The organism is Seohaeicola nanhaiensis, from assembly GCF_042654245.1.
Taxonomy (GTDB): domain Bacteria; phylum Pseudomonadota; class Alphaproteobacteria; order Rhodobacterales; family Rhodobacteraceae; genus Seohaeicola_A; species Seohaeicola_A nanhaiensis.
In genome coordinates this window covers 218,374-441,573 of the sequence record NZ_JBHSGI010000002.1, presented here as the reverse complement: position 1 = coordinate 441,573, position 223,200 = coordinate 218,374, and the positions used below count along the sequence as shown (strand labels likewise).

The 223,200-nt window shown below is 64.5% G+C and carries 220 protein-coding genes, 1 tRNA gene and 1 other annotated feature (2 of these 222 cut by a window edge); of the genes, 91 read left to right on the top strand and 130 right to left on the bottom strand.

Annotation, left to right across the window (positions count from 1 at the left end):
- The 5 genes from ACFO5X_RS02315 to ACFO5X_RS02295 all read left to right on the top strand — a co-directional run.
- On the top strand, nucleotides 1–1,957 hold the 3' portion of the coding sequence (locus ACFO5X_RS02315) for a TRAP transporter permease (protein ID WP_380715502.1). It extends 785 nt beyond the left edge of the window; the window shows 1,957 of its 2,742 coding nt (coding positions 786–2,742); its start codon lies off the left edge, out of view; its stop codon occupies nucleotides 1,955–1,957.
- Nucleotides 1,958–1,968: 11 nt separating this feature from the next.
- Complete coding sequence (locus tag ACFO5X_RS02310; RefSeq protein ID WP_380715501.1) at nucleotides 1,969–2,394, top strand: universal stress protein; 426 nt, start codon at nucleotides 1,969–1,971, stop codon at nucleotides 2,392–2,394.
- Between the two features lie 103 nt (nucleotides 2,395–2,497).
- Entirely contained in the window at nucleotides 2,498–3,460 is a 963-nt protein-coding gene (locus tag ACFO5X_RS02305; RefSeq protein ID WP_380715499.1) for a carbon-nitrogen hydrolase family protein, read from the top strand.
- A 48-nt stretch (nucleotides 3,461–3,508) separates the two neighbouring features.
- Nucleotides 3,509–6,253: an aminotransferase class I/II-fold pyridoxal phosphate-dependent enzyme gene (locus ACFO5X_RS02300; protein ID WP_380715497.1), complete on the top strand. Its 2,745-nt coding sequence runs from the start codon at nucleotides 3,509–3,511 to the stop codon at nucleotides 6,251–6,253.
- A gap of 22 nt (nucleotides 6,254–6,275) precedes the next feature.
- Entirely contained in the window at nucleotides 6,276–7,727 is a 1,452-nt protein-coding gene (locus ACFO5X_RS02295; protein WP_380715495.1) for a biotin carboxylase, read from the top strand.
- Nucleotides 7,728–8,328: 601 nt separating this feature from the next.
- Here the strand turns inward: ACFO5X_RS02295 and kce are convergent.
- Entirely contained in the window at nucleotides 8,329–9,258 is a 930-nt protein-coding gene (gene kce / locus ACFO5X_RS02290) for a 3,5-dioxohexanoate:acetyl-CoA acetone transferase (protein WP_380715494.1), read from the bottom strand.
- A 165-nt stretch (nucleotides 9,259–9,423) separates the two neighbouring features.
- Between kce and ACFO5X_RS02285 the strand changes: the two genes are divergently transcribed.
- Nucleotides 9,424–10,200, top strand: coding sequence for an SDR family oxidoreductase (locus ACFO5X_RS02285; protein ID WP_380715492.1), 777 nt, complete (start codon nucleotides 9,424–9,426; stop codon nucleotides 10,198–10,200).
- Nucleotides 10,201–10,206: 6 nt separating this feature from the next.
- On the opposite strand, the gene epmA is transcribed toward ACFO5X_RS02285, so the two are convergent.
- Nucleotides 10,207–11,241 carry an EF-P lysine aminoacylase EpmA gene (gene epmA / locus ACFO5X_RS02280; protein WP_380715491.1) on the bottom strand — a complete coding sequence of 345 codons (1,035 nt, stop codon included), beginning with the start codon at nucleotides 11,239–11,241 and terminating at the stop codon, nucleotides 10,207–10,209.
- A 99-nt stretch (nucleotides 11,242–11,340) separates the two neighbouring features.
- Between epmA and efp the strand changes: the two genes are divergently transcribed.
- Nucleotides 11,341–11,907, top strand: a complete 567-nt coding sequence (gene efp, locus ACFO5X_RS02275) for an elongation factor P (protein WP_380715489.1) — start codon at nucleotides 11,341–11,343, stop codon at nucleotides 11,905–11,907.
- 170 nt (nucleotides 11,908–12,077) lie between these two features.
- Here the strand turns inward: efp and ACFO5X_RS02270 are convergent, their stop codons facing one another.
- From ACFO5X_RS02270 to ACFO5X_RS02260, 3 genes are all read right to left on the bottom strand, one after another.
- On the bottom strand, nucleotides 12,078–14,888 hold the full coding sequence (locus ACFO5X_RS02270; protein WP_380715486.1) for a CHASE domain-containing protein: 2,811 nt from the start codon (nucleotides 14,886–14,888) through the stop codon (nucleotides 12,078–12,080).
- 330 nt (nucleotides 14,889–15,218) lie between these two features.
- Complete coding sequence (locus tag ACFO5X_RS02265) at nucleotides 15,219–16,877, bottom strand: FAD-binding dehydrogenase (protein ID WP_380715485.1); 1,659 nt, start codon at nucleotides 16,875–16,877, stop codon at nucleotides 15,219–15,221.
- A gap of 104 nt (nucleotides 16,878–16,981) precedes the next feature.
- Complete coding sequence (locus tag ACFO5X_RS02260; RefSeq protein WP_380715484.1) at nucleotides 16,982–18,754, bottom strand: SLC13 family permease; 1,773 nt, start codon at nucleotides 18,752–18,754, stop codon at nucleotides 16,982–16,984.
- A gap of 179 nt (nucleotides 18,755–18,933) precedes the next feature.
- Between ACFO5X_RS02260 and ACFO5X_RS02255 the strand changes: the two genes are divergently transcribed.
- Nucleotides 18,934–19,674, top strand: a complete 741-nt coding sequence (locus ACFO5X_RS02255; RefSeq protein ID WP_380715482.1) for a YebC/PmpR family DNA-binding transcriptional regulator — start codon at nucleotides 18,934–18,936, stop codon at nucleotides 19,672–19,674.
- Between the two features lie 47 nt (nucleotides 19,675–19,721).
- Here the strand turns inward: ACFO5X_RS02255 and ACFO5X_RS02250 are convergent, their stop codons facing one another.
- Entirely contained in the window at nucleotides 19,722–20,501 is a 780-nt protein-coding gene (locus tag ACFO5X_RS02250) for a short-chain dehydrogenase/reductase (protein WP_380715480.1), read from the bottom strand.
- 64 nt (nucleotides 20,502–20,565) lie between these two features.
- Nucleotides 20,566–21,453, bottom strand: a complete 888-nt coding sequence (locus tag ACFO5X_RS02245; RefSeq protein ID WP_380715479.1) for a LysR family transcriptional regulator ArgP — start codon at nucleotides 21,451–21,453, stop codon at nucleotides 20,566–20,568.
- Nucleotides 21,454–21,543: 90 nt separating this feature from the next.
- Between ACFO5X_RS02245 and ACFO5X_RS02240 the strand changes: the two genes are divergently transcribed.
- The 7 genes from ACFO5X_RS02240 to ACFO5X_RS02210 all read left to right on the top strand — a co-directional run bounded on the left by ACFO5X_RS02240 (nucleotide 21,544) and on the right by ACFO5X_RS02210 (nucleotide 28,332).
- On the top strand, nucleotides 21,544–22,143 hold the full coding sequence (locus ACFO5X_RS02240) for a LysE/ArgO family amino acid transporter (RefSeq protein ID WP_380715477.1): 600 nt from the start codon (nucleotides 21,544–21,546) through the stop codon (nucleotides 22,141–22,143).
- Between the two features lie 20 nt (nucleotides 22,144–22,163).
- Nucleotides 22,164–23,090, top strand: a complete 927-nt coding sequence (locus ACFO5X_RS02235; protein ID WP_380715475.1) for a DMT family transporter — start codon at nucleotides 22,164–22,166, stop codon at nucleotides 23,088–23,090.
- 84 nt (nucleotides 23,091–23,174) lie between these two features.
- The gene (gene betI, locus ACFO5X_RS02230) at nucleotides 23,175–23,747 is read left to right on the top strand and encodes a choline-binding transcriptional repressor BetI (RefSeq protein WP_380715472.1); all 573 of its coding nucleotides are present in this window, start codon (nucleotides 23,175–23,177) and stop codon (nucleotides 23,745–23,747) included.
- Nucleotides 23,744–25,252 carry a choline-sulfatase gene (gene betC / locus ACFO5X_RS02225; RefSeq protein WP_380715469.1) on the top strand — a complete coding sequence of 503 codons (1,509 nt, stop codon included), beginning with the start codon at nucleotides 23,744–23,746 and terminating at the stop codon, nucleotides 25,250–25,252. Before betI ends, betC begins: the two co-directional genes overlap by 4 nt.
- Nucleotides 25,253–25,330: 78 nt before the next feature.
- Complete coding sequence (locus tag ACFO5X_RS02220) at nucleotides 25,331–25,984, top strand: glutathione S-transferase family protein (RefSeq protein ID WP_380715467.1); 654 nt, start codon at nucleotides 25,331–25,333, stop codon at nucleotides 25,982–25,984.
- Complete coding sequence (gene betA, locus ACFO5X_RS02215) at nucleotides 25,984–27,633, top strand: choline dehydrogenase (protein ID WP_380716361.1); 1,650 nt, start codon at nucleotides 25,984–25,986, stop codon at nucleotides 27,631–27,633. The genes ACFO5X_RS02220 and betA overlap by 1 nt, the downstream gene beginning before the upstream one ends.
- A gap of 54 nt (nucleotides 27,634–27,687) precedes the next feature.
- Entirely contained in the window at nucleotides 27,688–28,332 is a 645-nt protein-coding gene (locus ACFO5X_RS02210) for a thermonuclease family protein (protein WP_380715465.1), read from the top strand.
- A gap of 33 nt (nucleotides 28,333–28,365) precedes the next feature.
- Here ACFO5X_RS02210 and ACFO5X_RS02205 read toward each other — a convergent pair whose 3' ends face one another.
- Both ACFO5X_RS02205 and araD read right to left on the bottom strand, forming a co-directional pair.
- A complete protein-coding gene (locus tag ACFO5X_RS02205) occupies nucleotides 28,366–29,091 on the bottom strand; it encodes a ribonuclease activity regulator RraA (protein ID WP_380715463.1) in 726 nt (241 codons plus the stop codon).
- A gap of 138 nt (nucleotides 29,092–29,229) precedes the next feature.
- Complete coding sequence (gene araD / locus ACFO5X_RS02200; protein WP_380715461.1) at nucleotides 29,230–30,963, bottom strand: L-arabinonate dehydratase; 1,734 nt, start codon at nucleotides 30,961–30,963, stop codon at nucleotides 29,230–29,232.
- 536 nt (nucleotides 30,964–31,499) lie between these two features.
- Here araD and ACFO5X_RS02195 point away from each other — a divergent pair.
- From ACFO5X_RS02195 to ACFO5X_RS02175, 5 genes are all read left to right on the top strand, one after another.
- Nucleotides 31,500–32,366: an FAD binding domain-containing protein gene (locus tag ACFO5X_RS02195; protein ID WP_380715460.1), complete on the top strand. Its 867-nt coding sequence runs from the start codon at nucleotides 31,500–31,502 to the stop codon at nucleotides 32,364–32,366.
- Nucleotides 32,363–32,842, top strand: coding sequence for a (2Fe-2S)-binding protein (locus ACFO5X_RS02190; protein WP_380715459.1), 480 nt, complete (start codon nucleotides 32,363–32,365; stop codon nucleotides 32,840–32,842). Before ACFO5X_RS02195 ends, ACFO5X_RS02190 begins: the two co-directional genes overlap by 4 nt.
- Entirely contained in the window at nucleotides 32,842–35,094 is a 2,253-nt protein-coding gene (locus ACFO5X_RS02185) for a xanthine dehydrogenase family protein molybdopterin-binding subunit (protein ID WP_380715457.1), read from the top strand. Before ACFO5X_RS02190 ends, ACFO5X_RS02185 begins: the two co-directional genes overlap by 1 nt.
- Nucleotides 35,087–35,332: a MoaD/ThiS family protein gene (locus ACFO5X_RS02180; RefSeq protein WP_380715455.1), complete on the top strand. Its 246-nt coding sequence runs from the start codon at nucleotides 35,087–35,089 to the stop codon at nucleotides 35,330–35,332. Before ACFO5X_RS02185 ends, ACFO5X_RS02180 begins: the two co-directional genes overlap by 8 nt.
- Before the next feature lie 177 nt (nucleotides 35,333–35,509).
- A complete protein-coding gene (locus ACFO5X_RS02175; RefSeq protein WP_380715453.1) occupies nucleotides 35,510–36,403 on the top strand; it encodes a TauD/TfdA dioxygenase family protein in 894 nt (297 codons plus the stop codon).
- A 23-nt stretch (nucleotides 36,404–36,426) separates the two neighbouring features.
- Here the strand turns inward: ACFO5X_RS02175 and ACFO5X_RS02170 are convergent, their stop codons facing one another.
- Nucleotides 36,427–37,149, bottom strand: coding sequence for a phosphodiester glycosidase family protein (locus ACFO5X_RS02170; protein ID WP_380715451.1), 723 nt, complete (start codon nucleotides 37,147–37,149; stop codon nucleotides 36,427–36,429).
- An 11-nt stretch (nucleotides 37,150–37,160) separates the two neighbouring features.
- A complete protein-coding gene (gene rbfA / locus ACFO5X_RS02165; protein WP_380715449.1) occupies nucleotides 37,161–37,556 on the bottom strand; it encodes a 30S ribosome-binding factor RbfA in 396 nt (131 codons plus the stop codon).
- Between the two features lie 86 nt (nucleotides 37,557–37,642).
- Here rbfA and dapB point away from each other — a divergent pair, with 86 nt between their 5' ends.
- Together dapB and ACFO5X_RS02155 are read left to right on the top strand one after the other, a co-directional pair.
- On the top strand, nucleotides 37,643–38,452 hold the full coding sequence (gene dapB / locus ACFO5X_RS02160; protein WP_380715448.1) for a 4-hydroxy-tetrahydrodipicolinate reductase: 810 nt from the start codon (nucleotides 37,643–37,645) through the stop codon (nucleotides 38,450–38,452).
- Between the two features lie 72 nt (nucleotides 38,453–38,524).
- On the top strand, nucleotides 38,525–38,872 hold the full coding sequence (locus tag ACFO5X_RS02155) for a dihydrodipicolinate reductase (protein WP_380715446.1): 348 nt from the start codon (nucleotides 38,525–38,527) through the stop codon (nucleotides 38,870–38,872).
- 3 nt (nucleotides 38,873–38,875) lie between these two features.
- Here the strand turns inward: ACFO5X_RS02155 and ACFO5X_RS02150 are convergent, their stop codons facing one another.
- Nucleotides 38,876–39,058 (bottom strand): DUF1674 domain-containing protein, encoded by a 183-nt coding sequence (locus ACFO5X_RS02150; protein WP_380715444.1) that lies wholly within the window; start codon nucleotides 39,056–39,058, stop codon nucleotides 38,876–38,878.
- Nucleotides 39,059–39,124: 66 nt separating this feature from the next.
- On the opposite strand from ACFO5X_RS02150, the gene ACFO5X_RS02145 reads away from it, so the two are divergent.
- From ACFO5X_RS02145 to ACFO5X_RS02110, 8 genes are all read left to right on the top strand, one after another.
- The gene (locus tag ACFO5X_RS02145; protein ID WP_380715443.1) at nucleotides 39,125–40,396 is read left to right on the top strand and encodes an RsmB/NOP family class I SAM-dependent RNA methyltransferase; all 1,272 of its coding nucleotides are present in this window, start codon (nucleotides 39,125–39,127) and stop codon (nucleotides 40,394–40,396) included.
- A gap of 103 nt (nucleotides 40,397–40,499) precedes the next feature.
- On the top strand, nucleotides 40,500–42,242 hold the full coding sequence (locus ACFO5X_RS02140) for a heparinase II/III family protein (RefSeq protein ID WP_380715442.1): 1,743 nt from the start codon (nucleotides 40,500–40,502) through the stop codon (nucleotides 42,240–42,242).
- A 155-nt stretch (nucleotides 42,243–42,397) separates the two neighbouring features.
- Entirely contained in the window at nucleotides 42,398–43,987 is a 1,590-nt protein-coding gene (gene purH, locus ACFO5X_RS02135; protein ID WP_380715441.1) for a bifunctional phosphoribosylaminoimidazolecarboxamide formyltransferase/IMP cyclohydrolase, read from the top strand.
- A 7-nt stretch (nucleotides 43,988–43,994) separates the two neighbouring features.
- Complete coding sequence (gene lspA / locus ACFO5X_RS02130) at nucleotides 43,995–44,480, top strand: signal peptidase II (RefSeq protein ID WP_380715439.1); 486 nt, start codon at nucleotides 43,995–43,997, stop codon at nucleotides 44,478–44,480.
- 51 nt (nucleotides 44,481–44,531) lie between these two features.
- Entirely contained in the window at nucleotides 44,532–45,047 is a 516-nt protein-coding gene (locus tag ACFO5X_RS02125) for a DUF3035 domain-containing protein (RefSeq protein WP_380715437.1), read from the top strand.
- Between the two features lie 113 nt (nucleotides 45,048–45,160).
- The gene (locus tag ACFO5X_RS02120; protein ID WP_380716360.1) at nucleotides 45,161–46,486 is read left to right on the top strand and encodes a M16 family metallopeptidase; all 1,326 of its coding nucleotides are present in this window, start codon (nucleotides 45,161–45,163) and stop codon (nucleotides 46,484–46,486) included.
- Nucleotides 46,483–47,799, top strand: coding sequence for a M16 family metallopeptidase (locus ACFO5X_RS02115; protein WP_380715435.1), 1,317 nt, complete (start codon nucleotides 46,483–46,485; stop codon nucleotides 47,797–47,799). Before ACFO5X_RS02120 ends, ACFO5X_RS02115 begins: the two co-directional genes overlap by 4 nt.
- Nucleotides 47,800–47,855: 56 nt before the next feature.
- Nucleotides 47,856–49,118 (top strand): SulP family inorganic anion transporter, encoded by a 1,263-nt coding sequence (locus tag ACFO5X_RS02110; RefSeq protein WP_380715432.1) that lies wholly within the window; start codon nucleotides 47,856–47,858, stop codon nucleotides 49,116–49,118.
- 27 nt (nucleotides 49,119–49,145) lie between these two features.
- On the opposite strand, the gene ACFO5X_RS02105 is transcribed toward ACFO5X_RS02110, so the two are convergent.
- Together ACFO5X_RS02105 and sseA are read right to left on the bottom strand one after the other, a co-directional pair.
- Nucleotides 49,146–50,330, bottom strand: coding sequence for an amino acid aminotransferase (locus ACFO5X_RS02105; protein WP_380715430.1), 1,185 nt, complete (start codon nucleotides 50,328–50,330; stop codon nucleotides 49,146–49,148).
- 1 nt (nucleotide 50,331) lies between these two features.
- On the bottom strand, nucleotides 50,332–51,183 hold the full coding sequence (gene sseA, locus ACFO5X_RS02100) for a 3-mercaptopyruvate sulfurtransferase (protein ID WP_380715428.1): 852 nt from the start codon (nucleotides 51,181–51,183) through the stop codon (nucleotides 50,332–50,334).
- A 385-nt stretch (nucleotides 51,184–51,568) separates the two neighbouring features.
- On the opposite strand from sseA, the gene ACFO5X_RS02095 reads away from it, so the two are divergent.
- Entirely contained in the window at nucleotides 51,569–51,958 is a 390-nt protein-coding gene (locus tag ACFO5X_RS02095) for a cupin domain-containing protein (protein ID WP_380715426.1), read from the top strand.
- Nucleotides 51,959–51,973: 15 nt separating this feature from the next.
- Here the strand turns inward: ACFO5X_RS02095 and smpB are convergent, their stop codons facing one another.
- From smpB to ACFO5X_RS02060, 7 genes are all read right to left on the bottom strand, one after another.
- Nucleotides 51,974–52,450, bottom strand: coding sequence for an SsrA-binding protein SmpB (gene smpB, locus ACFO5X_RS02090; protein ID WP_380715424.1), 477 nt, complete (start codon nucleotides 52,448–52,450; stop codon nucleotides 51,974–51,976).
- A gap of 42 nt (nucleotides 52,451–52,492) precedes the next feature.
- A complete protein-coding gene (locus tag ACFO5X_RS02085) occupies nucleotides 52,493–53,047 on the bottom strand; it encodes a DedA family protein (RefSeq protein WP_380715423.1) in 555 nt (184 codons plus the stop codon).
- Between the two features lie 5 nt (nucleotides 53,048–53,052).
- Nucleotides 53,053–53,871, bottom strand: coding sequence for a sulfotransferase family protein (locus ACFO5X_RS02080; protein WP_380715422.1), 819 nt, complete (start codon nucleotides 53,869–53,871; stop codon nucleotides 53,053–53,055).
- Nucleotides 53,872–53,933: 62 nt separating this feature from the next.
- Nucleotides 53,934–54,896, bottom strand: a complete 963-nt coding sequence (locus ACFO5X_RS02075; RefSeq protein WP_380715420.1) for an alpha/beta fold hydrolase — start codon at nucleotides 54,894–54,896, stop codon at nucleotides 53,934–53,936.
- Between the two features lie 16 nt (nucleotides 54,897–54,912).
- On the bottom strand, nucleotides 54,913–55,338 hold the full coding sequence (locus tag ACFO5X_RS02070) for an EamA family transporter (protein ID WP_380715419.1): 426 nt from the start codon (nucleotides 55,336–55,338) through the stop codon (nucleotides 54,913–54,915).
- A gap of 162 nt (nucleotides 55,339–55,500) precedes the next feature.
- Nucleotides 55,501–56,049, bottom strand: a complete 549-nt coding sequence (locus ACFO5X_RS02065; RefSeq protein WP_380715417.1) for a dihydrofolate reductase family protein — start codon at nucleotides 56,047–56,049, stop codon at nucleotides 55,501–55,503.
- 259 nt (nucleotides 56,050–56,308) lie between these two features.
- A complete protein-coding gene (locus ACFO5X_RS02060) occupies nucleotides 56,309–57,172 on the bottom strand; it encodes a D-amino-acid transaminase (RefSeq protein ID WP_380715415.1) in 864 nt (287 codons plus the stop codon).
- A 188-nt stretch (nucleotides 57,173–57,360) separates the two neighbouring features.
- On the opposite strand from ACFO5X_RS02060, the gene folE2 reads away from it, so the two are divergent.
- From folE2 to ftsH, 15 genes are all read left to right on the top strand, one after another.
- Complete coding sequence (gene folE2, locus ACFO5X_RS02055) at nucleotides 57,361–58,449, top strand: GTP cyclohydrolase FolE2 (RefSeq protein ID WP_380715413.1); 1,089 nt, start codon at nucleotides 57,361–57,363, stop codon at nucleotides 58,447–58,449.
- 99 nt (nucleotides 58,450–58,548) lie between these two features.
- Complete coding sequence (locus ACFO5X_RS02050; protein ID WP_380715411.1) at nucleotides 58,549–59,298, top strand: hypothetical protein; 750 nt, start codon at nucleotides 58,549–58,551, stop codon at nucleotides 59,296–59,298.
- 49 nt (nucleotides 59,299–59,347) lie between these two features.
- Entirely contained in the window at nucleotides 59,348–60,796 is a 1,449-nt protein-coding gene (locus ACFO5X_RS02045; protein ID WP_380715409.1) for a TrkH family potassium uptake protein, read from the top strand.
- Nucleotides 60,797–61,000: 204 nt separating this feature from the next.
- Nucleotides 61,001–61,651 (top strand): hypothetical protein, encoded by a 651-nt coding sequence (locus tag ACFO5X_RS02040; protein ID WP_380715407.1) that lies wholly within the window; start codon nucleotides 61,001–61,003, stop codon nucleotides 61,649–61,651.
- On the top strand, nucleotides 61,651–62,214 hold the full coding sequence (gene thpR, locus ACFO5X_RS02035; protein WP_380715405.1) for an RNA 2',3'-cyclic phosphodiesterase: 564 nt from the start codon (nucleotides 61,651–61,653) through the stop codon (nucleotides 62,212–62,214). The genes ACFO5X_RS02040 and thpR overlap by 1 nt, the downstream gene beginning before the upstream one ends.
- On the top strand, nucleotides 62,211–62,612 hold the full coding sequence (gene ybgC, locus ACFO5X_RS02030; protein ID WP_380715403.1) for a tol-pal system-associated acyl-CoA thioesterase: 402 nt from the start codon (nucleotides 62,211–62,213) through the stop codon (nucleotides 62,610–62,612). The genes thpR and ybgC overlap by 4 nt, the downstream gene beginning before the upstream one ends.
- Nucleotides 62,613–62,709: 97 nt before the next feature.
- Nucleotides 62,710–63,405: a protein TolQ gene (gene tolQ, locus ACFO5X_RS02025; protein WP_380715402.1), complete on the top strand. Its 696-nt coding sequence runs from the start codon at nucleotides 62,710–62,712 to the stop codon at nucleotides 63,403–63,405.
- Nucleotides 63,406–63,408: 3 nt separating this feature from the next.
- Complete coding sequence (tolR, locus tag ACFO5X_RS02020; protein ID WP_380715401.1) at nucleotides 63,409–63,879, top strand: protein TolR; 471 nt, start codon at nucleotides 63,409–63,411, stop codon at nucleotides 63,877–63,879.
- A gap of 7 nt (nucleotides 63,880–63,886) precedes the next feature.
- A complete protein-coding gene (locus ACFO5X_RS02015) occupies nucleotides 63,887–65,032 on the top strand; it encodes an energy transducer TonB (RefSeq protein WP_380715399.1) in 1,146 nt (381 codons plus the stop codon).
- Entirely contained in the window at nucleotides 65,032–65,160 is a 129-nt protein-coding gene (locus ACFO5X_RS02010) for a hypothetical protein (RefSeq protein WP_380715397.1), read from the top strand. The genes ACFO5X_RS02015 and ACFO5X_RS02010 overlap by 1 nt, the downstream gene beginning before the upstream one ends.
- Nucleotides 65,157–66,476 (top strand): Tol-Pal system beta propeller repeat protein TolB, encoded by a 1,320-nt coding sequence (gene tolB, locus ACFO5X_RS02005; RefSeq protein ID WP_380715395.1) that lies wholly within the window; start codon nucleotides 65,157–65,159, stop codon nucleotides 66,474–66,476. The genes ACFO5X_RS02010 and tolB overlap by 4 nt, the downstream gene beginning before the upstream one ends.
- Before the next feature lie 73 nt (nucleotides 66,477–66,549).
- The gene (pal, locus tag ACFO5X_RS02000; protein ID WP_380715393.1) at nucleotides 66,550–67,062 is read left to right on the top strand and encodes a peptidoglycan-associated lipoprotein Pal; all 513 of its coding nucleotides are present in this window, start codon (nucleotides 66,550–66,552) and stop codon (nucleotides 67,060–67,062) included.
- Nucleotides 67,063–67,066: 4 nt separating this feature from the next.
- Nucleotides 67,067–67,879 carry a tetratricopeptide repeat protein gene (locus ACFO5X_RS01995; RefSeq protein WP_380715390.1) on the top strand — a complete coding sequence of 271 codons (813 nt, stop codon included), beginning with the start codon at nucleotides 67,067–67,069 and terminating at the stop codon, nucleotides 67,877–67,879.
- Nucleotides 67,870–69,135 (top strand): tRNA lysidine(34) synthetase TilS, encoded by a 1,266-nt coding sequence (gene tilS, locus ACFO5X_RS01990; RefSeq protein ID WP_380715388.1) that lies wholly within the window; start codon nucleotides 67,870–67,872, stop codon nucleotides 69,133–69,135. The genes ACFO5X_RS01995 and tilS overlap by 10 nt, the downstream gene beginning before the upstream one ends.
- A 77-nt stretch (nucleotides 69,136–69,212) precedes the next feature.
- Nucleotides 69,213–71,135: an ATP-dependent zinc metalloprotease FtsH gene (gene ftsH, locus ACFO5X_RS01985; RefSeq protein ID WP_380715384.1), complete on the top strand. Its 1,923-nt coding sequence runs from the start codon at nucleotides 69,213–69,215 to the stop codon at nucleotides 71,133–71,135.
- An 85-nt stretch (nucleotides 71,136–71,220) separates the two neighbouring features.
- On the opposite strand, the gene ACFO5X_RS01980 is transcribed toward ftsH, so the two are convergent.
- Nucleotides 71,221–71,652, bottom strand: a complete 432-nt coding sequence (locus ACFO5X_RS01980; RefSeq protein WP_380715382.1) for an SRPBCC family protein — start codon at nucleotides 71,650–71,652, stop codon at nucleotides 71,221–71,223.
- Complete coding sequence (locus ACFO5X_RS01975; RefSeq protein WP_380715380.1) at nucleotides 71,649–71,990, bottom strand: ArsR/SmtB family transcription factor; 342 nt, start codon at nucleotides 71,988–71,990, stop codon at nucleotides 71,649–71,651. The genes ACFO5X_RS01980 and ACFO5X_RS01975 overlap by 4 nt, the downstream gene beginning before the upstream one ends.
- A 120-nt stretch (nucleotides 71,991–72,110) precedes the next feature.
- Here ACFO5X_RS01975 and ACFO5X_RS01970 point away from each other — a divergent pair, with 120 nt between their 5' ends.
- Nucleotides 72,111–72,887 (top strand): methyltransferase domain-containing protein, encoded by a 777-nt coding sequence (locus ACFO5X_RS01970; RefSeq protein WP_380715378.1) that lies wholly within the window; start codon nucleotides 72,111–72,113, stop codon nucleotides 72,885–72,887.
- A gap of 42 nt (nucleotides 72,888–72,929) precedes the next feature.
- Nucleotides 72,930–73,508, top strand: coding sequence for an MOSC domain-containing protein (locus ACFO5X_RS01965; RefSeq protein WP_380715376.1), 579 nt, complete (start codon nucleotides 72,930–72,932; stop codon nucleotides 73,506–73,508).
- Between the two features lie 3 nt (nucleotides 73,509–73,511).
- On the opposite strand, the gene ACFO5X_RS01960 is transcribed toward ACFO5X_RS01965, so the two are convergent.
- The gene (locus ACFO5X_RS01960; RefSeq protein WP_380715374.1) at nucleotides 73,512–74,924 is read right to left on the bottom strand and encodes a calcium-binding protein; all 1,413 of its coding nucleotides are present in this window, start codon (nucleotides 74,922–74,924) and stop codon (nucleotides 73,512–73,514) included.
- A 283-nt stretch (nucleotides 74,925–75,207) separates the two neighbouring features.
- Here ACFO5X_RS01960 and ACFO5X_RS01955 point away from each other — a divergent pair, with 283 nt between their 5' ends.
- Both ACFO5X_RS01955 and ACFO5X_RS01950 read left to right on the top strand, forming a co-directional pair.
- Complete coding sequence (locus ACFO5X_RS01955; RefSeq protein ID WP_380715372.1) at nucleotides 75,208–76,881, top strand: formate--tetrahydrofolate ligase; 1,674 nt, start codon at nucleotides 75,208–75,210, stop codon at nucleotides 76,879–76,881.
- A 183-nt stretch (nucleotides 76,882–77,064) separates the two neighbouring features.
- Entirely contained in the window at nucleotides 77,065–77,955 is an 891-nt protein-coding gene (locus ACFO5X_RS01950; protein WP_380715370.1) for a bifunctional methylenetetrahydrofolate dehydrogenase/methenyltetrahydrofolate cyclohydrolase, read from the top strand.
- 3 nt (nucleotides 77,956–77,958) lie between these two features.
- Here the strand turns inward: ACFO5X_RS01950 and yghX are convergent, their stop codons facing one another.
- Together yghX and ACFO5X_RS01940 are read right to left on the bottom strand one after the other, a co-directional pair.
- On the bottom strand, nucleotides 77,959–78,858 hold the full coding sequence (gene yghX, locus ACFO5X_RS01945; protein WP_380715369.1) for a YghX family hydrolase: 900 nt from the start codon (nucleotides 78,856–78,858) through the stop codon (nucleotides 77,959–77,961).
- Between the two features lie 78 nt (nucleotides 78,859–78,936).
- On the bottom strand, nucleotides 78,937–79,386 hold the full coding sequence (locus ACFO5X_RS01940; RefSeq protein WP_380715368.1) for an Lrp/AsnC family transcriptional regulator: 450 nt from the start codon (nucleotides 79,384–79,386) through the stop codon (nucleotides 78,937–78,939).
- A 128-nt stretch (nucleotides 79,387–79,514) separates the two neighbouring features.
- Here ACFO5X_RS01940 and ACFO5X_RS01935 point away from each other — a divergent pair, with 128 nt between their 5' ends.
- Nucleotides 79,515–82,901 carry an indolepyruvate ferredoxin oxidoreductase family protein gene (locus ACFO5X_RS01935; RefSeq protein WP_380715367.1) on the top strand — a complete coding sequence of 1,129 codons (3,387 nt, stop codon included), beginning with the start codon at nucleotides 79,515–79,517 and terminating at the stop codon, nucleotides 82,899–82,901.
- Nucleotides 82,902–82,908: 7 nt separating this feature from the next.
- Here the strand turns inward: ACFO5X_RS01935 and rpiB are convergent, their stop codons facing one another.
- The gene (gene rpiB / locus ACFO5X_RS01930; protein WP_380715365.1) at nucleotides 82,909–83,358 is read right to left on the bottom strand and encodes a ribose 5-phosphate isomerase B; all 450 of its coding nucleotides are present in this window, start codon (nucleotides 83,356–83,358) and stop codon (nucleotides 82,909–82,911) included.
- Nucleotides 83,359–83,555: 197 nt separating this feature from the next.
- Here rpiB and ACFO5X_RS01925 point away from each other — a divergent pair, with 197 nt between their 5' ends.
- A complete protein-coding gene (locus tag ACFO5X_RS01925; protein WP_380715364.1) occupies nucleotides 83,556–84,971 on the top strand; it encodes a M20 family metallopeptidase in 1,416 nt (471 codons plus the stop codon).
- 48 nt (nucleotides 84,972–85,019) lie between these two features.
- On the opposite strand, the gene ACFO5X_RS01920 is transcribed toward ACFO5X_RS01925, so the two are convergent.
- Entirely contained in the window at nucleotides 85,020–85,409 is a 390-nt protein-coding gene (locus tag ACFO5X_RS01920; protein WP_380715362.1) for a metallopeptidase family protein, read from the bottom strand.
- A 130-nt stretch (nucleotides 85,410–85,539) separates the two neighbouring features.
- Here ACFO5X_RS01920 and ACFO5X_RS01915 point away from each other — a divergent pair, with 130 nt between their 5' ends.
- A complete protein-coding gene (locus ACFO5X_RS01915) occupies nucleotides 85,540–86,868 on the top strand; it encodes an NAD(P)/FAD-dependent oxidoreductase (protein WP_380715360.1) in 1,329 nt (442 codons plus the stop codon).
- A 15-nt stretch (nucleotides 86,869–86,883) separates the two neighbouring features.
- On the opposite strand, the gene ACFO5X_RS01910 is transcribed toward ACFO5X_RS01915, so the two are convergent.
- Complete coding sequence (locus ACFO5X_RS01910; RefSeq protein WP_380715358.1) at nucleotides 86,884–87,678, bottom strand: maleate cis-trans isomerase family protein; 795 nt, start codon at nucleotides 87,676–87,678, stop codon at nucleotides 86,884–86,886.
- A gap of 9 nt (nucleotides 87,679–87,687) precedes the next feature.
- Nucleotides 87,688–88,932: a D-amino acid dehydrogenase gene (locus ACFO5X_RS01905; protein ID WP_380715357.1), complete on the bottom strand. Its 1,245-nt coding sequence runs from the start codon at nucleotides 88,930–88,932 to the stop codon at nucleotides 87,688–87,690.
- A gap of 156 nt (nucleotides 88,933–89,088) precedes the next feature.
- On the opposite strand from ACFO5X_RS01905, the gene ACFO5X_RS01900 reads away from it, so the two are divergent.
- Nucleotides 89,089–90,462 carry an aspartate aminotransferase family protein gene (locus ACFO5X_RS01900; RefSeq protein ID WP_380715354.1) on the top strand — a complete coding sequence of 458 codons (1,374 nt, stop codon included), beginning with the start codon at nucleotides 89,089–89,091 and terminating at the stop codon, nucleotides 90,460–90,462.
- A 24-nt stretch (nucleotides 90,463–90,486) separates the two neighbouring features.
- On the opposite strand, the gene ACFO5X_RS01895 is transcribed toward ACFO5X_RS01900, so the two are convergent.
- The gene (locus ACFO5X_RS01895) at nucleotides 90,487–91,986 is read right to left on the bottom strand and encodes a fumarate hydratase (protein ID WP_380715352.1); all 1,500 of its coding nucleotides are present in this window, start codon (nucleotides 91,984–91,986) and stop codon (nucleotides 90,487–90,489) included.
- A 233-nt stretch (nucleotides 91,987–92,219) separates the two neighbouring features.
- The gene (locus ACFO5X_RS01890; protein ID WP_380715350.1) at nucleotides 92,220–93,905 is read right to left on the bottom strand and encodes an acyl-CoA dehydrogenase family protein; all 1,686 of its coding nucleotides are present in this window, start codon (nucleotides 93,903–93,905) and stop codon (nucleotides 92,220–92,222) included.
- A gap of 211 nt (nucleotides 93,906–94,116) precedes the next feature.
- Here ACFO5X_RS01890 and ACFO5X_RS01885 point away from each other — a divergent pair, with 211 nt between their 5' ends.
- The gene (locus ACFO5X_RS01885; RefSeq protein ID WP_380715349.1) at nucleotides 94,117–94,881 is read left to right on the top strand and encodes a sulfite exporter TauE/SafE family protein; all 765 of its coding nucleotides are present in this window, start codon (nucleotides 94,117–94,119) and stop codon (nucleotides 94,879–94,881) included.
- On the opposite strand, the gene ACFO5X_RS01880 is transcribed toward ACFO5X_RS01885, so the two are convergent.
- The 4 genes from ACFO5X_RS01880 to pheS form a co-directional block, all read right to left on the bottom strand.
- Nucleotides 94,878–95,459, bottom strand: a complete 582-nt coding sequence (locus ACFO5X_RS01880) for a VOC family protein (protein ID WP_380715347.1) — start codon at nucleotides 95,457–95,459, stop codon at nucleotides 94,878–94,880. The genes ACFO5X_RS01885 and ACFO5X_RS01880 overlap by 4 nt on opposite strands.
- A gap of 136 nt (nucleotides 95,460–95,595) precedes the next feature.
- Nucleotides 95,596–97,260 (bottom strand): ABC transporter substrate-binding protein, encoded by a 1,665-nt coding sequence (locus ACFO5X_RS01875; RefSeq protein WP_380715346.1) that lies wholly within the window; start codon nucleotides 97,258–97,260, stop codon nucleotides 95,596–95,598.
- Between the two features lie 236 nt (nucleotides 97,261–97,496).
- Nucleotides 97,497–98,213, bottom strand: a complete 717-nt coding sequence (locus tag ACFO5X_RS01870; protein WP_380715345.1) for a glutamine amidotransferase-related protein — start codon at nucleotides 98,211–98,213, stop codon at nucleotides 97,497–97,499.
- A 147-nt stretch (nucleotides 98,214–98,360) separates the two neighbouring features.
- The gene (gene pheS, locus ACFO5X_RS01865) at nucleotides 98,361–99,434 is read right to left on the bottom strand and encodes a phenylalanine--tRNA ligase subunit alpha (RefSeq protein ID WP_380715342.1); all 1,074 of its coding nucleotides are present in this window, start codon (nucleotides 99,432–99,434) and stop codon (nucleotides 98,361–98,363) included.
- Between the two features lie 135 nt (nucleotides 99,435–99,569).
- Here pheS and ACFO5X_RS01860 point away from each other — a divergent pair, with 135 nt between their 5' ends.
- Nucleotides 99,570–100,715, top strand: coding sequence for a serine hydrolase domain-containing protein (locus ACFO5X_RS01860; protein ID WP_380715340.1), 1,146 nt, complete (start codon nucleotides 99,570–99,572; stop codon nucleotides 100,713–100,715).
- Nucleotides 100,702–101,892, top strand: coding sequence for a YbfB/YjiJ family MFS transporter (locus ACFO5X_RS01855; RefSeq protein WP_380715337.1), 1,191 nt, complete (start codon nucleotides 100,702–100,704; stop codon nucleotides 101,890–101,892). The genes ACFO5X_RS01860 and ACFO5X_RS01855 overlap by 14 nt, the downstream gene beginning before the upstream one ends.
- Here the strand turns inward: ACFO5X_RS01855 and ACFO5X_RS01850 are convergent.
- From ACFO5X_RS01850 to pyk, 6 genes are all read right to left on the bottom strand, one after another.
- A complete protein-coding gene (locus ACFO5X_RS01850; RefSeq protein ID WP_380715335.1) occupies nucleotides 101,876–102,634 on the bottom strand; it encodes a MauE/DoxX family redox-associated membrane protein in 759 nt (252 codons plus the stop codon). The two genes, ACFO5X_RS01855 and ACFO5X_RS01850, sit on opposite strands and share 17 nt — an antisense overlap.
- Nucleotides 102,631–103,107 carry a DUF305 domain-containing protein gene (locus tag ACFO5X_RS01845; protein ID WP_380715333.1) on the bottom strand — a complete coding sequence of 159 codons (477 nt, stop codon included), beginning with the start codon at nucleotides 103,105–103,107 and terminating at the stop codon, nucleotides 102,631–102,633. The genes ACFO5X_RS01850 and ACFO5X_RS01845 overlap by 4 nt, the downstream gene beginning before the upstream one ends.
- A 283-nt stretch (nucleotides 103,108–103,390) precedes the next feature.
- Nucleotides 103,391–103,756, bottom strand: a complete 366-nt coding sequence (rplT, locus tag ACFO5X_RS01840; RefSeq protein WP_380715332.1) for a 50S ribosomal protein L20 — start codon at nucleotides 103,754–103,756, stop codon at nucleotides 103,391–103,393.
- 15 nt (nucleotides 103,757–103,771) lie between these two features.
- Nucleotides 103,772–103,972 (bottom strand): 50S ribosomal protein L35, encoded by a 201-nt coding sequence (gene rpmI, locus ACFO5X_RS01835; protein ID WP_380715330.1) that lies wholly within the window; start codon nucleotides 103,970–103,972, stop codon nucleotides 103,772–103,774.
- A 168-nt stretch (nucleotides 103,973–104,140) separates the two neighbouring features.
- Nucleotides 104,141–104,365, bottom strand: coding sequence for a hypothetical protein (locus ACFO5X_RS01830; RefSeq protein ID WP_380715327.1), 225 nt, complete (start codon nucleotides 104,363–104,365; stop codon nucleotides 104,141–104,143).
- A gap of 25 nt (nucleotides 104,366–104,390) precedes the next feature.
- Complete coding sequence (pyk, locus tag ACFO5X_RS01825; RefSeq protein WP_380715325.1) at nucleotides 104,391–105,836, bottom strand: pyruvate kinase; 1,446 nt, start codon at nucleotides 105,834–105,836, stop codon at nucleotides 104,391–104,393.
- A gap of 105 nt (nucleotides 105,837–105,941) precedes the next feature.
- On the opposite strand from pyk, the gene ACFO5X_RS01820 reads away from it, so the two are divergent.
- From ACFO5X_RS01820 to ACFO5X_RS01810, 3 genes are all read left to right on the top strand, one after another.
- Nucleotides 105,942–106,679 carry an N-formylglutamate amidohydrolase gene (locus tag ACFO5X_RS01820; protein ID WP_380715323.1) on the top strand — a complete coding sequence of 246 codons (738 nt, stop codon included), beginning with the start codon at nucleotides 105,942–105,944 and terminating at the stop codon, nucleotides 106,677–106,679.
- Nucleotides 106,680–106,738: 59 nt separating this feature from the next.
- Nucleotides 106,739–107,053, top strand: a complete 315-nt coding sequence (locus ACFO5X_RS01815; RefSeq protein ID WP_380715321.1) for a DUF1244 domain-containing protein — start codon at nucleotides 106,739–106,741, stop codon at nucleotides 107,051–107,053.
- 107 nt (nucleotides 107,054–107,160) lie between these two features.
- Nucleotides 107,161–108,738 (top strand): DUF5928 domain-containing protein, encoded by a 1,578-nt coding sequence (locus ACFO5X_RS01810; RefSeq protein WP_380715319.1) that lies wholly within the window; start codon nucleotides 107,161–107,163, stop codon nucleotides 108,736–108,738.
- Between the two features lie 155 nt (nucleotides 108,739–108,893).
- On the opposite strand, the gene ACFO5X_RS01805 is transcribed toward ACFO5X_RS01810, so the two are convergent.
- The 8 genes from ACFO5X_RS01805 to ACFO5X_RS01770 all read right to left on the bottom strand — a co-directional run bounded on the left by ACFO5X_RS01805 (nucleotide 108,894) and on the right by ACFO5X_RS01770 (nucleotide 116,624).
- On the bottom strand, nucleotides 108,894–109,544 hold the full coding sequence (locus ACFO5X_RS01805) for a DUF1523 family protein (RefSeq protein WP_380715317.1): 651 nt from the start codon (nucleotides 109,542–109,544) through the stop codon (nucleotides 108,894–108,896).
- Nucleotides 109,545–109,551: 7 nt separating this feature from the next.
- Entirely contained in the window at nucleotides 109,552–109,827 is a 276-nt protein-coding gene (locus tag ACFO5X_RS01800) for a hypothetical protein (RefSeq protein WP_380715316.1), read from the bottom strand.
- Between the two features lie 3 nt (nucleotides 109,828–109,830).
- A complete protein-coding gene (locus ACFO5X_RS01795) occupies nucleotides 109,831–111,177 on the bottom strand; it encodes a DUF6638 family protein (protein ID WP_380715314.1) in 1,347 nt (448 codons plus the stop codon).
- Complete coding sequence (locus ACFO5X_RS01790; protein ID WP_380715312.1) at nucleotides 111,174–111,515, bottom strand: hypothetical protein; 342 nt, start codon at nucleotides 111,513–111,515, stop codon at nucleotides 111,174–111,176. The genes ACFO5X_RS01795 and ACFO5X_RS01790 overlap by 4 nt, the downstream gene beginning before the upstream one ends.
- A gap of 126 nt (nucleotides 111,516–111,641) precedes the next feature.
- Nucleotides 111,642–112,316 (bottom strand): hypothetical protein, encoded by a 675-nt coding sequence (locus ACFO5X_RS01785; protein ID WP_380715311.1) that lies wholly within the window; start codon nucleotides 112,314–112,316, stop codon nucleotides 111,642–111,644.
- 57 nt (nucleotides 112,317–112,373) lie between these two features.
- Nucleotides 112,374–114,308, bottom strand: coding sequence for an ATP-binding protein (locus ACFO5X_RS01780; RefSeq protein ID WP_380715308.1), 1,935 nt, complete (start codon nucleotides 114,306–114,308; stop codon nucleotides 112,374–112,376).
- 90 nt (nucleotides 114,309–114,398) lie between these two features.
- Nucleotides 114,399–115,520: a hypothetical protein gene (locus ACFO5X_RS01775; protein ID WP_380715306.1), complete on the bottom strand. Its 1,122-nt coding sequence runs from the start codon at nucleotides 115,518–115,520 to the stop codon at nucleotides 114,399–114,401.
- Between the two features lie 30 nt (nucleotides 115,521–115,550).
- Entirely contained in the window at nucleotides 115,551–116,624 is a 1,074-nt protein-coding gene (locus ACFO5X_RS01770; protein ID WP_380715303.1) for a hypothetical protein, read from the bottom strand.
- Nucleotides 116,625–116,888: 264 nt separating this feature from the next.
- On the opposite strand from ACFO5X_RS01770, the gene ACFO5X_RS01765 reads away from it, so the two are divergent.
- From ACFO5X_RS01765 to ACFO5X_RS01745, 5 genes are read left to right on the top strand one after another with little or no spacing between them, the layout of a single operon-like run.
- Nucleotides 116,889–117,818, top strand: a complete 930-nt coding sequence (locus ACFO5X_RS01765; protein ID WP_380716359.1) for a branched-chain amino acid ABC transporter permease — start codon at nucleotides 116,889–116,891, stop codon at nucleotides 117,816–117,818.
- Nucleotides 117,815–118,759, top strand: coding sequence for a branched-chain amino acid ABC transporter permease (locus ACFO5X_RS01760; protein WP_380715301.1), 945 nt, complete (start codon nucleotides 117,815–117,817; stop codon nucleotides 118,757–118,759). Before ACFO5X_RS01765 ends, ACFO5X_RS01760 begins: the two co-directional genes overlap by 4 nt.
- The gene (locus ACFO5X_RS01755; protein WP_380715299.1) at nucleotides 118,756–119,466 is read left to right on the top strand and encodes an ABC transporter ATP-binding protein; all 711 of its coding nucleotides are present in this window, start codon (nucleotides 118,756–118,758) and stop codon (nucleotides 119,464–119,466) included. Before ACFO5X_RS01760 ends, ACFO5X_RS01755 begins: the two co-directional genes overlap by 4 nt.
- Nucleotides 119,466–120,161: an ABC transporter ATP-binding protein gene (locus ACFO5X_RS01750; protein ID WP_380715297.1), complete on the top strand. Its 696-nt coding sequence runs from the start codon at nucleotides 119,466–119,468 to the stop codon at nucleotides 120,159–120,161. The genes ACFO5X_RS01755 and ACFO5X_RS01750 overlap by 1 nt, the downstream gene beginning before the upstream one ends.
- 32 nt (nucleotides 120,162–120,193) lie before the next feature.
- Entirely contained in the window at nucleotides 120,194–120,625 is a 432-nt protein-coding gene (locus ACFO5X_RS01745; protein ID WP_380715295.1) for a CAP domain-containing protein, read from the top strand.
- Nucleotide 120,626: 1 nt separating this feature from the next.
- Here ACFO5X_RS01745 and ACFO5X_RS01740 read toward each other — a convergent pair whose 3' ends face one another.
- Nucleotides 120,627–121,040 carry a MarR family winged helix-turn-helix transcriptional regulator gene (locus tag ACFO5X_RS01740; protein WP_380715293.1) on the bottom strand — a complete coding sequence of 138 codons (414 nt, stop codon included), beginning with the start codon at nucleotides 121,038–121,040 and terminating at the stop codon, nucleotides 120,627–120,629.
- A gap of 94 nt (nucleotides 121,041–121,134) precedes the next feature.
- On the opposite strand from ACFO5X_RS01740, the gene ACFO5X_RS01735 reads away from it, so the two are divergent.
- The 5 genes from ACFO5X_RS01735 to ACFO5X_RS01715 all read left to right on the top strand — a co-directional run bounded on the left by ACFO5X_RS01735 (nucleotide 121,135) and on the right by ACFO5X_RS01715 (nucleotide 127,707).
- Nucleotides 121,135–121,968: an FAD binding domain-containing protein gene (locus ACFO5X_RS01735; protein WP_380715292.1), complete on the top strand. Its 834-nt coding sequence runs from the start codon at nucleotides 121,135–121,137 to the stop codon at nucleotides 121,966–121,968.
- A complete protein-coding gene (locus ACFO5X_RS01730; protein ID WP_380715291.1) occupies nucleotides 121,965–124,679 on the top strand; it encodes a molybdopterin-dependent oxidoreductase in 2,715 nt (904 codons plus the stop codon). The genes ACFO5X_RS01735 and ACFO5X_RS01730 overlap by 4 nt, the downstream gene beginning before the upstream one ends.
- Before the next feature lie 208 nt (nucleotides 124,680–124,887).
- Nucleotides 124,888–126,285, top strand: coding sequence for a 6-hydroxynicotinate reductase (locus ACFO5X_RS01725; RefSeq protein ID WP_380716358.1), 1,398 nt, complete (start codon nucleotides 124,888–124,890; stop codon nucleotides 126,283–126,285).
- Entirely contained in the window at nucleotides 126,282–127,133 is an 852-nt protein-coding gene (locus ACFO5X_RS01720; RefSeq protein ID WP_380715289.1) for a UPF0280 family protein, read from the top strand. Before ACFO5X_RS01725 ends, ACFO5X_RS01720 begins: the two co-directional genes overlap by 4 nt.
- Complete coding sequence (locus tag ACFO5X_RS01715; RefSeq protein ID WP_380715286.1) at nucleotides 127,126–127,707, top strand: amino acid synthesis family protein; 582 nt, start codon at nucleotides 127,126–127,128, stop codon at nucleotides 127,705–127,707. Before ACFO5X_RS01720 ends, ACFO5X_RS01715 begins: the two co-directional genes overlap by 8 nt.
- 98 nt (nucleotides 127,708–127,805) lie before the next feature.
- Here ACFO5X_RS01715 and dacB read toward each other — a convergent pair whose 3' ends face one another.
- Nucleotides 127,806–129,314 carry a D-alanyl-D-alanine carboxypeptidase/D-alanyl-D-alanine endopeptidase gene (gene dacB / locus ACFO5X_RS01710; protein ID WP_380715283.1) on the bottom strand — a complete coding sequence of 503 codons (1,509 nt, stop codon included), beginning with the start codon at nucleotides 129,312–129,314 and terminating at the stop codon, nucleotides 127,806–127,808.
- 56 nt (nucleotides 129,315–129,370) lie between these two features.
- A complete protein-coding gene (locus ACFO5X_RS01705; protein ID WP_380715281.1) occupies nucleotides 129,371–129,985 on the bottom strand; it encodes a nicotinate-nucleotide adenylyltransferase in 615 nt (204 codons plus the stop codon).
- A gap of 143 nt (nucleotides 129,986–130,128) precedes the next feature.
- Here ACFO5X_RS01705 and ACFO5X_RS01700 point away from each other — a divergent pair, with 143 nt between their 5' ends.
- From ACFO5X_RS01700 to ACFO5X_RS01680, 5 genes are all read left to right on the top strand, one after another.
- Nucleotides 130,129–130,893: a hypothetical protein gene (locus ACFO5X_RS01700; RefSeq protein WP_380715279.1), complete on the top strand. Its 765-nt coding sequence runs from the start codon at nucleotides 130,129–130,131 to the stop codon at nucleotides 130,891–130,893.
- Between the two features lie 69 nt (nucleotides 130,894–130,962).
- Complete coding sequence (ettA, locus tag ACFO5X_RS01695) at nucleotides 130,963–132,618, top strand: energy-dependent translational throttle protein EttA (protein WP_380715277.1); 1,656 nt, start codon at nucleotides 130,963–130,965, stop codon at nucleotides 132,616–132,618.
- 5 nt (nucleotides 132,619–132,623) lie between these two features.
- Nucleotides 132,624–133,187: a hypothetical protein gene (locus ACFO5X_RS01690; protein ID WP_380715276.1), complete on the top strand. Its 564-nt coding sequence runs from the start codon at nucleotides 132,624–132,626 to the stop codon at nucleotides 133,185–133,187.
- Nucleotides 133,188–133,694: 507 nt separating this feature from the next.
- Nucleotides 133,695–133,847: a DUF3309 family protein gene (locus ACFO5X_RS01685; RefSeq protein WP_380715275.1), complete on the top strand. Its 153-nt coding sequence runs from the start codon at nucleotides 133,695–133,697 to the stop codon at nucleotides 133,845–133,847.
- A gap of 313 nt (nucleotides 133,848–134,160) precedes the next feature.
- Nucleotides 134,161–134,598, top strand: a complete 438-nt coding sequence (locus tag ACFO5X_RS01680; protein WP_380715273.1) for a hypothetical protein — start codon at nucleotides 134,161–134,163, stop codon at nucleotides 134,596–134,598.
- A 154-nt stretch (nucleotides 134,599–134,752) separates the two neighbouring features.
- On the opposite strand, the gene ACFO5X_RS01675 is transcribed toward ACFO5X_RS01680, so the two are convergent.
- The 3 genes from ACFO5X_RS01675 to ACFO5X_RS01665 form a co-directional block, all read right to left on the bottom strand.
- Complete coding sequence (locus ACFO5X_RS01675) at nucleotides 134,753–134,956, bottom strand: YgaP family membrane protein (RefSeq protein WP_380715272.1); 204 nt, start codon at nucleotides 134,954–134,956, stop codon at nucleotides 134,753–134,755.
- A 116-nt stretch (nucleotides 134,957–135,072) separates the two neighbouring features.
- Nucleotides 135,073–135,510: a thioredoxin family protein gene (locus ACFO5X_RS01670; RefSeq protein WP_380715271.1), complete on the bottom strand. Its 438-nt coding sequence runs from the start codon at nucleotides 135,508–135,510 to the stop codon at nucleotides 135,073–135,075.
- Nucleotides 135,511–135,581: 71 nt separating this feature from the next.
- Nucleotides 135,582–136,016, bottom strand: a complete 435-nt coding sequence (locus ACFO5X_RS01665) for a DUF1489 family protein (protein WP_380715270.1) — start codon at nucleotides 136,014–136,016, stop codon at nucleotides 135,582–135,584.
- Nucleotides 136,017–136,149: 133 nt separating this feature from the next.
- Between ACFO5X_RS01665 and ACFO5X_RS01660 the strand changes: the two genes are divergently transcribed.
- Together ACFO5X_RS01660 and ACFO5X_RS01655 are read left to right on the top strand one after the other, a co-directional pair.
- A complete protein-coding gene (locus ACFO5X_RS01660) occupies nucleotides 136,150–138,645 on the top strand; it encodes an adenosylcobalamin-dependent ribonucleoside-diphosphate reductase (RefSeq protein WP_380715269.1) in 2,496 nt (831 codons plus the stop codon).
- Between the two features lie 102 nt (nucleotides 138,646–138,747).
- Entirely contained in the window at nucleotides 138,748–138,984 is a 237-nt protein-coding gene (locus ACFO5X_RS01655) for a YdcH family protein (protein ID WP_380715268.1), read from the top strand.
- Between the two features lie 18 nt (nucleotides 138,985–139,002).
- On the opposite strand, the gene ACFO5X_RS01650 is transcribed toward ACFO5X_RS01655, so the two are convergent.
- From ACFO5X_RS01650 to ACFO5X_RS01610, 9 genes are all read right to left on the bottom strand, one after another.
- Entirely contained in the window at nucleotides 139,003–140,490 is a 1,488-nt protein-coding gene (locus ACFO5X_RS01650; protein WP_380715266.1) for a tripartite tricarboxylate transporter permease, read from the bottom strand.
- Between the two features lies 1 nt (nucleotide 140,491).
- The gene (locus ACFO5X_RS01645) at nucleotides 140,492–140,965 is read right to left on the bottom strand and encodes a tripartite tricarboxylate transporter TctB family protein (protein ID WP_380715264.1); all 474 of its coding nucleotides are present in this window, start codon (nucleotides 140,963–140,965) and stop codon (nucleotides 140,492–140,494) included.
- Nucleotides 140,966–141,037: 72 nt separating this feature from the next.
- Nucleotides 141,038–142,027 carry a tripartite tricarboxylate transporter substrate binding protein gene (locus ACFO5X_RS01640; RefSeq protein ID WP_380715263.1) on the bottom strand — a complete coding sequence of 330 codons (990 nt, stop codon included), beginning with the start codon at nucleotides 142,025–142,027 and terminating at the stop codon, nucleotides 141,038–141,040.
- A 444-nt stretch (nucleotides 142,028–142,471) separates the two neighbouring features.
- Nucleotides 142,472–144,115: a class I adenylate-forming enzyme family protein gene (locus tag ACFO5X_RS01635; protein WP_380715261.1), complete on the bottom strand. Its 1,644-nt coding sequence runs from the start codon at nucleotides 144,113–144,115 to the stop codon at nucleotides 142,472–142,474.
- Nucleotides 144,112–144,912 (bottom strand): enoyl-CoA hydratase/isomerase family protein, encoded by an 801-nt coding sequence (locus ACFO5X_RS01630; protein WP_380715259.1) that lies wholly within the window; start codon nucleotides 144,910–144,912, stop codon nucleotides 144,112–144,114. Before ACFO5X_RS01630 ends, ACFO5X_RS01635 begins: the two co-directional genes overlap by 4 nt.
- A 14-nt stretch (nucleotides 144,913–144,926) precedes the next feature.
- On the bottom strand, nucleotides 144,927–145,721 hold the full coding sequence (locus ACFO5X_RS01625; protein ID WP_380715257.1) for an ABC transporter permease: 795 nt from the start codon (nucleotides 145,719–145,721) through the stop codon (nucleotides 144,927–144,929).
- Nucleotides 145,721–146,545, bottom strand: a complete 825-nt coding sequence (locus ACFO5X_RS01620) for an ABC transporter permease (RefSeq protein WP_380715255.1) — start codon at nucleotides 146,543–146,545, stop codon at nucleotides 145,721–145,723. The genes ACFO5X_RS01625 and ACFO5X_RS01620 overlap by 1 nt, the downstream gene beginning before the upstream one ends.
- A 60-nt stretch (nucleotides 146,546–146,605) precedes the next feature.
- Nucleotides 146,606–147,661 carry an ABC transporter substrate-binding protein gene (locus tag ACFO5X_RS01615; protein WP_380715253.1) on the bottom strand — a complete coding sequence of 352 codons (1,056 nt, stop codon included), beginning with the start codon at nucleotides 147,659–147,661 and terminating at the stop codon, nucleotides 146,606–146,608.
- A gap of 14 nt (nucleotides 147,662–147,675) precedes the next feature.
- Complete coding sequence (locus ACFO5X_RS01610; protein ID WP_380715251.1) at nucleotides 147,676–148,752, bottom strand: ABC transporter ATP-binding protein; 1,077 nt, start codon at nucleotides 148,750–148,752, stop codon at nucleotides 147,676–147,678.
- 124 nt (nucleotides 148,753–148,876) lie between these two features.
- On the opposite strand from ACFO5X_RS01610, the gene ACFO5X_RS01605 reads away from it, so the two are divergent.
- A complete protein-coding gene (locus tag ACFO5X_RS01605) occupies nucleotides 148,877–149,587 on the top strand; it encodes a TetR/AcrR family transcriptional regulator (protein ID WP_380715249.1) in 711 nt (236 codons plus the stop codon).
- A gap of 20 nt (nucleotides 149,588–149,607) precedes the next feature.
- Here the strand turns inward: ACFO5X_RS01605 and ACFO5X_RS01600 are convergent, their stop codons facing one another.
- The 5 genes from ACFO5X_RS01600 to dctP form a co-directional block, all read right to left on the bottom strand.
- Nucleotides 149,608–150,564 carry a pirin family protein gene (locus tag ACFO5X_RS01600; protein ID WP_380715247.1) on the bottom strand — a complete coding sequence of 319 codons (957 nt, stop codon included), beginning with the start codon at nucleotides 150,562–150,564 and terminating at the stop codon, nucleotides 149,608–149,610.
- Between the two features lie 73 nt (nucleotides 150,565–150,637).
- Nucleotides 150,638–151,867, bottom strand: coding sequence for a malonyl-CoA decarboxylase (locus ACFO5X_RS01595; RefSeq protein ID WP_380715245.1), 1,230 nt, complete (start codon nucleotides 151,865–151,867; stop codon nucleotides 150,638–150,640).
- The gene (locus tag ACFO5X_RS01590) at nucleotides 151,864–153,183 is read right to left on the bottom strand and encodes a TRAP transporter large permease (protein WP_380715244.1); all 1,320 of its coding nucleotides are present in this window, start codon (nucleotides 153,181–153,183) and stop codon (nucleotides 151,864–151,866) included. The genes ACFO5X_RS01595 and ACFO5X_RS01590 overlap by 4 nt, the downstream gene beginning before the upstream one ends.
- Nucleotides 153,183–153,752 (bottom strand): TRAP transporter small permease, encoded by a 570-nt coding sequence (locus ACFO5X_RS01585; RefSeq protein WP_380715243.1) that lies wholly within the window; start codon nucleotides 153,750–153,752, stop codon nucleotides 153,183–153,185. Before ACFO5X_RS01585 ends, ACFO5X_RS01590 begins: the two co-directional genes overlap by 1 nt.
- Nucleotides 153,749–154,726 (bottom strand): TRAP transporter substrate-binding protein DctP, encoded by a 978-nt coding sequence (gene dctP, locus ACFO5X_RS01580; protein ID WP_380715241.1) that lies wholly within the window; start codon nucleotides 154,724–154,726, stop codon nucleotides 153,749–153,751. The genes ACFO5X_RS01585 and dctP overlap by 4 nt, the downstream gene beginning before the upstream one ends.
- 92 nt (nucleotides 154,727–154,818) lie before the next feature.
- Between dctP and ACFO5X_RS01575 the strand changes: the two genes are divergently transcribed.
- From ACFO5X_RS01575 to ACFO5X_RS01565, 3 genes are all read left to right on the top strand, one after another.
- Nucleotides 154,819–155,511, top strand: coding sequence for a GntR family transcriptional regulator (locus ACFO5X_RS01575; RefSeq protein ID WP_380715239.1), 693 nt, complete (start codon nucleotides 154,819–154,821; stop codon nucleotides 155,509–155,511).
- 186 nt (nucleotides 155,512–155,697) lie between these two features.
- Complete coding sequence (locus tag ACFO5X_RS01570; protein ID WP_380715237.1) at nucleotides 155,698–156,339, top strand: ABC transporter permease; 642 nt, start codon at nucleotides 155,698–155,700, stop codon at nucleotides 156,337–156,339.
- Between the two features lie 95 nt (nucleotides 156,340–156,434).
- Nucleotides 156,435–157,181 carry an SDR family NAD(P)-dependent oxidoreductase gene (locus tag ACFO5X_RS01565; RefSeq protein WP_380715235.1) on the top strand — a complete coding sequence of 249 codons (747 nt, stop codon included), beginning with the start codon at nucleotides 156,435–156,437 and terminating at the stop codon, nucleotides 157,179–157,181.
- Nucleotides 157,182–157,360: 179 nt separating this feature from the next.
- On the opposite strand, the gene ACFO5X_RS01560 is transcribed toward ACFO5X_RS01565, so the two are convergent.
- The 37 genes from ACFO5X_RS01560 to phnC form a co-directional block, all read right to left on the bottom strand.
- On the bottom strand, nucleotides 157,361–158,950 hold the full coding sequence (locus ACFO5X_RS01560; RefSeq protein ID WP_380715233.1) for an isochorismatase family protein: 1,590 nt from the start codon (nucleotides 158,948–158,950) through the stop codon (nucleotides 157,361–157,363).
- Nucleotides 158,951–158,954: 4 nt separating this feature from the next.
- Nucleotides 158,955–159,803: an N-acyl homoserine lactonase family protein gene (locus ACFO5X_RS01555; RefSeq protein WP_380715231.1), complete on the bottom strand. Its 849-nt coding sequence runs from the start codon at nucleotides 159,801–159,803 to the stop codon at nucleotides 158,955–158,957.
- 18 nt (nucleotides 159,804–159,821) lie between these two features.
- Nucleotides 159,822–160,697: an amidohydrolase family protein gene (locus tag ACFO5X_RS01550; protein ID WP_380715230.1), complete on the bottom strand. Its 876-nt coding sequence runs from the start codon at nucleotides 160,695–160,697 to the stop codon at nucleotides 159,822–159,824.
- Nucleotides 160,694–161,791, bottom strand: coding sequence for a vWA domain-containing protein (locus tag ACFO5X_RS01545; protein WP_380715228.1), 1,098 nt, complete (start codon nucleotides 161,789–161,791; stop codon nucleotides 160,694–160,696). The genes ACFO5X_RS01550 and ACFO5X_RS01545 overlap by 4 nt, the downstream gene beginning before the upstream one ends.
- Nucleotides 161,788–162,669: an AAA family ATPase gene (locus ACFO5X_RS01540; protein ID WP_380715226.1), complete on the bottom strand. Its 882-nt coding sequence runs from the start codon at nucleotides 162,667–162,669 to the stop codon at nucleotides 161,788–161,790. The genes ACFO5X_RS01545 and ACFO5X_RS01540 overlap by 4 nt, the downstream gene beginning before the upstream one ends.
- Nucleotides 162,669–163,691 carry a xanthine dehydrogenase family protein molybdopterin-binding subunit gene (locus ACFO5X_RS01535; protein WP_380715225.1) on the bottom strand — a complete coding sequence of 341 codons (1,023 nt, stop codon included), beginning with the start codon at nucleotides 163,689–163,691 and terminating at the stop codon, nucleotides 162,669–162,671. The genes ACFO5X_RS01540 and ACFO5X_RS01535 overlap by 1 nt, the downstream gene beginning before the upstream one ends.
- Entirely contained in the window at nucleotides 163,691–165,520 is a 1,830-nt protein-coding gene (locus ACFO5X_RS01530; RefSeq protein WP_380715224.1) for a xanthine dehydrogenase family protein molybdopterin-binding subunit, read from the bottom strand. The genes ACFO5X_RS01535 and ACFO5X_RS01530 overlap by 1 nt, the downstream gene beginning before the upstream one ends.
- Nucleotides 165,517–165,999: a (2Fe-2S)-binding protein gene (locus ACFO5X_RS01525; RefSeq protein ID WP_380715222.1), complete on the bottom strand. Its 483-nt coding sequence runs from the start codon at nucleotides 165,997–165,999 to the stop codon at nucleotides 165,517–165,519. Before ACFO5X_RS01525 ends, ACFO5X_RS01530 begins: the two co-directional genes overlap by 4 nt.
- Entirely contained in the window at nucleotides 165,999–166,781 is a 783-nt protein-coding gene (locus tag ACFO5X_RS01520) for an FAD binding domain-containing protein (protein ID WP_380715221.1), read from the bottom strand. The genes ACFO5X_RS01525 and ACFO5X_RS01520 overlap by 1 nt, the downstream gene beginning before the upstream one ends.
- Entirely contained in the window at nucleotides 166,774–167,226 is a 453-nt protein-coding gene (locus ACFO5X_RS01515) for an SRPBCC family protein (RefSeq protein WP_380715219.1), read from the bottom strand. The genes ACFO5X_RS01520 and ACFO5X_RS01515 overlap by 8 nt, the downstream gene beginning before the upstream one ends.
- 2 nt (nucleotides 167,227–167,228) lie before the next feature.
- On the bottom strand, nucleotides 167,229–167,666 hold the full coding sequence (locus ACFO5X_RS01510; protein ID WP_380715217.1) for an SRPBCC family protein: 438 nt from the start codon (nucleotides 167,664–167,666) through the stop codon (nucleotides 167,229–167,231).
- Complete coding sequence (locus ACFO5X_RS01505) at nucleotides 167,666–170,848, bottom strand: flotillin domain-containing protein (protein WP_380715216.1); 3,183 nt, start codon at nucleotides 170,846–170,848, stop codon at nucleotides 167,666–167,668. The genes ACFO5X_RS01510 and ACFO5X_RS01505 overlap by 1 nt, the downstream gene beginning before the upstream one ends.
- Before the next feature lie 3 nt (nucleotides 170,849–170,851).
- Nucleotides 170,852–171,697 carry a phosphoenolpyruvate hydrolase family protein gene (locus tag ACFO5X_RS01500; RefSeq protein WP_380715214.1) on the bottom strand — a complete coding sequence of 282 codons (846 nt, stop codon included), beginning with the start codon at nucleotides 171,695–171,697 and terminating at the stop codon, nucleotides 170,852–170,854.
- Nucleotides 171,697–173,844 (bottom strand): ABC transporter permease, encoded by a 2,148-nt coding sequence (locus ACFO5X_RS01495; protein ID WP_380715212.1) that lies wholly within the window; start codon nucleotides 173,842–173,844, stop codon nucleotides 171,697–171,699. Before ACFO5X_RS01495 ends, ACFO5X_RS01500 begins: the two co-directional genes overlap by 1 nt.
- Nucleotides 173,837–174,604 (bottom strand): ABC transporter ATP-binding protein, encoded by a 768-nt coding sequence (locus ACFO5X_RS01490; RefSeq protein WP_380715210.1) that lies wholly within the window; start codon nucleotides 174,602–174,604, stop codon nucleotides 173,837–173,839. Before ACFO5X_RS01490 ends, ACFO5X_RS01495 begins: the two co-directional genes overlap by 8 nt.
- Nucleotides 174,601–175,662 carry a branched-chain amino acid ABC transporter permease gene (locus tag ACFO5X_RS01485; protein ID WP_380715208.1) on the bottom strand — a complete coding sequence of 354 codons (1,062 nt, stop codon included), beginning with the start codon at nucleotides 175,660–175,662 and terminating at the stop codon, nucleotides 174,601–174,603. The genes ACFO5X_RS01490 and ACFO5X_RS01485 overlap by 4 nt, the downstream gene beginning before the upstream one ends.
- 3 nt (nucleotides 175,663–175,665) lie before the next feature.
- On the bottom strand, nucleotides 175,666–176,676 hold the full coding sequence (locus ACFO5X_RS01480; RefSeq protein ID WP_380715206.1) for a branched-chain amino acid ABC transporter permease: 1,011 nt from the start codon (nucleotides 176,674–176,676) through the stop codon (nucleotides 175,666–175,668).
- Nucleotides 176,677–176,823: 147 nt separating this feature from the next.
- The gene (locus ACFO5X_RS01475) at nucleotides 176,824–177,660 is read right to left on the bottom strand and encodes a helix-turn-helix transcriptional regulator (protein WP_380715205.1); all 837 of its coding nucleotides are present in this window, start codon (nucleotides 177,658–177,660) and stop codon (nucleotides 176,824–176,826) included.
- A gap of 168 nt (nucleotides 177,661–177,828) precedes the next feature.
- Nucleotides 177,829–178,845, bottom strand: a complete 1,017-nt coding sequence (locus ACFO5X_RS01470) for a dehydroquinate synthase/iron-containing alcohol dehydrogenase family protein (protein ID WP_380715203.1) — start codon at nucleotides 178,843–178,845, stop codon at nucleotides 177,829–177,831.
- Between the two features lie 69 nt (nucleotides 178,846–178,914).
- On the bottom strand, nucleotides 178,915–180,177 hold the full coding sequence (locus ACFO5X_RS01465; RefSeq protein ID WP_380715202.1) for an ABC transporter substrate-binding protein: 1,263 nt from the start codon (nucleotides 180,175–180,177) through the stop codon (nucleotides 178,915–178,917).
- Between the two features lie 144 nt (nucleotides 180,178–180,321).
- Nucleotides 180,322–180,765 (bottom strand): hypothetical protein, encoded by a 444-nt coding sequence (locus tag ACFO5X_RS01460; RefSeq protein WP_380715200.1) that lies wholly within the window; start codon nucleotides 180,763–180,765, stop codon nucleotides 180,322–180,324.
- Nucleotides 180,766–180,874: 109 nt separating this feature from the next.
- Nucleotides 180,875–182,686 carry a M10 family metallopeptidase C-terminal domain-containing protein gene (locus ACFO5X_RS01455; RefSeq protein WP_380715198.1) on the bottom strand — a complete coding sequence of 604 codons (1,812 nt, stop codon included), beginning with the start codon at nucleotides 182,684–182,686 and terminating at the stop codon, nucleotides 180,875–180,877.
- A 150-nt stretch (nucleotides 182,687–182,836) separates the two neighbouring features.
- Nucleotides 182,837–183,979: an alpha-D-ribose 1-methylphosphonate 5-triphosphate diphosphatase gene (locus ACFO5X_RS01450; RefSeq protein ID WP_380716357.1), complete on the bottom strand. Its 1,143-nt coding sequence runs from the start codon at nucleotides 183,977–183,979 to the stop codon at nucleotides 182,837–182,839.
- Between the two features lie 71 nt (nucleotides 183,980–184,050).
- On the bottom strand, nucleotides 184,051–184,602 hold the full coding sequence (phnN, locus tag ACFO5X_RS01445; protein WP_380715196.1) for a phosphonate metabolism protein/1,5-bisphosphokinase (PRPP-forming) PhnN: 552 nt from the start codon (nucleotides 184,600–184,602) through the stop codon (nucleotides 184,051–184,053).
- Nucleotides 184,599–185,282, bottom strand: coding sequence for a phosphonate C-P lyase system protein PhnL (gene phnL / locus ACFO5X_RS01440; RefSeq protein WP_380715194.1), 684 nt, complete (start codon nucleotides 185,280–185,282; stop codon nucleotides 184,599–184,601). The genes phnN and phnL overlap by 4 nt, the downstream gene beginning before the upstream one ends.
- On the bottom strand, nucleotides 185,282–186,241 hold the full coding sequence (locus ACFO5X_RS01435) for a magnesium transporter CorA family protein (protein WP_380715191.1): 960 nt from the start codon (nucleotides 186,239–186,241) through the stop codon (nucleotides 185,282–185,284). The genes phnL and ACFO5X_RS01435 overlap by 1 nt, the downstream gene beginning before the upstream one ends.
- 4 nt (nucleotides 186,242–186,245) lie before the next feature.
- On the bottom strand, nucleotides 186,246–187,016 hold the full coding sequence (gene phnK, locus ACFO5X_RS01430; protein ID WP_380715189.1) for a phosphonate C-P lyase system protein PhnK: 771 nt from the start codon (nucleotides 187,014–187,016) through the stop codon (nucleotides 186,246–186,248).
- Nucleotides 187,013–187,882, bottom strand: a complete 870-nt coding sequence (locus tag ACFO5X_RS01425; protein WP_380715187.1) for an alpha-D-ribose 1-methylphosphonate 5-phosphate C-P-lyase PhnJ — start codon at nucleotides 187,880–187,882, stop codon at nucleotides 187,013–187,015. Before ACFO5X_RS01425 ends, phnK begins: the two co-directional genes overlap by 4 nt.
- A gap of 39 nt (nucleotides 187,883–187,921) precedes the next feature.
- Nucleotides 187,922–188,260 (bottom strand): endonuclease domain-containing protein, encoded by a 339-nt coding sequence (locus ACFO5X_RS01420; protein WP_380715185.1) that lies wholly within the window; start codon nucleotides 188,258–188,260, stop codon nucleotides 187,922–187,924.
- A gap of 261 nt (nucleotides 188,261–188,521) precedes the next feature.
- Nucleotides 188,522–189,610, bottom strand: coding sequence for a carbon-phosphorus lyase complex subunit (locus ACFO5X_RS01415; protein WP_380715183.1), 1,089 nt, complete (start codon nucleotides 189,608–189,610; stop codon nucleotides 188,522–188,524).
- Complete coding sequence (gene phnH, locus ACFO5X_RS01410) at nucleotides 189,610–190,179, bottom strand: phosphonate C-P lyase system protein PhnH (protein WP_380715181.1); 570 nt, start codon at nucleotides 190,177–190,179, stop codon at nucleotides 189,610–189,612. The genes ACFO5X_RS01415 and phnH overlap by 1 nt, the downstream gene beginning before the upstream one ends.
- Nucleotides 190,176–190,625: a phosphonate C-P lyase system protein PhnG gene (gene phnG, locus ACFO5X_RS01405; protein WP_380715179.1), complete on the bottom strand. Its 450-nt coding sequence runs from the start codon at nucleotides 190,623–190,625 to the stop codon at nucleotides 190,176–190,178. Before phnG ends, phnH begins: the two co-directional genes overlap by 4 nt.
- Before the next feature lie 99 nt (nucleotides 190,626–190,724).
- Nucleotides 190,725–191,345, bottom strand: coding sequence for an LbetaH domain-containing protein (locus tag ACFO5X_RS01400; RefSeq protein ID WP_380715177.1), 621 nt, complete (start codon nucleotides 191,343–191,345; stop codon nucleotides 190,725–190,727).
- A 3-nt stretch (nucleotides 191,346–191,348) separates the two neighbouring features.
- Complete coding sequence (gene phnE / locus ACFO5X_RS01395; protein WP_380715175.1) at nucleotides 191,349–192,656, bottom strand: phosphonate ABC transporter, permease protein PhnE; 1,308 nt, start codon at nucleotides 192,654–192,656, stop codon at nucleotides 191,349–191,351.
- Nucleotides 192,653–193,519, bottom strand: a complete 867-nt coding sequence (phnE, locus tag ACFO5X_RS01390; RefSeq protein ID WP_380715174.1) for a phosphonate ABC transporter, permease protein PhnE — start codon at nucleotides 193,517–193,519, stop codon at nucleotides 192,653–192,655. Before phnE (ACFO5X_RS01390) ends, phnE (ACFO5X_RS01395) begins: the two co-directional genes overlap by 4 nt.
- Nucleotides 193,520–193,581: 62 nt before the next feature.
- On the bottom strand, nucleotides 193,582–194,490 hold the full coding sequence (phnD, locus tag ACFO5X_RS01385) for a phosphonate ABC transporter substrate-binding protein (protein WP_380715173.1): 909 nt from the start codon (nucleotides 194,488–194,490) through the stop codon (nucleotides 193,582–193,584).
- A 68-nt stretch (nucleotides 194,491–194,558) separates the two neighbouring features.
- Nucleotides 194,559–195,380: a phosphonate ABC transporter ATP-binding protein gene (phnC, locus tag ACFO5X_RS01380; RefSeq protein WP_380715172.1), complete on the bottom strand. Its 822-nt coding sequence runs from the start codon at nucleotides 195,378–195,380 to the stop codon at nucleotides 194,559–194,561.
- A 292-nt stretch (nucleotides 195,381–195,672) separates the two neighbouring features.
- On the opposite strand from phnC, the gene ACFO5X_RS01375 reads away from it, so the two are divergent.
- Nucleotides 195,673–195,939 (top strand): YjhX family toxin, encoded by a 267-nt coding sequence (locus tag ACFO5X_RS01375; RefSeq protein ID WP_380715170.1) that lies wholly within the window; start codon nucleotides 195,673–195,675, stop codon nucleotides 195,937–195,939.
- Nucleotides 195,940–196,026: 87 nt separating this feature from the next.
- Here ACFO5X_RS01375 and ACFO5X_RS01370 read toward each other — a convergent pair whose 3' ends face one another.
- The 10 genes from ACFO5X_RS01370 to hisD all read right to left on the bottom strand — a co-directional run bounded on the left by ACFO5X_RS01370 (nucleotide 196,027) and on the right by hisD (nucleotide 203,627).
- Complete coding sequence (locus ACFO5X_RS01370; RefSeq protein ID WP_380715168.1) at nucleotides 196,027–197,052, bottom strand: ribonuclease E/G; 1,026 nt, start codon at nucleotides 197,050–197,052, stop codon at nucleotides 196,027–196,029.
- Complete coding sequence (locus ACFO5X_RS01365; protein ID WP_380715166.1) at nucleotides 197,049–197,633, bottom strand: Maf family protein; 585 nt, start codon at nucleotides 197,631–197,633, stop codon at nucleotides 197,049–197,051. The genes ACFO5X_RS01370 and ACFO5X_RS01365 overlap by 4 nt, the downstream gene beginning before the upstream one ends.
- An 84-nt stretch (nucleotides 197,634–197,717) precedes the next feature.
- Complete coding sequence (infA, locus tag ACFO5X_RS01360; protein WP_005978431.1) at nucleotides 197,718–197,936, bottom strand: translation initiation factor IF-1; 219 nt, start codon at nucleotides 197,934–197,936, stop codon at nucleotides 197,718–197,720.
- Nucleotides 197,937–198,119: 183 nt separating this feature from the next.
- Nucleotides 198,120–198,704, bottom strand: coding sequence for a GNAT family N-acetyltransferase (locus ACFO5X_RS01355; RefSeq protein ID WP_380715164.1), 585 nt, complete (start codon nucleotides 198,702–198,704; stop codon nucleotides 198,120–198,122).
- Entirely contained in the window at nucleotides 198,701–199,090 is a 390-nt protein-coding gene (locus ACFO5X_RS01350) for a ketosteroid isomerase-related protein (RefSeq protein ID WP_380715162.1), read from the bottom strand. Before ACFO5X_RS01350 ends, ACFO5X_RS01355 begins: the two co-directional genes overlap by 4 nt.
- 44 nt (nucleotides 199,091–199,134) lie before the next feature.
- Nucleotides 199,135–199,590, bottom strand: a complete 456-nt coding sequence (locus tag ACFO5X_RS01345; RefSeq protein ID WP_380716356.1) for an arsenate-mycothiol transferase ArsC — start codon at nucleotides 199,588–199,590, stop codon at nucleotides 199,135–199,137.
- A 4-nt stretch (nucleotides 199,591–199,594) separates the two neighbouring features.
- Nucleotides 199,595–200,074: a UPF0262 family protein gene (locus ACFO5X_RS01340; protein WP_380715159.1), complete on the bottom strand. Its 480-nt coding sequence runs from the start codon at nucleotides 200,072–200,074 to the stop codon at nucleotides 199,595–199,597.
- A gap of 81 nt (nucleotides 200,075–200,155) precedes the next feature.
- The gene (locus tag ACFO5X_RS01335; RefSeq protein WP_380715157.1) at nucleotides 200,156–201,142 is read right to left on the bottom strand and encodes an MBL fold metallo-hydrolase; all 987 of its coding nucleotides are present in this window, start codon (nucleotides 201,140–201,142) and stop codon (nucleotides 200,156–200,158) included.
- A gap of 120 nt (nucleotides 201,143–201,262) precedes the next feature.
- Entirely contained in the window at nucleotides 201,263–202,225 is a 963-nt protein-coding gene (locus ACFO5X_RS01330; protein ID WP_380715156.1) for a LuxR C-terminal-related transcriptional regulator, read from the bottom strand.
- 100 nt (nucleotides 202,226–202,325) lie between these two features.
- Complete coding sequence (gene hisD, locus ACFO5X_RS01325; RefSeq protein WP_380715154.1) at nucleotides 202,326–203,627, bottom strand: histidinol dehydrogenase; 1,302 nt, start codon at nucleotides 203,625–203,627, stop codon at nucleotides 202,326–202,328.
- A gap of 180 nt (nucleotides 203,628–203,807) precedes the next feature.
- Nucleotides 203,808–203,865 (top strand) — a sequence feature (sul1 is cis-regulatory element that is thought to sense ions involved in sulfur or methionine metabolism; They are found in Alphaproteobacteria).
- Between the two features lie 68 nt (nucleotides 203,866–203,933).
- Here hisD and ACFO5X_RS01320 point away from each other — a divergent pair.
- Together ACFO5X_RS01320 and ACFO5X_RS01315 are read left to right on the top strand one after the other, a co-directional pair.
- Entirely contained in the window at nucleotides 203,934–205,415 is a 1,482-nt protein-coding gene (locus tag ACFO5X_RS01320; protein ID WP_380715152.1) for a SulP family inorganic anion transporter, read from the top strand.
- Between the two features lie 13 nt (nucleotides 205,416–205,428).
- Nucleotides 205,429–206,280, top strand: coding sequence for a universal stress protein (locus ACFO5X_RS01315; RefSeq protein ID WP_380715150.1), 852 nt, complete (start codon nucleotides 205,429–205,431; stop codon nucleotides 206,278–206,280).
- A 34-nt stretch (nucleotides 206,281–206,314) separates the two neighbouring features.
- On the opposite strand, the gene ACFO5X_RS01310 is transcribed toward ACFO5X_RS01315, so the two are convergent.
- The 4 genes from ACFO5X_RS01310 to ACFO5X_RS01295 all read right to left on the bottom strand — a co-directional run bounded on the left by ACFO5X_RS01310 (nucleotide 206,315) and on the right by ACFO5X_RS01295 (nucleotide 208,973).
- A complete protein-coding gene (locus tag ACFO5X_RS01310) occupies nucleotides 206,315–206,848 on the bottom strand; it encodes a GNAT family N-acetyltransferase (protein WP_380715148.1) in 534 nt (177 codons plus the stop codon).
- A 231-nt stretch (nucleotides 206,849–207,079) separates the two neighbouring features.
- Nucleotides 207,080–207,550, bottom strand: coding sequence for a DUF2948 family protein (locus ACFO5X_RS01305; RefSeq protein ID WP_380715146.1), 471 nt, complete (start codon nucleotides 207,548–207,550; stop codon nucleotides 207,080–207,082).
- The gene (gene murA, locus ACFO5X_RS01300; RefSeq protein ID WP_380715144.1) at nucleotides 207,547–208,812 is read right to left on the bottom strand and encodes a UDP-N-acetylglucosamine 1-carboxyvinyltransferase; all 1,266 of its coding nucleotides are present in this window, start codon (nucleotides 208,810–208,812) and stop codon (nucleotides 207,547–207,549) included. Before murA ends, ACFO5X_RS01305 begins: the two co-directional genes overlap by 4 nt.
- Complete coding sequence (locus tag ACFO5X_RS01295; protein ID WP_380715142.1) at nucleotides 208,812–208,973, bottom strand: hypothetical protein; 162 nt, start codon at nucleotides 208,971–208,973, stop codon at nucleotides 208,812–208,814. Before ACFO5X_RS01295 ends, murA begins: the two co-directional genes overlap by 1 nt.
- Before the next feature lie 96 nt (nucleotides 208,974–209,069).
- On the opposite strand from ACFO5X_RS01295, the gene ACFO5X_RS01290 reads away from it, so the two are divergent.
- A tRNA-Thr gene (locus tag ACFO5X_RS01290) sits at nucleotides 209,070–209,144 on the top strand.
- 66 nt (nucleotides 209,145–209,210) lie between these two features.
- On the opposite strand, the gene ACFO5X_RS01285 is transcribed toward ACFO5X_RS01290, so the two are convergent.
- A complete protein-coding gene (locus ACFO5X_RS01285) occupies nucleotides 209,211–209,879 on the bottom strand; it encodes a TetR/AcrR family transcriptional regulator (protein WP_380715141.1) in 669 nt (222 codons plus the stop codon).
- Between the two features lie 62 nt (nucleotides 209,880–209,941).
- On the opposite strand from ACFO5X_RS01285, the gene ACFO5X_RS01280 reads away from it, so the two are divergent.
- Genes ACFO5X_RS01280 through ACFO5X_RS01265 form a run of 4 tightly spaced genes read left to right on the top strand, consistent with a single transcriptional unit; the run spans nucleotide 209,942 to nucleotide 213,835 of the window.
- Nucleotides 209,942–211,258 (top strand): flavin-containing monooxygenase, encoded by a 1,317-nt coding sequence (locus ACFO5X_RS01280; protein WP_380715139.1) that lies wholly within the window; start codon nucleotides 209,942–209,944, stop codon nucleotides 211,256–211,258.
- On the top strand, nucleotides 211,255–212,151 hold the full coding sequence (locus tag ACFO5X_RS01275) for a bile acid:sodium symporter family protein (protein ID WP_380715137.1): 897 nt from the start codon (nucleotides 211,255–211,257) through the stop codon (nucleotides 212,149–212,151). The genes ACFO5X_RS01280 and ACFO5X_RS01275 overlap by 4 nt, the downstream gene beginning before the upstream one ends.
- Nucleotides 212,148–213,071, top strand: coding sequence for an SDR family oxidoreductase (locus ACFO5X_RS01270; protein ID WP_380715135.1), 924 nt, complete (start codon nucleotides 212,148–212,150; stop codon nucleotides 213,069–213,071). Before ACFO5X_RS01275 ends, ACFO5X_RS01270 begins: the two co-directional genes overlap by 4 nt.
- Nucleotides 213,068–213,835: an SDR family NAD(P)-dependent oxidoreductase gene (locus tag ACFO5X_RS01265; protein ID WP_380715133.1), complete on the top strand. Its 768-nt coding sequence runs from the start codon at nucleotides 213,068–213,070 to the stop codon at nucleotides 213,833–213,835. Before ACFO5X_RS01270 ends, ACFO5X_RS01265 begins: the two co-directional genes overlap by 4 nt.
- On the opposite strand, the gene ACFO5X_RS01260 is transcribed toward ACFO5X_RS01265, so the two are convergent.
- From ACFO5X_RS01260 to ACFO5X_RS01245, 4 genes are read right to left on the bottom strand one after another with little or no spacing between them, the layout of a single operon-like run.
- Nucleotides 213,823–214,554, bottom strand: coding sequence for a proteasome-type protease (locus ACFO5X_RS01260; protein WP_380715132.1), 732 nt, complete (start codon nucleotides 214,552–214,554; stop codon nucleotides 213,823–213,825). The two genes, ACFO5X_RS01265 and ACFO5X_RS01260, sit on opposite strands and share 13 nt — an antisense overlap.
- A gap of 39 nt (nucleotides 214,555–214,593) precedes the next feature.
- Nucleotides 214,594–215,391, bottom strand: a complete 798-nt coding sequence (locus ACFO5X_RS01255) for a transglutaminase family protein (RefSeq protein ID WP_380715131.1) — start codon at nucleotides 215,389–215,391, stop codon at nucleotides 214,594–214,596.
- A gap of 16 nt (nucleotides 215,392–215,407) precedes the next feature.
- Nucleotides 215,408–216,349 (bottom strand): alpha-E domain-containing protein, encoded by a 942-nt coding sequence (locus tag ACFO5X_RS01250; protein ID WP_380715129.1) that lies wholly within the window; start codon nucleotides 216,347–216,349, stop codon nucleotides 215,408–215,410.
- A gap of 1 nt (nucleotide 216,350) precedes the next feature.
- A complete protein-coding gene (locus ACFO5X_RS01245; protein WP_380715127.1) occupies nucleotides 216,351–217,778 on the bottom strand; it encodes a circularly permuted type 2 ATP-grasp protein in 1,428 nt (475 codons plus the stop codon).
- Nucleotides 217,779–217,942: 164 nt separating this feature from the next.
- Between ACFO5X_RS01245 and ACFO5X_RS01240 the strand changes: the two genes are divergently transcribed.
- Nucleotides 217,943–218,803 (top strand): crotonase/enoyl-CoA hydratase family protein, encoded by an 861-nt coding sequence (locus tag ACFO5X_RS01240; RefSeq protein WP_380715125.1) that lies wholly within the window; start codon nucleotides 217,943–217,945, stop codon nucleotides 218,801–218,803.
- A gap of 7 nt (nucleotides 218,804–218,810) precedes the next feature.
- Here the strand turns inward: ACFO5X_RS01240 and ACFO5X_RS01235 are convergent, their stop codons facing one another.
- Both ACFO5X_RS01235 and ACFO5X_RS01230 read right to left on the bottom strand, forming a co-directional pair.
- Nucleotides 218,811–220,649, bottom strand: coding sequence for an FG-GAP-like repeat-containing protein (locus ACFO5X_RS01235; protein WP_380715124.1), 1,839 nt, complete (start codon nucleotides 220,647–220,649; stop codon nucleotides 218,811–218,813).
- Between the two features lie 69 nt (nucleotides 220,650–220,718).
- On the bottom strand, nucleotides 220,719–221,699 hold the full coding sequence (locus tag ACFO5X_RS01230) for a DMT family transporter (protein ID WP_380715122.1): 981 nt from the start codon (nucleotides 221,697–221,699) through the stop codon (nucleotides 220,719–220,721).
- A 127-nt stretch (nucleotides 221,700–221,826) separates the two neighbouring features.
- On the opposite strand from ACFO5X_RS01230, the gene ACFO5X_RS01225 reads away from it, so the two are divergent.
- A complete protein-coding gene (locus ACFO5X_RS01225; RefSeq protein ID WP_380715120.1) occupies nucleotides 221,827–222,339 on the top strand; it encodes a CoxG family protein in 513 nt (170 codons plus the stop codon).
- A gap of 143 nt (nucleotides 222,340–222,482) precedes the next feature.
- On the opposite strand, the gene arsC is transcribed toward ACFO5X_RS01225, so the two are convergent.
- Nucleotides 222,483–222,899 carry an arsenate reductase (glutaredoxin) gene (arsC, locus tag ACFO5X_RS01220; RefSeq protein ID WP_380715118.1) on the bottom strand — a complete coding sequence of 139 codons (417 nt, stop codon included), beginning with the start codon at nucleotides 222,897–222,899 and terminating at the stop codon, nucleotides 222,483–222,485.
- A gap of 3 nt (nucleotides 222,900–222,902) precedes the next feature.
- On the bottom strand, nucleotides 222,903–223,200 hold the 3' portion of the coding sequence (gene arsB, locus ACFO5X_RS01215) for an ACR3 family arsenite efflux transporter (protein ID WP_380715116.1). Its footprint extends 755 nt past the window's final position; the window shows 298 of its 1,053 coding nt (coding positions 756–1,053); the start codon falls outside the window, past its right edge; it ends in the stop codon at nucleotides 222,903–222,905.

Genomic DNA, 223,200 nt, shown 5'->3' with positions numbered 1-223,200 from the left:
CTTCGTCCTTTTCGGCTCGCTGCTCGACAAGGCGGGGGCCGGCAACTACTTCATCCAGGTCGCCTTCTCGCTCATGGGTCACATGAGCGGCGGTCCTGCCAAGGCCGCGGTCGTCTCCTCGGCCATGACCGGTCTCATCTCCGGTTCCTCCATCGCCAACGTCGTCACCACCGGCACCTTCACCATCCCGCTGATGAAGCGGGTCGGCTTCTCGGCCGAAAAGGCCGGCGCCGTCGAAGTGGCTAGCTCGGTCAACGGCCAGATCATGCCGCCGGTGATGGGCGCCGCCGCCTTCCTGATGGTGGAATATGTCGGTATCCCCTATTTCGACGTGGTGAAACACGCCTTCATCCCGGCGATCATCTCCTACATCGCTCTGGTCTATATCGTCCACCTCGAGGCCCAGAAGGCCGGCATGGAAGGTCTGCCGCGCGCCACCGCGCCCAAGCCCTGGCTGGTCTGGCTGATGAGCCTTGCCTTCACCATCGCGGTGATCTGCGCGCTGTCCTTCGCGGTCTACTACGGCATGGGCTGGATCCGCCCTGCCTTCCCGGAAACCGCAGGCTACATCATCTTCGCCCTGCTGGTGGCGGTCTATGTCGGCCTGCTCTGGATCGCCTCGCGCGAGGCGCCGCTCAAGATGGAAGACCCCAACGCACCGGTCACCAAGCTGCCGCTGCCCGGTCCCACCATCCGCGCCGGCCTGCACTTCCTCCTGCCGGTTGTGGTGCTGGTCTGGGCGCTAATGGTCGATCGCCTCTCACCCGGCCTTTCGGCCTTCTGGGCGGCGGCCTTCATGGTGTTCATTCTGCTGACCCAGCGGCCGCTGATGGCCATGCTGCGGGGGGCCAGCCGGACTGGCACCTTCATGGCCGGCGTCAAGGATCTCATCGAGGGACTGGTCGCCGGCGCCCGCAACATGATCGGCATCGGCATCGCGACTGCCACCGCCGGCATAATCGTGGGCGCGGTCAGCCAGACCGGCGTCGGTTCGGCACTGGCGGATGTCGTCGAGGTTCTGTCTGGCGGCAACCTGCTCGCCATCCTGGTCCTCACCGCGATCCTGTCGCTGATCCTCGGCATGGGCCTGCCCACGACCGCAAACTACATCGTGGTTTCGGCGCTGCTCGCCCCGGTCATCGTCACCCTCGGCCAGCAGAACGGGCTGATCGTCCCGCTGATCGCGGTCCACCTCTTTGTCTTCTACTTCGGCATCATGGCCGACGTGACGCCCCCCGTGGGACTGGCATCCTTCGCCGCGGCGGCCGTCTCCGGCGGCGATCCGATCAAGACCGGCGTCGTCGCTTTCTTCTACTCGCTGCGCACGGCCGCGCTGCCTTTCCTGTTCATCTTCAATACCGATCTGCTGCTGATCAACGTGGACTGGGCGCATGGCATCTTCATCTTCATCGTGGCCACGGCAGCGATGCTGCTGTTTGCCGCCGCGACGCAGGGCTGGTTCCTCGTCTCCAGCCGTTTCTACGAATCCATCGCGCTGCTCCTAGTCGCCTTCACCCTGTTCCGGCCCGGCTTCTGGATGGACATGATCTATCCGCCCTTTGACACCGTCGCGCCTGCGCAGATCGAACAGGCGGTGGCCGACGTGCCGCCGGGAACCGACATCCGATTGCAGGTGGCGGGCGTGAACTCGGTCGGCGATCCTGTCACTTTCGTTGCGCTGCTGCCCCTCGGCGAGGGCGCGACGGGAGCGGAAAAACTCAACGCCGCCGGGATGGAATACGTCGTCAATGGCGACGAGGTGGTGATCGACAACGTCGCCTTCGGGAGCCCCGCCGCCGAAGCCGGCTTTGACTGGGATCAGAAAATCCAGAGCGTCATGGTTCCTGCCGATCCGCCGTCCAAATACTGGATGTTCATCCCCGCGCTGCTGCTGCTGGCGCTGGTGGTCATGCTGCAACGTGCCCGGATTGGCCGGCGCGAACCCGCGACGGCGTGAAGGAGATGCCCATGTTCGACAAGGTTCTGCTCCCCATCGACCTCAACCACCCCGAAAGCTGGACCAAGGCGCTGCCGGCCGCCCTGAACTGCGCCGGCGACAGCGGCGAAATTCACCTGCTCGGCATCGTGCACGACCTCGGTGCGGCAATGGTCGCGGCCTACCTGCCGGTCGGCTTCGAGGAAAAGGCCCTGGCAGAAATGGAAAGCGGTCTGCAAGCCTTCCAGGCTTCCCACCTCGCAGGCCATGCACGCGTGCATGTCCACGTTGGCCACGGCCATGTGCCGGAAACGATCCTGAAGGAGGCGGCAAAACTTGGCGCCGACCTGATCGTCATCGCCTCGCACCCGCCCGGAGACCTCGGCACGCTGCTCGTCGGCTCGAACGCCGACAAGGTCGTTCGCCACGCCGACCGCCCGGTGCTGGTGGTTCGCTGACCAATACGGTAGTCTCGGCCCTCCGGCATGGTCCTGGACGGGATCGGGCCGGCCAAAAAACGAACAGAGGGAGGTAGCGCAAAATTTCGGAGACCCGCAACATATGACTCCTTTCGCGATCGCCGGCGTGCAGATGCACGTCGCCGCGCTCACTTCCAACGTCGAAGGCATACGCCACCGGATCGACATCCTGATGGCCCGCTTCCCGTGGGTGCAAATGGTCCTGTTCTCGGAACTCGCCCCCTATGGCCCGCTCGATCAGTATGCCCAGCCCTTCCCGAACGACGCCATCGACCAGTTCCGCGAGGACGCCCGCCGCCACGGCATCTGGCTGATCCCCGGCTCGATGTTCGAAAAGGCGGAGGACGGGCACATCTACAACACCTCGGTCGTGATCAACCCGCAGGGCGAGATCGTCGCCCGTTACCGCAAGATGTTCCCGTTCCGGCCCTACGAGGCGGGCATCACCGGCGGCAGCGACTTCTGCGTCTTCGACGTTCCCGACGTGGGCCGCTTCGGCCTGTCGATCTGCTATGACATCTGGTTCCCCGAAACCACCCGCCAGCTCACCAGCATGGGGGTCGAGGTGCTGCTGCACCCGGTTCTCACCGGAACCACCGACCGCGATGCCGAAATCGCCATCGCACGGGCCACCGCCGCCCAGTTCCAGTGCTACGTCTTCGACGTCAACGGTCTGGGCGCGGGCGGGGTAGGGCGCTCGCTTGTGGTCGACCCCTCGGCCACGGTCCTGCACCAGTCGGCGGGGCAGGAGGACATGTTCCCCATCGAGGTTGACCTCGATCTCGTCCGCCGCCAGCGCGAGGCGGGTCTCAAGGGCCTCGGACAGGTGCTCAAGTCCTTCCGCGACCGCGAGGCAGAGTTTCCCGTCTACGACCGCACCAGCGGCTCCGACGCCTATCTTTACACTCTCGGCCCGCTCGAGGCGCAGCGACAGGGCTCGCGCGCGGGGGTCGACATGACTGACCCTCGCACCGCGCTCGCGCGCGAGGTCCAGCCCGGAACGGCCGCCGTACCCATGTTCAAGGGGCGCACCGGATCGCCATGACATAGGGCAGGCGCCGGCCCTTATCGGCGCGAAGAAGAGGAAGACCGCATGAACCAGCAGACCAAACCTGCCAGCATCTCCTCCGTCGGCGACTACTACAGCGCCACGCAACTTCGCGCCGACCGCTGGAGTTCGCTGAGGGAAACCACCGAGTCGCTCAGCCTTCACGGGCTGGAAGGCCGGCAGGGCAAAAAGCTTGTGGCCACCGCCGAGGCGCTTTTCGCCTCGCTGGCACCCATCGAGGCCTACTGGGCCTTCCCCGGCCGCCATTCCTTCGACATGCTCCGCCGGCAGTTCGAGGCCCGGAACATCCACGAATTGGCCGTTTCGGTCCGCCGGATCGCGCGGGCTCTGACCTCAGGAGCCTACCGGCGCCGGTCGATTCCGCTCTCGACCGAAGACACGGATACGGAGGACTACGAAGACGAGAGCAACCTGCCACCCGAAGCCCGGGCTATGGGCAGGCCCTACTTCGAGGTGCTGATCGTCGATAATGTGAACGAGCATCAGGAACGCTTCCTGCGCTCGAACCTGCACCGGGTGCGCCGGGCCGAGGACCCGTTCCTCTACGAACCGGTCGTCGTGCCCAGCCTCGAAGACGCGCTGATGGGCATTCTCTTCAACCACAATGTCCAGGCCGTCGTGGTGCGTCCTGGCCTTGCGCTGAAGTCCAAGAACGACCTGCCGCTGCTGACGCAATATCTCAACCGGGTTGGAGACGACGAGGATGTCGAAGGTCTCGCTCCCGGCGATCTGGGCCCCGAGGCCTGCCGCCTGATCGCCAAGGTGCGGCCCGAATTGGATGCCTATCTCATCACCGACCGCTCGGCGGAAGATATCGCCGGTATGGATCTCGGCCGCTGCCGCCGGGTCTTCTACAACCAGGAAGACTTCCTCGAACTGCACCTGAACATCCTGCGCGGCGTCCAGCGCCGCTACAAGACGCCCTTCTTCTCGGCTCTGGTGGAATATTCCAAACAGCCCACCGGCGTCTTCCACGCCATGCCGATTTCGCGCGGAAAATCCATCACCCGCTCGCACTGGATCCAGGACATGGGCGCCTTCTACGGGCCCAACATCTTCCTGGCCGAAACCTCCGCCACCTCGGGCGGCCTCGACTCCCTTCTGGAACCCAAGGGGCCTATCAAGGAAGCCCAGGACATGGCGGCGCGGGCCTTCGGGTCCAAGCAGACCTTCTTCGCCACCAATGGCACCTCGACCTGCAACAAGATCGTGGTGCAGGCCCTTGTCCGCCCCGGCGACATCGTCCTGGTCGACCGTGACTGTCACAAGTCGCACCATTACGGCATGGTGCTGGCCGGTGCGAATGTCGTCTACATGGACAGCTATCCGCTCAACGAATATTCGATGTATGGCGCGGTGCCCGTCTCCGAGATCAAGCACACGCTGCTGAACCTAAAGGCTCACGGCAAGCTGGATCGCGTGCGCATGGTTCTCCTGACCAACTGCACATTCGACGGCATCGTCTACAACGTCGAACGGGTGATGGAGGAATGCCTCGCCATCAAGAAGGATCTCGTCTTTCTCTGGGACGAGGCCTGGTTCGCCTTCGCCCGCTTCGGCCCGACCTACCGACAGCGCACCGCGATGAACGTCGCCAACAATTTGCGCGTCCGCCTGCGCACGCCCGAACACGCCAAGGCCTATGAGGCACAGCAGGCCCGGCTGAAGGACGCCGACGACGAAAAATTGATGAAGACCCGTCTCATTCCGCCGCCGGACGCGCGGGTGCGGGTCTATGCCACCCAATCCACGCACAAGACCCTGACCTCGCTGCGGCAAGGATCAATGATCCACGTCAACGATCAGGACTTCAAGGGCGAGGTCGAGCAGAGCTTCCACGAAGCCTACATGACCCACACCTCCACTTCGCCCAACTACCAGATCATCGCCTCGCTCGACGTGGGCAGGCGGCAGGTCGAGCTGGAAGGCTTCGAATTCGTCCAGCGCCAGGTCGAAAGTGCCATGGCGATCCGTCGCGCAGTCGGCACGCATCCCCTGCTTCAGAAGTATTTCAAGGTCCTGACCGCGGGCGACATGATACCCGAGCAATATCGCGAAAGCGGCGTCAAAAGCTACTACGACGCCGAACAGGGCTGGACCGATATCTGGAGCAGCTGGAGCCGGGACGAATTCGTGCTCGACGCCACGCGGATCACCCTGGCGGTCGGGGGCACCGGCTGGGACGGGGATACCTTCAAGACCAAGATCCTGATGGACAAATACGGCATCCAGATCAACAAGACCTCGCGCAACACGGTGCTGTTCATGACGAACATCGGCACCACCCGCTCTTCCGTCGCCTATCTGATCGAAGTGCTGGTCGAAATCGCGCGCGATCTCGACGACCTGCTCGACGATGCCTCCAAGATGGAACGCCGCTCCTTCGACAACCGCGTCTCAGCCCTCGTCGAACACGTCCCGCCGCTGCCCGACTTCTCGCGCTTCCACGACGCCTTCCGCTCCGGATCGGACACGCCCGAAGGCGACATCCGCACCGCCTTCTTCCTCTCCTACGACGAGGACAACTGCGACTATCTCCCGCTCGACGACCTTCTGATGGAGCGGCTTCAGGCGGGCGAGGAACTGGTCTCCGCTGGCTTCATCATTCCCTATCCCCCGGGCTTCCCGATCCTGGTCCCGGGGCAGGTGATCAGCCGCGAGATCATGGCCTTCATGCGCGCGCTCGACGTCAGCGAAATCCACGGTTTCAGGCCCGACCTGGGCCTGCGCGTCTTCACAGCCGCAGCACTTAAAAAAGCGGCGAAATAACAGGGGTTAAAAGGAACACATCATGGCCAAGAAGGTATTGAACAACATCTCGGAAATCCGCCGGTTCTTCCACACCAACAAGGATCCGATCTATTTCGTCTCGGCGACCAATTTCAACCTGCTCGGCCTCGACGAGTGGGTGAAGAACTTCAAATACATCTGCTACATGGATTGCTTCGACGGCCGCCACCCCAACGTGCTCTGCCCCTCAGAACTGCCCCACGACGAATTCCAGTCGATCGAGGACATCAACAATTACCTCCTCCAGCACAAGGAGGTCATCGACTACGTCAAGAAACGCGGCGGCAAGCCGAAATTCGTCTTCCTCATGTTCGACGAGAAGACCGAGAAGCTGGTCAAGGAACTCGGCGGCGAGGTCTGGTTCCCCAAGGCCAAGCTGCGCCAGTCGATGGACAACAAGATCGAAACCGTCCGCGTCGGCAACAAGGCCAAGGTGCCCTCGGTCCCCAACACCCTCTCCGAGGTCAAGGACTACAAGCACCTCCAGGAACTCACCAAAAAGGCCGGCATCGGCAACGACCTCGTCCTGCAATCGGCCTTCGGCGATTCAGGCCACACCACCTTCTTCATCAAGTCCGAGTCCGACTTCCGCAAGCACGAGCACGAGATCGTCGGCCAGGGCGAGATCAAGATCATGAAGCGCATCGACTGCCGCGGCTCCGCCATCGAGGCCTGCTGCACCTCCGAAGGCACCATCGTCGGCCCGCTGATGACCGAACTCGTCGGCTTCAAGGAACTGACGCCCTATCGCGGCGGCTGGTGCGGCAACGAGATCTTCTCGACTGCCTTCCCCCCCAAGACCCGCCAGAAGGCCCGCGAACTCACCTTCCGCTTCGGCGAACAGCTGCGCAAGGAAGGCTACCGCGGCTATTTCGAACTCGACTTCCTGATCGAGAAGAAGAACGGCGACATCTGGCTGGGCGAGCTTAACCCGCGCATCACCGGCGCCAGCTCGATGACCAACCACGCCGCCTTCGCCCATGCCGACGCGCCGCTCTTCCTCTTCCACCTGCTGGAATTCTCCAAGAAACCCTTCAAGCTGAACGTGGAGGAGCTGAACGCCCGCTGGGCCGACCCCGACATGATCGACAGCTGGTCGCAAATGGTGATCAAGCACACCGACGACAACGTCGACATAATCACCCACGCGCCGCAGTCCGGCATCTACCGCATGATGCCCGATGGCCGCGTGGTCTATGACCGCTTCGACTATCACCGCCGCGCGGTCGAGAACGAGGACGAGGCCTTCTTCCTGCGCATCTCCAACGTGGGCGACTACCGCTATGAGGGCGCCGACCTCGGCATCCTGGTCACGCGGGGCCGCTCGATGACGGGCGGCTTCCAGCTGACCTCCAAGTCGAAACAGTGGATCGAGGGCATCAAGTCCGCCTATTCCGCAAGGCCCCTCCCCAGCGCCACCGCGCTGAGCGACCCGGCCTTCAAGATCATGTAACCGCCTTCCATCCCCCTCCCCTCGGGGGAGGGGGCAGGGGGAGGGGGCTGCAGGGCTGGGTTCACCCCTCGTAGGGTGGGCAATCTGCCCACCACACCCTTTCGGTAGGGTGCGTGCTCCGCACGCACCGCTCCTCCCCGACCTCCCGCCGTGCCTCGAGTCAAAATGGCGAAGCCACCGCCGGGCAGGGGCCGACCAGCCGGTAGCGCCTACGTCGCCTCGCCAACGTCACCGCCTAATATCCGCCGGAATACCCGGCACGATGAGTTGCCTGGGACCTCTCAAGTCGAGCCCACACGCTGCCGGGTACTGGCCTGTTTTGCTACCCCGATCAAATCATGGAGAAAGCCGATTTTGTGAGTATCGAAAAATCTTTCGCAAAAAGGCGCAACAACGTATCACGCTGACCTGAATATCCTCCGCCCCCGCCGCCGCTTCCCCCCTGCCGGACCATCCCGAAAAACCCGTCCCAGAACGTCACTCTCGAAAAATACATTAAAATCAAAATCTTGACCCCCCGTCCTAGCTAGGACACCTGTTTGGCCCGGCCAGAACCGGGCCAAATCTCCCCTCCCGGGGTCTCCCTGGCCGGCCGCCCCTCTCAGAAGTTCGTGCGGTCCGCGCCCTTCAGGTCCAGTATCTCCCGCGCCTCGGCCGGAGTCGCGATCTCCAGCCCCAGCTGCTCGATGATGGTGCGCACCTTCGTCACCTGCTGGGCATTTGACTCGGCCAGCCGGCCCGGCCCGATCCAGAGCGAATCCTCCAGCCCGACCCGCACGTTTCCCCCCATCGCCGCCGCACTCGCCGCAATCGCCATCTGGTTCTTCCCGGCCCCCAGGACCGACCAGCGATAGTCCTCGCCGAACAGCCGGTCCGCCGTCCGTTTCATGTGCATCACATCCTCCGGATGCCCGCCGATCCCGCCCAGGATGCCGAAGACCGACTGCACGAAGAACGGTGGCTTCACCAGCCCGCGGTCCACGAAATGCGCCAGCGTATAGAGATGGCCGATATCGTAGCACTCGATCTCGAACCGCGTGCCCTGCTCGGCACAGCGGGTCAGGATACCTGCGATATCCTTGAAGGTGTTCTTGAAGATGCGGTCATCGGACTCGGCCAGATAGGGACGCTCCCACTCGTGCTTGAAATCCTTGAAACGCCCGAGCATCGGGTAGAGCCCGAAGTTCATGCTCCCCATGTTCAGCGAGGCGACCTCGGGCTGGAACGTCACCACGGGCCGGATACGTTCCTCCACCGTCATCGTCGGCGCGCCGCCGGTGGTAATGTTCACCACGCAGTCCGACCGCTGTTTGATCGTGCGCAGGAAGGGTTCGAACAGCTCGGGCGACTGATCCGGCCGCCCGTCCTTCGGATCGCGCGCGTGCAGGTGCACGATGGCCGCCCCCGCCTCGGCCGCCCCTATGGCCGCATCCGCGATCTCCTGCGCGGTGATCGGAATATGCGGCGACATGGACGGGGTGTGAATCGCCCCGGTGACGGCGCAGGTGACGATGACTTTTCTCGCGGCCATGATGTTCTCTCCCATACCCGCCGGCTCGTTAAACCGGCGCAGCCACCTTGGCGGACTGTCGCGCCGCTGGGAAGGGTCATCCCGAAGGAGGGGAACCGATCGCGGAGATGGTCCACACCGGCCGGATCGTGATATGCGGACGGAAGAAGAGTTCGGGAGGACGACATGGACATGGGACTGGAGGGACTGCGTGTGGCGATCTCGGGAGCCGGATCAGGCATCGGGCTGGAGATGGCCCGCCGGTTCGCGCAGGAAGGGGCGTCGGTCTTCATCGGTGACGCAAATCCGTCCGCCTTGGGGAAACTGGCCACAAGCGACCCGGCGCTGGGCTCCGCGCCCTGCGACGTGGCCGACCGCGGCTCTGCCACCGGCTGGATAGCAGCCTGTGTGGCCAGTCTGGGTGGTATCGACTGCCTGATCAACAATGCGGGCATTGCCGGACCCACCGGTCCCGTGGAGGCCATCGATCCGGCGGAATGGGACCGGACGCTGGCGGTCAACATCACCGGCCAGTTCAACCTGACCCGCCTGGCCGTCGAGCATCTGCGCAAAAGTGAAAATGGCAGCATCCTGAACCTCTCCTCCGCGGCAGGCCGGCTCGGGTTTGCTTTGCGTACGCCCTACGCAGCCTCGAAATGGGCGGTGGTCGGTTTTACCAAGTCTCTGGCCAAGGAACTGGGCGGCCATGGGATTCGCGTGAATGCCCTGCTGCCAGGCCTCGTCGATGGCGAGCGAATCCAGAGTGTCTTTGCCAGCAAGGCAGCGGCCAGGGGGATTTCGGCCGAACAGCAGCAGGCCGAGTCCATGGCCCATGCCTCGATCAAGAAGCTCGTGCCAACCAGCGAACTGGCCGACATGGCGGTCTATCTCGCATCGCGCCATGCCAGCACGATTTCGGGGCAGGCCATCAGCATCTGTGGCGATCTGGAAGCGCTCAGCTGACCAAGGTCAGGGTGCGGGCGTCCAGCGCACATCGTCGATGTGCGGCGCGGCTGTGGCCAGCATGATCAATCGGTCGAAGCCCAGCGCAATGCCTGAGGCCGGGGGCATCAGCTCCAGCGCCGCGAGGAAATCCTCGTCGATCGGATAGCGTTCGCCGTAGATACGGGCTTTTTCATCCATCTCGGCCTCGAACCGGCGGCGCTGTTCCACTGGGTCCGTCAATTCGCCGAAACCGTTGGCCAGTTCGACTCCGCAGCCATAGACCTCAAACCGCTCGGCCTCGCGCGGGTCGTCGGTGCAGGCACGGGCCAGGGCCGCCTCGACGGCGGGATAGCGGTCCAGAATGGTCAGCCGCCCGTATCCCAGATGTGGCTCCACCCGTTCCGCCAGGATGCGCGAGAAGATGTCCGACCAGCTGTCGTCCGCTGCGGTCCGCACGCCGGCGGCGCTGGCTTGGGTGGCAAGAGCGTCGCGATCGGCGGTCGCCTTGCCAGCGGTGGCGAGCAAATCAATCCGAGCGTGACGGGCAAAGGCCTCGGCAACCGAAAGTCGTTCGAATGGCTTGAAAGGATCGCAGGCCACTTCGCCGAAGCGCAGCACATTTGTTCCGGCGGCCTGGCAGGCCAGTTGGATCATTGCCGCCACGTCGTCCATCAGAACGGTATATTCCTCATTTGCCCGATACCATTCGAGCATCGTAAATTCTGGGCTGTGGCGCGACCCGCGCTCGCGGTTGCGCCAGACGTGGGCAAAGGCCGCGATGCGTGTTTCGCCCGCGGCCAACAGCTTCTTCATGGCGAACTCGGGCGAAGTGTGCAGGTACATCCTGTGCGGCACCCCATCGTTGCCAATGGCCTGAGTGGAAAAGGCGTGAAGATGTGCTTCGTTCCCGGGGCTCATCGCAAGAGCCGCCGGATCGACCTCGGTGAAATCTTGATCGCTCAGATACGCGCGAATTGCCGCCTGCGCGCGGTTGCGGGCGAGCAGGATCGGGCGGCGGTCGGCGTGTCGGCCCGGGCTCCACCAGCGCGTCGGAGTCATCACTTTCACCTCGTCTCTGGATTCTTGTGCAGACTTCGGCTAGGGCCGGGTCCGAGAAGGCGCATAGGCCGCCGCGCGATCAACCACAAGGAATACGCCGTGAAAGTCATTGCTTCCTCCCTTCGCAAAGGGAATGTCGTCGAGATGGACGGCAAGCTCTACGTCGTTCTGAAGGCCGAGAACTTCCATCCCGGCAAAGGCACGCCCACGACCTCGGTCGATATGCGTCGCATTTCCGACGGTGTGAAGACCACGGAACGCTGGAAAACCACGGAGCAGGTCGAAAAGGCCACGGTGGACGAACGCGAATGGGATTTCCTGTATGACGATGGCGAAGGCTATCACTTCATGAATCCCGAGACCTTCGACCAGGTCGCGGCCACGCCCGACGTGGTGGGCGACGCGGCGGCCTATCTCGAACCTGGCATGAAGGTCTTTCTCCAGACGTTCGAGGGTGCCCCCATTGCCCTCGAATTGCCGCAGAAGATGGTGGTCGAAATCTCCGAGACCGAGCCCGTGGTCAAAGGGCAGACGGCTTCATCCAGTTACAAGCCGGCGATGACTACGATCGGCGTGCGCGTGATGGTGCCGCCGCATATCGACGTCGGCACCAAGATCGTCATCAACACCGCTGACAACACCTATGTCGAGCGGGCCAAGTCGTAGAAACAGGAATCTAGGGCCGGCCCATCCTGTCGGCCCATCACGCTCCTGACCTGTCCGGTCGGTCCAAGACCTCGCTGGCCTAGTGCCTTCGGGATAAAGGCGCTGGTGCCGAGGGTCTGCGACTGATCTTGGTCTAATTGCCGATGCGCATTCGGATTGCCAACTTGATCCTAGGCGCGAGGGCAGGTGAACCAGAATGTGGTCTCTTGGTTGACGACCGAGGCAAAGCCGATCTGACCGCCCATCCGCTCCACGATCTGCTTCGCGATGTTGAGCCCAAGGCCCGTGCCTCCGACCTTGCGGGTATCGGTGCCATCGGCTTGCGAGAACGGCTGGAATACCCGCTGACGGAACGAGTCGGGTATGCCGGCGCCGCGGTTGGTGACGGAAACCTTGACGAAAGCGCCTTCCTCGACAGCAGAGAGCCGAACGACATTGTCTGGTTCGGAGAACTTGCAGGCGTTCGAAATCAGATTTGAAAGAACCTGCCCGAACCGGTTGCGATCGACATTCACAAAGGTGTCGGGATCGGCCTGCTCAATGACCAGCGTCTGACGCAGCTTCTGCGCCATCGGCATATTGATTTCGCAGCCCTCCTCCAACAACTCGGCGATGCTCTCGTCGCTATATTGGAATTCGAACTGACGGGACTCGATACGCTCCAGGTCCAGCACGTCATTTACCAGTTGAAGCAGGCGGTCGGAATTCTGCCGCGCGATGTCGAGCAGCCGCTTGCGCTTGTCCGGCAGATCGGCCAGTTCCGTCGACGACATCAGTTCGAGTGCGCCCCGGATCGACGTGAGCGGTGTGCGCAGTTCGTGGCTGATCGTCGAGACGAATTCGCTCTTGGTGCGCTCCATTTCCTTGACTTCGGAAATGTCGTTGATCTGTACGATGAACAGCAGGTCTCCCAGGTTTTCATCCACGGTCCATGAGATGCTGATCAGGCCCCAGCTCTTGGTGCCATCCCGCAGAATGAACTGCTTCTCAGCCTGCATCGCGCTTTCGCCCGCATCTCGCCGTGCGTCGATTTCAGCAAATATGTCCGCCAGATCCTTGCGATCCAGTACATCGCGAAGCCGAACGGAGGTCAGCAGTTCTTCTTCCGTGTAGCCGAGGAAGTTGCACATCGCTTCGTTTACTGCCGTGAAGCGATGCCGTCCCACCGCTATCGCCTTGCCGACCGGGGCGTGGAAGAACACCAGCCGGAAACGCTCTTCACTCAGCGCCAGTGCGTTCTGGGCGATCATCTGGTCAGTGACATCCGTCTGGGCGCCGACATAGCGCAACGCCCGGCCGTCGCTGTCCCAATCGACTACAGTCGCGTCGGACTGCATCCAGCGCCACTCATTATCGTTGAAACGGACCCGATAGCGGGCAGACGACCGTACCGTCTCGCCCCTTATGCACGCCGCGTCCGAAGCCCTGAGCATTTCTCGGTCGTCCGGATGCACCCGGCTCATGAAAACGGTTTGTGGATCGAATTCTTCGTCTTCCAGTTCCACGCCCATAAGGCGGCGCCAGTTGTCCGAGACCACGGACTTGCCGGTGGTCAGATCGATATCGAAAACGCCGATCTGGGCACCTTTCAAAGCAAGATTCCAACGCTTTTCCGTTTCCCGGATCTTTGTCAGATGGTTTTCCTGTTCCGTCACATCCAATAAAAGTATGGTACGACGCAGTTTGCCTTCGGCGGTCCGCCACTGGGTTTGACGATAGTCCAGGACTCTTTCCACACCTGAGGGGCCCGGCGCGTTGAAGCATTTGCCTTCGTTGAGTGCGATATCGAGTTCGGGAAGGATGCTGTCGATGACCTGGCCCACAATCAGGTCCTCATCGCGCCCCAGTGTGGTGACTGCCGTTTCGTTGGCGCGCATTACGACGCCACCTGCATCCAGCGTCAAAATTCCGACATGGGCCTTCTCGAAGACAGACCTGTATTCATCCTCGCTCGTTTTGAGGGCGCTAGACTTTTCCCGCACCTGAGTCAGGAATTTCCTTTCATTTCTCGACAGCAGAAAAATAATCAGATCGAACAAGCCCGTTATGCCCAGTCCTACGATAAGGATGACATACGGCGCGCGAAACGGCTGGGCGGCTTCGAATTTCGGAGTGCTCTCCCAATGTATGGTCCAGTCGCGACCAAACATATCTACGGTCTTCGTCACACTGTAGAGTTCGTCGTGCATTCCGTCTGGGCGCTGGGTGCCATATATTAGGCGGTCGGGATCGATTGCCGAGCCGTCGAAGACAGAGACTTCGAAGAGATCATCCTGATAGAGCGTCAGGACGCGCAGGAGGCGTGAGCCGACGATGCGGCCGAAAACCCAGCCGAAAAAAGCCTGCTGACGCTGAGCTTCCGTGTCGGTTGGCATGGAAGCCCTGTAGACCGGATGAAACATGAGAAAAATTGGCTGCGTGTCAGCCTTTTCGTCCAGACGCAATGTCTTTGTTATGCGGGTCTGCCCACTATCCCGCGCGTCGATGGCATCCTGCCGCAAATCGTCATCGAATGCGATATCGAGGCCAAGCATCCCCTGAGGGTCATCCGCCGGTTCGAGATATTGCACGACCATCTTTTCATCCGCATTGCTATCAGGATGAATATCAAGTTCCGTGACCCCTTCGGCGCGCAATTTGTCCAGAAACGCAGGTAAGGTGCTCTGACGTGCCGGCACGACAAGTCCCAGGCCGGTCAGTCCCGGAAAGTTCTTTTCAGGATCAATGTGTGAAACGTAATTCGTGACGTCTTCTTTGGTGACCTGATCCGAGGCCACAAACAAACCCGTCATGGCATTCAGACTTTGAGCGTAGGATTTTAACCTTTCGTTCAGTGCCGTCAGGTTGTCGGTGGTTAAGGTTTGGAACACTTCAATCGAGCGGGATTCCGCAATATTCTTCACGACCCAAGTGGCCAGGAATGTCAGGCTCAGGCAGATGGCAAGTAGAAGGAAACGAAAGGGTTTAACGCGAACTATCAAGTTGCGTTTCCTTCCTCGCGGATTGCGGAGGAATGATCGTTCAATTCCATTTGCGCTTTGGTCATTAGGTCAACCGATGCGCAATCACAAGTTGTTGTAAGAATTTGCCAACTCTCCGATAACGTGTTGGGGTCGGTATGGGGCATCCGATGCAACTTGTCCAGTCCAGGGAGAATCACCGCCGGGAGAGGCTGGCGATTTCGCCACGCTGCTCATCTGTGATCGCTGGGAATTCGTCGAAAACTGCGCTGGCATCCCAGGGCCCAGCCTCAGCTGCAGCACGATAGGGGTTCCTACGGCACCCGCCCGTTAGCGGTTCGCCGACTGCCATCAAGCGACGATGTCCGAACGCCCAGCGTTGCGGCCCGAAAAGATGCACCCGCCCAGGAATGTGCCTTCCAGCGCGTTGTAGCCATGATAGCCGCCGCCACCGAAACCCGCGACTTCTCCAGCCGCGAAGAGCCCGGGCACCACGACCCCGTCCGCGCTGACCATGCGGCCTTGCAGATCGGTCTGGAGCCCGCCAAGGGTTTTGCGCGTCAACACGTTCAGCCGAACGGCAATCAGCGGACCGTTGGCAGGATCGAGAAAGCGATGCGGTTTGGCGGTCCTGATCAGCTGGTCGCCCCGGTATTTGCGAGCGGCATGGATCGCCATCATCTGCGTGTCCTTCGAGAACGGATTGACTACCTGTGCATCGCGCGCTGTGATTGCGGCGCGCATTTCGGCGACATCGATCAGGTTGCTGTCAGCCACCCTGTTCATTCCGGCCACGAGTTCCTCCAGGGTATCGGCGACGACAAAATCCTCGCCATTCTCCTTGAATGCTTCGACGGGTCTGGGGGCCCGGCGTCCGGACAAAACGCGCGACCGGATGACCTCGCCCCATTTCCCCGACGTGAAATCGGGGTTCTGCTCGGATCCGGAGAGAGCAAATTCCTTTTTAATGATCTTCTGGGTCAGCACGAACCAGCTGTAATCATACCCTGACGCCAGGATAGCCTTTAGGGTGCCCAAAGTGTCAAAGCCCGGCAGGCAGGGCGGAGGCAATCGTTTGCCGGTTGCGTCGAACCACATTGAGGATGGTCCCGGCAGAATGCGAATGCCGTGGTTCGGCCAGATCGGATCCCAGTTCGCAACGCCTTCGGTATAATGCCACATGCGGTCACGGTTGATAACGTGGCCTCCGGCAGCTTCCGATATGGCGATCATACGGCCGTCGACATGCGCAGGTACACCAGCCACCATGCGCTCGGGCGGCGGGCCGAGCCGCTCAACCGGCCAAGACTGGCGGACAAGATCGAAGTTGCCACCGATCCCGCCCGAGGTGACGATCACAGACGCGCCATGCAGTTCGAATTCTCCGGTTGCATCCCGGTTCGATCTGCGGCCGCGCGCAGCCGTGTTCGGCGCAAGGAGCGTTCCCGAGACCCCCGTCGCCGCGCCATTCTTCATCGTGATCCTGTCGACCTGATGGCGGAAAAGCAGTTTTATCCGTCCGGCTGCGACATGCGCCCGAACCCTTTGCTCGAAAGGTCGCAGCACGCCGGGTCCCGTGCCCCAGGTGATGTGAAATCGCGGCACCGAGTTGCCGTGTCCGGTGGCGAACGTGCCACCGCGTTCGGCCCAGCCTACGACCGGGAACCACCGAAGACCCATGGCGTGCAACCAGGAGCGCATCTCGCCTGATGCGAAGTTCAGATAGGCCTCCGCCCATTGCCGCGGCCAGGCATCTTCCGGGCGGTCGAATTGCGCTGATCCCATCCAGTCGAGCGTCGCGAGTTCCTGACTGTCCTGGATGCCCATGCGCCGCTGTTCGGGCGTGTCCACCATGAACAGTCCGCCCAGGCTCCAGAATGCCTGACCGCCAAGATTGTTCTCGTTCTCCTGTTCGAGCAGGATGACCTTCCTGCCGCGGTCGCCCAGTTCCGCCGCAGCGACGAGTCCGGCCAGTCCGGCCCCGACGATGATCGCATCTGCATCGGCCATGGCAGCTCCCCCGCTGTTTCGAACAGCCTATGGAGCAACAGACAATCGCGCAACACGCACATTCGGCGTTTCGCAGGAGGAGCATTCGCAAAAGTCGCAGCTCCTCAGAGTGGCCAGAACACGAGGATTGCAGGAATCGAAACTGCGATGACCAGAGCTTCAAGCGGCAGCCCCATCCGCCAATAGTCGCCAAAGCGATAGCCTCCGGGCCCCAATACTAGGGTGTTGTTCTTGTGGCCGATCGGCGTGAGGAAGGCGGAGGAGGCTGCCACCGCTACGGCCATCAGGAAGGGATCGGGCGACACATCGAGCGACTGCGCCATCTGAATGCCGACCGGCGCGGCGACGATGGCTGTCGCGGTGTTGTTGAGCACATCCGAAAGCGTCATTGTCACAACCATCAGGATCGTCAGGATAACCCATGCCGGCATGCCCTGCGTCAGTCCAACCAGAGAGTCCGCGATCAGTTTTGTTCCGCCGGCGCTTTCCAATGCTGTGCCAAGCGGGATCATCGAGCCAAGGAGCACCACCACTGGCCATTCGATGTGATCGTATATCTCTGTGATCGGCATGATCTTGGTCAAAACATATCCGATTACGACTATCCCCAGCGCGACCGGAAGGTAGATAAGCCCGAAGCTGGCCGCGGCCACCGCGGCGGCGAACAGACCAATCGCAAGCCATACCTTCTCGTTCGCCGTGACGGCCAGACCGCGTTCGGCCAATGGCAGAACACCTAGCCATTCGGTTACATCGCCGCCCTGACCCTTTGGGCAGAGCAGAAGCAGGATGTCACCGGGCTTGATTTCCGTCTGACGCATCTGCCGTGTGATCCGCTGCCCATGCCGCGAGATCCCCATCAAAAGGGCGCTCTTGCGCCAGGTCAGACCGATTGCTTGAGCCGTCTTGCCGGCGATCCGGGCGGATTCGGGAACGACGACTTCAATAACCTCCAGGCCCTCGCCTGCGGCGTTCAGCTTTTCCTGTCGCGCAGCATCTGAAAAGTCGAGCTCCAACGCGGCGCGGAATTCGTCCAGAGCATCGGGCGCCGCTTCCAGAACCAGTATGTCGCCGGCTGCCAGTTCCGTGTTCGACGCGCGCCCATAACGGCGTTCTCCATCGCGGATGAGGCCAAGGATAGCCACGTCGCTTTTTTCTGCGAGTTCATCGAGTTCGGCGAGGCGCTTGCCGATGTGTTCCGAACCCTCGGGCACCGTCAATTCCGCAATGTATTGTGCCAGTCCTGCGTCGCCGCTCGCTTCCTGCTCGCGCGCAGGGATCAGGCGCCAGCCGATCAGGGCGACGAAGATCAGACCGGCCAGCGCCGCGAGTCCCCCCACAGGGAGGAAGTCGAACATGCGAAATGGCTCGCCCAGGTAATCCTGACGAATGGAGGCGATGATGATGTTGGGTGGTGTGCCGATCAAGGTTGCCATGCCGCCAAGGATCGTCGCAAAGCTCAAGGGCATGAGAGAAAGCCCCGGCGCGCGTCCGGCCTTGCGGGCGGTCTGGATGTCGACCGGCATCAACAGCGCCAAAGCCGCCACATTGTTCATAAAGGCCGAAAGAACGGCACCAATACCCCCCATCAGGGCAATATGCCCGCCAAGTGCGCGTGTGCTGTCGACAAGAGTGCGGGTGATCAGAAATACCGCGCCCGACCGGACGAGACCTGCCGAGACAACCAGAACAAGGGCGACCACCAATGTTGCCGGATGACCGAAACCAGCAAAGGCCTGATCGGATGGCACAACCCCCAGGACCACGCCCGCCATAAGGGCGGAAAATGCAACCAGATCGTATCTGAATCGACCCCACAACAGCAGCGCGAACACAGCGGCGAACAGCGCAAACAGGATCATCTGGTCAGTTGTCATGAGGTCTCTTTCCTGGTTCTGCCCGCCCGCAGAGTTTCGTATCCGGGCGCCCAATGCAACGCTCCGGGTCGGTATCGGCTCCCGAGCGCGACGTCGAATCTGCGCGTGGGTCCGGGGTTGCAGGCCGGGGGGCGGCTGCAATATAGAGACGCAGATTTTCAGAACGCGGAGACGATGACATGGCCGGCCATTCCAAATGGGCGAATATCCAGCACCGGAAAGGACGCCAGGATGCGATCCGCGCAAAGCTCTTCTCCCGGCTCAGCAAAGAAATCACTGTTGCTGCGAAGATGGGTGATCCTGATCCCGACAAGAACCCGCGCTTGCGCCTGGCCGTCAAGGAGGCCAAGTCCAGCTCCGTGCCCAAGGACGTGATCGAACGCGCCATCAAGAAATCCATTGCCGGCGAGGGCGATGATTATGAAGAAATCCGCTACGAGGGCTACGGACCCGGCGGGATCGCGGTGCTGGTTGAGGCGATGACGGACAATCGCAACCGTACCGCTTCGAACGTGCGCTCGACCTTCTCGAAGAACGGCGGCAACCTGGGTGAGACGGGATCGGTCGCTTTCATGTTCGACCGGAAGGGAGAAGTGACCTATCCCTTGTCTGCGGGAAGTGCCGATGACATCATGATGGCTGCCATCGAAGCGGGTGCCGAGGATGTCGAGACGGACGAAGAGTGGCACTATATCTATTGCGCCGACACTGATCTGAACGACGTCTCGAATGCATTGGAGGCGCAGTTGGGCGAGTCGGAGTCGACCAAGCTGATCTGGAAGCCGCAGACCACCACGGAGCTTGATCTCGAAGGCATGCAAAAGCTGATGAAGCTGATCGAAGCGCTGGAGGACGACGATGACGTTCAGCGCGTCACTGCAAACTTTGAAGCTTCGGATGAGGTGATGGCCCAGCTCTGAACGGGGCAGGGGCCAGGCCCCTGCCGCATTCTGGATAGGCCTGTGCCTTACTTTCCCCAGCGCGCGCCGCCGTCGATGTCAATCACGGTGCCTGACAGATAGTGGACCTTGGGCGATGCCAGCATCACTGCGAGGTCGGCAATCTCGGTCGCTTCAGTTGGCCGCCCGAACGGATAGGTGGCTGGATCGACAAGTTCCTCCCACCGCGCGGCGTCGCCAAAGGTGTGCTCTGCCCGTGTCTTAAGTTGGTCGATCATCCGATCCGTCTTGGTCACTGTGGGATTGATCCCGAAAATGCGGACGTTGTCCTGTGGCGTTGCTGCGCCGAGAGCCGAAGTAAATCCGATCAGGGCGGCGTTTCCGGCGGCGCCGATGATATAGCTCGGCCTTACAGCCCTCCCACCCAATCCGATGATGTTGATCACCGTTCCGGAGCGTCGCGCGCGCATGGCCGGCACGTAAAGCTTGCACAGATGTATATAGCCCCAGACCTTCAGGTCGAACCCGCTGCGCCAATCCTCCATGCTCGATGCTTCCAGGGTTCCGCCTTTGATAGCCCCGGCGTTGTTGACGAGGATGTCGATGTCAGGCCGTTCTGCGAAGAGGCGTTCGCGCTCGCTGTCCTGCGACAGATCGGCGGCCACCCAACCCACTGTCACGCCACTGGCCCGCGCGATTGCATCTGCGTTTTGCTCCAGCATCTCGGCCCGCCGGGCGACCAGCGTCAGCCGCGCGCCTTCGCGCGCGAAGGATTTGGCGATCTCCAGCCCGATGCCCTTTGACGCCCCGGTGATCAACACGTGCCGGTCTTTAAGTTGTAGGTCCATATCCGCTTCCTCTCCTCACTGTGTCGGCATCCTTCCCTCTGTCGGGAGGGACAGGCCAGTCCGCTCATGCAGCAGGTCGTAGCCCAGTCGCCGCCGCGCGTCGCACAGCCTGCGTCAGCGGTGCGAGAGGCGTGGCCATGATGCGGCTGACCTGCCAGTTCAATTCCACGTCCAGCGGCGCCGCCTCCAGCAGCGTAGCGAGCGATCCGTCATGGAGCGCCGGTCCAAGGAGAGCCTCGGGGTTCATACCCCAGCCAAGCCCCAGCCGCGCCGCGTCGATGAACGCCTGCGTCGATGGCACCACGTGGGCCGGCGGGTGAAGGCCGGCGCCCAGGTGCTGATCCAGCCAGGCACGCTGAAGCGAGTCTTTTGAGCTGTACGTCTGGCAAGGCGCCCGTGCCGCCGTTTCTCGGGTCACGCCGCCGGCGAACCAGCGCGCCATGAAGCCAGGCGAAGCCGTTGCGAAATATCGCAATGCTCCAAGAGGATACGCGTTGCAGCCCGCGGCTGGCTTGGGCAGCGCCGTGACCGCTGCACTGACATCGCCGCGCTTCAGCCAATCAGCGCTGTGCCCCTCATCGTCGATCACCAGGTCGAACAGGACACCGTCCACTTGCGCGAGCGCCGGCAGGAACCATGTTGACAGGCTGTCGGCGTTTACGGCGATGCGCAATACAGTCGGACGTGGCCGGCCGTGCAGTCCAAGATCACGAGCCAGCTGCGCTTCCAGCAGGCCGATGTCTTCGGCGTGCTTTGCGATCCGCGCGCCTGTCGGGGTGGCCGAACAAGGCGTTCCCCTGTTGATCAAAACGGCTCCGACCCGGTCCTCGAGGGCCCGTATGCGCTGGGATATGGCCGAGGGAGTTACCGAGAGCTCTTCGGCGGCCAGCTCGAAACTGCCCCGCCGAAGGATATGAGCCAGTGCATTGAGATGATCGGGGTCGAACTGCATTAGCGATTCTTATTTGGCTTTACTTGCTTTAATTTGAGTAGGCCCCGCCAAGGCGTTAGTCAAACCTGCGCCTCGATATTGGAAGACCTGATGTTCTATTCCACGCTTTCCGGCTTCCTGCTGGGTTTGAGCCTGATCCTCGCCATCGGAGCTCAGAACGCTTTTGTCCTGCGGCAAGGTCTGCTGCGGCAGCACGTTTTTGCTGTCTGCTTCTCCTGCGCGCTGTCCGATGCCATCCTGATTGCTGTCGGAGTTGCGGGTTTCGGAATTGCTGCAGGCTCGGTTACGTGGATCGCCGAAACGATGCGCTGGGGCGGTGCCGCTTTCCTGACAGTTTACGGGCTGCTCAGTCTGCGCCGCGCCTGGAGCAACACCTCGGCGCTGGCTGTATCGGACACTGCCGGGAGAGGACTTTCTTCGACGATACTGACGGTTCTCGCCTTCACCTGGCTCAATCCGCACGTCTATCTGGACACGCTCGTCCTTGTCGGTTCTATCTCGTCTCAAGCGGAGTATCCGGCGCTTTTCGGGTGCGGCGCGGTTGCCGCCAGCTTTGCGTTCTTCTTTTCGCTCGGCTACGGCGCGCGTCTTCTCGCGCCCGTGTTCGCCTATCCCGCGGCGTGGCGCATTTTCGATCTCGCAATCGGTTTGACCATGTTCGCCATCGCTGCAGGACTTGTTGTCATGTGAAGGGTTGCCACTCTGCGCCAATGGGTGTTCAAGACGCTATCATGACCCAACCCGTTCCTGCGCGCCCTGTTACGGGTATTCTTTGGATGCTCTTCGCCGGCATTTGCTTTGTGGGCGTCAACGCGCTGGTAAAATATCTGGGTGATCGGATCCCGGCGGCCGAATCTGCCTTCCTGCGCTATCTCTTCGGCTTCTTCTTCCTGATCCCGCTGTTTCGCAGCATGCTGAGCGTCCGTATCGACCGGGTGCTCTGGATTCAGTTCATAGGCCGTGGCGTGTTCCATGCCTTCGGTGTGATGCTGTGGTTCTATGCCATGACCCAGATTTCCCTCGCAGACGTGACGGCGATCAACTACCTCTCTCCGGTTTACGTCACCATCGGCGCAGCCCTGTTTCTGGGTGAGCGCCTCGCGATCCGGCGCATCATGGCCATCATTCTGGCGCTTGTCGGCGCCGCGATCATTCTGCGACCGGGATTTCGCGAGATCGGGACCGGGCATTGGGCGATGATGCTGGCGGCGGTTGTTTTCGGTGGCTCCTACGTTCTGGCAAAGGTTGTGGTGGACAAAGCGAACCCCGCTCTCGTCGTGGGAATGCTCTCACTTTGGGTCACCGTTGCGCTGGCGCCTTTCGCGATTGCCGTTTGGGTGACGCCGACACCGGCGGAGGTTGCGATACTCGTGGCCGTAGCCTTCTGTGCCACAACCGGTCACTACGCGATGACCCTCGCCTTTGCCGCCGCTCCGGTGACCGTCACACAACCTGTCACGTTCCTGCAACTGGTCTGGGCGACGCTTCTCGGCGTGTTCGTCTTCCACGAAGCGCTCGATCCTTACGTTTTGGCTGGGGGCGGTCTGATCCTGGCGTCGGTCACATTCATCAGCTGGCGCGAAGCCGTCCTCAATCGCCGCGCAGTGACGCCGCCTGCTCCGGCTCCCGAGGTCTGACGGCGGATACCGGCGTTTATTGATTGACGAGTCAATAAACAGTTTCTAGCCTCTTCCGGTATCCCTGCCGGAGTGCGATCCGCTATGCCCAAAGTCGGAATGGAACCGATCCGCCGCGAGGCCTTGGTCAAGGCCACCATCGCCGAGGTGGGAGCAGCCGGATCGCTGGATGTCACGGTCAGCCAGATTGCCCGTCGTGCCGGCATGTCGAGCGCCTTGGCGCATCACTACTTCGGTGGCAAGGAACAGATCTTCGTCGCTGCCATGCGCCGCATCCTGTCAGATTTCGGAGAGGAGGTGCGCGCTGGCCTGGCCCGCGCGACCGAAGGACGCCGTGCCGAGGCTATCGTGCGTGCGTGCTTTGCACCTTCGTGTTTCACGCCCGATGTGATTTCGGCGTGGATGACCTTCTATGTCATGGCACAGACCCATCCAGATGCGCTTCGGCTTTGGCGCATCTACCAGAACCGCATTCGCGCGAACCTGACACACGCACTTAGGGGCCGCACCGACCGCCCAGTCGAACTCGCCGCCACGCTAGCGGCTTTGATCGACGGCCTCTACATTCGCGCGGCCCTGCACGAACCCGAAATACCCGAACGTGCCACCGTCCATGCGCTTGACGTGCTTGCCAATCTGACAGGAGGACGCAAATGACGCGGCCCAACATTCTCATCGTCATGGTCGATCAGCTGAACGGGACGCTGTTCCCTGACGGGCCGGCCGCCTGGCTGCACGCGCCGAACCTCAAGGCCCTGGCGGCGCGCTCTACGCGGTTTGCCAATACCTATACCGGATCTCCGCTCTGCGCGCCCGGACGCGCCTCGTTCATGTCCGGACAGCTCCCCTCTCGAACGGGTGTCTATGACAATGCTGCCGAATTCCGCTCGGACATTCCAACCTTTGCCCATCACCTGCGGCGGGCGGGTTATGCGACCTGTCTTTCGGGGAAGATGCATTTCGTCGGGCCCGACCAGCTTCATGGTTTCGAGGAGCGACTGACCACGGACATCTATCCCGCCGATTTCGGCTGGACGCCGGATTATCGAAAGCCCGGCGAACGTATCGACTGGTGGTATCACAATATGGGTTCGGTCACCGGGGCAGGGGTCGCCGAAATCACCAACCAGCTCGAATACGACGACGAGGTGGCCCATTTCGCGAAGATGAAGCTCTACGATCTGGCGCGCGGCGGCGACACTCGTCCGTGGTGCATGACGGTCAGTTTCACACATCCGCACGACCCCTACGTCGCGCGTCGCAAATACTGGGATCTCTACGAAGATTGCTCGCATCTCGCGCCCGAGGTTCCTGCAATGGCTTACGAAGAGCACGATCCCCACGCGCGCCGTCTTTTCGACGCCTGCGACTGGCGGAGTTTCGACATAACCGAAACAGATATTGCCCACTCGCGACGGGCATATTTCGCCAATATCTCCTATCTCGACGACAAGATCGGCGAACTGCTGCAGGTAATTGAAGACACCCGGCAAGAGGCGATTGTCGTCTTCGTCTCCGATCATGGCGATATGCTGGGAGAGCGTGGCCTCTGGTTCAAGATGAGCTTCTACGAAGGCTCGGCGCGGGTGCCTATGATGATCGCGGCTGCGGGAATGCCCACCGGGCGCATCGATACTCCGGTCTCGACGATGGATGTTACCCCCACGCTCTGCGATCTCGCAGGGATCGACATGACAGAGGTCGCTCCCTGGACCGATGGCGAGAGCCTGATTCCTCTGGCTAACGGAGCGCAACGCACCTCGCCCGTTCTTGTGGAATACGCCGCCGAAGGGTCCGACGCGCCGTTGGTCTGCCTTCGGCAGGGCCGATGGAAATACAATCGTTGTTCCCTTGACCCCGACCAGCTGTTCGATCTTGAAGCGGATCCGCACGAGTTGACCAACCTTGCCACCGATCCGTCGCACTCGGAAACGCTGGCGCGCCTTCGCGCAACGTCCGAAGCCCGTTGGGACCTCGCCCGCTACGACGCCGACGTCCGCGCGAGCCAGGCGCGCCGCTGGGTCGTTTACGAGGCTCTGCGCCAGGGCGGCTACTACCCATGGGATTTCCAGCCGCTACGGGCGGCTTCGGAACGCTATATGCGCAATCACATGGACCTGAACGTGTTGGAAGAGAGCAAGCGTTTCCCGAGGGGAGAGTGAGTGGATGGTTGTGTTGTGCACCCAATGTCCGACCGCCGTGGCAGACTATTCCCGAACCGACCGCAGAGGCTTGAAGCCATGATCACAGTTTATGGCCGCGCAACCTCATCCAATGTCCAGGCCGTCATGTGGGGCATCGCCGAGATGGGCTTGCCCTGTAACCGACTGGACTACGGGCACAGCTTTGGCGGGCTCGACACGTCCGAGTTCCGCGCTCTGTCGCCACACGCGCGCGTGCCGGTGATCCGGGATGGCGATCTGGCCGTTTTCGAAAGCTGCGCCATTCTCCGCTATCTCGCCTCCCAATACGGTGATGGCGGCGCATTCTGGCCGACTGATCCGAAGTCGCGCGCGCGCGTGGATATGTGGGCCGAATGGGCCAAGACCGAGCTCTGTGCGCGCTTCACCGTGCCGATCTTCTGGCCGCGCGTCCGGACTGCCGCCGCAAAGCGAAACCAGTCTGCGCTCGACCAAGCCATCTCCGATTTTCAGGTCCACCTCGCCCGTGTCGATGATCTGCTTGCTCCCGGCCAGCCGTTCCTTCTGGGTTCTGATCTCACGATGGCCGATATCATAGCAGGCCACATTCTCTACCGCTGGTTCTCCATCGACGTGCCGCGCCTGCGCTTCCCGCACGTCGAGGCCTGGTACCAGCGGCTCACCGACCGTCCCGCCTATCGGGAACACGTCATGGTGGACTACAGTGTTCTCGCCGATCCGGAGGCCGGATGATGGAGGCGGATTTCGTCATCGTCGGCGCCGGTTCAGCAGGCTGTGCCATGGCATGGCGTCTGTCCGAAAGCGGCGCCTCGGTCATCGTAGTCGAGCACGGCGGCAGCGATGCGGGACCGTTTATCCAGATGCCGGCCGCGCTGAGCTATCCGATGAACATGTCGCTCTACGACTGGGGCTATACCAGCGAGCCCGAGTCGCATCTGAACAATCGCCGCCTCGCGGTGCCGCGCGGCAAGGTCATCGGCGGGTCATCTTCGATCAACGGTATGGTCTATGTTCGCGGCCACGCGCTGGACTACGACCACTGGGCCGAGATGGGCGCGGACGGCTGGAGTTATGCCGACGTGCTGCCCTATTTCAGGCGGATGGAATCGTGGGACGATGGCGGCTTGGGAGGGGATCCGGACTGGCGCGGCACAGAGGGCCCTTTGCATGTCACCCGTGGCGCCAGGTGGAACCCGTTGTTCGATGCCTTCGTCGAAGCGGGGCGTCAGGCCGGTTATCCGGTGACCGCCGACTACAATGGGCACCAACAGGAAGGCTTTGGGCCAATGGATCGGACGATCTGGAAGGGGCGCCGCTGGTCGGCCGCCAATGCCTATCTTCGTCCCGCCCTGAAGCGACCCAACTGTGCGCTGGTCAAGGGCTTTGTCGAACGGGTCGAGATCGTGGACGGCCGAGCCACCGGTGTCATCCTTAGGGACCGTCCGCCTATCCGGGCCCGGCGCCAGGTCGTCCTTGCCGCCTCCTCGATCAATTCCCCCAAGTTGCTCATGCTGTCTGGCATTGGACCCGCGCAGCACCTGCGCGCGCTGGGTCTCAACGTTATTGCCGACCGTCCTGGCGTCGGCGCCAATCTGCAGGACCATCTGGAGGTCTACATTCAGATGGCGTCCAGTCAGCCGATCACACTCTACAAGCATTGGAACGTCGTATCCAAGGCTCTGATCGGTGCGCAGTGGCTGATGACCAAGACCGGGCTCGGCGCTTCGAACCAGTTCGAAAGCGCGGGTTTCATCCGATCGAGGGCTGGTGTTCGATATCCTGACATTCAGTTCCACTTTCTTCCGATTGCCGTCAGATATGATGGCCGGGCCGCCGCCGAGGGGCACGGTTTCCAGGCGCATGTCGGCCCTATGAGGTCTGAAAGCCGGGGGGGGGTCACGCTGCGCTCTGCCGACCCCGCCGACGCGCCAATAATCCGTTTCAACTACATGTCGAAGGACAGTGACTGGCGGGACTTCCGCGCCTGTGTGCGGCTTACGCGCGAAATTTTCGCGCAGCCCGCCTTTGCTCCTTTCGTTAAGGCCGAGATTCAGCCCGGCGCCACCATTCAGTCAGATGGCGAGATCGATGCCTTCATCGCCGAGCATGCCGAAAGCGCTTACCATCCCTGCGGCACCTGCCGCATGGGCCGCCGCAACGACAAGAACGCGGTGGTCGACAGCCAAGGCCGAGTGATCGGGGTCGAGGGCCTGACTGTAGCGGACAGTTCGATCTTCCCGCGGATCACCAACGGCAACCTCAACGCGCCCTCGATCATGGTCGGAGAAAAAATTTCTGATCACCTGCTGGGGCGGACGCCGTTGCCGCCTGCAAACGACGAGCCTTGGCTGAACCCTGCGTGGGAAACATCACAGCGTTAACCTTTCGCGGACTGTCCGATTGAACCGTTAACGGCCCGGCCGTAGGTCAACCGGATGTTAAGGATTTGCCTCGCTCTGTTCGTCGTCATTCTGCCATCCATCACATGGGCCGATGTGCACGGTCGGATCGACGTCGTCGATGCGGATACATGGGACGTCGGTGGTGCAAGGGTCCGGTTGTTTGGTATCGATGCACCGGAACTCGGCCAGACTTGCACCGATCTGCAGGGCCGGATGTGGACTTGTGGCGACTGGGCCACGGAACAGACCCGCGCGCGGTATCAGGGTCGACGGGCAATCTGCGAGAGGCTCGATACGGATCGATATAACCGAATCGTCGCGCGATGCTTCGTCGAAGGACAGGATGTTGCTCGTGATCTTGTGCGGGAGGGATGGGCTCTGGCCTACCGCCGCTATGCATTCGACTACGATCTGGACGAAAAGGTCGCGCACCTCAGAGGCGTCGGGATCCACGCCGGAGCGTTTCAGCAGCCGTCCGAATTTCGTGCCGGCCCGATCCGGCCAGCCTCTGGCAGTTGTGTGATCAAAGGCAATATCTCTGTCGGGGGCGAGCGGATCTACCATCTTCCCGGACAAGAGCATTACGGCCGCACGCGCATCTCCACTGATACGGGCGAGCGCTGGTTCTGCAGCGAGGCTGAAGCCCGGGCCGCCGGCTGGCGTCGCGCCCGGCGATAACCACCACGTCGCTTCGGACGCGAGGTCGGACCGCTACCGGCCGTTGGCTCGGCGCCACTCTGCGAACCTTGCGAGGTTTTCTTCCTTTGTAGCCGGATAAAGGCCGATGATGCTCGCACCACGCATTACCTGTTCCAGGGCAAAATCCTCGTAGGCCGTCATCTCGGTCGCTTCTTCAGCGACCTCATCGGCCAGTTCCGCCGGGATAACGATCACCGAATCGTCGTCGCCCACCAAGATGTCCCCGGGGAAAACGGCCACATCGCCACAACCTATCGGTACATTGATATCGATGGCCTCGTTGTTGGTCAGGTTGGTCGGACTGGAAGCGCGGCTGTGATACGCGGGCATCTCGAGCCTGGCGATGTTCATTGCATCCCGGAACCCACCGTCTGTCACGATCCCAGCTACACCTCTGACCATCAGCCGGCTGACCAGAATGTCGCCCGCCGAGGCGACGCGCGGGTCTCGACGGCTGTCGATCACCATCACGCTGCCCGGCGGACAGGTTTCGATGGCATGACGCTGCGGGTGTTCGGGGTTACGGAACACTGCCAGGGTGTTACGATCTTCGCGAGCCGGGATATATCGAAGCGTGAAAGCGGGGCCGACCATGTTGCGGCCCTTGGCGCCAACCGGGCGGACATCCTGTATGACCTGGTGCCGCAAACCGCGCTTGAACAGGGCGGTGGACAGAGTGGCAACTGACACGTGGTTCAGTCGCGCCTTGGTCTCCAGTTTCAGCGGGTAATCCGTCATTACGTCCTCGTCAGGGTTTTCACCTCACTCCCTTCAAGGGAATGGGTCTGGCATTTCTGGTAAATTCCGATCAACCGACGGGGCGAAAGCGGCCATGGCACGCCGCGGTCCTCCACTGTCAACGCGCGCCTTGCAACATCAGTTGATCTCCGGTTCCGGCACCGGTGCACCGAAATCGGTTCTCAGGAAGTCGAAATCGCAGCCCTTGTCGGCCTGTTCGACGTGCTGAATGAACATCTGGCCATATCCACGTTCATAGCGGGGGGCAGGCGCGGTCCAGCGGGCGCGCCGCTCTGCCAGGTCTGCCTCTGACACGGCCACATTAAGAATACGGTTCGGCACATCCAGTTCGATCATATCTCCGGTCTCGATCAACGCCAGCGGACCCCCGATGTACGCTTCTGGCGCGACATGCAGGATGCAGGCGCCATAAGACGTGCCGGACATCCGCGCGTCGGACAATCGAACCATGTCGCGAATACCGTGTTTCAGCAGAGCCTTGGGCATCGGAATCATGCCCCATTCGGGCATGCCCGGCCCACCGAGCGGGCCGGCATTGCGCAGGACCAGAACGTGGTCCGGCGTCATCGGATAGGACTCGTCGTTGATGATCGCCTTCATCTCGGCGTAGCTGTCGGCCACAATGGCTGGGCCGCGGTGTGTCTGGAACTTGGGGTCCATCGCGGCCGGCTTGATCACGGCGCCATCTGGGGCGAGATTGCCTTTCAGAACCGCAAGCGATCCTTCGTGATAGACCGGATTCGAAAGCGACCGGATCACGTCGGAATTGTAATTTACCGCTCCCGAGATGTCTTCTCCCAGGGTCTTTCCGGAAACCGTCCTTGCAGTCAGATCCAGCCTGTCGCCGAGTTCTTTCATCAACGCCGGCAGACCGCCCGCGTAAAAGAAGTCTTCCATAAGATACTCTTTCCCCGAGGGCCGTATGTTCGCCAGGACCGGGGTCGTGCGACCGATGGAATCGAGGTGATCCAGGGTCAGCGGGATGCCGGCCCGTCGGGCCATGGCAATCAGGTGGATGATCGCATTCGTCGAACAGCCGGTCGCCATAGCCACCGTGACAGCATTGCGTGTCGCCGCCCAGGTCACGATCTTGTCGGGTGTCAGATCTTCCCAGACCATTTCAACGGCGCGGCGGCCGCAGGCTGCGGCCATCCGTTTGTGGGAGGCGTCCGGCGCCGGGATCGCTGATGCGCCCGGCAGGGTCAGGCCGAACCCTTCGGCAATCGACATCATCGTCGATGCCGTGCCCATCGTCATGCAGGTGCCGTAGCTGCGCGCAATGCCACCTTGCACACCATCCCATTCTTCCTTGCCGATGGTGCCGGCGCGGCGTTCGTCCCAGTATTTCCAGACGTCGGTGCCGGATCCCAGCTTTTCTCCCGCGTAATTGCCACGAAGCATCGCGCCGGCGGGCAAGAAGACGAAAGGCAATCCGGCGCTGAGTGCTCCCATTACCAGGGCAGGGGTCGACTTGTCGCAACCGCCCATCAGGACCGCCCCGTCGATAGGATGGGCGCGCAGGGTTTCCTCCACCTCCAGCGCGCCCATGTTGCGATAGAGCATCGAAGTCGGTTTCAGGAATTGCTCCGAGAAGGAATGAACGGGCATCTCGACCGGTGTGCCGCCGGCCTGCAGAATCCCGCGTTTGACCCATTCCGCGCGGTCGCGCAGATGGTGGTGGCACGGGGACAGGTCCGACCAGGTATTGATGATTGCGATGACGGGTTTTCCATCCCAGTCCTCGCCGCTCCACCCCATCTGCATGGCGCGCGAGCGATGTCCCATGCTGCGCAAATCGTCGGGTGCAAACCATCGCGCCGATCGCAGGTCGTCCGGTGTCTTTCGAGCCATTCCCTTGTCCTCCCCATGGATCGGTTGAGCAATGCGCGCAGGCATCGCCGGCGAAACCCAGCGCACCTGAAAGGGATGGAAGGGGCGAAGAGGGCGGTGCCAGACTTAAACAAAAAAACTGATATATTACTATATTACATCGGTCAACGCGGAGCTTAAATCTCCCTTTGCCTCACGTTGCTCCAATCTGAGGTAGAGCTGTAGACGAAAGTTCCCGACTATTGAGGTCGGCGTCTCCGACCAGAGCGTCGCGCTCCCGGGTTCGCAGCGACATTTCAAACGATTCGTGGTCATGTGAGTCGCCGGATGTCCGACGCGCTCTGGGATGTAGTCACTCCATCGCTTCGCGTCGCCAGGGTTGCAATGAGCCGGAAATTGGTAGCTGCGCGGCGGTTGCGGATCGGCTTAACATTGCCGTCTGTCAGATTATTGCGCTTTTTGCCGTCCTTTTGCTTGCACCCGCCGGACGGGCGTTGCTTGATCAGGGGCAACGGCCGCCCGGTTCGAATGGCTCGGGCGCCAGGCAAGGAGGTTCCATGCGCTATCATACGCCAACCACATTCGCCGATGCAGCGCGAGTCTCTGCCGCGGCCGAGGGAGTGACACGTTTTCTCGCCGGGGGCACCGACGTGCTGGTCCAACTACGTTCGGGGACTGTGCGTCCGGACGATCTGATCGATGTGAAACACATTCCGGGCGTGCGCGAGATCGAACGTACGTCAGACGGAGGCTGGCGTATCGGGATCGCGGTTTCGGGGATCGAACTGGGCCGTCACACAGAATTGGTCGCGGACTGGCCGGGTGTCGTCGAGGGCATGGAACTGGTCGGTTCAACCCAGGTTCAGGGTCGCGCTACTCTTACGGGCAACCTCTGCAACGGCTCGCCCGCTGCGGATGGGGTGCCAGGTCTTGTCGCCGCTGGCGCAACCGTGACCGTGATGGGTCCGGACGGCACACGCGAGGTTGCGGTCGAGGAGATCCCGACAGCCCCGTTCAAGACTTCGCTGAAGGCCGGTGAGCTGATCTCGGCCATCACGCTGCCGCCTCGCGGCAAGAATGGTGGCGACGCCTATCTGCGTTTCATTCCTCGCACCGAGATGGACATTGCGGTGGTCGGATGCGCGGTGAACATCGTGCTCGACGGAGACACGATTTCCACTGCAAGAGTGTCGCTTGGGGCAGTGGCGCCGACTGTGATCTTGGTACCTGACGCGGCCAAGGCCATAGAGGGTACGACACTGGACGAGACAGCGCTGGACAAGCTTGCCGCCGCCGCCAGCGCCGCCTGCAAGCCGATCGACGACAAGCGAGGCACCATCGAATTTCGCACCGAGGTGGCCGGGGTTCTTGCCAGACGCGCCGCCCGCATCGCCTATGACCGAGCCAAGGGAGCCAGTGCATGAGCAAGATTCACGTCACCACAACCGTCAACGGCGATGCGACCGAGTTCCTCTGCGATCCGCGCGAAACCCTGCTCGACTGCCTGCGCAATCAGCTTGACCTGACCGGAGCCAAGGAAGGCTGCGGCACCGGCGACTGTGGCGCCTGTTCGGTTATCCTGGACGGCACGCTGGTCTGTTCGTGCCTCGTTCTGGGCGTGGAGGCGCAGGGCAAGAAGGTAGAGACTATCGAGGGCATGGCCAGCAGCGATGGCCTGCATCCTTTGCAGCGCCAGTTCATTGAACATGCCGCACTGCAATGCGGGATTTGTACGCCCGGTATCCTGGTTGCGGCCAAGAACCTCCTGGAAACCAATCCCGACCCCTCCGAGACCGAGATCCGCTATTGGTTGGCCGGGAATCTTTGCCGCTGTACCGGCTATGACAAGATTGTCCGCGCGGTGCAGGCCGCCGCTGCCGAAATGAGGGAGACAGCCTGATGCCCAAGGATGAACTGAAGGCCGAATTCAAGCTGATCGGCACCCGCCCCAATCGCCCTGACGGCCTGGACAAGGTTACCGGTCGCGCTCGCTATGGTGCTGACTTTTCTGTGCCGAACATGCTCTGGGCCTCGGTGGTGCGCTCCCCCCACGCTCATGCCCGGATCGTCAAGATCGACGCCTCAAAGGCGCTTGCCCTCGAAGGCGTCAAGGCGGTCGTCACGCGCGCGGATCTGCCAACCGGGCTGACCGGCGAAGATCTCAATCTGCAGGACAACACGCTGGCCGGTGACATCGCGCTTTATGACGGGCACGCGGTTGCCGCCGTCGCGGCGACGTCGCAGCTTCTGGCCCATGACGCTGCCCGTTTGATCGAGGTGGAATACGAGGTTCTCCCTCACGTGATTGACGTCGATGATGCCATCCGTCCGGACGCTCCGGTCGTCAAGGAAGGCGCAGCCGATCATTCCGTGCCGGAAGGGTCGCCGCCGAACGTGGTGCGGCAGTTGGACTTTGGTCACGGCGATCTCGAGGCCGGGTTCGAGGCTGCCGATCTGGTGATGGAAAAGACCTATCTCACCGAGGCCACCCACCAGGGATACATCGAACCGCACGCCTGCGTCGGACAGCTTGGCTCCGATGGCAAAGGCGACATGTGGGTTTGCACCCAGGGCCAATGGTATATCCGCAAGATGAGTGCCGCCGTGCTGGGACTTGACGCTGCACAACTGCGGGTCACGCCTTCGGAAATCGGCGGGGGATTTGGGGGCAAGACGACCATCTTCTCCGAACCGATCGCGCTGGCGCTCAGCCGCAAAGCGGGTGGCCGCCCGGTCAAGCTGGTGATGAGCAGGTCCGAAGTCCTGCGCGCCACCGGACCGACTGCCTCGGCGTCGATGGACGTCAAGATCGGCATGAAGAAAGATGGCACGATGACCGCCGCCAAGGCAGTGTTCCGGATGCAGGGCGGCGCATTCGTCGGAATGTCTCCGGTGGGCGAGGCGCTGAGCTGTGCTTTTGCCTGCTATGACATTCCGGCTATCCACCACGAAGGCTACGAGGTGCTGGCGAACCGTCCCAAGGCCGCGGCCTATCGCGCGCCGGGCTCGCCGATGGCGGCCTTTGCGGTGGAAAGCCTTGTCGACGAGATGTGCCGCGAACTGAAGCTCGATCCCATCGACGTGCGCCTGAAGAACGGCGCACGCGAAGGGACCAAGTCGAGCTTTGGCCCGAAATACGGGGTGATCGGCCTGACCGAAACGCTGGAGGCAGCCAAGGCGCACCCGAACTATCAGGTTAAGCTCGGTCCCAACCAGGGCCGGGGAGTTGCATCGGGCTTCTGGTTCAACCACGGCGGCGAGACGTCGGTGTCTGTCGCGCTGTCAGAGGACGGCACCGTCCAGGTCTCGATCGGCACGCCTGATATCGGTGGGCTGCGGGCTTCGGTCGGATTGATGACGGCCGAGACCTACGGTATCCCCTACGAAGACGTGCGCGTGAACGTCGTTGAAACCGGTGCCTTGGGCGTCAATGAGCCGACCCACGGCAGCCGAGCGACTTTTGCCAACGGCAAGGCGGTGCACGAGGCGGCCGGTCAGACCATCAAGGAGATGTGCAAGCGCGCGGCCGACAAATGGGGAATCGATCCCGATGCGGTGATCTGGGAGGATGGCCATGCCAAACCCTCGGGCTCCAATGCGGGCGAGTTCGAGCCGATGTCGATCAAGGAGATTGCGGCCAGGATGGGATCGACCGGCGGTCCTATTTCGGGACATCACGAGGTGACAATGGGGGGCGTCGGCGCCAGTTTCGGCACCCATGTGGTGGACGTCGAGGTTGATCCGGAAACCGGACGTACCACCATCCTGCGCTATCTTGTGGTTCAGGATGCAGGCCGGGCAATCCACCCGTCCTATGTCGAGGGGCAGTATCAGGGCGGTGCTGCACAGGGCATTGGATGGGCCCTGAACGAGGAGTACATCTACGGCAAGGACGGACGTCTGCAGAACCCGATCTTCCTCGACTATCGCGTTCCGGTCGCGTCTGATCTGCCGATGATCGATACGGTGATCGTGGAGGTTCCGAACCCGGGCCACCCCTATGGCGTTCGCGGGGTGGGCGAAACCGGGATCACTCCGCCACTGCCGGCCATCGCCAATGCGATCGCGGCCGCCACCGGCACCCGGCTGCGCCACCTGCCAATGACGCCGCCAAAGGTTCTTGCGGCGCTGAAGGCGGCAAAGGATGGTTGAGGTCAACCTCTGGTCCGGCCTGCGCCGATTCACTGGCGGCGAGCAGGTGGTCTCTGTCGAGGCATCGACCATCGGTGAAATGCTGGATGCGCTGAAACGGGCGCATCCGGGGCTGGAACCTTTCCTGGAAGATGGTGTGACGGTCGCTGTCGATGGCGAGGTCATCACCGCACAGCACAATGCTCCGATCAAGCCCGACAGCGAAGTCTTTCTAATGCAGCGCCTGAAAGGCGGCTGAACGGCCTTCGCTGTTCATCCATGACCTAGGAGGAGCTTTTCAGCCGGCGCAGATCGACCTACGGTTGGTCTCGCCGCCGCCTTGAGCCCGTGCAGCGAAACCGCCCTGTCGGGGGCGATCACGGGCAGGCAGGCTTTGTTGCGGCCAGAATTGCAACCCTTGAACGGGACCAGATTCATGACGCTCCGCACCACCCCGCTGACCCCCCATTTCGGCGTCTCCGTCGATGGCATAGCCCTCTCCGAAGTCACCACCACCCATCTCTATCCCGACATCCGGGCTTTATTCGAAGAGCACTCAGCACTGTTGTTTCGCGGGCAGGAACTCACCGATGCCCAGCACATGCATCTGGCGCAACTCTTCGGCCCCATCGAAGACCGAAAGGCGGACGAGCGCAAGCCGGGTGAGACTTTCGAAATCCCCAAGGTCTCGAACGTGCGCGATGATGGTTCGACCACGGCTGAGATGGACCACCACACGCTCCATCTGAAAGCGAATTTCCTGTGGCATTGCGACAGTACCTTCATGCCGGCGCCCGCCCTCACCAATCTGCTGGTTGCCCGGGTCGTGACCGAGACGGGTGGCCACACCGAACTGGCCAGCACCCGCGTCGGCTGGGCCGAGATGCCCGAAGCGCTCAAGGCGCGCGTTCGTGGGCGTGGCGTGTGGCACGCCTACCGCCATTCGCGCGGTAAAATCTCGCCAGAACTTGCCGAACAGGCGATGTTCAACAAATGGCCCGACCAGCACTGGAAGGCTAACTGGACCAATCCGGTCAACGGGCGCGAGGCTCTGTATCTCGCCAGCCATTCCTTCAAGGTCGACGGTTACGACCAGGCCCAAAGCCAGCAACTGATTGACGAATTGATCGGCTTCTGTACCCGGCCAGCGTTTGTCTATTCTCACAAGTGGCAGGTCGGTGACGTGCTGATCTGGGACCAGCGCGCAGTCCTTCACCGGGGCACACCCTGGACCTATGAGAAGGCGCGTACGCTGTCCAGCATCTGTGTGAGCGCAACAGCGTCCGACGGTCTGGATGCGCTCCGGCCAATTTCGGTCGTGGAGCAGTAAACTCGGCGGACCTCCGGGCCAGTCTAATGCGTGTCGGGCACCACAAGCCCGACCATCGGACCCAGCGAAAAGCCCAGGTCGTTGCGGTTCAGTTCCGGCGCATAAAGCCGCGAAACACTGCCGTCGAAATAAAGGGCATTGGGCAGGTTCAGGTGATCCCTGAACAGGCTGCCGAACTCGTGGAACGTCACCGCCTGCCGCGATATGACGAAGACGGCGCGCTTGCCGTCTGCAGTAGTGCCAACCCCGTTGCGAACATAGCGCGAGGTGCTGTCCTTCAGGAACCGGGGGTGCAGCACGCCGTCGACCACCAGCATCGGGCCTGACTGGGTCGCATATCTACAGGCTGGCTTGCGGCGCAGGAAGGCCTGTGTCTCGATCACATCGGCGCGGCCTTCGGAAATGCAGAACAGGCCATTGGGCACCATGCCGAAATTGCCCGGTCCGGCGCGGGTGACGATGGACGTGACCTCGCGCCCGTTCTCGATATAGAGCCCAACAGGCGAACGATCAGAGTGATACATGCCGGCGTTCATGGCAAAGGCCAGCGCGCGCCCCTCGGCAGCCAGGACTTTGTCGACGGCGCTGAACTGGCCCAGCGGGCGTCCTTCGGCATCATTCAGGAACAGGCGCAGATCGGCTTCGGCCAAATCGACTTCGCAGATCGCATAGGCCGCTTTGCGATATTCGATATCGCGGCAGCCCGCCTCCACTTGGGTGGCAAGCGCCGTGAAGATCAGCGCCATCAGCGCCCGTATCAATCCTCGATGTCGCGGCGTACCGCGTCCTGCTCGAACATGCGGCGCGTGTCGTCCAGCCGGTCGAAGGTCTCGTCCAACTGAAAGCGCAGGTCAGGCGCGAACTTCAGCGCCAGTTTGCTCGCCACTACGCGGCGCAGCTCGGCCTTGTTGCGCGATAACAGCTTGAGAACGTCCTCTTGGCCCTTGCCACCCAAAGGAAGCACATAGGCTGTGGCGATCTTCAGATCGGGTGAGGTGCGGACCTCGCCGACGGTGATGGACATGCGGTTCAGGTCGGGATCATGGACATCGCCGCGCGCCAGCACCTCCGACAAGGCGCGCCGGATCAATTCGCCGACCCTGAGCTGGCGCTGCGACGGACCACCGCCTTCATATGTTCTGTTGCGTGACATGCCTGACCATCTACGCTTTCGCAGCCCCTTTGCCAAGAAGCGCGCAAAGCGCTATCCGGCATCATCGGCGATAAATGGAGACGTAGATGACCCATCACCCCGGACTCGTTGTCACTGGCGCCTCGGGGCGTATGGGGCAGATGCTGATCAGGATGGTCAGCGAAAATGACAAGGTGCGCCTGGTTGGGGCGGTCGAACGGAAAGGGCATCCCTGGATCGGCCAGGATGTGGGCACCGCCATGGGCGGGGCGGCACTGGGCGTGACGGTCACCGACGAAGCGGTCGATGCCTTCGCCAAAGCGCAAGGCGTGCTCGACTTCACGGCACCCGAAGCTACCCTGGAGTTTGCTGCGCTCGCAGCACAGGCGCGCGCAGTGCATGTGATCGGAACCACAGGCATGACCGATGAACAGATTGCGGCCCTGGAACCCGCCGCGCGTCATGCGGTCATCGTCCGCGCGGGGAACATGAGCCTGGGGGTGAACCTGCTGGCCCAGCTCACCCGCAAGATCGCCGAGGCGCTGGACGAGGATTACGACGTCGAAATCGTCGAAGCGCATCACCACCATAAGGTCGATGCTCCCTCTGGCACGGCGCTGATGTTCGGCGAGGCGGCAGCGGCGGGCCGGGGTGTGGCTCTGAGGGACGTGGCCGACCGCGGCCGCGACGGCATCACCGGCGCACGCCAGAAGGGCCACATCGGCTTCAGCGCGATCCGCGGCGGCGACATCGTCGGCGAACATGATGTGATGTTCCTTGCCCCCGGCGAACGGATCATTCTGCGCCACATCGCGACCGACCGTTCGGTCTTCGCGCGCGGGGCGCTCAAGGCGGCGATCTGGGGGCAGGGTCGGGCGCCAGGTCTCTACAGCATGGCTGACGTTTTGGGACTCTGAGGCGACTATTGCACGCCGCGTGATCCAATCGGTCGGGTCCATCGTATCGGTCCCACACAATGGACCGATGCGATGCTCAAACCTATTTCGCTGATGATACTCTGTGCCGGCCCTGTACAGGCCGAATTTGCCAAGGTGGCCGACGCCCAGCAGTTCCGCGCGCTGGTCGCCGGCAAGACGCTGACACGGCCCCTGATCCGGCTTCAGGTTTCGCCTGCGGGCTCTATCAGTGGTACGGGCGCGCGTTGGGAGGTGACCGGCAGCTGGACTTGGGAGGACGGATATTTTTGCCGGGACCTGTTCTGGGGTGGCGACGACCTTGGCCACAACTGCCAGGAAGTGCAGGTAAACGGCAAGCGGATACGTTTTACATCGGACCGCGGCACGGGGCCGTCGGCCGAGTTCAGGCTGAACGACTGAAGTTCAGAAGTCGATCGCTATGCCCTTCTTCTCCCAATCGCCATAGCGCACCGGATCGAGTCCGTCACGACCACCAAGTTCCTTCGGGGGTTTCGGCGCTGCATCGGCGGCCTTGCGACGTTCGGCGGCCTCGGCCAGCGCGCGCTGGGCGGCAGGGGGCAGGGCAGGGCGGTTGTCATCGCTCATAAAGCTTCCTTTGCGTATCTGGCCCTGTTATAGGCCGCTCTTCCAGAGGGGCAAGGTGCCAGCAAGGTGAGCGACAGCAAGACCACTTCCGACGCGCGGGTCAGCGCGATCCGACTCCTCGACCAGATTCTCGGCGAACATCGTCTGATGTCTGACCTGCTGGTCGCAGGCATACTTGATCCTCTCGAACCGGCCGAGCGTGCCCGCGCGAACCGTCTGGCGCTGGACACTCTGCGCGGTCTGGAACGGGCCGACAGGATGCTGGCGAAATACCTGCGCAAGCCGCCGCCGCTCACGGTCAAAAACGCGCTTCGCGTTGGCACGGTCGAGCTGTGTGCGGGCGAGGCGGCTCATGGGGTCGTCAATGCGATGGTGAACATCGTCGGTGAAGACCGCAAGTTTACGGGGTTCAAGGGGCTGGTCAATGCGGTCCTGCGCAAGATAGCAGCCCAGGGGCCCGAGGCGTGGAATGCCCTGCGTGTGCCTCGTCTTCCCGATTGGCTCCGCGACCCGCTGACCGAGGCTTGGGGCGCCTCTGCCATCTCCGCCATGGAGGCAGCGCACTTCGCCGGCGCTCCGCTCGACATCACCCCTAAACCGGGCGCTGCAGTCGCTATTCCCGGTGCTGAGCCATTGCCGACCGGATCGCTGCGTCTGTCCAATCCCGGTCAGATCACCACGCTGCCCGGATATGCGTCTGGCGAGTGGTGGGTGCAGGATGCCGCCGCCGCCATGCCGGCCCGCATTCTCGATCCAAAACCAGGAGAAAAGGTCCTGGATCTCTGTGCCGCGCCCGGCGGCAAGACGATGCAGCTGGCAGCTGCCGGTGCGGAGGTCACCGCACTCGATCTCTCCGCCCAAAGGCTGAAACGTCTCGAGCAGAACCTCCTGCGAACGGGTCTGAAAGCAAAGGTGATAACCGGCGACGCGCTCGATCATACAGGGCTTTATGACGCCGTGCTGCTGGACGCGCCATGTTCCGCAACTGGCACGGTACGCCGCCACCCCGATCTGCCCCATGCCCGCGACGGTGCCGAGATCGGCGCTCTGATCGACCTTCAGGCCCGCCTTCTCGCTCACGCCTGGACGTTGGTGAGGCCCGGTGGACGGCTGGTCTACTGCACGTGCTCGCTGCTGCCCGACGAGGGCGAGGTCCAGGTGGATCAGGCGCTGGCCGCCCATCCCGACATGCGTGCCGACCGCACTGCGTTGGGCCGCCCAGGCATTCACCCGCAATGGCTGACGGAAGAGGGTGGGCTGCGCCTGCGTCCGGACTACTGGCCGGAACGCGGGGGAATGGATGGCTTCTACATCGCTTGCCTGCGCAAGTCAGGCTGATCGCCGCCGCCCACTTTTGCAGGCGGGCGAAACAACGGTGACTTGGCGAGACTTTGCCACTATGCTCCACGCAAGACGCCAGAGAGCGTGAGAGGCAGAGAGCATGTCCACCCCCGATACCCTGGCCGGCCGGCGGTTGCGGTTCCTGAACCGTTTATATGCGCGCCTGAGCAGCCGGCAGAAGACGGTCAAAGGATTTGTCTCTCAGCCCGAGCCGCGCACCGTTGGCAGTTTTGCCCGAGGGCGCCAGTTGATCGCCGGAAATATCCTCTTCTCAGGCTATCTCGTCGAAAGCCCTGACACCCGGCTGTGGGAGGTGGCCGCACCGACAACTGCCTTCGACAAGGAGCGGCACGGGTTTGCCTGGCTCGACGATCTGGCGGCCGTCGGCGACATGGCCGCGCGGGCCAAGGCGCAGAACTGGCTTTGGGGCTGGATCGAGTCCTATGGGAACGGGACCGGCCCGGGTTGGACGCCCGACCTTGCCGGCCGCAGGGTCATCCGCTGGATCAACCATGCGATTTTTCTGCTTCGGGGTCAAAGCCGCGAACAAAGCGAGGTCTTCTTCCGGGCGCTGGCAGGGCAGACCTGGTTCCTGTCAAAACGCTGGGGCGCTGCTGCGCCGGGCCTGCCGCGCTTCGAGGCTCTGACAGGGTTGATCTTCACCGGGCTGTCGCTGGAGGGTCGAGAGGATATGGCCGACCCGGCCGTCAAGGCGTTGGCGCAGGAATGCGCTTTACAGATCGACGCCCAGGGTGGACTGCCGACCCGCAATCCCGAGGAACTGCTCGAAGTCTTCACCCTGCTCAACTGGGCCGCCGCGGTCCTGCACGAATCCGGCCGGGGCGCGCCTCAGGCGCATATGGCGGCGATCGAACGGATTGCGCCGACTCTGCGCGCCCTGCGCCATGCAGATGGCGGGCTAGCCCGGTTCCACGGTGGTGGCCGCGGGCTGGAAGGGCGTCTCGACCACGCGTTGGCGGCCAGCCACGTCAAACCGGGCGAGCCAAAGGGGCTGTCCATGGGCTACGCCCGGATGAGCGCAAGGCGCACCAGCGTGATCATCGACGCCGCGCTTCCGCCTTCCGGCCCGGCATCGGGGAACGCGCATGCTTCGACTCTCGCTTTTGAACTCACCTCCGGCAGGCGCCCTTTGGTGGTCAACTGTGGGTCGGGTGTGTCCTTTGGGGCTGAATGGCGGCGGGCAGGCAGGGCCACTCCGTCGCATTCAACGCTGTGCATCGGCGGGTATTCCAGCGGCCGGCTTGTTTCCAATCCACGCGATCCAGGTGTCGAAGCGCTGAAGGATACTGCCACGCGGGTGCCGATCGAGCTCTCGGAAATGGCCGACGGCGTGCGGTTTCGCGGCGGCCACGACGGCTATGTCCGCAATTTCGGCCTGACCCACGCCCGCACGCTGGAACTCGCCTTCGACGGCCGCGGCATGGCCGGCGAGGACATGCTTCTTGCCGTCGAGGATTCCGACAAGCGACGCTTCGATAAGGCGATGGATTCGGTAAGCCTTGCGGGAATCGCCTTCGACATCCGGCTTCACCTGCATCCGGATGTCGACGCGACACTCGATCTGGGAGGGGCCGCCGTGTCGATGGCGCTGAAGAGCGGCGAAATATGGGTGTTCCGGCACGACGGTGCCTGCGAACTCGCTCTGGAGCCTAGCGTCTACCTGGAAAACGGACGCTTGAAACCGCGCGCCACGCGCCAGATTGTTGTGTCCGGCCGGGCGCTCGACTACGCTACGCGGGTCCGCTGGACCCTGGCAAAGGCGCATGAGACGGCCGTCGCCGTGCGCGACCTCGCCCGCGATGAACCGGTGTTCGAAAGCTGAGATCGACAGTCGGTCAGGGACTTTGTCGAAGCTGCAAATTCCAGTCGGCATCCGCGTCTTACCCATCAAGGCTTACGCGACAAAGAAGGCGGTTAACTCTCCTCGTCAGATGGTCTAAAGCCAGCCGCGACCGCCGACCCAACCTAGGACCAGTCATGACCGATCTCCAACCCGTCCGCCGCGCCCTGCTTTCCGTTTCAGACAAGACCGGTCTGTCCGATCTGGGCCAGGCGTTGGCCGCGCGGGGGATTGAACTGGTCAGCACCGGCGGCACGGCGACCGCGCTGCGCGCCGCCGGTCTTGCTGTGAAGGACGTGGCCGATCTGACCGGTTTCCCCGAGATGATGGACGGCCGGGTCAAGACCCTGCACCCGGCGGTGCATGGCGGCCTCCTCGCCCTGCGCAACGACGAGAGCCATATCGAGTCGATGGAAAAACATGGGATCGGCGCCATCGACCTGCTGGTGGTCAATCTCTACCCCTTCGAAGCAACCGTTGCGAAGGGCGGCGATTACGACGACTGCGTCGAGAACATCGATATCGGCGGACCGGCGATGATCCGTGCCGCCGCCAAGAACCACGCCTTTGTCAACGTGGTGATCGATGTGGAGGACTACGCCGCCCTGCTTTCAGAACTCGACAACAACGATGGCGCAACTTCCCTGGCGTTCCGCAGGCGCCTGGCCGCTACCGCCTACGCGCGGACCGCAGCCTACGACGCTGCTGTGTCGGCCTGGATGGCAAAAGCCACCGGCGACACCACGCCGCGCCGCCGCGCTTTTGCCGGCACGCTCGCCCAGACCCTGCGATATGGCGAGAATCCGCATCAGTCTGCCGCCTTTTACACCGATGGCTCGGGCCGGCCAGGTGTCGCCACCGCGCGGCAGGTTCAGGGCAAGGAACTGTCCTACAATAACATCAACGACACTGATGCAGCCTATGAACTGGTTGCGGAATTCCCGGCTGACGAGGGGCCGGCCTGTGCGATCATCAAGCACGCCAACCCCTGCGGTGTTGCGACAGGGGAGACGCTCCTGGAAGCGTACGAACGGGCTTTCAACTGCGATCGCACCTCGGCCTTTGGCGGCATCGTCGCGCTGAACCGCCCGCTCGATGCCGTGACCGCCCAAGCGATTTCCGGAATCTTCACCGAAGTGGTGATCGCGCCCGGAGCAGACGATGCAGCGCTGGCGGTCTTCGCCGCGAAGAAGAACCTGCGTCTCATGCTGACAGACACGCTGCCCGATCCGGCGGCGGCGGGATTGACCTTCCGCCAGGTTGCCGGCGGCTTCCTTGTGCAGGACCGCGACGCTGGACGCATCGCGCGCAGCGACCTCACGGTCGTGACCAAGCGCGCGCCCACCGCCCAGGAGATGAACGACCTGCTGTTCGCCTGGAAGATCGCCAAGCACGTCAAGTCCAACGCCATCGTCTATGCGCGCGATGGCGCGACCGTCGGCGTCGGTGCCGGCCAGATGAGCCGGGTGGACAGCGCCGCCATTGCTGCCATCAAGGCGCAACGCATGGCTGATGCCCTCGGCCTCCCCGAGAGTCTGGCCAAGGGCGCGGTCGTAGCCTCCGATGCCTTTTTCCCATTCGCCGACGGACTGCTCGAAGCCGCGGCAGCAGGGGCGACGGCGGTGATCCAGCCGGGCGGCTCGATGCGCGACGCCGAGGTTATCGCGGCCGCCGACGACGCGGGGCTGGCGATGGTCTTCACCGGCATGCGCCACTTCAGGCATTGACGCCCCCATGCGCGCGCTTTCCTTCGCGGCGCTGATCGCGCTGGTGCTGGACCAGGCCAGCAAATATCTCGTCGTGCACAGCATGGGCCTTGCGTTCCGCCATCAGATCGATGTGCTGCCTCCTCTGCTGACCTTTAGATATGGCGAGAACCGCGGTATCAACTTCGGACTTTTCGAGGGTGAGACCGAGGCGGCACGCTGGGCCCTCATCGGATTTTCGCTCGTCGTCGTCGCTGCGGTCCTGTTCTGGGTGCGCCGATCGCATCCGACGAACCTTCCGATCCTGATCGGCGCGGGCTTGTTGATCGGTGGCGCAATGGGAAATGTGATTGACCGGCTGGCCTATGGCTATGTGCTCGATTTCCTGAATATGTCCTGCTGCGGCATCCAGAATCCCTTTGTGTTCAACGTGGCAGATATTTTCATTTTCCTCGGTGCGGGGGCCCTGATCCTATTTGAATCGCGCAAGCCTGACGGCAAAAAGGGATCGTGACCCCGGCGTTGATATGGGGTAGAACGACGACCAACAGGTGGGAGTGAACCGTTGCGGATCTTGATGGGATTGATCATTCTGACGCTGGCAGTCGGTGTGGCCGGCTGCAGCAAGAAGGGTTTGCGCGATCTCCGGAACCCCAGCGATGGCCCGGACGAATTCCTGATCTTGCCAAGCAAGCCGCTGACCATGCCCGTTGAACTGCGCGCGCTGCCTGTGCCAACACCGGGTGGCACCAATATCACCGATGTGAAACCCAACGCCGATGCGGTCGCTGCGCTTGGTGGCCGTCCGGAACTGCTTGACCAGACAGCCGTCCCAGCCGCCGATGGTGCGCTGGTCGCTTCGGCCAGCCGCTATGGTGTGCCCGTGAACACGCGGGCCGAACTCGCCGAAGCCGATGCCAGCTTCCGCAAGCGCGCTGCGCGAAGCGGGCGCATTCGTCTCTTCCCTGTAGACCGTTACGCCCAGGCTTATCGCAAACAGTCGATCCAACCCTTCGACGAAACCCAGCGCTGGCGTGCCTCCGGCCGAGAGACGCCGACTTCGCCCCCGACCCGTCGCTAGGCCGTGGCGGGCGCTGCCGAATAGCTCACATTCCCGGCATGCGGACTTGAACCTTGCGTCTTTGGTCGTAACTTCGGGTTCAAGCGACGAAAGGACGTCTCATGAAGCGTTTTATGGTGCCCCTCGTGGCGCTTGTTGTGGCACTGGCCGCTCCCCTGCGCGCCGACGAAGCGGTTACCTCATTCACCCTGGATAATGGAATGATGGTTGTGGTGGTCGAAGATCACCGCGCCCCAGTGGTCCAGCAGATGGTCTGGTACCGCGCCGGGTCTGCTGACGAACCCGTTGGGGAAAGTGGCGTCGCTCATTTCCTGGAGCACCTGTTGTTCAAGGGCACCGACACCATGAAGCCCGGAGAGCTTTCGGCTACAGTCGCCGCCAACGGCGGGAACGATAATGCGTTCACCAGCTATGACTACACTGCCTATTACCAGCGGGTCGCCGCGGACCGGCTCGAACTTATGATGAAAATGGAATCCGATCGCATGGTCAACCTGCGCCTGACTGAGCAGGACATCGTGACCGAGCGCAACGTGATCCTCGAAGAGCGCAACCAGCGCACCGACAACGACCCCGGCGCGCTGTTTGGCGAGCAGATGAACGCGGCGCAGTATCTCAACCATCGCTACGGCACGCCGGTCATCGGCTGGCGCCACGAAATGGAAGAGCTGTCGCTGGCTGATGCGCTTGACTTTTATCATACCTACTACGCGCCCAATAACGCGATCCTGGTGGTTTCGGGCGACGTTCAGCCCGACGAGGTGAAGCGCCTCGCCGAGGAATATTATGGCAAGCTGCCGGCAAATCCGAACTTGCCGCCGAGGTATCGCACGCAGGAACCGCCGCAGACCGCTGCCCGCCGACTGACGTTTCGCGATCCGCGCGTCGCCCAGCCTTATGTGAATCGCACCTATCTTGCCCCGGAACGCAACACTGGCGATCAGAAACAGGCAGCCGCCCTAGAACTGTTGGCCGAGGTGCTGGGTGGTGGCACCACTTCCTTTCTGACCGAAAAACTGCAATTCGATACTCAGACGGCGGTCTATTCCAGCGCTTTCTACAATGGTGACACGCTGGACAAGACCACCTTCGGTCTTGTCGTCGTTCCTGCCGCCGACGTCACTCTGAAAGAAGCCGAAGACGCGCTGGACAACGCGCTGGCCGATTTCATGAAAACGGGTGTCGACGCGGATCTGCTTGAGCGGATCAAGATGCAGCTGCGCGCTTCGCAGATTTACGAACGTGACAATGTCAGCGGTATCGGCAACCGATACGGCCGTGCGCTCGCGATCGGGCTGACCGTGAAGGACGTGCAGGACTGGCCGGACGTTCTGCAGTCTGTCACTGCAGAGGACATCATGGCCGCCGCCCGCGCCGTCTTCCGCGATGAGAGTTCCGTGACCGGCTGGCTGATGCGCTCCGGAGAGGTATCGCAATGATCCGTTTTGCCCTGACCCTGATTACCTTCCTCGCCGCAATTCCGGCATTGGCCGAGGTGAAAATCCAGGAAGTGACCTCGCCCGGGGGCATCAAGGCCTGGCTTGTGGAAGAGCACTCCATTCCCTTTACCGCGCTTGAGATCGGTTTCCAGGGCGGCACCTCGCTCGATGCACCTGATAAACGCGGGGCGGTCTACCTTATGACTGCGTTACTGGAAGAAGGCTCGGGAGAACTCGACTCGCGCGGTTTTGCACGCGCGCTCGAAGCTCTGGCCGCATCGTTTGGATATGATGCCAGTGACGACTCTGTCGATATTTCTGCCCGTTTTCTCACCGAAAACCGCGACGAGGCTGTCGCCCTCCTCCACCAGTCCATCCACGCACCGCGCTTCGACCAGGATGCCGTGGACCGCGTTCGCGCTCAGGTCCTCTCGGGCCTGGCATCCGACGCAAAGGATCCGCGCCGCATCGCAGGTGAGGCCTTCTCGGCGATGGCCTTCGGCGATCACCCCTACGCGACCGATGGAAAAGGGACCATTGGGTCGGTTACCGCTCTGACCCGCGACGACATGTTCGCCGCGCACAAGGCGGTCTTTGCCCGCGACAGGATGTATGTGTCCGCAGTCGGAGACATCACCCCCGAAGAACTCGGAAAATTGGTCGATACTCTGCTCGGCGATTTGCCTGAGCATGGCGCGACGCTCCCGCCGAAGGCCGATGTCACCATTTCAGGGGGGGTAACGGTTATAGACTTTGACACGCCGCAATCCGTCGCCGTGTTCGGACAGAAGGGGATCGACCGCGACGACAAGGATTTCTTTGCGGCATATGTGGTGAACCAGATCCTGGGGGCTGGTGGCTTCGAATCCCGTCTGATGACCGAGGTTCGCGAAAAGCGCGGTCTGACTTATGGAGTGTATTCCTATCTGGCCCCCAAGGATCTGGCGTCTGTCTACCTCGGTTCGGTGTCCTCGGGCAACGCGACCATTGCCGAAGCCGTGAAGGTCATTCAGGAGGAATGGGCAAAACTGGCCGAGAAGGGCGTGTCAGAGAAGGAACTGGCCGAGGCCAAGACCTATCTGACCGGCGCCTATCCCCTTCGGTTTGATTCCAACGCCGACATCGCGCAAATCCTCGCCGGGATGCAGATGCAGCACCTTCCGACCAGCTATGTCACCAACCGCAATGACATGGTCAACGCGGTGACGCTGGAAGATGCCAACCGTGTGGCTCGAGACCTGCTCGATCCGGAAAACCTGCACTTCATCGTGGTCGGAAAGCCCGAAGGGCTGGAAACGGCTGCGGGCAATTGACGCTCCCCTTTCTTCCGCCTTGCGGAAATAGCTCGAAGGCGTAGTACTGGCGCATCATGCGCCCCCAGATACTTTCAACTCTGCCGACCTATGATCGGTCGCAACTCGCGGCCGATCTTCTCGCTGGCATCAGCGTTGCCATGGTTGCGCTGCCTCTCAGCCTCGCCATCGCCATTGCCTCCGGTGCAGATCCGGGCAAGGGCCTGATCACCGCGATCGTGGGCGGCCTTCTGATTTCGCTGCTCGGAGGCAGCAAGGTGCAGATTGGCGGGCCGACCGGAGCGTTCATCGTTGTCGTGTACGGAGTTGTTGCGACCCACGGATATGATGGGCTTGTTCTGGCTACATTGATGGCGGGGGCGATCCTGCTGGTTGCGGGCTGGCTGCGTGCAGGCAACCTCATCGGCTATGTGCCGGAGGCGGTCGTCAGCGGCTTCACGATGGGCATAGCCGTGATCATCGCAACCAGCCAGATCAAGGACCTTCTCGGCATGTCGGTCGAAAGGGTGCCGGCTGATTTCTTGGAAAAGCTGCCCGTGCTCTGGGATGCGCGCTCCGGCGTTAGCGTGACCGCATTTGGTGTCGGTCTGGTCACAATTGTCCTGATCGTGGTGTTCCGCCGGATGGCGCCGAAGCTGCCCGGGCTGATCGTTGCGGTCGCGCTGACCTCCGGGGCAGTGGCGCTTCTCGATCTGCCGGTCGATACCATTCACTCCCGCTTCGGAGACCTGCCGTCCGCTTTGCCGATGCCCTCCCTGCCTGCGCTCAGCCTGTCGCGGATGGTCGAACTGCTTCCCTCCGCTTTGGTGATTGCCTTTCTTGCCGGTGTCGAGTCGCTGCTGTCGGCCATGGTGGCCGACCGGATGATCGGGGATCGCCACCGCCCCAATGCCGAAGTCATCGCCCAGGGTGCGGCCAACATTGGTTCGGCGCTGTTCGGCGGGCTGCCTGCAACTGGAGCCATCGCTCGCACGGCCACCAATGTGCGGGCCGGCGGGCGCACCCCCGTGGCGGGGATCGTTCATGCCCTGACGGTGCTGGTGGTGATGCTGGTGGCGGCACCGCTGGCCGGATACCTGGCCATGCCGGCATTGGCGGGTTTGCTGATCCTCACCGCATGGAACATGAGCGAGCCACACAAATGGCGGGGCTATCTCGACGCAGAGCGCTCCGATCAGATATTGATCGGCTTGACGCTTCTGCTCACGGTGGTGGCCGACCTGACCGTCGCAATCGCCGTGGGTGTTGCCATCGGCTTGGCCCTGCGGCTTCGTCGCCGCAAGGTGCCGCCTTCGGACTGGCAGACGCCCGACCGCTGATGCGGTCGGGACTCGCGGAACCGGACTTCAGATACCAGCGTCGGCGATGGCGCGCGCCAGAATCGGGACTGTCTTGCTGTTCAGCCCTGCAATGTTCATTCGGCTGTCGCCGACCATATAGATGCCATGCTCGGCGCGCAGCTGTTCGACCTTCTCGGCGCTGGCTCCCAGACGCGAGAACATGCCTCGATGCTGAGCGAGAAACGCGAACCGGTCCGAACCGGTCAGCCGCTGCAATTCATCCGCCAGCTGCTGGCGCAGATTCAGCATCGACAGGCGCGTCTCTTCCAGTTCCTTGGCCCAGTCCGCGCGCAATTCCGGGTCGGTCAGGATCATCGTGACCACCCGCGCCCCGTGATCCGGCGGAAAGGAATAGTTCTGTCGGTTCAGGAAGGCGAGGGTGTCCCGCGTCAGCGGTGTCTTTGCGGAATCCGCGCTGACGGCCATCAAAAGCCCTGTGCGTTCGCGATAGATCCCGAAATTCTTCGAGCAGCTCGCCGCGATCAGGGTCTCGGGCATCGCTGCCGCTACCATGCGGGTCGCTTCCGCATCTTCCTCCAGGCCATCACCAAAGCCCTGATAGGCCAGATCGACCATCGGCAGAGCGCCCGTTTTGAGCATCGATGCGATAACCGCCTGCCATTCCACCTTGTTCAGGTTTGCGCCGGTCGGGTTGTGGCAGCAGCCATGCAGCAGGATGACGTCGCCGGGTCGCGCCTGTGAGATATCTTCCAGCATCCCATTGAAGTCGACTCCGCCACTTTCCGCATCGAAATAGCGGTAGGGAACGATGGGGATCTTCAGATAATTCAGGATCGACGTGTGGTTCGGCCAGGTGGGGTCCGACACGAAGACGCGCGCGGCAGGATTGCCGTAGCGTATCAGTTCGAAGGCCTGGCGCACGGCACCGGTGCCCCCGGGTGTTGCGGCCGCAGCCACCGAGGCCTTGGGGACGGCGTCGCCCAGCACGAGGTCGGTCATCGCGTCACAATAGGCCGGGTCGCCCAGCAAGCCGACATAGGTCTTAGTCGTCTGCTCGTCGACCAGCCGCCGCTCGGCGGCCTTGACGGCGCGCATCACCGGGGTCAGACCTTCGGCGTTCTTGTAGACGCCGACGCCAAGGTCGATCTTGTCCGCGCGCGGATCGTCGCGGAAGGTCTGCATCAGCATCAGGATCTTGTCGGCAGGTTGAGGTTTCAGGCTTTCGAACATGTCAGGCTCCGGTGGCCACAGGCAGGGTGGAGAAGGCGCCCCATTCGGACCACGAGCCGTCGTACAGCGCGTGATCGCGCTTGCCCATGCGTTCGAGCGCAAGTGAGAGGACAGCGGCGGTCACGCCCGAGCCGCAGGTGGTGATGGCGGGCTTGGACAGGTCGACGCCGGCAGAGGTGAAAACCTCGCGCAGCTCGGCCACCGGCTTCATCGTGCCGTCCTTGTTGAGAAGGTCCGAGTAGAAGACATTCTTCGATCCCGGAATATGACCTGACCGCAGGCCGGGACGGGGCTCGGCCGCTTCGCCGCGGAAGCGGCCGGGAGAGCGGGCATCGATGATTTCGTGATCGCCAAGCTTGCTGGCCGCCGAGACCTGGGTCACGTCGCGCACCAGCTGGTTCTGGACCCGAACTGTCATGTGGCGGTCGCGGATCATCGGGGGCATGTCCTCGATTTCGCGGCCTTCGGCCTGCCATTTCGGAAGCCCGCCATCCAGAACGGCGATGTCGTTCTGGCCCATCAGGCGGAACAGCCACCAGACGCGGGCGGCGGAAGAGAGGCCGGCGCCGTCGTAGACCACGACCTGATGGCCGTCACCGACCCCCATCGCGCGCAGGCGGGACATGAACTTTTCGGCCGGGGGCGCCATATGGGGAAGGTCCGAGCGATGGTCGGAGATCTCGTCGATATCGAAGAACCGGGCGCCGGGGATATGGCCAGCGTCATATTCGGCGCGGGCGTCGCGGTTGGCGGCGGGGAGATACCAAGAGCCGTCCAGGATGCGCAGGTCGGGGTCCTTCATATGGGACGCCAGCCAGTCAGTGGAGACCAGGGTGCGGGGATCGTCGGCCATGGCGGGCTCCTTCGGATGCATGGCCCTGACTAGCCGGGCAAGGGGATCAGGGCAAGAGGGGTTTTGGAAGTGTCCCAGCTAGGACGGGGGGTCAACTATCTGATTTTGTTGTGTATTATGGGAGTGACGTTTTCAGGACGGGTTGTGGGGGGACAATTAGGCGGGAGAATCCGAGGGAGGTGTCCAGTGTCACGGCAATCGCGCGAGCCGCATCCGGCGCAGGTTGTGGAGGAACTTTTGTGCGAAAGAGGCAGGGTGAAGGGTTTGAGAGACATCGGCCATCCGATCAGTCTCGCCGGGCGCGACAACCAGGGCAGGCGGCCGTCTCTTGCCTCGGGAACCAACCAGGTCCAGAGTTGCGGCCGCACCAGAGGGAGAGGCCATCATGGCACGCAGGGATTTCGACCCCGACACCGTGACACCCGACGGACGGCCGCCCGCGCTGGCGCGGCTTTTCGATCCGGCCGGCGGGGCTGCCTGGCGCGGTTTCGTCAATGGCGACGCGCTGAGGGGGCCAGTCACGATTCTGACCTATGGCAACGACACCCCGGGAGAGGGGCCGCGCCTGCATGTGCATCCCTATGACGAGACCTTCGTGGTCATCGAAGGCCGCGCAAGGTTCTTTGTCGGAGAGACGGAGGTCGATGCGGTCGCCGGTGACGTGGTCCTTGGACCTGCCGGAGTGCCGCACCGCTTCATCAACCTCGGGCCCGGGCGTATGCAGACCATCGACGTGCACCATTCGCCGCGCTGGATTCAGACCGATCTCGAGTGAGGTGCGGTTGCGCGCTCAGCCGTGATCTTTCATCAGCCGCGCCTTCTGGCGGCTCCAGTCGCGCTTGGCGGCTGTCTCTCGCTTGTCGTGGTTCTGCTTGCCCTTCGCGACGCCGATCTTGATCTTGGCGATGCCGCGATCGTTGAAATACATCGAGAGCGGCACAAGGGTCATGCCCTTGCGCTGGGTCGCGTTCCAGAGGTCGGACAATTGCTTGCGGCTGACCAGCAGCTTGCGCCGGCGGCGTTCCTCGTGGCGGAACATCTTGGCCTGCTCGTAAGGCGCGACGTAGGAGTTGACCAGCCAGAGTTCCCCATTGTCGACGGTTGCATAGCTTTCGGCGATATTGGTGCCGCCGGTGCGCATCGATTTCACCTCGGAACCTTCAAGGATGATCCCACATTCGAGGTCTTCCTCGATGGCATAGTCGAACCGCGCCCGCCGGTTCTCGGCGATCTGCTTGTAGTTCTTGTTGTCCTTGTCCTTGCTCATGACGGGCAGATGTAGGGCGTGGCGCGGGAATCCGCAACAGGCTCAGCGGCGACGCAGGTGCCAGGCGGCCAGCAGGGCGGCGGCCAGTAAGCCCAACGCGGTTGCAATCAGCACGTAATGGGTGTGCGTTGCGCCAAACAGAAGGTGCAGCGCGGTGCCGATACCGTGGCCGACCAGTCCGAAGACGGTGGCCCAGACCATCGCCGTGACGGCCGTTATTCCGAAATAGGTGGCCGGTGTGATCGTGGAATGGGCCAGCGCCAGCGGCGTTATGATCCGGGCACCGGGAATGAAACGGAAGGTGGCGGCGACCCGGCGCGGGTTGCGCGCGACCGCTGTCAGGACACGGGTAACGCCGGGGCGTCGGCTGAACGACTGCACCCACCTATGGTCGCGGAAGAGCCGGCCCAGCAGGAAATACATCATGTCCGAACAGAAGCCGCCTGCGGCGATCACCGCGATGGCCTGCCAGAGCACCAGCAGGTGCCGATGCGCCAGCACCCCGCCGGCAATCGCGACGGATTCGCCTTCGAAGAAACAGCCGAGGAAGAGGGCGATCAGCCCATAGTCCGAGACGAGTTGGTCGATATGGTTCACGCTGTTCAGCCGCCGAGGATGGCGTGCACCTCGTCGAGGTCGATCTCGCCGGTCGGCATCTTGTTGGCCGGGTTCTCGAAATCGTAGCGGAACAGCTCGAAATCGCGTTTGTAGATTTCGTAGACGAGGTGCATCGAGAGGTCGTCGAAATAGTCCTCGACCGGGTGCAGGCGCTCGGGTCCGTGGCCGGCGCTTTCGTTGAAGCGGGGAATGGCTGTCAGATCGACGGGGTGGGGCGTCTGGATATTGCGCAGGACCTCGGCCATGCCGTCGTCGAACCTTTCGGTCCAGATGATCCGGTCATACCGCCCGCCATTGGTGATGAAGGTGCCCACATGTCCGGACATGGCCGACCAGTGGATGTCGGGCTCCATCGGGCGGCGCCAGCGGATGGTGTCGCGCGCGAAGAGCAGGAAACGCCGGAAGCTGGCGATCTGGTCGAAGTCGCCGCGGCCATCCTCGCCCCCGACCTCGACACCATAGGAATAGGCGAGCGTCGGGACGAGATTGCCGCGGTAGCGCTTGCCGTTGCGCTGGATGCCGCAGATCTTGTCGAAGAAGGACGACAGGATGCGGGTGTAAGGATTGCGCACGCAGGTGAAGGCGTAAGAGCCGTGGCTCTCGACGTTGCGGGCGATCGGCCCCTGACTTTCCTCCTGCGCCCATTTGTGCAGGCCAGAGGTGGAGTCGTGGATGTCGCCGTCGAAGAACGCGCCGTGATCGGAATAATAGAGGATCTGGCCGATGGTGGAGCAGGCGCATTTTGGCACCACCCGGTAGACCACGCTTTCGCTCGTCGTCATCCAGGTTCCAGGGAACCCCATGTGCCTGCCTCCGCTCGCTTTTTTCTGCGCCGCTTATACCAATCGGGGCGGGGCTGAACAAATCATGATTTGGTGGGGGCACCGGGGGCGCGCGCGGCGACGTCGCGGATGAAGCGGGCGACCTCGGCGGGCGCGGTGATCGGCAGCATGTGCCCGCGGCCGGGCAGGGTGTCGTAGGTCAGGCCATAGGCGGTCATCGAACGGCCCTGCACCGGCGGGTCGAGCAGCACGTCGCTGTCGCCATAGAGCACGCCGCCGGGCAGATCGAGTTCGCCATACCGCGCGACCTGCGCGGGCAGGGTGGCTTCCAGCGTCACGAGATCGCTGGCCGCGCCGATGAAGGCCTCGGGGCGCAGGCCCAGGATGGCGGCGGCGCGGGTCATGAAATCGGCGGGGGGATGTTCGGGGGCAAAGGCGAAGGCAAGGACCTTGTCGGTGGTCAGCTTGCCGACCGGCTGGGCGAAGACATGGGCCACGAAGCGGCGCATGGCGTGCGTGCGCAGTTCGAGGCCCTTGAAGATCGGCGGGATTTCGTCCTGCACATGGGTCAGGGGGGCGATCAGCGCCAGGGCGCGCACCTTCTCGGGGTGGTCGAGCGCGAGGGCAAGGCCCACCGCGCCGCCCAGAGAATGGCCGGCCACGACGGCCGAGCCCACGTTCTTGCGGTCGAGGAACTCGGCGATCATCGCGGCCTGCGCCGGCAGGGCGGCATCCTCGTCATTATCCCGCCGCGCATATCCCGAGCCCGGGCGGTCGATGACGATGAGGCGGAAGTCGTCCCTGAGCAGGTCGGTGACGCCATAGGTGAAATGCTGGAGCTGGGCGGCGATGCCGTGGATCAGAAGGATCGGCGGGGCATCGGCGGGACCCATCTCGACGTAATGGATGCTGCCGCCGGCGACCTCCATGATCTGACCGACCGGCGGCACGGTGGCGCGGGCCTGGCTGGCCAGCGCGCGCGACCACAGGAACAGGCCGAGCAGCAGCGCGAGGATCAGCAGGAGCAGGTAGAGTATCACGGTCATTCGGGTGGGCTCCGGGTTACGAAAGGGCGAGAAGCAGGGCGCCGGCTGAAATCAGGCCGACACCGGCCCAGCCGCCGGGCGACAGTCGCTCGCCAAGGAAGAGCGCCGCGAGGATGGCGACGAAGACGACGCTAAGCTTGTCGACGGGCGCCACCTGCGCTGCCTTGCCGATCTGGAGCGCGCGAAAATAGCAGAGCCAGGAGGCGCCGGTCATCAGCCCCGACAGGACCAGGAAAGCTATGGTGCGCCCCGACAGCATGCCGAGGGGCTGGACTTGTCCGGTGGCCCAGAGCAGCGCCGCCAGCGCCAGAACCACGACAATGGTGCGCAGGAAGGTGGCGTAGTTCGAGTTTACCCCCTCGATCCCGATCTTGGCGAAGATCGCGGTCAGGGCGGCGAAGCCTGCGGAGAGGAGGGCCCAGAACTGCCAGCTGTTCGTCATGGCGCGACGTTAGCAGGGCACGGTCAGCGGGGGAATGGGTTGCTTGAGCCGCAGGGTGCGGCTTTGACCTTGCCGGAAGGGACGGGTGGGGCGGTTGGTCAACATCAGGTCGCGTTCAGCCTTTTGGCGAACGATCAGGTGACCAGTTTCAGGGAAGGCGTTTCAAGGCGAGGGGGCAGCGGCAAAAACATAGGTTCTTACGGAAGATCCGCTAGGAAACTCGCGCTCGAACACCAGTGTTTTCGGAACCAGCCCATCGAAAAGCCTTGCACCCTTTTGTCCCATGACCGGATGGACGGACAGCATCAGCCTGTCGAGGGCGCCCCACGCCGCGAGCTGGGAGATGATGGAGGGGCTTCCCAGAACGATCGTTCTGCCGGACCGCGACAGCGATCTGGCGGCCGGTTCGTCGAAATCGCTCAGGATGGACGTTGGTTTCCAATCGCTTTCGGACAGGCTGCGTGAGATGACCAGTTTTTCGATGTCGTCTATCGCACGGGCAAGGCGCTGCTCGCCCTCGGGAAGACTCGCGTATTTGGCGGCACGGGGCCAGTGGCCTGCAAAGAGGTCAAAGGTCTTGCGGCCGAGGAGAAGGCGATCTGCCTCTTCGAGGCACTGGACCGCGAAGGCATTGAACTGTTCGTCGACCACTACATCGGCGTGATTGCAGAAGCCGTCTGGCGTGACGTTCAGCTGTGCTGTTAGCGACATGGTTGTGATCCCGGGGCGTTGCGAACGGTTTCTGGTGCAACAACCTTTGGCACCCGGGCGAGTTCCCTTGGCCCATGAGGAATGCGCCCGCTGCCATGCGCTGGTCTGCGATGCCGCAGCGAGACCCGGAGGTCAGGCGTGGGCCAGTCGCCCTTGCCCTCTCCCCCGACGGGGAGAGGGTGGTGTCCTGCCTGGGGGATAGTGGCAGGTGTCGTTTCGGCGCTCTTCCAAATCGGAAGGCGGACACGCCGGACCGTCGTCAGATCGCGGTCTTGAGGCTTTCGTCGAGGTAGATCTCACGGAGACGGAGCGCGATGCGACCAGGGGTGCCGGTGCCAACGGGGGCGCCATCGATCTCGACCACGGGCATGACGAAGGCACTGGCCGAAGTGATGAAGGCCTCGTCCGCGGCCTGGGCCTCGGCGATGGTGAAATCGCGTTCGATCACTTCCATCTGCGCCTCGCGGGCAAAGCGCAGGACGGCGGCACGGGTGATGCCGTGCAGGATGTCGTTGGACAGCGCGCGGGTGATGATTGCATTGCCCGAGACGATATAGGCGTTGTTCGAGGTGCCCTCGGTGACCGTGCCATCCTCGACCATCCAGGCGTCATCCTTGCCCGCCTTCTTGGCCATCATCTTGCCCATCGACGGATAGAGCAACTGCACCGTCTTGATGTCGCGGCGGCCCCAGCGGATGTCGGGGATCGAGATGATCTTGAGACCCTTCTGCGCGACGGGGTTGGCCGCGAGGCCCGGCTTGCTCTGGGTGAACATGACCAGGGTCGGGGGCGTGGTTTCGGGGTCGGGGAAGGCAAAGTCGCGATCGCCGGGGTTGCCGCGGGTGATCTGGAGATAGATCATGCCTTCGTCGATGTCGTTGCGCTTGACCAGTTCGCGGTGAATTTCGAGCAGTTCCTCGGTGGTTGCCGGGGCGGCCATTTCGAGCTCTTTCAACGAACGCTCGAGGCGGGCGGCGTGGCCGGCGAAGTCGATCAGCTTGCCGTTCAGGATGCTGGTGACCTCGTAGACGCCATCGGCCATCAGGAAGCCGCGGTCGAAGATCGAGACCCTGGCCTCTTCCTCGGGGAGGTATTGGCCGTTGACATAGACGGTGCGCGACATCGTTTGCTCCTGCAGTAACGTGATTTCGGGAGAGCCAATGCCACATGCCGGCGCGGTTGGACAGAGCGAACAGCGCCGCACCATCCGCTGATTGATCCGGCGCGGCGGTTTGCATCGTATGTGCAAGTATCCGTGGCAAAAGATGTCGCGACACCCTACATTCACAGTCCGAAGACGTGAGGATTGCCATGACCGTTCACCAGCCCGACATTGCCGCCACGCCGGATCAGGCCGAGGCAACGGCCGCTCTGGATCTGCTGCGCCGCTGGGCCGCTGGCGCTTCCCCCGCCGATCGCGCAGCCCTGGCGCGGGAATTGCCGGCGGTGGGCATTCCCTATCCCGATTTCTCTCGCGTCTATCCTGAGGGTTTCGCGGCGGACGACGCCTATAAGGCAACCCTCCCGGACCTGCAGAACGGGCCTGCCAGCCTGATCCGCGGCGCGAAGCAGCTGATCCAGCACGTCGGAATCTCGAATTTCCGTCTGCCGATCCGTTTCCACACGCGGGACAACGGGGACCTGACGCTGGAAACCAGCGTGACCGGGACCGTCAGCCTGGAGTCGGACAAGAAGGGCATCAACATGAGTCGCATCATGCGCTCGTTCTATGCCCATTCGGAAAAGACTTTCAGTTTCGAAGTGATCGAGGCGGCGCTGGACGACTACAAGAGCGATCTCGAAAGTTTCGACGCCCGCATCCAGATGCGTATCTCCTTCCCGATGAAGGTGAACAGCCTGCGCTCGGGTCTGTCGGGCTATCAGTATTACGACATCACCCTGGAACTGGTCGAACAGGCCGGGGTGCGCCAGAAGATCATGCATCTGGACTATGTCTATTCCTCGACCTGCCCCTGTTCGCTGGAGCTGAGCGAACACGCCCGGTCGCAGCGCGGACAGCTGGCGACGCCGCATTCGCAGCGCTCGGTCGCACGTATTTCGGTGGTGGTGAATTGCGACAAGGGCTGTCTGTGGTTCGAGGATCTGATCGACCTCTGCCGCCGCGCAGTGCCCACCGAAACGCAGGTGATGGTGAAGCGCGAGGACGAGCAGGCGTTTGCCGAGCTGAACGCCGCGAATCCCATCTTTGTCGAAGACGCGGCCCGGCTGTTCTGCGCGCAGCTGCAGGCGGATCCGCGCATCGGCGATTTCCGGATCGTGGCCAGCCATCAGGAGAGCCTGCACAGCCATGATGCGGTGTCGGTCCTGTTCGAAGGCGACACCTTCGCGGCGGCCAGTCTGGAGCCGCGGCTGTTCTCGTCGCTCGTTCACGCGGGATGAGGTGTGGCCCGCCGGATACGGGGTCAGTTTGCCTGACGGCATCGGTTTGACGCCGCCCTTGGCGCGCTCATAGCTTGCGCGCGAAAGGGAGACCTGCGGATGTTCAGCCTTGGCGTCCTGCGGCATGCGGTGAGCATGCTCTTCTACGATCTCTGGGCGACTGTGCGGCTGACGCTGCTGCCGGTGCTGATTGGCTATGGGTTGGGATATTTTGCGGCCATAGAGATCGGCGGCGTCGGAGCGGACAATCTGCTGGGCGATCGCCCGGTCGTCGTGGACGGCCGTATCATGCTGGGACTGCTCGCCTATGTGCTGGTCTATTTCGCTGCCTTCTGTTGGGCGGCGGTCGCCTGGCACAGATACAGCCTGCTGGCCGAACGCCCGGGCGGGCTGCTGCCGCGGTTCGACGCGGCGCAGTTCTGGGCTTATGTCGGTGCGGGATTCCGTGTCGGAGGCATGGGCCTGCTGATGTTCGTGCCGCTCACCATCGTGGTTGGGATCCTGGCGCCGATGATCGGGAACATCTGGATGGTCATGCTGATCATGGGGATTCCGATGCTGCTGATTTCGGCCCGGTTGCTGCGGTATTCCCTGGTTATGCCTGCCGCGGCCCTAGGCAAACGGATGACACTCGCCGAGGCGGCGGCTGCAAGCGAAGGCCATACCGGCACCTTTGTGGCGCTGACAGTGATGCTCTGGCTGATCGGCACCCTGTCCGAGACCGATTTCGGCGGCGGATGGGCCGGACTGATCCTTTCCTTCCTGCTGGTCTGGTTCAGCCTGGCCCTGGGCCTGTCCGTGCTGACGACGCTTTATGGGGTTTGTGTTGAAAAACGCGATCTGAGCTGAGCGGCTGCGTGACTTGACAGCTCTCGCGCGCCGGGCCAACGCTGCCGTCATGATAGACCTTCGTCCCGTCGGATATGTCATCGGCCTGCTGGTCGCCATCCTCGGGCTGACGATGGTCCTGCCGATGCTGGTGGATATTGCCGAGGGGAACGGCCACTGGTCGGCCTTTCTGGAATCCGGCCTGCTTTCGGTGCTGATCGGCGGCGGCGTCGCGCTGAGCTGCGCGAGCGGCGTGCGGCAGGGTCTGAGCCTGCAGCAGACCTTCCTGCTGACCTCCGGCGTCTGGGTTGCCCTGCCGGCCTTCGGATCGCTGCCGCTGATGTTCGGTGCCACCGATCTGAGTGTAACCGACGCGGTGTTCGAGGCGATGTCGGGGTTCACCACCACTGGCTCGACGGTGATCGTCGGGCTCGACGACCTGCCCAAGGGAATCCTGCTGTGGCGCGGCATCCTGCAATGGCTGGGCGGTATCGGGATCATCGTCTTTGCCATGGTCTTCCTGCCCGAGCTGCGGGTCGGGGGGATGGCCCTCTTCCGGTCCGAAGCTTTCGACACGATGGGCAAGATCCTCCCCCGAGCGCGCGAGATCGCCAGCCGGATTTCGGTGATCTACGTGGGCATGACCATGGCCTGCATGCTGTGCTATCTGGCGCTGGGCATGAACGTCTTCGACGCCACCGTGCACGCGCTGACCACCATCTCGACCGGAGGCTTCGGCAACTACGATGCGTCCTTCGCGGTCTTCTCGGGGCCGATGGAATATGTCGCCTCGGTGTTCATGGTCCTCGCCGCGCTGCCTTTCGTGCGCTACGTCCAGATGCTGAACGGAAATTACACCAGCATGTGGAAGGACCCGCAGGCGCGGGGGTTCTTCTGGACGATATTCGTCCTGGTGCTGATCGCCTGGGTGGTCCTGACAACCATCTTCCCGCACCACTGGGAGAAATCCCTGCGCGAGGCGCTGTTCAACATCACCTCGATCATCTCGGGCACCGGCTATGCCAGCGTGGACTACATGCAATGGGGTCCGTTCCTGATCGTCATGTTCTTCTACATCGGCCTGATCGGGGGCTGCGCGGGATCGACCGCCTGTTCGGTCAAGATCTTCCGGTATCAGCTGTTGTTCGCTGTGCTGAAGGTGCAGTTGCAGCGCATCCGCTCGCCGCATGGCGTGTTCATCGCCCGTTATGGCGGCCGCCCGGTGGAGGCCGAGGTTCTGAGCTCGGTCATTGCCTTCTTCATGTTCTTCATCCTCACGCTGGGTGTGCTGAGTTGGGCGCTGGCGCTGACGGGCCTGGATTTCACTACGGCCGTTTCGGGGGCAGCGACGGCGGTGGCCAATATCGGCCCCGGGCTGGGCGATACCATCGGGCCAGCGGGCAACTTCAGCTCACTGAACGACACCGCGAAATGGATCCTGACCGTGGGTATGCTGGTGGGACGGCTGGAATTGCTGGTGGTCTATGTCCTTTTCACGGCGCGCTTCTGGAGAACGTGACGTCGGCGCAGGAGGTGCCCGTGGCTTTCGACGGAGCGTGGAGTCGTGGGGGGAGTCCTGGCACAGCGCGCGTGCACGACCGGAAAATGGTTCTCGGCATCCGAGCGTCCGGGCTTTCCCAGTCCCGGCCCGCGACAGGCATTGGTCGCCCGGCCCAGGATCGGTGCGGACCTGCGGGCATTGCGATGACACTCGGCAGAGGGTATGGACCTGCCCCGAGAACGGAAAGGGGCCACCGTGACACCGGACGAGATCGAAGCGCTGTTCACACGCAGCAATGGGGATTACGTCTTTGCGCGCTGGGCCTATCCGGTGGTGCCGGTCGTGTTTGGTGTGGACGATACCACGCTGGCGGTGGTCAAGGGTGCCTTCGAGGCGGTGGTGACGCTGGCGAACCACAAGATGGCCGAGAACGATCCCGAAATCGGCGCCAACTGCATGGTATTCTTCCTGCGCGACTGGGACGAACTGGCCTCCGTGCCCGAGCTTGAGCGGCTGTTGCCCGGTGTCGGCGCTCTGGCCAAGCGGCTGGGCGACGAGAAGGCCGAGCGCTACCGCGTCTTCCGCTTTGACGAGGCGGGGGCGATCCGCTCGGCCTTTGTCTTCCTGAGGATGGGGGGCGATCTGGCCGAGGTGCCGGCCGAGGATCTGGCGCTAACCGAGGTGGTGCAGGCGATCCTCTGCTGGTCCGAAGCGGCCTTTGCCGAGGTTTCGCCCCTGGCCATCGCGGGCGGACGCACCATTCTGCGGCCCGAGATCGCGGGCGTGATCCGGGCCGCCTATGACCCGGTGCTGCCGGCCGCCGCGCGCGACCGCTCGCATGCGTTGCGGCTGGCGGCGCGCCTGCGGGGCTGATGCGCGCCTTTGTCGCCATCCCGATGCCCGAGGCGGTGCTGCCGGGGCTGTTGGCCCTGCAGGAGCCTTTACGGGCCGGACGGCCCGTGCCGGAAGAGAACCTGCATCTGACGCTGGCCTTCCTGGGCGACACCGATATTCCAGCGCTCGAGACGCTGCATGAAGAGCTGGAGACGCTGGCAGTCCGGCCGTTCGACCTGCGCCTGGCGGGGCTCGACATCTTCGGAGGCGATCAGCCTTCGGTGCTCTTCATTCGGGCGCAGGGCGAGGGCCTGAAAGAGCTGCAGAAATCGGTGATGCGCGCAATCCGCCGCGCCGGTATCGAACTGCCACGCGCCCGGTTCGCGCCGCATGTCACACTGGCGCGCTTCAACCGCCCGGGACCAGAGGATTTGGTGCGGATTGGCCGGTATCTGCAGGCCCATGGCGATGCGGCGCTGTTCCCCTTTCGGGTTACGGGTTTCGGCCTATACCGCTCGGATCTGCATCGCGACCGCGCGCCACGAGCTTCTGGCCGCCTATCCTTGAAGCCCGCCGCGCGACCGCATAGCTTGCCCGCATGAGCCAGCCTGTCCATCTTTTCCCGGTCCGCGTGTATTACGAGGACACCGACATGGGCGGCGTGGTCTATCACGCCAACTATCTGCGCTTTATCGAACGGGCCCGGAGCGATTGGGTGCGCACTCTGGGGAATGACCAGAACGCGATGCGCGAGGGGGGCGTGGTGTGGGTTGTGCGGCATATCGAATGCGACTACCGCGCCGCCGCCCGATTTGAAGACGATCTGATGATCGAGACGACAGTGGCCTCGATCAGCGGTGCGCGACTGGTGATGGATCAGCTCGTGCGGCGGGGCGACCAGGTGATCTTCACCGCGCGAGTCACCGCCGTCTGCATGACGGCGCAGGGCCGGCCGGTGCGGCTTCCGGCAGAGATTCGCGCATTGTTGAAACATTCGTGACCGGCCCCGAGAGGGTCATGGTAATCGCGCGCCGCCTCGGGTAGATTCGCCCATGGCAAAGGCCGAACCAATACGGCCATCATGGTAGAGCAGGCATATGGACACTTCCACTCTCGCGTCGGCGCAGGAGATCGACTTCTCCATGTGGGCGCTTTTCGCGCGCGCGACCTTCACGGTGAAACTGGTGATGCTGATGCTGATCCTGGCATCGGTCTGGTCCTGGGCGATCATCATCCAGAAGCACATTCTGTATCGCGGGGCGCGGCGCGAGGCGACGATCTTCGACCGTGCCTTCTGGTCGGGCGAGCCGCTGGACGGGCTCTACGATCAGATCGGGCCCGAGCCGGAGGGCAATTCCGAGAAGATCTTCGCCGCTGGCATGACCGAATGGCGGCGGTCGCACCGCAATGACGGCGGACTGATCGCCGGTGCATCGGCGCGGATCGACCGCAGCATGGATGTGGCGATCAACAAGGAAGCGGAAAAGCTGCAAAGCGGCCTGACGGTGCTGGCGACCATCGGATCGACGGCGCCTTTCGTCGGGCTGTTCGGCACGGTCTGGGGCATCATGCATGCCTTCATCGAGATCGCGGCGCAGCAGAACACCAATCTGGCCGTCGTGGCGCCCGGTATCGCCGAGGCGCTGCTGGCCACCGGCCTGGGCCTGCTTGCGGCCATTCCGGCGGTCATCTTCTACAACAAGCTCAGTTCCGACAGCGATCGCATCGTGGCCGGATACGAGGCCTTCGCCGACGAATTCTCGACCATCCTGTCGCGCCAGCTGGACGCTTGAGCCATGGGCGCGGCAATCCAGAAATCGGATGGCGGAGGCCGGCGTCGGCGTGGCCGGCGCTCCAGCCGCCCGATGGCCGAAATCAACGTCACGCCCTTCGTGGACGTGATGCTGGTGCTTCTCATCATCTTCATGGTGGCAGCGCCCTTGCTGACCGTCGGTGTGCCGGTCGATCTGCCCAAGACGGCGGCCAGCGCACTGCCGGGCGATCAGGAAGAGCCGCTGACCGTGACCATGACGGCTGACGGCCGGATTCAGATTCAGACCAGCGACACCCCGCGCGACCAACTGGTCGCCAAGCTGCGCGCCATCGCCGCCGAACGCGAGAGCGACAAGGTGTTCCTTCGGGCCGATGGCGCGATTCCTTATGAAAACGTGATGCAGGTGATGGGCGCGCTGAACGCGGGCGGTTTCTCCAATGTGGGGCTGGTCACCGATACGGGCGGTCCATCGCTGGACGGCTCGGGTCAGTGAGGGCGGCGTGCAGACCGGCACCAAGATCTCTGTTGGCGCCCATCTCGGGCTGATCGGGCTTGCCTTGTTTGGCGGCGCGTTCCGGTCGGATCCGCCGCCGCTGGAGCTGCCGTCGGTCTCGGTTGTCTCTGCCGAGGAATATGCGGCGCTGACTCAGCCCCAGGCTCCAACTGTGGCGGATACGCCCGAAACCGCGGCCGAACCCGAAAAACCGGAACCGCAGCCGGCGCCAGCCGTTGAGCAACCGACGCCGCCGGAACCCGTGGCTGAACCAGAACCGCAGCCGACACCGGAGCCGAAGGTGGCAGAGCCACAGCCACAGCCTGAGCCACCCGCACCCGAGGTGCCCGATCCGCCGCCCGAGCCGACGCCTGAACCGCCGGCGCCGGAAGTTGTGGTTGCACCCGAGCCGCCGACGCCCGTTCGCCCCGAGCCGCGTCCGATCGAGCGTGTCGCGCCCGAAGCCGTTGCCCCGCCGCCGCCTGACAGCAAGCCGGCCGAAGAGGCGACGCCCGCCGTCGTGCCCGAGCCTGGCCCGGCCAAACCGGAAGAGCCGAAAGAGGCCGCCGCGCCGGAAGAGGCGACCGACCGCATTCGCCCCGAGCCCAAGCGCGACACGGCGCTTGCGCCCACGACCTCGCGCCGGCCTCCTTCGACGCCCCGCCCGGCGCCTCCGGAGAAGGTGGTCGAGACGGCACAGCCCAAGCCAGACCCCAAACCTGCGGCCAAGCCCGAGCCGAAGCCTGCCGATACGTCCGACGCCGTGCGCGACGCACTGGCCGAGGCCTTGGCCGGCGGTCAAAAGGCCGCCGCGCCCGCGCCCTCGGGTCCGCCCCTGAGCGAGGGCGAGAAAGAGGCGCTGCGCGTTCAGGTCAAGCGATGCTGGAGCCTTGGCAGCTCCTCGACGGCGGCAATGGAAACAGTGGTCGTCGTTGGCCTGAACGTCGGTCAGGATCGGCGTCCCGAGGTCGCGTCGATCCGTCTGCTGTCGAGTTCGGGCCGCGACGATGGGGCGACCCGGGTCGCTTTCGAGGCGGCGCGGCGTGCGATCGTGCGCTGCGGGGCCGACGGGTTCGATCTGCCGGCCGACAAATACGATCAGTGGCGCGAGATCGAGATGACCTTCGACCCGAACAAGATGCGGAGCCGGTGATGGCTGATATGCCGGCAAACCAGCCAGTCTGGGCCATCTGCGGCAGGTTTGACCTGTTGATGGAAAACCATGCACACTGGCTTGAATTCGAGATGACCTTCAATCCCGAAAGGATGCGGATCAAATGATGCGACTTCTGCTGAGCCTTCTGTTGGGCGCCTGCCTGATCGCACCGCCGGTTTCGGCCCAGACCGGCCCGCTGCGGATCATCATCGACGAAGGGGTGATCGAGCCCTTGCCCTTTGCCGTGCCCGATCTGATCGGCACCTCGCCCGAGGCCGTGGCCATGGGCGCGCAGCTGAGCCGGGTGATCGCCGCCGATCTTTCCGGGACGGGCCTGTTCCGCGAGGTGCCGTCCTCGGCCTATATCAGCCAGGTGAGCGACTTCGCCGCGCCGGTGCAATATGCCGACTGGAAGGCGATCAATGCGCAGGCGCTGATTACCGGATCCGTCACGCAGGCGGGCAATGCGCTGACGGTGCAGTTCCGGGTCTATGACGTGTTTTCCAACCAGGAGCTGGGCAACGGGCTGCAATTCTCGGGTTCGGTCGATGGCTGGCGGCGCATGGCGCACAAGGTGGCCGATGCGGTCTATAGCCGGATCACCGGCGAGGGCGGGTATTTCGACAGCCGCGTGGTCTTTGTCTCGGAAACCGGCCCCAAGGACCAGCGGCTCAAGCGGCTTGCGATCATGGATTACGACGGGGCCAACATCCAGTATCTGACCGACAGCAGCTCGATCGTGCTTGCGCCGCGGTTCTCGCCCAACGGTGACCGGGTTCTTTACACCAGCTACGAAAGCGGTACGCCGCGGATCTTCGTCCTGGATGTCGGCCAGGTGCAGCGACGCGTCCTGGAAACCACCGAAGGCACGATGAGCTTTGCGCCGCGCTTTGCCCCCAACGGTCGGACCGTGGTGTTCTCGATCAGCCAGGGGGGCAATACCGATCTTTACGAGATGTCCATCGACACCGGCGCGCAAACCCGTCTGACCACTGCGCCCTCGATCGAGACGGCGCCGTCCTATTCGCCGGATGGATCGCAGATCGTGTTCGAAAGCGATCGATCGGGCACCCAGCAGCTGTATGTCATGCCCGCCAGCGGGGGCGAGGCGCGCCGGATCAGCTTTGGCCAAGGCCGTTACGGCACACCCGTCTGGTCGCCGCGCGGCGATATGATCGCTTTCACCAAGCAGAACAAGGGGCGCTTTCACATTGGCGTGATGCGTACCGATGGCAGCGAGGAAAGGCTGCTGACGGCCTCCTTCCTCGACGAAGGCCCGACCTGGGCCCCCAACGGCCGCGTGATCATGTTCGCCCGCGAGACGCAGGGGGCACAGGGCCGCTCGACCCTCTATTCGGTGGACATCACCGGGCGCAACCTCAAAGCGATCAGCACGCCTGACGGCGCCTCGGACCCGGCCTGGTCGCCCTTGCAGAACTGAACCGGACACGTTCCCAAAGCCGGCCCGATGTGTTAATCAGACCCAAAGAACAAGCCCTGAAGCGAGGCACTACATGAGCATACTGACGAAGATGACGACCGTCGCCCTTGTCCTGGCAATGGCGGCTTGTACCAATGCGGGCCGGCTGGGAGGCAATGGCGCCAACGGTGCCGGAGCCGGATCGGGCGCGATCGTTCCGGGCTCGGCCAATGACCCGACATCGCCCGCCTATTTCGCACAGGCCGTGGGTGACCGTGTGCTGTTCGCGGTCGACCAGTCGACACTCTCGCCCGAGGGGCAGACGGTGCTGGACGGTCAGGCGCGCTGGCTCGGAACGAATGCCGATTACGTTGCGGTGATCGAAGGCCATGCCGACGAACAGGGCACACGGGAATACAACCTTGCGCTGGGCGCGCGTCGGGCCAATGCGGTGCGCGAGTATCTGATCTCGCGGGGTGTCGCGGGCAACCGGCTGAAGACGATCAGCTACGGCAAGGAACGCCCGATCGAGATTTGCAGCGAAGAAGCCTGCTATGCCAAGAACCGGCGGGCGGTCACGGTGCTGTCCGGCGGCCTGACGGGATAAGATGATGCGGATCGCAGGAGTGGCGCTGTTCGCGCTGGCGATGGCGACAACGCCGGTTGTGGCGCAGGACAAGCAGACCCTGGCGGACATCCGCCAGGAGCTGACCATTCTGCACGTCGAGATGCAGAAGCTCAAGCGCGAGCTGTCCACCACGGGGAGCCCTTCAGTCCAGATCGGGGGAAATTCGGTATTGGAGCGGGTGGCCGCAATGGAGGCCGAATTGCAGCGCATGACCGCCCAGACCGAACAACTGGAGAACCGGGTCAATCAGGTGGTGATCGACGGCACCAACCGGATCGGCGATCTGGAGTTCCGCCTGGTGGAGCTTGAGGGGGGCGATGTCTCCAAACTAGGCAAGACCTCCACCCTGGGCGGGGGCGAGGCGCTGCCTGCCGCCGCTCCGGCCGTTCCGTCGGCGCCCGCAACCGAGCTGGCGGTGGGCGAGGATGCCGACCTCAAGGCCGCCAAGGCCGCGCTGGCGGCGGGCGACAATGCCAAGGCGGCCAACCTGCTGGCCTCGTTCAGCACCACCTATCCGGGCAGCCCGCTGGCGGCCGAGGCGGAAATGGCGCGGGGCCAGGCACTGGACGGGCTTGGCGACACGCGCGAAGCAGCGCGGGCCTATCTCGCCAGCTTCAACGCCAATACGAGCGGCCCGCTGGCGCCGGACGCGCTGTACCGGCTTGGCGCGGCGCTCGGAACGCTGGGTCAGATACAGCAGGCCTGCATCACGCTGGGCGAGGTGGCGGTGCGCTTTCCCGCCGCGCCCGCCGTGGCCCAGTCGCGGGAGGCGATGTCCAAACTGGGGTGCAGTTGAGTTTCGGCGACGCCGATATCCTCGCTGAGGTGCGCGCGGGCTTTCAGGGCGCACCTCCCAAGAAAATGGCCGTTGCCGTATCGGGCGGCGGTGACTCGGTCGCCCTGCTGCATGCTCTGAGCCGGTGCTTCGACCCGGAAGCTGTCGAGATTGTCGCCGCAACGGTCGATCACGGCCTGCGACCCGAGGCCGCGGACGAGGCTGCCGGGGTCGGAGTTCTGGCGCGGCGGCTGGGCATTCCCCATACCGTGCTGCGCTGGCGCGACCATGATGGCAGCGGAAACCTTCAGGACAATGCGCGCCGGGCGCGTTTCCGACTTTTGGCCAACTGGGCGCTGGCACAGGACATCCGGATGGTGGTGCTCGGCCACACGGCGGACGATCAGGCCGAAACGCTGCTCATGCGACTTGCTCGGGCGGCTGGAGCCGACGGGCTTGCGGCGATGCGGCGCAGCCGCACGCAGCACGGCGTGACCTTCCTGCGGCCCATGCTGGGCCTGACCCGGGCCGAACTGCGCGAGTATCTCACGCGCAACGGCGTCACCTGGATCGAAGATCCGAGCAATTCCGATCCCAGCTATGACCGCGTCAAGGCGCGCCAGCTGATGCCGGCGCTGGCACCGCTGGGGATCAGCGCCCGCACCCTGGCCGAGGTGGCCGAGAACATGGGGCGCGCCCGGGATGCCCTGAACTGGTATACGTTTCTCGCGGCGCGCGAGATTGCCGAGGTTTCCGGTGGAGCCGTGGCGCTGGACGCGCGAAGCTTTCGCACGCTCCCCGAAGAGATCGCCCGGCGCCTGATCATCCATGCAATCCGCTGGATCGCCGGCGGAGAGTATCCCCCGCGCCGCGCGCCGGTCGCCGCGATGGTCGCCGCCGCGCGGGCGGGAAAGGCGTCGACCCTGGCGGGCTGCCGTCTGGTGGGCCATTCCGGCCGGGCCTGGCTGTGCCGCGAACATGAGGCGGTGCAGGGGCTGCGCGTGCCCGCGGGCGCGCTCTGGGATGGCCGCTGGCGTCTGGTTTCTGAGGCGTCCGCGCCGGACGGCGCCGAGATCGCTGCGCTGGGCGCCGAGGGCCTTCAGCGCTGTCCCGACCGGCGCCTGGGCGGGCTGCCGCGCGCGGCCCTGCTGGCCAGTCCGGCACTGTGGGTCGGGACCGAACTCGTGGCCGCGCCGCTGGCCGGACTGGGCAACGGATGGTCTGCCGAACTCGAGGGCGGGGCCGAGGCCTTCTATGCGGCGATATTATCGCATTGAACCCGGCGTCCTGATGTCTATCTTATGAACAAACCGGTGGCCGGACCGGACGGATCCGGCCTTTGAGGAGATTTCACTTGGGCAATGCACGCAACATCGCGTTCTGGGTCGTTCTGTTTCTGCTGATCCTGGCGCTTTTCAACCTGTTCAGCGGCTCGGGCGGAACGCTGCAAAGCCGCGATATCCCGTATTCGGAATTCGTGAGCTCGGTGAAGTCGGGGCAAGTGACTCAGGCGACCCTGGACGGCGAGACGATCCGCTTCCGGCGCAAGGACAATCAGGATTACGTGACGGTCAAGCCCGAGGACGCCTCTGTGTCGGACCTGCTGATCGAAAACAACATCCCGGTGCGGGCAGAAAGCCAGAAACAGCCATTCTTCCAGTCGGTCCTGATCACGCTGCTGCCCATTCTCCTGCTGATCGGCGTCTGGGTCTATTTCATGAACCGGATGCAGGGCGGCGGCAAAGGCGGCGCCATGGGTTTCGGCAAGTCCAAGGCTAAGATGCTGACCGAGAAGCAGGGGCGCGTCACCTTTGACGACGTGGCGGGCATCGACGAGGCCAAGGAAGAGCTCGAGGAGATCGTCGAGTTCCTGCGCAACCCGCAGAAATTCTCGCGCCTCGGCGGAAAGATCCCGAAAGGCGCGCTGCTGGTCGGCCCTCCCGGCACCGGCAAGACGCTGCTCGCCCGTGCCATCGCGGGTGAGGCGGGCGTGCCGTTCTTCACCATTTCGGGTTCCGATTTCGTGGAAATGTTCGTTGGTGTCGGCGCATCCCGTGTGCGCGACATGTTCGACCAAGCCAAGAAGAACGCCCCCTGCATCGTCTTCATCGACGAGATCGACGCCGTGGGTCGCCATCGCGGCGCGGGTTATGGCGGGGGCAATGACGAGCGCGAGCAGACGCTGAACCAGCTGCTGGTCGAGATGGACGGTTTCGAGGCCAACGAAGGCGTCATCATCATCGCCGCCACCAACCGCAAGGACGTACTCGATCCCGCGCTGCTGCGCCCCGGCCGGTTCGACCGGCAGGTGACCGTCGGCAACCCCGACATCAAGGGCCGCGAGAAGATCCTGGGTGTGCACGCCCGCAAGACCCCGCTGGGTCCGGACGTCGACCTGCGCGTGATCGCGCGCGGCACACCCGGTTTCTCGGGGGCCGATCTTGCCAACCTCGTGAATGAGGCCGCGCTGATGGCCGCGCGCCTCGGCCGCCGCTTTGTCGCCATGGCCGATTTCGAAAATGCCAAGGACAAGGTGATGATGGGGGCCGAGCGCCGCTCGATGGTTCTGACCAAGGAGCAGAAGGAGCATACCGCCTATCACGAAGCGGGCCATGCCATCGTCGGCCTGGCGCTGCCGAAATGCGATCCGGTCTACAAGGCGACGATCATTCCGCGCGGTGGCGCTTTGGGCATGGTGGTCTCGCTTCCCGAGATCGACCGGCTCAATTGGCACCGCGACGAATGCGCCCAGAAGCTGGCCATGACCATGGCGGGCAAGGCGGCCGAGGTGCTGAAGTGGGGCGAGGATGCGGTGTCGAACGGACCGGCCGGCGACATCCAGCAGGCCAGCGGTCTGGCCCGTGCCATGGTGATGCGCTGGGGCATGTCCGACAAGGTCGGCAACATCGACTACCAGCAGGCACATGAAGGTTACATGGGCAACGGCGCTGGCGGCTTCTCGGTCTCGGCCCACACCAAGGAGCTGATCGAGGAAGAGGTCAAGCGGATGATCGACGAGGCCTATTCCTGGGCCCAGAAAATCCTGGCCGAGAGGAAGGACGATTGGGAACGGCTGGCGCAAGGCCTGCTGGAATACGAGACTCTGACCGGCGAAGAGATTGAGCGCGTGATCCGGGGCGAGCCGCCACAATCGCCGGAAGGTGGAAGCGGCGAGGCAAAGGACAGCGGCGAGACGCAGAGCATCACCGCGATCCCGAAGACCAAACCGAAGCCTTCGGCGCCCGAAGGCGGGATGGAGCCGGAACCGACCGCATAAGAAAGGGGGCCTCGGCCCCCTTTTTCGTTGCTTCCCGACGGTCTGATGCGGCGACGGGTCACCCGACCTGTGTGATGACCCGAGCTCACGCGGTCTCCAGCATCCGGCCGAGTTGGTCGAGGATGCATGTCCAGCCCTTTTCGTGTCCGTCGCGCGATCCTTCCGAGGGGAAACGGTCGTGCCCCAGCGTTACTTCTGTGCCGCCGGGAACGGCGCGGAAGTCGAGTTCGACTACGCTGTCGGGAACCGCGTGGGGCGAGTTCCAGGTGAAGACAAGCCTCCGTGGCCGGTCCACCTCGCGGTAGACGCCCCAGTGGGGGATGTCCTTGATTCCGTCGTTCATCACCACGCGGAAGGCGCCGCCAACCCGGGCCTCGCTTTCGGCGTTGGTCACGCTGTGCTCGGGATGGCCGTGCAGGAAGCGGGTCATCAGGGCCGGCGTCAGCCAGGCGTCGAACACCCGTTCGGGCGCGGCAGGGATGATGCGGGTCAGTTTGAGTGCAAGGTCGATGGTCATTGTTTGGTCTCCTGTTCCATGAGGGCGGTCAGCCGGTCGAGGCGCATGTCCCAGGTCGCGCGCAACTGCGCGAACCAGGCATCTACCGCTTTCAGCGGTTCCATTTCCGGCACGATCAGATGTTCGCGCCATTCGGTGCGCCGGCTGACGAGCCCGGCGCCTTCAAGGATTTTGATGTGCTTCGACACGGCGTTGAGGCTCATGTCGAAGCGTCCGGCAAGGTCGGTTACGCGCGCCGGACCGTCCTGCACCAGGATGGTCAGGAGGGCGCGCCGCGTCGGATCGGCGGTCGCCTTGAGGATCGCGGTCAGTCGGGACTCGTCATATCGTTCAACCATATGGATGAATTACGCCGATTCGATGTATCAATCAACCAAAAAGGTGAATGACCTGCGGCAGGATTGAATGGCGGCGCCGGCTGTCCTAGACAGGTCCGGATCGTGACAGGACCGATGGCAATGCCCCAGACCGACTGGAACCCCGAGAGTTATGCGCGTTTCGCCGATCTGCGGTTGCGGCCGGCGCGCGATCTGCTGGCGCAGGTCGGTTCTTTGCCCGATGGCCCGGTGTGCGATCTGGGCTGCGGCGCGGGCGCGGCTGGTCCAATGCTGCGTGCGCGGTTCGCCGGCCGGGCGCTGACCGGCCTGGACACGTCGCCAGCGATGATCGCCAAGGCGACAGAGACGGGCGTCTATGACACGCTGACCCAGACCGATGCCGCCCGATGGCAGCCGGACACGGCTCCGGCGCTGATCTTTTCCAATGCCGCGCTGCACTGGGTGGGCGATCATGCGACGCTGATGCCCTATCTGGCGAGGCTGGTCGCATCCGGTGGCACGCTGGCGGTGCAGATGCCCCACCAGAACCGGGCACCGTCGCACAGGCTGTGGCTCGACCTCGTGGCGCAGCATTTTCCCGGCCGGTTCGACCCGGCGCAGGCGCCGGGCATTCTTGATGCCCCCGCATATCACCGTCTGCTGTCGCCGCTGGGCCGCCTGACGCTGTGGGAAACCGAGTATTTTCAGGTGCTGCAACCCAGCGCCGAGGGACACCCGGTGCGGCAGTTCACGAGCGCCACATTCGCCCGACCGGTGCTGGCCGCTCTGAATGCTGAGGAACAGGCGGAACTGGGCGCGCAATACGATGCGGTGATGGAAAAGGCCTATCCGCGCAGCCCGGATGGCAGCGTGTTGTTTCCGTTCCGGCGGCTGTTCTTCACGCTGGACAAGGCCTGACCGCTTTGGTCTGGTCCGCGCGTGCCTGACCGGAGACTGCCCATGCCCGCCCTGATTCCGACCGATCATTCCGGTGTCGTCACCTGGCTGGGCCATGTGCCAGGTGCGAAGGACTCGCTGAGGGCGCAACCGGTCGAGCGGCTGGTCCTCGGGTTTGCCGGCGACGCCGGAGCGCGCCACGAGGGCACGGAGCGGCCATCCTGTTCGCGGGTGACGGCGCTTTATCCGCGTGGCACGACGATCCGCAACGTGCGGCAGGTGACGATCCTGTCGGCCGAGGAACTGTCAGGCATTGCGCGGGACATCGGGCTCGACGCGCTGGATCCGGCGCTGGTCGGGGCCAGCATTGTTGTGGAGGGGATTCCGGATTTCACCCACATCCCGCCCTCGGCGCGGTTGCAGGGGCCCTCTGGGCTGACCCTTACCGTGGATATGGAGAACCAGCCCTGCGTTCTGCCGGGCCGCGAAATCGAGACAGAGGCGCCTGGCCACGGCGCGGCCTTCAAGGCGGCTGCGAAGGGACGGCGGGGTGTCACCGCCTGGGTCGAGCGGCCCGGCACGCTAGCGCTGGGCGAGACTCTGAGGCTTTTCATTCCCGGCCAGCGAAAGTGGAAGCCCTAAGGCTCAGACCAGAAGGAAGTCGGTTGCGAAGACCCTGGCCAGCCCGTCCATGAGGATTTTCAGTTCGGCGATGCCATCGCCATCGATATCGGCAAAAACCTCGACCCCATTGGCCGTGGTGTCAAAACGCACCTCGAGCCCGGTGCCCGAAAAGGCGGCGCCGCGGATAAAGTTGAAGTCACCGAGAACCCGCAAATCGACCAATTCGCCTTTAGCGCGTTGAAAGTCGGTGATCCGGGTATAGCCGCCGGTCTCGATGTCGGCGGATTGCGTGCGGAACTCGAACCGGTCGACGCCGTCACCGCCGGTGAACGTATTCCTGCCGCCTGCCGAGATCAGTTTGTCATCGCCACTTCCGCCAAAAGCGAAGGTGACGCCTCGTGCAGCCAGGATTTGGTCATCGCCCGCGCCGCCGTCGGCCCGGTCGCGACCCAATCTGGTGAAGATGATGTCGTTTCCGGCATCGCCGAACAGCCGGTCATTCCCCCCATCGCCGCTTAGGATGTCATTGCCGGCGCCGCCCCGGGCCAGATCGTTGCCCTCTCCCATGTTGAGGGTGTCGTTCCCGGCCCCGCCAAAGGCCTTGTCGTCACCGGCTTGACCCCAGATCGTATCGTGATCGTCGCCGCCAAAGCCGGTGTCGTTGCCGCCGCCGAGGAACAGCCTGTCGCGCCCGCCAAATCCGCGGAAGATGTTGTCGTTGCCGCCGAAGGCCACCGCGCCTGCGACGGTGTCCGTCATCGTGTCGTTGAAGTCGGACCCGTCGATATTTGGGAAACCACCGATGAGGTCGCCTTCGGCGTGGCCACCGGCGCCGAGCGTTGCTGATCCGAAGGTGATCAGGATCGTGACGCCGGCATTCGAAGTCCGGTAGGCGACCGTATCGCCCAAATCGCCCCCGCCGTACATCTCGTCGGCGCCGGAGCCGCCTTCGACAGAGTCGACGCCTGCGCCGCCCGAAATATTGTCCTCGCCGGCGTCGCCGAGCAGGCGGTCGTCGCCATTGTCGCCTTTGATCTCGTCAGCGCCGTTTCCACCGAAAATGGTATCTTTGCCGTCCAGCCCCCAAAGCACGTCGTGGCCACCATTGCCGGTGCGGGCTCCGTCGCCCATCAGGATGTTGTCGCCCTCATTGCCCTGGATGAAATCCTGGGTGTCCGACCCGCGCGCGTTCTCGATGAAGCCGTTGACGATCAGGCGGCTGCCGACAAATCCGCCCGAGACACCGCTTACGAAATACATGCCGGAGGCCGACACGGAGACACCATTGGAATTCTCCCAGCTCAGGCGGATGTCCGACTGGAATTGGTATTCCCCTTCGAGGACCAGCCAGTCGATGCCGGGAAGCTGGTCATCAATGGTAACGGTCGCACCGTTGCTTGCAATCAGGTTTATGAAATGGAAGTCGTCGGCCACGATGGCAATGCTCCGCTAAGGGCAACCGGAGAAGGCCACTGGATTCCGGCGTGAAGCCGACTCGGGGCGCCGAACACACTGCGCGGACTCTAGGCTTCGGCGGGCGCCGGTCAATTGCCTTGCGCAGGCCATCGGCGGCAGCGGTTTCGCATCGGAAAGGAGGCGCAGGGGCTTCGACGCTTCCCGCCGGGAAAACGTCGCAATCGCGCCCGTCGGGGGCTTGTCCGAGCGATATACGAGGCGTCACAACACCCGAAAGCGACCCTGGAAAGGATCACGCGCCATGGCCTACAAAAGTGACATCGAAATTGCCCGCGAGGCGAAGAAGAAGCCGATCCTCGAGATCGGGGCCAAGCTGGGGATCGCGGCGGAAGATCTGCTGCCGTACGGCCATGACAAGGCCAAGGTCAGCCAGAGTTTCATCGACTCGGTTCAGGGCAACAAGAATGGCAAGCTGATCCTGGTGACGGCGATCAACCCGACCCCGGCGGGCGAGGGCAAGACGACCACGACCGTTGGTCTGGGTGACGGTCTGAACCGGATCGGCAAGAAGGCCGTCATCTGCATCCGCGAGGCGTCGCTTGGCCCGAATTTCGGGATGAAGGGAGGCGCGGCAGGTGGCGGTATGGCGCAGGTGGTGCCGATGGAGGAAATGAACCTTCATTTCACCGGGGACTTCCACGCCATTACCAGCGCGCACAACCTGCTGGCGGCGATGATCGACAATCATATCTACTGGGGCAACGCGCTGGAAATCGACACCCGCCGCGTCGTCTGGCGGCGTGTGGTTGACATGAACGACCGGGCGCTACGGCAGATCAACTGCTCGCTCGGAGGTGTGGCCAACGGGTTCCCGCGCGAGGCGGGGTTCGACATCACCGTCGCGTCGGAAGTCATGGCGATCCTCTGCCTGGCGAAGAACCTGCAGGATCTGGAAAAGCGCCTCGGCGACATGATCGTGGCCTATCGGCGCGACAAGACGCCGGTCTATTGCCGCGACCTCAAGGCAGACGGTGCGATGACCGTTCTTCTGAAGGACGCGATGCAGCCGAACCTGGTGCAGACGCTGGAGAACAATCCGGCGTTCGTGCATGGCGGCCCCTTTGCCAATATCGCGCATGGGTGCAATTCGGTGACCGCGACGACAACGGCGCTGAAGCTGGCGGACTATGTGGTCACCGAAGCCGGCTTCGGCGCCGATCTTGGCGCCGAGAAGTTCATGAACATCAAGTGCCGGAAAGCGGGTCTTGCCCCCGATGCGGTGGTGCTGGTGGCGACCGTGCGGGCGATGAAGATGAACGGCGGGATCGCGAAGGCGGATCTCGGAACCGAGAATGTCGCAGCGGTGAAGAAGGGCTGCGCCAATCTTGGCCGGCATATCGGCAACCTCAAGAGCTTTGGGGTTCCTGTGGTGGTGGCGATCAACCACTTTGTCTCGGACACCGAGGCCGAGATCGCCGCGGTGCAGGAGTTCGTCAAGGCGCAGGGGTCCGAGGCGATCCTCTGCAAGCACTGGGCCAAGGGTGGCGAAGGGATCGAGGCGCTGGCGCAGAAGGTCGTGCAGCTTGCGGACAAGGGCAGCCAGTTCACCCCGCTCTATCCCGACGAGATGGGACTTTTCGACAAGATCGAGACGATCGCCAAGCGGATCTACCATGCCGACGAGGTGCTGGCCGACAAGTCGGTACGCGATCAGCTGAAGGCCTGGGAAGCGCAGGGCTATGGCAACCTGCCGATCTGCATGGCCAAGACGCAGTATTCCTTCTCGACCGACCCCAATCTGCGGGGTGCGCCGACCGGGCATTCGGTTCCGGTGCGTGAGGTGCGGCTGTCGGCCGGCGCGGGCTTTGTCGTGGCGATCTGCGGGGAGATCATGACGATGCCGGGACTGCCCAAGGTGCCAAGCGCCGAGACGATCCGGCTGAACGAGGCAGGGCAGATCGAAGGTCTCTTCTGACGGGCTTTGTCCGTCAGACGTGGGTGGCGACAGAGCGCGCCGGCGCATAAGGCTGGCGGAGTCCCCACACGGTGGGGTAGTGCGGCGCAGGCGCGGCCCTCGGGGGGCATCGAGCCCCCACTCGGCCCTAATCCACCGCGTCGCGGCGGGTTGAGTATTTGAAAAGAGAAGAAGGAACGGGACATGGCGGCACGGGTGATCGATGGCAAGGCCTTCGCGGCGACGGTGCGGGGCAAGGTGGCCGAGCATGTCGCGCAGTTGAAGGCGCAGGGCATCACGCCGGGTCTCGCCGTGGTTCTCGTTGGCGCGGACCCGGCCAGCGAGGTATATGTCCGTTCCAAGGGCAAGCAAACTGTCGAGGCCGGAATGCATTCGGTCGAGAAGCGTTTGCCGGCGACCGCCTCAGAGGACGAGGTGCTGTCGATCATCGAGGCATTGAACGGCGATCCGGACGTTCACGGTATTCTGGTCCAGCTGCCGCTGCCCGGTCACTTGGACGAATCCAGGATTCTTGCGACGGTCGATCCGGCCAAGGACGTAGATGGCTTTCACATCTCAAATGCCGGGCTGCTGGCGACCGGGCAGAAGGCTATGGTGCCCTGCACGCCGCTCGGTTCGCTGATGCTGCTGCGGGATCTGCATGGCGATCTTACAGGCATGGAGGCGGTTGTGATCGGGCGCAGCAATATCGTTGGCAAGCCGATGGCGCAGCTGCTGCTGCGGGACAACTGCACCGTGACCATCGCGCATTCGCGCACGCGTGATCTGCCGGCCGTGGTGCGCCGCGCCGATATCGTCGTGGCGGCGGTAGGACGTGCCGGGATGGTCTCAGGCGACTGGCTCAAACCCGGGTCCACGGTTATCGACGTGGGGATCACGCGCATCCCGACAGAGTCAGGCAAAGACCGTATCGTTGGCGACTGCGATTACGCCAGCTGCGCCGAGGTGGCCGGCGCGATCACGCCGGTGCCCGGTGGTGTCGGTCCGATGACCATCGCCTGCCTGCTGGCCAACACCCTGACCGCCTGTTGCCGCGCCAATGGCCTGCCCGAGCCTGAAGGGTTGACTGCCTGAGCCTTAACGGCTGGCCAGGTGCAACGCAAAGAAGGCAAGCGTCCGGTCCCACGCCAGCTTGGCCGCCGCTTCGTCATAGCGCGGCGTGGTGTCGTTGTGGAATCCGTGGTTCGCGCCGTCATAGAAATACATCTCGTATTTCTTGTGGTGCTCTTCCAGCGCTGCCTTGAACGCCGGCGCGCCGGCGTTGATGCGCTCGTCCAGCCCGGCGTAGTGGATCTGCAGCGGGGCCTGAATTTCCGCAACATCCTCGGCCGCTGGCTGGCGTCCGTAGAACGGCACGGCCGCTGAAAGGTCCGGATAGGCCACGGCCAGAGCGTTTACGACGCCCCCGCCATAGCAGAATCCGACCGCGCCCACCTTGCCGGTGCTGAGGTCGTGATCCCTCAGGAATTCGAAGGCGGCGAAGAAATCCTCCATCAGCTTCGCGGGATCCATCGAGGCCTGCATCTCGCGGCCCTGTTCGTCGGTACCCGGATAGCCCCCCAGCGGGGTCAGCCCGTCCGGCCCGAAGGCGAGATAGCCGGCCTTGGCGCATCGGCGGACCACATCCGCGATATAGGGATTGAGGCCGCGATTCTCGTGGATGACCAGGATGGCGGGGCGCACCTTTTCTCCTTTTGGGTGGGCCATCAGGCCCTTCATCGTGCCGTGACCCTCGGGGCTTTGATAGTCCACCGTCATCGTCTCGATGTCCGGGTCGTCGGGCGGCACCTGCTGGGCAAGCGCATAATTGGGCTGCAACTGCTCCAGGAGCATCGCGCCTGTCACGCCAGCGGCGGCATAGCGCGCGGCCTTGGCTATGAAATCGCGTTTCGACATCTTGCCATGCACATAGCCATCGAAAATCTCGAGAATGCGGGGGTCGAAATCGCTGGCCTTGCGGCGGACATGGTCGTTCATTTCAGGCTCCCTGAGTACGTTCACCACAACCTAAGGCGGTATCGGGGTGGGGCAAAATGAACTTACCGTGGGTTGCGGTCAGTCGCGCGCCTTGATCGTGCGCAACACCATGTTCGTCTGCGCGCTGGCCACGGCCGGCAATCGAAAGAGAAAGCCTTCGAGAAAGCGGTTGTAGGCGTTCAGGTCGGCGCAACTGACGAAGAGATGGTAGTCGGACTGGCCGGTGGTGGCGAAACAGTCGCGCACTTCCTCCTTGCCCTGCACCGCGCGGATGAAGCCCTCCACATTCTGCGGGTCGTGGCGGGTCAGTTGCACGTGGACGATGGCCTGAAAGGCCTGCCCGATCTTTTCGCCATCCAGAACGACGCTGTAACGTTTGATGACCCCACCCTCTTCCAGTGCGCGCACCCGCCGCCAGCAGGACGAGGGCGACAGGCCAACCCGCTCGGCCAGGTCGGCGTTGGACATCCGGCTGTCGCGGCGCAGGTGACGGAGGATTTCGGCATCGACAGGATCGAGGTCGGGCATGGGCAAAAATTCCGAAAGATGATCTGTACTTGACAGACTTTAGCAAATTTGATCCCAAACTGCCACACGATTGGTCGAATTTTTCAGGCGCGATGCGGTAAAATATCCGACGTAGCCAGAGGTACGCCATGACCAACCAGTCCAGCAAATTCCAGACCTACAAGCTGTCCGACCGATATGACCTGCCAAAGGGACGGGTCTTTCTGAGCGGCACGCAGGCACTGGTGCGCATCATGCTCGACCAGGCGCGGCGCGACCGTGCGGCCGGATTGAACACCGCTGGTTTCGTCTCGGGCTATCGCGGCTCGCCTCTGGGCGGGGTCGATCTGGAGATGTGGAAGAACAAGGACCGGCTGGATCAAGCAAAAATCGTCTTTCAGCCGGCGGTGAACGAAGATTTGGGCGCGACGCTGGTGCTTGGGTCGCAGCAGGCGGTGCTTGATCCGAAGGCCGAGGTCGAGGGGGTCTTTGCCATGTGGTATGGCAAAGGACCCGGCGTCGACCGCTCCGGCGATGCGCTGCGTCACGGCAATGCCTATGGCTCGGCGCCAAAAGGCGGCGTTCTGGTCGTTGCGGGAGACGACCATGGCTGCGTGTCCTCCTCGATGCCGCATCAGTCGGACGTTGCTTTCATGTCGTGGTTCATGCCGACACTGAACCCGGCCAGTGTGGCCGAGTATCTGGAGTTCGGCGCATACGGGATTGAACTTTCGCGGTTTTCCGGCACCTGGGTGGGTTTCAAGGCCATCTCGGAAACGGTGGAATCCGCGGCTTCGGTCGAATTGCGCCCCGACCGGGTCTTCACGCACCCCGAGATCGATCTGCCGCCCGGCGGGCTGCACATCCGCCGCGCCGACCTGCCGTCGCCCGAGATCGAGACGCGCCTCACCTACAAGCTGAAGGCGGTCGAGGCTTTTGTCGAAGCCAATCCGATCGATCGGCGCATCTACGACACCGACAAAGCGCATTTCGGATTTGTCACGACCGGCAAGGGCCATCTCGATCTAATGGAGGCGCTGCGACTGCTGGGCCTGGACGATGCCGCGTGCCGGCGGCTGGGCATCGACATCTATAAGGTCGGCATGGTCTGGCCGCTGGCGCTGCGCGACGCGCTGCGCTTTGTGAACGGCAAGACCGAGGTCATGGTGATCGAGGAAAAGCGCGGCATCATCGAAAGCCAGTTCAAGGAGTATTTCTATGACTGGCCGGGCGACAAGCCCGAACGGATGGTGGGCAAGTTCGACGAGGACGGAGCGCCGCTGGTGCCCTGGACGGGTGAGCTGTCACCGCGCCTGCTGGCGCCGCTGATCGCGCGCCGGCTGGACAAGCACTTTCCCGAGGAAGGGCTGGTGGCCCGCGCCGCCCGCCTGACCGAAACGCCGCCGCCCGTGCTGAACGTCGCCGGTGCGACGCGCACGCCCTATTTCTGTTCGGGCTGTCCGCACAACACCTCGACCAAGGTGCCGGAGGGCAGCCGCGCAGCCTCGGGCATCGGCTGCCACGTGATGGCGTCCTGGATGGACCGCAGCACCGACGGTTATGCACAGATGGGCGGCGAGGGTGTGCCGTTCGTTGCCGCCTCGCGCTTTACCGGAAATGGCCATATTTTTCAGAACCTTGGCGAAGGAACCTGGTACCATTCCGGGTCTCTCGCTATTCGTCAGGCTGTCGCGGCGGGGACGAACATAACCTACAAGATTCTCTACAACGATGCCGTCGCCATGACCGGTGGGCAACCTGTGGACGGTCCTGTGAGCGTTTTGGGGATAGCCCAGACCTGCCGTGCCGAAGGTGTGCAGCGCATCGCGTTGGTTTCAGACGATATCGGCAAGTTTTCCACAACCGATTTTCCGCCCGGGACCACCTTCCACGACCGCGCTGCCCTCGACACTGTGCAGCGCGAGCTGCGCGAGGTGGCGGGCGTCTCGGTGCTGATCTACGAACAGACCTGCGCCACCGAGAAACGCCGCCGCCGCAAGCGCGGCACGATGGAGGACCCCCAGCGTTTCGCCTTCATCAACGACCTCGTCTGCGAGGGCTGCGGCGACTGTTCGATGGAATCCAACTGTCTCAGCGTCGAGCCGCTGGAGACCGAGTTCGGCCGCAAGCGGAAGATCAACCTTTCGACCTGCAACAAGGACTTCTCGTGCCTTAACGGCTTCTGCCCCAGCTTTGTGACCGTGGAGGGCGCCACCCGCCGCAAGACGCGCGGCGCCGACATCGACCTTTCGGCGCTGGCCGGCCTGCCGCAGCCGAAGCTGCCCTCGCTCACCACGCCCTATGACCTGTTGGTTGCCGGGGTGGGCGGTACGGGTGTTGTGACCGTCGGTGCGCTGATCACCATGGCCGCACACCTCGAAGGCAAGGGCGCCAGCGTGCTCGACTTCACCGGCTTTGCCCAGAAGTTCGGCACCGTGATTGGCTATGTCAGGCTGGCTGACCGGCCTGGGGCGCTGAACCAGGTGCGGATCGGCACCGGGGCGGCGGATGCGCTGATCGCTTGCGACGTGGTGGTTGCGTCGGCCCCCAAGGCATCGGCGCATTACCGGAACGGCACGAAGGTGGTGCTGAATCGCGCGGAAATGCCGACGGGGGATCTGGTCCTGCGCCGCGACGCCGATCTGAAAGTGGCCGAGCGCGAGGCGTTGATCCGCGCGACGGTGGGCGACGCCAATGTGTTGGCGGCGGATGCGAACGCGCTGGCCGAGCGGCTGATGGGCGACGCGGTCTTTGCCAATATCATCCTGCTGGGCGCGGCGTGGCAGAATGGTCTGGTTCCGGTCAGCGAACTGGCTCTCAAACAGGCCATTCTGCTCAACGGCACCGCGGTCGAGGCCAATGGGCGGGCCTTCGATCTGGGGCGCCTGCTGGCCGCGCAGCCCGAAGCGCTGGCGATGCCGGCGCCGCATGCTCCGGCCCAGGACTCCGCAACTCTGATCGACCGGCGGGCGGCCTTCCTGACCGACTATCAGGACTCGGACTATGCGCAGCGTTATCGCGATACTCTCGCCGCCTTCTCGGCCCGCGGCGCCAGCGAGGCGCAGATGGCGCTGGCGGCGAAGTCGCTGTTCAAGCTGATGGCGATCAAGGACGAATACGAGGTCGCCCGGCTGATGACGCAGACCGGCTTCGAGGACCGCCTGCGCACGGAATTCGAGGGGGACTTCAAGGTAAACTACCACTTCGCGCCGCCCATGCTGCCGCTGGGGCGGGATACGCGTGGACGTCCGGTAAAACGTCAGTTCGGTTCCTGGATGACGCCGGTCTTGCGCCGTATGGCGGGGATGAAACGGCTGCGGGGCACGATCCTCGACCCGTTCCGGTTCAGCGCCGACCGCAAGCTCGACCGCAATCTTCTGGTCTGGTTCATCGATCTGCTGGCGAAGCTGCCGCTCGACGACCGCGCCGCGGACGTGCTGGCTGCCCCCATGGACATCCGCGGCTATGGCCCGGTCCGCGAAAAGGCGGCCGAGGAGGTGCAGGCAAGGGTGGCCGCGCTGATGCGCGCGGCCTGAGAATCCGTCAGTTTTCCAGCGCGCGGATCATGTCGACCCGCGTGCCATGCCGGCCGCCCTCGAAAGTGGCGGTCAGGAAAGCATCGACGATGTCGAGTGCCAGTCCTTCGCCCACCACCCGAGCGCCCAGCGAGAGCAGGTTTGCGTCGTTGTGCTGCCGGATCATCCGGGCCGAGAATGTGTCGGAACAGACCCCGCAGCGGATTCCCTTGACCTTGTTCGCCGCCATCATGATGCCTTGGCCGGTGCCGCAGAGGACGATGCCAAGGCGGCAGTCTCCGGAGGCCACGCGCCGCGCAGCCGCTTCGCCGTGTTGAGGGTAATGCGTGCTTTCCGGTGTCGTCGGACCTATGTCGACCACTTCCCAGCCCTGCGCCGCGATGTGGTCGGCTATGGCCCGGCGAAGCTGGATCGCGGCATGATCGCTGGACAGGACGATGCGTTTGGCGGCTGTCATGAGGGGATGTCCCGTTTCCTGATGTTTCGCTGCGCGCACATAGACCATCGCTTCCGAAACGGCAAAGCCTGGAGGCCGGATTGCTTCGATCTGGTCATTCCGTCGCAGGGCGGCGCGTCGTCGGCGGCGGCGCGCCAAAGCGGCTTTGCACTGCCCGCGCTCCGGGTCTAGGCTGCCGGCACAGTCAGGAGAACGCCATGAATGAACACCCGCTCTGGGCCTATGTCGACGCCGGCAAGGACCGTTTCAAGCTGCTGGCCGACAAGGTCTGGGCCGTGCCCGAGACCTGCTATCGCGAGACCGCCTCGGCGGCGCTGCATCTGGCCGAGCTTGAGCATCACGGCTTTCGCACGCAGAGGGATGTTGCGGGGATTCCCACGGCGATGATCGGCGAGGCAGGGCAGGGCGGTCCGGTGATCGCCTTCCTGGGTGAATACGATGCTCTGGCCGGGCTTTCTCAACAGGCAGATGTCTTCGAGCAGATGCCGGTCGAGGCCGGCGCCAACGGGCATGGCTGTGGCCATAACCTGCTGGGATCGGCGGCGATGCTGGCCGCGGTTGCGGTCAAGGACTGGCTGGCCGCGACAGGAACGCCGGGTCGGGTGCGCTATTACGGGTGCCCGGCGGAAGAGGGCGGGGCGGCAAAGGCTTTCATGGTGCGCGCAGGTGCGTTCGAGGATGTCGACGTGGCCATCTCCTGGCACCCCGACAGCATTCCCGGCGTGATGACCGGCAGCTCGCTGGCCAATACCCGGATCGATTTCACCTTTACCGGCCGAGCCAGCCACGCCGCCGCCTCGCCGCATCTGGGACGCAGCGCGCTGGACGCGATGGAACTGATGAACGTCGGCGTGAACTACCTGCGCGAGCACATGCCGGACGAGGCGCGCATCCATTACGCGATCATGGACGGGGGCGGCATTTCTCCGAACGTGGTACAGGCAAAGGCGCGCGTGCGATACGTCGTGCGCGCGGCGACCGCACCCGAGATGGTTGCGCTGGTCGAGCGGGTGCGCAAGGTGGCCGCCGGGGCCGCGATGATGACCGAGACACAGGTCAGCGACAGCGTTCTCGCCGCCGTGTCGAACCTGATCTACAATAGCCCGCTGGGCGAGGCGATGCAGAAGAACCTGGACCTGCTCGGCCCGCCGCCCTTCACTGATATGGACCGTGCCTATGCCGCGCGCTTTCAGGCGACCTTCACCGAGGACGATATCCGCGACAGCTATCGCAGCCACGGCATCCGCGAGACCGAGCGCAAGGCGCTGGCCGATTTCATCGTGCCCACGAGCGTGGGGGCGGTGCCGCTATCCGGTTCGACCGACGTGGCCGACGTGAGCTGGGTGGTGCCTACGGTTCAGCTTTGGGGCGCGACCCAGGCCATCGGCACGCCCTTCCACTCCTGGCAGATGGTTGCCCAGGGCAAGAGCCAGCCGGCACTGAAGGGGATGATCCATGCCGCTCAGGTGATGGCAGCAACGGGGGCGGATGCGATGCTTGACGCCGACCTGCGCGCGCGCGCCAAGGCGGCGCTGTCGGCCGACGTGGGGCCAAAGGGCTATGTCAGTCCACTGCCCGAAGACGCGCAGCCGCCGATTGCAGCGATGGCCTGACTGCACTCCTGCCCAGCGGCCTGTGGTGGCGAGACGCGCAAGAGGGCGCTATTCCCACCAGGGGTCTATTGCCGCGATATCGTCATCCGACCAGCCGAAGTGATGCGCGAATTCGTGGATCACGACGTGGGCAATCAGATCGTCCAGCCGGACGTTGCCGCGATCGCGCCATTCCTCAAGGATCGGATGACGGAACAGCCAGACGGTATCGGGCTGCATCGGGCTATCCCAGACCGATTTCTCGGTCAGGGGGATGCCTTCGTAAAGGCCGGTCAGCTCGCGCGGATCTTCCATGCCCAGATCGGCCAGCATGTCGGTGCCGGGCCAGTCGGCCACCAGCAGTGCGACCTCGCGCGCATGTTTGCGAAACGGCTCGGGAAGGGCCTCCACGGTGCGCCGGGCGATCTCTTCGAAATGGCGGGCGGAGGGATCTGTCATGCGCCAGATATGGTCGTGCCGGCCGGGAATGGAAAGGCCCGCCAACCTGCGCGATTCCGGAAAGCCACAGTGTGGCCGCGCCTGCACCTTGGCACTGGACCGCTCCCCTGCCGCGTGGGTAGATGGCGCCATGCCTGGCCCAACGCTTGCCCATTTTGAATCCGATCTTCGTCTGCCCGACAGGGTGGATGTCGTGGTCATTGGCGGGGGCATCATCGGTGCCTCGACAGCGCTGGAACTGGCCGAGCGCGGCCTCTCGGTGCTGTTGTGCGAAAAGGGCCAGATCGGCGCGGAACAGTCGAGCCGGAACTGGGGCTGGGTCCGCATCTCGCGCCGCGATCCGCGCGAAGTGCCGTTGATGGTCGAATCGATGCGGATCTGGGAAGAACTCGAGGCGCGCGTCGGGCGCAAGGTCGGGTATCGCCGCACCGGAATCGCCTTTTGCGCAGGTTCGGAAAGCTATCTGGCCAAGCTTGACCGGTGGCGCCGACATCTTGCGCCGCACGGCATCGAAAGCCGGATTCTGCGTGGCCGCGAGTTTGATGCGCTGATGCCGGGCCACAAGCTGCGGCTCAAGGGGGCACTTTATACGCCGCTGGACGGCCGGGCCGAACCGCAATGGGCCGCTCCGGCCATCGCCGAAGCCGCGCAGAGGCTCGGCGCGACGGTGATGACCTCCTGCGCCGTGCGAAGCCTGGACATCGCGGCCGGTCGCGTCGCCGGTGTGATCACGGAAAAGGGCCGGGTGCATTGCAGCGCCGTGGTGCTGGCCGGCGGCGCCTGGTCGCGCCTCTTTGCCGGCAATGCCGGTCTGAACCTGCCGCAGCTCAAGGTGCTGAACACGGTGATGCGCACCACGCCGGTCGATGGTCCCGACACCGCGCTTTGGACCGATGGCTTCGCTTTTCGGAAGCGGGCCGACGGTGGCTATACCGTTGCCTCGGGGGACGAGAATGTCGTCGACCTGGTGCCCGACAGTTTTCGCCTGGGGCTGACCTTCCTGCCGGCCTATCTGGACGACTGGCGCAGCCTGCGGTTCCGTCTCTCGGGCCGATGGCGCGTCGAGGCGGCGCAGGCGCGGCGCTGGCGCCCGGACGAGATGACCGCCTTCGAGGCCTGCCGCATTCTCGATCCGGCCCCCTCGCGCCGGGCGCTGCGGGCCAGCTGGGCGGCCCTGGGCCGGGCCTTTCCCGCCTTCCAGAAGGCGGATGTGGTGCAAAGCTGGGCCGGGATGATCGATGTGACGCCCGATGCGATCCCGGTCATCTCGGGCATCGAGTCGGTTCCGGGGTTCCACATTGCAACCGGTTTCTCGGGCCACGGGTTCGGCATTGGTCCCGCCGCGGGGCGGCTGATGGCGGACCTCGTGTCCGGCACCGCGCCCCTTGTGGATCCCTCCGACTTCCGCTTTTCGCGCTTTACAGACGGCAGCAAGGTGCGCCCCGACAGCGGGTATTGACCGCGTCCGCAGGCGTCAGGCCGCCGCGCGCGCGCCTTCCAGCGTCAGGTCGAACAGCCGTCCGGCACCGGGAACCGTATCGTTCACCCCGGCCAGCCGCAAGCAATGCCAGGCCATAGCGTGGTCGCTTGAGGTGACCGGCAGACCGGCGCGGCGTTCGATCTGTTCGATGCGCTCGCTGAGGCGGATGGAGGTGCAGGAGACGAAGACTGCGTCGAGCGGCGTCGCCGCAGCCAGCCGGGCCACGCCTTCCTCGACCGAGTCGAGCGAGATGCGCGCGGCCTCGGGGTCGAGCACCTTGTTCCAGGTGCCGAAGGCTGCGACCTTGACGCCGTGACTGTCGAGGTATTGCCTCACGATGGCGTTGACCTCGGGTGCATAGGGCGTCAGCACGCCGATGCGTCGCGCGCCCATTGCCTGAAACGCGGCAAAGGCGGCGGTGATCGGCGTGGTGCAGGCGATGCCAGGGCGGACCTTGCGGATCTCGGCAAACACCGCCTCCTCGCCCAGAGTCATGGTGGCCGACGTGCAGCCGAAGGCCACCACATCCAGATGCTGGCCAGGCATGATCAGTTCGGTGCCCGGCGCGATGCGCGGGCCGATGGCGCGCAGGGTTTCGGGCGTGATCTCGTTGTCGCAGAAGACGCGCGTGGCATAGAGGCCGACACCGTCCAGAGGCATCAGCCTGCGGAACTCGAGCTCCATCGTCTGGTCGATGCCCAGGACCACCAGCCCGATGGCCGCGCGGGCGGCCACGCCCCCGTCCAGGGTGCAGGGCAGAACGCCTACATCGACGAAATCCTCGGTCATCGCGGTCTCCTAGCTGTCGTTGACGGCGGCCAGTGACAGGGCGGGCGTGCGGCCCGCCACGTCGTCGGCCAGGATGCGGGCCGATCCATGCGACATGGTCCAGCCGATGTGCCCGTGTCCGGTATCGTACCACAGGTTCGCGTGTTTGCGCCGGCCGATGACCGGCAGGTTGGTCGGTGTCATGGGCCTGAGGCCGGCCCACATCTGCGCGCGGTCGTGGTCCATCCCCTCGGGGTAGAGCTCGCGCACGACAGAGCCCATGAAGGCGAAATCCGAAGACGTGTGCGTGGTCGAATACCCGGCGATCTCGGCCGTGGCGGTAACCCGGACCATGTCGTCGAACCGGGTGATCGCGACAAGGTTCTCTTCGTCCACCGAACCGACGGTGGGCGGGGCAGGGTTGTTGCCCACCGGAATCGTCAGGGAATAGCCCTTGATCGGCCATATCGGCAGCGGCTCACCGATCGTGCGCGACAGGTTCGGGCTTTCGTTGCCGAGGGCCATCACGAAGGCGTCGGCCTGAAGCGTGCCCTTGTCGGTTGTCACCGACGTCACGCGGTCGCCGGAGGCCGTCAGAGACAGGACCTTTTCGCCCGTGCGGATCTCGGCGCCGTTGGCCACGAGGTGGGCGGCCAGCGCGGTGGTGAAGGCGTGGCAGCTGCCCGACTCGTCGGTCGGGCAGTAGATGCCGCCGGCGATGCGGTCCCCCACCGATTGCAACGCGGGTTCCAGCGCCAGCACCTGGGCGCGATCCAGCACCTCTATCGTATGGCCAAGCCGCGCCATGATCTGCATGTGCCTTGCCCCGGCATCGAAGCGTTCCTGCGTGCGGTAGAAGTAGAGGATGCCGCGGTCGACCTTGCCATAGGCCATCCCCACGTCGCGCACGGTCTCGTGCAGGATCTTCTGGGAGTAGGAGGCGATGGCATATTTCCGCGCGGTGTTCGCGGCCGAGCGCTCTGCTGTGCATTGCCCGAGAAACCTGAGGCACCAAAGCCATTGCCGCAGATCCGCCTGCGGCTTGAAGCGGATCGACTGGTCGCGCATCACCAGCGATTTCAGCATGATCATCGGCGCCTTGGGCGAGGACCAGGTGAACGAATGCCCGGGCGCGATCATCCCGGCATTGCCCCAGCTCGTTTCGGTGCCGACCGCTGCGTTCTTCTCGATCAGGGTGATCTGGTGGCCGTCCTTCTGCAACTCGTAGGCCGCCGTCACCCCGACCACGCCGCCGCCCAACACCGCTATGTGCATTCGACTTCCCCGTCCCGCATTTGCAGGCACGATGGCACAGATTTGGGCGCTGTCAAAATGAGTTGTGGGATGCTCCGGGCCGCCGCATTGACTTGCCCCATGCACCACGTCATCACTCGGAGGGTCGCTTAAAATGCAGGCACGTCAGGAGGCATCATGAAAGACGACATCCCCAACTCCCCGGAAGCGCGCGATGCGCACAATCTGATGCACCCCTATACGAACGCCCGCAAGCTTCAGTCGGACGGCCCGCTGGTGATCGAAAGCGGCGAGGGCATCTACGTCACCGATATCCACGGCAACCGCTACATCGAGGCCATGTCCGGCCTGTGGAGCGCCGGCCTCGGGTTTTCGGAAAAGCGGCTGGTGGCCGCGGCGACGAAACAGCTCGAGGTTCTGCCCTTCTATCACGTCTTCTCGCAGCGCTCGCACGGTCCGGCCATCGATCTGGCCGAAAAGCTGGTGAACCTCGCGCCGGTGCCGATGAGCAAGGCGTTCTTCACCAACTCGGGATCCGAGGCGAATGATACCGCGGTCAAGATGCTGTGGTATCGCGCCCATGCGATGGGCACGCCCGAGAAGAAGAAGATCATCAGCCGCCTGCGCGGCTACCACGGCGTTACCGTCGCGGCGGCCAGCATGACCGGTCTGCCCTACAACCACATGTCCTTCGGGCTCCCGTTGCCGGGCTTCCTCCATACCGGAAGCCCGCATTACTGGCGCGACGCCGAGCCGGACGAGAGCGAGGCCGATTTCGTCGCCCGCCGTGCGCGCGAATTGGAAGAGCTGATCCTCGCCGAAGGCCCCGAGACCATTGCCGCCTTCATCGGCGAGCCGGTGCTGGGCGGCGGTGGCGTTGTCGTGCCGCCTAAAGGATATTGGCAGGCGATCCAGGCGGTGCTCGACAAATACGACATCCTGTTGATCGCCGACGAGGTGATCTGTGGGTTCGGCCGCACCGGCAATATGTTCGGAACCGAGACCTTTGGCATGAAGCCCGACATGATGACGCTGTCAAAGCAGATCACGTCGAGCTATCAGCCGTTTTCGGCCCTTCTGGTGAACGACCGGGTGTTCGAACCCATCGCGGACGAATCCAATCGCATCGGCACCTTCGGCCACGGCTATACCGGCGGCGGCCATCCGGTGGGCGCGGCGGTGGCGCTGGAAACCCTGCGCATCATCGAAGAGGACAACCTGCTCGATCACGTGCGCCGCGTCGGTGCGCATATGCAGGCCGGCCTGGCGGAGCTGGCCGACCACCCGCTGGTGGGCGAACATCGCGGTGTCGGGCTGATCGCGGCGCTGGAGCTTGTCACCGACAAGGCAACCAAGGCGCCCCACGGCAAGCCCGGCGCGCTGGGCGGGATCGCCTCGGCGCGGATGCAGGCGCATGGTGTCATCTCGCGCAACATGACCGACGCACTGGCTTTCTGCCCGCCGATGATTGTCACCGAGGCCGAGGTGGACGAGATCCTGGCCCGTACGAAGCTGGCCTTGGACGAGACGGCGGAAGAAATCGGCGCCTGAACGCCGTATTTGCGCGTGACGGCCTCAGACGGCCCGTGCCCACCGACGCGGGCCGATCTCGTGAATCGAATTCCCTGCCGTATCGACCGCGACGGTAACGGGCATGTCCTCGACCGTGATCTCGTAGATCGCTTCCATCCCGAGATCCTGATAGGCCACCGGTGCTGCCTTGCGGATTGCCTTCGATACCAGATAGGCCGCGCCGCCCACCGCGATCAGATAGACCGCGCCGTGTAAGCGGATCGCGGCTATCGCCTCGGGCCCGCGTTCTGCCTTGCCGATCATCACCTTAAGGCCTGTGGCCGCAAGCAAGGGCGCGGTGAACTTGTCCATCCGCGTTGCGGTGGTCGGCCCGGCCGGGCCGATCACCTCGTCGCCAACCGCATCGACAGGGCCGACATAGTAGATCGCCTTGCCGGCCAGATCGACAGGCAGGGCCTCGCCTGCGTCTATGGCCTGCACCATCCGCCGGTGCGCCGCGTCGCGCCCGGTGTAAAGCGTGCCGGACAACAGCAGTGTCTCGCCCGGGGTCAGCGAGGCGAGCAGCGCATCGTCCAGCGAATCCAGATCGATGCGTCGCCCCGTCGGCAGGCCCTCCGCGCCAAGATCGGGCCAGAGCGCGAGGTCAGGCACCGGCAGGTCCGCGGGCCCGGACCCGTCAAGCGTGAAATGCACATGCCGCGTGGCGGCGCAGTTCGGGATCAGCGCCACCGGCAGAGAGGCCGCATGGGTTGGGAAGGAGGCCACCTTGACATCCAGCACAGAGACCAGACCGCCCAGCCCCTGCGCGCCGATCCCAAGCGCGTTCAGACGGTCGAAAAGCTCCAGCCGCAGCTTCTCTTCGCTGGTCACGGCTCCCCGAGCCTGCAGGTCGAAAATGTCGACCGGCTCGTTCAGCACCTTCTTGGCCATCGCCATCGCCTTGTCGACGCTGCCGCCGACGCCGATGCCGATCATTCCCGGCGGGCACCAGCCGGCGCCCAGCTTGCGCACCGTCTCCACCACCCAGTCGGCCACAGAATCCGACGGGTTCAGCACCGCGAACTTGGTCTTGTTTTCGGACCCGCCGCCCTTGGCAGAGACCGTCACCGAGATCCGGTTGCCAGCCACCAGCTCGGTCTGCAACATGCAGGGCGTGTTGTCCCCGGTGTTCTTCCGCGCCCCCAGCGGATCGGCCACGACCGAGGCGCGCAGCGGATTCCGCTCGAAGGCATAGGCGCGCCGCGTCGCCTCGTCGGCCATGTCCTGCAGGGACCGGGTCCAGTCGGTGCGGGCCTGCACGCCGACCTCTACGAAGACATTGGCGCTTCCGGTGTCCTGACAGATCGGCCGGTGATGGGTCGCCGCCATGCGCGAGTTGACCAGGATCTGGCGGATCGCGTTCCGCGCAGCTTCGTTCTGCTCGGTATCCAGCGCGCGGGCCATCGCCGAGATGAAGTCGGGGCTGTGGTAATACGAGACGTATTGCAGCGCGTCCGCCACGCTGTCGATGAACTCCGCCTCGGTGATGATGCCGCCAGCCATGCGCCTCTCCCTAGTATGTCGCCGCCATCCTGCCCGCAATCCTGGCGGGTCTCAACGCCTCAGGCGGGGGGGCGCGGCCCCGTTCCCCTGCGCTTGGCGGAGGCCAGCGCCGCTGGGCGCGGACTCTGCCGCCGCCGGGATCAGGCTCAGGGCTGCAGAAGGAAAAGAACGGACCTGCAGCTTCCTCTTGCCGCAAATATCCCCGCCGGAGGCATCGCGCGGAACGCGCGATCTTAGCCGAGCAGCCGGCGCGCTATCACCTGGGCCTGTATCTCGGCGGCGCCTTCGAAGATGTTCAGGATGCGGGCATCGCAAAGCACGCGGGAAATCTTGTATTCGAGCGCAAAGCCGTTGCCGCCGTGGATCTGCAACCCATTGTCCGCAGCCGCCCAGGCGACCCGGGCTCCCAGCAGCTTGGCCATGCCGGCTTCAAGATCGCAGCGCCGTCCGTGGTCCTTTTCCCAGGCCGAGAAATAGGTCAACTGGCGGGCGATCATGATCTCGACCGCCATCATGGCAAGCTTGCCCGCCACGCGCGGGAAGGCAATCAGCGGCTTGCCGAACTGCTTGCGGTCCTGGGCATATTGCAGCGCGATGTCGAGCGCCGACTGCGTCACGCCGATGGCACGTGCGGCGGTCTGGATGCGCGCGCTTTCAAAGGTTTTCATCAGCTGCTTGAAGCCGCGTCCCTCGACGCCTCCCAGCAGGTTCTCGCCCTTGACCTTGAAGTTGTCGAAGCCAAGCTCGTATTCCTTCATGCCGCGATAGCCCAGCACCTCGATCTCACCGCCCGTCATGCCCTCGGTCGGGAAGGGAGCGGCATCTGTGCCAGGCGTCTTTTCGGCCAGGAACATCGACAGGCCGCGGTGGTCGGTCGTCTCCGGATCTGTACGCGCCAGCAGCGTCATCACATGGGTACGCGCGGCATGGGTGATCCAGGTCTTGTTGCCGGTGACGCGATAGTCGTCGCCGTCCTTGATCGCGCGCGTGCGCAGGCTTCCGAGATCCGAACCGGTGTTGGGCTCGGTAAAGACCGCCGTGGGCAGGATTTCACCGCTCGCGATCTTCGGCAGCCACTGTTCCTTCTGTTCGTCCGTGCCGCCGCAGAGGATCAGCTCGGCCGCGATTTCCGACCGGGTCCCCAGCGAGCCGACGCCGATATAGCCGCGCGACAGCTCTTCCGAGACCACCACCATCGAGGCTTTGGACAGGCCCAGACCGCCCAGGTTCTCGGGAATGGTCAGCCCGAAGACACCCATTTCGGCCAGCTCCTCGATCACCGCCATGGGGATCAACTCGTCCTTGAGGTGCCAGTCGTGGGCGAAGGGTTCGACCTTGTCGACGACATAGCGGCGGAACTGCTCGCGGATCATCTCGAGTTCTTCGTCAAGGCCCGTCGCGCCGAAGGTGATGCCGCCGGCCTGTTGCTGCAGCAGCGCGGCCAGCCGCATCCGCGCGGCCTGGCTGTTGCCTTGGGTCATCAGCTGCTGCACCTCGGGCGCTGCCATGCCGGCGAGATCGGCCGGGCCGAGGCCCAGATCCTGCGGGCGCACGATTTCGCCCTGGCTCATCGGGATGCCGCCGACCATCTGGGACAGGTACTCGCCGAACGCGATCTGGAGGATCAGCTGTTCGGTTTCGCCGAACTTGCCTTCGGAGTCGAGCTGCCCGGCCCAGCGCTGCATCTGCCGCAGGCTCTCAACATAGGTGGCCAGCCACGACAGGCCGTGAGCGGCGCCCTGATTGGTTTCGATCAGCGCGGCCGAGACCTTGCCATCGGCGCTTACCATGGCGCGCACACGGTTCAGCGCGCTCTCGAGCAGCTGTCCCGCCGGATCCAGCGCGGCAGCGGTCAGCGTCAGCAGTCCGGGCAGGGGGAGAGTCTGTTGCATCGTGCTGTCCTGGCCATCATGGGGCATGAATCGGCTCCTGTTCGGGTGTCGCCCGGTCCTATTCACTTTGCAGGTGCAGCGCAACAAAAATACGTAGTCTGCCCGACAGGGGATTTAATGTTGCGCACTTTGTGTGTGCGACTGGGCTGCATACCCGTTTTTCCAGCGCTGCAAACGCAAAGCCGAGCGTCGGGGGATTGCCATTCCGGTCGCCCGAGAAAGCCGATAAGAGGGCCGCATGACCAGCCTCGTCCCCTTTCTCGATCCGTTTCATCTGGTGCTTGCACTGGCGATCGCCTTGCTCTCGGGACTGGTGAAAGGGATGGTCGGATTTGCCATGCCGATGATCCTTGTGTCGGGGCTGGGAACCTTTCTGCCGCCCGAAATTGCGCTGGCCGGACTTATCCTGCCGACAGTGGTGACAAATGGCATGCAGGCGCTGGGGCAGGGATTGCGGGCGGCGCTCGGCTCTGTCCGCCAGTTCCGGGTGTTCCTGATCGCGGGCCTGGTCTGTCTGCTGATCAGCGCGCAGCTGGTCCGGCTCATCGCCCCATCGACCTTTTTGCTGGCGCTGGGCGTGCCAGTCACGTTTTTTGCGCTGATCCAGCTGTTCGGGCTGCGCCTCAGGTTCGATGCGTCCCATAGGCGCATCGAGGCGCTGTTCGGCGCCATCGCCGGATTCATCGGCGGTCTTTCGGGCGTCTGGGGGCCGCCGACGGTGATGTATCTGACCGCGCTCGACACGCCCAAACAGGAGCAGCTCCGCATTCAGGGCGTCATCTACGGACTTGGGGCGGTGGCCTTGCTGGGCGCGCATTTCACCTCCGGCGTGATGCGGGCCGAGACCTTGCCGTTCTCACTGATCCTCGTGCTGCCGGCGATGCTCGGCATGTGGATCGGCGGGCTGTTCGTTCACCAGATCGACCAGGCCACCTTTCGCAAGGCGACGCTGGCCGTGCTTCTGATCGCCGGTCTGAATCTGATCCGGCGCGGATTGCTCTAGAACGGGTTGCGCGGCGTGCGGTCGTCCGAAAGCGACGACTGGCGGTCGCGCACAAGCTCCTCGATGGCGTCGGCCAGGTGTTCGGTCTCGATATTCCTGTCGCCGCGCGACACGCGGATTCGATGGGCACGGATCATCACATCGGCATGGGTGCAGCCCACCGGCGGTTCGAACCGATAGCAGGCCAGTTCGATCAGCAGGCCCAGAGGATCCTTGAAATAGATCGAATCCATAAAGCCGCGGTCCTTGGGGCCTGAATGCCCGATTCCGCGCTCGTTCAGACGAGTGACAGCCTGATCGAAGGTCGCCTTGCTGACCATGAAGGCCAGGTGGTGGACGCATCCCGGTTCGGTGGGAGTGCGGCGGCGGTCGGGCTTGCGGTCCTCGTTTGTAAAGATCGTGATCAGCCGACCGTCGCCGGGATCGAAATAGAGATGGCCCTCGGCTTGGTTGTCGAGGTTGGGCTGTTCGAAGACGAAGGGCATCCCCAGCACGCCTTCCCAGAAATCGATCGAGGTCTGCCGGTCGGCACCGGTAAGCGTGATGTGATGCACCCCCTGGGTCTGAAGTTTGCGCATGTCGTTCTCCGCGTGTCTGATGACGGCATCCTGCCCCAGACCTGGCCGTCGCGAAACCAGCATCGTCGCACAGGCAGTGCGCGGCACGAAAAAGGGCCGCCCGGCGGGGCGGCCCTTCCCTTGGATCAGGCGTGGTTCACTCGGTCCAGGCGATCTTGGCCGGGGTGACCACAAAACCAATGTGGTGGTTGGCGCCCACGATGTTGGACTTGGTGTGGTTGTAGAGCGCGCGCCAGTAGGGCTGGATCGTCACCGCATCGTCCTGCAGCATCTTTTCGCCCTGGGCCATCAGTTCGCGCCGCTTTTCGACGTCGGCAACGGCCAGAGCCTTTTCCAGCAGCGCGTCGAATTCGGGGTTGGAATAGCCGAATTCGTTCCAGGCCTCGCCGGTCTTGTAGGCGAGCGCCCAGATCTGCACACCCAGCGGGCGAGCGTTCCAGTTTGTCGAGCTGAAGGGATACTTTGTCCAGTCGTTCCAGAATGTCGATCCCGGCAACACCGTCCGCTTCACCTTGAAGCCGGCGTCGCGCAGCTGCGCGGCCACGGCATCGGTGGTGTCCTTGCGGTAGGCATCGTCGATCGAGACGATGTCCATCTCGAAATCGGCCATTCCTGCTTCTTCCAGCAGCGCCTTGGCCTTGGCCGGATCGTATTCCGGCGGCGGCACTTCGGCATATTCGGGGTGCATCGGGCCGACGTGGTGGTTTTCGGCCACCAGCCCGCGCCCGCCGTAGCCGAGCTCGAGCAGCACGTTGTTGTCGACGGCCAGCATGATCGCCTTGCGCACCTTGGGGTCAGCGTAGGGCTTCTTGCCATCCACCTCGGCCAGCTGGTTCGGGCGGATCACGACGGTTGCCGCTGTGACGATCTCGTGCTGGGTCCAGCCGTCGAGCGAGGCCATGATGTCGATATAGTCGCCATCGACCGAATAGGTCACGTCGATCTCGTCAGCCTCGGCCGCGGCCACCCAGGCCGAAGGATCGGTGCCGTAGTCGATGAATTCCAGCCGGTCGAGCCAGGCGCCGTTGCCCTCGTTCCACCAGGTGTGGTTGGTATTCTTGACCAGCACGCCCTTGACGCCCACTTCCAGGCTCTCGGGCAGGTAGGGGCCGGTGCCGACCGGCTTTTCTAGCATCGTGGCCGCGTCAAATCCCTGCGGCACGATCGAGGCTGGATAGTCGGCCATCCCGGCAATCAGGGTGATATCGGGGCGCGGCAGGTGGAGCTTGACGGTGTGGCTGTCGACCACCTCGATGGCGCCGTCGATGGCCTTGCCGCTGGCTTCGTCGATCAGCACGGCAAAGCGGCCGGCCATCGAGTTGCCTTCCAGGCCCTTCTCGCACCAGCCGTTGATGTTATAGGCGACATCCTCAGCGGTGAAATCGGTGCCGTCGTTCCACTTCACGCCCTTGCGGACGTTCAGGGTGTATTCGGTGGCGTCGTCATTGATCTCCCAGCTTTCCAGCAGGAAGGGCGAGAAGGTGCCATCATTCTCCCAGTAGACCAGGTATTCCAGCCAGCCATTCGAGAAGTTGGCGATCTGGCTCCAGTCGTAGGTGCGCGGGTCCTTCAGACCGCGGACTTCCATCTGATAGCGCACGGTGCCGCCCATCTTGGGCGCGCCGGCGGCCTTGGCCGGGGCGGCGAGGCCGAGCATGGAGTAAGCGGTGGCTGCTGTGGCGCCGAAGGCGCTGGCGATTGCCAGGAACTCGCGGCGGTTGACCGGGTCGTCTCCAACCTTCTTGGCCGAGTCGACAATCGACTGCGGCAGGGGTTTTCCGGTACGGGTGGTGTAGGTCATCGTCTTCCTCTCTGTTGAGTCGTGAGTGTCGAGGATTTGGCCCCGGTCCGGTGATGCGGGTTGCGTCTGCGATGCGCCCCGACTTTGGTGGCCGATCCTGTCGCCGTCTCCCTTCCGACCTTGTCATGCGGGTTCGACTGTTCCCGCCGCGGTCGGTCTACCGGGCTATGGTAAAACCCGTGTGTCCCAGGATGCAATACGCCGCGGGCCGTTGAGACTATGACATCTCCGACATTTCATGGATTATTCGAGACATCTTCTGCGTCGCTGGGAAACAGACGGGCCAGAAACCCCATGAACCACGCCTCCTGCGCGGCATCGTGCAGGTGCATCAGGCGGGTCTGCTCTTCCCGGCTTTGCACGCCGCGGCCCTCTTCCGGACCGAAGTCGTTCTGCCAGCGGGTGAATCCCGCCTTGGTCTGCTCTGCGTGGAATTGAAACCCGTAAACCTTCGGCCCCATTCGGAAGGCCTGATTGGGAAACAGCACGCTCGACGCCAGCGATTCGGCGCCCGAGGGAATGTCGAATGTGTGGTAGTGCGCCTGCGCGAGATGCAGGGGGCGGGGCAGGATATCTTTCCCGGCGGCGGTAGGCGTCACCTTGTAATAGCCGAATTCGTGCCAGCCTTCGGGCAGGGGGCCCACCCAGGCGCCCGCATGATGCGCGATCATCTGGGCGCCCTGACAGATGCCGAGCATCGGGATATCGGCATCGAGCGCCGCGGCGATCACCCGATATTCGTCGTTCAGGAACGGATGGGATTTCGTTTCATAGGCCGAATACGGGCCGCCATAGATGACCACGCCGGCCAGATCCTCTACTTTCCCGTCGAGCGTATCGCCGGCAAAGGGGCGGCGCGTGTCGGCGGTGATACCTTCCCGCGCAAGACAGGTCGCAATGCGGTCGTCATCGGGCCCGTGATTGTGCCGGATCAGCAGAACACGCTTGTTCATCCTCGCTCCTCTCGGTTTGCAAGCTGCGGCCCTTGGGATGATCCGTGCCAGAGATGACAACACCCTCGCAAACCTGGCGCGGACGGGCAAGACGGAACCGCCCGCCGCCCGCGAGGGCGACGGCGCGCTTGGCCCGTTCTGCAGGGTTTAGCGGCTCAGCCCGCCATGCAGCGTCGGGACGTCGAGCGAGGCGAACCCATAATGGCGCAGCCAGCGCAGGTCGCTGTCGAAGAAGGCACGCAGGTCGGGGATGCCGTATTTCAGCATCGCGATCCGATCGATCCCCATACCGAAGGCAAAGCCCTGCCATTGCTCTGGATCGACGCCGCTGGCCTGCAGCACCTTGGGATGAACCATGCCCGACCCCAGAACCTCAAGCCAGCCATCGCCTTCGCCGACCTTGAGCTGGCCGTCGATCCAGCTGCACTGGATATCCACCTCGGCCGAAGGTTCGGTGAAGGGGAAATGCGACGCACGGAAGCGGGTCTTGATGCCGTCGATCTCGAAGAAGGCCGAAAAGAACTCTTCCAGAGTCCATTTCAGATTGGCCATCGAGATGTCCTTGTCGATGGCAAGGCCTTCGACCTGGTGGAACATCGGCGTGTGCGTCTGGTCGTAGTCGGCGCGATAGACGCCGCCCGGGCAGATGATGCGCAGTGGCGCGCCCTGAGCCTCCATCGTGCGGATCTGGACCGGCGAAGTGTGGGTGCGCAGCACATGCGGCGGGCGATTGTCGCCTTCGGCCCGGTGCATGTAGAAGGTGTCCATCTCGGCGCGCGCCGGATGGTGGCTGGGGATGTTCAGCGCGTCGAAATTGTACCAGTCGGTGTCGATGCGCGGCCCTTGCGCGACGGAAAAGCCCATCTCGGCAAAGATCGCGGTCAGCTCTTCCGTCACCTGGCTGACGGGGTGGATCGTCCCGGCCCGGCGGTGGCGCGCGGGCAATGTCACATCCAGCCATTCGGCGCGCAGCCGTTCATCCAGAGCGGCATCCCCCAACGCCGCCTTCTTGGCCGCAAGCGCCGCGTTGATCTCGTCCTTCAACGCATTCAGCGCAGGGCCGGCTGTCTGGCGCTGTTCGGGACTCATGCCGCCCAGTTCGCGCATCTTCAGCGCGATCTCGCCCTTCTTGCCCAGCGCCGCGACACGCACGGCCTCCAGCGCATCCTCGTCGGTCGCGCCGGCGATTGCGTCGAGATATCTGGTTCTCAGATCGTCCATGACGGTCTCCGGTTCAAAGTCACGCTCTGCTAGCCGCCACGATGGCCAAATGCAATGCGCGATTGGCGGGCCGTTGGGCAATGGACCTTGCCCGATACCGCCGATAGCGTGGCGCCTGAGTCGGGGAGGGCCACAATGAACGATCTGCAGAGGGTGCTGGACGAGGGCGTGGCCAAGCGGCAGGTGCCCTTTGTGGTCGCGATGACGGGCACCGCCGCCGGCGTGACCTTCAGCGGCGCGGCGGGCGAGGCGGCGCCCGGAATGGCGGCTGCGGAGACCACGGTCTTCCGGATCTATTCGATGTCGAAGGCGATCGGTGCACTTGCGGCACTGATGCTGATCGACCGGGGGCGGCTGACGCCTGACACGCCGGTGGCGGACGTCTTGCCGGCTTGGAACGATCTCGACGTTATCGACGGCTGGGACGGCGACGAACCCCGCATGCGCAAACCGCGCACGGTCGCGACGGTGCACCACCTCGCAACCCACACCAGCGGGATCGAATACGACAGCTGGAGCGCGGATACCTTGCGCTGGCTGAAAGTGACCGGCAACCCTTCGGTCGTCACCGGCCGCAAGGCCGGGCTGATGGGCGTCCTCACCTCGGATCCGGGCACGCGCTGGGGCTATGGCCCGTCGACCGACTGGCTGGGACAGGTGGTCGAGGCCGTGGACGGGCGGCGCATCGACGCCTTCTGCCGCGAAGAGATCTTCGACCCGCTCGGCATGCCCGACACAGTGTTCGAAGCCGATGCCGTGGCCGACCGCCTGGCGCAGGTCTCGCGGCGCACTTCCGAAGGCGGCTTTGCCCCGATGCGCATGGGCCCGCCGGCGCAGCCGGAATTCTACGGAATGGGCCACGCTCTTTTTTCCACCGCGCCCGACTACATGCGGTTTCTGCGCATGGTGCTGAACGGAGGCGCGCTGGACGACGTGCGCCTGCTGTCGCCCGAGACTGCGGAGCTGATGTTTGCAGACCAGATGCGCGGCCTGACGCTGCGCCCGATGGTGTCGGTCGATCCACGCGTCACTGCCGACCTGCCGCTCGCGCCAGGGCCTGCGCCGACCCATAGCTTCGCCTTCGTCCGCAATGAAGCCGACGTGGCCGGCAAGCGCCGCGCCGGATCGCTCGGCTGGGCGGGCATCTGCAACACGCACTACTGGATCGACCCGACAACAGGCATTGCAGCGATCTTGATGACGCAATCCCTGCCGTTCCTCGAACCGGGGATGGTCCGGCTCTACGGAGCCTTCGAGCGGGCCGTCTATGACGGTCTCTGATACCGGCCCCGACCGCCCTTGGCTGGTGTTGTTCGGCCTGGCGCTGGGCGTCACGGTAACAAACGGCTTTGCCCGCTTCGCCTATGGGTTGATCCTGCCGGCGATGAAGGCCGAACTCGGCTGGACCTATGCGCAGGCCGGCTGGCTCAACACGGCCAATGCGTTGGGTTACATGGCGGGCGCGGTGCTGACCATGATCCTGATTGGCCGGATCAATCCATCGCATCTGTTCAACTTCGGACTGGTGACCACGGCAGTTGCGCTTTTCGCCACGGGACAGGACGAGGCGCTCTGGTGGCAGACGCTCTGGCGCGTTCTTGCTGGGCTGTTTGGAGCCATGTCGTTTTCGACGGCCGGTGTTCTGACGGCGCAGCTGTTCCGGGACGAGCCGCGCAAGAACGCGCTGGCCATCGCCCTGCTGTTCGGATTTGGCGGGGGTCTCGGGATCGTGCTGGCGGGGGCGGTTCTGCCGCTGATGATCGATGCCTGGGGCAACGGATCCTGGCCCTGGGCCTGGACCCTGATCGGGCTGGCCTGCTTTGCCATACTCCCCCTCAGTTTCTGGGCCGCCCATTCGGTGCGTCCGCCAAGGCAGACCGAACGGCACGCCGCGCCGCTGCCCCTGCGGTCGATCCTCGGGGAAATGGCAGGCTATGCGGGCTTTGGTCTCGGCTATATCGTCTATTTCACCTTCCTGTCCGCCTGGATGACCGAACAGGGCGCCTCCGCCCGACTTATCGCCGCTGTCTGGGTGATGCTCGGCTTCTGCCTGTGCCTGTCACCCTTCCTTTGGCGGCCCGTCTTCGCCCGCTTCGACAACGGCTTGCCGCTGGCGATGGTGCTTGGCGGAATCGCTACCGGATCGGTCCTGCCCGTGCTGGTCCCGACGGGCGCCGGCCTGGTCGTCTCGGCCGCAATCTTCGGGCTGTGCGTGTTCATGTCGCCCGGTGCCGTTACGAATTTCGTGCGGCGCAACCTGGAACCCGCCGCCTGGGGCCGCGCTATCAGCCTGTTCACCGTGATCTTCGCCGTGGCCCAGACGGTCGGTCCTTATGGAGCCGGGCTGCTGGGCGATCTGATGGGGGGCATCGGCGTCAGCCTTGCGGTGGCGGCCGGTATCCTGCTGGTGGGCGCAATCTGCGCGCTGATGCAAAGGCCGCTCAGGCCAGCAGCTTGATGATCGTCCAGACACCCATTGCCATCATTGCAAGATTCTCGGACAGCGACACGAACCCCAGCGGCACGTTGCTGTCCCCGCCGACGCAGGCGCACTTGAGCTCGCGCTTGTCGATATAAACCGCCTTGAACACAGAAACCGCGCCAACCGTCCCGATGAACAGCGACAGGGGGCCAGAGAGCCACGGCAGCAGCCCGCCCACCATCAGAAGCCCGGCAAGCGCCTCGGCATAGGGGTAGGCATAACCGTAGGGTACCCACGCCCGGGCGAGCAGATCGTAGTTCAGCACCATCGTCGAGAACTTCTCGACGTCCTGCAGCTTTTGCAGCGCCAGCAACACCATCGCCAGCGCGACAAACCATTCGACCCCGCGCATCGCGGTGGCATCGGTCAGCCAGACCAGAATCCCCGCCAGCAGCGCTGCGATGGCGAATATCGCGATCACCGGGCGGTAGGTTGTGTCGCTGTCGTCCTTCAGGCCAAAACGTTCGCGCAGCGCATCATAGCCGCCGACCCTTTCGCCATCGATCCATGTCTGCGGCGTGGTCTCCACGCCATGCTTCTGCTTGAAGGCATCGGTTTCTTCGCGGCTGGTGAGCAGATGATCCTCGACCTCGAAACCTTCCTTTTGCAGAAGATAACGGCTTTTCTGTCCATAGGGGCAGAGATGATCGGGTGTCGCCATGCGGTAGAGCACGGCGCGCGGGCGGTCGACAGCGGAGTCCGATGTCGCGGCGGTCATTGGCTCACCTGCGCGGTTGTGCCGGCGTGCCCGTCAAGATCGGCGATCAGTGCCTCCATTTCGGCAATCTCACGCTTTTGGGCCTCGATGATCCCGTTGGCGAGCTCGCGCACCCGCGGGTCCGACAAATGCGCCCTTTCCGAGGTGAGAATCGCAATCGAATGGTGCGGGATCATCGCGCGCATCCAGGACAGGTCTTCTACGGTCTCCTGCGATCGCACCAGGAACAACGAGACAGAGAATACAACGACTGCACCGGCGAATATGGCAAAATTGGCCATCCGGTTGCGATACATCCCAAGCATGAAGGTCAGCATCACCACCGCCATTACCGCACCCATCAGCAGCGCCATGTAAAGCCGCGTCTCGCTGAAGTAGACATGCCCGAGTGCATAGGAATTGAGATAGGTCAGGCAGAACATCACAACGGTTGACGTGGCGATCATCAGCAGGAAGCGCGGATAACTGGACATAGAGTTCCCTCTCTGTTCGATACAACGGGAACGCGACGGGGCGGGCGGCAGTTCCGATCAAACTGGAACAGGCCACCCCGGCGGGGCCATCCGGTGGCGCTTGCCGGGCTTGGCAGTGAACACTGGCCAAGGCGGGCGTCCTGCAACATTTGTTGGCGCTCGCCTTCGAGGGACGCGACATTTTCGGCCTGGTCCCCTCACAGGTCCGGCCCCCCTGCCGAACCCCCAAGGAATGAAAAAAGGCGCCCCGGAAGGCGCCTTTCTAACCGGCTTGGAATAAGCCTCAGCCGTTCAGAGCGGCCTGGGCCTTTTCGACAATCGCGCCGAAGGCTTCGGGCTCGTGCACGGCCAGGTCGGCCAGCACCTTGCGGTCGACTTCAATACCGGCCAGCGAAAGGCCGTTGATGAAACGCGAATAGGTCAGCGCTTCGTCATGGGCGCGGACGGCGGCGTTGATCCGCTGAATCCACAGCGCGCGGAAGTTCCGCTTGCGCACCTTGCGGTCGCGCGTTGCATACTGGTTCGCCTTGTCTACAGCTTGCGTCGCGGTGCGGAAGTTGCTGCGGCGGGCACCGAAATAGCCTTTGGCGGCCTTCAGAACCTTCTTGTGACGGGCGTGAGTGGTCGTTCCACCTTTGACTCGGGACATCTCTCAGGCCTCCTATCAGCGGTCGTAGGGCATGTAGCCCTTGACGATCTTGGCGTCGGGGGCGGAAAGGGTGGTGGTTCCACGGGCGTCGCGGATGAATTTCTTGCTCCGCTTGATCATGCCGTGGCGCTTGCCGGCCTGGGCGGTGATCACCTTGCCCGTGGCGGACATCTTGAAGCGCTTTTTGGCGCTCGACTTGGTCTTCATCTTGGGCATTTCGCTCTCCTGTTCTTCCGGTGCGGTATAGGCGCGACTCGGCATGCCACATTGGCCGGCCGCGCGGATCAGAGGCGCCGTATAGGCAGGGTCTTGCGGGGTTGCAAGCGGAATGTGGCTTTGCACACCCGCACGGCTGTGCAGAACCGTATGCAAAGCCGAGGCCCGTCAGCGCAGGATCGAGCCGATCACCGAATAGAAGGCCGTCGGCACGTCGGCCAGGCGATAGCCGCCGGGATTGACCCGTTCGGCCCAGATGATCAGGCCGAAGGCGATCAGAAGGGTCAGCATGGCCGACCGCGGCGGACGGCCGTCAACCAGGGCCGAAGCCATCGCCGGAATCGCCAGCGCGCAGAGAACCAGTCCGGTTGTCAGCAACTCGTCAGGCGTCATGAAGGCAACGCTCCGGATGCGCGGATCAGCCGGGATCCGTGTTGAAGATCAGCCGCTCGTCACAGGGGGCGACGCGCAGGATGTTGGTGGTGCCGGGCACGTTGAAGGGCACGCCGGCTGTCACCACGATCTGGTCCTTCTCGGTCGCAAAGCCGCCCCTGCGTGCGGCACGCGCCGCGTTCACCACGGCCATCTTGAACCGGTGCAGTTCCTCGGTCATCACGCAGTTGCAGCCCCAGCTCAGCGCCAGCCGCCGCGCCGTGCGGCGTTGCGACGTCATGGCGATGATCGGCAGGCCGGGCCGTTCGCGCGCGGTCAGCAGAGCGGTCGTCCCCGACTGTGTAAAGCAGCAGATCGCCTTGATGTCGGTGGTTTCGGCGATCTCGCGCGCGGCCGCGACGATCCCGTCGGCGACGGTCGAGGCGCGGCCGGTGCGCGAGGCGGCGATGATCTGCTTGTAGTTCGGGTCGGTCTCGACCTCGGCAGCCACCCGGTCCATCGTGCCGACCGCCTCGATCGGATATTTGCCCGCGGCGCTTTCGGCGGAAAGCATGATCGCGTCGGTGCCCTCATAGATTGCGGTTGCCACGTCCGAGACCTCGGCGCGTGTCGGCATCGGGCTTTCGATCATGCTTTCCAGCATCTGGGTGGCGACGATCACTGGCTTGGCCGCGGCGCGGCATTCGCGGACCAGGCGCTTCTGGATCGGCGGCACCGCTTGCACCGGCAATTCGACGCCCAGGTCGCCGCGGGCCACCATGATTCCGTCCGACGCGGCGAGGATCGCGCCGAAGTTCTCAACGGCAGAGGGCTTCTCGATCTTCGAGAGGATTGCGGCGCGCCCCTTGGCCAGCGCGCGCGCCTCGTCCACATCGGCCGGGCGCTGCACGAACGACAGGGCCAGCCAGTCGATCCCCAGTTCGCAGGCGAATTCGAGGTCTTCGCGGTCCTTCTCGGACAGGGCGGCGAGCGGCAGGACCACGTCGGGCACGTTCACGCCCTTGCGGTTCGAGATGGTGCCCCCCGTCGTCACCGAGCATTCGGCGAAATCCGGGCCGCAGCGTTCCACCTTGAGGCGGATCTTGCCGTCGTTAACGAACAGCCGCTTGCCCGGTTCCAGCGCTGCAAAGATCTCGGGGTGGGGCAGGCACACGCGCGTGGCGTCGCCCGGTGTATCATCCAGATCGAGACGGAAGGCCGCGCCGGCCTCCAGCTCTTCGCTGCCGGTCGCGAACTCGCCCACGCGCAGCTTCGGGCCCTGAAGGTCGGCCAGAATGGCGATCGGGCTGTCGAGGTCTGCCTCTACCTTGCGGATATGGGCATGTTTGGCGCGAATCTCGTCATGGGTGCCGTGGCTCATGTTCAGCCGGAACACGTCGGCGCCGGCCTCATGCAGCTTGCGGATCATCTCGTAGGACGATGACGCCGGCCCGAGGGTGGCGACGATCTTGACGTTTCTACCGCGTCTCATGCCGCATCTCCTTCGAGCGTTACCGCAAACATCTTGCTGCCGGTTATGACCCGATTCCCATTTACGGGCAACTGGCCTAAAGAGAAGTGAAGTCGAGGCAGGCACATGACATATACACCCGTTTTCACCTTTGGCGAGGACCGCCCGGGACGCTGGCTGATCACCTGCGATCACGCCACCAACGTGGTTCCGCCGGATGTGAACGGCGGCGACCTGGGCCTGCCGCGCGAGGATATGGAGCGCCATATCGCCTATGACGTCGGCGCGCTTGGCGTGTCGCGGCACCTGGGCGAACTGCTTGACGCGCCGGTGATCGCCTCAAACTTCTCGCGACTGGTCATCGACCCGAACCGGGGCGAGGATGACCCGACGCTGCTGATGAAGCTTTACGACGGCTCCGTGATCCCGGCCAATCGCCATGCCGACGCGGCCGAGCGGGAGCGGCGCATGGAGATGTGCCATCGCCCCTATCACCGCGAACTCGCGCGGCTGATGGCCCGCCCCGGCTCGATTCTGCTTTCGATGCACAGCTTCACGCGTCAGCTCAGGGGACGCGAACCGCGGCCCTGGCAGATCGGCGTGCTCTATGCCAGCGACGACCGGCTCGCACAGCCACTGATGGCGCTGCTGCGGGCAGAACCGGACCTCTGTGTGGGGGACAACGAACCCTACTCTGGCCACCTGCCGGGCGATGCGGTGGACCGTCACGCGATCCTGCCCGGCAGGCCCAATGTGCTGGTCGAACTGCGCAATGACCTGATCGCCGACGATGCCGGCCAGAAGGCCTGGGCAGCCCGCCTCGCGCCCATCCTCACCTCAGCGCTTGCGGCTTCGGGTCTCTGATCCGGGGTGACAAGCGCAGGGTGGATGCCTACATCGGGCCTGTGCAACAGGAGGACGACATGGACCGCCAGACCGAAATCGAACTCGAAGCCGCCGCCTTCCGTCGCCTGCGCAAGCACCTGATGGAAGACCGCACCGACGTCCAGAACATCGACCTGATGAATCTCGCCGGCTTTTGCCGCAATTGCCTGGCGCGCTGGTATCAGGAAGCCGCCAACGAGAAGGGCATCGAGATGGGCAAGGACGAGGCGCGCGAGATTTATTACGGCATGACCATGGACGAATGGAAATCCAGGCATCAGACCGAGGCGGACGCTGACACGCAGGCGGCCTTCAAGGTGGCCTTTGCAGAAAACGTCGGTTCGAAATCCTGAGAACCGCAGCCAGGCCGTGACGGTCTGCGCGATTGCTGGTTTATTCAGGGCGTCTTCGCCACTATCGTTCCAGGAACTCCCGGTTCCGAAGGCGGCTGAACCCCCGTATGGCCAAAATCGCGTATATCCTGCTGTGCCACAAGGATCCGCAGGCGATCATCCAGCAGGCGCGGCGGCTGACCGTCGCGGGCGACTACATGTCGATTCATTTCGACGGCCGCGCACCGGACGAGGACTATCGCCGCATCCGCGCCGAGCTGGACGGTACGCCCAACATCACCTTCGCGGCAAAACGCATCAGATGCGGCTGGGGCGAGTGGTCGCTGGTGCAGGCCACGCTGCACGCGCTGCAAAGCGCCATCGAAGCCTTTCCTCGGGCCACACATTTCTACATGCTCTCGGGCGACTGCATGGCGATCAAGACCGCCGAATACGCCCATGCCTTCCTCGATGCGCGCGATGTCGATTTCATCGAGAGTTTCGATTTCTTCGACAGCGACTGGATCAAGACGGGGATGAAGGAAGACCGGCTGATCTATCGCCATTACTTCAATGAGCGCACGCAGAAGCGCCGGTTCTATGCCGCCGTGAACCTGCAGAAAAAGCTGCGCCTGAAACGCGCGATCCCCCCGGATATCCAGGTGCAGATCGGCAGCCAGTGGTGGTGCCTGCGCCGCCGCACGGTCGAGTGGATCCTGGCGATGGTGCGCGAACGGCGCGACGTCCTGCGGTTCTTCCGTACCACATGGATTCCGGACGAGACCTTCTTCCAGACACTCGTGCGCCATCTCGTCCCCTCCGATCAGATCGAAAGCCGGACGCTCACTTTCCTGCTGTTTTCGGATTATGGTCTGCCGGTTACCTTCTACAACGACCACTACGACCTGCTGCTTTCGCAGGACTATCTGTTCGCCCGCAAGATCAGCCCCGAGGCGACCGATCTCAAGGCGCGTCTCGGCCGGCTTTACGCGGCTCAGGACGTCGCCTTCCAGATTTCGAACGAGGGCCGAAGCCTTTACAGCTTCCTCACCGGGCGCGGCCGGATCGGGCGGCGTTTTGGCATGCGGTTCTGGGAAGCCGAAGGCAGTCTGGGGCGCGAACGCGAACTGATGATCGTGGTCTGCAAGAAGTGGCATGTGGCCAAGCGTCTGCTGGAACGGATACGGCAGGCCACCAACGTGCCGGCCATCGATTATCTGTTCAACGAGGAGGACGCCGCTTTGCCCGATCTGGGCGGCATCCAGGCGACGCTGGAAAAACGCACCCGCCACCGCCGCGCGCTGATGCGGATGCTGTTCGAGTATTTCGAGACGGACCGCCTGATCGTCTGCATGGATCCCTCGAACCTCGACCTTATGCACGACTTCTTCTCGGACCGCTCGCTGACCCGGATGCTCGAGGTCGAATGCCAGTTCAGCGATAACTACCTGATCGGCCACGCCCGCCGCGTCGGTCTCGCCGGCGAACAGACCAGCGTTGCCACGCTGGCAAGGCTGCTTCCGACCATCCGCAACGACATGGTCTACGAATCCGACCGCATTCGTGACGCAGAGTTTCCCCGCCACGGCCGTTTGCGCGAAACCTCCTCTCCAGAAGAGAATGCCACGAGGCTGGCCGAATTCCTGACCATCTCGCCAGAGAAAGCCAAGGCGATTATCGAACCCGCAGGGCTTTTCGCCGACTGACGTGCGAAGAATAAAAAGGCGCCTGCTCCGGGGGAAGAAGAGCAGGCGCCTGTTCCGGGAGGGACACCCCGGATGGGGACAGAAGCGATCCGGCAAAATAACCGGTTCGATCTTCAAACGTCACAGATCGAATGTGGTTCCCGGGATTTTTCCGCTTATCGTTTTTTTGTGCGCCAGGTGTCGAGCCAGCGGGTGAACCGGCCGCGCCGTTCCGCCACATTATCTTCTACGGCATCCCAACGCTCGCTAGCCTCTTCCAGGGCGGGATCGATTGTGCGCTCGCGGAACTGAAGCCAGACGGCCCGCAGGAACAGGAAGGCCACGAGCAGGAAGGTGAAGAAGAAGATGTTGAACCAGGGAATTATGGTCACGTCGGGCCCGGCCACCGGCTTGATCGCGATGGCGTTCGGAAATGCCGACAACCATTCGATGCGCCATCCATAGAAGGTCACGACGGCCCAGCGCGGATTATCCGCCGTCGATTTCAGATCGTCGGCCTGGGTCAGCAGATTGGCCGTGTCGAACTTAAAATAGGGCGGCCAGGACCAGCCGGTGTCTTCGTTGCGATAGACCCGAGGCTTGCCGTTGGCCTTCACCGTCTGAATGAACTGCACATCGCGGTTGACCAGGCGGGCGGACAGATCGTCGGGCTTGGCCCAGAAGATCCGGGTCCAGTCGTCCAGCTCCTGCCGTTCCTGATAGGTGTTCACCACCCTCACCACGTCGTGGCGCGGCAGCGTGTAATGCAGGAAGCCGCCGATCACGAGCACGACGAGGGCAATCAGGGTCCATTTCACGTAGCGCATTCGGGCCTCAGTTGACGTTTACGACATATTGCACCGCGATCAGCGCGATCAACGGGACCACATAGACAAGCCAGATCAGCTTTCGGCGAAACCCGCGCTGATAGTCGGCCATGCCCTGCTCGATATAGGCATCGCGCGCCACGGGGTCATCCCCTTCCGGGTGCTCTTCCGCCCAGCGTTTTTCCAGCCTCTCGCGCCGCACCGAGCGGGAATAGACAGAGATCAGCAGATAGGCCGCCGTACAGGCGATGAGACCCAGAAGCATCAGCCTTATGAATGCCATCCGCTATCTCCCCACCGCACCCCAGGGGCCGACCCGGCGCACGATGTCCTCGACTGGCGAAACGGGCACCTCGTTCTTCATGTCCGGCTCGCGCCCGAACAACGCCGCCCGCGCGCCGGCCTTGTCGACCTGATACTCGCGCGCAAGGAAATCGGCGACAAAAGCGCGCTTGGAGTCCGGCCAGGTGGCATAAAGCCGATAGAACAGTTCCTTGTGGCAGATGAACAGCTGTCGGATGTCGAGCGGGGTCAGATTCGCCAACAGCATGTTCACCAGGTCCGCCAGCGGCGTATCGGCGGCGCGCAGCGAGTAGAAATAGGACGGATCGTCCGAGGTGATACGCGGCCAGGAACCGCCCTCTGTGGCCCATCTCAGAAGATCACGCAGCCCGTGATACTCACGTGGAAGCCGCTGTGCGTTCTGCCGGGCCAGTCGGCGGATGTCTGTGCGGGTCAACCCCGTGAGGTCCATCCCGAGGTCGGCTGCCGCGTCGATCACGATGAAGTCCATTTTCTGCGCCAGGATCGCCGCCGCGTCGATGCCGCGGGCTTTCACGATCGGCTCGACCAGACCGTTGTAGTCAAAGAACTTCGCGATCTGGTTTCGGTCGTTCAGATCGAAGACATATTTGATCGGCAGTTTCCCCAGCGCCTCTTTCGGTCCGGTCGAGATCACCGCCGGATGTTCCACCGACTGAAACAGGTACAGCCCGCCGAAATGCGCGGTCCAGAAATCCGGCTGCTGATAGTCCTGCCGTTTCAGGCGCACCGGATTGCGGGTGATGTCTCCGGACTTCTTGGCCTGGCCGATCATCTCGGCAATCAGCACATCGTCGAACCAGCCGTCTTCCTCGGCCTTGAAGCGGTCGACCAGTTCGGCCAGCTTCTGGGCGTGCCGGATGGTGCCGCTGGTGGTGTCGCATTCGATGCGGATCTTCGCCACCTCGAACAGCCGGCTCGGCTCGGAGATATCGAAGACCGAATTGACCAGCTCGCCGGCGACGGCATCCGTCGCCGTCAGCGCGAAAAGCTGCGCCTCGTTGTCGGCGATGAACTGTTTTAGGATCGTCCGAGAAGTCGAGAACTTCACGTTAAGCAACGGCGCGCTGCGCTGCTCGGTGCTCAGCAGGATGAACTGTCGGTTCACCCCGTTGTGGTTGAGGTAGAGCTGGTCGTCGAATTCATCCCCGATCTCGGGCGAATACCCCGACAGGTCGATGTGGAAATCGGTCAGTTTCGTCCGCTTCCCCGTCAGATGCTCCAGCGCGCGATTGTAGCGCTCCACCAGCGCGGGCGAGGCCACGCGGTAAAGATTGCCGAACATCAGGCCCTTTTCGATCAGGCGTCTCACCAGACGTTCTCCTTCCAACGCGCGGGGGTATAGCTGACACTCAACACCAGAACCGGCCCCCAGACCAGACCCGCGCCAAGGCCCAGCCCCAGGAAATGAACCAGCGTCGCCGCCGGGGCAATCCCGGCGAGGTCGATCAGGGCGGTGTTTCGGGCCATATAGCTGGCGAAGAAGTAGCCGGCAGAAATCAGCGTCAGCAGAACCGCGCAAATCCCGGCGTTGAGCAGGACGCCCGCGAAGGTTTCCGGCACGAGGCGCAGCATCAGGTGGGGCAGGGCGGCTGCGAGACCCATCAGCATGACAACCGGAAGAGCGACGTGGAGGATCATGACAGTCAATCTACACCATCCATGCTGTGCCCGCCGATAGGGTGCTGCCCCGGAGCGCGAATTCACCTGATTGCCGATGCGAAACCAACACCGTGGCCATGACCGGCGGCAAACGAGGGCGCGGTCTGGATCCGATCAGAACTTGCTGGACGCAAAGGGACGCAGAGAGCTTTCCACCGACTGGGCGTATTTCTCGACGTTTGTCGAGATCTGCCGCAGGCGCTCCAGCGAACTCTGCGCCGAAGAAAGCTCGGATCGTGCTTTCCGGAGCGTACTTTCCAGCTGATTGACCCGATTCATTGTTTCCTTGTCGAGCTTCTGGCGTTCCTTGCCCCATTTCTCGATCTCGACCAGGCACTTGATCATATCGTTCCAGACCGGACTGCGGCTGAGCTTCTTTCTGCATTCCTCAGCCGAATTGCGCAGGGCCTGCCCGGCGGGGGGAAGCGAACTCCAGATCTGGTCCAGCTGTGCTTCGGCTTTCGCAATCGTATCCTCGGTATCGTAAACCCGCTGCTGGAAATCGTCCACCTTGAGAATGTTGCTGGCTTCGAATTGCACCCGCATCAGCAGGTCGATGGCCATGTGGATCTGGTCCTTGGTCATGACCGGGATATAAACCACGTCACCGGGCTGAATGTCGGTGTGGGATTTGTAGCCCTTGTCGGTTCGCAGTTTCCTGTTGGCATCAAGACTGAAAACCCAGTCCGCAGCCTTTGCGGAAAATCCCTGCGCCTTCAGTAGGGAAACGAGCGTATCGCCCTTGCGCAGCTTGTGCGGTTGGGGTTTGAGATGGGCTGGAACCGCCATCGGAAAATCCTTTCCTTAAAAAGTTCTTATTGTCCTTTCATTCCGGAGGGGACCGTTTCAGGCCTTACCCTCCAGATACCGCCGTTTCGCCTCCTCTGTTCGTCCGAATTCTCGGATCATGTTCTCGATCGCCACTTCATCCGACTTGTCCGCATAACGGAATTCGGAATCGGCATAGCGATTGATCTCTTGAATGACCATCTCCACCGTAATCGGCTGGCGCAGGTCCGAGATCATCGCCTTCTTCTCGTCGTAGGACTTGAACAGGAAAAGTTCCGGGTTCTCCATCCATTCGTCCGGCAATTCGAAATCCATCGCGCGCACCTTGATCGCGTCGGTGATATTCTTGATCGCCCGCCCGGTGAATCGCGGGTCCGCCTCCTGAATCGCCTTAAGGTATGTCCCGAGCTTGGCAATCGTGTCGAGCTGACCGACCTGCGCATGTACCCGGTCAAAAACGGCCACCAGCCCCTCTTCATGCGGCTTCGAATGGCTCTCGAAGGAGGCCGCCACCGCCTTCTTGATCTCCTGCGCCGCGAACAGTTCATGCGCCCCCAGCGGGATCGAGTGGTTCTTGCCCATCAGCAAGGCGAGGATGTCGATGTAATCCTCGCGCGTGATCGGTCCGTCGACTAGGAAACGCGCGCCGGCGCGCTGCCGAAGGGCGTCGTCGACGTTCTCGGGGTAGTTCGAGAACATGCCGAAGGTGCAGTTGCCCCGCACCACCGTATTCGCCCCGGCAAAACTCTCCATCAGCACCGCCGTGATCTCCAGCTGCCCGGCCGAGGACTGCCGGTCGCCCCGCTTGCCGGCCAGCTGGTCGATGTCGTCGATGGTGCCGAAGCCGATGACGGTGGGATCAATGACATTGTTGATGAAGGCCTTGGCGTTCTGTCCCGACTTGCCCTGGTAGCTGTCGATATTGTCGACGCTCAGGTTCTGGTAGCGGAAAGGATAGCCTGCCACCTGACAATAGTCGTTGATCAGCCCCGCCATCATCTGGATCAGCGTCGTCTTCCCGGTCCCGGGCTTGCCGTCGCCCATGAAGGTGAAGATGAAGCCGCCGAGTTCCGCGAAGGGGTTGAGCCGGCGCTCGAAGTCATAGGCCATCAGCATCTTCGACAGCTTCATCGCCTGGTATTTGGCGATGTGGTTGCCCACAACTTCGTTCGGCTTCTTGAAGGTCATTGTAAGGGTGGTCGACTTCGCCTTCGACGCCGGGGTGAACCCGCGGATCGTCAGATCGTCCGCCTCGACCTTCCAGGTCGCGCCGGTGAAGGCGCCGAGATGGCCCGCGTTCTGCGCGCGCAGGGCGACCTTCTCCATCAGTTGTTCGGCGAAGGCGGCCATCGTCGCGATCAGGCGCGGATCGTCATTGGCATGGGTGGCCACATCCTGATCCAGCTCCCACAGCGCGCCATGCAGCGCCAACAGGCTGTTGTCGGTCAGGATCTCCTCGACTTCACCGACCTCGACGCTGACCTCGCTGGCATGGGAGGACAGAAGATAGGCCAGAGCGTTGCCGAAGACGTGCAGCGCCACCAGCGCCTCTGCCGCCAGCAGCTCCGAAAACTCGGTCCTGCGTGCCGCCGGCAGGTCTCCTGCAAGGTTCGCGCGTTTCAGGTCGGCCAGCGGGGTCGCGGTCGCGTAATTCTCGGCCACCGCCAGCGCGATGGCCACCGCACGGCGCAGCGCGTTCATCACCGTGGCCTGCGCGGTCGAGACGAGAACGTCTCCATCGTCCGCCGCTTGCACCCTCTCCAGCAGATGTACGCCCTCGGGCCGCGCCGTCTGCCGCGTCACCAGCCCCGGCGTGGTTGACCGGAATGCCCGGCGCGCGCCGATGCCCGAAGAGCGTTCGGGGGAAGGGGTGGCTGCCGCCCTTGCGATACGGGGTGCGTGGTCGAAGCCTTCCAGCATCGCCACGGCCGTCGCGTAATGCTTGCGGATATCCTCCTCGCGCAGTTCCATCTGGTCGGCATTCAGGCTCATCTCGGCGCGTTCCTCTCAAATATCGGTGCGTGCAAGCACGTACCCTACGGACGACGTTGTAGGGCACGTGCCTGGCACGCACCGCCCCGCTCAATACCGAAGCACCCGCCCGCCTTCGCCCACAACGAATTTCCGCACGCTCGCAAATCCCGGCGGGTTTTGCTCGGCCAAGACCTGAAACGGACGCTGCGGCAGGATGATCGAGCGTTCGGTCAGCGTCGCCCCGGTGTCCGCGCCGCGTCCTGCAAAGGGGTCGAGGGCAAATACCTCGCGCTCCACAGTGCCAAACCATCCCGCGCGTTCCTGCTTCACGCTCTCGCTCTGCAGTTCCTCCACCGTCCAGACCAGCGCCCAGTCCTGCCCTTCGGGCGCGTCCGCATCCGCCAGCACCTGCCGCAGCGGTCCGGTCTGGTGGGTGAAGGCATGGGAATACATCGGCCCGATGTGCCAGCGCCGCAGCCGCTTGGGGTGCAGGTCGTCGAAATCCTCGTCAAACCCCTTGGCGATGGTCAAGAGCTTCAGCCCGTCCAGCGCCTGTGCCATCAGATGCGCCTGCACCTCGGGCCAGCGCCGCTGGTCCTTGGGCAGGGCCGTGCGCCCGGTATCCTCGACCTCCATCAGGTAGATGACAGGAAGGTTGGTCTGGGTGTCATAGGCCGCCCAGTGCAGCAGGAACCGCCGCCGCGTGTCGGAGATGTTGCCGATCCACTGGCACTCGGGGTGGTTCTGCACCCAGAAGAGCTGGCCGCGCAGAAGCTCCTGGTAGTATTTCCGCTGCGACAGGGCGAATTGCAGCTTCGTCGGGATCTCGTTCGCGCTGATGATGGTGCGGACCATCTCTTCTTTCAGCGGCTCCTCCGACGGCATCCCTGCAAGGTGACTCGCCGCCGCCTGCGCGTCGTTCGCCATCGTCATCAGTTCCGAGGCGACCGGAAACCCGCTGTCGGAGGTATCGATCGTCAGCGAGCCGAAGAAGCGTCCCGTATCGCGGCCGACCATCAGGTATTTCATCGACAGCGCGCGAAAGGTGAAGGTCAGCGCCATCATGTAACGCGTGAGGATCGCGACCTCTTCCCGCGTCAGCTGGCCATCCGCCTCCATCACCGCCCCGACCCGGCCCAGATGGCCCATGATCGTTTCGAACTTGCGGAAATAGCGGCGGCTGACAAAGGTGTCCATCAGGCCGGTGTGATCTTCTGCGAGGTTGGTCATGGTCTGGATGCGCCGCAAAACCCGCCGGTGTCACTCGCCATAAAGATTCTTGTCATGTTTCTCGACAATCGCCGCGAAACGCCGGGCAAAGCGTTCGTCGGCCTTGGCCTTGGCCTCCAGCACCTCGCGGGCAAAGACCATGTGACCCTCGTGCGCCTCCAGCATGTCGGCCATCTTCTGGTTGGTCGCGGTGCCGATGGCGGCCATGGCGGTCTGGGCCTCCTGGTCGGTCTTCACGCCGATCTCGTTGATCCGGTGCGCCACGTCCTGCTGCTGGGCCGTCTTCAGCGACTTGCTCAGCGCATCATACAGCACCACGCGCTGTTTGGTGTCCGTCTGCAGCTTGTTGATCAGCACCATCTGCGTCGCCGCCTGGTTCTGCAGCGAATCCACCCAGGTCTTGCCCTTCTCTATATAGCGCTCCAGCGTCTGGGACTTGGCGAGCTTCACCTGCTCCTGCTGCACCATCTCGTTATAACGCGCGTTCAGCTCGGCCAGATCGGTCTCCAGCTTGGTGCGCGCTGCCGCGTCCTGCTCCATACTGATCTTGTTCTCGAGCTCGATGATCTTCGGATCCATCGCCAGGATATCGGCGCGCAGCGTTTCAAGCTCGCCAACGACCACCTCGCGCTCGTCCAGCGTCGACGACAGGTTCGCCCCAACCTTGGTCTTCTGTTCCTCCAGCATCTTCAACTGGCCTTCCAGCAGCTTGACGATCACGTCCGACTTTGAGATCAGATCCTGCAGCTTGTCGTCGATGCTGGCCATCCGCATCCGTTCCTGCCGCATGGAATCCGACTTGGCCTTGGAAAAGATGCCGACAAAGCTTTCCCAGCCGGTCTTGTTGCGCATCTCGTCGAAGTCGCGCGAGAAGGCGCTGGTCACATCGTCCAGCCCCATGATCAGCTCGGCGATATTGGCGTTCATCACGTCGGTATGCTTGTGGACGTCGTCCAGCGTGGCGTTTTCGATGTCGATATCGGATTCGCCGGCCTCGATCTTGGCACGGGCCGCCTCGATCCGGCTGGTCATCGCCTGAATCTCGGACTGGCTCTTGGCCACCTTTGCCTGCGAGTCGCGCACCAGTGCGTCGAAATCGGCCATCGTCAAATACTCCTGTTGATCGAAATCCCAAGGCCAGGTCATGGCAAGTCGCTGGGCCGCCGGCGGCGGCATCCGGGCGGAGTGTCGCAAAACCCGGTTTGAAAGAAAAGAGAACAATGGCGGCCCCTGCGTCGGGGCACCGCTCGGGACCTGGCATCGGCGACAGGCCGCCGGATGAATGAACGGGCGACCGGTTCTTTCGTCGCCGCAGTCAGACCTCCAACCTCTTGCCGTGACAGTGTTTCGCTGGCAGGGTCGATGGCGATGGATATTGGCCCCTATCTTCTGCTCGCCTCACTTGAAGGGGCCGTGACCGCGGCGGTTCTGGCGCTTACCGCCGTGGGGCTTGGTCTGGTCTTCGGCGTCATGCGGGTGGTCAACGTCGCGCATGGCGAATTCTTCATGCTCGGCGCGGTGCTGGCCTGGTGGGTGGCGCATCTGGTAGGCGACGCGCATCCGGCTGTCGGCTTCCTGCTGGCTTTGGTCATTGCCCCTCTTCTCGTGGGCGGCATCGCCATCCTTGCCGATGTCACGGTGCTCAAGCGGGTGAATTACGACCCGGAGCGCACCATCGTCGCGACAATCGGCATCCTCTACATCCTTCAGCAGCTGACGCTGATGACCTACGGCCCCGACGCGCGCCCGGTCGAACCGCCGTTCAACACACGCCTGGCGCTGCCCTTCGTGGAGTGGGGCGAGAACGGCCTGCAGCTTTACTGGCCCTGGGGCCTGTCGACGACGTCATACAAGCTCGCCGTGATCGGGGCGGCGGTGGTGGTGCTGCTGGGGGTCTGGGCGCTGATGGCGCGAACGCGCACCGGCCTGCTGATGCGGGCAACGCAGCTCGACCGCGACATGGCGCTCGCCTTCGGCATTCCGGTGGAGCGTGTCTATGCCATGGTCTTCGGTATCGGCGCTGGGCTCGCCGCGCTGGCCGCCGTCCTCATCGTGCCGATCCAGCAGGCGCATTACCTGATGGGCGGCGATCCGCTGCTGCTCTCCTTCATCGTGGTCATCATCGGGGGACTTGGCTCCTTGCCCGGCACCGTTGTCGCCGCCGTGCTGATCGGTCTGTCCGACGGCATCATCTCGGTCTTCTTCTCGCCGACACTGGCGAAGATCCTTGCCACGCTGCTGGTCGCGCTGGTGCTGGTCTTCCGCCCGCAGGGCCTGTTCGGAGTGCGCCGCGCATGAGCGACGGCGCGCGCAGCATCGCGGTCCACGGATTGCTTCTGGCCGCGCTCGCCGCCGGCGCCTTCCTTCTGCCGGACTACCATCACGGCGTTCTGGCGCGGGTCATGGTGCTGAGCATCTACGCGGCCGGATACAATATCCTGTTCGGCTACACCGGCCTGCTCAGCCTGGGCCACGCGCTGTTCTTCGCCGCGGGCATGTACGGTATGGGGCTGGCGATCACGCAATACGGGGCGGGGCCGGGCGCGGCGCTGCTGGCCGGGCTGATCGCCGGGATCGCGGTGGCCGCCGCGCTGGGCCTTCTGGCGCTGCGCACGACGGGCGTCGCCTTCATGATCGTGACGCTGATGTTCGCCCAGGCGGGCTATCTGACCATCCTCTACTTCGCGCCGCTCACCCATGGGGACGAAGGCTTTGTCCTGCAGGGCGCGCAAAGGCTGCTTTTCGGCTTCGACCTTTCGGAGGCCGGCCTGCGATACTGGGCCGCGCTCATCCTCTTCGCCGCCGTGCTGATCGGGGTTCTGCTGCTGGTGCGTTCGCGCTTCGGGCGGGTTCTCGTGGCGATCCGCGAAAATGAAGAGCGGGCTCGGATGCTGGGCTATGACACATTCGCCCACAAGCTTGGCGCGGTGGTGATCTCCGGCGGGATCGCGGCGCTGGCGGGGGCCGCCTACGGGCTGCTCTTCGGGTATGTCGGTGCAACCTTCGCGTCGGTGCAATATTCGATCTTCCCGCTGCTCTGGGTGCTGCTTGGCGGCGCCGGCACGGTAATCGGGCCCTTCCTCGGCACGCTTTTCATGTTCTACCTGATCGACCTCTCAAGCGGCTATACCTCAGCCTACATGCTGATCGCGGGCGTGGTCCTGGTGGCGCTGACACTCTTCGCGCCGCAGGGTCTGGCGGGCGAGGTCCGCCGCCGCATCTGGCGGGGGCTGCCGTGAGCCTGCTGTCGACCCGCGGCCTGACCCGCCATTTTTCCGGCCTCAGGGCGGTGGAGAATGTCGACTTCGACCTCCCCGAAGGCGAAGTGCGGGCACTGATCGGCCCGAACGGCGCCGGCAAGACCACCTTTGTCAGCCTGCTGTGCGGGCGGATCGAACCCACCTCGGGGCAGGTGATCTTCGACGGACGCGACATCTCGGCGCTGCCGGCGCATCGGCGGATCAACCTCGGGATGGCCTATACCTTCCAGATCACCTCGGTCTTCGCCAATCTCCCCGTGCAGGAAAACGTCGCGCTGGCCGCGCGCCGTCGGGAAGCCACCTCCGCGGGCGTGACTCGGGCGGTGGCGTCGGCGCTCGACCGCGTCGGGCTGGCCGACCGGATCGGGCAGAATGCGGGCGACCTCAGCTATGGCCACCAGCGGCTGCTTGAAATCGCCATGGGTCTCGCGCAACGGCCGCGGCTGCTGATCCTGGACGAGCCGACGCAGGGCCTGTCGGATGGCGAGATCGCGGCCTTCAAGACGCTGGTGCGCGACCTGGCCGCCAGCACGACGATCCTGCTAATCGAGCACAACATGAGTGTGGTGATGGAGACGGCCGACAAGGTAAGCGTGCTGAATTTCGGGCAGATTCTGGCCGAAGGGACACCGGCCGAGATCCGCGCCGACAAGGCGGTGCAGGCCGCGTATCTGGGAACCGCCTGATGCTGGAGATCGACCGCATCGACGCCGGATATGGTCGCGCCCAGGTGCTGCGCGAGCTGTCGCTGGCGGTGAAACCGGGCGAAATCCTCTGCCTGCTGGGCCGCAACGGCGCGGGCAAGACCACCGCAATGAAGGCCATCATGGGACTGGTGCCGCTCACGGGCGGGCAGGTGCGGCTGAACGGGCAGGTCATCTCGGACCTTCCGGCGCATCGCATCGCCGGCGCCGGCATCGGCTACATCCCGCAGGGACGGCGGCTGTTCTCGGAGCTGACCGTGGCGCAGAACCTCGAAATCGGGCTGCGGGTCCGCAACTCGGGCCGCGACGTTCTGGAGGGCGTGCTGGACCTCTTCCCCCGTCTGCGCGAGCGCATGGGGCAGCGGGCACAGACGCTGTCAGGCGGCGAACAGCAGATGCTGGCCACCGCGCGCGCGCTTTGCGTCGAACCGTCCTACCTGCTGCTGGACGAGCCAACCGAGGGCCTGCAACCTTCTATGATCGAGGCGATCCGGCAGGTCGTCGTGGTGATGCGCGACCGCGGCGTCGGGGTGCTTCTGGTCGAACAGCGGGTCGATGCGGTGCTCTCGGTGGCGGATCGGGTCGCGTTCATCGAGAACGGCCGCAACCTGGAGACGGTGACGGCCGAAACCCTGCGGCGGGACCACTCCATGATCGAACGGCATCTCGGAGTTTGAGCCGTCGATTGGGGTGCGGCCGGGAGACGGAAATGAGAGCACTGTCTGTGGCACTGGCCGTTCTGTTTGCCGCCGGCATGGCAGGCGCGGATGAGGTGAGCGGTGCGCGCGAGGCGTTGAACGCCTTCCGCGCCCAGGCCGATCTGGCGCCGCTGGAGCACTCCGCCCGGTTGCAACAGGCCGCCGAACGTCATGCGCGCGATCTGAGCCGTGGCACGGCCCTGTCGCATCGTGGCTCGGATGGCAGCACGGTTGGCGCGCGGGTGGAGCGGACCGGCTATCGCTATTGCACCGTCGCCGAAAATCTGGGGCGCGGTCAGCGATCGCTGGAAGAGATCATGCAGGGCTGGTCGGCTTCGCCGGGACACCGGAACAATATGCTGCTGCCCGGCCTGCGTGACTTCGGCCTTGCGCGGAAGGCCGGCGATATCTGGGTGCTGGTGCTGGCCGCGCCGGGCTGCTGACTCAGCAGAGGCGGTCCAGCAGGGCGATGAACTGCCGCTGTTCCGTAGCGTCGAGCGGCGCCAGCGTCGCGGCGGTGATCGCCTGCGCCTTCGCGGCCAGCTCATCGAAGGCGGCGCGCCCGTCGGCCGTCGGTTCCAGCAGGATACGCCGGCTGTCGTCCGGATCCGGCGCCGCGGCGACATAACCCTTTCGGCGCAGCCGGTCGATCACGCCCTTGATCGTCGCAGCATCCATCGCCGTGGCCCGCCCCAAAGCGTTCTGCGAGGCTTTCCCGGTCTCGCACAGCTTGGCGAGGGCCGCGAACTGGGTCGGCGTCAGATCGGGGATGGCCTGCGCGAACAGAGCGAGGTGGCGCTGGTTGGCGCGCCGCATCAGGAAACCGACCTGCCGGTCCAGGACATAGGGGTCGCGCATCGGGGCCTTGCCTCTGTTGACAGGTCACGGAGCCTGCCTCAGACTGTTTGTATACGAACAAGATCGACACTCCAACCGCGAAGGAGAATCGGGCGTGGGTGCCTATCTGCAACCCCGGGGTCTGGACGAGGCGCTGCGGCTTCTGGCGCAGGGGCCGCTGACCGTCGCGGCGGGCTGCACGGACCTGTTTCCGGCGACAGAGCGGCAAAGGCTGGCCGGCGATGTGCTCGACATCTCAGGCGTGTCGGCGCTGCGCGGGATCTCGCGCGACGACAGCGGCTGGCGGATCGGCGCGGCCACCCGCTGGAGCGATGTCATTGCCGCCGACCTGCCACCCGGCTTCGAAATGCTCAAGGCCGCTGCCCGCGAGGTCGGCTCGGTGCAGATCCAGAACGCTGGCACGGTGGGGGGCAACCTGTGCAATGCCTCGCCGGCCGCCGACGGGGTGCCACCGCTTCTGGCGCTGGATGCCTCGGTGGAACTGGTCTCGGCCGCTGGCGCGCGGGTTCTGCCGCTCCAGGCTTTCCTGTGCGGCCCGCGGCATACCCAACGGCGGCCCGACGAATTGCTGAGTGCGGTGCTGGTGCCCGAGGCGGCAGGTATCTCGGCCTTCCGCAAGCTTGGCGCCCGGCGCTATCTGGTGATCTCCATTGTCATGGTAGCCGCACGTCTGGTCCTTCAGGACGGCCGGATCGAGCGCGCCGCCATCGCGGTCGGGTCCTGCAGCCCGGTGGCGCGCCGCCTTGGCGCGCTGGAGGCCCGGCTCACGGGCATGACCCCGGACGATCTGAACGGCCTGGAACCAGGCTTTCTCGACGGTCAACTCGACCCGATAGCCGATGTGCGCGGCACGGCCGATTATCGACTGGGCGCGGCTGAACACATCCTCCGCCGCTGCCTGCGCGATCTGATGGAGGGGGCGCGATGAAGGACGCGGGACAGGGCGCGCTGCGGGTCAATGGCCAGGCTTTCGACGTCACGGCGGACCCCGGTCGGCGCCTGTCGGACGTGCTGCGCGAGGACCTTGGCCTGCGCGGCACCAAGGTCGGCTGCGACGCCGGCGATTGCGGCGCCTGCACCGTGCTGCTCGACGGCGCGCCGGTCTGTGCCTGCCTGACCCCGCTGAGCCGGGCGTTGGGGCACGAGGTCGCCACGGTCGAAGGCGGGGTGGCCGCCGGGCTTCAGGCGAGCTTCCTGCGGCATGGCGCGGCGCAATGCGGGATTTGCACGCCGGGAATGCTGATGGCGGCGAGCGCGCTGCTGACACGCAACGCGCGCCCCTCGCGCGGCGAGGTGGAAGAGGCGCTGGGAGGAGTGCTCTGCCGCTGCACCGGCTATGCCAAGATCGTCGAAGCCGTTCTGGCGGCCGCCACGCCTGTGCCGGCGAGTCCCATCGCCGGTGCCGCTGTCGGCACGCGGGTCGAACGGCTGGACGGCGCACCGAAAGTTGACGGCACCGAGTCCTTTGGCGCCGATCATGTGCCCCGGGACACGCTGCTGGTCCGCGCAGTGCGCGCCCCGGTCTTCGCGGCGCACTTCACCTTCGGCGACATCCAGGGCTGGGCGGCCCGGCACGATGTCCGCGTCTTCACCGCCGCGGACATTCCCGGCGAGAACCGGTTCAGCGCGATCCCCGCCTTTGCCGACCAGCCAGCCCTCGCGCGCGACCGGGTCAGGATGCGCGGCGAGGCCGTGGCCATCGTCGCCGGCGAACCTGATGTGGTCGAGCAACTCGACCTCACCGCCTTCCCGGTCGAATGGACCGAGGACACGGCCCTGCGCAGCCCCGACGCCGCTGAGGCAGACGACGCGCCTCTGCTGCACGCGGACCGTGCGGCCAATATCCTGACCCGTGGTCTGGTGCGCCGTGGCGATGCCTGGTCGGCGCTGGCCGATGCCACGCATCTGGCCGAGGTCGAGGTGCGCACGTCTTTCGTCGAACATGCCTATATCGAACCCGAAGCAGGCGTCGCCTGGATGGAGGGCGACGTCCTGGTGATCCGCGCCTGCACCCAGGCGCCGGTGATGGACCGGGACGAAACCGCGAAAATCCTTGCCGTGCCCCCCGACCGCCTGCGCATCATTCCGGCGGCAACGGGCGGCGGATTCGGCTCGAAACTCGACGTCTCGCTGCAACCGCTGATCGGGCTGGTCACGCTGCGCACCGGCCGGCCGGCCCGGATGGTCTACACGCGGCGCGAGAGCATGGCCTCGACGACCAAGCGCCACCCGGCGCATATGCGGGCGCAGGCGGCCACAGATGCCGAAGGCCGCATTACCGGCATGGTCTTCGACGGGCAATTCGACACCGGGGCCTATGCCAGCTGGGGACCGACGGTGGCAGTGCGGGTGCCGGTGCACGCGTCGGGGCCTTACCGCGTCCCGCACTACGAGGCCCGATCGCGCGCGGTGCATACCAACAATCCGGTGGCCGGGGCCTTCCGCGGATTCGGCGTGCCACAGGCGGCCATCGCGCAGGAAACGCTGTTCGAGGATCTTGCGCTGGCCGCCGGCATCGACCCTCTTGCCTTCCGTCTGCAGAATGCACTGCGGGACGGCGACCGCTCGGTCTGCGGGCAGGAGCTTTGGGGCGTCGGCATTGCCGATTGCCTCGCGGCGCTGAAAGACCCCTGGGCGCAGGCCCTGACCGAGGCCGCGGCGGCCAATGCCAGAGGCGGGCGCATCCGGCGCGGGGCAGGGGTCGCCTCCTGCTGGTACGGCTGCGGCAACACCGGGTTGCCCAACCCCTCGACGATCCGGGCCGGGATCACCCCGGACGGGCGGCTCCGGCTGCATCAGGGGGCAACGGATATCGGTCAGGGCTCGAACACCGTGATCGCCCAGATCTTCGCCGATGCGCTGGGCGTGGCGCTCGATCGGGTCGAATTGATCGGCCCCGATACCGCGCTCACGCCCGACTGCGGCAAGACCTCGGCCTCGCGCCAGACCTTCGTCACCGGCAAGGCCGCCCTGAACGCGGGCGCCGCGCTGCGCGCGCGGCTGCTGGCGCTGGCGAACATGGGGGACGATGCCACGCTCTCGTTCGAGGACGGCGCCATTGTGCTGCGCGAGGGCGGCCGCACTCGCACCATCACGCCCGCCGGCCTTTCGGTGGATCCGCTGGGCTATGCGCTCAGCGTCGAGGAAACCTACGACCCGCCCACAGGCCCGCTCGATGCGGACGGGCAGGGCACGCCCTATGCGGTCTACGGCTATGGCGCTCAGGTGGCCGAGGTGGCGGTCGATCTCGATCTCGGCACCGTCAAGGTGCTGCGCATTACCGCCGCCCATGACGTCGGCCGCGCGATCAACCCGCTGCTGGCCGAGGGGCAGATCGAAGGCGGTATCGCCCAGGGTCTCGGCATGGCACTGATGGAGGACTATATTCCGGGCCGCACCGAGAACCTGCACGACTACCTGATCCCGACCGTGGGCGACATGCCCGAGGTGCGCTCGATCCTGATCGAAAAACCCGACCCCGAAGGGCCCTTCGGCGCCAAGGGACTGGGCGAACACGTGCTGATCCCCACCGCCCCGGCCATCCTCAACGCCATCCGCCACGCCTCGGGAGCGCGCCTTACGCAGGTGCCGGCGCTCCCGCATCGTGTCCGCGCCGCCATCCGTGAGGCCGACTCATGATACCCACGTCGGGACAATGCGCCGCTTCCCTGGCTTCTCTGGTTTACAAATACCCTCGGGGGAGTCGCCCGGAACGGGCGACGGGGGCAGAGCCCCCGATACGCCCCTCTCCGGAGGCGTGGACATCTGCCGGAGGAGGCACAAGGTGACCGCCGACCCCGCCCCCCGGCCGCGCGAAGAGAAGATCCGCTGCGATGCCTGCCCGGTGATGTGCTACATTGCCGAGGGCAAGGTCGGGGCCTGCGACCGCTACGGCAACGTCGGCGGACGCATCCTGCGTTGCGACCCGCTGACCGTTCTCGACCGAACCATTGCCGAGGGTGGCGAAATCCGCCCCTTCCTCAAGGCCGACTGGGATGGCCGCATCGTCGGCGGCGAAGACATGTTTGTCACGGCCATCGGTTCGGGCACCACCTATCCCGACTACAAGCCCGCACCCTTCATTGTAAGCCGCGAGGTCGAGGGTGCCGATTTCGTCACGGTCGTCACCGAGGCGATCTTCTCCTACTGCGGCGCCAAGGTAAAGATCGACACCGACCGCCATCTCGGACACGAGACCGCATTGGTGCGCTATCAGGGCGAGGCGGTGGGCCACATGATGACCGCCGAATACGGTTCGCAGATGATGAGTCTCGGCGGCGTCGCGCATCTGACCGGGGCCGGTAAGCCCGAGGGGCGCGCGACCTGCGAGGCGCTCCTGCGCCTGCTGAACCGCGAGGCGGTCGAGCTGACGGTCGAGGATGGCGCAACGGTGGTCGTGCAGTCCGGCGCGGCGCCTGTCGTCGATGGTCACCGCGAGGAACGGATGCGGGTCGGCTGCGGCTCGGCCACCATCGGGATGTTCGCCTCCCAGTGGCGCGGACTGGTGGACGAGGTCGTGGTGGTGGATGACCACATCACCGGGGTCGTGTCGGAACACCAGGCGGGCAAGGTGCTCGGCTGGGAAGACACCGGCATCCGCATCAGGGGCCGGCGCTCGACCCCGGGGCGGTACTTCCAGGTGGCGCAGCCGGGTCTCGGCTGGGGCGGTACCGACATCACCGACCCGCTGACCATCCTCGCGCCCTTCGAGACGCGCAAGGGCGCGCGCCCCGGCCTGACCCTGCTGATGGTTTCCACCACGGGGGAGCAGTACGGCTATTACGTGCTGGACGAGGCGCTGGTGCCGCAGCCCGCGCCGCTGCCCGAGGCCCTGCGCCCCTCGGTGGAGCTGATCGCCGAGAACTGCGAGCCGGCGCTCTGCACCGTGATGTTCATGGGGGGCGCCGGCGGCTCGCTGCGTTCGGGCGTCACCCGGAACCCGGTGCGGCTGACCCGCTCGGTTCAGGGCCGGCGCACCCGGGTCAGCGTCGGCGGCGTCCCGGCCTACGTCTGGCCCGGGGGCGGGATCACGATCATGGCCGATGTGCGGGACATGCCGGACAAGGCCTTTGGATATGTCCCGACCCCGGCGATTGTCGCGCCGCTGGAATTCACCGTCAGCCGCGACGACTACCGCGCGCTCGGCGGGCATGACTCGGCCGTGCGCACGGTCGCAGATGTTCTGGAGACGGGCGGCGAATACGGCGCGGATGTGCGCGCCGTGGCGCCGAAAGGGCGGTCATGAGCCATCAGGCGGCGATGCTGCCGGACGGCCGGCGGCTGCATCTGCATCATGGGCCCATCGATCTGGTGATCGGAGCCGAGGGCGCCGGGCGCGCCGCCGCCCTGCGCGCCGCAGAGACGCGCTTTGCCAGCGTGATGGACGAACTGGTGGCCGAATTGCCGCTGCTGCGGTCGCCCGCCGATCCCGGCCGGCGGCCCACGGGCGTCATGGCCCGCCGGATGCATGCGGCCGTGCTGCCCTTCTTGCCGGCCTTCATCACGCCGATGGCGGCGGTGGCCGGCGCGGTTGCAGACGAAATCCTCGCGGCGATGACGGCCGCCGGGCCGCTTGAGACCGCCTATGTGAACAATGGCGGCGACGTGGCTCTGCATGTCGCGCCGGGGCACAGCCTGCGCGCGGCGATTGCCGCCGGGCTGGGCGACCGCGCCACGATCCGCCACGCCGACCCGGTCCGAGGCGTGGCGACCTCGGGGCGAGGGGGGCGCAGCTTCTCCCTCGGCATCGCCGACTCGGGGACCGTGCTGGCTGCGTGCGCGGCCGAGGCCGATGCCGCCGCAACCATGATCGCCAATGCCGTGGACCTGCCGGGCCATCCGGCGATCATCCGCGTTCCGGCCCACGATATTTCGCCTGACAGCGACCTCGGCGCACGCCTCGTGACCCGCGCGGTCGGCCCGCTGTCGGATGCCGAGACCGCAAGAGCCCTCGCCGCCGGACTGCGCGCGGCGCAGGTGCTGCACGCGCGCGGCCTGATCGCTGCGGCGCTGCTCACCCTGAACGGCGCGCGCCGCATTGCCGGCGCGCCCGGCCTGATCCCGGACCCGGCCAAGGAGGCGACCGATGCCTGATTTCACCCTGCGCAAGACGATGCTCTTCGTCGAGGAGATCCACCACGACGGCGGCCCGCCTCCCGCGCTTCCCCGCCGGCGCGCGGCCATGGTCGCTCTGGTGAAGAACCCCTTTGCCGGGAGCTGGGTCGAGGATTTGCAGCCGGCGATGGAGGATCTGAAACCGCTCGGCCTGATGATGACCGACCGGCTGATCGAGGCGATGGGCGGCATTGAAGGGATCGACGGCTATGGCAAGGCGACCATGGCGGGCGAGCGGGGAGAGCTGGAGCACACCGCGCTCTGGCATGTGCCCGGCGGCTATGCGATGCGCGCGCGCCTCGGCGCGGCCAAGGCCATCGTGCCCTCGGCCATGAAGATCGGCGGCGTCGGAACCCGGATCGACATCCCGCTCGGTCATATCAATGCCGCCTATGTGCGCAGCCATTTCGATGCGATGGAAGTAGGCGTTCCCGACGGTCCGAAGGCAGACGAACTGCTCTTCGCGCTCGCCATGTCGCGCGGCGGGCGCATTCACAGCCGCATGGGCGGACTCGAGGCGGCGGACGTAAAGGGCGAAGACGGGCTGCGCTGAGCGCGCGAGGCTGTCGCAGGGGGCTCTGCCCCCGCCGCCCGTTCCGGGCGGCCCCCCCGGGATATTTCAGGCAAGAGGAAAAGCAGGCGCGCGCCGCGTCAGGAGCCGTAGAGCGCGCCCCAGCGGGCGATCAGTTTCTGCTGGAACATCTTGGCGCGCCCGTTCCAGTGGCGCGTGGCGCTCGAGCCTTCGCGTTCGGCGTCGCTCATCTTCTGGCGGGCGCGGGTGTCGGCCGAGAAGATGACGAAGGCCAGTTCGGTGCCATCCGCTGCGGTCATGAAGCCACCCAGGCCCGAAACGTAGTTCAGTGTGCCGGTCTTCGCATCGACGCTGACCTCGGGTTTCTTCATTACGCGCCCCTTGGGATCGCGCACCGGGATCGGCTTCAGCAGCGGTCGCAGCGCGCCGCTTTTCTGCGCCTGCACCAGTGCCCCCAGCAGATCGGCGGCGCACATGCGCGAATCGTCCGACAGGCCGGAATGGTCCTGCATCGCGGTGTTCTGCATCCCGAAGCGTTGCGCGCCCCAGCGCGTCATCGCCTCGGCCGAGGCGCGAAGCGATTGCGGCGGGCGCCCCTCTCGGGCGGCGGTGGCGGTCATCCCGACCATCTCTGCAGTCAGGTTGTTCGACCACTTCAGCATGTCCCGCAGGATCTCCGCCAGCGGCGGGCTGGTCTTTTCGGCCAGCACCGTGCCGCCGGGCAGGTTCCGCGTGGTCTTCGGTGCGGGCAGGACCAGACCATAGGCGCGGGCCAGGGTGCGGAAGACGTCACCGGCGTAATCGGCGGGCTTGCGCACCGGCAGCCAGCGGCCGCCGTCCTTTCCAAGCGCGCCGGCCGAGACCGTCCAGCTGTCCTTGCCGCCGCGGTCGCTGTAGGTATAGACCGGTATGCCCCGGTCGACGAGCCGCATCTCGGCCATCGCCACCTCGGGCCGATAGCGCTGCGTGCGCGCGTCCATCGCCACCGCATAGTCCTTGCCGGCGCGCTTCCATTCGAAATAGACCCGGTTGTAATTCAGCGCGATGCCCGAGATGGCGGGGCTGTAGCCCAGCTGTTCGGGCTGCTCCGGGTCGATGCTGAAGGCATAGGGCAGGGCGCCGTCCCAGACCAGGAAGCTGCCGCGCACCTCGCGCAGGCCCATGTCCTTGAGCTGCTTGGCCAGATCGGCCAGGTCGTCGGTCGACAGCGTCGGATCGCCGCCGCCGGCCAGGATCAGATCGCCTTTCAGCACACCGTTTTGCACCGGCGCCGTGGCCAGCAGCCGGGTCCTGAAGCGATAGGCGGACCCCAGCGCATCGAGCGCATAAAGCGTCGTCAGCACCTTGGCCACGCTTGCTGGCGGCTGGCCCGCATCCGCGTTCACCGCTTCAAGCGTCGCCCCCGTCCTTAGATTGGCGACCGCCCAGGCGGTGGCGCCGGTCAGGCCCGATGCGTCAAGCAGCGACTCGGGACGTTCGGGCAGGCGGGCGCGGGGGCCGCTCTGGGCGGTTGTCGGGCGCGGAACGGGACGGAGCGAGCGGGCCGGGGCATCGGCCAGCGCCGCAGGGGCCGCGGCGGCGGCGCCGAGCAGACCGAGGACGACTCGTCGGGTGGGCAGCTGTTGCATGGGCACAATTAACCGCAGCTTTCCGGCGGCGGCAAGTCACCGCGCTGCCCGGGAACTCAGGTCGGCCGAGCCGGGTCCCATTCGCCGCGCGCGCGGATTTCGCTCGAGCTCACGTCGGTCATCGGAACGTTGACGAAACACCAGGCGGGCGCTGGGGCATGGCCCAGCAGATGGCTGTCGCCACTCTTCAGCCGGTAGGGCGCATAGAGCCGCGCCGCCGGCGACATCCGCGCCGAGATGCGGTCGCCCGGGCGCGCCAGCACACCCACCGGCACCGTCTCGAAGATCGTCCGCCAGTGGTGCCAGCGGTGGATCTGGGCGAGGTTGTCGGCGCCCATCAGCCAGACGAAGTCGACCCCCGGATAAAGCGCCCTGAGCCGCAGGATTGTCTCGGCGGTGATCCTCGTGCCCAGCCGCGCCTCGATATCGGTCACCTTGACCCGCGGATGCTGCATCAGGGCCCGCGCCGCCGCCATCCGCCGCTCCAGCGGGGCCGGACCGTGCGCCTTCAACGGGTTGCCGGGCGAGACCAGCCACCAGACCTGATCCAGCCCGAAGCGGGCCAGGGCCTGCCGGGTGATGTGCACATGGCCCGGATGCGGCGGATCGAACGACCCGCCGAACAGTCCGATGGCCTGCCCGGCTCTGGCAAATGGATGGCTGACTGGCACGTATCCCCCCGTCTGACAGGGACTTTTCCGGTGCGGCGGGCCGGTTTGTCAATCGCCACCAGACAGTTGGCAGAGGTTTTGACCTGCCCGCGGCTGCCGGATAGGGTGCGCTCGATCAACGATGCCACACAATGGAGACCGACATGGACACCGATCCGGCCGCGCAGGCCCTCGCCGACAGCGCCAGCGCCGAGCTGATCGCCAGCCTGCAGGCCGAGGCCGCCGACCTGGACGGCCCCGCGCCGGACGCAGTGGCCGCCCATGCGGGAGATCTCTTCGCCAGGTATTTCGCCGTGAGCCAGCAGCGCCGCGAGCCGCCCCAGCAGGCGGTCGCCAAGATCGCCAAGCTCGTCGCGCGACAGACCCGCAAGGCCCTCGGCTTCGAAGCGCCTGCCGCCCCCGCGCCGGCACCCCAATCCGAACCAACGGGCTCCGTCACCGGCAAGACGGCGGGCATCGAGCGCAAGCTGATGAACGTGCTGAACGCCGTCTCCGCCCATTTCGGCCAGCCCATCGAGATCGTTTCGGGCCTGCGCAACCGGAACCAGCAGCTGAGCGAGATGTTCGCCAACTGGCAGAGCCACCTGCGCAACGGCCGCGACAACGCCTGGCTCGCCGCCAACGAGAAGCTGCGGCTCGAGCTTGAAGATCTGAAGCAGGCCAAGGACCGCAGGGGCTTTATCGAACTGTTGGGCAAGAAGGCGGATATCGACAAGCTCAGCCGCCACATGACCGGGGACGAAGTCGATCTCGCGCCCAACACCGATCCCGAGATGGTCGCGGCGCTGGCCACCTGCCTCAACCACCGACAGGGCCGCAACTCCGAGGGCAAGCGCGTCCACCACTTCGACAACACCCGCGTGGTCTGGCCGATCCCGGAAAGCACCCGCGCCCGCTGGAAGAGCTGACGTTGCAGGCCGGCCCATGATCCACTAGATACGCGCCAACCTTCACTCATCCGCGCGGGACCGATCATCATGGCAGCCTATCAATACGTCTATCACATGCAGGGGGTCTCCAAGGCCTATCCCGGCGGGAAGAAGTGCTTCGAGAACATCCACCTGAGCTTCCTGCCTGGCGTGAAGATCGGCGTCGTCGGCGTCAACGGTTCGGGCAAATCGACCCTGATGAAGATCATGGCCGGCCTCGACACCGATTTTCAGGGCGAGGCGTGGGCCGCCGAGGGCGTCAAGGTCGGCTATCTTCCGCAGGAACCCCAGCTCGATGAAACGCTGACCGTGCGCGAGAACGTCATGCTGGGCGTGGCGCCGAAGAAGGCGATCCTCGACCGCTACAATGAACTCGCCATGAACTACTCGGACGAAACCGCCGACGAGATGGCGCAGCTGCAGGACAAGATCGACGCCGAGAACCTCTGGGATCTCGACAGCCAGATCGACGTCTCGCTCGAGGCGCTGCGCTGCCCGCCCGACGACGCCATGCCCGCCAACCTCTCGGGCGGCGAACGCCGCCGCGTCGCGCTCTGCAAGCTGCTGCTCGAAGCGCCCGACATGCTGCTGCTCGACGAACCGACCAACCACCTGGACGCCGAGACCATCGCCTGGCTGCAACAGCACCTGATGGCCTACAAGGGCACCATCCTGATCGTTACCCACGACCGCTATTTCCTCGACGACATCACCAGCTGGATTCTCGAACTCGACCGCGGCCGCGGCATCCCCTACGAGGGCAACTATTCCGCCTGGGTCGAACAGAAGGCGAAGCGCCTGCTGCAGGAGGCGCGCGAGGACAAGTCGCGCCAGAAGACCCTGGAACGCGAACTGGAATGGATGCGCCAGGGCGCCAAGGCGCGCCAGGCCAAGTCCAAGGCGCGGATCAACGCCTATAACGAACTTGCCGACCAGTCCGAGCGCGAGAAACTCTCGCGCGCCCAGATCGTCATCCCCAACGGCCAGCGCCTCGGCGGCAAGGTGATCGAGGTCGAGGGCCTGAAAAAGCACATGGGCGACAAGCTTCTGATCGAGGATCTGTCCTTCGCGCTGCCACCGGGCGGCATCGTCGGCGTCATCGGACCCAACGGTGCCGGCAAGTCCACCCTGTTCAAGATGCTCACCGGGCACGAGAAACCCGACGCTGGAACCATCGAGATCGGCGACACCGTGCAGCTCTCCTATGTCGACCAGTCGCGCGACGATCTGAAGCCGGACGACAACGTCTGGCAGGCGATCTCCGGCGGCGCCGAGCTGATCCAGCTGGGCGATGCCGAGGTCAACAGCCGCGCCTATTGCTCGTCCTTCAACTTCAAGGGCAGCGACCAGCAGAAGAAGGTCGGCCTCCTCTCCGGCGGCGAACGCAACCGCGTCCACATGGCCCGCCTCCTGAAAGAGGGCGGCAACGTCCTGCTGCTTGACGAACCCACCAACGACCTCGACGTCGAAACCCTCCGCGCCCTCGAAGACGCCCTGGTCGATTTCGCCGGCTGCGCCGTGGTCATCAGCCACGACCGCTTCTTCCTCGACCGCATCTGCACCCACATACTCGCCTTCGAGGGCGAGGCCCATGTGGAGTGGTTCGAAGGCAACTTCGAGGATTACGAAGAGGACAAGAAGCGCCGCCTGGGAGCGGACGCGCTGGAGCCGAAGCGGGTGAAGTTCAAGAAGTTCGTGAGATAGGGCCGATGATGTCGGACGGGCAACAAATTCGTCATGATTTTGCTGCCTGGGCCGCCAGCACTGCCGCCAGATCGAGCAAGTTGGCACGCTTCAATGTGTCTGCCGGCCGGACAGCAATCGCTTCCGACTCACGGCTGAGCCAGATAGCCTGTGGGCTTGAACATTTGCCCGAACCCGGCGATTTCGATGAATGGCATCGAAGCATCTGCGAGACCGTTCAGAAAAATCTGACTGGGCTGGCAGGTACACCTTACCAATTTGGTGTCTCCGCCAAGCTGGTGAATGTCTACCTCAAGGCGTTGCTCATCAGCGAGTTCGGCGACGACCGACCTGACGGGAACCTCGCCCTTCGCGTAGCCGCGGTCCATCCCCCAATAGATCGCAGCCTGCTTGGGGCTTTGGAGCGAGAAGACTTTGGTGATTTCAAATCCGAGTGGCACACTTATAAAATGAGGAGTTGGTCCACCTTTTCCTTCGAGGATTATTCCGAAGTGATCCGTCTGATACGAGTGGCTACAGGTGGAGTCCTCTGGAAGATCGAAAAGCATTGGCCAGGCCAACAGTTGTAGGGCGGGGTTTTACCCCGCCGCCAACCGGAGCGGCGGGGCAAGCCTCGCCCTACGCGGCCCACCGGCCTTCCCGGATATCGCGGTGAATGGACGAATACGGCCAGTCGTCCGGCGGCTTCACCAAACCGAGTTTCACCGGGCTGAGCAAACAAAATCGCAAGTGCGCCTGGAAATCCCCCGCATCACGGATGTGATGCTCCCAGAACCGCTTCTGCCATATCCCCACTTCCCCCTTGCGTAGGGCGGGGTTCACTCCGCCGCCCGGTCCGAACGGATCGACCTCCGGCGCGCACCCCGCGCAAGTTGCAAAAACTCGATGATTTCCGTCGCCCCGGCCAGCGAACTCTGCGTGAATAGGGGCTTTGCGCAGGACAACCGGATCATGCCTGTCTCAGAGACTCTGATGGCCGTCATGCCGTCACATACAAATCGGTTCCCGATTGGGAACCTCACGGGCTGATCGCGCGTTTGTCATTCGAACAGCAACATTCCTCGGGAACCGCAGCCATGTATACCATTCTCATCATCATCCTGATCATTGCCCTGATCGGTGCCCTGCCGACCTGGGGTTATTCCCGCGGCTGGGGCTATGTGCCCTCCGGCGGCCTTGGGCTGGTGCTGGTTATCCTGATCATCCTGGTGCTGATGGGCCGGATCTGACGACAAACCCGGCTCCGCAACCCCCCGTGGCGCGCGGAGCCGGGGCGCCCTAGTCGTGATCCGGAAAAGGTCACTCTCATTTAACTACATTAAATCAATAACTTGACCCCCCGTCCTAGCTGGGACACTGAAAATCCCCACTTCAAGGTCCCCGGGCATCACTTTGACTGGTCCGGCGGCTTTCCGCAGAGCCGTAACCCGGTTTCCGGCAATCCGCCGCCCGTCACACCGACCCTGGCAACCGCCTCCAACTTCAGCCGTTGTTACTCCACGGACGCCATGAGGCGCCCGGTGTGAAACTGGAGTAACCAACATGAAACGGACCATTCTTACCGCCGTCGCTCTTGCAGCAACCCTTGGCACCGCCTCCTACGCGGAAACGATGAAGCCGAACGCCGCCGCTCAAGGCAGCGCGGCCGTCGCCACCCACGGCAGCCTGATGTCTGAGCTGAAGAACGGCAAGAGCGACAGCGCCAACTGGGCCAGCGAAATCTCGGGCCTCGGTAGCGCTCCGATGGTCGATATCGTGAAACTGAGCGAGCTGAAAGGTGAAGGTGCCGAGAACTCCGCCGCGCTGGACACTGCACTGACCGACACAAAGGCCGACGCTGAGGCAGCGCGTGTCGCCATCGAAGCAAACCCGGAACTGAGCGGCGCCCTGCAGGCCGAAAGCTTCACGCCCGACGACGTCGTCATGGTTCAGGTTGAGGGATCCAACAAGGTGACCCTGGTGGTAGACGACCGTTCGTGACCGCCGTCTGACCGATTTTTGCGGGCGGGCCTGTTCTTTCAGGCCCGCCCTTGATATGTCCCGATTACGCGTCACAGATCGCGCGATAAGAGATCAGCGGTTTCCGCACGCCAATCGCAACCGCTCCCCCCCACCGGCCAGCGCGATAGGGCGCTTACTGAAACGCGCAGCCCGTCTTCACGCCAAGCTTGCGGAAGACGGTTGCAGCTGGGCAGAACCCGGTGAAGGACGATTGAAGCAGGTTCAATCCGATGAACACGGTGAACCAGACGAACAGTGGCGACACCCATACCGTCAGCGCAACGCTGAGCAGGACCATCACGCCCGCAAACCTGAGGACTGCAGTATCAACCGTCATGAAATCTCTCCCGACTTGAAGCGGCCGGCCAATCCTGCCCGCCTGTCTTCTAGATAGGGATAAGCAATAAATATGCAAGTATTGGAATGTGTGGTGGCCTGCGTCATTTCGACCAGTCAGGCCACACCGCTGCCTTTCAGCCAGTCAACGATCCCCGCTGCCGGCATCGCGCCGGCCTGCCGCGCCGTCTCGCGTCCACCCTTGAAAGTGGCCAGAAGCGGGATACCGCGAATGCCATAACGACTGCCGGCCTGCGGATGCGCCTCGGTGTCCAGTTTGACGAACCGCGCGCGCCCCTTCAGGGCTGATGCGGCCTTGGCAAATTCGGGGGCCATCATCCGGCACGGCCCGCACCAGGCAGCCCAGAAGTCCACAACCAGTGGCACCTCGTCGCGTGCCTGCGCCTTTTGCAGCCAGGCCAGCGAAACTTCCTTCGGCTTGTCCCACATCAGCGGCGCCCCGCAGGTGCCGCAGCGCGGGTTTGCGCCAAGTTTCTCGATTGGTAATCGGTTGCCTTGTTCGCAATCCGGGCACGTCAGTTTCACCGCAGTCATGGCAGCCTCATCACATTCCAATAGCAAGATATATAGGGCGGTAGCCGGCTCCTGCAATCCTGCTGAACCGGCTAAAGGACGCCAATTTCCGCAAGCGCGCGGTTCAGATCTTCCGGCAGCGCTTCTTCGTGCGCGCGGCGTCTGGGAAGATCGGGCGGAGCGTCGGCAGGCGAGAGATAGCGCCACCCCTGGAACGGCCGCTTCTGGGCGGTCTGCGTCAGGATCAGCTCGGGATCGATAACGATCGCACAGCGCCTGATACCATCGTCACCGGTCACCTCGTCCAGCCGGACGATCCTCTGTCGCGCCTGAACCAGTCCTTTGATGACCCAATAGATGGAACCGCCATTCAGGACCTCCGCCTCGCGCTTGGGCCACATGCGGGTCACGTGCCGGTTCAGGCCGTCCCGGTAAACGCTACGGCGGCGCATCTCCTGCCAGGCGGCCAGGTCCTCGACGCTGTCGGTGCCAACCGAGAGCTTGATCAGATGTACGAACTTATCCACAGAGTCGTCCCCAGTCCCGGCCTATATGGTATGCCTTTTACCTGCAGCTTCAAGGGATTGTAGCTATCTGGACGGGCGGCCGGTGATCGGGTAAGCTGGCGCTTCCGCGCCCCGAAGTCAGACAGGCTGATCCATGACCCGCTTCGCCGCTCCCATCGCAGAACAAATCTGGGACATGAAATACCGCTTCAAGCAGGCGGATGGCACGCCGATCGATGGCAGTGTCGAGGACACCTGGCGGCGAATCGCGCGCGACGTGGCGCGGGTCGAGACTGATCCGCAGGCCTGGGAAGACCGATTCTATACCGCGCTGGAGGACTTCAAGTTTCTTCCCGCCGGCCGCATCACCGCCGGGGCCGGAACAGCCCGGCAGGTGACACTGTTCAACTGCTTCGTCATGGGAACCATCCCCGACAGCATGGGCGGCATCTTCGAGATGCTGAAAGAGGCTGCGCTGACGATGCAGCAGGGCGGCGGCATCGGCTATGACTTCTCGACCATTCGCCCGAAGGGCGCAGCGGTATCGGGCGTGGCTGCGGATGCCTCGGGCCCCCTGTCCTTCATGGATGTCTGGGACGCCATGTGCCGCACCATCATGTCCGCCGGATCGCGCCGGGGGGCCATGATGGCGACCATGCGCTGCGATCACCCGGATATCGAGGCGTTCATCACAGCCAAGTCCGATGCCGCCCGTCTGCGCATGTTCAACCTCTCGGTGCTGGTGACCGATGCTTTCATGGCGGCAGTCAAAGCCGACGGTCCATGGGAATTGGTGTTCGACGGCAAGGTCTACCGCACCTTGCAGGCACGGGACCTGTGGAACCGGATCATGCGGGCGACCTACGATTACGCCGAGCCGGGTGTGATCTTCATCGACCGTATCAACGCGGCCAACAACCTGAATTACGTTGAGACCATCGCCGCCACCAATCCCTGCGGCGAACAGCCCCTGCCGCCCTATGGCGCCTGCCTTCTGGGGTCGATCAACCTGGCCCGGCTGGTCTCTGATCCCTTCGGGTCTGAGGCTGCGCTGGACGAGGGGGCGCTGACCGATCTGGTCGCCACTGCGGTGCGGATGATGGACAACGTGGTGGACGTCTCGAAATTCCCGCTGCCCCAGCAACTGGCCGAGGCGCAGGCCAAGCGGCGGATCGGCCTTGGCGTCACGGGGCTCGCGGACGCCTTGCTGATGACCGGTCTGCGCTATGGGTCGGACGAGGCAGCCGCACAGACGGAGCGCTGGCTGAAGGCCATCGCACGGGCGGCCTATCTCGCCTCGGCGGCGCTGGCACAGGAAAAGGGCGCCTTTCCGCTGTTCGATCCGGAGAAGTTCCTCGCCTCGGGCAACATGCGCAACATGGACGAAGACGTGCGCGACGCGATCCGCAAACACGGTATCCGCAACGCGCTGCTGACCTCGATCGCCCCGACTGGGACGATCTCGCTTTATGCCGGGAACGTCTCCAGCGGGATCGAACCGGTGTTCGCCTATGCCTACACCCGCAAGGTGCAGCAAAAGGACGGCACACGGACCGAGGAAGAGGTGGTCGACTACGCCGTCCAGATGTGGCGCGAGCTGAAGGGCGACGCGGAGCTGCCCGACCACTTCGTCAACGCCCAGACGCTGGCGCCCACGGACCACGTCAAAATGCAGGCGGCGGCGCAGAAATGGGTGGATTCGTCGATTTCCAAGACGATCAACTGCGCCGAGGATATCTCATTCGAGGACTTCAAGGACGTCTACATGCTGGCCTGGGATACGGGGTGCAAGGGATGCACGACCTATCGGCCGAACGAGGTGACGGGGAGTGTATTGAGTGTGGCGGAGGAGAAGAGACCTCAGGCAGAATCTCTGATCGAGAAGCTAAAGCGGCTGATGCAGACTAAGGGCACCAATGCTGCCGAACTTGCTCGCGCGGCAGGTCTGAACGCGACGGCAATCTACGATATACTTAAAGGCAGGTCGGAAAGCCCCAAGGTTTCGACGCTCGATAAGATCGCCAAAGCTATGGAAGTGCCCTTGGCGGAGCTTCTTGATCCCAACCCCGCCCCCGAAGTCATCACCACCTCCCCCGCTGAACCCCTCACCCCACACGGCGACGTCATCTACATGTCCGACCCGCTTGACCGCCCGCAGGCGCTGGAAGGGCAGACCTACAAGGTGAAATGGCCCGACAGCGAACACGCGCTTTACATCACCATCAACGACATCGTGCTTGCCGGCCACCGCCGCCCCTTCGAAGTCTTCATCAACTCCAAGAACATGGAGCATTTTGCCTGGACCGTGGCGCTGACCCGAATGATCTCCGCCGTGTTCCGCCGCGGCGGCGACGTGAGTTTTGTGGTGGAGGAACTGAAGGCCGTCTTCGACCCCCGCGGCGGGGCCTGGATGAACGGCAAATACATCCCCTCGATCCTCGCTGCCATCGGCGGCGTCATCGAGCGTCACATGATCGACATAGGCTTCATCGCCGGCGAGGGAATGGGCCTGAAAACCGACCCCCAGGCGAAGGTCGTGAACCTGGATGCTCCCCGCGGCAAGGCCTGCCCGTCCTGCGGCCAATACGAAATGCGCATGGTCGAAGGCTGCATGACCTGTGCCTCCTGCGGCCATTCCAAGTGCGGATGAGGTTGATCATACCCGACAAACGCCTTGCCACTTGATCCGCGTCAATGCCGGTCGTGGTAACAGGCGATAGCGAGGGGTGAATGTAACTTCAGGAGACACCAAATGTCGCAACACACCCCGCACGAACTGCACGAGGAATTCCCTGACAAGGCCGCGAAGATCCAGGAATTGAAAGCGTCAAATCCGCATTTCGCGCGCCTTGCCGACGAATATCACGAGGTCAACCGAGCCGTTCATCGTGCCGAGACCAACGTGGAGCCGATGGATCAGCTGGCCGAGACCGAGTTGCGCAAGAAGCGGGCGCATCTCAAGGACGAGATCGTTCGCATGTTCGACTGACTGCGCGCTGGCGGCGGATCACTCCGCCGCCATCCGCCGTCTTCGCCGGCTCCACAGCGGCGAGGTCCAGATCAGGATGCAGGCCAGGCCCAGACCGGCCGCGATAGGCCGCTCGAAAAAAGTGAGAAGATTGCCGTTGCCCTTGATCATCGAGGTCATGAAGGCATCCTCGAGCAGCGGCCCCAGCACCAGCCCCAGGATCGCGGGGGCGATGGGAAATCCGTGTTCCTCCATCAGATAGGCGATCAGCCCCAGCACCAGAAGAATACCGATCCCGAACACGGTATTGTTGATCGCAAACGTGCCGACCATGCAAAAGATCAGGATCACCGGCATCAGTACCATCCTGTGCATCCGCAGCAGTTGTTTTGACCCCTTGATCGCGGCAAAGCCCAGCGGCAGCAGCAGCAGGTTCGCCAGGAAGAAGGTGATGAAGATCGCGTAGATCAGCTCGGGCTGTTGCAGGAAGACGGTCGGTCCCGGGTTCATGCCTTTCAGATACAGAACTCCGATCACAATGGCGGTGATCGAGTCCCCGGGAATCCCGAAGACAAGAGCCGGCACCCAGGTGCCCCCCAGCGCGGCATTGTTCGAGGCTCCGGCATCGACCAGCCCCTCGATATGGCCAGTGCCGAATTTCTCGGGTTCCTTCGAAAAGCGCTTGCTGACCGCATAGGAGATCCAGGCCGCGATATCCGAACCGGCGCCCGGCAGCGCTCCGACCGCGGCGCCGATCACCGAGCCGCGCAGAAGGTTGCGCTTGTATTTCGCCAGCACGCCGCCAAGGCCACGGAACACGTTGCCGATCGGCATCTGCGGTACCACGGGTTGCGGCTTGGTTGCGGTCACGGCGCGCAGAACCTCGGCCAGGGCGAACATCCCGATCATCGCAGGGATGAAGCTGACGCCGCCCATCAGTTCGACCGACCCGAAAGTAAAGCGCGCCTGGCCCGACATCGGGTCGAGGCCGATCGTGGCGATCAGCAGACCCAGCAACAGCGAGATCGAGCCTTTTACCGGATCCGACCCGGAAATGAAGGCGGCGCAGGTCAGTCCCAGGCAGGCCAGCCAGAAATATTCGTAGGACGAGAAGTTCTTCGCCACCTGCGCCAGCATCGGTGCAGTGAACATCAGCACGGCCGATCCGAACAGCCCGCCAATGACCGCGGCGGCAAGACCGGTGCCGAGGGCCAGTTCGGCCTTGCCCTTGCGGGTGAGTGCGAAGGCTTCGTCGGTGTAGGCCGCCGAGGCGGGCGTGCCGGGAATGCGCAACAGCGCGCCGGGCAGGTCGCCCGCGAAAATCGCCATGGCCGTTGCGGTCACGATGGCGGCCAGTGCCGGCACCGGGTCCATGAAGAAGGTGACGGGCACCAGCAAGGCCGTTGCCATGGTGGCGGATAGCCCCGGAACTGCGCCCATGAACAGACCGAACATTCCTGACAGAATGATGACCATCAGGACATAGGGATCGAAGACCAGGGGCAGGGCGGTCAGGAAGGTTTCCATCTTACCAGGCCACCGGCTGCAAAATGCCCCAGGGCAGGGGTACGCGCAGGACTTCGCCGAAGAAGGCCTGCATGCCGATCACGCAGATCACCGAGACAACAATCGCCTGAACCCAGTGGGCCGGGCCGCGGAGCCAGAGCAACAGGATCATCAGCGAAGCGAAGCCGGCAATGGGAAAGCCCAGCCAGTCGGAGGCGAGGATGTAGAACACCAGAACCGCCACCACGACGAGAAAGTTCGACACGTGGTGGGGCGAGCTGACCCAGTCGAAAGGCACCGCCCAGGGCCCGCCCGCTCGTATCCCGCGCACCACAAGCAAAAGGCCGAGCCCGGCCATGAAACTGGCGATCGTGCGCGGAAAGAAGGATGCACCGTAGTTCTGCCCGGGCATCTGGCGAAAATCCTTCGTGAACCAGAAAACCGCGCCTGCAAGCAACAGAAATACGGCGCCCGAAATCGCGTCGTTGACCTTCACGGAATTGCCTCCCCCTGGAGTCCATGCAGTGTCAAACGCCCCGGAAAGTTTCCTTTCCGGGGCGTTCGTGCGTCAGTTGGCGGTGAGACCGGCGGCCTTCATGACCTTGCCGAAATCCTCGTCCGCCTTCTGCATGTAAGCGGCAGCCTCGGGGCCCGGGCGCCAGACCATGCCGAGGCCGCGCCCGGTCATGAACTCTTTGAACTCGTCCGAGTTATAGGCCTTTTCCAAGGCCGGGATCAGCTTGGCGGTCACCTCGTCCGGCAGTCCGGCCGGGCCGGCGATCATCCGCCAGGCACCCACGGTCCAGTCGGATCCGGTGGCTTCCTTCAGGGTCGGAACGTCCGGGAAGATACCGAGCCGTTCGGCGCCCATCGTGGCCAGCGGACGCACCTCGCCCGCTTCGATCAGCGCGCGCCCTTCCGGCAGCGAGGAGGTGACGTAATCGACGCCGCCGGCCACCATATCCTGCAGGGCCGGGGCCGCGCCTTGCGACGGAACCCAGGGCGACTTGTTGGGATCGACGCCCTCGGACAGCAGCCAGCCGGCCGCGCCGAGATGCCAAATTCCGCCCTGGCCAGTGCCCGAGCCCTTGAAGGTCGACGGCTCGCCGGTCTTGATCGCTTCCAGCAGTTCGGCGGCTGTCTTATAGGGCGAATCCGCCCTCACCATCACACCGCCCGGATCGAGGTTGACTTGCGCCAGGACGGTGAAGTTTTCATAGGTGAGATCGGTCAGACCCGCCCAGTGCATCATCGCGATCTCGACCGTGGGAATCCCGATGGTGTATCCGTCCGGCGTTGCCGTTGCGATGGCGCTGTGTCCCACCACGCCCGAACCGCCGGTGCGGTTCACAACGTTGACGGGCTGGCCCAGATCCTTCTCCAGCAGCGAGGCGATCATCCGTCCGACGGCATCGGTGCCGCCGCCTGCGCCCCATGGCACAATGAAGGTAATCGGCCGGTCGGGGTAATCCGCCGCCATGACGGGTGCAGCCAGTCCAAGGGCTCCGGTCGCCGCAAGGGCCAGGCCCAGCGTCTTCAGGGTTTTGCGTCTGTTCATCGGTTCTCCTCCCTAGATTTCCGAGTCACGGTCGGTCAATTTTGCTCCGCCCTCCAAGGCGATGCATATGCGCATTTTGCGGATTCTGTCCTCCCGTTAACATATTCATGGGCGATCCTGCCGCATGGAGCAATGTTTTCTTGCGAGCGCTACCATAAAGCGCGTGGTGGCTTCCCCTTCCGTGCGGCGGTCGTGCCCGGCAAAGGGGATTAATCGGTATGCAAGATCATTGTAGAGTTCGTGCCGTTGCTGCGCATTGCGATCCTCCCTGTCCCGCTGAACGCGTGGTTCAACCCGAGGGCGTCAATCCCGCTGAAAGGGCAAAGGAAACCGAACGACAGCTCGGCGAATTCGCCAATTGCGCAATTCCAGCGAATGAAACAAAAAAAATTGCGGGAGCCTCGGGAGGCTCCCGCTCCATCTGATCGGGTTGTCGTCGCCTTTTCAGCCCGGCAGCCACGTGCCGCTTTCGCGGTCCCAGCTCCCTGCGCGAAGATCAGGTTTGGCGGCTACAAGGTCCGGTTTGCGGATCTTGTTGGACGGCGTCCGGGGGAATTCGCTCACATATTCGATAAACCGCGGCTGCTTGAACTTGGCCAGCCGGGACTCGCAATGCGCGAGAATTGCCTCGGGCGGAATGTCTTCTGGACGCACACCCTCTTCCGGCAGGATGTAGGCCTTCACTTCCTGCCCGCGCCGTGGATCGGGCACGCCCACTGCCGCGACCTCCCAGACGCCGTCCATCGCCCGCAGGGCGGCCTCGACCTCCTGTGCGGCGATGTTCTCGCCCGAACGCCGGATCATGTCCTTGATCCGTCCGACGATGCGCAGATACCCTTCTTCATCCTGTACGAAGAGGTCGCCGGTGCGAAACCACTTGCCCCGGAAGGAGGCGGCATTGGCCTCGGGACGCTTGTAATAGCCCCACAGGATGCCCCGGCCAGCCACGCAAAGTTCGCCAACGGTACCGCGCGGGAGTTCGTTGCCGTCCTCGTCGGCGATCATGCATTCGCGGAACGCCGCCGGAAGACCCGTAGTCACCTGCAGGGCTCTTTCCTTATCCGAAGAGGGCACCAGCGTCCCGCCGCCGATCTCCGTCATGCCGAAACTTTCACGCGCCAGAAGACCGAACCGCCGCTGGACCTCTTCCCGCGCCTCTGCGCGCCATCCGAAAATCGAGACGTATTTGAGGTGCACGTCCCGATCCATCGGCCCCTCGGTCCAGGCTTCCAGCCCCGGCTCGGGGAAGATGCAATAGTGGATCTCCTCGTCTTTGAGATAGCCGTAAAATTTCGAAAGGCTCATGCGCGGCGCGATCTTCGCGGTGCCGCCCAGCGCCATTGCCATCAGGAATTGCCACTGGGGGTCCATATAGAAGAATGGTGCCCAGATCAGAACATTCTTCACATCTCCGGTTGCGCCTCGCCAGCGCGCGGCATTCGATCCGATCAGAATCCAATAGTCGTGCGGCAGCATGCATCCCTTCGGGAACCCTGTTGTGCCTGAGGTATATTGGAGGTTCAGCAAGTCGTTGCGGCCGACCGGCGATGGTGCCACGAAATCTGGCGCGCCGTGGTCTAGCATCGCCAGGAAATCGCCCGCACCCTCGCGAGAGCCGCCGTGAACGATCAAGGCGGCCGGGCGGTCCCTGAGCAAGGGGGGCACCTGCTCCATCCGGTCCAACGTCTCGAGAAAGGCGGCGTCGATCACCACGAACTGCGCATCCGAATCGCCCAGGACGAAGGTCAGCTCCTCCTGCGTATAGCCTGTGTTGACGGGCACCATGACCGCGCCAATCCGTCCCAGCGCCACCCAGGTCAGCGCGAAGGCGGGAACATTCGGCAGCATCACCGCCACATGCGTGCCCTTGCGGATGCCATAGTTCAGGAAGGACGACGCCAGCCGCTTGGTCGCCTCTGCGAACTGGCGGTAGCTCAACTCGAGCCCTCCGTCGAGATAGCGTGCCAGCACCCGCTCGCCATGGAGCGACGCCGCGCGGTCGACAAAGTCGCCAATCGACTCGGGGTATTCTGCCGCTTCGGCCTCGGCCCGCATCCGGGCCATCTCGGCAACGCCAGGGCTGGTCATTCGGCGCGCTCCGGATTGGCCAGAGGGGTGCCCCCATGTTCGCCCCGCGCTGCGAAGGTGGCGCGCTGCAGGCGATAGAGATGGCCCGACAGATTCACCGCCTCGGCGCGGGGCAGTTCCATCGCCTTTTTGGTCACTTCCATCTCGACCCGCACCGACAGCGGCGGGTGGCGCGCGATCAGTTCTGCGATCTCGCGCGCCCGTGCCATCAGCGCCTCGGGTTCGACGATCTCGTTGTAGAGCGCGTATTTCAGGGCGTCTTCGGCAGGCAGGCGTTCGCCGGTCAGAAGCATCCACATCGCGACAGTCGGCGGGACGTGGCGCGCGAGCTGGGTCGAACCGCCGGCGCCAGCCATGCCATAGGCGATCTCGGGCAGCGACAGGAAGGACCGGGGGGTGCCGATCCGGATATCGGTCAGGTTCATCATGTAGATAAATCCCATGCCCGCCGCCGGGCCGTTGATCGCGCCGACGATGGGCTTGTACCGCTCGATCTGGCGGATGTCCCGCTCCCAGCCGGGGCGCAGGTGATCATCAGCGTCGGTCGAGGGATAGAAATGCGCTGTCAGCGCGTCGGCATGGCTCTGGACACCGTTCGGATTCTTGATGTCGTCGCCGCCGCAGAAGGCGCGCTCTCCCGCTCCGGTCAGGATGCCCACATGCACCGAACGATCCGCGACGAAGTCCTTCATCACGTCATACATTTCCCGGTGCATTTCCGGTGTGAAGGCGTTCACCTTGCCGTTGTCGATGGTGATGGTCGCGATGGCGCCATCCTTTTCATAGCGGATCCCCATGCGGTCCCTCCGTGTCAGTTGCCAAGCCGCCGGGAAGCCCGGCGGCGGAGAAGTTCGGCCCCGCCCAGTGCGACGGCGGTGACCACGATCAGGATTGCCGAGACGGCGGCGACCGTCGGCGAAATGTCGAGCCGCAGATCGGCCCAGATGCGCATCGGCAGGGTCTCGGACCCTTTCATCAGGAATTGCGCAATGATCAGTTCGTCAAAGCTGACAAAAAAGGCGAAGATCCAGGCCGCGACGACTGCGGGCAGCAGGCTCGGGAAGGTCGCCGCCATGAAGGCGCGGAACGGTCCGGCGCCCAGGACCCGGGCCGCCCGCTCGAAGGTCGGATCGATCTGGCGCAGCGCAGCGCCGGTCATCAACACAACGAACGGCTGGGCCACGGCGGCATGGGCAAAGGACAATGCAATCTCGCTGTCGGTCAGCCCGAGCCGGATCGCCGAGATGAACACGCCGAGCGCCACGAAGATGTGCGGGATCAGGATGGGCAGCGTCGCCGCCAGGGTCATCGGTCCGCGGAGCCGCTCGGAACTGCGGTCGATGCCCAGGGCGGCAAGCAGACCGGCGATGGTCGCGATGCTGGCGGCGGCCAATGCCACCCTCAGGGACACGAGTGTGGCCGAGACCCAGACAGGATTGTTGAAATACTCGCGGAACCAGCGCAGCCCAGGATCCTCGGGCGGAAACCGCAGAAACTCGGACTGTCCGAAGGCGATCGGGATGACGATCACGACCGGGAACAGCAGGAAGGCGGCGCAAAGCCAGAAATAGGCGGTCAGCAGACGGGAGGGGCGAAGGCTTTCCATCAGACACCTCCCGACAGCAGGCGACGGAAGATCATTCGCCCAGCGCCGCGCAATACCGCGATCATCATAAGCGTCAGAACCAGCAACCCAAGACCAAGTGCGGCAGCGAAGGACCAGTTGAGCCGTTCGACCTGGAACTCGATCAGGTTGCCGATCATCGCCTGCTTGCGCCCGCCCAGCAGGCCGGGGGTGATGAAAAAGCCCATGGACAGCATGAAGGAGATGATAAACCCGGTCAGCGCGCCTTCGAAACTCAGCGGCAGAAACACGCGGACCAGCGCCTGTCGCGAGGTGGCCCCCAGCACACGCGCGGCCCGCAGCAGGTTGAGATCGATTTCCGTCATGGCCGATTGGCAGGCAATCACGAAGACCGGCAGCAGGATCTGCACCATCGCGACATAGACAGCGCCGGGGGTGAAGAGAAAACGCACGGGTTCCTCTGCGAGCCCCACCGCGGCAAGAAAGTTGTTCAGCAATCCATCACGGCCCAGCACGACCATCCAGGCATAGGTGCGGATCAGAATGGACATCCATAGGGGGATCAGAATCAGGAAGATCAGCGCCATCTGCCGGCGTCTCGGCTGTAGCGCGATGAAGAAGGCAATGGGATACCCGAAGATCGCACAGCAGGCCGCCACGATCAGCGAGACCTTCAGCGTTCGCAGCATCACATCCAGATATACGCCGCGCTGGAATAGCCGCGCGAAATGCTCGGTCGTGAAATCCGGGTCGAACATGCTTGCCCGCATGAGCTCCAGCGACGGCCCGAGCACGAAGGCAAGCAGCAAGAGCAGGGCAGGCACAAAGAGCCAGAAGCGGCGCATGGGGTCAGTTCCGTCCGAAGGGGCCGGGCGCGTAGTGCGTCCGGCCGAAGAGGCAGGGAATTATTGCAGCAGCCACTCGTCGAAGCGCTCGCGCACCGCGTCCAGACGCTCGGCCCAGAACCCTTCGTCGGCGACAAACTGCAGCTCGGCATTCGCGGGATAGGTCGGCATCGTCTTGGCCAGGTCCTCGGGAAGGCTGTCGAACAGACCCGGCGCGAAGTTCGGATAGGGCAGTTCCTTGATGTATGCCGCCTCGAGGTCCGGCCGCATCGTGCGAATGCGGATATAGTCCAGCGCGGCGTCATAGTTCGGAGCGTCGGTCGGGATGCCGACATGGCTGGTGTGCAGAACGCCGCCATTCCAGACGATCTCCACCGGAATGCCGCTTTCCTGCAGTTTGCCCACACGGCCGTTGTAGGTGGTCGAGTAGAAAACCTCACCGTCCGAAAGAAGCTGCACGGATTGTGCACCCGACTCCCACCAGACCACGATGTCGTCCTTGATCTCGTCAAGCTTGGCAAAGGCGCGGTCCATGCCCTCCTCGGTCGCCAGCACCTCATAGACCTGGTCCATCGGCACACCATCCGCGATCAGCGCGAACTCGAGGTTGTATTGCGGCATCTTGCGCAGCGAGCGCGGACCGGGGAAGGTCTCGGTGTCCCAGAAATCCGCCCAGCTTTCGATCTTCTTGCCTTCGGGGTTTTTGCCGAGGTTCTGCACGAGCACCGTGGAGTAGGTGGCCGAGACGACCCCGAATTCCTTCTTCGCGGCCTTCGGCAGCTTGTTCTCGGGGTCGAGCTTGGCATAGTCGATAGGAGCAAGCAGGCCCTTGGCGACGCCGACGGGATAGTCCGAGGCCGAGACCTCCATCACGTCGTAGAGCATCTTGCCGGCCTTGAGCATCGACTCGACCTCCAGCATCGTCTTGCCCTCGGCCACGACGAAGTTGGTGTCCCAGCCGGTTTCTTCCTTGAAGACCGGAATGAAGATCTTCTCGCCGATTTCCTTGACCACACCGCCCGATCCCGCGATGGTCAGCACCTTGTCCTGCGCGGCCACTGGGCCCGCAACGGCAAGCGCCAGCGCGGCGACAAGCCCTTTCTTCAGATAGTTCATCTTATCCTCCTTGTTTATCCGCCGGATGCATTCTGGCCGGCTGTCTTCCCTGTCTCCGGCACAACGGGCACGGAATCGTCCAGGTCGAACCCGAGCGTCACCTCGGCACCTCGTGAGAGCGCCGCGACCCCGGGCCCCCTGTGGGTCCGGAACGTAACGGTGCGCCCGCCGGCCAGCTGGGCTTCGTAGAGCGTATGGTCGCCCTGGAACACGACCTGGCTCAGGACTGCCCGAAAGGTGACATCGGCGCCGTCAGGCGCGACCGGGCGCAGCTTCTCAGGCCGCACCGACAGTTTGCCCTCGAGCACCGCTGCGGGCAGGGTGGCGGCCAGTTCCGGAAGATCGCACCCGTTGGGGGCCAGATCGAACAGATTGGTGGTGCCGATGAACTCGGCCACATACTGAGACTGCGGCGCGTCATAGATTTCTTGCGGCGTGCCGGTCTGGACGATGTAGCCATCGCGCATCACAGCGACGCGGTCTGAAAGCGTAAGCGCCTCGCCCTGATCGTGGGTCACGAAAATGATCGTGCAGCCTAGCGCTTGATGATACCTGCGAATTTCGAATTGCATCTGCTCCCGCAGTTTCAGGTCAAGTGCCGCCAGGGGTTCGTCCATCAACAGGACAGGCGGTTCAAAGACCACGGCCCGCGCGAAGGCGACCCGTTGGCGCTGCCCGCCCGAAAGCTCGTTTGGCATGCGACCGGCGAAGTCGGCGAGTTGTACCATCGCCAGGGCCTCTTCCACCCGGCGCGTGACCTCGGCCTTCGCCACCCGACGGAGGCGCAGCGGGAAGGCGACATTTTCGAAGACGCTGAGATGAGGAAACAGGGAATAGCTCTGGAAGACCATGCCGACGTTTCGCTTCTCGGGCGGCAGGGCGAGCACCGACTGTCCGGCGATCCTGACATCTCCGTTGGTGGCCGAGGCAAAGCCGGCCAGCAGGTTCAAGGCCGTTGTCTTGCCCGAGCCGGAGGGGCCCAGAAAGGTGACGAACTCACCCGGAGCGACTGTCAGATTGAATCGGTCCAGCGCGGTGACCGAGCCATAACGCTTTGTCAGGTCGATGAATTCAAGCAATGCACCGGCCATACCTCTAAGCGCCCCCAAGTTTATTGAACTTCGTGTCATTTATGACATTAATGTCATAAATACGGGTGTCAATCACCAAATCCAAGACGCTTGTGGATTCAGACCTGTTGCCGGATAAGGAATCATGTCCGAGGCACCCTACCTTCCAGACCTTCTCTTGCGCCGCGTCGAGGCGGCGGCCGGAAGGCCCAAGCGTGTCCGCACACGTCTGGCCTTGCTGGCGGCGGCGGCAGCAGAGATGGCGGAGGTCGGCTATGAGGCGATGACGGTCGAGGGCGTGGTGCGCCGTGCTGGTCTGGCACGGGGAACTTTCTATCTCTATTTCCGCAATCGCGGCGATGCCGCCATAGCTGTTCGTCGCGCCTTTGGTGCCACGCTGCGTATTCTGCGCCCGCGCGGTATGGGACGTCTTCCCCCGTGGAATGCGATCTGGCAGGTGAACAGGCTTTACGTTGCTTTCTACGCCCGCAACGCGCGTATCGCGGCTGGCGTGGAACTTCTGGCGCGGGAACGGCCGGAAATCCTGGCCAGTCGCGACCGCATCAACCAGCGCTGGGCGCAGGTCCTGTTGCGCGACCTTTTGCGCCGGCGTCCCAACATGGCCGCAGACGATCGTCGCCGCACACTCCTGAGCCTGCGCTATGTCATCATGATGGCCGACGAGGCACTGCGGCAAAGCTTTGCCGATCCGCCGGAAAAGCTGCGCACTCTGGTCGTGTCCGAAGACGAGGTGACCGACATCCTCACCCGGCTGTGGTATCGTGGAGTCTATGCGGAGGACCCGCCCGAGGCATATCACACCGTCCCGGAAAGTTACGGATCGATCACCGGGTAGCCCACGCAGCGCGGGTCGGTCTATTTCGGGCGGGAATGCTCCATCCCCGGGGGAATCGGAATGAATTCCTCGCTGTCACCCGGCGGCAGGTGGAACGGCCCCTTTTCCCAATCGGCGGCCATCCATGCCTCCTTGGCCTCCTCGATGCGCTCTTTCGACGATGCGACGAAGTTCCACCAGACATATCGCCGGCCGTTCATCGTAGCGCCGCCGAGTGCCATCAGGCGCGCGCCCTGCACGCCGGCGCGCACCGTGATGCGATCGCCTGGGCGGAATACCATCATTCGCCCTGCCTCGAAGGTATCTCCGGCCACCTCGATGGCGCCTTGGGTGACGTATATTCCTCGGTCCTCGTGGTTGTCGGGCAGCGGGAACACGGCGCCGGGGGCCAGCACCACGTCGAGATAGAAGGTTTCCGACTGCATGGTGACCGGACTAGTCTCGCCATAGGCCGTGCCCAGGATCAGCCGGGCATCCACCCCGGTGTCCTGAATGCGTGGCAGCGCCGCCTCCTTGTGATGCTCGAAATCCGGGGCCATGTCCTCGCGGTCTTCCGGCAGGGCGATCCAGGTCTGGATGCCGAACAGCTTCTGATGCGGCTTCGCTCTTGTTTCGGCGCTCGTCCTTTCGGAATGGGTCACGCCCCGCCCGGCGAGCATCCAGTTTACCTCGCCCGGATATATCATCTGGTGGGTGCCCAGGCTGTCGCGGTGTTCGAACTCGCCCTGATACAGATAGGTGACGGTCCCGAGCCCGATGTGCGGATGCGGCCGCACGTCGATGCCGCCGTCGGTCAGGAATTCGGCCGGGCCCATCTGGTCGAAAAAAATGAACGGCCCGACCATCTGGCGCTCGGGCGCGGGCAGCGCCCGGCGAACGTCGAAACCGCCGATGTCTCGCGCACGCGGGATGATCAGCGTCTCGATCGCCCCCGAGGTGCCGGGGCAATCGGGGGAGGGGGAAGGAATCCAACTCATGGACAGGCTCCTGGAATGCGACTGGCAAAACTATGCCCCAGCCCCGCGCCCCTGTCCCGCGTGAACTTCCGGCTCAGCCCGCCGCCAGCACCTGAACCTCCTTCGAGGCCACCACTTCGCCGGCGCTGGCAAAGCGCTCATGGTTCTCGGCAAAGGTCTCGGGGTCATACCGGTAATTGACCATCACCCCGGCGCTTTCCGCCATCCCCTTTGGCGAGACATCCGCTCCGACCTGAACCGCATGGACATAGGCTCCATTGCCCAGATGGAAGCGGGTGACCGGATCATAGGGCATCCCGTCGGGCCGCTTGGCGCTGATCAAAAAGCGCGCGGCCGTGGCCTTCAGCGCATCCGCGCTCATCGCGTCTGGTGCAAGGCCCTGCTCGCGCATCCAGCGAGTCAGGGTCGGGATCGGTGAAAGGGTTACGAAGGTCTTGATGTTGGGCAGTTCCGCGGCAAGATCCTCGGCCACCTGCTTGATCAGCGAATTGCCGAACGAAATGCCGGCAAGCCCGGCCTGGCAGTTCGAGATCGAATAGAAAACCGCCGTATCCGCGTCTTCGGCCCGCAGGGGCGTCCGGTCCTCAGCCAGAAGTTTCTGCACCGACCCGGGAATGCCCTGGGTCAGCGCAACCTCGACAAAGATCAGCGGTTCGCCCGGCATGGCGGGGTGGAAGAAGGCGAAACAGCGCCGGTCCGACGGCTGCACGCGCCGCCGCAGGTCGTCCCAGGACTGGATCGCGTGGACCGCCTCATAGGCGATGATCTTCTCCAGCACATGTGCGGGGCTCTCCCAGTTGACCGGCCGCAGTACCAGAAAGCCCCGATTGAACCACGAGGCAAAGAGATGCTGAAAATCGAGGTCGATCCGCGCGCGGGGATCGTCGCGCTTGATCAGCCGCAGCAGATCGCGCCGCATCGCCACCAGCTGCGGCGTCGCGCCCGGCACGCGGTTCAGCCGGCGGGCCAGTTCCTGGCGGCCAGGTTCGGCCGAGGCAAGAAAGGCGGCATACTTCGCCTGCGTCTGATCGGTCTCGAAGGCGGCCAGAGTGCTGCGCACCTGGTCTGCGTCGATGCCGAGGTTGTCCGCCAGATGGGTGAAAAACGCGATTTTCCCCGGGTCGTCCATCTCGGCAAATCGGTCGAGGATCTGGCTGGCCGTAGTCAGACCGGAAATCTCGCCCTGGTTCGACAAAAGATCGCCGATCAACTCCTCGACACTTCGGGAATCCCCGCCTGCCGGATGCGCATTGCGCACCTGACGGGCGAAAAGCGTGGCAAGGACGTCAGACAGCAGGCTCACAGTGCGGTTCCCATGACAGCGGTGGGCAGCCAGGTGGCAAGACCCGGAAAAAGGCACAGGATCACGATGGCCAGGATCATGCAACCCACGAAGGGCGCCGATCCAACCAGGATCTGGCGCAGCGAAATGTCGGGCGCGATGCCGTTGATCACATAGAGGTTCAGTCCGACCGGCGGCGTGATCAGCCCGATCTCCATGTTGATGGTCAGGATCACCGCGAACCAGTAGGGATCGAATCCGGCCGAGGTGATGATCGGCAGCAGGATGGGCGCCGACATCAGGATCACCGCGACCGGCGGCAGGAAGAAGCCGGCGACCAGCAGGAACAGGTTGATCACCGCCATCAGCACCCAGCGGTTCACGTCGAGCGCAGCAATCCACTGAGCCACGGACTGGGTGACAAACAGCGAGGACAGCATAAAGCTGAACACGCCCGCCGCGCCGATGATGAAGAGGATCATCACCGACTCCCGCGTCGAATCGCGCAGGACCAGCCAAAGCTCGCCAACGCTGAACATCCGATAAATGACCACTGCCGCAAGAATGCACAGAAGCGCGCCCACGGCGGCTGTCTCCGACGGTGTCGCGATGCCGCCATAAAGCGCAACCAGGACGCCGGCGATGATCAGCAGGAAGGGAATCACTCGCGGCAGGATTTCGATCTTCTGACGCCAGGAATACCGCGCGGTGGCCAGGGCCGCCGTCGCCGCGCCGCGCCGCCAGGTGTCGAAAATCGCCCAGGCGATGAACAATCCCGTCAGCAGGATGCCCGGCATAACGCCGGCCAGGAAAAGGCGTCCGATCGAGGTTTCAGTCGCGATGCCATAGACGATCATCGTGACCGAGGGCGGGATCAGGATCCCCAGTGTCCCGCCGGCGGCGATCGAGCCGGCGGCCACCTCGGCCGGATAGCCGCGCCGGCGCATCTCGGGAATGCCCATTTTTCCGATGGCGGCGCAGGTCGCGGGCGAAGACCCCGACATGGCGGCAAACAGCGCGCAGGCGCCGAGGTTCGACACCACAAGGCCGCCGGGAACCCGTGTGAGCCAGCGTTCGAGCGCCTCATAAAGGTCCGGCCCCGCGCGAGTGGAGGCGATGGCCGCTCCCATGATGATGAACATCGGGATGGACAGCAGCGCAAAACTGTTCAGTTCGGCATAAAACAGTTCGGGCAGGGCGGTCAGCGCGCGCGGGCCGTCGAAAATCCACAGGAAGGCAGTGGCGACCAGCAGCAGCCCGATCGCGACCGACACGCCCGAGAACAGCACGATCACCGTTGCGACGGCGATGGCCAAACCAATCGTCAGCGGCTCCATCAGTCGGGGCTCCGTTCTGGATGCGGCTCGGGCAGGGCTTCGGGCGCGCCGAAAGCCGCAAGCCACAGGTCGCCGAGCAGTTGCAGCAGGTAGAGGCCAAAGCCCAGCGGCACCGAAAGGTAGGTGATCCACAGCGGGAAGGCCCACACCGACTCGGACTTCCAGCCACGCGCCCAGGACATGTGGAACATCTCCCAGCCATACCACAGCATGGCTCCGGTCATGGCAATGGTGGCCAACATGACCACACTCGCCAGAACGCGGCGCGCCAGCGGCGGCAACAGCGAAGGCAGCAGATCGACGCCGACATGCCCGCGCAAACGCTGCACGAAGGGCAGGCCCAGCATGGTCGCGCCGATCATCAGATAGATGACAGCCTCGGTCTGCCAGATTGTGGATTGTCCCAGAACGGCGCGCACAAAAATCATGTGGCAGGTGACCAGCACCGCCGCCAGGATCATGAAGGCGGCGCAGATGCCGAAAGCGGTCGAGATCGCGCCGATCAGGCGCACCCCGGCAGGCGGCCGAAAGGCGCCCGCCGGGTCAGTGTCGGCGGGCGTGTGACTCATTCGATGGCCAGCGCCGCGTCGAGCAGAGCCTGCCCGTTCGGAGTCCCCGCGACAAAGGAGGGATAGGAGGTGGTTTTCGCCAGTTCACGCCAGGCATCGAAATCGGCCTGCGTCATCTCCTTGATCTCCACGCCGGCATCCTGGAATGCCTTGGTGGTGATCGCATCGCCCGCCTTGGCCTGTTCCAGATACCAGGCTTCCGCCTTGGCCGAGGCATCGGTCAGAGCCTTCTGCTGCTCCGCGCTCAGTCCCTCGAAGGTGGTCTTGTTGATCAGCAACGGCTGATACATGAACCACAGGGCAGTGTCGCCCGCGGGGGTATAGCACTTCAACTGTTCATAAAGGCGATAGCTCAGGAAGCTCTCGGACGAGGTATTGGTGGCGTCCAGAACGCCGGTCTGCAGGGCCGAATAGATCTCGGACGAGGCCATGGACGAGATCGACGCCCCGGCACCTGCCAGCATTTCCTCGAACGACTTGCCCGCCGCGCGGATCGTCACGCCCTTCACATCCTCCGGCTTGGTGATGCAGCCCTTGTTCGAGCCGAATCCGCCGGCAAGGTAGCCGTGCACCAGCGTCTTGACGTCGTCCCCGGCCATGATCTCTTCGATATCCGCCATGAAGGGCGAGGCCGAAAGGCGCGCGGCGTGGTCATGGTTCTTCACCAGGCCGGGCATCAGGGTCAGGTTGTAGGCCGGTTGCTGACCGCCCGCATAGGACAGCGGGAAGATCGTCATATCGAGCTGCCCGCGGCTGAGCGGCGTATATTGCTCGCGTGCCTTGAACAGCGTCTGGTTCGGGTAAATCTGGATCTCCAGATCGACATTGGCAGCCTTCACCTCATCGGCGACCATCTGCGCAACCTGGTGGCGCACGTCTCCCTCGGCCCATTGGTGCGACAGTTTCAGCGTTTCGGCGCCCGCGGCACCGCAGACGAGCATGGCAAGCGCGCTCGCCGTCAGCAGATGTTTCATGGTTTCCTCCCGTGGTGTTCCTTCCGGAACTTGTAATACGGCCATCAGGCAGCCCATTGCACATCTTGTCAACCATCTCGTATACAAAAGGGATGGTGCCGGATACGACGATACATCTCTCCGCCGAGCCGCGCAGCCGGTCGGACCGGATCGCTGCCCTGCTGGAGGAGCAGATCCTCACCGGCCGCTTCCCGCCTGGCACAAGGTTGGACGAAGCCTCGCTGGCGGAGGAGCATCAGGTCTCCCGCACACCGATTCGCGAGGCGTTCCAACGACTCGCCCTGTCCGGGCTCGTCGATCACGCGCCCCGCCGCGGTGTCTTCGTCCGGCAGACGACGGCCGTCGAAATCATGGAAATGTTCGAGGTGATGGCCGAGTTCGAATCGTTCTGCGGACGGCTCGCCGCCCGCCGGTGCAGCGAAGCGGCGCTCGACGCGCTGCGCCGTGCGAACGCCGGATGCCGCCGCGCGCTCGAGGCCGGGGATGTCGACGGCTATTACGAGGAAAACAGCACGTTTCATCAACTGATCTACGAACAATCCGGCAATCACTTCCTCGCACAGGAGGCATCGCGTCTGCATCGCCGGCTGAAGCCCTACCGCCGGATGCAGCTGCATCTGCGGGGGCGGCTGCGGCAGTCCATGGAAGAGCACGAGGCGATCGTTACCGCAATCGCCTCGGGTGACGATACGACAGCGGCCACTCTGTTGCGGGAACATGTCGCGGTGCAGGGCGAAAAATTCCACCACCTGCTGTCCCAGTTCCGGCTCGAGGGCGCGGGCTGACCTGATGCAGATCATTGCCAGCCGGAGGTCCGGTCCATAGCCTTCCACGCAGGCGCTCTGCGCGATTACGGAGAGGCAGGCAATATGGTTGGATTTTGCACTCTTCCCTTTGCGGCATCGCTCTTTGTCGCCTGAGGGGCACCGGCCCCCTTAGCGACAGGCTATGCCGAGGGCGAATTCACCCTGGTGGCCCCGGTCGCGGTCGCCCAGATCAAGCACGTGGCGGTAGCGCGGGGCGACCGGATCGATGCCACCGACCCATCGGTGGCCTCTGGCGCGATCTCGACGCTCAACACCGTAGCGGCGGCAGCGCTGAACCGCGAAGCGGGGACAACCGTGGTCGGACCCGTCGCTGCGCCCGACATCATCGTGCACCGGCGTTACAACCCCGAGGGCATCACGCAATACAACATTGTGCCCGGGCTTCTGGGGGTGATCCTGCAGCTGACGATGGTGATGATGACTGCCATGGCGCTGACCCGCGAGATTGAACGGGGCACCATGGAGAATCTGCTGTCGATGCCTGCATCGCCGCTGGAGATCATGCTGGGCAAGGTGGTGCCCTACCTCGGGTTTGGCGCGGTGCAGGTGGCAGTGGTGCTGGTCGCGGCGAAGGCGGTTTTCGGGATCCCCTTCCGCGGCATGCCGCTCTGGGCCCAGTATCTGGGCGAATTGATGCCGCTGACCCATTTCCTGCGGCTGATCCGCTCCGTCATGTTGAAAGGGGCTGGTATGCAGACCGTGGCGGGGTCGTTCTTGGTGCTGGCGGCCTTTGTCCTGGCCTTGGCGCTGGTGTCACTTCTCCGGTTCCGCCGCACGCTGGACTGAGGCGGAAAAGCCGACGCTGCGCAACATGCGGCAATTGATTTCGTCGGCCGCCGATGGTTCGGTTGGCCTCGGAAATCAGGGGCAGGGAGGCCGCCATGAACAATCTCGATTTCGCGGGTCAGACCGCGGTGGTGACAGGCGGCGGGCAAGGGATCGGCCTGGCTGTGGTCAAGCGGCTGCTGGCCTCGGGGGCGAAGGTTGCCAGCTGGGACATGAACGGCGAGGGCAACAAGGCCGCGATGGCGGGGCTGGAGGGGCAGACGCTGGCGGTGACATGCGATGTGTCCGATTACAGCTCGGTCCAGCGGGCGCTGGAGCAGACCGAGGCTCAGCTTGGTCCGGTGGACGCTGTGGTGAATTCCGCCGGGATCGCCGGGCCGAACGCGACCGTGGAGGATTATGACAACGCCACCTTCGAGCGGATCGTCGCGATCAACCTGACCGGCATCTATTTCGTCAACAAGGTGATGATCGCGGGGATGAAGGCGCGCAATTACGGGCGGATCCTGAATATCGCGTCGATTGCCGGGAAAGAGGGGAATCCCAACGCCTGCGCCTACTCTGCCTCGAAGGCGGGGGTGATCGGCTTTACCAAATCGCTGGGCAAGGAACTGGCCGGGTTCGACATCGGGGTCAACTGCGTGACCCCGGCGGCGGCGCGGACCCCGATCTTTGATCAGATGGCGCAGACTCATATTGATTATATGCTGTCCAAAATCCCTAGGGCGCGCTTCCTGGAGGTGGAGGAAGCGGCCCATATGATCTGCTGGCTGGTGAGCCGGGAGAACGGGTTTTCGACCGGGGCGGTCTTCGATCTGTCGGGCGGACGGGCCACCTATTGAGGGGCGTTTTCCGGTGTCCTAGCTAGGACGCTTTTCAAGTGTCTGATTTTTAATGTGAAAATCAGAGTGACTTTTTCGGGACATTTTTTGGCTACAGTTTGGGGGGAAACACCCTCCCTATCCCTCCCCCTCGCAGGGGGAGGGGAGAGCCCTTGTATTAGGGTGGATTTTGACCGCCGTCACCCCAATGCGGCGATCACGGCGTCGGTGCGGGTGACGGTGGCGACGTTCTGCATGGCGTAGTCGATCGAGGCGCGGTGCCAGTCGGCGTTCATCGTCGAGCAGGCGTCCTCGGGCACGATCATGTGAAACCCCTTGTCGGCGCCGGTACGAGCGGTGTGTTCGACGCTCATGTTGGTCCAGCAGCCGCAGTTGATGATCGTGTCGCGTCCGCCGTGGCGCAGGTAGCTTTCGAGCCGCGAAGTTTCCCAGGCCGACATGCTCATCTTCTCGACGATCAGGTCGCCGGGCCGTGGTTCCAGCCCCGCAACGGGGGCGCCGCCCCAGGTGCCGCGGACCATGGCGTTCTCGGCCACCAGCCCCTTATAAAGACCGGCGGTCTGTGCCATCGCGGGGTGACCGGGTTCGCAGAGAAACCAGACGTGCAGCACGAGCACGCCCTTCGCGCGTGCCGCCTCGGCCAGCCGCGCGGCGTTGGCGACGACGTTCTGGGCACGAGCGTGGTCGGGCGCGCCCGAGGCGGCGAAGGCGCCGCCGTCGGCGATCACGTCGTTCTGCATGTCCTGCAGGATCAACGCGGTGCGCCGCCCGTCGATGCGGAAATCGAGGCGGTCCTGCACCGTCAAGTTGCTGGACACCGGCGGCGCCGCGGGCGCGGGCTGCCTGGTGCGGGGATGCATGAAGGGCTCGTCCCGCCCCCGCGTCTTCGTCTGGACGGAATAGAGCGAGGTGCAGGCGCAGAGGTACAGCGTGCTCCAGTCCGCGCCGCCCCAGTGCAGGTTCGCCACCATTTCGGGGCAGTCGATCTTGCCGAGAAGTTCTCCCTGAAACGAATAGACCCAGACCCCGCCCGGGGCGGTGACATAGAGATTGCCGTCCTTGTCGGCCTTCATGCCGTCCGGCAGGCCGGGTTTCAGGTCGTCCCTGATGCCGCCCGCGAAGACCCGGCCATTGGTCAGGCTGCCGTCGGCGGCGACGTCGAACATGCGGATATTGGCCTGTTCGGTATCGTTGACCCACATCCACCGCTGGCAGGGCGAGAAGCAGAGGCCATTCGGCTGGCTGAACAGATAGCGGTCCACCACCAGCTGGGGTTCGTCGCCAGGGCGATGCCCGGGGGGCAGGCGATAGACGCCCTGGAATCCCATTTGCAGCGGGCGGGGCACGCCGAAATGTTCCTTGCGGCCATAGGTCGGATCGGTGAAGTAGATCGACCCGTCATTGCCCACCACGATGTCGTTGGGGCTGTTCAACTCGCGCCCCTGATAGTGAGTGCAGAGCACCTCGCGCGTGAGGTCGGGGCGGATGCGCACCACCGAGCTGGTGGAATGTTCGCAGACCAGCAGGTTGAGGTCGGCGTCATAGGTCATCCCGTTGCCCTTGTTCGAGGGCTTCTGGATCTCCTTCACGCCCTTCCCCGGCGTGTATTTTCGCCGGGTGTCGGCGGGCATGTCGGAGAAGATCAGCGTCTGTTCCACCGGATGCCAGAGCGGGCCTTCGGTGAAGGTAAACCCGGTGCCAAGCTGGTGGACGGGCGCGTGCACGTCGATCAGCGTGTGGAACCGATCGGAGATGGCGGTGTGGGACATGGCCTCAGACCGGGAACCAGGGGCGGTTGGGCACCGTCTCGGTCATCGGGCCGGGCACCGACATCCCAAGACGGCCGACGACGCGCTGGCGCTCGATCTTGGCCGGGCGGTCGTGGATGGGCAGCAGGAAGGTGTAGTTGTTCAGCAGCTTCTTGATCGCGCCCTTTTCGGCGCGCTTGGATTCTGAATGGTTGCCGGTCACGCGCGGCTCCATCCAGTTGTTGGTATAGACGTGGTTCACGATCTGGTCGTTGAAGTCATAGATCACGTCGCCGCAGATGCAGGCGAGGCCCTCGGCGGTCTCGACGATCACGTTCATCGACCCTTCGGTATGTGCCCCGGCGCGTTCGCACCAGACGCCGGGGATGATCTCCTCGGCCCCGGTGATGTCGAGGTCGAGGAAGCGCATCGCCTCGGGTTCGTAGATCCGGTCGATCAGGTGCTTGATGTCGGGTTTCGGGTATTGCGGGAACATGATCCCCGAGACCGAGAACTCCATCTCGCGCCGGTTGATGACGACGGTGGTGTTCATCGGGAACTTGTCGTCTTTCCCGGCGTGGTCGATGTGCAGGTGGGTGTGCAGCACATAGCGGATGTCGCCGACGCGAAGGCCGTGCCTGGCCAGCTGGTTCTCGATCATGTTGTCGTGGTACTGGAGGCCGCGCATGCCCAGGGACTCCATGATCGCGTTGTCGCGATAGCCGGTGTCGACGACGATCGGATACTCCCCTCCGGTGATCAGGAAGCCGTAGACCGGCACCCGCCGGACGCGGCCACATTCGTGGCCGAGGACGAGAAAGCTGGTCTCCAGCTCGATATCGCCATAGTCGAGGATGTGGATTTGCAGGGCCATGTCGGGTCCTCCCTTTCTTTACAGCCGATAGACGCGGGCTGCGGTGTCGTTGAAGATGGCGTGCTGTTGCTGATCCGAGAGGCCGCTGGCGGCATCGCGGAAGGCGTTGAAGAGCTGGGTGTAGCTGGTCCAGAGCTTCTCGATGGGAAAGTTCGAGCCGTAGAGGCAGCGCTGGGCGGTGAAGATGTCCACGGTGTCATGGACCATGTCCGCGATGAATGCCGGATCGTTGCGGTGGATGAAGGTGCCGAAGGCGGAGAGCTTCGTCACCACGTTCGGCTGATCGGCAAGGCGTCTCATGCCGTCCTGCCATTGTTTGTGGCCCTGGGCGCTGGTGTCTTCCTTCATGCCCGCGTGTTGCAGGATGAAGGTCGTGTCGGGGCAGGCCCGCGCCAGTTCCGCCGCGCCGGCCATCTGCGAGGGGAAGACCTGGAGGTCGAAGCTCCAGCCGTAATCGGACAGGCGGGCGATGTTGCGTTGCACGGTCGGGTTTCGGCACAAGTCCGGGTCCTGGGCAAAGCGGTAGAGAGAGTTTTCGTGCCAGTGGAACTGTTGGCGGATCCCGCGCATCAGGGGATAGGGGCGCAGGCGGTCGAGCTGGGGGCGGACGTCGTCCACGGTGACATCGGCATAGCCGACGATCCCCGCGATCAGACCATGGGCGTCGGCCTCGGCCTGCACCCAGGCGACTTCGTCCTCGAACCGCGCGGTGGGCCAGTTGGCCTGCACGTAGACGGATTTCGTGATGCCCGTGCCGGCGATATCGGCGGCGAATTCCGCCAGGCTGTAGTCGCGCATTATGGCGCGGTAGGGGCCGAAGATGCGCGGCTGCTCGGGGCCGTTGAGCCAGGGCAGGTCGGCCTGCCGCCAGATGTGGTGATGTGCGTCGATCATGCGCGCCTCGCCATGGTCAGGATGTGGTCGATGACGGCGTCGGTGGAGGCCCCGTCGCCGAGGTGGTCGAGGAAGGGGAGGATGGCCTTCAGGCCCTCGGTCGCGGGTCGATAGTCCGGGTCGGCGGCCAAGGGCGACAGCCAGTCCAGCCGCCAGGCGCGGCGTTTCAGTTTCGCTACGGCGTCGACCATGGCGTCGGGCGTGCCGCGTTCGAGGCCGTCCGACAGCACCACAACCGCGGCACCCCGCGCGAAGGCCGAAAAGCGGGGCACGTTGAGGAAAGCTTGGAGGGCATCGCCGATCCGCGTGCCGCCGTCGATGTCGGCGATTGCGGCGCCGGCGCGTTCGAGCGCCTGTGCGGCATCGGAGGGGCGCAGCGGCGCGGTGATGCGGGTCAGGCGGGTGCCGAGCGTGAACACCTCGGCCCGGTCGGCGGCCTGCACCACGGCGTGGGCGAGGCGAAGCATCGGCTCTGTCCGCTCTTTCATGGATCCGGAAACATCGATCAGCAAAAGGATCCGGCGCTGCCGGGTCTTGCGCTGCGCGTGGAAGAGGTCGCGCACGTCTCCACCGCGTTTCGCCGCCTCGCGCAGGGTGCGGCGCAGGTCGAAGCGGCGGCCCCGGTTGGCGCGGCGATAGCGATAGGACAGGCGGCGCGGCAGGGCGCGCGGCGCCTCGCGCTGCAGGCGCAGCAGGGCGGCGTTGGCGTCGTCGGGGGCCAGCGCGCGCTGCGACAGCAGTTCGAGGGCGGTCGCCTCGGCCCCCACCTCGGTCTGGTCGTCGGCGGCGTCGAGGTCGACGGTGGATTGCCCCGGCTCGTGGGCCTGCGTCTCGTCGTCGTCCTCGCCCGAGACAGGGGCCTGGATGACCTGGCCGAGAAAGACGGCGCGAAACAGCGCGTCGTATTCCGCCTGACGTTCGGGCGGGATCGCAAACAGCGCGCGGCCCGCGCGGTGGATGTCGGTCATGTCGCGGGGCCCCAGCAGCCCCACGGCGGCGATGAAATCGGTGGTCTGGTCGGGCGAGACGGCAAAGCCTGCCCGGCGCAGCACCTGCGCGAAAGTCAGGAAGGGGGCCAGCGCGCGGGGGGTCATGCGGCCTCGCCCGGCAGGATGGTCGACAGGCGGTCGGAGAGATAGGCCATGTCGTCGTGATCCTTGATCGCCACCCCGATGGATCGGCGGAACGCCTCGGGCCAGCGGGCTCCTTGGGCGTTCAGCAGCGTCGCCGCCTCGGCCCATTCGACGGTTTCGGCCACGCCCGGCGGCTTCGCCAGCGGCTCGGCCCGCAGCAGCCCGACCGAGGCCACTACCGACTCGGCCGTCGCCCGCGCGACGGTCCCGGCGCGGGTCATCACGATGCGCGCCTCAAGCGCGGGATCGGGGTAGTCGATCCAGTGATAGACGCAGCGCCGCCGCAGCGCCTCGTGCAGGTCGCGGGTGCGGTTCGAGGTGAGGACAACGACCGGGGCCTGCGTCGCGCGCACGGTGCCGGTTTCAGGGATCGAGATGGTGAAGTCGGACAGAAATTCGAGCAGAAACGCCTCGAATTCATGGTCGGCGCGGTCGATCTCGTCGATCAGAAGGAGCGTGTCCTTCGGGTTGCGGAGCGCCTGCAACAACGGGCGCTCCAGAAGGAAATCCTCGGCGTAGAGGTTCACGTAGTCCTCGCCCGCCTGCCGGATCGCCAGCATCTGCCGGGGATAGTTCCATTCGTACAGCGCCGCGCCCGCGTCGATGCCCTCGAAGCATTGCAGGCGGATCACCTGCCGCCCCAGCACGCCGCCCAAGGCTTTCGCCGCCTCGGTCTTGCCCACGCCCGGCGCGCCTTCCAGCAGCAGGGGTTTGCCCAGAGCCAGTGCGAGATAGGCCGCCGTGGCCAGCGCGTCATCTGCCAGGTATTGCGCATCGACCAGCGCGCGCTGCAGCGCGGGCGGGTCCTTCATGCCGGCAATGACCGGGCGGACAACCATCAGGCGCGGCCCTTCGGCCTGGCGCCGCCGTTCGCGCGGATTCCGCGAAGGACCTTTTCCGGCGTGATCGGAAGACGGTCGCAGCGCACGCCGACGGCGTTGTAGACGGCGTTGGCGACGGCGGGCAGCACCGGGTTCGCGCACATCTCGCCCGGGCCCTTGCCGCCGAAGGGCGCATCCTCTGCGGGGCGTTCCAGCACGGCGATGTGGTGCGGCACGATCTGGCCGGGGCCGGGCATGAGGTAGGTGTTGAAGTCCTCGGGCCGGTGGTCGCGCGCCGGGTAGTAGGGTTCGGTCGTTTCATACAAGGCATGGCTGACGCCCATCCAGGCCCCGCCGATGAGCTGCTGTTCCACCAGCTTGGGGTTCAGGGCGCGGCCCACCTCGTATGCGGAGTTGATGGCCGTTACCTCGACATCGCCGGTTTCATCATCGACCTCGACATCCACCACCAGCGCGGCATGGGCAAAGCAGGTCACGGGCGTTTGCTCGCCGGTGTCGGCGTCGGCCTCGGAGGGCGGGATCAGGAATATGCCGCGCCCGGCGAGAGTGCGGCCCTGCTTGAACTGGGCGGCAATGGCGGTTTCGGCCACGGTGATCGACCGCCCCGGCGCACCCTTGACGTGGATGTTGCCCTTGCCGTCGGTGTCGAGATCTGCGGCGTTGACCTCAAGCTCTTCCGCCGCCGCCTCCATCATCTGCTTGCGCGCCTCGGCCGCGGCGCGGATCACGGCGTTGCCGACGCGGTGGGTGCCGCGTGAAGCGAAGCTGCCCATGTCGTGCGGGCCGGTGTCGCTGTCGGCGGTGTCGACGTAGACATCCTCGACCGGCACGCCGATGGTTTCGGCCGCAATCTGTCGGGTGACCGACTTCATGCCCTGGCCGAGGTCGATGGCCGAGAGCGCCACCATGAACTTGCCGTCCGGCGTGGAGTGCACCAGCGCCTGGGAGGGATCGCCGCCCAGATTCATGCCGATGGGGTAATTGATGCAGGCAAAGCCGCGGCCCTTGTGGATGGTCATCAGCGCCTCCGGAAGCCGGATGTGAAGGGGGACGTGCCGGGGCGTTTGGTGCCCCGCGAGAAGGGTTGCGCCGGGGCATAGGGTTCGGGCGTCGCCGCGGGGGGCGCAGGTTGGGACGGCGGGGCTGGCTGCGCCGGCGGGGCCGGTTGATAGGCGGCTGGGGGCGTCGGCTGATGGACGGCGGGCGGCGTCGGCGCTGTGGGTGCGCGGGGTGGCGGCGCCGGGGCGGGGGCTGGCGTGGATTTTGCACCCATGCGGTGGCCGATGCGGTCGGCGTCGATCTGCATGTCGGGATTCTGGACCGGGACGCCGACAACCGCCTGGCCATGGGTGCCGGCCGGCAGGCGACCTGTGCCCTTGGCGGGCGCGGTCGTTGCGACGCGACCGGCGCGCCGTTCGCCGATCCGGCCTTCGGTGTCGGTGGCGGTCTCGGGGATCTGGGCGCGCTCGCCGCCGCCGCCGCGGAGCGAGGACTGCGCGCGCGCGTCCTGCGAAATCGGCCAGTTCGCCTTGTCGGCCGCCACCTGGCAGCATTCGATGAGCGCTGTGTTCTTGGCGGTGCGGCGGTGCGCCTTCATGTCGCCGTCGCGGTAGGCGTTGAGGATTCGCAGCTCGATCGGGTCCATGCCCACCACCTCGGCCACGCGGTCCATGTGGCATTCGATGGCGAAGTCCACCGCCGTGATGCCAAAGCCGCGCATGGCCGTCGCGGGGGTGCGGTTCGTCACGCAGCAATAGACGTTCGAGGCGACGTTGGGGATCGTGTAGGGGCCGGGGATGTGCCCGGTGGCCTTGATGATCGCGTAAGGAGACAGACGCATGTAGGCGCCGCTGTCGAAGAACCCCGAGAACTCGCGCGCTATGATACGGCCGTCGCGCATCACGCCGTCCTTGATGCGCCAGCGCTCGCCCCCGCGCGGTGCGCCAACCTGCATTTCCTCGGCGCGGTCCCAGGCGAAGCGGACCGGGCGTCCGGTGAGGATCGCGCCCAGCACGGCGGTCGGCTCGACGATGGAGTCGACCTTGCCGCCGAAGCCGCCCCCGGCAGTGCCGCCGATGAAGTGGAGGCGGGAGGAGGCGATGTTCAGCAGCTTCGCCGTGGTGCCGAGCGAGAAGAACAGTGCCTGCGTGTTGGTGTGGCAGACGTAGCGGTCGTTCGTCTCGGGCGCGGCGATGGCGCCGCAGGTCTCGATCGGGGCCTGCTCGATCGGGGACATCTGGTATTCGGCCTCGACGATATGGTCGGCGCGGGCAAAGGCCGCGTTCACGTCGCCGAAGCGCAGCTTCTGGTGATCGTAGCGGTCGTGGTAGTCGAAGGTGTTGTTGGGGTAGACGTGATTGACGACCGGTGCGTCGGGTTTGAGCGCCTCTTCCACGTCCAGAACATGGGGCAGAACCGAGTAATCCACCCGCACCGCCGCGCAGGCATCGCGCGCCTGCCGTTCGGTGTCGGCGATCACCCAGGCCACCGTCTCGCCCTTGTAGCGCACCTTGTCGTGCGCGCAGAGCGGTTCGTCGTCGCGCCCGAAATTGATCAGCGACAAGAGCGTGTTGAGGTTGTTCGGCACGTCCTTGGCCGTCACCACGCGGCGCACGCCGGGCATCTTTTCCGCCGCCGAGGTGTCGATGCGCCGGATCTCGGCGTGGTGGTGGGGCGAACGGACGGCGCGCATGTGCAACAGACCGTCGAACAGATGGTCGTCATAGAAGGCGGTGCGCCCGGTCACATGCCCAAGAATGTCCTGCCGGATCGTCGGCTTGCCGATCTCCTTCAGCGTGTCGTCGCGTTCGTCGGCGAAGAGATCCTTGCGGAATTCGATGCTGGTCATCTTGCGGCCCCCTGCATCTGCGCGGCGGCGGACAGGATCGCGTCCACGATGGGTTCATATCCGGTGCAGCGGCAGAGATTGCCCGAGATCGCCTCGATCACCTCGTCGCGGCTGGGGTTCGGCACGCGTTCCAGCAGGGCCTTCGACGCCATCAGCATCCCCGAGGTGCAGAAGCCGCATTGCGCGGAAAAGCCTTCCATGAAGGCCTTCTGCAGCGGGTGCAGGTTCGGCCCGCCCGCCAGCCCGGCGGTGGTATCGATGCGGCGTCCCTCGACAGTTTCGGCCAGCGTCAGGCAGGACAGGTGTGGCTTGCCGTCGATCAGCACGGTGCAGGCGCCACAGGTGCCCTGGGCGCAGCCCTGCTTGGGCGTCAGGTCGCCGATGCCCCGCCGCAGCACGTCGATCAGCGCCGCGCCGGGGTCGACGAAGACCGCGACCTCGCCATCGTTCAGGGTGAAGGTGAGCGGGGTCTTGGGCATCAGCGGCGCCCTCCGTTCAGAAGCAGGCGTTTCAGATGCACGGGCGCCACCTCGCGGCGGTACCACGTCGAAGCGAGGGCGTCGTCGCCGGGCTGGAGATCCTGGCAACAGACCTCGAGCGCCTGCGCGATGCCGCGTTCATCGAGCGTGGCGTTGTTCAGCGCGCGTTCGGCGGATTTCGCGCGCAGTGGCGTCGGCCCCATGTTGCCGAAGGCGAGGCGGGTATCGCCCCGGCGCAGATGCGCGGCCAGCGTCATGATGGCGACTCCCTTGGGCTTGATCCGCGTGACCTTGAGAAACCGGAAGTCCCCCTCGGTGATGCGCGGAACGGTGACGGCGGCGATCAGTCCGCGATGGTGCGCGCGCCCCGAGAGGAAGCTTTCGATGGGCGTCGCCTGGCCATTGACCCCGATAACCTGCGCATCGAGCGCCAGCAGGGCAGTGGTGAACTCGCCATAGGGGTTTGGTGCGAAGAGGTTGCCGCCCACGGTCGCCATGTTGCGCACCGCCGGGCCGCCGATGCGGGCGGCGACGACATGCAGCAGGGCGGCATCGCGCGAGGCGAGCACGTCGGCCATCGTCGCCCCCGCCTCGATGCGCAGGCCGCCGCTTTCGGCGCGGATGTCGCGGTCCACCTGCCGCGCGCGCACGATCCGGTCAAAGCTCTGGTCGCCATAATTCACCGCCCGCATGACCAGCGTGCCCCCGGCAAGGAACCGGGACCGGTCGGTCATCGCCTGCGACGCCTCGACCAGGGTCGGGTAGGTCTCAACGCTAAGCATGACGCGCCTCCAGCCCCAGATGCGCGCGAACGGCGGCGAACCCGGCGTCGTAGATGTTGGTGCCGACCATGTTGACCAGCTCGTCGCGCCGTTCGGGCGGCGGATCGAAGCGGCAGGACCAATGCCAGAAGGTGTGATCCTCGTCCGTCACCGGGATCAGGCGGACATGGGCGACGTAGTTGCAAAGCGGGATCGGCGTATCGAGCAGGCAATAGGCGAAGGCCGTTTCGGCGTCCGAAAGCGTCAGCAGCTGCTCGCGCAGCTCGGATCCGTCGGCCAGCTTGAAACGGCGGACGCAGCCGATCTTGTCGGAAGGAAGCCCGCGTTCGATCGCGCTGGTCTCGACGGCCGGATGCCAACGATCGTGACCGTTGAAATCGCGCAGCACCTCCCAGACCGCCTCGATAGGCGCCTCCATCACGGTGCTTTTGACCAGCGCGACCATGCTCAGCCCCCGAAATGGCGCTTGAGCGCGTCGAAGCCGCCCTGAAAGACGTTGGTGCCGATGCCCTCGACCAGTCCGGCCTCGTCCTTGGGATCGCATTCGAACTCTGCGGACCACTCGGCGAAGGTGCGATTGCCGTCGGTGATCGGGGTCAGGCGCAGAGTCGCCATATAGTCCCAGAGCGGCATCGGTCCTTCCAGCATGGTGTAGGAGAAGAACAGGTCATAGTCCGACATCCCGACCAGCTTTTCGCGGATGGTTTCGCCGCTTTGCAGGTGGAAGTTGCGGATGCAGCCGATCTTGTCGCCGGGCAGCGCGTCCTCGATCCGGCTGTCGCGGATGCGCGGGTGCCAGCGGGGCATGGCGTTGAAGTCGCGGATGCGATCCCACACGGCGCTCGCCTCGGCGTTGATGACGGAGGAGACGAAGACGCGGGCCATCAGTTGTCGTCCTTCTTGGGTGCGGGTTTGGCGCGGGCGGCTTCGCTGGCGGCACGGGTCATGTCACTGGCGTTACGGAAGATGTCCGAGCGGGCGATGTTGCTGCCGTCGACGCCGATGTCCTTCAGCAGGCTGTCCACAAAGGGCGCCTGCACGCGATAGCGCAGGGCCGAGTTCATCACCTCGTCCGTCGGGCTGCCCCCGCCGCCGCCGTTCGGCGCGCCGTTGGCCCAGTCGAGCCCCTGCGTGCCGGAACCGCCCAGCTGCATGATGCGGATGTCGTTGATCTTCTCCAGCGGCTTGGCCGAGGCGGCGACGATGCCTTCGACATGCTCCAGCATCTTGCGCTTGAACAGGCTCGCGCGGGCGCCGTCGGTCAGCACGTTCTCGGCCTCGTTGATCAGGCGATGTGCCTCGGCCTCGACCGCCGCGCGCACCTTCTCGGCCTCGGCGGCAATGCGCTTGCGCTCGGCCTCCAGTTCCGCCGCGGTGACGCCGACGCTCTTGGCGCGGTTGGCGATCTCCTGTTCGCTGGCCGTCTTGGCGCGCTCGATGGCCTCGTTCGCGCGGGCGCGGGCGTTCTCGGCCTCGACCGCCGCGGCGCTTTCATCCAGCGACTTCTGATAGATGGCGATGGCCTTCTCCATGGCCGCCTCTTCCACCGCGCGTTCGCGGGCGATTTCCAGGCGGCGGCGTTCGGTCTGGTGGCCGATGCGGGCGTCGTCCAGCCCCCGTTCCGAGGCGATGCGCGCGCGCTCCACCTCTTCCTGGCTGGCGATCTCGGCCTCGCGCAGCGCCTGCACGCGGGCGATCTCGAGCTGTTCGAGGTGCTTCTTGCGCTCGAGCCGCTTGGCATCGAGATCCTGGTCGGCAAGGATCTTCTCGGCATCCACCGTCTTCTGCTTGGCGACGCGGGCGGCCTCGATGGCCTCGTCGGCAGCGATCTGCGCGGCGTCGAGCGCCTTGTTGCGGGCGATTTCCAGATCGCGGATGCGCTGGTCGCGCGCGATCTTCTCGGCCGTCGTCTCGGCCTCGCGTTCGATGCGTTGGGCGTCCAGCGCGCGGCGGCTGTCGATCTCGGCGCCTTCGACGATCTGCTGCTGTTCGATCTCGCGGGTGCGGATTTCGGCATCGCGCGCCAGTTCGGCGGCGCGGGTCTTCATCTGTTCGGCGATGCGCGCGGCGTTCACCGCCTCCTGCGCCGAGGCATTGGCCACGTCCACCGCGCGGTTGCGGGCGATCTCGCGCTCGCGCATGTCCTGCTCGTAGGCGATGCGCTCGGCGGCGAGCTTCTTCTCCTTGGCGATGCGCTTGGCCTCGACGGCTTCCTGCTTGGCCGTCTCGGCATGGGCGATGGCAGCCTCGCGGGCGACGTCGCGCTCTTTCGTGCGTTCCTCGTTCTCGATGCGCTCCACCGCCAGACGGGCCTCGGTCGCGATGCGCACCTTGTCCACCGCCTCCCGGCTGGCGATCTCGGCCTGGTCGATGGCCTCGTTGCGGGCGATTTCGAGCGAGCGGACCCGCTCTTCCTGCGCGATGCGCTCGCGCGCCACCGACTCGGTTGCGGCGATTTCGGCCTCGTCCAGCGTCTTGCGGCGTTCGATTTCCAGCGCTCGGGTCGCCTGTTCCGAGGCGATCCGCTCGGCCGCCAGCGTCTTTTCGCGGGCGATTTTCGCCGCCTCGGTGGCCTGCATTGAGGCGATCTCGGCCTCTTCCAGCGCTTTCTTGCGTTCGATCTCCAGCGCGCGGGTCGCCTTGTCCGAGGCGATGCGTTCGGCGCTGATCGTCTGTTCCTGCGCGATGCGCAGCTTGTCGGCGGCCTCGCGGGCGGCGATCTCGGCCTCTTCGATGGCGAGGTTGCGCGCGATCTCCTGTTCTCGCGTGCTGCGCTCCAAAGCGATGCGCGCCTCGGTAATCTGTTTCTGCTGGGCGATCTTGGCCTTTTCGATCACTTCGCGGGCCGAAATTTCAGCCTCGTCCACGGTCTTCTTGCGGTCGATCTCGCTTGACTGGGTTTCCAGATCCTTGGCGATCCGCGCCTGGGTCAGAACGCGTTCCTGCGCGATGCGGGCCTTTTCGATGGCTTCCTTCGCCGCGATATCCGCTGCTTCGGTGTCGCGCGTGGTCTGGATGCGCGCCTCGGTCAGCACGCGGTCCTGCGTGATGCGGGCCTTCTCGATGGCCTCGCGGCTGGCGATCTCGGCGGCGTCGATCACCTGCTGGCGCTCGATCTCCTGCTGGCGGATGCGCCGTTCCGAGGCGATGCGCGCCTCGGCGATCTGTTCCTCGTTCGAAATGCGCGCGGTCTCGATGGCCTCGCGCGAGAGCAGCGTCGCCTGTTCGGCCTCCTTCTCGCGTTCCGACCGTTCGCGCGCCAGCACCGCGCGCTGCTGGGCGCGGCGGAATTCGATCTCGCGTTCCTGTTCCAGCCGCGCGGATTCGCTCTCGCGCTCGATGTCGAGCGATTGCTTCTCGGCTTCCAGATTGCGGGTGCGGATCTGAAGCATCGTGTCCTGTTCGATATCGTTGCGCAGCTTGCGCCGCGCCTCGATGGCCTCGATCACCGAGGTCAGGCCTTCGGCGTCAAAGCGGTTGGACGGATTGAAATAGGCGATGTCGGTCTGATCGATGTCCAGGATCGCGACGCTTTCCAGTTCCAGCCCGTTCTTGTCGAGCCCCTGCTGGGCCATCTCGATCACCCGGCGGACATATTCGCCGCGCTGTTCGTGCAGCTCTTCCATCCGCATCTCGGCGGCAGCCGAGCGCAGGGCCGAAACGAACTTGCCGGAGAGCAGCTGGTGGATCCGCTCGGGCTCCAGTGTCCGGCGGCCCAGGGTGGCGGCGGCGAGCGTCACGCCCTCGCGCGTCTGCGCCACGCGGACATAGAATGTCGCCTCGATATCGACGCGCATCCGGTCCTTGGTGATCAGCGCGTTGTCCTTCTCGCGCGACACATGCAGGTCCATCGAGTTCATGCTGACCGGCGTGATGTCGTGGATGATCGGCCAGACGAAGGCGCCGCCGTCGATCACCACCTTTTCGCCCAGGAATCCGGTGCGCACGAAGGCGATTTCCTTGGTCGAGCGGCGATAGAGCCAGTTCATCACCCAATAGAGGATGAAAATGACGATCACCGCCATGATCAGCCAAAGGATCATCTGCCCAATCAGTTCGCCGGTCATGTCTCAGCCCTCCCGCGCGGCCGCGTTGCGGCCGATCTGCTTGAATTTCCTGGTCTGTTCCGTCAGTGCCACTTCGGTCGGCAGGCGCTCCATCGAGGAGGCGCCATAGAAGCCGTGGCAGTATTTCGTGTTGCCGAGCACGAAGGCGGCATCGTCGGGCATAGCGACCGGGCCGCCGTGGACAAGAACGATCGCGTCGGGGTTGACCTCGAGCGCCGCCGCCGCCCAGCGGTCGGTCAGGGCGGGGGCCTCTTCCAGCGTGATCCCGGTTTCGGCCCCGATCGAGCCGCCGGTCGTCAGGCCCAGATGCACGACGATGATGTCGGCCCCGGCCTTCGCCATCGCAGCGGCATCGGCCTCGCAGAAGACGTAGGGGGTGGTGAGCAGGTCCTTTTCGCGGGCGAGCGCGACCATGTCGACTTCCAGCTGATACGACATGCCGGTTTCTTCGAGGTTCGCGCGGAAGGTGCCGTCGATCAGGCCAACGGTCGGAAAGTTCTGCACGCCCGAAAATCCGGCGGCTTTGATCTGGTCGAGAAAGCGATCCATGATCCGGAACGGGTCCGAGGCGCAGACGCCGGCCAGAACGGGGGTGTGTCTGACCACCGGAAGAACCTCGGCGGCCATCTCCATCACCACGGCATTGGCGTCGCCATAAGGCATGAGGCCCGCCAGCGATCCGCGTCCAGCCATGCGGTAGCGGCCCGAATTGTAGATGACGATCAGGTCGATGCCTCCGGCCTCTTCGCATTTCGCCGAAAGGCCGGTGCCCGCGCCGCCGCCAATGATCGGGGTGCCGGCATCGCGCATGGCGCGGAACTTCTGCATGAGGGCGGCGCGGTCTTGCATCAGGCTCTCCGTGGCTGGGCCGGGCGGGCGTGGAACGAGCGGAAGGTCTTGACCACGAGGTCGGCGAATTCGGGGTCGTTGATGTTCATCGGCACCCGCACCAGCTGGCGGTTGGCTGTGGTGCGCACGGTCTGTTCCAGCGCCTGAAACAGGGCCTTGTCGGCGGCGGGATCCCAGAAGGGTTGGCCCGGCGCGTCAAGCGCCGAGAGACCGCCTTCGGGCAGGAAGAAACGGACCACGCCGTTCATCCGGTTGAGCTTTTCGCCGATGAAGCGGCCGATGGCGGCGTTTTCCTCGGCGGTGGTGCGCATCAGGGTGATCTGGGGATTGTGATGATAGAATTGCCGGCCCTTGTAGTGGTCGGGTACGGTGTCGGGCGCGTTGAAGTTCACCATGTCGAGCGCCCCGCACGCGCCGATATAGGGCAGGGTGGACCCGGCCATTGCGTCAAAACGCGTCTCGTCGGCGGCGAAGACGCCCCCCGCAATCAAGTCGCACACCTCGGTCGTGGTCAGGTCGATCACGGCCTTCAGGCGACCGCTGGCGTAGAGCGCCTCCATCGCGCGTCCGCCTGAGCCGGTGGCATGGAAGACGAGGCAGTCATAGCTGTCTTCCAACTGCCGGGTGACGGCGGTGACACAGGGCGTGGTGACTCCGAACATGGTGAGACCGATGGCGGGCTTGTGCTCGACGGGCTTGGCATTCTGGCGGGCCTTGACCATCGCAGCGACAGCCTGTGCGGCGTTCGACAACACGTCCCGCGTGATCGAGTTCAGTCCCTGCACGTCGGCCACCGAAGACATCATCGCGATGTCCGAGGCGCCGATGTATTGCGCGGTGTTGCCCGAGGCGACGGTCGAGACGATCATCTTGGGAACGCCCACCGGCGGCACGCGGAATGCGGGCGCGACCAGCGCTGTGCCGCCGGAACCGCCGGCGGCGAGCAGGCCGGCCACGTCGCGGGCCTGGCGCATCCAGCGCTCGAAGGCCAGCGTCATGCCGGTCACCGCGCTGCCGCGGTCACCGGTGAACACTCCCGCCGATCCGCGCGGGTGAAAGCCCGCGATGACGCTGGGCGCCAGTTCCGCGCCCGAGGGTTTGCCCGACGTCGACAGATCGACCAGCGCGACACGCAGCCCCTGGCCCTTGAGAATGTCGCGCATGAAGCGCAGCTCTTCGCCTTTGGTGTCGAGCGTGCCGCAGACATAGACGGTGCCGCTGCGGCTGGCGGTCTGTGCGGGTTCTGGCTCGGTTCGTGCTTCGACGGGGGTCATGGTGCGCGCGGCGTTCAGGATGACGCTGACCGGCACCGGCTGGCTCCACCGTGTCGGCACCTTCGGGTTGACGTTGTAGACCTTGACCATCGACTGCCGCTGCGGCGCGGCTTCGCTTGCTGTCTCCACGTCGTCTGGGGTTTCGTCATGCGCGTGGCGGCCAACCCCCAGAAGCGCCTGCTGCAGATCGCGGTCGGCGGCCAGCAGCCCGGCGTCCATCACCCGGTTGACGCGCCCGTTGACCATGATGGCGACCTGCTCGGCCACCGAACAGGCGACGCCGATGTTCTGCTCGATCACCAGCACGTCGATGTCGCCCTCGCGGCCCAGCCGCTGAAGCATCTCGGCGACCTGGTTGACGATGACAGGGGCCAGGCCCTCGGTCGGCTCGTCCATCACCAGCAGCTTCGGGTTCAGCAAAAGGGCGCGCGCGATGGCCAGCATCTGCTGTTCGCCGCCCGACAGCTGCGCGCCGAGGTTGCTCTTGCGCTCGGCGAGGCGGGGGAAGACGCCGTAGATGCGTTCGCGCGTCCAGGCGCCGCCGGTGGTTCCGACCAGGCGCAGGTGTTCATCGACCGAGAGCGACCGCCACAGCCGCCGCCCCTGCGGCACGTATCCGATGCCCAGCCGCGCCACCTGAGCCGGGCCGAGGCCGGCCAGCGATTGTCCCCGGAAGGTGATCGTGCCAGAGGCGACGGGCACCAGCCCCATGATCGCCTTGCAGAGCGTCGTCTTGCCCATGCCGTTGCGCCCGACCACCGACAACACGCCGTGGCCCAGTGTCAGCGTGACGCCCTGAAGTGCGTGGGATTGCCCGTAATAGACATTGAGGTCGCGCACCTCGAGCGTCGGGGGGCCGCTGCGGTCAGCCATGCGTCGCCCCTCCGAGATAGAGCGCCTGCACCTCGGGATCGTCCTCGATCTCGGCGGGCTTGCCTTCCTTGAAGATGCGTCCGTTGTGCATCATCGTCACCCGTTCGCTGACGCGCAGGGCGACGTCCATGTCGTGCTCGATGATGATGTATCCGACGTGCCCCGGCAGCCCGGTCAGGATGGCGATCAACTCGCGCCGTTCGGTGGGAGAGAGGCCCGCCGCGGGTTCGTCGAACAGGATGAATCGCGGCGCACCGGACAGCGCCATGGCGATTTCAAGCTGGCGTTGCTGGCCATAGGACAGGTCGCTGACCAGGGTGTTGCGGACCTCCTGCAGGTGCACGGTGGTCACCAGTTCCTCGGCCGTCTGCATCAACGCGTCGCTGGCGCGCGGGCGGCGGAACGAGAAACGCCCGCGCGAGACGCCACGGCAGGCGAGGTAGACGTTGTCGAGCACCGACAGGCCGGTGAACAGCAGCGAGATCTGATAGGTACGGCGCAATCCCCTTCGGATCCGTTCCTGTGCCGGGAAGGTGGTCACATCCTCGCCGAAAAAGCGGATGGCCCCGCTGGAGGGAGGGAAGTCGCCAGTGATGCAGTTGAACAGCGTCGTCTTGCCCGCGCCGTTCGATCCCAGCACGGCCCGGCGTTCGCCCGGGCGCACCTGAAGGTGGATGTCCGACAACGCAGCCAGTGCGCCGAACCGCTTGGATACGCCGCGCAGTTCCAGAGCCAGCCCGGTGCCGGTTTCGGCGTTCATTGCCGCTCCTCCCGCGTCCTGCCGGTCAGCGGATCGCGGCGGCCGCGTTCGCGCAGGCGTTCCCAGAGGCCCAGCAGCCCGTCCGGCGAAAAGAACACGATGGCCAGGAAGCAGAGGCCGATCAGCAGTTGGAACCGTTCCCCCGAGAGACCCAACGAGATCAGCACATCGACCGCGAAGGTCTTGAGCAGGACGAAGATGAACGCGCCGAGAAAGGCGCCGATGGGGTGGCGCAAGCCGCCGATGACGGCCACGACCAGCACGTCGATAGCCGGGCCAATGCCAATCGTTCCGGGCGATATCTGCGAGCTTTGCCAGGTGAAGAGGATGCCGCCGATCCCGGCGATCAGCCCGGCAAAGGCATAGGCGGCCACCCGGTGCGCGGTGACGTTATAGCCGAGCGCGGCCATCCGGCGCGGGTTGTCGCGCACCCCCTGCAGCGCCAGGCCGAAAGGCGCGCGGCTGAGGTAAACCACGCTGGCATAGGCCACCACCGCCCAGAAGAGCGCAAGATAGTAGAAGGCGACCGGCTGGCGCCAGTCGACACCGAACAGATGCGGCGGCAGGATGCTGTTGAAGCCTGAGAAACCGTTGAAGAGATCATAGTTCTGCCGGGTGAAGTAGAAAAAGGCCGCGGCGATGGCGAGGGTGATCATGATCGTGTAGATCCCCTCGGTGCGCACGGCCAGCCAGCCGACGCCCGTGGCCACCAGCACCGTCAGCGCCAGCGCCAGGGGGATCGTGATCCACCAGGGCCAGCCCTGCGAGATGGCGGTGATGGCGCTGTCGCCGAAGATCGCGACCATATAGCCGGCAAAGCCCGCAAAGCTCATCTGTGCCAGGCTGACCATGCCGCCGTATCCGGCCAGGAACATCAGGCTGAGCGCGATCATGCCCAGGATGAAGCTCCACCCCATGATCTGGTAGAGCACGAATTCGCCCGCGAAGGCCGGCAGCACCAGCAGGATCAGCGCAAGGATCCAGTAGGCGGGCGGTATGCGCTCGATCCAGTTGCGGTCGCGGGGGTGGGCAGGGTCGAAGGCATCCAGGATGGCCATGCGTCACGCCCTTCCCATCAGCCCTTGCGGGCGGAATGCCAGGACCACGACCATGATGATGAAGGTCAGCACCACCGCGTAGGTCGGGAAATAGACCGAGCCGAACTGCTCGGCGAGGCCGATCAGCAGCGCTCCGAGGGCGGCGCCGGGGATCGAACCCATGCCGCCGACGATGACGACGACAAGGCTGGCCAGCAGGAACCGCGTGTCCTCGCCCGGCGCGACGGACTGGAAGGTGCCGCCGACCACGCCCGCGATACCGGCCAGACCCGCGCCAAAGGCGAAGACCCCGGCAAAGACCAGCTGGATGCGCGCGCCGGTGGCGGACAGCATGTCGCGGTCGTCCACCCCGGCGCGGATCAGCATACCGATGCGGGTCCGGTTCAGCGCCAGCCACATCGCCACGCCCACCACCACCGCCGCGGCGAAGATCACGATGCGCACCATCGGATAGGTCAGATAGACCAGCTCGCCCGAGCTTTTCGCGCCGGTGACAAGGAAGGTTCGCACCGGTCCCGACAGCCAGTCGGGCGGCGAGATGTTGAAGAAGTTGCCGCCAAAGCCCCAGAGCATGAGATCGGCCACCACGATCGATATGCCGATGGTGACGAGGGTCTGGCGCAGGTCCTGGCCCTCCATCCGGCGGAAGACGACGATCTGCAGCAGCACGCCGAAAAACCCGACCACGATGAAGGCGACCGGGAAGGCCAGCAGCCAGTAGCCGGTCGCGCTGGCGGTGTGAAAGCCCACGTAGCCGCCCAGCAGGTAAAGCGTGCCATGCGCCATATTTACGTTGCGCATCAACCCGAAGATCAGGGTGAACCCGCTGGCAACCAGAAAGTAGAGGCCGCCCAGGGTGATGCCGTTGAACAGCGCGTTCAGGAAGATCTTCTTGGACCCGATGGCGTCGCTCAGCCCCTTGGGCCAGATCGCGAAGATCAGCCATAGCAGCACCGCAGCGATCAGGATCAGGATCGCCGACCAGACCGGATGCGCGCTGGCGAAACGCCTCATGGGCACCCCGCCCCGAACCGGGAAATCCCGGTCCCGTTCTTCGCAATGCGGTCTGGCACGTCTTCCTCCCTTGTTCCGAAGCCGGAACATGGGGAAAGTCTAAGGGGTTGAGCGCCTTGGACGCATACCCCAAAGTCTGATCGGGTTTCACATCATCGGAAAAGACGGACGGCTGACATGCGCGACCCGGCGATACTCGCTGGGCGCGATGCCGACGTTGGACGAAAAGAACCGGGTGAAGCTTGCCTGCGAGGAATAGCCGAGGTCAAAGGCGATGTCGGTGATCGATTTCTCGCTGCCCAGCAGGCTGTCGATGGCGCGTTCAGAACGCAGGGTATTCATGTAGACATTGGGCGTGACACCCATGTGCTGCTTGAAAAGCTTGAAGAAATGCGGCCGCGAGAGGCCGACCTGGCGGGCCAGGTCCTCCATCTCGATGCTTTCCCCGACGATGTCCTGCAAGACCCGCAGCGACCGGCGGACGCGGTAGTCGCTGAACCGGCAGGCCGGTTCGCGCCGCTGGGTGGCGCGGCTCCAGGACTGTTCGAAGCTGGCCTTGGTCAATCCGAACAGCAGCTGGTCGAACCCGCGGCTGTCCTCGCTGTCGAGCAGCAGGGCGGTCAGGCGCAGCACCAGCGCGCGCAGACCGTCGCTCAGCTGCAGATGCCGCGCGCCGAACTGCATCGCGTATTCGGCCGAGGGGCTGTTCTCGAGAAACCACATCGGCTTGATATACAGCACCAGGCAAAGGTGCGATTGGCCCTCGGGCACGTGAAAGCTGTGCGGCTCCCATGGGCTGACCGCGACAGCGGAATGCGTGCTGATCGCGACCGCAGTGTCCTCGACCATGACCATGGCATCCGCACCGTCGACGAAGAAGATCAGGTGCCCCTCGCGATGCGCATGGGTGATGATTGTCTTGTCCAGCCGGTAAAGCGCCGCGCGTCCGTATTCGCCGTGCGACACTGCAACTGCGCTACTCACCTCACGATCCTCCCAAATCGTTCGTTGATACGCCTGCAAGAGCCTCTGCACGCCTTCTGGCGGACGCGCCTGATATGCTAGTTAGCAGGCGCGGATGTCGCGCTGACAAGCGATTCGAACAAATTTTCATACCATCGGTCAATTTTCCGGCGCGCGGCGAACGTTGCGCTAATAGGCTTGGGTCAGGACGGCCTCTGCGACGCTTTGAGAAATATCGCGGCGCCCGGCCACCGCCTGGGCCGCGCGCTTGAGGTGATGGGCCGTAAGGCCGAGGTCGGACAGGCGCGCGTGCATCGGTAGCCCGTCGAGGGCGCAGTGCAGCGCGGTTTCGATGTCCGGTCCGCCGCCGCCGATCACCCGGCCCAGCGTGTCGAGCTTGCGGTTGCCCCTGCCGGTCGCCGCGACAATTCCGGGCAGGATCAGCCGGCCCGCGTCGGCGGTCAGCCGGTCGTGGCATTCCGCGGCCAGCGCGCGGGCCAGGATATGCGCGGGGCCGATCCCTTTTTCCTGCGCCATAGCCGCGTTTAGCGCCGCGGCCATCAGTTCGCGCCGGGTGTCGAGATCGCCTGCCTGCGTGGCCACCAGCTGCGGCAGCGCGGCGATGGCGCGGCTCAGCCCGTCGAGCGCCATGCCGTCGGCCGGCGGGTTATAGGCCGCGCCCAGATAGCTTTCGATGCAACGCATCAGTGTCAGAACCGCGGCGCGGAGCAGGGCGCCGGGGGCCGGGGATTGCGTGAGCGTGGGGTCGCAGATCACCACAGAAGGCAGCCCGTCGCGCCAGCTTTCCAGATTGCGGTTACAAGGGTCGGGCAGCCCGTCTATCCCCGGCACGGCAAAGAACGCCGGGCGCGATCCATGCAGTTCGCGCCGCAGACTGCGGCCCATCTCGATGGCGGCGACGCTGCCGAAGGCGACGATGGCATCCACGGCTTGCATCTCTGGCCCATCGGCCATCCGCCGGGCGAGCAGGTCGGTATCGGCGCCCTCGGCGATCTCGCAGGACAGGATATCGGCGCCGGGCGGGATGCCGTCGCGGATGCGGTCGTGAAATTCGGTATTGGCGTGCGATCTGTCCCAGATCAGCAGCGCGGCGCGCACGCGCCCCTTTTCCATCTCGGACCAGAGCGCGTGCTCCATGACCGCATCGGCAAAGTGCACCCGGGTGGGATAGGAAATGAGTGTCATGCCTGTCGCCGCGCAAGGGGGTGGCATCGCCGGGCGGCGCGCGGTCCGCGCCGCCCGGTCTTCAGCGCCTCAGTACGAGGTCTTGCACTCGGGCGTGTCGCGGCTGGGCAGGCCGATGGCCTTGAACTTGTCGAGGTCGAGACCCAGCGACTGGTTCACATTGTCCACCATCGAGACCATCTTGGTCGCCAGCGTGCCATCGGGCTGCTCGACCACCTCGATCACGAAGTTGGTGCCCACCGCCTGGCGGTTGTCGTCGAGAGTGATCTTGCCGTTCGGCGCGTCCAGTTCGATGTTGCTCAGGCAGTCGCGGAACTTGGCCTGGCCGTCGGACAGATCGCCGCCGACCTTGTCCATGCACTGCAGCATGGCGTTGGTGGCGTTATAATAGCCGGTGGCCAGCAACGAGGGGATCGGGAAACGCTGATCCGGCGGGAAGGCGTCCTGATAGGCCTTCACGTATTCCTGCCACTTGGGGTCGTCCCAGGTGTCCGCCTGCGGGCCGGACGAGGGCGTGCCGATCAGCGCCTGCTTGGCCGAGCCTTCCGAGGAGAGAACCGTGCCATCGACCATGATCGAGCCGCCGATGAAATGCGCGTCGCCGCCGGCCTGCTGATACTGGTTCAGGAAGTTGACCGCGTCGCCGCCGCCGAGACCGACATAGATCGCGTCCACGTCATCCGGCAGCGCCGCGATGATCGAGCCGAAGTCCTTGGTTCCCAGCGGCACCCACTGGCGGTCTGTGATCTCGCCGCCCGCTTCGCAGAAGCCCAGCGCGAAGCCCAGGAAGTTGGTGTAGGCAAAGGAATAGTCCTCGGCCACCGAGGCGACCTTTTTCCAGCCTTTGCCGTTGACGACGTAATCGCCCAGGCCGACGCCCCATTGCGCGCCGTCGGTGTTGAAGCGGAAGAAGTTTGGCGAGGGATCGACGAATGTGGTTTCCTGAGCGCCAGAGATGCCGTTGATGAAGGTCACCTGCGGCTGGGTCTTGGAATAGTCGCGGATCGCGATCCCTTCCGAACCCGAGAGCGGCCCGATCACCAGATCGACCTTGTCCTGCTCGACCAGCTTGCGCGCGCCGCGCAGGGCGCTGTCCGGAGAGGCGTCGGTCGATTGGACGACCAGTTCGATCTCGCGCCCGCCGGCCTTGTTGTCGGCCTGCTTCAGTGCGGTCTTGAGGCCGCGCATCCCGTCTTCGCCCAGCACGGTATAGGTGCCCTCTAGCGTGGCGAGCACGCCCACCTTCAGCGGTCCCTGCTGCGCGGTTGCGACGGTCGCCCCGGCGGCGACCAGCGCCATCGCGGACAGCGATCCGTAGAATGCCTTTTTCATCTGAATTCCTCCCTGGTGACACACCCCCCGACCGGGGAAACCGGGCGGCGGTGGTATGTTCCGAGCCTGACCCAAAGCGCGCCGAACCCCGATTTCCGAAAGTGCGTGGGTTTGACCAATCGTCTCTTTTTTCGGCAGGCAGGCCTAGCGCCAGAAGCGCAGCGCGAGGGTCAGGGCCGACACGGCTGCGAAGAGCACGGCAAGGATCAGTGCCAGATACCAGGTCGCGGTAGAGACGCTGACCCCGGCCAGGAACAGCAGCACATATCCGACCAAAGCCAGCAGCAGCGGCTCGAGCAGACGTGTGGGCGTCATCGAGAACATCAGCGCGGCAAAGCGGGCGCCGGCGATCAGAATCAGGCTTTGCGCGATGAGCGTCAGGGGCGAGGTGCAGCGGATCATGTTGCCCAGGGTGATCGACCCGTCCTCGCAGACGTGATCGGAAAAGATCAGCATGTAGACCTTCAGCACCAGCGCCACGAACAGGCCCAGCCCCACCAGCATCTGCGCGACCATTGCCAGCGTCTGCGCCGGCCGTTCCAGCGCACGGGTCAGGGCAAGGGCGGGGTGCTGGGTGTCGCTGTCCATGATGCGGGGCCTTGTCGTTGGTCGATGGTCCCAACCGTCCGGCAAGCGCGGCCACAGATCAATGTCGCGCCGGGGCGCGACATGATGGATCGTCTGAAAATCGCGCGTCTCAGATGATGACCAGATCGTCCCTGAGCTGCGCCAGAGTGGTATTCTCGATGGTCAGAACGTCGCCGCCCCCGAAAGTAAGCACAGCGTCGCCATCTTGCATCGAACCGAAGCGGTTCAGCACTTTCTGAACGCCGAGCGTGCCCTTCCACAGGGTATCATCCAGGCGGATCGTATCGAGGTTGTTGCGGAAATCGACGACGGTGTCCTTGTCATAGCCCTTGGCAAAGACAAAGACGTCCGGCCCCTTGTCCCCCCTCAGCGTGTCGTTGCCCTGCTGACCGTTCAGCACGTCGCGTCCGGCGCCGCCGAAAAGCTTGTCGTTCCCGAACCCGCCGCGCATCACGTCCTTCCCCGCCTGTCCGCGCAGGATGTCGTGGCCGCCGCGTCCGTCCAAAGCGTTGCTCGCCGCATTTCCGAAGACGACGTCGCCCTTGCGCCCGGCGACGACATTCTCGATCACCGTATCGCGGCCGATGATCATCGCGCCCATCACGCCATAGATCGTCGACTGTTGCTCTTCGCCCAGGTTGATCCGCTGGCGCATCGTGTCGGTGCGGAAATCGACCACGTCGCGCCCACCGGTATCCCAGAGCGTGAAGGACAGCGGCTGCCCTCCGGCGATCAGGTTCGAGGCGAAGTCCTTTTTCACCAGCGCGTCGAACACGAGGTCCATATAGTCGCCGGTGTTCGAATTGAACCCGTAGCGGGTGTTCCCTGCATAGGCCTTGACCGGAACGCCGTAGAGATCCTGGATGGCGATCACATCGGCGATCATCGGCGTCATGATCAGCGCGTAATCGGCATTGTCGTTCGTGTTCATGCTTTGATTGATGTACGACATGATCGTCGCGTTCCAGCTGTCGTTCAGATAGAGAACGCTGTCGGGATAGGTCGCCGGTCCGCCCTGTCCGGCATTGTAGTCGCCGGCATGGGCCAGGCCTATCCCGTGGCCGATCTCGTGGACGAGTGTCTGGAACAGATAACTGTCGAGCGTGCCCGGGCCGTTCTCCCAATCCTTGCCGACATTGATGGTCACGGACTGGATGGCGCCGTTGTTCTTGAGTTCGGAACTGGCATAGGCCTTCCCCAGGTCTTCGTCGTCCATCATGATGTCGGCCTGGCCGGTGGTGCGCACGAAGGTCAGCCCCGTTATCTTTTCCCAGGCTTCGAAGGCGTGGCTGACCAGCTTGGCCGCCTTCGCATCCATTGCGGAGTCGTTATAGGTGATCGTGTTCTTGTCCCAGGCGCGGCGCGCGCCGCCGAAGAAGGCCCAGCCGCTGTCGGTCAGGCGATGGGCGATCTGGTCGAGCGTCCAGTAATCCTGCGTGCCAGGCGGGACGACGACTTCGACCACCCCGACAGTGTAGCCGCCGACATAGTCGTGGCCCTGCTCTTCGGCGATGATGAAATAGCTGCCAGTGCGCGACGCCGTCACGGTCAGTTCGGAGACCGCATAATCGAACCCCTGATAGCTCTGGATTTCGTAGGAGTCTGTGACGAGCACATTTCCGTTGTTGTCCGCCAGCGCGAGGAAGGTCTCCATCCATATCGAATACACCTGGATGTGGTAGGTCTTGCCCTGTTCGAAATCGACGCGGATCCAGTCGCTGTCGCGCACCGGGCCGATATAGCCGTTGAAGGTCGAATTCACCGTCATGAAGCCGGTGTCGAAGCGGCCGTGAACCCCGTTTGGCGCATCGAAGAAGCCTTCGTTCCAGACGACGCCAAAACCCGGATCTGCGCCGGGTGCGAATTCCTGATAGAGGCACTGGTCGGCATAGGGCCGGTTCATCGAGCAAATCTGGCACATGGCAATATATCCGCGATAAAATGGGCCTGCGGATGGAACAGGCGTCGGTGGAAATAGGCAGAGTGCCGGAAAATTCCTCCGGCGTCATGGCGACAACCCTACGTCCAACGGGTTAATCCGATCAATTCAATTCTGACCGGTCGCCGGAACTCAACCCACCTGCCGCCCGTGCGACCAGACATTGCGCACCACCGGAAGGTCTGCGCTCAGGCGCACGCGCACCATGTCGGCCAGCATCCCCGGCGCGAGGGTGCCACGATCGTCCAGACCCGTGGCGCGGGCAGGGGTATCGGTAACAGCGGCCACAGCGCGGGGCAGATCACCCCAGAGGTCTGCCAGGCGGAAGGCCGCGGCGAGCAGCGCGCCTGGGACATAGTCCGAGCTCAACACGTCGAGCAGGCCCTCCCGGGCCAGATCTTCGGAGGCGACGTTGCCCGAGTGCGAGCCGCCCCGGATCACGTTGGGCGCGCCCATCATCACAGCGATGTCATGGTCACGGCAGGCCTGCGCCGCCGCGACCGTCGTAGGAAACTCGGCCAGGCGCACGCCGACGGCGGCGCTGGCGGCGACCTGTTCGGCCGTGGTGTCGTCGTGGCTGGCCAGCACCGCGCCCAGCCGGATCGCATGGGCGACCGCGCCCGCCTCGTGGCGCTGGCGCACGCGCTCGCTCAGCGCCTGCTGGCTGGCGACATGGGCCTGAAAGCCGTCCTCGGACAGCCCATGCTTGCCGCAGACATACTGGCGCAGCTTGTCGAGGTCGCGGAACTGCCGCTGTCCCGGCGTGTGGTCCATGATCGACACGATCCCGACCCGGTCTTTCGCGCCGAATTCGTCCAGCTCGTCCAGCAGCGTCTCGGAACAGACTTCGGCCCGCAGGTGCAGGAAGTGGCTGATGCGCAGCGCCCCCCGCGCGCGCATGTCGAGTATCTCGGTAGCCAGCGGCCGCGCGTATTTGCGATAGTTGGTCCGGTTGTTCGACACCACCGACCCGACCCGCAGTGCGTCGAAGACCGTGGTGATCCCGGTCGAGGCAAGCTCGCCGTCATGTGCAAGGATCGCTTGCCCGTGTGGCCAGTCGACCCCGGGGCGCGGCTGGATGTGGCGTTCCAGATTGTCCGTGTGCAGTTCGATCAGCCCGGGCATCAGGATATCGCCCTCGCAGTCGATGGCGCGGGGCAGGGCGGTGTTGCCCGCATCGATCGCCACGATATTCGCCCCGTCAAAGCAGAGCGACCCGCGCACGATCTCGCCGTTCAGCACGATATTCGCGTTGGTCAGAACGGTTTCGGTCATCGCGCTCCCCGGTTTTGGCGCAGCCTCTGACAGAGCCGTATGACGCGTGTGTGACAGATGGGTGAGGGTGGTCATGGCACGGCGGCTCCTTCGGGGGCGATTGTGGCAAGCGCGGCGCGCAGGGCGTCGGACAGCGCGCCGGAATTGTCGATTTCGGTCACGGGAAGACCGGCGGGCAGGGGCAGGGCCGCTCGCGCCAGCCGGCTGCGGATGTCCTCGGGCGTCTCGCGTCCGCGCGCGCCAAGCCGGGCGGCCAGCACCTCGGGCCGGGCGGTCACGTTCAGCACATGCATCCGGGCAAAGCGGCTGGCCGCCTCGGCCAGTTTGGACCGCGAGAGGTTGACGACGGCGTCCTGTCCGCCCGCCAGAACGTCCACCAGCCCGGCGGGGATGCCATAGCGCAGCCCATGAGCCTGCCAGTCGATGACGAAGGCGCCGATGTTCAGCCGGCGTTCGAATTCGGACGCATCCACGGCCTCGAAAGGCTCGCCGCCCGCCTCGGCGGGCCGGGTGATCACCCGGCGCACCACATGCAATTGCGGCGACGCCTTCGCGATTCCCGCAATCAGCGTGTCCTTGCCCGCGCCCGAGGGGCCGACAACGGAAAAGAGCCGTCCGTTCACGCCGCGCGCCCCGGCGCGAAACGGCCGACGTCGATCTCGCGGTCGCAGACCTCGGCTCGGGCAGCCTCGTCGTGGAAGATGCCGATGATCGCCGCGCCGCGCGCCTTGGCGGCCCGGATCAACTCCAGCACCACGGCGCGGTTCGCAGCATCAAGGCTTGCCGTCGGTTCGTCCAGCAAAAGCGCCGGATAGTCATGCACGAAACCGCGCGCGATATTCACCCGCTGCTGCTCGCCGCCGGAAAACGTGGTCGGCGACAGCGCCCAGAGCGGTTCGGGAATGTTCAGCCGCGCCAGCAGGGCGGCCGCGCGGGCGCGCGCCTGCTCCGGGTCCACGCCCAGCGTCACCAACGGCTCGGCCACGACATCCAGCGTCGGTACCCGGGGCACCACCCGCAGGAACTGGCTGACATAGCCCAGAACCTCGCGCCGCAGGGTCAGGATGTCGCGCGGTTCGGCCCGCGCCACGTCAGTGCCCCCCACCAGGATGCACCCCGAGGCTGCGAGATAGTTGCCGTGGATCATCCGCATCAGGGTCGACTTGCCGGCGCCGCTCGATCCGACCAGCGCCACGCATTCGCCGGGTGCGACGGCAAAGGTCGCGCCCTCGATCACCGGAATGACTGCGCCGCCCTGATTGTGCAGGACAAATCGCTTGGACACATCCGAAACCTCGATCATCAGAGCCATCTCCGCCATCTGAAATAGAGCCACGTCGCCACCGCCGAGGCCAACATAAGGGCCAGCGCGCCCGGATAGCCCCAGGGCTTGTCGAGTTCGGGCATGTTGTGGAAGTTCATGCCATAGGCCGAGGCGATCAGCGTCGGCGGCAGGAACAGCGCCGCTACCACCGACAGCGTCCGCACCGTGTTGTTCTGTTGCAGGTTGATCATGCCCAGCGTCGCATCGCTTGCCATGGCAATCCGCTGCGCGAGGAAATCTGCATGCACCGCCAGAGCCTGGATGTCCCGCATCTCGCCCTTGACCAGTTGCTTGAGCGCATGGGCGTCGGCCCGCCCATCGATGGTCTGACCGAAATAGGACAGCATCCGCTCGACCGTCAGCAGCCCGAGGCGGATGCGCGACAGCAGCTCGCTCTCGTGTCCGACCCGATGCAACGCGGCCTGCAGTTCGTCGGGCCCGGCAGAGGTCTCGCTGGGGAAGACTGATGCCGAGATATCATCGACGCTGCGGCCGATCCCTTCGAGCAGGTCAGCAAGCCGGCCCACAATCTCTTCAACCAGTCCGAGGAAGACACGTTCCGGCGTGGTGCAGCCGAGGGCCGCGCGATTTGCCCGCTCAGGGAAAGTTTCGAAGGGACGTGGCGCATGGTGGCGAACGGTGACCAATCTTGACGGCGAGAGCATGAAGGTGACCGGACCGGCCGAGGGCGTCTTGCTGACCGACTGGCCTGGGACCACCACGGTCATGACTTCCAGATCGTCCTCGCGGTAGAGGCGATTGGAAATTTCGATTTCTTCCATGTCCGCCAGTGTCGGCACGTTTACTCCCAGCGCCGCGACCAGCTCGATCTGTTCCGGCATCGGGCGATAGAGGTCGATCCACAGCGCCTCGGCCAGGCCTTCGGGATCGTCGAGGCGAACGAGATGACCGTTGGCCGGGGCATAGGCAAATAGCATTGGGTCACACCTGCAATACAGAAGAGACCAGAAGCTGGGTGTAGCCGTGTTGCGGATCGTCCAGCACCTGGTCGGTCAGGCCCTGTTCCACCACATGGCCGCTCTTCATCACCATAAGCCGGTCGGCCAGCAGGCGCACCACCGCAAGATCATGGGTCACGATCACCGCCGAAAGCCCCATCCGCCGCACCAGGGTGCGCAGCAGATCGAGCAGGCGCGCCTGAACGCTAACATCCAGCCCGCCGGTCGGCTCGTCCATGAAGACAAGGCGCGGACCGGTGACCAGATTGCGCGCGATCTGCAGTCGCTGCTGCATTCCGCCCGAGAAGGCGCGCGGGCGGTCGTCGATCCGGTCGGCTGCGATCTCCACCCGGTCCAGCCAGTCGGTGGCGCTGGCGCGGATCGCGCCGTAGTTGCGCGCGCCCACGGCCATCAGCCGCTCGCCCACATTGCCGCCTGCGCTGACGCCCATCCGCAGTCCGTCGCGCGGGTTCTGATGAACAAAGGCCCAGTCGGTGCGCGCCAGCATCCGCCGCTCGGGCTCGGACATCTTCGCGGTGTCTATCAACCCCCGGTCGCGGGTGTCGAACAGAACCTGCCCCTCGTCCGGCGCGATGTGCCCGGCCATGCAGTTGAGCAGCGTCGACTTGCCAGACCCGGATTCGCCCACGATCCCCATGATCTCGCCCGGGTAGAGATCGAAAGACACATCCGCGCAGCCGATCCGGGCGCCATAGCGCTTGCCGAGGTTTCGGACGGAGAGGAGAGGGGTCATGCGTTCACCTCCGCCTGGGGCGCCGCCATCGCACCGGTGTGGCCCGCCGCGCGCCGGGTTTCGCAATAGTCGGTATCCGAACAGACGAAGAGCCGCGATCCCCGGTCGTCGGTGATCACCTCGTCGAGATAGCTGTCGGAAGCGCCGCAAAGGCCGCAGGGGTGATCGGCTTTGCTGGCCTCGAAGGGATGGTCCTCGAAATCGAGGCTGACCACCTTCGTATGGGGCGGCAGCGCATAGATGCGCTGTTCGCGCCCCGCGCCGAACAACTGGATCGCCGCGCTTTCAAGCCTGGGGTTGTCGAACTTCGGAATCGGCGAGGGGTCCATCACATAGCGGTCCTGCACCAGCACCGGATAGGCATAGGAGGTGGCGATATGGCCGTGCCGGGCGATGTCCTCGTAAAGCTTCACATGCATCAGCCCGTAGTCCTGCAGCGCGTGCATCTTCCGTGTCTCCGCCTCGCGCGGTTCGAGAAAGCGCAGCGGTTCCGGGATCGGCACCTGATAGACCAGGATCTGCCCCTCGGTCAGCGGCGTCTCGGGAATGCGGTGGCGGGTCTGGATCACCGTTGCCTCGGTCGTGCGCGTGGTGGTGGCGACCCCGGCGGTGGCCTCGAAGAACTTGCGGATCGAGACGGCGTTGGTGGTATCGTCCGAACCCTGGTCGATCACCTTGAAGCGGTCGTCGGGCACCAGGATTGCGGCCGAGACCTGCACGCCGCCGGTGCCCCAGCCATAGGGCATCGGCATCTCGCGGCTGGCGAAAGGTACCTGATAGCCCGGCACCGCCAGCCCCTTGAGGATCGCCCGGCGGATCATCCGCTTGGTCTGATCGTCGAGATAGGCGAAGTTGTAGTCAGTCATGCCGGCCTCCGGTGCGCGCTTCGGTCCGGGCGGCGCAGGTCAGGCGGCGCGTTCGGCGATCCGCGTCAGAACGCCCGGGAGGTTGTCGAGAATGTCGCTGTTCCAAAGGCGCAGCACGACAAAGCCGTTCCGCGCGAGCCATGCATCGCGCGCTGCATCCGTCGCGGAGTCGCCATGACCGCCGCCATCCGCCTCGACGATCAGCCGCCGCTCGGGGCAGAGGAAATCCGCGATATAGGGGCCGACCGGCACCTGCCGGCGGAACTTCAACCCGCAGAGCCGCCGGTCGCGCAGCTGGTACCAGAGGATACGCTCGGCGGCCGTCATCTCCCGGCGCAGCCGCCGGGCGCGAGAGGTCTGGAGTGCGGACTGGCGCATGGGGCGCAGTCTGCGCCCGCGATGGTGAAGGATGGGTTAAGGGGGGCGCGCCCCTCACCCTAACCCTCTCCCCCGAGGGGAGAGGGGACCTGTTGCGATTGTGGTGCGCGTGGCTCGCTCCCTCGGAGCGGGCTGGGACGCGGGGCTCAGCGCCAAGCCCGACCAAAGCGCCATCCCCTCTCCCCTCGGGGGAGAGGGTCAGGGTGAGGCGACCAGCGCAACGCCCGACCAAAGCGCCATCGGCACCCAGGAGGACAACATTCATTCCGCCGCCTCCCGCATTTCCTCGGCCTCCGCCTCGCGGCGCAGCTTGCGGACCAGTTCCAGCTCGGACTGGAAGTCGACGTAATGCGGCAGCTTGATATGTTCGAGGAATCCGGTCGCCTGGATGTTGTCGGCGTGGCTCAGAACGAATTCCTCGTCCTGGGCGGGTGCGCCGGTGTTCTCCTCTCCAAGTTCCTCCCAGCGCAGCGCCCGGTCGACCAACGCCATCGAGATCGCCTTGCGTTCGGTCTGGCCGAAGACCAGACCGTAGCCGCGGGTGAATTGGGCCGGCTCGGTCCTGGACCCGGTGAACTGGTTCACCGTCTCGCATTCGGTCAGCACCACCTCGCCGATGTCGATGGCAAAGCCCAGCTCGGGGATCTCCATCTCGACCGCCACCGTGCCGATGCGCAACTCGCCGACGAAGGGATGGTTGCGCCCGTAGCCCCGCTGGGTGGAATAGGCCATGCCCAGCACGAAACCCTCGTCGCCCCGGGTCAGCGCCTGCAGCCGCAGGTCGCGCCCCGCCGGGTATTCCATCGGCGCACGTGTCATGTCGCGCGGCGCCGCACCGCCGTCATGCTCCTCCTGGATCAGCCCGTCGCGTCCCAGCATGTCCGTCACGCGCGGCATCGGCGTCTCGGGTGCCGGGGCCGTCGCGGCCTGAGGCGCCAGCCCCTCGGCGGCCAGGTGGAAGTCAAGCAGGCGGTGGGTATAGTCGAACGTCGGTCCCAGCACCTGCCCGCCGGGCAGGTCCTTGAACGTGGCCGAGATCCGCCGGTCGCACGCCATGGTCCCGGTGTCGACCGGGCGCGACTGGCCGAGGCGCGGCAGCGTCGTGCGATAGGCGCGGACGAGAAAGATCGCTTCGATGAGGTCGCCGCGCGCCTGCTTGATCGCCAGCGCAGCAAGGTCGGGATCATAGAGCGAGCCTTCGGCCATCACCCGGTTCACCGCGAGGCTCAGCTGTTCGCGGATCTGGGTCAGCGACAGCTCGTTGACGGCGGTATCGCCGCGCCTTTCCTCGGCCAGCCAGTCATGCGCGTTGGCGATGGCGCGCTCGCCGCCCTTGACTGCAACATACATCAGCCTGCCTCCACGCGGGTAGACCGGGGCAGGCCGGCGATGCGGTTGCCGCAGGTCAGGAAACTGTCAAAGCCCAGAGGGAAACGGGCATGATTGGCGCGAAAGGCTGCAACTTCGGGAAGCGACAGCCGCGCGGTGCCCAGGATGCCGGGGCCGCTCAGGCCTGCACCTTCCGGGTGCAGTTCGTCGACCTCGACGATCAGGGTCGCGGCCCGGTCCGGGTACTCAGGGGTTCCCGCCGGGAAGTCGGCGACGGGGGCCAGCGTTTCCCATCGGCCGAGGGCGAACATCGCTTCGGCCCGCCGCGCCACCAGCGGCGCGCCGCAGTGGAAGGCCAGCCAGGCGCGCACCGCGTCGCGGTCATGCGCACCGGCCAGGAAGACCGGTGTCTCGGCGTCGCAGAGCGTGAGCAGCAGCACCGCCGCCGCCGGCGAGACCGGGGCCGGCGCGGCGGCCCCCGCCAGCGTTTCGATCCGGCCCGGTCGTGCCATGGCAGTCATTGCGGCGCGAAAGGCCAGGGCCGATTGCACCGACGGTGTGTCAAAGCCGCCGCTCAGAGCCTCGCTCATGGGTCCTCTCCCCGTACCATCGTGAAGAATTCCACCCTTGTGGCCGCGGCCTTTTCCGCCCGTGTCGCCCGCCGTTCTGCCGCCTCGCGCGCCAGGGGGGTAATCACCGCGTCCATCACTTCTTCCGCGCGATCGGTCTGCAACAGCGCATCGGCCAGCGCAGCCTGGGTCGCGTGGCGGCGGTCGCGGCCCTGGACATAGGCGTGACCCACCGTGCCGTCGGCCAGTTTCAGCGCGCAGCGCGTTACGGTCATCTCGCCCAGGTTGAAGGCCGCGCCGGTGCCACCCATCCGGCCCCGCACCATGACGCCGCCGGTTTCCGGGCGGCGCAGCCATTCATGCGCGGGCAGCGGGCCAAGCGTCTCGGTCAATTCCGCCAGACGCGCGGCGGGCGCGCGGGCCAGCAGGCTCATCCAGCCGGGTCTGGTCGCGGGATCAGCGGTCATTTCGACACCTTCGCGATTTGTCTATCTATACAACTAGACAAATAATAGCCGGATGCAATACGACCGGCAACAGAAGCTTCGTGAAGTTTTCATGACAGCTCAGGCGCGCGCATGGCGCTCCAGAAAGGCCTCGATGGACAGCGAGCGGAAATCGTCCAGGCGTGCGCGCAGGGTCGCGTGATCCCAGTCCCACCAGGCCAGAGTCATCAGCCGTTCGGCGATATCTGGCGGGAATCGATCCCGGATCGGGCGCGCGGGAATGCCTGCGACGATCTGATAGGGCGCGACGTCCTTGGTCACCACCGCCGAAGACGCGACCACCGCGCCGTGGCCAACCGTCACCTCGGGCCGGATCACCGCGTTGTGCCCGATCCAGGTGTCATGCCCGATCCGCGCAAGGCGCGAGCGGCGATGCGCGAAGAAGGCATCGTCGGTTTCGGCATCGTCCCAGTAGTCGGAAGAGCGGTAGAGGAAATGGTGCAGCGAGGCGCGCTGCATCGGGTGATCGGTCGGACCGATCCGCACGAAGGCGGCGATATTGGCGAACTTGCCGATCTCCGCATTGGCAATGTCGGCATAGCGGTCGCAGTACGAGTAGTCGCCCAGCGTTGAAAAAGCCACGCGGGATCCGCGCCCGATCTCGACGAAGGCGCCCAGCCGGCTGGCGGTGATCTCGGTCTCGGGATGCAGGAACGGGGCGTCGGATGTGAGGCGGGCCATGTCCTATCCCCGGATCAGGCGGCGACGGATCCAGCCGGACAATGCGTCCATCGCAAAGACCATCAGGATGATGAGAATGACGTAATAGGTCACTTCCTCCCAGTCCTTCTGGGTCTGGATCGCCTGCGTCAGCAACAGGCCGATGCCGCCGCCGGTGATCGCGCCGATGATCGTGGCGCTTCGGGTGTTGGATTCGAAGTAGTAGAACACCTGGCTCAGCAGCACCGGCATCACCTGCGGAATCACGCCGAAGCGATAGCGCTGCGCCGCGTTCGCGCCGGTCGATTGCACGCCCTCGATCTGGCGAGTGTCCACGTTTTCCAGTGCCTCCGAGAAAAGCTTGCCGAAGGATCCGGTATCGGTCAGCAGGATCGCCAGCGATCCGGTCAACGGGCCGGGACCGAAGGCGCGTGACAGCAGGATGGTCCAGATCAGCCCGTCCACGCCGCGCGCAAAGTCGAAGACCCGTCGCACCAGCGCCCGCAGGGCCACCAGCGGGGCAAAGTTGCGGGCGGCGAGAAAGGCCAGCGGCAGGGAGACGATGGCGGCGCCGAAAGTGCCGAGAAAGGCCATCAGCACCGTCTCGCCCATCGCCCACAGCACCTCGCCGTGGCGCCAGACCGGATTCTGCCAGAAGTCGTGCCACATGCCCCGAAGGTTAGAACGCTGCGGGTCGAGCCGCGGCCCGGTCAGCAGGTCCAACAGCCCATGGCCGTAGTAGGGACTTTCCAGCGTGAAGAAGAACATTTCCCATCCCGGGAAATAGCGGAACACCTCGGTGCGCGCGCGGGTGAGCGAGACGCGGCCGCCCGGCATCGTCACGTCCAGCCGCGTGGGTGCATAGTCGATCCAGCCGGGCAGGGCGCTGGCGTTGCGGTCGATCCGGACCTCGCTGCCGTCGTGCCACGCCTCGATGCTGTCCTCTGGGATGTCGATCAGCACCCGGTCGCCGGCAAAGGTGACGACATGGCCCTCGCTCAAATCGACCCGCGTCTCGTTGCCGCTCTGTTGCACCCAATCGGGCAGCCGGCCGGCGGCATAGGTGCCTTTCCGCTCGCCTTCGATGGACACGACCACATCGCCCGAGCGGTTGTTCCGGGTCACGTGGGTCTTGTAGCTGTAGCTGTCCGACACGAAGGTCGACATGTGATCCCAGCGCATCCGCTGCCAGAGACCGCCCATGTCGAAGGCGACGAAAACATAGGCGAGGTAGGCGAGAACACCCAGCGGAACGGCAAAAGCCAGCAGGCGGCGGCGCGAGATGTCGTGAACGGCGCGGGCGCGGATCACGTCGATGGCGGTCAGGGTCATGCCCGGCTCCTTTCGCGGATCAGCCTGTCGCGCCACTGCGACGACAGCTGGTCGAACAGAACGATTGTGCCGAACAGCAGCAGGAAGATGGCGGCGCTTTCGGCAAAGCGCCCCATGCCCCAGCTGATCGCGTTGCGCAGCTCGTAACCCAGTCCGCCGGCACCGACAAAACCCAGGATCGCCGAGGCGCGGACGTTGATCTCGAATCGCAGCAACGTGTAGCTGAGGTAATTCGGCGCCACCTGCGGCACCACGCCCAGCCACATCCGCTGGCCCCAGACCGCCCCGGTCGAGGCGAGGCCTTCCAGCGGTTTCAGGTCGGCGTTCTCGTTGACCTCGGAAAACTGCTTACCCAGCGCGCCGGCCGTGTGCAGCGCAATGGCGATCATTGCAGGCACCGGCCCGCCGCCCATGAGGAAGATCAACACCAGCGCAATCACGATATCGGGAATGGCGCGCAGCACGTCCAGCAGGCGGCGGAACACGCCAACCAGCCTCGGCCAGCGTGCCAGACCCCGGGTCGCCAGCAGCGCCAGGAAGAAGGCGGCACAGGCGCCAGTCAGCGTCGAGACCGCCGCGATGTTCAGCGTTTCCACCAGCGAGGGCAGATACTGCCACAGCAACCCGGGCAGTTCGTCCGCGCGCTGCCAGGCCTCGGTCACCACATCGGCGGGAAAATCCAGGATATGCGGCAACCCGTCCCAGAATCCGCCGGCGTTGCGTTCGTCCGCCACCCGGAAACCGGCCACCAGTGCCACGACGAAGAGCACCGTCAACAGGCTGCCGTACAGCCTGCGCTGACGCACCAGCGCGAGATAGCTGTTCTGACGGTCCATGGGAAGCATGGCGGCGTGATCGGTCATCGGGGCATCCTTGCAAAAAGGCCCCGCGCACAGCACGGGGCCTCTGTATCGGTGAGGCAGGGTCAGTTGGTCTTGGCCCGGCGCACTTCGATGATCGTCTCGTAATAATCGTGCGTGATCGGCACGAAGCCGGCGGTTTCGCCAGCCGCCATGCCGTAGGTGCAATCCTTGTCGACGTTGATCATGTTCTGGACCAGTTCGGTCATCTTGACCTTCACGTCCTGCGGCAGCGATTTCTTCAGGACGACCGGGCCTTCCGGGATCGGCTTGGATTTCCAGATTTCGACCATGTCGTTCATGTTGACGAGACCGGCATCGACGGCCTTGCGCAGCGCGCCCGAGTTATAGCCGTCTTCCCAGTTGCCCAGTCCATCGGCCCAGGTCACGCCGGCATCGATATCGCCATGGGCGACGGCGACGATGGTCTGCTCGTGACCGCCGGTGAAAACGACCTCGCCGAAATACTTGCCGGGCTCCATCGAAGCGCCGGTGATCTGGGGGATCTCGATGGAGGGGATCAGATAGCCCGAGGTCGAGTTCGGATCGCCGAAGCCGAACTTCTTGCCCTTCACGTCGGCCAGCGACTTGATGCCGCTTTCTTTGCGGGCAAAGCCGATCGAGTGATAGGTATACGAGCCGTCGAGGTTGGCCTTGACCAGCACCGGTTCGACCGCATCGGGGTTCTGCAGGTAGGTGGCCGCATAGCCCGACGAGCCGAGCCAGGCCATGTCGAGCGTGCCGCCCAGCAGGCCCTGGATGACGCCGTTGTAATCGGCCGGGGCAAACAGCTTCACCGGAACGCCCAGGGCCTCCTCGGCATAGGCGCGCAGGCATTCGTTGCTGTTCAGACGGTCCTGGGCGTTTTCGCCGCCCAGCAGGCCGATGTTGAATTCGGTGATCTTGGCGTCATCCGCCATGGCCTGTCCGGCGATGGCAGTCGTGGCGAGAAGCGCCGCGAGAAAGAGTTTCATCTGTCCGTATCTCCTTCGGGAAAAGCGGCACCGGTCCCTCCGGTCCCGCGGGTGAACTTGGGGCAGGGTCAGGGACCCATCATCGACAGCGCATAGCTGTCGTCTGCGCGCTCCAGCGTCTCGATCTCGGTCGAGGTTGCCGCCTCGCTGAAATCGGCGTTTGCGCCGTAGATCTCGCGCGCGACCTGCGTGGTCAGCAGCTCGGGCGCGCCGTCAAAGACCATGCGACCGTCGCGCATCCCGATCACCCGGTCGCAATAGCGCCGCGCGGTGTCGAGGGTGTGCAGATTGGCGATGACGGTGCGGCCGTCCTCTTCGTGGATGCGTCGCAGCGTCGCCATCACTACCTGGGCGTTCATCGGGTCCAGCGAGGCGATGGGTTCGTCAGCCAGGATGATGCGCGGGTCCTGCATCAGGGCGCGCGCGATGGCGACGCGCTGCTGCTGGCCGCCCGACAGTGCCTCGGCCCGCTTTGCCGCCTGTTCGGCGATGCCCAGCCGGTCGAGAATGTCGATGGCGCGGTGAATGTCGCTGGCCGAATAGAGGTTGAACACGGTCGCCAGCGTCGAACGGCGGTTCAGCGTGCCATGCAGGACGTTGGAGACCACGTCGAGCCGGGGCACCAGGTTGAACTGCTGGAAGATCATCGCGCAGCGGGCCTGCCAGGCCCGGCGGGCCTTGCCGCGCAGCGCCAGAACGTCCTCGCCGTCGAAAAGGACCTGCCCGGACGTCGCTTCGGTCATGCGGTTGACCATCCGCAGCAGGGTGGATTTGCCCGCACCCGACCGGCCGATCACCCCGACCATCATCGGACGGTCGATTTCGAAGCTGACGCGGTCGACGGCGGTGTTGGTCCCGAATCGGCGGGTCAGTTCCTTGACATACAGCATGTGGCCCCCACGGTCGCTTGCGGGGCACTCCTGTCACGAGTCGGTCACGCCTGCGTGTCGTCGCGGCAAAAGTTTTGTGACGCACCGGCTTTGACGCCGCAGGGTTGATCTCTCGCCACGCGATCCGTATTTCCCGCGCAGGGCGGTGGCATGGCCGGCGCCCGTTCCAAGAGGATTGGATGTCAGAGCTTGTGAGATAAGGCTCTCTGCGCGTCAGAGAGCCGGGTGAAGACCGAAACCCCGGACCTTCCGTGTCCGGGGAGTCTTTCCGTATCTTTCACAAGAGACTCCAATGAACATCTCACGACGTGAGCAACGTGCCCTGCACGTTCTGGCCCTTGGCGGCCGCATACTCCACGAAAGGGGCGATGGCCCCCGGATCACATCCGTTACCTGTTTCACCCGCGAAGGTCTGGTGCTGGCGGATTTCGACCTGAAGCTGTTCCAGCGCCTGCGCCGGAGACGCCTCATCGAATCCCGTTCGGGCAGCCCCTATCGCATCTCGCGCCTCGGCCGTCTTTCGGTACGCGCGCAGACCAATAATCAGGGCGACGGATAATAGCCGGAACCCGGGTGCGGGCGCGTTATGTCGCCGTCACCCGGGCCTCGCGGGACCGAGGTTTTTTTGCCGATGCCCCGCGAGGGATCAGCGCGCCAGCAACTGGGCCAGCGGCAGGCGTCCCCGCTTGCGCTGCAACTCGAACATCCCCAGCGGTGTCCATCCGGCCAGCGCGGTTTCGTCCGTATCGCCCCGAAAGGCCGATTTCAGCGCGTTCTCGAAGCTGGTGCGGTCCTTGCGCGGCATCGGCGCGACATCCATCACGATCTGACCGCCGAGGCCGCGCAGCCGCAGGGCGCGGGGGAGGGCGCGCGCGGCGGCGATGTTCGCCTTGAGACCTGCCGCCGGCGAGGTGTCACCCCCGGTGTTCACGTCCACCGCCACCAGCGCCCGCGTCGGCTCTATCACCATGCTGCCGCCGCCGGGCAGCTTTTCCTCGGGCCGCAGCAGCGCCGCGATCGCCTCGGTCACGCCGTGGCTGTCGAAGGATCCGGGGCCCTCGGCCACCTCGGCCGGCGCCGTCCATTCGCGCCAGGCCATCATGTGCGGCCCGTCGCCGTCCAGCAGTACCTCGGGCTCGGTGCCCGTATCGCTCAGCACCGCTTCGGCCGCGCCCAGCATGGCGGCGATATCGGCGGCAATGGCCTCGTCCTCGGCTCCCGCGCAGGACGACCGCAGGATCAGACCGTGCGCCGCGCCTTCCATCGCCTCATGGGCAATCTCGAGGATCCGTTCGCGCTCTTCGTCGTCGCGGATCGCGCGCGAGACGTTGATGCCCGGCGCATCGGGCGTGACGATGGCAAAGCGGCTCTTGAACAGCAGCTTGCGCCCGACCGGCACTGCCTTGCCCGGTTCGGCATAGCCCATGACCTGAACCAGCAGACGCTGGCCGGGCGCAAGACCGTCGGCCTGCCGCAAGAAGGCCGATCCTTCGGGTGTGGTCAGGAAAATCCCGCCCTGACCCTTGACCGGCCGATCCGCAATGGCCCGCCAGATGGTGCCCGGGGCCGGCGCGTCGCTGGCGATGAACAGGTCTTCCAGAACTCCGTCCACCATCAGCGCCGCGGCCTCGCGGTCGCCGATGTGGTCGAGTGCGACGACGCGGCCCTTCATGATACCTCCCGATGCAGCGGATAGCCCGCCGCCATGAGCAACCCGGCGGTCTCGGCCAGCGGCAGCCCCACGATGCCGGTGAACGATCCCGAAATCCACGGAATCAGCGCGCCCGCCGGCCCCTGTATGCCATAGGCCCCCGCCTTGCCCTGCCAGTCGCCGGTGGCGAGATAGGCATTCAGCTCCAGATCCGACAGCCGCTTCATCTTCACGGCGCTCCCGACGTCCTTCTGCCAGATGCGCCCGTCGCGCCGCACCGCAACCGAGGTGATCACCCGGTGACGCCGCCCGGACAGTGCCATCAGGAATTCCGCCGCCTGGCCGGCATCGGCGGGCTTGCCCAGGATCCGCCGCCCCAGCGCCACGGTGGTATCGGCGCAAAGCACGATATCCCCGGGGTCTGCTTGCACCGCCTCGGCCTTCGCCCGCGCGATGCGGGCGCAATAGGGCCGGGGCAGTTCCGCTTTCAGCGGATTTTCGTCGATATCCGGAGGCCGCACGGCATCGGGCCGGACGCCAAGCTGGGCCAGAAGTTCCAGCCGCCGCGGGCTGCCGGAACCGAGGATCAGGCGGGGTGTCATCCGGTGCGCTTTCCTACACGGGTGCGCAGCGGCAGGTTGCTGCGCAACCCGCTGGACCCGCGCCGCGCGAAGCTGCGCTTCGCGCTACTTGAAACGATAGTTGATCCGGCCCTTGGTCAGATCATAGGGGGTCATTTCGACCTGTACTTTGTCGCCGGCCAGAACCCGGATGCGGTTCTTGCGCATCTTGCCTGCCGTATGTGCGATGATCTCATGGCCGTTCTCGAGTTCGACCCGGAATGTCGCATTTGGCAGGAGTTCCTTCACGACGCCGGGGAATTCGAGAGTGTCTTCCTTGGCCATGTGGTCTCCATATCAATCCGGCCCGCCAGGATGTGGGCCGCGCGCCTAATAAGGCGCAAACGCGCAGGTTTTCAAGGGGCAAACGATTCGGGCGCGATTTTGTGAGGAATCGCACGGAAAGCCGCTGCGCGGCTGCCTGCGGCGCAGGTATTTGAAAACCGGAGAAGCGCAGGCGCTGTGCACTCAGAGATCGCGGATCCAGACCTGAAGATTCTTTTGATCAGAGGCGGGGCGGTCGATGTCCTTCCAGTCGAACCGTGAGACGGCGCCGGACAGGGGCGCATAGCCGCGTTTGCGCCAGAAACCGTCGAGCGGGCGGTAGTCCGCGGGGCGCAGCGGGTGTGCTGCCGGTCGGATCACGGCGCAGAAGGCCGCGCGGGAAAAGCCAAGGGTGCGGGCATGGCCTTCTCGCAGATCGAAAAAGCGATGGCCGATGCCTTTTCCGCGCCAGTCCGGCAGCAGTATCGACTCGGCGCAATAAAAGACGCTGCCAAGACCGATCCCCGTATCGGCAAAGGCGGCCGCGAAGTCGTCGGCGTGATCGGCCAGCGGCGTGCCCGTTGCGGCGCCGACCAGACGCGCGCCGTCGAAGGCGCCGGCCAGCACGGCGCCCGGGCTGTCACGATAGGCTGCGAGATAGCGCCGCTCGTAGTCCAGCGACCCGTCGTAGAGATAGGGCCAGTCGCGGAACACCGCGATGCGCAGCGCCGCCACATCGTCCAGCGCGGCATCCAGCGCCGCGCCGGTCAGCACCCGGACCTCGGTCACGAGACCTGCCGGATCCAGTCGGCCAGGTTGTAATAAGTCGTCACCCGCGCGATCCTGCCGTCGCGGAGGTCGAAGAAGGACCCTCCCGGCAGGCGGTAGGTCTGTCCGCGGGCCTCGGGCAGCCCGGCGTCGGTGGAAAGATACGTGCCGTTCACGATGAACTCGGCCGCGCCCCGGGTGCCCGCGCCATTCACGAAGATCTCCATGTCTGTCAGCTCTTCGCGGTAGCAGCGGCTCATGTGGGCGCAGAACTCTGCAAACCGCGCCTTGCCGCTGCGAATCTGGCCCTCGTTGACGTGATGCGCCACGTCTTCGGTGACGCAGTCGAGCATCGCCTCGGTGTCGCCGGTGTTGAAGGCCTCGAAATAGCGGTGAATGACAGACATGGGGACTCCTTCGGATCAGACGGTCAGGGGGCGGACTGACGGGCTCAGCCCTGTGTCGGGGCGCCGAAACGGGCCTTCAGCCGGTCAACGATCTGGTCGCGCGCCTGCCGGTAGCTCGCCAGCTTTTCATCGCGGGTGCTGCCCATCTCGGTCGGATCCAGGATCGGCCAGTATTCGACGTCGAGATGGTAGAAGCGCGTCAGTTCCATCGCCCGTTCGCGGCTGGCCGGCGAGAGCGCGATGACCAGATCGAAGGAACTCAGACCCTCGCCCCAGCGCTCCATCTCGTCGAAACTGCGCGAGCGGTGGCGCGACAGTTCGACGTCGATCTCCTTGCAGGCCGCGATGGCAAAGCCGTCGATCTCCAGATCGTTGTGCACGCCCACCGACTGCACATAGGTGCCGGTGCCATAGAATTTCTTCATGATCCCCTCGGCCATGGGCGAGCGGACCGCGTTGTGATCGCAGCAGAACAGCACCGACTGCGGCAGGGGGTGCACCAAGTCAGCCACCAAAGTGCAGCACGCAGATCAGGGTGAACAGCCGCCGTGCGGTGTCGGAATCGACCTCCACCTTGCCTTCCAGCCGTTCCTGCAGCACGCGGCTGCCCTCGTTGTGGATCCCGCGCCGGGCCATGTCGATGGTCTCGATCTGGCTGGGCGGCAGCGTCTTCACCGCCTCATAGTAGCTCTTGCAGATCTGGAAGTAGTCCTTGACGACCTGCCGAAACGGACCGAGCGACAGGTGGAACTCGGCCGCTTTCTGATCGGCCGGGGTCTCGACGTCGAAAACCAGCCGTTTGTCGCGGATCGACAGGTTCAGCTTGTAGGGCCCCTCGGGCACGGCGCGGCCGTCCCGCTGGGGCAGTACGAAGTGATTGGCTTCCAGCAGGTCGAATATGGCGACCTTGCGCTCCTGCTCGATCTCCGGCGTGGGCGGCGGGAGGTTGGAATCGTCCAGCGCGATTTCGCTGATATGGGTCATGGCCGGCATCTCGCTCTTCCGGGATGCCGACGTCACTAGCGCAGTGCGGCGGGTCAGGCAATCCGCCGCACCGCCCGCAGCTCAGGCGGTCAGGGCATTGTGACCGAAATAGAGGAACTCCTGCTCCATTCCCGCGAGCGCGCCTGCTTCCAGTTTGAGGTTCGGGCTGGTCAGCATCTGATAGGATTTCTGCGCCTTCACCCATTCGTCCGCCGGCTGCAGCGTGGTCAGCGTATAGCTCACCGTCTCGTTCAGGTAATGGGTCGGGATGATCGCCTTGGGCTTGAGGCGCGAGACGATGTCGTTGCCCTGGTCGAAGGACAGGATGTGCATCGAACCGTCGACCGGCAGCGTCAGGACGTCCACCTCGCCCACCGCGGCCCAGAAATCGTCGCCCGGATTGTGCCGGTTGTCGCCCCAGATCAGCGTGCGGATGCCGCCCGTCTCCACCAGGTAGACCACCATGTCCATATGGCCGACGTTGTCCGGCGGGCAGGCCTGCGCGCCGAACTCGGCGATGGCGTTGGTCCACTTGTACCAGCCCGGCGCCACGCAGGCGTGCTTGTCGGCGAAACCGGTGATCTTGATGTCGGCGAATTCGAAGTTCCCCACCATGCGGTCCAGCACCATGGTGCTTTCCGGCCGGTCGATGGCGTCATGGTCGAAATGGGTATGCGTCGACATGGTGATGTCGACCTTGGTCTCGGGGAAGGCCTGCTTGAACCAGAGGCCCCAGGCGCCGGACGGGTCGTCCCGGAACGGGTCGAACAGCACCGTCGCCCCCTTGGGCGAGGTGATGCGGATCGCGCAGTGCCCGAAATAGTCGATCGCCACCTCGCCGGTGCTGGCCTGCCCGGTGCTGCCCTGCAGCCCGATCACATGGTTGTTGTTGCCCGGCTGCATCCAGTCGGTCGATTGCGCCTGCACCTTGCCCGGTGTCAGCAGCGCTCCGGCCGCGCCCACGCCGGCGGCCCCCGCCGCCATGAAGAACGAACGCCGCGACAGCCCGGGGGCGATCTCGTCACGGCTGCCGTTGAGGAGGGTGGGTTTCAGATCGTTTCTGTCCATGTCGGTCATCCCTGTTGCGCCCCGGCCTGTCGTCGCCGGGTGCCCCAAGGCTAGCCCGCGCTCCAGCGCGCCATGGCATCGGAATTCCAAGGGCAGACCATGGGGAAGATCCCCATGTTATTACTGGATCGCGTTCAGCATGGAGCGCAGGTTCTGCCCGCTCTTGCGAAGCCCCAGCTTCTTGCGGATGTTGTTGCGGTGGAACTCGATGGTGCAGAGCTCGCGCGACAGGGTGCGCGCGATGTCCTTGGTCGTCTGGCCGCGCATGATCAGCTGGGCGATCTCCTGCTCGGAGGGCGTCAGCCGCTCGAATACATCGCTCAGCCGATTCGACATCGACGAGGTGACCGACGTCAGATTCTCCTCGGCAAGCGCCAGATAGGCCTGCCCGGCCGGATCGTCGGCCAGGCGCGCGCGCAGCTTGCCCAGATGCGGCAGCACCATTCCCTTGATCTGGCGCAGCACTTCGCCGTCATAGCGGCGGCGGTTGCTCTCCACCCGGTCAAGCAGCACCCGCAGCGCGGTATTGGCCTCCTGCAACTCTTCCGTCCGCTCCTCTACCCGCGCCTCCATCTCGTCCAGCGCCACCTGCAGATCGCGCTCCAGCAGCTTGCGCCGGGCGATCTCGGACAACAGCGTCAGGTCCGCTTCGATCAGCCGCGCGAACTGGCGCAGCCCCTCGCGGAACAGAAGCGCCTTGCGGTTGCGCCGCCGGTCGAGCACGCAGATGGTGCCGAAGATCGCGCCATCTGGCCAGTGCAGCGGATAGCCGATGTAAAAGCTCATCCCGTCGATCTCGAGGTCCTCGTTGTCCGACCAGTCCGGATCGCAGCGGGCATCCTCGACCACCAGCTCGCCATCGCGGCGGAACACGCCTTGGCAATAGAGCTTCTCGTGCAGGACAAAGCTCTGTCCGACCTCATAGGGATTGTCCTGGCCCTGGCTGGCGAGAAAGACTGCGTGATCGGGCGCATGCGTGCGCATCACGAGGCTTGCAGGCACCCCGGCGGCGCGGGCGATCAGATCCACCATCCGCTGCCAGTTCGACAGCGTGTCTTCGGGAATTTCGGGTCTCGGTTGCATGGCAGGCCCCCGGATCAGTGACACGGGGGCAGCTTAGGGGCAGGGCGGTCTCTGCGGCAAGCCATTGGCGCCCGCACTGCGCCTCTGCGGCGCCCGTCGCCTATTCGTTCAGCCGTTGCAGCCGCGCCGTGACCGACAGCCCATGCGCCTCAAGACTCTCCGACCGCGCCAGCGTCTCCGCCGCCGGCCCGATGGCGCGCAGCGCCTCCGGCGTCATCCGCGCCAGCGTCGTGCGCTTGAGGAAATCCATCACCGACAGCCCCGAGGAAAACCGGGCCGAGCGCGCCGTCGGCAGCACGTGGTTCGGTCCGCCGACGTAATCTCCGATGGCCTCGGGCGTCCACTGCCCAAGGAAGATCGCTCCGGCATGCACGCAGTGCTCTGCCAGCGCCTCGGGGTCCGCCACGCAGAGCTCCAGATGCTCCGGCGCGATCCGGTTCGACAGCGCCGCCGCCTCGTCCAGGTCCTGCACCACGATCACCGCCCCATAGTCACGCCAGCTCGCCCCCGCGATGGCGCGGCGCTCCAGCGTCTCCAGCCGCGCCTCCACCGCCGCCGCCACCGCCCGGCCAAAGCCTGCGTCATCCGTGATCAGCAGCGACTGCGCGCTTTCGTCGTGTTCGGCCTGGCTCATCAGGTCGAGCGCGATCCAGTCGGGATCGTTGTCCTTATCGGCGATCACCAGGATTTCGGAAGGCCCGGCGATCATGTCGATCCCGACCTTGCCGAAGACCCGCCGCTTGGCCGCCGCGACAAAGGCGTTGCCGGGGCCCGTGATCTTGTCCACCGGGGCAATGCTTTCGGTCCCATAGGCCAGCGCCGCCACCGCCTGCGCCCCGCCGATGCGATAGATCTCGTCCACTCCGGCGATCCGCGCGGCCAGCAGCACCAGCGGATTGATCACGCCGCCCGGCGTCGGCACGCAGATCGCCAGCCGCTCCACCCCCGCCACCTTGGCCGGAACCGCGTTCATCAGCACGGACGACGGATAGGAGGCCAGCCCGCCCGGCACGTAAAGCCCCGCCGCCGAAATCGCACTCCACCGCCAGCCCAGGGTCGCGCCGTCGGGGTCGGTCCAGAGCGCGTTCTCGGGCATCTGGCGGACGTGGTAGGCGCGGATGCGCTCGGCGGCGAGTTCCAGAGCCTCGCGCTCTTTCGCGGGCACCTGCTCGATGGCCGCGTCCACCTCGGCGGTCGTGATCGCCAGCGTCGCCGGCGTCAGGTCCATCCGGTCGAACTTGGCCGTCAGCTCGATCACCGCCGCATCGCCGCGCGCGCGCACATCGGCAATGATGCCAGCGACCACTGCATCCACATCCGGGCTGTCCTCGCGCTTGGCGTTCAGCAGCGCGGTGAAGGCGGTCTCGAAACCGGGCTCGGTCGTGTTCAGGAAGACGGGCATGGCGGACCTCTGGAAACCTCGCCCCGTCCTAGCGGGGCAGGCCGCCCTTCACAAGGCGGCCCGAGGCGCCGTTGCCGGCCCGTCGGCGCTTGAATTGCGGGCACACAGGCGCCCCGAGATCCCACATCGCCCCGAAACGGTTGTGCTTTGCCGTCCCGGAGGCTATCCCCCGGCCGATCGTCTGGACCCGGGTGAAATTCCCGGGTGGCTCTCCCGGCCGCCGATCCGCCGGGCCAACCGCAAGACCCTTGGACCATACCGGCGCGCCCACGCCGCCGGACCGGACAGGAACGGGACATTCCAACCATGAACCTCGACATCTACCGGCGCCAGTGGCTCGGTAATGTGCGCGGCGATCTGCTTTCGGGCCTCGTCGTCGCGCTCGCCCTCATCCCCGAGGCCATCGCCTTCTCGATCATCGCGGGCGTCGACCCCAAGATCGGGCTTTACGCCTCCTTCTCCATCGCTGTCGTCACCTCGATCGCCGGCGGACGGCCCGGCATGATCTCGGCCGCGACCGCAGCGACCGCCGTGCTGATGGTCACTCTGGTCGCCGACCACGGCCTGCAATACCTGCTGGCCACCACCGTTCTCGCCGGCCTGCTCCAGATCGCTGCCGGTTTCGCAAAACTTGGCCAGCTCATGCGGTTCGTTTCGCGCTCGGTCATGACGGGGTTTGTCAACGCGCTGGCCATCCTGATCTTCATGGCACAGCTGCCCGAGCTGATCGGCGTTCCCCTCTTGACCTATCCGCTGGTCGCCTTCGGCCTTGCCATCATCTACCTTTTCCCGCTGATCACCCGCGCGATCCCCTCGCCATTGGTCACCATCGTCGTTCTGACCACGCTGTCGCTGATCTTCGGCTGGGATGTGCGCACCGTGGGCGACATGGGCGAGCTGCCCGACACCCTGCCGGTGTTTCTGATCCCCGACATCCCGCTGACCTTCGAGACCCTGACGATCATCTTCCCATATGCTGCCGCCGTCGCCGTGGTGGGCCTGCTTGAAAGCCTGATGACCGCGAATATCGTCGATGACCTCACCGACACGACATCGGACCGCAATCAGGAATGCATCGGGCAGGGCCTGGCCAATACGGCCACAGGTTTCATCGGGGGCATGGCGGGCTGTGCGATGATCGGCCAGTCGATCATCAACATCAAGTCCGGTGGCCGCGGCCGGCTGTCCTGTTTCGTGGCCGGCACGGTTCTGCTGTTCCTCGTTGTCGCACTGGGCGATCTGGTCGGCCGCATCCCGATGGCAGCGCTGGTCGCGATCATGATCATGGTCTCGATCGGCACCTTCTCCTGGTCGTCGATCCGGCAGTTGCGGACGCACCCGCGCTCGTCCTCCGTCGTGATGCTCGCCACCGTGGCGGTCGTCGTCTATACCCACAATCTCGCCCTCGGCGTGCTGACCGGCGTCCTGCTGTCGGGGCTGTTCTTCGCCGGCAAGATTGCCCAGCTGTTCCGCGTCACCTCGACCCTGTCCGGCGACGGACGGGTGCGCACCTACCGCGTCGAAGGCCAGCTGTTCTTTGCCTCGGCGGAGGATTTCATGGCCGCCTTCGACTTCCGCGAAGCGGCCGAGCGTGTGGTCATCGACGTCAGCGAGGCGCATATCTGGGACATTTCCTCGGTTGCCGCGCTGGACATGGCCGTGCTCAAGTTCCGTCGCGACGGCTGCGATGTCGAGATCGTCGGCATGAACGCAGCCTCTGAAACCATCGTTGACAAGCTTGCCATGCATGACAAGCCGGGTGCGATGGACAAGCTGATGGCGCATTGAGGGAGGCACGACCGTGACCGACAAGATCATAGCCCTGGTGGACGGCTCCACCTATGCCCGCAGCGTCTGCGACCATGCCGCCTGGATCGCCGGGCGCCTTGGCTGCCCGGTCGAGCTGCTGCATGTTCTGGGCCGTCGGGAAGGCGGTGCGGGGTCCGACCTGTCGGGCGCCATTGCACTCGGCGCGCGCAGCGCCCTGCTTGAACAGCTTGCCGCTCTGGACGAGCAACGCTCGAAACTCGCGATTCAGCGGGGCAGGGCCATTCTGGAAGGTGCCCAGGCGCTGCTGGAGCAGGCCGGCGTCACCGCGACCGCGCAGCTGCGTCATGGCGACCTGATCGAGGCGCTGGCCGGCAAGGATGGCGAAGTCCAGATGATCCTGATCGGAAAGCGCGGCGAGGCCGCCGATTTCGCCAGGGGGCATCTCGGCTCGAACCTCGAGCGTGTCGTGCGCGCGGCCACCCGGCCGCTGTTCATCGCCTCGCGCGCTTTCCGCCCGATCCGCCGGGTGCTGGTCGCCTATGACGGCAGCGCCAGCGCGATGAGGGCAGTCGACCATGTGACCCGCTCGCCCCTGTACGCCGGGCTCGACATCTCGGTCGTCACCGTTGGCTCCGACACCGAAGCCACGCGCAAGGGGCTGGACAACGCAAAGGCAATGCTGATGGCCGCCGGGTTGCACGCCGAGGGCCGCATCGTGCCCGGCCAGCCGGAAGAGGCGCTGGGCAGGCTGGTGACCTCGGAACATTTCGACCACCTTGTCATGGGCGCCTCGGGGCACTCGCGCCTGCGCGCGCTTTTTGTCGGCTCGACCAGCCTCGAGATGATCCGCACCTGCACGGTGCCGATCCTGCTGGTGCGCTGAGCGGGCGCCTTTTCGGCTGTGGCTGACCCGTCGCTCAGGCCGGCAGGTCGAGTCGCCGCACGTAGAAGAGATCGTCCACCGGCCCGTCGGGCATGAGGACCGCACGCGGGATGGTGCCGCAGCGGTCGAAGCCGTGGCGTTCGTAGAAGGCGATGGCGCGCGGGTTGTCGCCCGCCACGTAGAGTTCGGCCTGGAGCGCTCCCAGTGTGCGGGCGTGGTCGAGAAGAGCGGTCAGAAGCGCCTGGGCCGCCCCCGTGCCCTGTGCGGCCGGAGCGACATAGAAGGGCCCAAGCTCGGCCCGGTGCCGGATGCGCGACAGCGGCATGCATCGGATCGCCCCGATGCCGACAGCGCGGCCGTCGGCGAACACTCCGAACCGCCCACCCTGCGACATGCCGGCGGTATCGCCCTCGGGATCCGCGGCCTCGGCTTCTTCCAGCGTGATCAGGAAGGCGCCCGGAAACAGGCGCAGCCCCTCGGCGCGCAGCGCCCGCCAGATGTCGACATCGTCAGGCCCGAGCGCGCGGACCGAGAGTGCCGTCGGGTGGTCGTTCAAGTGGACAGTCATCGTCAGGGCTCCGCCATTTGGCGCAAGTCGGGGACAAGACCACTGCCAGTTCCAAAGTCCCGTGCCTCCGGCTCGGTGTGCCTCGAAAGGTGCATCCGTCGGGCGGGCCTCACCCCGTTACCCACACGCCGGACTCGGGTCCAAAACTATGTCCTGAAATGCGACTCTGTTTTTTCTTCGGAAAATCATATACTTGACCCCCCGTCCTAGCTGGGACGCCTGAAAGTGGGGTCAGTCTCGGTGGTCGGGAACCTTGCCGGAAGGGGCCTTGTAGGGCCGGGTCACGTCCTTGAGCGTGACCTCCAGCGCCTCGACCTCCAGTCGGATCGCCCCGTCCCCGGCCAGGGTCAGCAGCACGTGCCCGGCTCCGTCCTCCCCGGCCTCGAAACTGACCTCCAGCAGCGACAGGACCACGTCCTTCTCGCCCCGCCGAACGCCCTGACTGGCCACCCGCAGCACATTGTCGATCACCAGCAGCGAGCGCACCCGCTCGGGGCCATGGCGTTCTCGCCCGCGATCTTCCCACCGAAACCGGTTCAGCAGGAGCGCAAAGCGTCGCGCGCCGGGTCGCCACGACATTTCGTCCGCCGGAAACACCGCGTCCTGCACCAGGGCCGAAATCACGGCCAGATCGTCGGGTTCCAGCGCTCCAAGATTCAGCGGCCGCTCGGAGCCTTCCTCAAAGGTCGCATCCCGGGTCAAGCGTGCACCCGTTCGATCCGAGCCCCGACGCCGCTCAGCTTGCGCACCACATGTTCGTAGCCGCGGTCGAGATGATAGACGCGCGCGACACGGGTAGACCCCTCGGCCGCCAGCCCGGCCAGGATCAGCGAGACGCTGGCCCGCAGGTCGGTTGCCATGACGGGGGCGCCGCGCAGCTTGCCGACCCCGGTCACGGTGGCGGTGCCGCCATGCACGTCGATCCGGGCGCCCATCCGCATCAGTTCGGGCGCATGCATGAAGCGATTCTCGAAGATCTTCTCTTCCAGAACGCTTACCCCTTCGGCCGTGGTCAGCAGCGCCATCATCTGGGCTTGCAGGTCGGTCGGAAAGCCGGGGTAGGGCTCGGTTGTCACGTTCACCGCCTTGATGTGATCCGAGCGGCGGCGGACGGTCAGGCCCTTGGCGGTCTCGCTCACCTCGACGCCGGCCTCGTCCAGCTTGTCGCAGAAGGCGGCCAGCAGATCGCGCCGGCCCCCCAGCAATTCGATTTCGCCGCCGCAGATCGCCGGCGCGAGCATGTAGGTGCCCAGCTCGATCCGGTCGGTGACAACCGGGTGGGTCGCGCCATGCAGCCGGTCGACGCCCTGGACCGTGATCGTTTCGGTGCCTTCGCCTTCGATCTGCGCGCCCATCTTGCGCAGGCATTGCGCCAGGTCGACGATCTCGGGCTCGCGCGCGGCGCGCTTGATGACCGTGGTGCCCTTGGCCAGCGTCGCGGCCATCAGCGCGTTTTCGGTCGCTCCGACCGAGACGAAGGGAAACTCGATGACGCCACCCTTCAGCCCGCCCGGCGCCTTGGCATGGACATACCCATCGCGCAGATCAAGTTCGGCACCCAGCGCCTCGAGCGCGCGCAGGTGCAGGTCCACGGGCCGAGCGCCGATCGCGCAGCCGCCAGGCAACGAGACCACAGCTTGCCCATCGCGCGCCAGCAGCGGCCCCAGCACGAGAATCGAGGCGCGCATCTTCCGGACGATGTCGTATTCGGCGGTGTGGCTGGTCAGGTCATGGCTCGACAGCGCCAGGACCTTGCCATCCTGCAGCGCCGAGACCTCGGCCCCGAGGGACTGCAGCAGCGTGGTCATGGTCGCAATATCGCTGAGCCGCGGGGCGTTGGTAAGCGTGAGCGGTTCATCGCTCAGCAGGGTCGCCGGCATCAGTGTCAGGCAGGCGTTCTTGGCGCCTGCGATCGGAATTTGCCCCGACAGCGGACCATTGCCCGTCACGACGATCGAATCCATCAGTCCTGCTCCTCTTTCCTGCCTGCGGTTGTCCCGCCTTGTCCGCGCGCCCGTGCCTGGGCCTTGCGCCGCGCGAGGTTTGCCTTCAGCGCGGCCTTGAGCCGTTCGTCACGGTCGGGTTTCTGTTTCGCCCCCTTTCCGGGGGCCGCCTTGTCTGCCATGGGCCCTGTTTATAGCAGGTGGAAAAAAGCGTCCAGATAACCCTTGCACCGTGGTCGGAATGCGTCTAATCACCCGCCACGCCGCCACCGAGGCGCGCTGCTGTAGCTCAGTGGTAGAGCACTCCCTTGGTAAGGGAGAGGTCGACAGTTCAATCCTGTCCAGCAGCACCACCTCGCCTTTCAGTGGCGAATCCCCCCACAATCAAGCGCTTCAGGCTGGCCGTTTCGCAGAGAAACCTAGGGCTGTGGCAGGCCGGCCGCGGCGCGGAAGCCGCTGGCGCAGAAGGTGACGAGGCGGGCTGTAGCGTCCCCCGAGCCTAGAGCGCCCTTGCTGAGCGCGCCAACCCGCCATTGCGAGGTGAGATGCGCCAGCATGGCCGAGACGGCGTAGACAAAGCCCGTGGCCACAGCGTCGCGGTTGGTGTCAGGCGCCAGGGCCGCGAGTTCGTCCAGAAAGAGATGGGCGGTGGGATCGAAATGGGCCGCCGTGATCGCCTTCCACCGGTCGTCCGCCGAGACCTGAGCGACTAGCCGGGCATAGGCGCGCCAGCGTGGATCTGACGCGGCGCGGTCAAGGAAGGGGCGGAAGAAGGCCGAGAAAACAACCTCGACCGTCAGCGGGCCGTGCGCGCGCGAGGCCGCCAGCTCGGCGATTCGCGCCGTCGCGATCTCTCCGGCGCGGCGCGCGACGGTCTCGGCAAAAAGCGCCTCCTTGCTGCCGCCGTGGTGATGAACGAGGCTGACCCGCACCTGCGCCAACGCCGCGATGTCGCGCAGGGTCGAACCGTCGAAGCCGTTGGCGGAAAACACCAATTCCGCGGCATCGAGGATTCTCGCATGGGTGGCCACCGCCCTTTCGGAGGGCGCGCGCTGTCGGGATTTCGGTGACGTCGCTGCGGTGTGCATGGAATAAGCTTGCCTTATATTGAACGCTTGTTCAATCTAATAGCGGGAAGAGGGAGGAGCAGATGACCGACGTGCGCGACCGCTTCGCTCTGATCGGGGCGGGGCCGATGGGGCTGGCTGCAGCCAAGCTGATGGCCGAACTGGGCGTCCCGTTTCAGGGGTTCGAACTGCATTCGGACGTTGGCGGGCTTTGGGACATCACGGCGCCACGTTCCACCATGTATGAGAGCGCGCATCTGATCTCGTCCAAGCGGATGACCGAGTTCACCGATTTCCCGATGCGGGACGAGGTGGCCGAATATCCCTCGCACCGCGAGATGGCGCGATATTTCCGAGACTTCGCGCAGCACTACGGCCTTTACAACCATTATCGGTTCAATGCTGAAGTGCTGTCCTGCAAGCCGCTGGGCGATACGGGCGATGGCTGGGAGGTGCGATGGCGAGATCCGGAGGGCGAGCACCAGGCGGTTTTTGCGGGCGTGATGATCGCCAATGGCACGCTGTCCGAGCCAAACCTTCCCACCTTCCGGGGAGAGTTCACTGGCGCGTTCATTCATGCCGCGCAATACAAGACGGCAACGCAGTTTGACGGAAAGCGTGTGTTGATCATCGGCGCGGGCAACTCGGGCTGCGATATCGCGGTCGACGCGATCCATCACGGGGTGTCCTGCGATCTCTCGATGCGGCGCGGTTATTATTTTGTGCCGAAATATGTGTTCGGACGGCCGGCGGATACGCTGGGCGGCGCGATCAAGCTGCCGATGTGGCTGAAACGCCGGGTCGATGCGCTCATCCTGGGCTGGTTTGTCGGAAATCCGCAGAAATACGGCTTTCCGAAGCCGGATTATCAGCTTTACGAAAGTCACCCGGTAGTCAATTCGCTGGTGCTGTATCACGCTGGCCATGGCGATCTGACGATCCGCCCGGATATCGACCGGTTCGACGGCCAGACCGTTCTTTTCAAGGACGGCAGCCAAGCGGACTACGACATGATTCTTGCCGCGACGGGATACAAGCTGGATTATCCCTTCATCGACCGGGCGGAGTTGAACTGGCAGGGCGATGCGCCGAATCTGTTCCTGAACGCCATGCATCCGCAGCGCGACGATCTTTTCGTCCTGGGGATGATCGAGGCGAGCGGCCTTGGCTGGCAGGGCCGCCATGAACAGGCCGAGATGGTGGTGCGCTACATCCTGGGTCTCAAGCAGGGGAGTACGGCGGCGAAGCTGCTGAAGGACGAGAAGGCCGGCGGCTTTGCCCGGGCGACGGGCGGGATGAATTACATCGATCTGCCGCGTATGGCCTATTACGTGGACAAGGCGACCTATCGCACGGCGGTCAAGGGCTGGATCCGGGCCCTGGGGGGAAGCGCGCAATGATCGACGACGTCGCGCTGACTTTCAGCCCTGGATCGCTGACCCTGCTGAACGCCATCCTCGCTGTGGTGATGTTCTCCATTGCCATCGACCTGAGGCCCCGCGACTTTCGCGCCCTTGTGAACGCACCCCGGTCGCTGATCGTCGGTCTCACCTCGCAGTTTCTCCTGTTGCCGGCCCTGACCTTCCTGCTGATTTCCGTCATCCAGCCGATTCCGTCGATCGCGCTGGGGCTGATCCTTGTTGCGGCCTGTCCAGGCGGCAATATCTCGAACTTCATCACCCATCGGGCGGGGGGCAATGCGGCGCTCTCGGTGTCGATGACGGCCATCGCGACGGTGGGGGCGATTGTTTTGACGCCGTTCAACATCGCATTCTGGGGCAACCTTTATGCGCCGACGCGCGATATCCTGCGGGCGACCCATATCGACCCGGTGCAGGTGGCGGTCACGGTCGGGCTGATGCTGGTGCTGCCGCTGATCCTTGGGGTTTCGCTGAACGTCGCGCGACCCGATCTTACGGCGCGGCTGCGCAAGCCGCTGCAATGGGTTTCGATGGGTATCTTCGTGGCGTTCATCCTTCTCGCGCTCGCCGCGAACTGGAGCTATTTTCTGGAATACGCCGGTTATGTCGCGCTGCTGGTGATCGTTCACAACGGGCTGGCGCTGGGCGGTGGCTATGTTCTGGCGACCCTGACCCGGCTCAGCCCCTATGACCGACGCGCGGTCACCATCGAGACCGGAATCCAGAACTCGGGCCTTGGTCTGGTGCTGATCTTCAGTTTCTTTGGCGGGCTGGGCGGCATGGCCGTGGCGGCGGCCTTCTGGGGCATCTGGCACGCCATTTCCGGCCTTGCGCTGGCCAGCGTGATGGCACGCACCGAGGCGGCCCGATGATCCTGGTGAGCGGCGCTGCCGGAATGGTGGGCCGGGCGCTGCTGGGCGAACTGGCGGACAGGGAGGTGATGGCCACCGATCTGCGTGCCGAGGGCATTCCCGAGGGGGTTCGGTTCGAGCGCATGGATGTGACCAGCGGCGACCCCGCGAGAGTGATTGCGGCGCTGCGCCCCGAAGTGGTGGTGCATCTGGCCTCCATCGTCACGCCCCCGCCCGGGATGGGGCGGGAAGCCGCCTTTGCGGTCGACGTGACCGGCACGCGCAACGTTCTGGACGCCTGCCTGCGCAATGGCGTGCGGCGGCTGGTCGTCACCAGCTCTGGCGCGGCCTATGGGTATCATGCCGACAACCCGGTACCGCTGCGTGAAAGCGATCCCTGCCGGGGGAATCCGGAATTCGCCTATGCGGACCACAAGCGGCAGGTGGAAGAGATGCTGGCCGAGGCCCGCTTGAGTGCACCGCAACTTGAGCAGGTCGTCTTGCGGGTTGGCACCGTGCTGGGGGCAGGCACCGAGAACCAAATCACCGCATTGTTCCGCAAGCCGCGCCTGCTGGCGATCCGGGGCAGCGACAGCCCTTTCGTCTTCATCTGGACCCGCGATCTGGCGCGCATCCTGCGCCGAGCCGCAACTGACGGTCCGGCCGGCATCTTCAACGTGGCGGGCGATGGCGCGATGAGCGTGGAGGATCTGGCCCGTGCCCTGGGCAAGGGCGTTGTGCGCCTGCCGGCCCGGGCCCTTAAGGTGGCGCTGGGAGTGGCGCATCCGCTGGGGCTGTCGCAGTATGGGCCCGAGCAGGTTCGGTTTCTGCAATATCGGCCGGTTCTGGCCAATGACGCCCTCAAGACCGTATTCGGCTATGTGCCGGAACTCACCTCGGCGGAGGTGTTCGACCTCTGGCGGCGGGAGGCGGGGCTGTGAAGACGGCGGTTATCTCCGGGGGGAACGGCGGCCTGGGGCGGGCGATCGCCGCGGCCCTGCAGGCGCGCGGCTGGCGCACGGTGCTTCTGGATCGCGATGTTGCGGGGCTGGAGACGACGGCGAGCCAAAGCCCGGTGCAGGTGGATTTGACCGATGGTGCCGCGCTGGAGGCGGCGGTGATGCGGGTGATCGCCGACCATCCCGCCATCGATCTCGTGGTTTATAACGCGGGCGTCTCGCAGATCGCCGCCTTTGCCGATACGCCCGATGCGACGCACCGGCGGGTGTTCGAGATCAACTATTTCGCCGCCGTCGCCATGGCACGCGGCTTTCTCGGGGCGGTGCGGCAGGCACGGGGCACGCATCTGGCGATTTCCTCGGTGGCGGGGTTCAGCCCGCTGTACCACCGGACCGCCTATGCCGCTTCGAAACACGCATTGGAAGGGTTCTTCGGCTCGCTGCGTTCGGAAGAGGCGGCGCATGGTGTCACCGTCCAGATCGCCGCGCCCAGCTTTGTGGCGACAAATATCGGCAATGCCGCGCCTGCGCCGGATGGACTTGTCCGGCCAGGATCAGCCGCGGATGGCGTGGATTACATGACGCCAGAGGCGGCAGCGGCCGAGATACTTCGGGGCCTCGACCGGGGCCGGCCGTTCATTCCGGTGGGCCGTGTCGCGCGGCTCTCGTGGTGGATCAACCGGCTGTCACCGGAGCTGTTCGAGCGGCTGATGGTGCGCAATATACGCGGTGGTCAGAATTCGTAGGAGGGCAGGGTGTTGAACGCCTCGCGCAGGGCGTTGCCCCAGCCGGTCGAGATCGACTGATACATCGGATCGTCCATCGCGATTCGAATCTGGCGGTCTACCGTGAAAGTGTCCTTGGCGTAGGTCTGAAGGTCGAAGGGCAGGCCGACCGAAAGGTTGGCCTTGACTGTCGAATCGAAGGACACCAGCAACAGCTTGGTCGCCTCGCTGAAAGACATCTCGGGATCGAAGGCACGCACGAGAATGGGCTTGCCGTATTTCGCCTCGCCGATCTGGAAATAGGGCGTTTCGACGGTGGCCTCGATGAAATTGCCCTCGGGATAGACCAGGAACAGGGTCGGCTGACTGCCGTTGACCTGGCCGCCGACGATCAGTGAGGCGCGGAAGGGGCTTTCGGCGTTGCCGCCGGCGGGATCGCTTTCCGCGATGACCTCGCGCAGCGTTGCGCCGACCAGCCGCGCGACCTGAAACATCGTCGGCGCCCGCAGGATCGAAGGATCGCGTTCGCGCGAGGCCTTGGAGCGTTCCTCGAGCAGGCTGATGAGCGCCTGAGTGGTCGCCAGATTGCCGGCCGTCATGATGGTGATGAGCCTGTCGCCGGGCACTTCCCAAGTGAACATCTTGCGGGTCATCGAGAAATTGTCGACCCCGGCATTGGTCCGGGTATCGGACATGAAGACCAGTCCGCGATTGAGTTTCAGGCCGACACAGTAAGTCATGCTGCGCAATGCTCGTCGAGTTTGTGGGTTGCCGTCTGTCTACTGCTGCACCTGCAGCGATACAATCATGGTTTCGTTACCAATTCCATGACGCATGCCCGACAATGGCGCCGCCTGGCTGTAATCGAGCCCGGTTGCCAGCCGGACGTAACGTTCGTCGGGAGAGTGTCCGTTGGAAACGTCGAAGCCGACCCAGCCCAGATCGGGCAGCCAGGCCTCGGCCCAGGCGTGGCCGGCGTCCTGATCGACCCGGTCGTCCATCATCAGATAGCCGCTGACGTAACGGGCCGGGACCCCAGCAATGCGCGCGGCCGAAATGAAGATCTGGGCGTGATCCTGACAGACGCCCTCGCCTCCGGACAGCGCGTCCTCGGCCGGGGTGGCGGCATAGGTCTTGCCGGGCACGTAGGCCACCGCCTCGGCGACCCGCGCCGAGAGCGCGTGCAGCGCGGGCAACAGCCCTTCGGTGGCGTCGATCCCGGCGGCGAGGGCCTTTATCCCGTCGCCGGGCTCGGTCACGGCTGTCTGCTGGCGGTAGTGCCACAGGGGAACCGGACTTGGCATAAAGCCCAGGACCCCGACAGTGTCGGTGGTTTCCACCTTGCCGCGTGCGGTGATCCGCAGCTGGTGCGAGGCGTCTTCCATCAGGACGAGATCGGTGTTGTTGCCATGCGGATCGACATAGCTCACCTCGCACTGTCCGCCGTCCAGATCGATGTCCCACTCCAGCACCTTCTGCTGGCGGTTGCTCGACGGCCGCAGTCTCAGGCGCTGCAGCGCATAGCTCACAGGGGCGTCGTAGCTGTAGTGTGTCGTATGAGAAATGGTGAGAAGCAAAAGCTCTGGTCCTTGATCAACCGTTGAAACGGTAGTCGGTTTCGATCTGCGCCCCCAAGGCATTGTTGTCCACGATGAAGGTGCTGAGGAACTCGTGCAGCCCCTCGTCGAAAATCGATTCGATGTCGCGGTTTCGCAGGCGGGCCCGTTGCCGCATGGCGAGATCATAGCACGGACGGTGTGCGCCGTATTCCTCGGCCATCAAATCCAGATTCTTCACCGTCTGCTCGGCGCAGAAGCACAGAGAGCGCGGCAGGCGGCGGTCAAGGATGAGATAGCGGGCGATGGCCGAGGCAGTGGTGTCGTCCTCGCCCAGCCACCTGAACGAGCGATGGGCGGAGACCGACCGCAGGATCGTTTCCCACTGCATGTTGTCCAGAGAGGAGCCGACAAAGCTCGAATGCGGCAGCAGGGTGTAGTATTTCACGTCCAGGATACGGGCGGTGTTGTCGGCGCGCTCCATGAAGGTGCCGAGGCGCGAGAAGTAATAGATATCGTTGCGCAGCATCGTGCCGTGCAGCGCGCCCCGCACGAGGGCGCTGTGCTGGCGGATGGTGCCCAGCACCTCGGGGAGTTCCGCTTCGCGCACCGGCCGGGCGAGCAGCTGGCACAGCGTCATCCAGTTGTCGTTGACCGCTTCCCAGACCTCGGTGGTGAGCGCGGTGCGCACCAAGCGGGCGTTGTCGCGCGCGTTTTTCACGATGGTCAGCACGCTCGACAGGTTCGAGGGATCGCGCAGCATGAAGTCGATGGCGTCCCGGGCGGTGCAGGCGTCGTACTTCTTGTTGAAAGCCATCAGTACGCCCGATGTGGACAGGACCGATTCCCATTCCGAATCGCGGTTGGAGGAGCGGGTCAGCGCGATGCGGAAGCCAGCCTCGACAAGGCGCGCGATATTCTCGGCCCGTTCGAGGTAGCGGAACATCCAGTAAAGGCCGCCTGCGGTCTTGCCGAGCATGTCAGTCCTCCAGCACCCAGGTGTCCTTTGTGCCGCCGCCCTGGCTGGAGTTGACGACAAGCGACCCCTCCTTGAGCGCGACACGCGTCAGCCCGCCGGGCACGATGTCGATGCCGCGCGGACTGGCCAGCGCGAAGGGCCGCAGATCGACGTGGCGGGGCGCAAGGCCCTTGTCCACGAGGATCGGCACGGTCGAGAGCGCCAGCGTCGGCTGGGCGATATAGTTGCCCGGCTTTGCGCGCAGCTTGGCGGCGAATGACTCAAGCTCGGCCTTGCTGGCGGCGGGGCCGACCAGCATTCCGTATCCGCCCGATCCATGAACCTCTTTCACGACCAGATCCTTGAGGTTGTCGAGTACGTATTTCAGCGCCTCGGGCTCACCGCAGCGCCAAGTCTCGACGTTTTTCAGGATCGCCTTCTCGCCCGAGTAGAATTCGACGATATCGGGCATGTAAGAGTAGATCGCCTTGTCGTCCGCGATGCCCGTGCCCGGCGCGTTGGCGATGGTGATATTGCCGGCGCGATAGACGTCCATGATGCCCGGCACGCCCAGCATCGAGTCGGGGTTAAAGGTCATCGGATCGAGGAAGTTGTCGTCGACGCGACGGTAGAGCACGTCGATCACCTTGTAACCCTGCGTGGTGCGCATCGCGATATGGCCATCGACAACCCGCAGGTCGTGCCCTTCGACAAGTTCGGCGCCCATGTGATCGGCCAGGAAGGAATGTTCGAAATAGGCCGAGTTGTGGATGCCCGGCGTCAGGACAGCGATGGTCGGCTTGCCGGCGCAGCTGTCGGGTGCGCAGGCGGCGAGCGACCGGCGCAGGCTCTTGGGATAGTCGCTGACCTGTTGCACCCGCACGCGGCTGAACAATTCGGGGAACATCTGCAGCATCGTCTCGCGGTCTTCGAGCATGTAGGACACGCCCGAGGGGGTGCGCGCGTTGTCCTCGAGCACGTAGAACTCGTTTTCGCCGGTGCGCACGATGTCGGTGCCGACGATATGGGTGTAGACCCGGCCCGGCGGAGTAAATCCCAGCATCTGCGGCAGGAAGGCGGCGTTTTCCGAGATCAGCCGTTCGGGCAGCCGCCCGGCGCGGATGATCTCCTGACGATTGTAGATGTCGTGCAGGAAGGCATTGATCGCCGCGACGCGCTGCTCGATGCCCTTGGCCAGCCGCGCCCATTCGCGGGCGGAGAGGATTCGCGGCACGAGGTCGAAGGGAATCAGCCGTTCTTGCGCGTCTTGTTCGCCATAGACGTTGAAGGTGATGCCGACGCGGCGAAAGAACGCCTCCGCATCGGTCGATTTCTTGGCCAGCAAGGCGGGATCCTGCTCGGCGAACCAGGCGTGATAGCCGGCATAGGCGGGACGAATGCTGCCGTCCGGCGCAATCATCTCGTCGAAGGGAGGTGGTTTGTTGACCATAGGGTCATATTAGGCCGCTGCTTGCGCCATACAACACGGGCCAATCGTTTCCGCCAAAAATGGTGGCAGACTGCAAAATTTGCCTTTTTTTTGTGCATGCGCGGCCGTTGAAGGCAACCCAAGGGCGAAGCATTCTGCCCCGAGCTCAAGAAGGAGGATGGCCCATGCCCGTGGTGACCTATGACGTTGCCGACCGTATCGCCCGGATCACCCTGAATCGGCCCGAAGTGATGAATGCGATCAATGACGAGTTGCCCGTGGAACTCGCCGCCGCCGTGGCCCGCGCGGATGCCGACCCCGAGGTGCATGTCATTGTGCTGTCGGGGGCCGGCAGGGCCTTTTGCTCCGGATACGATCTGACCTTTTATGCCGAAGGGAACGGGGCCGGGCAGGCCACGCAGGATATGCCCTGGGATCCGATCAGGGATTACAGTTTCATGTGGCGCAATACCCAGCATTTCATGGCGCTGTGGCGGGCGATGAAACCGGTCGTCTGCAAGGTGCACGGCTTCGCCGTGGCGGGAGGCTCGGACATTGCCCTTTGTGCCGACCTGACGATCATGGCCGAGGAGGCCGAGATCGGCTATATGCCGGCCCGCGTCTGGGGCTGTCCAACCACGGCGATGTGGGTCTATCGGCTGGGCGCCGAGCGGGCAAAGCGGATGCTGTTCACCGGCGACCGCATCACCGGCCGCGAGGCGGCTGACATCGGGCTGGTGCTCAAGGCGGTGCCCGCGGCGGAACTGGACGACGAGGTGGAACAGCTGGCGGCGCGGATGGCATCGGTGCCGATCAATCAGTTGGCGATGCAGAAGATGGTGATCAACCAGGCGATCGAGGCGACGGGCCTGATGCAGACCCAGCGGCTGGCGACGATCTTTGACGGGATCACCCGGCACTCGCCCGAAGGCATCCATTTCAAGGACCGTGCCGAGTCAGTGGGCTGGAAGCAGGCAGTCAGAGAACGCGACAGTGGCACCTGGGACTGGACCCGGAACGAGCCGCTGCCCCGGCGAAACCGCTGAGCGGATTTTAGAACAAAACCAGGTCGTTCTGCAGCTGATCCAGCGTCGCGCCGGTCACGATCAGGGTGTCGCCAGTGTCGAAACTCAAGACAACGCGTCCCTCCTGCTGGACGGCGTGCGACATGGCGTCTGCGGCCGACGTGATGCCCAGAGTCTTGGAGAGATGGATCTTGTCCACGTCGTCCTGGAAATCGGCGATCCGGTCGGTGCCGTAGGCCTTGCGGAAGAAGAAGTGATCTGCGCCCGCGCCACCGCGCAGCACGTCCGGCCCCGCCTCGCCGAACAGCCGGTCCCTGCCGTTGCCGCCGATCAGCACATCCCGTCCGGCTCCGCCGCGCAGCACGTCGTTGCCCGCGCCGCCGGAGAGTGTGTCGGCTCCGGCCTCGCCGTGCAACTGGTCGGCACCTGCCTGGCCCCAGAGGCGGTCGTTTCCTGTGCCGCCCCGAATCTCATCCGCGCCCAAGCGTCCGCGGATCGCGTCGTTGCCCGCGCGCCCGAACAGCCAGTCGTCGCCGGCGCCGCCGGGGAAGGTGTTGTTTCCGGCATTGCCCTCACGCCAGATGCGGGGGGTGAAATCCGGCAAGGGCGCTGTCTGGAGATAGACGCCGTATCCGAGCTGATCACCGTTCTGCACATCGAAGCTGTAGAACCGCAGATCGCCGTCAACCATCAACGGAAGCGAACTGTTGCCGAACATGAAGGTGCGGTCGGGGTCGATATCGGCGGCGGTGATCGTTTCGAAGACACCTTGGCCGCCGTTCAGCAGCACGACCGGCACGTTGGCCGAGTCCATTCCGCCGCCAGGCATGAAGGGCAGGACGTCGAGCAGCCCGTCGCCGTTCACATCGCGGATATCGAGAAAGTAGGGCAGATTGCCGCCCTCGAAATAGCCTGCGTCCGGACCGAACCATCGCGCGCTCTGATCGAACAGGGCGCCTTTTGCCCCTACCTTGAAGACCTGGATGGCGTATTCGGGCGTATAACCCAGCCCGTCGCGGCGGCCCTGTCCCAGAACGATCAGCTCGTCCTTGCCGTCATTGTCGAGATCGGCCGTACGGATCGAGATGACCTCTTCCGCGTCCTTCAGCCTGGGATGATCCGGCACCACGATCGCCCGCCTGTCGTCATAGCGTCCCCCCGTGTTGAAATAGACCATCGAGGCGCGTGGCGTTCCCGGCTGTTCCTGCTTGCCGGTGATCAGATCGACCAGACCGTCGCCGTTCAGATCGGCGAATTCGGCCCAATGGGCGCGGTGCATGCTGGACCAGTCGTTCTGGATCGCCAGGCTTTCGGGCAGGAGGGTGCGGTTCAGGGTGAAGCCGCCGCTGCCGTCGTTCAGAAGGAGGAAGGGCTGGGCGTTGTCGCCGTTGCCGTTGGTCTGAACGTAGATGTCGAGGTCGCCGTCGCCGTCAATATCGCCCGAGGTCACCGAATGCGAGAATCCGTTTGCGGGGTTGGGAAAGGCTGTCGGTTTCCAGCCGCCCTTGCCGTCGCTCAGCATCAGCACATCGCGTTCGCCCGGGGCCGGATTCGTGTCAGGTCCGGTATAGGCCACGAAGAAGTCGGTCATGCCGTCGCCGTTGAAGTCCCCGGTCGTCATGTCGCGCGGCACATAGCGCCCGGGCAGCTGCGCGCCCATCGAAAAGGTGCCGTCCGACGCGCCCAGCAGAAGATAGGCGGGATAGTCGCGGCTGTCGTCGCCGTAATTGTCGCTGGCGATCAGAACGTCGCTTATCCCGTCGTCGTTTGCATCCAGCATCTGGACCAGGGTGACGTTGGGCATGGTCACCGGAAGGGTCAGCGCGCCATTTTCAAATTTCAGCTCAAAGCGGTCGCGGACATCCATGTTGATCAGCCTTTTCAATGTAGTGGCTGGAAGCTGCCAGTCAGGTGCCGGTCTGTCAACGCGAAGGGATCATCGCCGCCGTATGCCCGCAGCGCGGGCGACGGCCCGAGCCTTCACCTTTTCGCGGAAGAAGACGAACAGGCCCGAGGCGACGATCATGGCCATGCCGATCCAGACCGGCAGGCCGGGCAGGGTGGCGAAGAAGACCCATCCCCAGAACACGGCCAGAAGCAGTGCGGCGTATTCGAAAGGAGCGACGGTGGCGGCGCTGGCCGAGCGGTAGGCCTGGCTGAGGCAATAGCCGACGACCGTGGAATTGAGGCCCAATCCGATCAGCAGCCACCAGTCCGACCCGGACGGCATCACCCAGGCACGCAGCAGGAAAATCAGGCTGGCGTTGGGGGTATGTTCGGCATAACGGCCATCGCCGGCTACCAACCAGAAGGCGAGCGAGACCACGATGAAGGTGGCCTGAATGTAGACCGTAAGCACCGAGGCGCGTGTCGAGATGCCCAACCTTCGGGTCAGGATCTGCTGGATCGCGTAGCAGAGCGCCGAGAGCACCGGCAGGGACATCACCCAGCGGCTGACGCCGAGGACTTCGGAACTGGCCCAGGGTCGCTGCATGATCACCACGCCGGCAAACCCGAAGGCGACGGCCCCAAGACGCAGCGGGCCGACCTTCTCGCCCAGGAAGGGGATCGAGAGCAGGGTTATGAAGAGCGGCGCGACAAAGAAGAGGGCGGTCACATCGGCCAGCGGCAGTACGGCGAGAGCGCAGAAGTACGTCATGTTCGAGATCACGACCAGCAGCCCGCGCAGCGCATGAAGGAGCGGTGTGCGGGTGCGGAGCAGTGAGAGCCCGCCCTCGAACTGTACCATCATGAGCCCGAAGACGATGCCGATGGCCGAGCGCAGGAACACCACCTGATGCAGCGCATAGCCGCCCGAGAGCGCCTTGATCATCACGTCGTTGGCCGAGATCGCCAGCATGGCGACGAGGACAAAGGCGATGGCCGCGCCAGGGCGGTTGATCGGTTGCGTCTGCATGGCTGCCTCTTCTCTCGATGCCACGGCCCTATCATGATCGGGGTACGTGGTGAATGGCCGAGGAGGGACCTTGGCCGCGCGGACGCGTTGGGGTAGATCAGGACAGGCCCGCAGGAGGAATACGACCATGCAGATGAGCGAACAGCGCGAGATCAAGGCCGATCCGGCCACCGTCTATGGCGCGCTTCTGGATCCCGAGGTGCTCAAATTTTGTGTGCCCGGCGCGCAGGAAGTGACGGGCAATCCGGACGAGGGCTATACCGCGACCGTGGTGCAGAAAGTGGGGCCAGTGAAGGCGACCTTCACGGGGCAGGTCACGATGTCGGACATGGTGGAGAATGAAAAGCTGACCATCACCGGCGAAGGGAAGGGCGGCGCGGCCGGGTTCGCCAAGGGCGGTGCGGTGGTCACGTTGAGCGCCATCGAGGGCGGCACGCTGCTGGCCTATGACGTCGAGGCGAAGGTCGGAGGCAAGCTGGCGCAGCTGGGCAGCCGGCTGATCGACGGCTTTGCCAAGAAGATGGCGGATGAATTCTTCACCCGGCTGGTGACTCATCTGGAGGGGCCGCAGGAGCCCCCGGAAGGGGAGCCGGAGGGAGAGAAGAAGGGCTGGCTGGGGCGACTGACCGGGCGGAGCTGAGCCGGGTCACAGGAATGTCCCAGCTAGGACGGGGGGTCAACGTATTGATTCCCCGACGTTTTTGATGAGTGCCTATTTTTTGCGCAGATACTGCTGTGCTTGAAACGGGGTGGATCGAGGTTGCGCGGACGCGGTGAACGGGCCTAGAGCCGTCGGCCCGAGGCGTCGATCACCATCTTTCCGTCCTCCTTGCAGACGGGGCCAGGCGGCAGGGTTTCCATCAGGTCGAAGACCGCTTCGGACGGTCGGCAGAGCCTGACGCCCCTGGGCGTGCAGACGATGGGGCGGTTCACCAGCACCGGATGGGCGACCATCGCGTCGAGCAGGGCATCATCGGAGACGGCCTCGTCGAGCAGACCCAGTTCGGCCGCCGGCGTTTTCGAGGTGCGCAGCGCCTCGCGCGGGGTGAGGCCGGCGGCGGCGAACAAGCCGAGAAGCTGCGAACGGGTCCAGCCTTCTGTCAGATAGTCGATCACGACAACCTCTTCACGGCCGGCCCGCAGGAAGGCGAGCGCGTTGCGCGAGGTGCCACAGTCCGGATTGTGATGGATGACGATCATGGATCAGACCCTTGCAGGAGTATCGGGAAAGCGGGCTCGGGTGCGATTGGCGAAGGCGACGAGCGAGAGCATGACCGGAACCTCGACCAGCACGCCGACCACTGTGGCGAGCGCTGCGCCGGAATTCAGGCCGAAAAGCGAGATGGCCACCGCCACTGCCAGTTCGAAAAAGTTCGACGTGCCGATCATCGCGCAGGGGGCGGCGATGCGGTGGGGAATGCGCAGCGCATAGGCGGCGCCGTAGGCCAGCGCGAAGATGCCGTAGCTCTGGATCAGGATCGGGACGGCGATCAGCGCGATC

Coding starts and splice junctions, on each gene's coding strand:
- ACFO5X_RS02310 (WP_380715501.1), top strand. CDS start 1,969: ATGTTCGACAAGGTTCTGCTCCCCATCGACCTCAACCACCCCGAAAGC.
- ACFO5X_RS02305 (WP_380715499.1), top strand. CDS start 2,498: ATGACTCCTTTCGCGATCGCCGGCGTGCAGATGCACGTCGCCGCGCTC.
- ACFO5X_RS02300 (WP_380715497.1), top strand. CDS start 3,509: ATGAACCAGCAGACCAAACCTGCCAGCATCTCCTCCGTCGGCGACTAC.
- ACFO5X_RS02295 (WP_380715495.1), top strand. CDS start 6,276: ATGGCCAAGAAGGTATTGAACAACATCTCGGAAATCCGCCGGTTCTTC.
- kce (WP_380715494.1), bottom strand. CDS start 9,258: ATGGCCGCGAGAAAAGTCATCGTCACCTGCGCCGTCACCGGGGCGATT.
- ACFO5X_RS02285 (WP_380715492.1), top strand. CDS start 9,424: ATGGACATGGGACTGGAGGGACTGCGTGTGGCGATCTCGGGAGCCGGA.
- epmA (WP_380715491.1), bottom strand. CDS start 11,241: ATGACTCCGACGCGCTGGTGGAGCCCGGGCCGACACGCCGACCGCCGC.
- ACFO5X_RS02265 (WP_380715485.1), bottom strand. CDS start 16,877: ATGGCCGATGCAGATGCGATCATCGTCGGGGCCGGACTGGCCGGACTC.
- ACFO5X_RS02260 (WP_380715484.1), bottom strand. CDS start 18,754: ATGACAACTGACCAGATGATCCTGTTTGCGCTGTTCGCCGCTGTGTTC.
- ACFO5X_RS02255 (WP_380715482.1), top strand. CDS start 18,934: ATGGCCGGCCATTCCAAATGGGCGAATATCCAGCACCGGAAAGGACGC.
- ACFO5X_RS02250 (WP_380715480.1), bottom strand. CDS start 20,501: ATGGACCTACAACTTAAAGACCGGCACGTGTTGATCACCGGGGCGTCA.
- ACFO5X_RS02245 (WP_380715479.1), bottom strand. CDS start 21,453: ATGCAGTTCGACCCCGATCATCTCAATGCACTGGCTCATATCCTTCGG.
- ACFO5X_RS02240 (WP_380715477.1), top strand. CDS start 21,544: ATGTTCTATTCCACGCTTTCCGGCTTCCTGCTGGGTTTGAGCCTGATC.
- ACFO5X_RS02235 (WP_380715475.1), top strand. CDS start 22,164: ATGGGTGTTCAAGACGCTATCATGACCCAACCCGTTCCTGCGCGCCCT.
- betI (WP_380715472.1), top strand. CDS start 23,175: ATGCCCAAAGTCGGAATGGAACCGATCCGCCGCGAGGCCTTGGTCAAG.
- betC (WP_380715469.1), top strand. CDS start 23,744: ATGACGCGGCCCAACATTCTCATCGTCATGGTCGATCAGCTGAACGGG.
- ACFO5X_RS02220 (WP_380715467.1), top strand. CDS start 25,331: ATGATCACAGTTTATGGCCGCGCAACCTCATCCAATGTCCAGGCCGTC.
- betA (WP_380716361.1), top strand. CDS start 25,984: ATGGAGGCGGATTTCGTCATCGTCGGCGCCGGTTCAGCAGGCTGTGCC.
- ACFO5X_RS02210 (WP_380715465.1), top strand. CDS start 27,688: ATGTTAAGGATTTGCCTCGCTCTGTTCGTCGTCATTCTGCCATCCATC.
- ACFO5X_RS02205 (WP_380715463.1), bottom strand. CDS start 29,091: ATGACGGATTACCCGCTGAAACTGGAGACCAAGGCGCGACTGAACCAC.
- araD (WP_380715461.1), bottom strand. CDS start 30,963: ATGGCTCGAAAGACACCGGACGACCTGCGATCGGCGCGATGGTTTGCA.
- ACFO5X_RS02195 (WP_380715460.1), top strand. CDS start 31,500: ATGCGCTATCATACGCCAACCACATTCGCCGATGCAGCGCGAGTCTCT.
- ACFO5X_RS02190 (WP_380715459.1), top strand. CDS start 32,363: ATGAGCAAGATTCACGTCACCACAACCGTCAACGGCGATGCGACCGAG.
- ACFO5X_RS02185 (WP_380715457.1), top strand. CDS start 32,842: ATGCCCAAGGATGAACTGAAGGCCGAATTCAAGCTGATCGGCACCCGC.
- ACFO5X_RS02180 (WP_380715455.1), top strand. CDS start 35,087: ATGGTTGAGGTCAACCTCTGGTCCGGCCTGCGCCGATTCACTGGCGGC.
- ACFO5X_RS02175 (WP_380715453.1), top strand. CDS start 35,510: ATGACGCTCCGCACCACCCCGCTGACCCCCCATTTCGGCGTCTCCGTC.
- ACFO5X_RS02170 (WP_380715451.1), bottom strand. CDS start 37,149: ATGGCGCTGATCTTCACGGCGCTTGCCACCCAAGTGGAGGCGGGCTGC.
- rbfA (WP_380715449.1), bottom strand. CDS start 37,556: ATGTCACGCAACAGAACATATGAAGGCGGTGGTCCGTCGCAGCGCCAG.
- dapB (WP_380715448.1), top strand. CDS start 37,643: ATGACCCATCACCCCGGACTCGTTGTCACTGGCGCCTCGGGGCGTATG.
- ACFO5X_RS02155 (WP_380715446.1), top strand. CDS start 38,525: ATGCTCAAACCTATTTCGCTGATGATACTCTGTGCCGGCCCTGTACAG.
- ACFO5X_RS02150 (WP_380715444.1), bottom strand. CDS start 39,058: ATGAGCGATGACAACCGCCCTGCCCTGCCCCCTGCCGCCCAGCGCGCG.
- ACFO5X_RS02140 (WP_380715442.1), top strand. CDS start 40,500: ATGTCCACCCCCGATACCCTGGCCGGCCGGCGGTTGCGGTTCCTGAAC.
- purH (WP_380715441.1), top strand. CDS start 42,398: ATGACCGATCTCCAACCCGTCCGCCGCGCCCTGCTTTCCGTTTCAGAC.
- lspA (WP_380715439.1), top strand. CDS start 43,995: ATGCGCGCGCTTTCCTTCGCGGCGCTGATCGCGCTGGTGCTGGACCAG.
- ACFO5X_RS02120 (WP_380716360.1), top strand. CDS start 45,161: ATGGTGCCCCTCGTGGCGCTTGTTGTGGCACTGGCCGCTCCCCTGCGC.
- ACFO5X_RS02115 (WP_380715435.1), top strand. CDS start 46,483: ATGATCCGTTTTGCCCTGACCCTGATTACCTTCCTCGCCGCAATTCCG.
- ACFO5X_RS02110 (WP_380715432.1), top strand. CDS start 47,856: ATGCGCCCCCAGATACTTTCAACTCTGCCGACCTATGATCGGTCGCAA.
- ACFO5X_RS02105 (WP_380715430.1), bottom strand. CDS start 50,330: ATGTTCGAAAGCCTGAAACCTCAACCTGCCGACAAGATCCTGATGCTG.
- sseA (WP_380715428.1), bottom strand. CDS start 51,183: ATGGCCGACGATCCCCGCACCCTGGTCTCCACTGACTGGCTGGCGTCC.
- ACFO5X_RS02095 (WP_380715426.1), top strand. CDS start 51,569: ATGGCACGCAGGGATTTCGACCCCGACACCGTGACACCCGACGGACGG.
- smpB (WP_380715424.1), bottom strand. CDS start 52,450: ATGAGCAAGGACAAGGACAACAAGAACTACAAGCAGATCGCCGAGAAC.
- ACFO5X_RS02080 (WP_380715422.1), bottom strand. CDS start 53,871: ATGGGGTTCCCTGGAACCTGGATGACGACGAGCGAAAGCGTGGTCTAC.
- ACFO5X_RS02075 (WP_380715420.1), bottom strand. CDS start 54,896: ATGACCGTGATACTCTACCTGCTCCTGCTGATCCTCGCGCTGCTGCTC.
- ACFO5X_RS02070 (WP_380715419.1), bottom strand. CDS start 55,338: ATGACGAACAGCTGGCAGTTCTGGGCCCTCCTCTCCGCAGGCTTCGCC.
- ACFO5X_RS02065 (WP_380715417.1), bottom strand. CDS start 56,049: ATGTCGCTAACAGCACAGCTGAACGTCACGCCAGACGGCTTCTGCAAT.
- ACFO5X_RS02060 (WP_380715415.1), bottom strand. CDS start 57,172: ATGTCGCGCACCGTCTATGTCAACGGCCAATACCTCCCCGAGGAAGAG.
- folE2 (WP_380715413.1), top strand. CDS start 57,361: ATGACCGTTCACCAGCCCGACATTGCCGCCACGCCGGATCAGGCCGAG.
- ACFO5X_RS02050 (WP_380715411.1), top strand. CDS start 58,549: ATGTTCAGCCTTGGCGTCCTGCGGCATGCGGTGAGCATGCTCTTCTAC.
- ACFO5X_RS02045 (WP_380715409.1), top strand. CDS start 59,348: ATGATAGACCTTCGTCCCGTCGGATATGTCATCGGCCTGCTGGTCGCC.
- ACFO5X_RS02040 (WP_380715407.1), top strand. CDS start 61,001: ATGGACCTGCCCCGAGAACGGAAAGGGGCCACCGTGACACCGGACGAG.
- thpR (WP_380715405.1), top strand. CDS start 61,651: ATGCGCGCCTTTGTCGCCATCCCGATGCCCGAGGCGGTGCTGCCGGGG.
- ybgC (WP_380715403.1), top strand. CDS start 62,211: ATGAGCCAGCCTGTCCATCTTTTCCCGGTCCGCGTGTATTACGAGGAC.
- tolQ (WP_380715402.1), top strand. CDS start 62,710: ATGGACACTTCCACTCTCGCGTCGGCGCAGGAGATCGACTTCTCCATG.
- tolR (WP_380715401.1), top strand. CDS start 63,409: ATGGGCGCGGCAATCCAGAAATCGGATGGCGGAGGCCGGCGTCGGCGT.
- ACFO5X_RS02010 (WP_380715397.1), top strand. CDS start 65,032: ATGGCTGATATGCCGGCAAACCAGCCAGTCTGGGCCATCTGCGGCAGG.
- tolB (WP_380715395.1), top strand. CDS start 65,157: ATGATGCGACTTCTGCTGAGCCTTCTGTTGGGCGCCTGCCTGATCGCA.
- pal (WP_380715393.1), top strand. CDS start 66,550: ATGAGCATACTGACGAAGATGACGACCGTCGCCCTTGTCCTGGCAATG.
- ACFO5X_RS01995 (WP_380715390.1), top strand. CDS start 67,067: ATGCGGATCGCAGGAGTGGCGCTGTTCGCGCTGGCGATGGCGACAACG.
- ACFO5X_RS01980 (WP_380715382.1), bottom strand. CDS start 71,652: ATGACCATCGACCTTGCACTCAAACTGACCCGCATCATCCCTGCCGCG.
- ACFO5X_RS01975 (WP_380715380.1), bottom strand. CDS start 71,990: ATGGTTGAACGATATGACGAGTCCCGACTGACCGCGATCCTCAAGGCG.
- ACFO5X_RS01970 (WP_380715378.1), top strand. CDS start 72,111: ATGCCCCAGACCGACTGGAACCCCGAGAGTTATGCGCGTTTCGCCGAT.
- ACFO5X_RS01965 (WP_380715376.1), top strand. CDS start 72,930: ATGCCCGCCCTGATTCCGACCGATCATTCCGGTGTCGTCACCTGGCTG.
- ACFO5X_RS01955 (WP_380715372.1), top strand. CDS start 75,208: ATGGCCTACAAAAGTGACATCGAAATTGCCCGCGAGGCGAAGAAGAAG.
- ACFO5X_RS01950 (WP_380715370.1), top strand. CDS start 77,065: ATGGCGGCACGGGTGATCGATGGCAAGGCCTTCGCGGCGACGGTGCGG.
- yghX (WP_380715369.1), bottom strand. CDS start 78,858: ATGAACGACCATGTCCGCCGCAAGGCCAGCGATTTCGACCCCCGCATT.
- ACFO5X_RS01940 (WP_380715368.1), bottom strand. CDS start 79,386: ATGCCCGACCTCGATCCTGTCGATGCCGAAATCCTCCGTCACCTGCGC.
- ACFO5X_RS01935 (WP_380715367.1), top strand. CDS start 79,515: ATGACCAACCAGTCCAGCAAATTCCAGACCTACAAGCTGTCCGACCGA.
- rpiB (WP_380715365.1), bottom strand. CDS start 83,358: ATGACAGCCGCCAAACGCATCGTCCTGTCCAGCGATCATGCCGCGATC.
- ACFO5X_RS01925 (WP_380715364.1), top strand. CDS start 83,556: ATGAATGAACACCCGCTCTGGGCCTATGTCGACGCCGGCAAGGACCGT.
- ACFO5X_RS01920 (WP_380715362.1), bottom strand. CDS start 85,409: ATGACAGATCCCTCCGCCCGCCATTTCGAAGAGATCGCCCGGCGCACC.
- ACFO5X_RS01915 (WP_380715360.1), top strand. CDS start 85,540: ATGCCTGGCCCAACGCTTGCCCATTTTGAATCCGATCTTCGTCTGCCC.
- ACFO5X_RS01910 (WP_380715358.1), bottom strand. CDS start 87,678: ATGACCGAGGATTTCGTCGATGTAGGCGTTCTGCCCTGCACCCTGGAC.
- ACFO5X_RS01905 (WP_380715357.1), bottom strand. CDS start 88,932: ATGCACATAGCGGTGTTGGGCGGCGGCGTGGTCGGGGTGACGGCGGCC.
- ACFO5X_RS01900 (WP_380715354.1), top strand. CDS start 89,089: ATGAAAGACGACATCCCCAACTCCCCGGAAGCGCGCGATGCGCACAAT.
- ACFO5X_RS01895 (WP_380715352.1), bottom strand. CDS start 91,986: ATGGCTGGCGGCATCATCACCGAGGCGGAGTTCATCGACAGCGTGGCG.
- ACFO5X_RS01890 (WP_380715350.1), bottom strand. CDS start 93,905: ATGCCCCATGATGGCCAGGACAGCACGATGCAACAGACTCTCCCCCTG.
- ACFO5X_RS01885 (WP_380715349.1), top strand. CDS start 94,117: ATGACCAGCCTCGTCCCCTTTCTCGATCCGTTTCATCTGGTGCTTGCA.
- ACFO5X_RS01880 (WP_380715347.1), bottom strand. CDS start 95,459: ATGCGCAAACTTCAGACCCAGGGGGTGCATCACATCACGCTTACCGGT.
- ACFO5X_RS01875 (WP_380715346.1), bottom strand. CDS start 97,260: ATGACCTACACCACCCGTACCGGAAAACCCCTGCCGCAGTCGATTGTC.
- ACFO5X_RS01870 (WP_380715345.1), bottom strand. CDS start 98,213: ATGAACAAGCGTGTTCTGCTGATCCGGCACAATCACGGGCCCGATGAC.
- pheS (WP_380715342.1), bottom strand. CDS start 99,434: ATGGACGATCTGAGAACCAGATATCTCGACGCAATCGCCGGCGCGACC.
- ACFO5X_RS01860 (WP_380715340.1), top strand. CDS start 99,570: ATGAACGATCTGCAGAGGGTGCTGGACGAGGGCGTGGCCAAGCGGCAG.
- ACFO5X_RS01855 (WP_380715337.1), top strand. CDS start 100,702: ATGACGGTCTCTGATACCGGCCCCGACCGCCCTTGGCTGGTGTTGTTC.
- ACFO5X_RS01850 (WP_380715335.1), bottom strand. CDS start 102,634: ATGACCGCCGCGACATCGGACTCCGCTGTCGACCGCCCGCGCGCCGTG.
- ACFO5X_RS01845 (WP_380715333.1), bottom strand. CDS start 103,107: ATGTCCAGTTATCCGCGCTTCCTGCTGATGATCGCCACGTCAACCGTT.
- rplT (WP_380715332.1), bottom strand. CDS start 103,756: ATGTCCCGAGTCAAAGGTGGAACGACCACTCACGCCCGTCACAAGAAG.
- rpmI (WP_380715330.1), bottom strand. CDS start 103,972: ATGCCCAAGATGAAGACCAAGTCGAGCGCCAAAAAGCGCTTCAAGATG.
- ACFO5X_RS01830 (WP_380715327.1), bottom strand. CDS start 104,365: ATGACGCCTGACGAGTTGCTGACAACCGGACTGGTTCTCTGCGCGCTG.
- pyk (WP_380715325.1), bottom strand. CDS start 105,836: ATGAGACGCGGTAGAAACGTCAAGATCGTCGCCACCCTCGGGCCGGCG.
- ACFO5X_RS01820 (WP_380715323.1), top strand. CDS start 105,942: ATGACATATACACCCGTTTTCACCTTTGGCGAGGACCGCCCGGGACGC.
- ACFO5X_RS01815 (WP_380715321.1), top strand. CDS start 106,739: ATGGACCGCCAGACCGAAATCGAACTCGAAGCCGCCGCCTTCCGTCGC.
- ACFO5X_RS01810 (WP_380715319.1), top strand. CDS start 107,161: ATGGCCAAAATCGCGTATATCCTGCTGTGCCACAAGGATCCGCAGGCG.
- ACFO5X_RS01805 (WP_380715317.1), bottom strand. CDS start 109,544: ATGCGCTACGTGAAATGGACCCTGATTGCCCTCGTCGTGCTCGTGATC.
- ACFO5X_RS01800 (WP_380715316.1), bottom strand. CDS start 109,827: ATGGCATTCATAAGGCTGATGCTTCTGGGTCTCATCGCCTGTACGGCG.
- ACFO5X_RS01785 (WP_380715311.1), bottom strand. CDS start 112,316: ATGGCGGTTCCAGCCCATCTCAAACCCCAACCGCACAAGCTGCGCAAG.
- ACFO5X_RS01780 (WP_380715308.1), bottom strand. CDS start 114,308: ATGAGCCTGAATGCCGACCAGATGGAACTGCGCGAGGAGGATATCCGC.
- ACFO5X_RS01775 (WP_380715306.1), bottom strand. CDS start 115,520: ATGACCAACCTCGCAGAAGATCACACCGGCCTGATGGACACCTTTGTC.
- ACFO5X_RS01770 (WP_380715303.1), bottom strand. CDS start 116,624: ATGGCCGATTTCGACGCACTGGTGCGCGACTCGCAGGCAAAGGTGGCC.
- ACFO5X_RS01765 (WP_380716359.1), top strand. CDS start 116,889: ATGGATATTGGCCCCTATCTTCTGCTCGCCTCACTTGAAGGGGCCGTG.
- ACFO5X_RS01760 (WP_380715301.1), top strand. CDS start 117,815: ATGAGCGACGGCGCGCGCAGCATCGCGGTCCACGGATTGCTTCTGGCC.
- ACFO5X_RS01750 (WP_380715297.1), top strand. CDS start 119,466: ATGCTGGAGATCGACCGCATCGACGCCGGATATGGTCGCGCCCAGGTG.
- ACFO5X_RS01745 (WP_380715295.1), top strand. CDS start 120,194: ATGAGAGCACTGTCTGTGGCACTGGCCGTTCTGTTTGCCGCCGGCATG.
- ACFO5X_RS01740 (WP_380715293.1), bottom strand. CDS start 121,040: ATGCGCGACCCCTATGTCCTGGACCGGCAGGTCGGTTTCCTGATGCGG.
- ACFO5X_RS01730 (WP_380715291.1), top strand. CDS start 121,965: ATGAAGGACGCGGGACAGGGCGCGCTGCGGGTCAATGGCCAGGCTTTC.
- ACFO5X_RS01725 (WP_380716358.1), top strand. CDS start 124,888: ATGTGCTACATTGCCGAGGGCAAGGTCGGGGCCTGCGACCGCTACGGC.
- ACFO5X_RS01720 (WP_380715289.1), top strand. CDS start 126,282: ATGAGCCATCAGGCGGCGATGCTGCCGGACGGCCGGCGGCTGCATCTG.
- ACFO5X_RS01715 (WP_380715286.1), top strand. CDS start 127,126: ATGCCTGATTTCACCCTGCGCAAGACGATGCTCTTCGTCGAGGAGATC.
- dacB (WP_380715283.1), bottom strand. CDS start 129,314: ATGCAACAGCTGCCCACCCGACGAGTCGTCCTCGGTCTGCTCGGCGCC.
- ACFO5X_RS01700 (WP_380715279.1), top strand. CDS start 130,129: ATGGACACCGATCCGGCCGCGCAGGCCCTCGCCGACAGCGCCAGCGCC.
- ettA (WP_380715277.1), top strand. CDS start 130,963: ATGGCAGCCTATCAATACGTCTATCACATGCAGGGGGTCTCCAAGGCC.
- ACFO5X_RS01690 (WP_380715276.1), top strand. CDS start 132,624: ATGATGTCGGACGGGCAACAAATTCGTCATGATTTTGCTGCCTGGGCC.
- ACFO5X_RS01685 (WP_380715275.1), top strand. CDS start 133,695: ATGTATACCATTCTCATCATCATCCTGATCATTGCCCTGATCGGTGCC.
- ACFO5X_RS01680 (WP_380715273.1), top strand. CDS start 134,161: ATGAAACGGACCATTCTTACCGCCGTCGCTCTTGCAGCAACCCTTGGC.
- ACFO5X_RS01675 (WP_380715272.1), bottom strand. CDS start 134,956: ATGACGGTTGATACTGCAGTCCTCAGGTTTGCGGGCGTGATGGTCCTG.
- ACFO5X_RS01670 (WP_380715271.1), bottom strand. CDS start 135,510: ATGACTGCGGTGAAACTGACGTGCCCGGATTGCGAACAAGGCAACCGA.
- ACFO5X_RS01660 (WP_380715269.1), top strand. CDS start 136,150: ATGACCCGCTTCGCCGCTCCCATCGCAGAACAAATCTGGGACATGAAA.
- ACFO5X_RS01655 (WP_380715268.1), top strand. CDS start 138,748: ATGTCGCAACACACCCCGCACGAACTGCACGAGGAATTCCCTGACAAG.
- ACFO5X_RS01650 (WP_380715266.1), bottom strand. CDS start 140,490: ATGGAAACCTTCCTGACCGCCCTGCCCCTGGTCTTCGATCCCTATGTC.
- ACFO5X_RS01640 (WP_380715263.1), bottom strand. CDS start 142,027: ATGAACAGACGCAAAACCCTGAAGACGCTGGGCCTGGCCCTTGCGGCG.
- ACFO5X_RS01635 (WP_380715261.1), bottom strand. CDS start 144,115: ATGACCAGCCCTGGCGTTGCCGAGATGGCCCGGATGCGGGCCGAGGCC.
- ACFO5X_RS01630 (WP_380715259.1), bottom strand. CDS start 144,912: ATGGGGATCCGCTATGAAAAGGATGGCGCCATCGCGACCATCACCATC.
- ACFO5X_RS01625 (WP_380715257.1), bottom strand. CDS start 145,721: ATGGAAAGCCTTCGCCCCTCCCGTCTGCTGACCGCCTATTTCTGGCTT.
- ACFO5X_RS01620 (WP_380715255.1), bottom strand. CDS start 146,545: ATGCGCCGCTTCTGGCTCTTTGTGCCTGCCCTGCTCTTGCTGCTTGCC.
- ACFO5X_RS01615 (WP_380715253.1), bottom strand. CDS start 147,661: ATGAACTATCTGAAGAAAGGGCTTGTCGCCGCGCTGGCGCTTGCCGTT.
- ACFO5X_RS01610 (WP_380715251.1), bottom strand. CDS start 148,752: ATGGCCGGTGCATTGCTTGAATTCATCGACCTGACAAAGCGTTATGGC.
- ACFO5X_RS01605 (WP_380715249.1), top strand. CDS start 148,877: ATGTCCGAGGCACCCTACCTTCCAGACCTTCTCTTGCGCCGCGTCGAG.
- ACFO5X_RS01600 (WP_380715247.1), bottom strand. CDS start 150,564: ATGAGTTGGATTCCTTCCCCCTCCCCCGATTGCCCCGGCACCTCGGGG.
- ACFO5X_RS01590 (WP_380715244.1), bottom strand. CDS start 153,183: ATGGAGCCGCTGACGATTGGTTTGGCCATCGCCGTCGCAACGGTGATC.
- ACFO5X_RS01585 (WP_380715243.1), bottom strand. CDS start 153,752: ATGAGTCACACGCCCGCCGACACTGACCCGGCGGGCGCCTTTCGGCCG.
- dctP (WP_380715241.1), bottom strand. CDS start 154,726: ATGAAACATCTGCTGACGGCGAGCGCGCTTGCCATGCTCGTCTGCGGT.
- ACFO5X_RS01575 (WP_380715239.1), top strand. CDS start 154,819: ATGGTGCCGGATACGACGATACATCTCTCCGCCGAGCCGCGCAGCCGG.
- ACFO5X_RS01565 (WP_380715235.1), top strand. CDS start 156,435: ATGAACAATCTCGATTTCGCGGGTCAGACCGCGGTGGTGACAGGCGGC.
- ACFO5X_RS01560 (WP_380715233.1), bottom strand. CDS start 158,950: ATGTCCCACACCGCCATCTCCGATCGGTTCCACACGCTGATCGACGTG.
- ACFO5X_RS01555 (WP_380715231.1), bottom strand. CDS start 159,803: ATGGCCCTGCAAATCCACATCCTCGACTATGGCGATATCGAGCTGGAG.
- ACFO5X_RS01550 (WP_380715230.1), bottom strand. CDS start 160,697: ATGATCGACGCACATCACCACATCTGGCGGCAGGCCGACCTGCCCTGG.
- ACFO5X_RS01545 (WP_380715228.1), bottom strand. CDS start 161,791: ATGACCCCCCGCGCGCTGGCCCCCTTCCTGACTTTCGCGCAGGTGCTG.
- ACFO5X_RS01540 (WP_380715226.1), bottom strand. CDS start 162,669: ATGGTTGTCCGCCCGGTCATTGCCGGCATGAAGGACCCGCCCGCGCTG.
- ACFO5X_RS01535 (WP_380715225.1), bottom strand. CDS start 163,691: ATGACCATCCACAAGGGCCGCGGCTTTGCCTGCATCAATTACCCCATC.
- ACFO5X_RS01530 (WP_380715224.1), bottom strand. CDS start 165,520: ATGACCAGCATCGAATTCCGCAAGGATCTCTTCGCCGACGAACGCGAC.
- ACFO5X_RS01525 (WP_380715222.1), bottom strand. CDS start 165,999: ATGCCCAAGACCCCGCTCACCTTCACCCTGAACGATGGCGAGGTCGCG.
- ACFO5X_RS01520 (WP_380715221.1), bottom strand. CDS start 166,781: ATGCTTAGCGTTGAGACCTACCCGACCCTGGTCGAGGCGTCGCAGGCG.
- ACFO5X_RS01515 (WP_380715219.1), bottom strand. CDS start 167,226: ATGGTCGCGCTGGTCAAAAGCACCGTGATGGAGGCGCCTATCGAGGCG.
- ACFO5X_RS01510 (WP_380715217.1), bottom strand. CDS start 167,666: ATGGCCCGCGTCTTCGTCTCCTCCGTCATCAACGCCGAGGCGAGCGCC.
- ACFO5X_RS01505 (WP_380715216.1), bottom strand. CDS start 170,848: ATGACCGGCGAACTGATTGGGCAGATGATCCTTTGGCTGATCATGGCG.
- ACFO5X_RS01500 (WP_380715214.1), bottom strand. CDS start 171,697: ATGCAAGACCGCGCCGCCCTCATGCAGAAGTTCCGCGCCATGCGCGAT.
- ACFO5X_RS01495 (WP_380715212.1), bottom strand. CDS start 173,844: ATGGCTGACCGCAGCGGCCCCCCGACGCTCGAGGTGCGCGACCTCAAT.
- ACFO5X_RS01490 (WP_380715210.1), bottom strand. CDS start 174,604: ATGAACGCCGAAACCGGCACCGGGCTGGCTCTGGAACTGCGCGGCGTA.
- ACFO5X_RS01485 (WP_380715208.1), bottom strand. CDS start 175,662: ATGGCCATCCTGGATGCCTTCGACCCTGCCCACCCCCGCGACCGCAAC.
- ACFO5X_RS01480 (WP_380715206.1), bottom strand. CDS start 176,676: ATGAGGCGTTTCGCCAGCGCGCATCCGGTCTGGTCGGCGATCCTGATC.
- ACFO5X_RS01470 (WP_380715203.1), bottom strand. CDS start 178,845: ATGACACTCATTTCCTATCCCACCCGGGTGCACTTTGCCGATGCGGTC.
- ACFO5X_RS01465 (WP_380715202.1), bottom strand. CDS start 180,177: ATGAAAAAGGCATTCTACGGATCGCTGTCCGCGATGGCGCTGGTCGCC.
- ACFO5X_RS01460 (WP_380715200.1), bottom strand. CDS start 180,765: ATGGACAGCGACACCCAGCACCCCGCCCTTGCCCTGACCCGTGCGCTG.
- ACFO5X_RS01455 (WP_380715198.1), bottom strand. CDS start 182,686: ATGTGCCAGATTTGCTCGATGAACCGGCCCTATGCCGACCAGTGCCTC.
- ACFO5X_RS01450 (WP_380716357.1), bottom strand. CDS start 183,979: ATGACCGAAACCGTTCTGACCAACGCGAATATCGTGCTGAACGGCGAG.
- phnL (WP_380715194.1), bottom strand. CDS start 185,282: ATGATCGAGGTTTCGGATGTGTCCAAGCGATTTGTCCTGCACAATCAG.
- ACFO5X_RS01435 (WP_380715191.1), bottom strand. CDS start 186,241: ATGCTATTTGCCTATGCCCCGGCCAACGGTCATCTCGTTCGCCTCGAC.
- phnK (WP_380715189.1), bottom strand. CDS start 187,016: ATGACCCCTCTCCTCTCCGTCCGAAACCTCGGCAAGCGCTATGGCGCC.
- ACFO5X_RS01425 (WP_380715187.1), bottom strand. CDS start 187,882: ATGACTGACTACAACTTCGCCTATCTCGACGATCAGACCAAGCGGATG.
- ACFO5X_RS01420 (WP_380715185.1), bottom strand. CDS start 188,260: ATGCGCCAGTCCGCACTCCAGACCTCTCGCGCCCGGCGGCTGCGCCGG.
- ACFO5X_RS01415 (WP_380715183.1), bottom strand. CDS start 189,610: ATGTATGTTGCAGTCAAGGGCGGCGAGCGCGCCATCGCCAACGCGCAT.
- phnH (WP_380715181.1), bottom strand. CDS start 190,179: ATGAGCGAGGCTCTGAGCGGCGGCTTTGACACACCGTCGGTGCAATCG.
- phnG (WP_380715179.1), bottom strand. CDS start 190,625: ATGACCGCTGATCCCGCGACCAGACCCGGCTGGATGAGCCTGCTGGCC.
- ACFO5X_RS01400 (WP_380715177.1), bottom strand. CDS start 191,345: ATGGCCCGCCTCACATCCGACGCCCCGTTCCTGCATCCCGAGACCGAG.
- phnE (WP_380715175.1), bottom strand. CDS start 192,656: ATGACCCTGACCGCCATCGACGTGATCCGCGCCCGCGCCGTTCACGAC.
- phnE (WP_380715174.1), bottom strand. CDS start 193,519: ATGACCGATCACGCCGCCATGCTTCCCATGGACCGTCAGAACAGCTAT.
- phnD (WP_380715173.1), bottom strand. CDS start 194,490: ATGAAACTCTTTCTCGCGGCGCTTCTCGCCACGACTGCCATCGCCGGA.
- phnC (WP_380715172.1), bottom strand. CDS start 195,380: ATGCTGTATGTCAAGGAACTGACCCGCCGATTCGGGACCAACACCGCC.
- ACFO5X_RS01375 (WP_380715170.1), top strand. CDS start 195,673: ATGAACATCTCACGACGTGAGCAACGTGCCCTGCACGTTCTGGCCCTT.
- ACFO5X_RS01370 (WP_380715168.1), bottom strand. CDS start 197,052: ATGAAGGGCCGCGTCGTCGCACTCGACCACATCGGCGACCGCGAGGCC.
- ACFO5X_RS01365 (WP_380715166.1), bottom strand. CDS start 197,633: ATGACACCCCGCCTGATCCTCGGTTCCGGCAGCCCGCGGCGGCTGGAA.
- infA (WP_005978431.1), bottom strand. CDS start 197,936: ATGGCCAAGGAAGACACTCTCGAATTCCCCGGCGTCGTGAAGGAACTC.
- ACFO5X_RS01350 (WP_380715162.1), bottom strand. CDS start 199,090: ATGTCTGTCATTCACCGCTATTTCGAGGCCTTCAACACCGGCGACACC.
- ACFO5X_RS01340 (WP_380715159.1), bottom strand. CDS start 200,074: ATGACCCATATCAGCGAAATCGCGCTGGACGATTCCAACCTCCCGCCG.
- ACFO5X_RS01335 (WP_380715157.1), bottom strand. CDS start 201,142: ATGGACAGAAACGATCTGAAACCCACCCTCCTCAACGGCAGCCGTGAC.
- ACFO5X_RS01330 (WP_380715156.1), bottom strand. CDS start 202,225: ATGCAACCGAGACCCGAAATTCCCGAAGACACGCTGTCGAACTGGCAG.
- hisD (WP_380715154.1), bottom strand. CDS start 203,627: ATGCCCGTCTTCCTGAACACGACCGAGCCCGGTTTCGAGACCGCCTTC.
- ACFO5X_RS01320 (WP_380715152.1), top strand. CDS start 203,934: ATGAACCTCGACATCTACCGGCGCCAGTGGCTCGGTAATGTGCGCGGC.
- ACFO5X_RS01310 (WP_380715148.1), bottom strand. CDS start 206,848: ATGACTGTCCACTTGAACGACCACCCGACGGCACTCTCGGTCCGCGCG.
- murA (WP_380715144.1), bottom strand. CDS start 208,812: ATGGATTCGATCGTCGTGACGGGCAATGGTCCGCTGTCGGGGCAAATT.
- ACFO5X_RS01295 (WP_380715142.1), bottom strand. CDS start 208,973: ATGGCAGACAAGGCGGCCCCCGGAAAGGGGGCGAAACAGAAACCCGAC.
- ACFO5X_RS01285 (WP_380715141.1), bottom strand. CDS start 209,879: ATGCACACCGCAGCGACGTCACCGAAATCCCGACAGCGCGCGCCCTCC.
- ACFO5X_RS01280 (WP_380715139.1), top strand. CDS start 209,942: ATGACCGACGTGCGCGACCGCTTCGCTCTGATCGGGGCGGGGCCGATG.
- ACFO5X_RS01275 (WP_380715137.1), top strand. CDS start 211,255: ATGATCGACGACGTCGCGCTGACTTTCAGCCCTGGATCGCTGACCCTG.
- ACFO5X_RS01270 (WP_380715135.1), top strand. CDS start 212,148: ATGATCCTGGTGAGCGGCGCTGCCGGAATGGTGGGCCGGGCGCTGCTG.
- ACFO5X_RS01260 (WP_380715132.1), bottom strand. CDS start 214,554: ATGACTTACTGTGTCGGCCTGAAACTCAATCGCGGACTGGTCTTCATG.
- ACFO5X_RS01250 (WP_380715129.1), bottom strand. CDS start 216,349: ATGCTCGGCAAGACCGCAGGCGGCCTTTACTGGATGTTCCGCTACCTC.
- ACFO5X_RS01245 (WP_380715127.1), bottom strand. CDS start 217,778: ATGGTCAACAAACCACCTCCCTTCGACGAGATGATTGCGCCGGACGGC.
- ACFO5X_RS01240 (WP_380715125.1), top strand. CDS start 217,943: ATGCCCGTGGTGACCTATGACGTTGCCGACCGTATCGCCCGGATCACC.
- ACFO5X_RS01235 (WP_380715124.1), bottom strand. CDS start 220,649: ATGGATGTCCGCGACCGCTTTGAGCTGAAATTTGAAAATGGCGCGCTG.
- ACFO5X_RS01230 (WP_380715122.1), bottom strand. CDS start 221,699: ATGCAGACGCAACCGATCAACCGCCCTGGCGCGGCCATCGCCTTTGTC.
- ACFO5X_RS01225 (WP_380715120.1), top strand. CDS start 221,827: ATGCAGATGAGCGAACAGCGCGAGATCAAGGCCGATCCGGCCACCGTC.
- arsC (WP_380715118.1), bottom strand. CDS start 222,899: ATGATCGTCATCCATCACAATCCGGACTGTGGCACCTCGCGCAACGCG.